This is a genomic window from Streptomyces flavovariabilis, assembly GCF_000725785.1.
GTDB lineage: Bacteria > Actinomycetota > Actinomycetes > Streptomycetales > Streptomycetaceae > Streptomyces > Streptomyces hawaiiensis.
Map to the genome: position 1 here is coordinate 225,108 of NZ_JNXD01000011.1, position 225,504 is coordinate 450,611.

Annotated in this window: 225 protein-coding genes, 5 tRNA genes and 2 pseudogenes (1 of these 232 cut by a window edge); 146 read left to right on the forward strand and 86 right to left on the reverse strand. The window is 70.2% G+C overall.

The window, feature by feature from the left end:
* Window positions 1–136: 136 nt before the first annotated feature.
* Together IO24_RS0120290 and IO24_RS0120295 are read left to right on the forward strand one after the other, a co-directional pair.
* A complete protein-coding gene (locus IO24_RS0120290; protein ID WP_031137580.1) occupies window positions 137–685 on the forward strand; it encodes a helix-turn-helix domain-containing protein in 549 nt (182 codons plus the stop codon).
* Between the two features lie 249 nt (window positions 686–934).
* On the forward strand, window positions 935–2,398 hold the full coding sequence (locus IO24_RS0120295) for a serine/threonine-protein kinase (protein ID WP_031137581.1): 1,464 nt from the start codon (window positions 935–937) through the stop codon (window positions 2,396–2,398).
* Between the two features lie 27 nt (window positions 2,399–2,425).
* Here the strand turns inward: IO24_RS0120295 and IO24_RS0120300 are convergent, their stop codons facing one another.
* The gene (locus tag IO24_RS0120300; protein ID WP_031137582.1) at window positions 2,426–3,766 is read right to left on the reverse strand and encodes a hypothetical protein; all 1,341 of its coding nucleotides are present in this window, start codon (window positions 3,764–3,766) and stop codon (window positions 2,426–2,428) included.
* A gap of 144 nt (window positions 3,767–3,910) precedes the next feature.
* A complete protein-coding gene (locus IO24_RS46005; RefSeq protein WP_003999697.1) occupies window positions 3,911–4,039 on the reverse strand; it encodes a DLW-39 family protein in 129 nt (42 codons plus the stop codon).
* A gap of 337 nt (window positions 4,040–4,376) precedes the next feature.
* On the opposite strand from IO24_RS46005, the gene IO24_RS0120310 reads away from it, so the two are divergent.
* Window positions 4,377–4,757: a DUF6344 domain-containing protein gene (locus IO24_RS0120310; protein ID WP_031137583.1), complete on the forward strand. Its 381-nt coding sequence runs from the start codon at window positions 4,377–4,379 to the stop codon at window positions 4,755–4,757.
* A 104-nt stretch (window positions 4,758–4,861) separates the two neighbouring features.
* On the opposite strand, the gene IO24_RS0120315 is transcribed toward IO24_RS0120310, so the two are convergent.
* The 4 genes from IO24_RS0120315 to IO24_RS0120330 form a co-directional block, all read right to left on the reverse strand.
* A complete protein-coding gene (locus tag IO24_RS0120315) occupies window positions 4,862–5,215 on the reverse strand; it encodes a VOC family protein (protein ID WP_031137584.1) in 354 nt (117 codons plus the stop codon).
* A gap of 323 nt (window positions 5,216–5,538) precedes the next feature.
* Entirely contained in the window at window positions 5,539–6,882 is a 1,344-nt protein-coding gene (locus tag IO24_RS0120320) for a site-specific integrase (RefSeq protein ID WP_031137585.1), read from the reverse strand.
* Between the two features lie 98 nt (window positions 6,883–6,980).
* A complete protein-coding gene (locus IO24_RS0120325) occupies window positions 6,981–7,214 on the reverse strand; it encodes a hypothetical protein (RefSeq protein WP_234335180.1) in 234 nt (77 codons plus the stop codon).
* Window positions 7,215–7,452: 238 nt separating this feature from the next.
* Entirely contained in the window at window positions 7,453–7,896 is a 444-nt protein-coding gene (locus IO24_RS0120330) for a helix-turn-helix domain-containing protein (protein WP_045296016.1), read from the reverse strand.
* 230 nt (window positions 7,897–8,126) lie between these two features.
* Here IO24_RS0120330 and IO24_RS42140 point away from each other — a divergent pair, with 230 nt between their 5' ends.
* From IO24_RS42140 to IO24_RS47205, 39 genes are all read left to right on the forward strand, one after another.
* On the forward strand, window positions 8,127–8,621 hold the full coding sequence (locus IO24_RS42140; protein ID WP_052686593.1) for a hypothetical protein: 495 nt from the start codon (window positions 8,127–8,129) through the stop codon (window positions 8,619–8,621).
* Between the two features lie 83 nt (window positions 8,622–8,704).
* A complete protein-coding gene (locus IO24_RS0120340; protein ID WP_045296000.1) occupies window positions 8,705–9,298 on the forward strand; it encodes an RNA polymerase sigma factor in 594 nt (197 codons plus the stop codon).
* Entirely contained in the window at window positions 9,295–9,609 is a 315-nt protein-coding gene (locus tag IO24_RS0120345) for a hypothetical protein (protein ID WP_031137590.1), read from the forward strand. Before IO24_RS0120340 ends, IO24_RS0120345 begins: the two co-directional genes overlap by 4 nt.
* Window positions 9,606–10,358, forward strand: coding sequence for a BN159_2729 family protein (locus IO24_RS0120350; RefSeq protein WP_051905957.1), 753 nt, complete (start codon window positions 9,606–9,608; stop codon window positions 10,356–10,358). Before IO24_RS0120345 ends, IO24_RS0120350 begins: the two co-directional genes overlap by 4 nt.
* The gene (locus tag IO24_RS46625; RefSeq protein WP_234335179.1) at window positions 10,355–10,891 is read left to right on the forward strand and encodes a hypothetical protein; all 537 of its coding nucleotides are present in this window, start codon (window positions 10,355–10,357) and stop codon (window positions 10,889–10,891) included. Before IO24_RS0120350 ends, IO24_RS46625 begins: the two co-directional genes overlap by 4 nt.
* Window positions 10,888–11,556 carry a hypothetical protein gene (locus IO24_RS42145; RefSeq protein ID WP_051905958.1) on the forward strand — a complete coding sequence of 223 codons (669 nt, stop codon included), beginning with the start codon at window positions 10,888–10,890 and terminating at the stop codon, window positions 11,554–11,556. Before IO24_RS46625 ends, IO24_RS42145 begins: the two co-directional genes overlap by 4 nt.
* Window positions 11,553–11,858 (forward strand): hypothetical protein, encoded by a 306-nt coding sequence (locus IO24_RS0120370; protein WP_031137593.1) that lies wholly within the window; start codon window positions 11,553–11,555, stop codon window positions 11,856–11,858. The genes IO24_RS42145 and IO24_RS0120370 overlap by 4 nt, the downstream gene beginning before the upstream one ends.
* The gene (locus IO24_RS0120375) at window positions 11,855–13,129 is read left to right on the forward strand and encodes an AAA family ATPase (protein ID WP_051905959.1); all 1,275 of its coding nucleotides are present in this window, start codon (window positions 11,855–11,857) and stop codon (window positions 13,127–13,129) included. Before IO24_RS0120370 ends, IO24_RS0120375 begins: the two co-directional genes overlap by 4 nt.
* Before the next feature lie 77 nt (window positions 13,130–13,206).
* On the forward strand, window positions 13,207–14,682 hold the full coding sequence (locus IO24_RS0120380) for a UvrD-helicase domain-containing protein (RefSeq protein ID WP_338055559.1): 1,476 nt from the start codon (window positions 13,207–13,209) through the stop codon (window positions 14,680–14,682).
* Window positions 14,679–15,215, forward strand: coding sequence for a hypothetical protein (locus tag IO24_RS0120385; RefSeq protein WP_031137596.1), 537 nt, complete (start codon window positions 14,679–14,681; stop codon window positions 15,213–15,215). Before IO24_RS0120380 ends, IO24_RS0120385 begins: the two co-directional genes overlap by 4 nt.
* 68 nt (window positions 15,216–15,283) lie before the next feature.
* Window positions 15,284–15,730 (forward strand): WhiB family transcriptional regulator, encoded by a 447-nt coding sequence (locus IO24_RS0120390; protein ID WP_037668083.1) that lies wholly within the window; start codon window positions 15,284–15,286, stop codon window positions 15,728–15,730.
* 69 nt (window positions 15,731–15,799) lie between these two features.
* Window positions 15,800–16,783 carry a hypothetical protein gene (locus tag IO24_RS0120395; protein ID WP_031137598.1) on the forward strand — a complete coding sequence of 328 codons (984 nt, stop codon included), beginning with the start codon at window positions 15,800–15,802 and terminating at the stop codon, window positions 16,781–16,783.
* Window positions 16,780–17,475, forward strand: coding sequence for a hypothetical protein (locus IO24_RS0120400; RefSeq protein WP_031137599.1), 696 nt, complete (start codon window positions 16,780–16,782; stop codon window positions 17,473–17,475). Before IO24_RS0120395 ends, IO24_RS0120400 begins: the two co-directional genes overlap by 4 nt.
* The gene (locus IO24_RS0120405; RefSeq protein WP_031137600.1) at window positions 17,472–17,756 is read left to right on the forward strand and encodes a zinc finger domain-containing protein; all 285 of its coding nucleotides are present in this window, start codon (window positions 17,472–17,474) and stop codon (window positions 17,754–17,756) included. The genes IO24_RS0120400 and IO24_RS0120405 overlap by 4 nt, the downstream gene beginning before the upstream one ends.
* A 289-nt stretch (window positions 17,757–18,045) precedes the next feature.
* Window positions 18,046–18,255 (forward strand): DUF6011 domain-containing protein, encoded by a 210-nt coding sequence (locus IO24_RS0120410; RefSeq protein ID WP_031137601.1) that lies wholly within the window; start codon window positions 18,046–18,048, stop codon window positions 18,253–18,255.
* A 2-nt stretch (window positions 18,256–18,257) separates the two neighbouring features.
* On the forward strand, window positions 18,258–18,419 hold the full coding sequence (locus tag IO24_RS45245) for a hypothetical protein (RefSeq protein WP_157851278.1): 162 nt from the start codon (window positions 18,258–18,260) through the stop codon (window positions 18,417–18,419).
* Window positions 18,416–18,712, forward strand: a complete 297-nt coding sequence (locus IO24_RS0120420; RefSeq protein WP_031137602.1) for a hypothetical protein — start codon at window positions 18,416–18,418, stop codon at window positions 18,710–18,712. The genes IO24_RS45245 and IO24_RS0120420 overlap by 4 nt, the downstream gene beginning before the upstream one ends.
* Before the next feature lie 4 nt (window positions 18,713–18,716).
* Entirely contained in the window at window positions 18,717–19,226 is a 510-nt protein-coding gene (ssb, locus tag IO24_RS0120425) for a single-stranded DNA-binding protein (RefSeq protein ID WP_031137603.1), read from the forward strand.
* 120 nt (window positions 19,227–19,346) lie between these two features.
* Window positions 19,347–19,535, forward strand: coding sequence for a hypothetical protein (locus IO24_RS40880; protein ID WP_037668086.1), 189 nt, complete (start codon window positions 19,347–19,349; stop codon window positions 19,533–19,535).
* Complete coding sequence (locus tag IO24_RS0120440; RefSeq protein WP_031137604.1) at window positions 19,532–19,912, forward strand: hypothetical protein; 381 nt, start codon at window positions 19,532–19,534, stop codon at window positions 19,910–19,912. The genes IO24_RS40880 and IO24_RS0120440 overlap by 4 nt, the downstream gene beginning before the upstream one ends.
* Window positions 19,913–19,987: 75 nt before the next feature.
* Entirely contained in the window at window positions 19,988–20,587 is a 600-nt protein-coding gene (locus IO24_RS46015) for a hypothetical protein (protein WP_199808816.1), read from the forward strand.
* Window positions 20,580–20,984, forward strand: a complete 405-nt coding sequence (locus IO24_RS46630; RefSeq protein WP_234335178.1) for a hypothetical protein — start codon at window positions 20,580–20,582, stop codon at window positions 20,982–20,984. Before IO24_RS46015 ends, IO24_RS46630 begins: the two co-directional genes overlap by 8 nt.
* Window positions 20,985–21,063: 79 nt before the next feature.
* A complete protein-coding gene (locus IO24_RS0120455) occupies window positions 21,064–22,353 on the forward strand; it encodes a 3'-5' exonuclease (protein ID WP_031137607.1) in 1,290 nt (429 codons plus the stop codon).
* 77 nt (window positions 22,354–22,430) lie between these two features.
* Window positions 22,431–22,997 (forward strand): hypothetical protein, encoded by a 567-nt coding sequence (locus IO24_RS40890; protein WP_037668088.1) that lies wholly within the window; start codon window positions 22,431–22,433, stop codon window positions 22,995–22,997.
* Window positions 22,994–23,383, forward strand: coding sequence for a hypothetical protein (locus tag IO24_RS0120465; RefSeq protein ID WP_031137608.1), 390 nt, complete (start codon window positions 22,994–22,996; stop codon window positions 23,381–23,383). Before IO24_RS40890 ends, IO24_RS0120465 begins: the two co-directional genes overlap by 4 nt.
* Window positions 23,380–23,610 carry a hypothetical protein gene (locus IO24_RS0120470; RefSeq protein WP_031137609.1) on the forward strand — a complete coding sequence of 77 codons (231 nt, stop codon included), beginning with the start codon at window positions 23,380–23,382 and terminating at the stop codon, window positions 23,608–23,610. The genes IO24_RS0120465 and IO24_RS0120470 overlap by 4 nt, the downstream gene beginning before the upstream one ends.
* 112 nt (window positions 23,611–23,722) lie before the next feature.
* A complete protein-coding gene (locus IO24_RS0120480; protein WP_031137610.1) occupies window positions 23,723–23,926 on the forward strand; it encodes a hypothetical protein in 204 nt (67 codons plus the stop codon).
* Window positions 23,923–24,222, forward strand: a complete 300-nt coding sequence (locus IO24_RS0120485) for a hypothetical protein (RefSeq protein ID WP_031137611.1) — start codon at window positions 23,923–23,925, stop codon at window positions 24,220–24,222. The genes IO24_RS0120480 and IO24_RS0120485 overlap by 4 nt, the downstream gene beginning before the upstream one ends.
* A gap of 83 nt (window positions 24,223–24,305) precedes the next feature.
* Complete coding sequence (locus IO24_RS0120490) at window positions 24,306–24,833, forward strand: hypothetical protein (protein ID WP_031137612.1); 528 nt, start codon at window positions 24,306–24,308, stop codon at window positions 24,831–24,833.
* Entirely contained in the window at window positions 24,830–25,141 is a 312-nt protein-coding gene (locus tag IO24_RS0120495; RefSeq protein WP_031137613.1) for a hypothetical protein, read from the forward strand. Before IO24_RS0120490 ends, IO24_RS0120495 begins: the two co-directional genes overlap by 4 nt.
* Before the next feature lie 197 nt (window positions 25,142–25,338).
* Window positions 25,339–26,220 carry a hypothetical protein gene (locus tag IO24_RS42150; protein ID WP_052686592.1) on the forward strand — a complete coding sequence of 294 codons (882 nt, stop codon included), beginning with the start codon at window positions 25,339–25,341 and terminating at the stop codon, window positions 26,218–26,220.
* A 285-nt stretch (window positions 26,221–26,505) separates the two neighbouring features.
* Window positions 26,506–27,354, forward strand: coding sequence for a hypothetical protein (locus tag IO24_RS0120510; RefSeq protein WP_051905961.1), 849 nt, complete (start codon window positions 26,506–26,508; stop codon window positions 27,352–27,354).
* Between the two features lie 17 nt (window positions 27,355–27,371).
* Complete coding sequence (locus tag IO24_RS45710) at window positions 27,372–27,518, forward strand: hypothetical protein (protein ID WP_167551623.1); 147 nt, start codon at window positions 27,372–27,374, stop codon at window positions 27,516–27,518.
* A gap of 8 nt (window positions 27,519–27,526) precedes the next feature.
* Complete coding sequence (locus tag IO24_RS0120520; protein ID WP_031137616.1) at window positions 27,527–28,039, forward strand: hypothetical protein; 513 nt, start codon at window positions 27,527–27,529, stop codon at window positions 28,037–28,039.
* Between the two features lie 439 nt (window positions 28,040–28,478).
* Complete coding sequence (locus tag IO24_RS45250) at window positions 28,479–28,616, forward strand: hypothetical protein (RefSeq protein WP_157851279.1); 138 nt, start codon at window positions 28,479–28,481, stop codon at window positions 28,614–28,616.
* A gap of 7 nt (window positions 28,617–28,623) precedes the next feature.
* Window positions 28,624–28,839 carry a hypothetical protein gene (locus IO24_RS0120535; RefSeq protein WP_031137618.1) on the forward strand — a complete coding sequence of 72 codons (216 nt, stop codon included), beginning with the start codon at window positions 28,624–28,626 and terminating at the stop codon, window positions 28,837–28,839.
* 152 nt (window positions 28,840–28,991) lie between these two features.
* Window positions 28,992–29,360 (forward strand): hypothetical protein, encoded by a 369-nt coding sequence (locus IO24_RS0120540; protein ID WP_031137619.1) that lies wholly within the window; start codon window positions 28,992–28,994, stop codon window positions 29,358–29,360.
* Window positions 29,361–29,511: 151 nt separating this feature from the next.
* Window positions 29,512–29,916 carry a helix-turn-helix transcriptional regulator gene (locus tag IO24_RS0120545; RefSeq protein WP_031137620.1) on the forward strand — a complete coding sequence of 135 codons (405 nt, stop codon included), beginning with the start codon at window positions 29,512–29,514 and terminating at the stop codon, window positions 29,914–29,916.
* 4 nt (window positions 29,917–29,920) lie between these two features.
* On the forward strand, window positions 29,921–30,049 hold the full coding sequence (locus tag IO24_RS47205; RefSeq protein WP_267886814.1) for a hypothetical protein: 129 nt from the start codon (window positions 29,921–29,923) through the stop codon (window positions 30,047–30,049).
* A 17-nt stretch (window positions 30,050–30,066) separates the two neighbouring features.
* Here IO24_RS47205 and IO24_RS0120555 read toward each other — a convergent pair whose 3' ends face one another.
* Window positions 30,067–30,345: a hypothetical protein gene (locus IO24_RS0120555; RefSeq protein ID WP_031137621.1), complete on the reverse strand. Its 279-nt coding sequence runs from the start codon at window positions 30,343–30,345 to the stop codon at window positions 30,067–30,069.
* 160 nt (window positions 30,346–30,505) lie between these two features.
* Between IO24_RS0120555 and IO24_RS0120560 the strand changes: the two genes are divergently transcribed.
* From IO24_RS0120560 to IO24_RS0120590, 7 genes are all read left to right on the forward strand, one after another.
* The gene (locus IO24_RS0120560) at window positions 30,506–30,802 is read left to right on the forward strand and encodes a hypothetical protein (RefSeq protein ID WP_031137622.1); all 297 of its coding nucleotides are present in this window, start codon (window positions 30,506–30,508) and stop codon (window positions 30,800–30,802) included.
* A 317-nt stretch (window positions 30,803–31,119) separates the two neighbouring features.
* Window positions 31,120–31,527 carry a hypothetical protein gene (locus IO24_RS0120565; protein WP_031137623.1) on the forward strand — a complete coding sequence of 136 codons (408 nt, stop codon included), beginning with the start codon at window positions 31,120–31,122 and terminating at the stop codon, window positions 31,525–31,527.
* 149 nt (window positions 31,528–31,676) lie between these two features.
* On the forward strand, window positions 31,677–32,180 hold the full coding sequence (locus IO24_RS0120570; protein WP_031137624.1) for a helix-turn-helix domain-containing protein: 504 nt from the start codon (window positions 31,677–31,679) through the stop codon (window positions 32,178–32,180).
* The gene (locus IO24_RS0120575; protein WP_031137625.1) at window positions 32,167–33,444 is read left to right on the forward strand and encodes a PBSX family phage terminase large subunit; all 1,278 of its coding nucleotides are present in this window, start codon (window positions 32,167–32,169) and stop codon (window positions 33,442–33,444) included. Before IO24_RS0120570 ends, IO24_RS0120575 begins: the two co-directional genes overlap by 14 nt.
* The gene (locus tag IO24_RS0120580; RefSeq protein WP_031137626.1) at window positions 33,444–33,659 is read left to right on the forward strand and encodes a hypothetical protein; all 216 of its coding nucleotides are present in this window, start codon (window positions 33,444–33,446) and stop codon (window positions 33,657–33,659) included. The genes IO24_RS0120575 and IO24_RS0120580 overlap by 1 nt, the downstream gene beginning before the upstream one ends.
* Window positions 33,640–35,157 (forward strand): phage portal protein, encoded by a 1,518-nt coding sequence (locus IO24_RS0120585; protein ID WP_031137627.1) that lies wholly within the window; start codon window positions 33,640–33,642, stop codon window positions 35,155–35,157. The genes IO24_RS0120580 and IO24_RS0120585 overlap by 20 nt, the downstream gene beginning before the upstream one ends.
* Window positions 35,158–35,167: 10 nt before the next feature.
* Window positions 35,168–36,283: a phage minor capsid protein gene (locus IO24_RS0120590; protein WP_031137628.1), complete on the forward strand. Its 1,116-nt coding sequence runs from the start codon at window positions 35,168–35,170 to the stop codon at window positions 36,281–36,283.
* Here IO24_RS0120590 and IO24_RS0120595 read toward each other — a convergent pair whose 3' ends face one another.
* Window positions 36,284–36,487 carry a hypothetical protein gene (locus IO24_RS0120595; protein WP_031137629.1) on the reverse strand — a complete coding sequence of 68 codons (204 nt, stop codon included), beginning with the start codon at window positions 36,485–36,487 and terminating at the stop codon, window positions 36,284–36,286.
* Between the two features lie 154 nt (window positions 36,488–36,641).
* Here IO24_RS0120595 and IO24_RS0120600 point away from each other — a divergent pair, with 154 nt between their 5' ends.
* The 25 genes from IO24_RS0120600 to tgmC all read left to right on the forward strand — a co-directional run bounded on the left by IO24_RS0120600 (window position 36,642) and on the right by tgmC (window position 59,114).
* Window positions 36,642–37,433 carry a hypothetical protein gene (locus tag IO24_RS0120600; protein WP_031137630.1) on the forward strand — a complete coding sequence of 264 codons (792 nt, stop codon included), beginning with the start codon at window positions 36,642–36,644 and terminating at the stop codon, window positions 37,431–37,433.
* A 13-nt stretch (window positions 37,434–37,446) separates the two neighbouring features.
* Window positions 37,447–38,397: a major capsid protein gene (locus tag IO24_RS0120605; protein WP_031137631.1), complete on the forward strand. Its 951-nt coding sequence runs from the start codon at window positions 37,447–37,449 to the stop codon at window positions 38,395–38,397.
* A gap of 55 nt (window positions 38,398–38,452) precedes the next feature.
* Window positions 38,453–38,839, forward strand: a complete 387-nt coding sequence (locus IO24_RS0120610) for a hypothetical protein (protein WP_031137632.1) — start codon at window positions 38,453–38,455, stop codon at window positions 38,837–38,839.
* The gene (locus IO24_RS0120615; protein ID WP_031137633.1) at window positions 38,836–39,264 is read left to right on the forward strand and encodes a hypothetical protein; all 429 of its coding nucleotides are present in this window, start codon (window positions 38,836–38,838) and stop codon (window positions 39,262–39,264) included. Before IO24_RS0120610 ends, IO24_RS0120615 begins: the two co-directional genes overlap by 4 nt.
* The gene (locus IO24_RS0120620) at window positions 39,264–39,776 is read left to right on the forward strand and encodes a hypothetical protein (protein WP_031137634.1); all 513 of its coding nucleotides are present in this window, start codon (window positions 39,264–39,266) and stop codon (window positions 39,774–39,776) included. The genes IO24_RS0120615 and IO24_RS0120620 overlap by 1 nt, the downstream gene beginning before the upstream one ends.
* A 72-nt stretch (window positions 39,777–39,848) precedes the next feature.
* Window positions 39,849–40,298 carry a hypothetical protein gene (locus IO24_RS0120625; RefSeq protein WP_031137635.1) on the forward strand — a complete coding sequence of 150 codons (450 nt, stop codon included), beginning with the start codon at window positions 39,849–39,851 and terminating at the stop codon, window positions 40,296–40,298.
* Between the two features lie 14 nt (window positions 40,299–40,312).
* Window positions 40,313–41,161, forward strand: a complete 849-nt coding sequence (locus IO24_RS0120630) for a hypothetical protein (RefSeq protein ID WP_031137636.1) — start codon at window positions 40,313–40,315, stop codon at window positions 41,159–41,161.
* A gap of 2 nt (window positions 41,162–41,163) precedes the next feature.
* Entirely contained in the window at window positions 41,164–41,838 is a 675-nt protein-coding gene (locus IO24_RS0120635) for a hypothetical protein (RefSeq protein WP_031137637.1), read from the forward strand.
* A complete protein-coding gene (locus tag IO24_RS0120640; RefSeq protein WP_031137638.1) occupies window positions 41,832–42,152 on the forward strand; it encodes a hypothetical protein in 321 nt (106 codons plus the stop codon). Before IO24_RS0120635 ends, IO24_RS0120640 begins: the two co-directional genes overlap by 7 nt.
* 114 nt (window positions 42,153–42,266) lie before the next feature.
* Window positions 42,267–42,512 carry a hypothetical protein gene (locus tag IO24_RS0120645; protein WP_338055558.1) on the forward strand — a complete coding sequence of 82 codons (246 nt, stop codon included), beginning with the start codon at window positions 42,267–42,269 and terminating at the stop codon, window positions 42,510–42,512.
* The gene (locus tag IO24_RS0120650; protein WP_031137640.1) at window positions 42,509–42,949 is read left to right on the forward strand and encodes a minor capsid protein; all 441 of its coding nucleotides are present in this window, start codon (window positions 42,509–42,511) and stop codon (window positions 42,947–42,949) included. Before IO24_RS0120645 ends, IO24_RS0120650 begins: the two co-directional genes overlap by 4 nt.
* Window positions 42,950–42,958: 9 nt before the next feature.
* On the forward strand, window positions 42,959–43,432 hold the full coding sequence (locus IO24_RS0120655; protein ID WP_031137641.1) for a phage tail tube protein: 474 nt from the start codon (window positions 42,959–42,961) through the stop codon (window positions 43,430–43,432).
* Complete coding sequence (locus IO24_RS0120660; RefSeq protein ID WP_031137642.1) at window positions 43,432–43,962, forward strand: DUF7426 family protein; 531 nt, start codon at window positions 43,432–43,434, stop codon at window positions 43,960–43,962. The genes IO24_RS0120655 and IO24_RS0120660 overlap by 1 nt, the downstream gene beginning before the upstream one ends.
* A 326-nt stretch (window positions 43,963–44,288) precedes the next feature.
* The gene (locus tag IO24_RS0120665) at window positions 44,289–47,222 is read left to right on the forward strand and encodes a phage tail tape measure protein (RefSeq protein ID WP_157851280.1); all 2,934 of its coding nucleotides are present in this window, start codon (window positions 44,289–44,291) and stop codon (window positions 47,220–47,222) included.
* The gene (locus IO24_RS0120670; RefSeq protein WP_051905962.1) at window positions 47,222–51,016 is read left to right on the forward strand and encodes a hypothetical protein; all 3,795 of its coding nucleotides are present in this window, start codon (window positions 47,222–47,224) and stop codon (window positions 51,014–51,016) included. Before IO24_RS0120665 ends, IO24_RS0120670 begins: the two co-directional genes overlap by 1 nt.
* Window positions 51,017–51,026: 10 nt before the next feature.
* Window positions 51,027–51,566, forward strand: a complete 540-nt coding sequence (locus tag IO24_RS0120675; protein ID WP_045295997.1) for a hypothetical protein — start codon at window positions 51,027–51,029, stop codon at window positions 51,564–51,566.
* 61 nt (window positions 51,567–51,627) lie between these two features.
* Window positions 51,628–52,488: an N-acetylmuramoyl-L-alanine amidase gene (locus tag IO24_RS46635; protein WP_031137646.1), complete on the forward strand. Its 861-nt coding sequence runs from the start codon at window positions 51,628–51,630 to the stop codon at window positions 52,486–52,488.
* Between the two features lie 61 nt (window positions 52,489–52,549).
* Window positions 52,550–52,816 (forward strand): hypothetical protein, encoded by a 267-nt coding sequence (locus IO24_RS0120685; RefSeq protein WP_031137647.1) that lies wholly within the window; start codon window positions 52,550–52,552, stop codon window positions 52,814–52,816.
* A 38-nt stretch (window positions 52,817–52,854) separates the two neighbouring features.
* Window positions 52,855–53,118 carry an MreC domain-containing protein gene (locus IO24_RS0120690; RefSeq protein ID WP_031137648.1) on the forward strand — a complete coding sequence of 88 codons (264 nt, stop codon included), beginning with the start codon at window positions 52,855–52,857 and terminating at the stop codon, window positions 53,116–53,118.
* Window positions 53,115–53,846, forward strand: coding sequence for a collagen-like domain-containing protein (locus IO24_RS43185; RefSeq protein ID WP_078899080.1), 732 nt, complete (start codon window positions 53,115–53,117; stop codon window positions 53,844–53,846). The genes IO24_RS0120690 and IO24_RS43185 overlap by 4 nt, the downstream gene beginning before the upstream one ends.
* 68 nt (window positions 53,847–53,914) lie before the next feature.
* Window positions 53,915–54,556: an HAD family hydrolase gene (locus IO24_RS0120695; protein WP_031137649.1), complete on the forward strand. Its 642-nt coding sequence runs from the start codon at window positions 53,915–53,917 to the stop codon at window positions 54,554–54,556.
* A 96-nt stretch (window positions 54,557–54,652) separates the two neighbouring features.
* Window positions 54,653–55,834 (forward strand): helix-turn-helix domain-containing protein, encoded by a 1,182-nt coding sequence (locus IO24_RS0120700; protein ID WP_031137650.1) that lies wholly within the window; start codon window positions 54,653–54,655, stop codon window positions 55,832–55,834.
* A 933-nt stretch (window positions 55,835–56,767) separates the two neighbouring features.
* Window positions 56,768–57,055: a putative ATP-grasp-modified RiPP gene (gene tgmA / locus IO24_RS0120710; protein WP_031137652.1), complete on the forward strand. Its 288-nt coding sequence runs from the start codon at window positions 56,768–56,770 to the stop codon at window positions 57,053–57,055.
* Complete coding sequence (tgmB, locus tag IO24_RS0120715) at window positions 57,052–57,999, forward strand: ATP-grasp ribosomal peptide maturase (RefSeq protein WP_031137653.1); 948 nt, start codon at window positions 57,052–57,054, stop codon at window positions 57,997–57,999. The genes tgmA and tgmB overlap by 4 nt, the downstream gene beginning before the upstream one ends.
* A complete protein-coding gene (gene tgmC / locus IO24_RS0120720; protein WP_031137654.1) occupies window positions 57,996–59,114 on the forward strand; it encodes an ATP-grasp peptide maturase system methyltransferase in 1,119 nt (372 codons plus the stop codon). Before tgmB ends, tgmC begins: the two co-directional genes overlap by 4 nt.
* Here tgmC and IO24_RS43195 read toward each other — a convergent pair.
* The 10 genes from IO24_RS43195 to dnaA all read right to left on the reverse strand — a co-directional run bounded on the left by IO24_RS43195 (window position 59,083) and on the right by dnaA (window position 73,330).
* Complete coding sequence (locus IO24_RS43195; RefSeq protein ID WP_031137655.1) at window positions 59,083–59,349, reverse strand: helix-turn-helix domain-containing protein; 267 nt, start codon at window positions 59,347–59,349, stop codon at window positions 59,083–59,085. The two genes, tgmC and IO24_RS43195, sit on opposite strands and share 32 nt — an antisense overlap.
* A gap of 887 nt (window positions 59,350–60,236) precedes the next feature.
* Window positions 60,237–60,310 (reverse strand) — tRNA-Ile (locus IO24_RS0120730).
* A gap of 99 nt (window positions 60,311–60,409) precedes the next feature.
* Window positions 60,410–61,216, reverse strand: a complete 807-nt coding sequence (locus tag IO24_RS0120735) for a DUF3566 domain-containing protein (protein WP_031137656.1) — start codon at window positions 61,214–61,216, stop codon at window positions 60,410–60,412.
* Window positions 61,217–61,235: 19 nt separating this feature from the next.
* Window positions 61,236–63,830 carry a DNA gyrase subunit A gene (gene gyrA, locus IO24_RS0120740; RefSeq protein WP_031137657.1) on the reverse strand — a complete coding sequence of 865 codons (2,595 nt, stop codon included), beginning with the start codon at window positions 63,828–63,830 and terminating at the stop codon, window positions 61,236–61,238.
* A gap of 42 nt (window positions 63,831–63,872) precedes the next feature.
* Entirely contained in the window at window positions 63,873–65,933 is a 2,061-nt protein-coding gene (gene gyrB / locus IO24_RS0120745) for a DNA topoisomerase (ATP-hydrolyzing) subunit B (RefSeq protein ID WP_199808815.1), read from the reverse strand.
* A gap of 498 nt (window positions 65,934–66,431) precedes the next feature.
* The gene (locus tag IO24_RS0120750; protein ID WP_031137659.1) at window positions 66,432–66,980 is read right to left on the reverse strand and encodes a DciA family protein; all 549 of its coding nucleotides are present in this window, start codon (window positions 66,978–66,980) and stop codon (window positions 66,432–66,434) included.
* Entirely contained in the window at window positions 66,977–68,098 is a 1,122-nt protein-coding gene (gene recF / locus IO24_RS0120755) for a DNA replication/repair protein RecF (protein WP_031137660.1), read from the reverse strand. Before recF ends, IO24_RS0120750 begins: the two co-directional genes overlap by 4 nt.
* A 54-nt stretch (window positions 68,099–68,152) precedes the next feature.
* Entirely contained in the window at window positions 68,153–69,028 is an 876-nt protein-coding gene (gnd, locus tag IO24_RS0120760) for a phosphogluconate dehydrogenase (NAD(+)-dependent, decarboxylating) (RefSeq protein WP_031137661.1), read from the reverse strand.
* Window positions 69,029–69,227: 199 nt separating this feature from the next.
* Window positions 69,228–70,358, reverse strand: a complete 1,131-nt coding sequence (dnaN, locus tag IO24_RS0120765) for a DNA polymerase III subunit beta (RefSeq protein ID WP_031137662.1) — start codon at window positions 70,356–70,358, stop codon at window positions 69,228–69,230.
* Between the two features lie 881 nt (window positions 70,359–71,239).
* On the reverse strand, window positions 71,240–73,330 hold the full coding sequence (gene dnaA / locus IO24_RS0120770; RefSeq protein WP_078899073.1) for a chromosomal replication initiator protein DnaA: 2,091 nt from the start codon (window positions 73,328–73,330) through the stop codon (window positions 71,240–71,242).
* A 374-nt stretch (window positions 73,331–73,704) separates the two neighbouring features.
* Between dnaA and rpmH the strand changes: the two genes are divergently transcribed.
* The 9 genes from rpmH to IO24_RS0120815 all read left to right on the forward strand — a co-directional run bounded on the left by rpmH (window position 73,705) and on the right by IO24_RS0120815 (window position 80,665).
* Complete coding sequence (rpmH, locus tag IO24_RS0120775) at window positions 73,705–73,842, forward strand: 50S ribosomal protein L34 (protein WP_005482975.1); 138 nt, start codon at window positions 73,705–73,707, stop codon at window positions 73,840–73,842.
* Between the two features lie 21 nt (window positions 73,843–73,863).
* Window positions 73,864–74,235 carry a ribonuclease P protein component gene (gene rnpA, locus IO24_RS43205; protein ID WP_078615240.1) on the forward strand — a complete coding sequence of 124 codons (372 nt, stop codon included), beginning with the start codon at window positions 73,864–73,866 and terminating at the stop codon, window positions 74,233–74,235.
* Window positions 74,232–74,606: a membrane protein insertion efficiency factor YidD gene (gene yidD, locus IO24_RS43210; RefSeq protein ID WP_078899071.1), complete on the forward strand. Its 375-nt coding sequence runs from the start codon at window positions 74,232–74,234 to the stop codon at window positions 74,604–74,606. Before rnpA ends, yidD begins: the two co-directional genes overlap by 4 nt.
* A 3-nt stretch (window positions 74,607–74,609) precedes the next feature.
* Complete coding sequence (gene yidC / locus IO24_RS0120790; RefSeq protein WP_031137665.1) at window positions 74,610–75,890, forward strand: membrane protein insertase YidC; 1,281 nt, start codon at window positions 74,610–74,612, stop codon at window positions 75,888–75,890.
* Between the two features lie 15 nt (window positions 75,891–75,905).
* Window positions 75,906–76,418, forward strand: coding sequence for a Jag family protein (locus IO24_RS0120795; RefSeq protein ID WP_031137666.1), 513 nt, complete (start codon window positions 75,906–75,908; stop codon window positions 76,416–76,418).
* Window positions 76,419–76,543: 125 nt separating this feature from the next.
* On the forward strand, window positions 76,544–77,260 hold the full coding sequence (gene rsmG, locus IO24_RS0120800) for a 16S rRNA (guanine(527)-N(7))-methyltransferase RsmG (RefSeq protein WP_031137667.1): 717 nt from the start codon (window positions 76,544–76,546) through the stop codon (window positions 77,258–77,260).
* A 289-nt stretch (window positions 77,261–77,549) separates the two neighbouring features.
* Entirely contained in the window at window positions 77,550–78,626 is a 1,077-nt protein-coding gene (locus tag IO24_RS0120805) for a ParA family protein (RefSeq protein ID WP_078899128.1), read from the forward strand.
* Window positions 78,623–79,723: a ParB/RepB/Spo0J family partition protein gene (locus IO24_RS0120810; protein WP_031137669.1), complete on the forward strand. Its 1,101-nt coding sequence runs from the start codon at window positions 78,623–78,625 to the stop codon at window positions 79,721–79,723. The genes IO24_RS0120805 and IO24_RS0120810 overlap by 4 nt, the downstream gene beginning before the upstream one ends.
* A gap of 324 nt (window positions 79,724–80,047) precedes the next feature.
* Window positions 80,048–80,665: a GNAT family N-acetyltransferase gene (locus IO24_RS0120815; protein ID WP_031137670.1), complete on the forward strand. Its 618-nt coding sequence runs from the start codon at window positions 80,048–80,050 to the stop codon at window positions 80,663–80,665.
* 89 nt (window positions 80,666–80,754) lie between these two features.
* On the opposite strand, the gene trxA is transcribed toward IO24_RS0120815, so the two are convergent.
* From trxA to IO24_RS0120850, 7 genes are all read right to left on the reverse strand, one after another.
* Entirely contained in the window at window positions 80,755–81,087 is a 333-nt protein-coding gene (gene trxA, locus IO24_RS0120820) for a thioredoxin (RefSeq protein WP_030847066.1), read from the reverse strand.
* Window positions 81,088–81,135: 48 nt separating this feature from the next.
* Window positions 81,136–82,104 carry a thioredoxin-disulfide reductase gene (trxB, locus tag IO24_RS0120825; RefSeq protein WP_031137671.1) on the reverse strand — a complete coding sequence of 323 codons (969 nt, stop codon included), beginning with the start codon at window positions 82,102–82,104 and terminating at the stop codon, window positions 81,136–81,138.
* 166 nt (window positions 82,105–82,270) lie between these two features.
* The gene (locus IO24_RS0120830; protein WP_031137672.1) at window positions 82,271–83,194 is read right to left on the reverse strand and encodes an anti-sigma factor family protein; all 924 of its coding nucleotides are present in this window, start codon (window positions 83,192–83,194) and stop codon (window positions 82,271–82,273) included.
* Entirely contained in the window at window positions 83,191–83,916 is a 726-nt protein-coding gene (gene sigM / locus IO24_RS0120835; protein ID WP_031137673.1) for an RNA polymerase sigma factor SigM, read from the reverse strand. The genes IO24_RS0120830 and sigM overlap by 4 nt, the downstream gene beginning before the upstream one ends.
* A gap of 27 nt (window positions 83,917–83,943) precedes the next feature.
* Entirely contained in the window at window positions 83,944–85,641 is a 1,698-nt protein-coding gene (locus IO24_RS0120840) for a protein kinase family protein (protein ID WP_031137674.1), read from the reverse strand.
* A 139-nt stretch (window positions 85,642–85,780) separates the two neighbouring features.
* A complete protein-coding gene (gene murJ, locus IO24_RS0120845; protein ID WP_031137675.1) occupies window positions 85,781–88,087 on the reverse strand; it encodes a murein biosynthesis integral membrane protein MurJ in 2,307 nt (768 codons plus the stop codon).
* Between the two features lie 43 nt (window positions 88,088–88,130).
* Window positions 88,131–90,536 carry a DUF6049 family protein gene (locus tag IO24_RS0120850; RefSeq protein ID WP_031137676.1) on the reverse strand — a complete coding sequence of 802 codons (2,406 nt, stop codon included), beginning with the start codon at window positions 90,534–90,536 and terminating at the stop codon, window positions 88,131–88,133.
* Window positions 90,537–90,802: 266 nt separating this feature from the next.
* On the opposite strand from IO24_RS0120850, the gene IO24_RS0120855 reads away from it, so the two are divergent.
* Window positions 90,803–92,248: a CCA tRNA nucleotidyltransferase gene (locus IO24_RS0120855; protein ID WP_031137677.1), complete on the forward strand. Its 1,446-nt coding sequence runs from the start codon at window positions 90,803–90,805 to the stop codon at window positions 92,246–92,248.
* A 119-nt stretch (window positions 92,249–92,367) separates the two neighbouring features.
* On the opposite strand, the gene IO24_RS0120860 is transcribed toward IO24_RS0120855, so the two are convergent.
* From IO24_RS0120860 to IO24_RS0120875, 4 genes are all read right to left on the reverse strand, one after another.
* The gene (locus tag IO24_RS0120860; protein ID WP_031137678.1) at window positions 92,368–92,880 is read right to left on the reverse strand and encodes a DUF1720 domain-containing protein; all 513 of its coding nucleotides are present in this window, start codon (window positions 92,878–92,880) and stop codon (window positions 92,368–92,370) included.
* A 123-nt stretch (window positions 92,881–93,003) separates the two neighbouring features.
* Window positions 93,004–94,266: an MFS transporter gene (locus IO24_RS0120865; RefSeq protein WP_031137679.1), complete on the reverse strand. Its 1,263-nt coding sequence runs from the start codon at window positions 94,264–94,266 to the stop codon at window positions 93,004–93,006.
* 89 nt (window positions 94,267–94,355) lie between these two features.
* Complete coding sequence (locus tag IO24_RS0120870; protein ID WP_031137680.1) at window positions 94,356–95,438, reverse strand: inositol-3-phosphate synthase; 1,083 nt, start codon at window positions 95,436–95,438, stop codon at window positions 94,356–94,358.
* A gap of 44 nt (window positions 95,439–95,482) precedes the next feature.
* Window positions 95,483–96,166, reverse strand: coding sequence for a PadR family transcriptional regulator (locus tag IO24_RS0120875; protein ID WP_031137681.1), 684 nt, complete (start codon window positions 96,164–96,166; stop codon window positions 95,483–95,485).
* A 402-nt stretch (window positions 96,167–96,568) separates the two neighbouring features.
* Between IO24_RS0120875 and IO24_RS0120880 the strand changes: the two genes are divergently transcribed.
* Together IO24_RS0120880 and IO24_RS0120885 are read left to right on the forward strand one after the other, a co-directional pair.
* On the forward strand, window positions 96,569–99,223 hold the full coding sequence (locus IO24_RS0120880; protein WP_234335176.1) for a transglycosylase domain-containing protein: 2,655 nt from the start codon (window positions 96,569–96,571) through the stop codon (window positions 99,221–99,223).
* Between the two features lie 124 nt (window positions 99,224–99,347).
* Entirely contained in the window at window positions 99,348–100,862 is a 1,515-nt protein-coding gene (locus IO24_RS0120885) for a glycosyltransferase family 87 protein (RefSeq protein ID WP_031137683.1), read from the forward strand.
* Window positions 100,863–100,995: 133 nt separating this feature from the next.
* On the opposite strand, the gene IO24_RS0120890 is transcribed toward IO24_RS0120885, so the two are convergent.
* The 3 genes from IO24_RS0120890 to IO24_RS0120900 all read right to left on the reverse strand — a co-directional run bounded on the left by IO24_RS0120890 (window position 100,996) and on the right by IO24_RS0120900 (window position 103,705).
* On the reverse strand, window positions 100,996–102,027 hold the full coding sequence (locus tag IO24_RS0120890) for an alanine racemase (protein ID WP_031137684.1): 1,032 nt from the start codon (window positions 102,025–102,027) through the stop codon (window positions 100,996–100,998).
* Window positions 102,028–102,109: 82 nt separating this feature from the next.
* Window positions 102,110–103,231 carry a peptidoglycan bridge formation glycyltransferase FemX gene (gene femX, locus IO24_RS0120895; RefSeq protein WP_031137685.1) on the reverse strand — a complete coding sequence of 374 codons (1,122 nt, stop codon included), beginning with the start codon at window positions 103,229–103,231 and terminating at the stop codon, window positions 102,110–102,112.
* Between the two features lie 168 nt (window positions 103,232–103,399).
* Window positions 103,400–103,705: a hypothetical protein gene (locus IO24_RS0120900; RefSeq protein ID WP_031137686.1), complete on the reverse strand. Its 306-nt coding sequence runs from the start codon at window positions 103,703–103,705 to the stop codon at window positions 103,400–103,402.
* A 264-nt stretch (window positions 103,706–103,969) separates the two neighbouring features.
* On the opposite strand from IO24_RS0120900, the gene rpsF reads away from it, so the two are divergent.
* From rpsF to rplI, 4 genes are all read left to right on the forward strand, one after another.
* The gene (gene rpsF / locus IO24_RS0120905; RefSeq protein ID WP_030847098.1) at window positions 103,970–104,260 is read left to right on the forward strand and encodes a 30S ribosomal protein S6; all 291 of its coding nucleotides are present in this window, start codon (window positions 103,970–103,972) and stop codon (window positions 104,258–104,260) included.
* Between the two features lie 71 nt (window positions 104,261–104,331).
* Window positions 104,332–104,934, forward strand: a complete 603-nt coding sequence (locus IO24_RS0120910) for a single-stranded DNA-binding protein (protein WP_031137687.1) — start codon at window positions 104,332–104,334, stop codon at window positions 104,932–104,934.
* Window positions 104,935–104,979: 45 nt separating this feature from the next.
* Window positions 104,980–105,216: a 30S ribosomal protein S18 gene (gene rpsR, locus IO24_RS0120915; protein WP_003949403.1), complete on the forward strand. Its 237-nt coding sequence runs from the start codon at window positions 104,980–104,982 to the stop codon at window positions 105,214–105,216.
* 18 nt (window positions 105,217–105,234) lie between these two features.
* Window positions 105,235–105,681 carry a 50S ribosomal protein L9 gene (gene rplI, locus IO24_RS0120920; protein WP_031137688.1) on the forward strand — a complete coding sequence of 149 codons (447 nt, stop codon included), beginning with the start codon at window positions 105,235–105,237 and terminating at the stop codon, window positions 105,679–105,681.
* A gap of 173 nt (window positions 105,682–105,854) precedes the next feature.
* Here rplI and IO24_RS0120925 read toward each other — a convergent pair whose 3' ends face one another.
* Entirely contained in the window at window positions 105,855–107,192 is a 1,338-nt protein-coding gene (locus tag IO24_RS0120925) for an MATE family efflux transporter (RefSeq protein ID WP_031137689.1), read from the reverse strand.
* 461 nt (window positions 107,193–107,653) lie between these two features.
* Between IO24_RS0120925 and dnaB the strand changes: the two genes are divergently transcribed.
* Both dnaB and IO24_RS0120935 read left to right on the forward strand, forming a co-directional pair.
* Complete coding sequence (dnaB, locus tag IO24_RS0120930; RefSeq protein WP_031137690.1) at window positions 107,654–109,135, forward strand: replicative DNA helicase; 1,482 nt, start codon at window positions 107,654–107,656, stop codon at window positions 109,133–109,135.
* Window positions 109,136–109,207: 72 nt separating this feature from the next.
* On the forward strand, window positions 109,208–110,593 hold the full coding sequence (locus tag IO24_RS0120935; RefSeq protein ID WP_031137691.1) for a serine hydrolase domain-containing protein: 1,386 nt from the start codon (window positions 109,208–109,210) through the stop codon (window positions 110,591–110,593).
* 59 nt (window positions 110,594–110,652) lie between these two features.
* Here IO24_RS0120935 and IO24_RS0120940 read toward each other — a convergent pair whose 3' ends face one another.
* Window positions 110,653–111,105 carry a GNAT family N-acetyltransferase gene (locus tag IO24_RS0120940; RefSeq protein ID WP_031137692.1) on the reverse strand — a complete coding sequence of 151 codons (453 nt, stop codon included), beginning with the start codon at window positions 111,103–111,105 and terminating at the stop codon, window positions 110,653–110,655.
* A gap of 66 nt (window positions 111,106–111,171) precedes the next feature.
* A complete protein-coding gene (locus tag IO24_RS0120945; protein WP_031137693.1) occupies window positions 111,172–111,636 on the reverse strand; it encodes a MarR family winged helix-turn-helix transcriptional regulator in 465 nt (154 codons plus the stop codon).
* A gap of 142 nt (window positions 111,637–111,778) precedes the next feature.
* Between IO24_RS0120945 and IO24_RS0120950 the strand changes: the two genes are divergently transcribed.
* Window positions 111,779–112,987, forward strand: a complete 1,209-nt coding sequence (locus tag IO24_RS0120950) for an MFS transporter (protein ID WP_031137694.1) — start codon at window positions 111,779–111,781, stop codon at window positions 112,985–112,987.
* A 67-nt stretch (window positions 112,988–113,054) separates the two neighbouring features.
* The gene (locus IO24_RS0120955; protein ID WP_031137695.1) at window positions 113,055–113,477 is read left to right on the forward strand and encodes a GlcG/HbpS family heme-binding protein; all 423 of its coding nucleotides are present in this window, start codon (window positions 113,055–113,057) and stop codon (window positions 113,475–113,477) included.
* A 71-nt stretch (window positions 113,478–113,548) separates the two neighbouring features.
* Here IO24_RS0120955 and IO24_RS0120960 read toward each other — a convergent pair whose 3' ends face one another.
* A complete protein-coding gene (locus IO24_RS0120960) occupies window positions 113,549–114,412 on the reverse strand; it encodes a GNAT family N-acetyltransferase (RefSeq protein ID WP_031137696.1) in 864 nt (287 codons plus the stop codon).
* A gap of 494 nt (window positions 114,413–114,906) precedes the next feature.
* On the opposite strand from IO24_RS0120960, the gene IO24_RS0120965 reads away from it, so the two are divergent.
* The gene (locus IO24_RS0120965) at window positions 114,907–116,532 is read left to right on the forward strand and encodes a globin domain-containing protein (RefSeq protein ID WP_425274858.1); all 1,626 of its coding nucleotides are present in this window, start codon (window positions 114,907–114,909) and stop codon (window positions 116,530–116,532) included.
* Window positions 116,533–116,541: 9 nt separating this feature from the next.
* Here IO24_RS0120965 and IO24_RS0120970 read toward each other — a convergent pair whose 3' ends face one another.
* From IO24_RS0120970 to IO24_RS0120990, 5 genes are all read right to left on the reverse strand, one after another.
* Window positions 116,542–117,024: an NUDIX domain-containing protein gene (locus IO24_RS0120970; protein ID WP_031137698.1), complete on the reverse strand. Its 483-nt coding sequence runs from the start codon at window positions 117,022–117,024 to the stop codon at window positions 116,542–116,544.
* A gap of 198 nt (window positions 117,025–117,222) precedes the next feature.
* On the reverse strand, window positions 117,223–118,128 hold the full coding sequence (locus IO24_RS0120975) for a LysR family transcriptional regulator (protein WP_031137699.1): 906 nt from the start codon (window positions 118,126–118,128) through the stop codon (window positions 117,223–117,225).
* A 197-nt stretch (window positions 118,129–118,325) separates the two neighbouring features.
* On the reverse strand, window positions 118,326–119,657 hold the full coding sequence (locus IO24_RS0120980) for a cystathionine gamma-lyase (RefSeq protein WP_234335175.1): 1,332 nt from the start codon (window positions 119,655–119,657) through the stop codon (window positions 118,326–118,328).
* Window positions 119,654–120,145, reverse strand: a complete 492-nt coding sequence (locus tag IO24_RS0120985; protein ID WP_031137701.1) for a low molecular weight protein-tyrosine-phosphatase — start codon at window positions 120,143–120,145, stop codon at window positions 119,654–119,656. The genes IO24_RS0120980 and IO24_RS0120985 overlap by 4 nt, the downstream gene beginning before the upstream one ends.
* Window positions 120,146–120,151: 6 nt before the next feature.
* Window positions 120,152–120,529: a phage holin family protein gene (locus IO24_RS0120990; RefSeq protein ID WP_031137702.1), complete on the reverse strand. Its 378-nt coding sequence runs from the start codon at window positions 120,527–120,529 to the stop codon at window positions 120,152–120,154.
* A 60-nt stretch (window positions 120,530–120,589) separates the two neighbouring features.
* Between IO24_RS0120990 and IO24_RS0120995 the strand changes: the two genes are divergently transcribed.
* The 4 genes from IO24_RS0120995 to IO24_RS0121010 all read left to right on the forward strand — a co-directional run bounded on the left by IO24_RS0120995 (window position 120,590) and on the right by IO24_RS0121010 (window position 122,871).
* Window positions 120,590–120,907: a cupin domain-containing protein gene (locus IO24_RS0120995; RefSeq protein ID WP_030849987.1), complete on the forward strand. Its 318-nt coding sequence runs from the start codon at window positions 120,590–120,592 to the stop codon at window positions 120,905–120,907.
* A 164-nt stretch (window positions 120,908–121,071) separates the two neighbouring features.
* Entirely contained in the window at window positions 121,072–121,284 is a 213-nt protein-coding gene (locus IO24_RS0121000; RefSeq protein ID WP_020271174.1) for a DUF5326 family protein, read from the forward strand.
* 319 nt (window positions 121,285–121,603) lie between these two features.
* Window positions 121,604–122,338, forward strand: coding sequence for an IclR family transcriptional regulator (locus IO24_RS0121005; RefSeq protein WP_267886816.1), 735 nt, complete (start codon window positions 121,604–121,606; stop codon window positions 122,336–122,338).
* Between the two features lie 98 nt (window positions 122,339–122,436).
* A complete protein-coding gene (locus IO24_RS0121010) occupies window positions 122,437–122,871 on the forward strand; it encodes an SsgA family sporulation/cell division regulator (RefSeq protein WP_031137704.1) in 435 nt (144 codons plus the stop codon).
* A gap of 209 nt (window positions 122,872–123,080) precedes the next feature.
* Here the strand turns inward: IO24_RS0121010 and IO24_RS0121015 are convergent, their stop codons facing one another.
* Window positions 123,081–124,757: a YibE/F family protein gene (locus tag IO24_RS0121015; RefSeq protein WP_078899069.1), complete on the reverse strand. Its 1,677-nt coding sequence runs from the start codon at window positions 124,755–124,757 to the stop codon at window positions 123,081–123,083.
* Between the two features lie 254 nt (window positions 124,758–125,011).
* Between IO24_RS0121015 and thiC the strand changes: the two genes are divergently transcribed.
* Window positions 125,012–126,814, forward strand: a complete 1,803-nt coding sequence (gene thiC / locus IO24_RS0121020; protein ID WP_031137706.1) for a phosphomethylpyrimidine synthase ThiC — start codon at window positions 125,012–125,014, stop codon at window positions 126,812–126,814.
* Between the two features lie 182 nt (window positions 126,815–126,996).
* Here thiC and IO24_RS0121025 read toward each other — a convergent pair whose 3' ends face one another.
* Entirely contained in the window at window positions 126,997–127,503 is a 507-nt protein-coding gene (locus IO24_RS0121025) for a DUF4240 domain-containing protein (protein ID WP_234335174.1), read from the reverse strand.
* Window positions 127,504–127,531: 28 nt separating this feature from the next.
* Here IO24_RS0121025 and IO24_RS47650 point away from each other — a divergent pair.
* A pseudogene (locus tag IO24_RS47650) lies at window positions 127,532–127,606 on the forward strand (thiamine biosynthesis protein ThiC); the annotation flags it as partial.
* A 73-nt stretch (window positions 127,607–127,679) separates the two neighbouring features.
* On the opposite strand, the gene IO24_RS0121030 reads toward IO24_RS47650, so the two are convergent.
* From IO24_RS0121030 to IO24_RS0121040, 3 genes are all read right to left on the reverse strand, one after another.
* Window positions 127,680–128,546: a membrane protein gene (locus IO24_RS0121030; RefSeq protein ID WP_031137708.1), complete on the reverse strand. Its 867-nt coding sequence runs from the start codon at window positions 128,544–128,546 to the stop codon at window positions 127,680–127,682.
* 183 nt (window positions 128,547–128,729) lie between these two features.
* Window positions 128,730–129,818, reverse strand: coding sequence for a metallophosphoesterase (locus IO24_RS0121035; RefSeq protein ID WP_107062989.1), 1,089 nt, complete (start codon window positions 129,816–129,818; stop codon window positions 128,730–128,732).
* A gap of 277 nt (window positions 129,819–130,095) precedes the next feature.
* Window positions 130,096–131,208 carry a LacI family DNA-binding transcriptional regulator gene (locus IO24_RS0121040; protein WP_078899067.1) on the reverse strand — a complete coding sequence of 371 codons (1,113 nt, stop codon included), beginning with the start codon at window positions 131,206–131,208 and terminating at the stop codon, window positions 130,096–130,098.
* A gap of 429 nt (window positions 131,209–131,637) precedes the next feature.
* Here IO24_RS0121040 and hisC point away from each other — a divergent pair, with 429 nt between their 5' ends.
* Window positions 131,638–132,717: a histidinol-phosphate transaminase gene (hisC, locus tag IO24_RS0121045; protein WP_031137711.1), complete on the forward strand. Its 1,080-nt coding sequence runs from the start codon at window positions 131,638–131,640 to the stop codon at window positions 132,715–132,717.
* A gap of 18 nt (window positions 132,718–132,735) precedes the next feature.
* Here the strand turns inward: hisC and IO24_RS0121050 are convergent, their stop codons facing one another.
* Window positions 132,736–133,128, reverse strand: coding sequence for a cyclophilin-like fold protein (locus tag IO24_RS0121050; RefSeq protein ID WP_031137712.1), 393 nt, complete (start codon window positions 133,126–133,128; stop codon window positions 132,736–132,738).
* 150 nt (window positions 133,129–133,278) lie between these two features.
* On the opposite strand from IO24_RS0121050, the gene IO24_RS0121055 reads away from it, so the two are divergent.
* From IO24_RS0121055 to IO24_RS0121070, 4 genes are all read left to right on the forward strand, one after another.
* Entirely contained in the window at window positions 133,279–134,787 is a 1,509-nt protein-coding gene (locus tag IO24_RS0121055; RefSeq protein WP_031137713.1) for a cytochrome ubiquinol oxidase subunit I, read from the forward strand.
* A 20-nt stretch (window positions 134,788–134,807) separates the two neighbouring features.
* A complete protein-coding gene (gene cydB / locus IO24_RS0121060) occupies window positions 134,808–135,812 on the forward strand; it encodes a cytochrome d ubiquinol oxidase subunit II (protein WP_031137714.1) in 1,005 nt (334 codons plus the stop codon).
* A gap of 12 nt (window positions 135,813–135,824) precedes the next feature.
* Window positions 135,825–139,310: a thiol reductant ABC exporter subunit CydD gene (gene cydD / locus IO24_RS0121065; protein WP_031137715.1), complete on the forward strand. Its 3,486-nt coding sequence runs from the start codon at window positions 135,825–135,827 to the stop codon at window positions 139,308–139,310.
* Window positions 139,311–139,411: 101 nt separating this feature from the next.
* A complete protein-coding gene (locus tag IO24_RS0121070; protein WP_031137716.1) occupies window positions 139,412–140,482 on the forward strand; it encodes a M23 family metallopeptidase in 1,071 nt (356 codons plus the stop codon).
* A 19-nt stretch (window positions 140,483–140,501) separates the two neighbouring features.
* Here IO24_RS0121070 and IO24_RS0121075 read toward each other — a convergent pair whose 3' ends face one another.
* From IO24_RS0121075 to IO24_RS0121090, 4 genes are all read right to left on the reverse strand, one after another.
* Entirely contained in the window at window positions 140,502–141,371 is an 870-nt protein-coding gene (locus IO24_RS0121075; protein WP_031137717.1) for a Cof-type HAD-IIB family hydrolase, read from the reverse strand.
* 153 nt (window positions 141,372–141,524) lie between these two features.
* Window positions 141,525–142,427, reverse strand: coding sequence for an LLM class flavin-dependent oxidoreductase (locus tag IO24_RS0121080; protein ID WP_031137718.1), 903 nt, complete (start codon window positions 142,425–142,427; stop codon window positions 141,525–141,527).
* Window positions 142,428–142,510: 83 nt separating this feature from the next.
* A complete protein-coding gene (locus IO24_RS0121085) occupies window positions 142,511–143,059 on the reverse strand; it encodes an RNA 2'-phosphotransferase (protein WP_031137719.1) in 549 nt (182 codons plus the stop codon).
* A 143-nt stretch (window positions 143,060–143,202) separates the two neighbouring features.
* Window positions 143,203–144,960, reverse strand: a complete 1,758-nt coding sequence (locus IO24_RS0121090; RefSeq protein ID WP_031137720.1) for an SDR family oxidoreductase — start codon at window positions 144,958–144,960, stop codon at window positions 143,203–143,205.
* 168 nt (window positions 144,961–145,128) lie between these two features.
* On the opposite strand from IO24_RS0121090, the gene IO24_RS0121095 reads away from it, so the two are divergent.
* From IO24_RS0121095 to IO24_RS0121120, 6 genes are all read left to right on the forward strand, one after another.
* On the forward strand, window positions 145,129–146,097 hold the full coding sequence (locus tag IO24_RS0121095; RefSeq protein WP_031137721.1) for an ABC transporter ATP-binding protein: 969 nt from the start codon (window positions 145,129–145,131) through the stop codon (window positions 146,095–146,097).
* Window positions 146,087–147,004, forward strand: a complete 918-nt coding sequence (locus IO24_RS0121100; RefSeq protein ID WP_031137722.1) for an ABC-2 transporter permease — start codon at window positions 146,087–146,089, stop codon at window positions 147,002–147,004. The genes IO24_RS0121095 and IO24_RS0121100 overlap by 11 nt, the downstream gene beginning before the upstream one ends.
* Window positions 147,001–147,912, forward strand: coding sequence for an ABC transporter ATP-binding protein (locus IO24_RS0121105; protein ID WP_031137723.1), 912 nt, complete (start codon window positions 147,001–147,003; stop codon window positions 147,910–147,912). The genes IO24_RS0121100 and IO24_RS0121105 overlap by 4 nt, the downstream gene beginning before the upstream one ends.
* A 9-nt stretch (window positions 147,913–147,921) precedes the next feature.
* Window positions 147,922–148,641 carry an ABC transporter permease subunit gene (locus IO24_RS0121110; RefSeq protein WP_031137724.1) on the forward strand — a complete coding sequence of 240 codons (720 nt, stop codon included), beginning with the start codon at window positions 147,922–147,924 and terminating at the stop codon, window positions 148,639–148,641.
* 101 nt (window positions 148,642–148,742) lie between these two features.
* On the forward strand, window positions 148,743–149,054 hold the full coding sequence (locus IO24_RS40900) for an SGM_3592 family protein (protein WP_037668093.1): 312 nt from the start codon (window positions 148,743–148,745) through the stop codon (window positions 149,052–149,054).
* 283 nt (window positions 149,055–149,337) lie between these two features.
* Window positions 149,338–149,425: transfer RNA gene (locus IO24_RS0121120), tRNA-Ser, on the forward strand.
* Between the two features lie 36 nt (window positions 149,426–149,461).
* Here the strand turns inward: IO24_RS0121120 and IO24_RS0121125 are convergent.
* The 9 genes from IO24_RS0121125 to IO24_RS0121165 all read right to left on the reverse strand — a co-directional run bounded on the left by IO24_RS0121125 (window position 149,462) and on the right by IO24_RS0121165 (window position 159,324).
* Complete coding sequence (locus IO24_RS0121125) at window positions 149,462–150,280, reverse strand: HAD family hydrolase (protein WP_031137725.1); 819 nt, start codon at window positions 150,278–150,280, stop codon at window positions 149,462–149,464.
* The gene (gene serS, locus IO24_RS0121130; protein ID WP_037668095.1) at window positions 150,277–151,554 is read right to left on the reverse strand and encodes a serine--tRNA ligase; all 1,278 of its coding nucleotides are present in this window, start codon (window positions 151,552–151,554) and stop codon (window positions 150,277–150,279) included. The genes IO24_RS0121125 and serS overlap by 4 nt, the downstream gene beginning before the upstream one ends.
* A gap of 519 nt (window positions 151,555–152,073) precedes the next feature.
* Window positions 152,074–153,006 carry a prephenate dehydratase gene (gene pheA, locus IO24_RS0121135; RefSeq protein WP_031137727.1) on the reverse strand — a complete coding sequence of 311 codons (933 nt, stop codon included), beginning with the start codon at window positions 153,004–153,006 and terminating at the stop codon, window positions 152,074–152,076.
* A gap of 62 nt (window positions 153,007–153,068) precedes the next feature.
* A complete protein-coding gene (gene efeB / locus IO24_RS0121140) occupies window positions 153,069–154,358 on the reverse strand; it encodes an iron uptake transporter deferrochelatase/peroxidase subunit (RefSeq protein WP_031137728.1) in 1,290 nt (429 codons plus the stop codon).
* Window positions 154,359–154,364: 6 nt separating this feature from the next.
* Window positions 154,365–156,419, reverse strand: a complete 2,055-nt coding sequence (locus IO24_RS0121145) for a copper resistance CopC/CopD family protein (RefSeq protein ID WP_031137729.1) — start codon at window positions 156,417–156,419, stop codon at window positions 154,365–154,367.
* A gap of 13 nt (window positions 156,420–156,432) precedes the next feature.
* A complete protein-coding gene (locus IO24_RS0121150) occupies window positions 156,433–156,906 on the reverse strand; it encodes a copper chaperone PCu(A)C (protein WP_031137730.1) in 474 nt (157 codons plus the stop codon).
* Entirely contained in the window at window positions 156,903–157,556 is a 654-nt protein-coding gene (locus tag IO24_RS0121155; protein WP_031137731.1) for an SCO family protein, read from the reverse strand. Before IO24_RS0121155 ends, IO24_RS0121150 begins: the two co-directional genes overlap by 4 nt.
* A 92-nt stretch (window positions 157,557–157,648) precedes the next feature.
* A complete protein-coding gene (locus IO24_RS0121160) occupies window positions 157,649–158,383 on the reverse strand; it encodes a YcnI family copper-binding membrane protein (RefSeq protein ID WP_031137732.1) in 735 nt (244 codons plus the stop codon).
* Between the two features lie 119 nt (window positions 158,384–158,502).
* Complete coding sequence (locus IO24_RS0121165) at window positions 158,503–159,324, reverse strand: hypothetical protein (RefSeq protein WP_031137733.1); 822 nt, start codon at window positions 159,322–159,324, stop codon at window positions 158,503–158,505.
* A 244-nt stretch (window positions 159,325–159,568) separates the two neighbouring features.
* Between IO24_RS0121165 and IO24_RS0121170 the strand changes: the two genes are divergently transcribed.
* Window positions 159,569–160,033, forward strand: coding sequence for an ATP-binding protein (locus IO24_RS0121170; protein WP_031137734.1), 465 nt, complete (start codon window positions 159,569–159,571; stop codon window positions 160,031–160,033).
* A gap of 107 nt (window positions 160,034–160,140) precedes the next feature.
* On the opposite strand, the gene IO24_RS0121175 is transcribed toward IO24_RS0121170, so the two are convergent.
* Window positions 160,141–163,134, reverse strand: coding sequence for a glycine--tRNA ligase (locus IO24_RS0121175; RefSeq protein WP_031137735.1), 2,994 nt, complete (start codon window positions 163,132–163,134; stop codon window positions 160,141–160,143).
* Window positions 163,135–163,310: 176 nt separating this feature from the next.
* Between IO24_RS0121175 and IO24_RS0121180 the strand changes: the two genes are divergently transcribed.
* Window positions 163,311–164,201 carry a triphosphoribosyl-dephospho-CoA synthase gene (locus IO24_RS0121180; protein ID WP_037668097.1) on the forward strand — a complete coding sequence of 297 codons (891 nt, stop codon included), beginning with the start codon at window positions 163,311–163,313 and terminating at the stop codon, window positions 164,199–164,201.
* Here the strand turns inward: IO24_RS0121180 and IO24_RS0121185 are convergent.
* Both IO24_RS0121185 and IO24_RS0121190 read right to left on the reverse strand, forming a co-directional pair.
* Window positions 164,191–165,648: an aminopeptidase P family protein gene (locus IO24_RS0121185; RefSeq protein WP_107062994.1), complete on the reverse strand. Its 1,458-nt coding sequence runs from the start codon at window positions 165,646–165,648 to the stop codon at window positions 164,191–164,193. The genes IO24_RS0121180 and IO24_RS0121185 overlap by 11 nt on opposite strands.
* An 82-nt stretch (window positions 165,649–165,730) precedes the next feature.
* Window positions 165,731–167,245 (reverse strand): PP2C family protein-serine/threonine phosphatase, encoded by a 1,515-nt coding sequence (locus tag IO24_RS0121190; RefSeq protein ID WP_078899065.1) that lies wholly within the window; start codon window positions 167,243–167,245, stop codon window positions 165,731–165,733.
* 502 nt (window positions 167,246–167,747) lie between these two features.
* Here IO24_RS0121190 and IO24_RS0121195 point away from each other — a divergent pair.
* Window positions 167,748–168,413, forward strand: coding sequence for a bifunctional DNA primase/polymerase (locus tag IO24_RS0121195; protein ID WP_031137739.1), 666 nt, complete (start codon window positions 167,748–167,750; stop codon window positions 168,411–168,413).
* Between the two features lie 55 nt (window positions 168,414–168,468).
* Window positions 168,469–169,092, forward strand: coding sequence for a hypothetical protein (locus tag IO24_RS0121200; RefSeq protein WP_045295995.1), 624 nt, complete (start codon window positions 168,469–168,471; stop codon window positions 169,090–169,092).
* A 231-nt stretch (window positions 169,093–169,323) separates the two neighbouring features.
* On the opposite strand, the gene IO24_RS0121205 is transcribed toward IO24_RS0121200, so the two are convergent.
* The 3 genes from IO24_RS0121205 to IO24_RS0121215 form a co-directional block, all read right to left on the reverse strand.
* A complete protein-coding gene (locus tag IO24_RS0121205; RefSeq protein ID WP_031137741.1) occupies window positions 169,324–170,313 on the reverse strand; it encodes a DUF5926 family protein in 990 nt (329 codons plus the stop codon).
* Window positions 170,314–170,421: 108 nt separating this feature from the next.
* Window positions 170,422–171,060, reverse strand: coding sequence for an ATP-binding protein (locus IO24_RS40905; protein WP_037668100.1), 639 nt, complete (start codon window positions 171,058–171,060; stop codon window positions 170,422–170,424).
* A gap of 168 nt (window positions 171,061–171,228) precedes the next feature.
* The gene (locus tag IO24_RS0121215; RefSeq protein ID WP_031137743.1) at window positions 171,229–172,056 is read right to left on the reverse strand and encodes a glycerophosphodiester phosphodiesterase; all 828 of its coding nucleotides are present in this window, start codon (window positions 172,054–172,056) and stop codon (window positions 171,229–171,231) included.
* A 287-nt stretch (window positions 172,057–172,343) separates the two neighbouring features.
* On the opposite strand from IO24_RS0121215, the gene IO24_RS0121220 reads away from it, so the two are divergent.
* From IO24_RS0121220 to IO24_RS47655, 3 genes are all read left to right on the forward strand, one after another.
* Window positions 172,344–173,774, forward strand: a complete 1,431-nt coding sequence (locus IO24_RS0121220) for a S1C family serine protease (protein WP_031137744.1) — start codon at window positions 172,344–172,346, stop codon at window positions 173,772–173,774.
* 63 nt (window positions 173,775–173,837) lie between these two features.
* A tRNA-Ser gene (locus IO24_RS0121225) sits at window positions 173,838–173,924 on the forward strand.
* 849 nt (window positions 173,925–174,773) lie between these two features.
* Window positions 174,774–175,082, forward strand: coding sequence for a hypothetical protein (locus IO24_RS47655; RefSeq protein WP_425274860.1), 309 nt, complete (start codon window positions 174,774–174,776; stop codon window positions 175,080–175,082).
* A 159-nt stretch (window positions 175,083–175,241) separates the two neighbouring features.
* Here IO24_RS47655 and IO24_RS0121240 read toward each other — a convergent pair whose 3' ends face one another.
* The gene (locus tag IO24_RS0121240) at window positions 175,242–175,598 is read right to left on the reverse strand and encodes a PRC-barrel domain-containing protein (RefSeq protein WP_031137745.1); all 357 of its coding nucleotides are present in this window, start codon (window positions 175,596–175,598) and stop codon (window positions 175,242–175,244) included.
* Window positions 175,599–175,758: 160 nt separating this feature from the next.
* On the opposite strand from IO24_RS0121240, the gene IO24_RS0121245 reads away from it, so the two are divergent.
* The 5 genes from IO24_RS0121245 (at window position 175,759) to IO24_RS0121260 (ending at window position 180,394) form a co-directional block, all read left to right on the forward strand.
* Window positions 175,759–176,592: a YihY/virulence factor BrkB family protein gene (locus IO24_RS0121245; RefSeq protein WP_031137746.1), complete on the forward strand. Its 834-nt coding sequence runs from the start codon at window positions 175,759–175,761 to the stop codon at window positions 176,590–176,592.
* 490 nt (window positions 176,593–177,082) lie between these two features.
* Entirely contained in the window at window positions 177,083–178,276 is a 1,194-nt protein-coding gene (locus tag IO24_RS0121250) for an ice-binding family protein (RefSeq protein ID WP_420823236.1), read from the forward strand.
* Between the two features lie 441 nt (window positions 178,277–178,717).
* Window positions 178,718–178,966 (forward strand): hypothetical protein, encoded by a 249-nt coding sequence (locus tag IO24_RS45255; protein ID WP_167551629.1) that lies wholly within the window; start codon window positions 178,718–178,720, stop codon window positions 178,964–178,966.
* Between the two features lie 230 nt (window positions 178,967–179,196).
* Entirely contained in the window at window positions 179,197–179,583 is a 387-nt protein-coding gene (locus IO24_RS0121255; protein WP_031137748.1) for a hypothetical protein, read from the forward strand.
* 40 nt (window positions 179,584–179,623) lie between these two features.
* A complete protein-coding gene (locus IO24_RS0121260; protein ID WP_234335313.1) occupies window positions 179,624–180,394 on the forward strand; it encodes a glycosyltransferase family 2 protein in 771 nt (256 codons plus the stop codon).
* On the opposite strand, the gene IO24_RS0121265 is transcribed toward IO24_RS0121260, so the two are convergent.
* From IO24_RS0121265 to IO24_RS0121275, 3 genes are all read right to left on the reverse strand, one after another.
* Window positions 180,389–181,150, reverse strand: a complete 762-nt coding sequence (locus IO24_RS0121265) for a PIG-L deacetylase family protein (protein WP_031137750.1) — start codon at window positions 181,148–181,150, stop codon at window positions 180,389–180,391. The genes IO24_RS0121260 and IO24_RS0121265 overlap by 6 nt on opposite strands.
* A 9-nt stretch (window positions 181,151–181,159) precedes the next feature.
* The gene (locus IO24_RS0121270) at window positions 181,160–181,375 is read right to left on the reverse strand and encodes a ferredoxin (protein ID WP_031137751.1); all 216 of its coding nucleotides are present in this window, start codon (window positions 181,373–181,375) and stop codon (window positions 181,160–181,162) included.
* Between the two features lie 87 nt (window positions 181,376–181,462).
* Complete coding sequence (locus IO24_RS0121275; RefSeq protein WP_037668101.1) at window positions 181,463–181,930, reverse strand: hypothetical protein; 468 nt, start codon at window positions 181,928–181,930, stop codon at window positions 181,463–181,465.
* 437 nt (window positions 181,931–182,367) lie between these two features.
* On the opposite strand from IO24_RS0121275, the gene IO24_RS0121280 reads away from it, so the two are divergent.
* Window positions 182,368–186,756, forward strand: a complete 4,389-nt coding sequence (locus IO24_RS0121280) for an NACHT and WD repeat domain-containing protein (RefSeq protein ID WP_031137753.1) — start codon at window positions 182,368–182,370, stop codon at window positions 186,754–186,756.
* A 167-nt stretch (window positions 186,757–186,923) separates the two neighbouring features.
* Here IO24_RS0121280 and IO24_RS0121285 read toward each other — a convergent pair whose 3' ends face one another.
* From IO24_RS0121285 to IO24_RS0121300, 4 genes are all read right to left on the reverse strand, one after another.
* Window positions 186,924–187,496 (reverse strand): GNAT family N-acetyltransferase, encoded by a 573-nt coding sequence (locus tag IO24_RS0121285; protein WP_031137754.1) that lies wholly within the window; start codon window positions 187,494–187,496, stop codon window positions 186,924–186,926.
* A 74-nt stretch (window positions 187,497–187,570) separates the two neighbouring features.
* A complete protein-coding gene (locus IO24_RS0121290; protein ID WP_031137755.1) occupies window positions 187,571–188,092 on the reverse strand; it encodes a DinB family protein in 522 nt (173 codons plus the stop codon).
* Window positions 188,093–188,101: 9 nt separating this feature from the next.
* Window positions 188,102–188,566 (reverse strand): hypothetical protein, encoded by a 465-nt coding sequence (locus tag IO24_RS0121295; protein ID WP_031137756.1) that lies wholly within the window; start codon window positions 188,564–188,566, stop codon window positions 188,102–188,104.
* Window positions 188,567–188,603: 37 nt separating this feature from the next.
* Window positions 188,604–189,470: a bifunctional DNA primase/polymerase gene (locus tag IO24_RS0121300; protein ID WP_031137757.1), complete on the reverse strand. Its 867-nt coding sequence runs from the start codon at window positions 189,468–189,470 to the stop codon at window positions 188,604–188,606.
* Between the two features lie 368 nt (window positions 189,471–189,838).
* On the opposite strand from IO24_RS0121300, the gene IO24_RS0121305 reads away from it, so the two are divergent.
* From IO24_RS0121305 to IO24_RS0121330, 6 genes are all read left to right on the forward strand, one after another.
* Window positions 189,839–190,165 carry a hypothetical protein gene (locus tag IO24_RS0121305; RefSeq protein ID WP_031137758.1) on the forward strand — a complete coding sequence of 109 codons (327 nt, stop codon included), beginning with the start codon at window positions 189,839–189,841 and terminating at the stop codon, window positions 190,163–190,165.
* A gap of 160 nt (window positions 190,166–190,325) precedes the next feature.
* A complete protein-coding gene (locus IO24_RS0121310) occupies window positions 190,326–191,240 on the forward strand; it encodes a bifunctional MaoC family dehydratase N-terminal/OB-fold nucleic acid binding domain-containing protein (RefSeq protein WP_031137759.1) in 915 nt (304 codons plus the stop codon).
* Window positions 191,237–191,629 carry a MaoC family dehydratase gene (locus IO24_RS0121315; protein ID WP_031137760.1) on the forward strand — a complete coding sequence of 131 codons (393 nt, stop codon included), beginning with the start codon at window positions 191,237–191,239 and terminating at the stop codon, window positions 191,627–191,629. Before IO24_RS0121310 ends, IO24_RS0121315 begins: the two co-directional genes overlap by 4 nt.
* Window positions 191,626–192,798, forward strand: a complete 1,173-nt coding sequence (locus tag IO24_RS0121320; protein WP_031137761.1) for a lipid-transfer protein — start codon at window positions 191,626–191,628, stop codon at window positions 192,796–192,798. The genes IO24_RS0121315 and IO24_RS0121320 overlap by 4 nt, the downstream gene beginning before the upstream one ends.
* 133 nt (window positions 192,799–192,931) lie before the next feature.
* A complete protein-coding gene (locus tag IO24_RS0121325; RefSeq protein WP_031137762.1) occupies window positions 192,932–193,492 on the forward strand; it encodes a SigE family RNA polymerase sigma factor in 561 nt (186 codons plus the stop codon).
* 126 nt (window positions 193,493–193,618) lie between these two features.
* Window positions 193,619–195,298, forward strand: a complete 1,680-nt coding sequence (locus tag IO24_RS0121330; RefSeq protein ID WP_031137763.1) for a long-chain fatty acid--CoA ligase — start codon at window positions 193,619–193,621, stop codon at window positions 195,296–195,298.
* A 167-nt stretch (window positions 195,299–195,465) separates the two neighbouring features.
* Here IO24_RS0121330 and IO24_RS0121335 read toward each other — a convergent pair whose 3' ends face one another.
* The gene (locus IO24_RS0121335) at window positions 195,466–196,659 is read right to left on the reverse strand and encodes an MFS transporter (RefSeq protein WP_031137764.1); all 1,194 of its coding nucleotides are present in this window, start codon (window positions 196,657–196,659) and stop codon (window positions 195,466–195,468) included.
* Window positions 196,660–196,788: 129 nt separating this feature from the next.
* Between IO24_RS0121335 and IO24_RS0121340 the strand changes: the two genes are divergently transcribed.
* On the forward strand, window positions 196,789–197,367 hold the full coding sequence (locus IO24_RS0121340) for a TetR/AcrR family transcriptional regulator (RefSeq protein WP_031137765.1): 579 nt from the start codon (window positions 196,789–196,791) through the stop codon (window positions 197,365–197,367).
* 49 nt (window positions 197,368–197,416) lie between these two features.
* Here IO24_RS0121340 and IO24_RS0121345 read toward each other — a convergent pair whose 3' ends face one another.
* Together IO24_RS0121345 and IO24_RS40910 are read right to left on the reverse strand one after the other, a co-directional pair.
* Window positions 197,417–202,204 (reverse strand): response regulator, encoded by a 4,788-nt coding sequence (locus IO24_RS0121345; RefSeq protein ID WP_078899445.1) that lies wholly within the window; start codon window positions 202,202–202,204, stop codon window positions 197,417–197,419.
* A gap of 336 nt (window positions 202,205–202,540) precedes the next feature.
* On the reverse strand, window positions 202,541–203,059 hold the full coding sequence (locus IO24_RS40910; protein ID WP_045296838.1) for an SSI family serine proteinase inhibitor: 519 nt from the start codon (window positions 203,057–203,059) through the stop codon (window positions 202,541–202,543).
* 185 nt (window positions 203,060–203,244) lie between these two features.
* Here IO24_RS40910 and IO24_RS0121355 point away from each other — a divergent pair.
* Window positions 203,245–203,335: transfer RNA gene (locus IO24_RS0121355), tRNA-Ser, on the forward strand.
* A 196-nt stretch (window positions 203,336–203,531) separates the two neighbouring features.
* Window positions 203,532–203,604 (forward strand) — tRNA-Arg (locus tag IO24_RS0121360).
* 499 nt (window positions 203,605–204,103) lie between these two features.
* Here the strand turns inward: IO24_RS0121360 and IO24_RS0121365 are convergent.
* Window positions 204,104–205,558 (reverse strand): serine hydrolase domain-containing protein, encoded by a 1,455-nt coding sequence (locus IO24_RS0121365; protein WP_031137768.1) that lies wholly within the window; start codon window positions 205,556–205,558, stop codon window positions 204,104–204,106.
* A 288-nt stretch (window positions 205,559–205,846) separates the two neighbouring features.
* Here IO24_RS0121365 and IO24_RS46640 point away from each other — a divergent pair, with 288 nt between their 5' ends.
* Complete coding sequence (locus tag IO24_RS46640; RefSeq protein WP_234335314.1) at window positions 205,847–206,176, forward strand: TetR/AcrR family transcriptional regulator C-terminal domain-containing protein; 330 nt, start codon at window positions 205,847–205,849, stop codon at window positions 206,174–206,176.
* A 175-nt stretch (window positions 206,177–206,351) separates the two neighbouring features.
* Here IO24_RS46640 and IO24_RS0121375 read toward each other — a convergent pair whose 3' ends face one another.
* Window positions 206,352–206,963 (reverse strand): tyrosine-type recombinase/integrase, encoded by a 612-nt coding sequence (locus IO24_RS0121375; protein WP_420823237.1) that lies wholly within the window; start codon window positions 206,961–206,963, stop codon window positions 206,352–206,354.
* A gap of 279 nt (window positions 206,964–207,242) precedes the next feature.
* Window positions 207,243–207,719 (reverse strand): MarR family winged helix-turn-helix transcriptional regulator, encoded by a 477-nt coding sequence (locus IO24_RS0121380; protein WP_031137770.1) that lies wholly within the window; start codon window positions 207,717–207,719, stop codon window positions 207,243–207,245.
* A gap of 97 nt (window positions 207,720–207,816) precedes the next feature.
* On the opposite strand from IO24_RS0121380, the gene IO24_RS40920 reads away from it, so the two are divergent.
* The 8 genes and pseudogenes from IO24_RS40920 to IO24_RS0121420 all read left to right on the forward strand — a co-directional run bounded on the left by IO24_RS40920 (window position 207,817) and on the right by IO24_RS0121420 (window position 217,760).
* Window positions 207,817–208,212: an HGxxPAAW family protein gene (locus IO24_RS40920; protein WP_037668105.1), complete on the forward strand. Its 396-nt coding sequence runs from the start codon at window positions 207,817–207,819 to the stop codon at window positions 208,210–208,212.
* 118 nt (window positions 208,213–208,330) lie between these two features.
* Window positions 208,331–209,203 (forward strand): DUF2797 domain-containing protein, encoded by an 873-nt coding sequence (locus IO24_RS0121390; protein WP_078899447.1) that lies wholly within the window; start codon window positions 208,331–208,333, stop codon window positions 209,201–209,203.
* A 106-nt stretch (window positions 209,204–209,309) separates the two neighbouring features.
* On the forward strand, window positions 209,310–210,050 hold the full coding sequence (locus tag IO24_RS0121395) for a response regulator transcription factor (RefSeq protein ID WP_031137773.1): 741 nt from the start codon (window positions 209,310–209,312) through the stop codon (window positions 210,048–210,050).
* The gene (locus IO24_RS0121400) at window positions 210,047–211,678 is read left to right on the forward strand and encodes a sensor histidine kinase (protein ID WP_031137774.1); all 1,632 of its coding nucleotides are present in this window, start codon (window positions 210,047–210,049) and stop codon (window positions 211,676–211,678) included. The genes IO24_RS0121395 and IO24_RS0121400 overlap by 4 nt, the downstream gene beginning before the upstream one ends.
* Before the next feature lie 14 nt (window positions 211,679–211,692).
* A complete protein-coding gene (locus IO24_RS0121405; protein WP_031137775.1) occupies window positions 211,693–213,147 on the forward strand; it encodes a bifunctional glycosyltransferase family 2/GtrA family protein in 1,455 nt (484 codons plus the stop codon).
* Window positions 213,144–215,236: pseudogene (locus IO24_RS40925) on the forward strand (ArnT family glycosyltransferase). Before IO24_RS0121405 ends, IO24_RS40925 begins: the two are co-directional and overlap by 4 nt.
* Window positions 215,237–215,342: 106 nt before the next feature.
* On the forward strand, window positions 215,343–216,839 hold the full coding sequence (locus IO24_RS0121415; protein WP_031137776.1) for an MFS transporter: 1,497 nt from the start codon (window positions 215,343–215,345) through the stop codon (window positions 216,837–216,839).
* A gap of 144 nt (window positions 216,840–216,983) precedes the next feature.
* Window positions 216,984–217,760, forward strand: a complete 777-nt coding sequence (locus IO24_RS0121420) for a TetR/AcrR family transcriptional regulator (RefSeq protein WP_031137777.1) — start codon at window positions 216,984–216,986, stop codon at window positions 217,758–217,760.
* 1 nt (window position 217,761) lies between these two features.
* Here the strand turns inward: IO24_RS0121420 and IO24_RS0121425 are convergent, their stop codons facing one another.
* The gene (locus IO24_RS0121425; RefSeq protein WP_031137778.1) at window positions 217,762–218,232 is read right to left on the reverse strand and encodes a PPOX class F420-dependent oxidoreductase; all 471 of its coding nucleotides are present in this window, start codon (window positions 218,230–218,232) and stop codon (window positions 217,762–217,764) included.
* Window positions 218,233–218,242: 10 nt separating this feature from the next.
* Window positions 218,243–218,536 carry an STAS domain-containing protein gene (locus IO24_RS0121430; RefSeq protein WP_234335318.1) on the reverse strand — a complete coding sequence of 98 codons (294 nt, stop codon included), beginning with the start codon at window positions 218,534–218,536 and terminating at the stop codon, window positions 218,243–218,245.
* Between the two features lie 280 nt (window positions 218,537–218,816).
* Here IO24_RS0121430 and IO24_RS0121435 point away from each other — a divergent pair, with 280 nt between their 5' ends.
* Together IO24_RS0121435 and IO24_RS0121440 are read left to right on the forward strand one after the other, a co-directional pair.
* Window positions 218,817–219,539 carry a GAF and ANTAR domain-containing protein gene (locus tag IO24_RS0121435; RefSeq protein ID WP_031137780.1) on the forward strand — a complete coding sequence of 241 codons (723 nt, stop codon included), beginning with the start codon at window positions 218,817–218,819 and terminating at the stop codon, window positions 219,537–219,539.
* A 55-nt stretch (window positions 219,540–219,594) separates the two neighbouring features.
* Window positions 219,595–220,296, forward strand: coding sequence for a GAF and ANTAR domain-containing protein (locus tag IO24_RS0121440; RefSeq protein ID WP_031137781.1), 702 nt, complete (start codon window positions 219,595–219,597; stop codon window positions 220,294–220,296).
* Here the strand turns inward: IO24_RS0121440 and IO24_RS0121445 are convergent.
* The 3 genes from IO24_RS0121445 to IO24_RS0121455 form a co-directional block, all read right to left on the reverse strand.
* Complete coding sequence (locus IO24_RS0121445; protein ID WP_031137782.1) at window positions 220,279–221,100, reverse strand: YceI family protein; 822 nt, start codon at window positions 221,098–221,100, stop codon at window positions 220,279–220,281. The genes IO24_RS0121440 and IO24_RS0121445 overlap by 18 nt on opposite strands.
* Window positions 221,101–221,188: 88 nt before the next feature.
* The gene (locus IO24_RS0121450) at window positions 221,189–223,651 is read right to left on the reverse strand and encodes an MFS transporter (protein WP_031137783.1); all 2,463 of its coding nucleotides are present in this window, start codon (window positions 223,649–223,651) and stop codon (window positions 221,189–221,191) included.
* A 97-nt stretch (window positions 223,652–223,748) separates the two neighbouring features.
* The gene (locus IO24_RS0121455; protein WP_031137784.1) at window positions 223,749–224,237 is read right to left on the reverse strand and encodes a MarR family winged helix-turn-helix transcriptional regulator; all 489 of its coding nucleotides are present in this window, start codon (window positions 224,235–224,237) and stop codon (window positions 223,749–223,751) included.
* A gap of 216 nt (window positions 224,238–224,453) precedes the next feature.
* Between IO24_RS0121455 and IO24_RS0121460 the strand changes: the two genes are divergently transcribed.
* A complete protein-coding gene (locus IO24_RS0121460; RefSeq protein WP_031137785.1) occupies window positions 224,454–224,648 on the forward strand; it encodes a hypothetical protein in 195 nt (64 codons plus the stop codon).
* 331 nt (window positions 224,649–224,979) lie between these two features.
* On the opposite strand, the gene IO24_RS0121465 is transcribed toward IO24_RS0121460, so the two are convergent.
* On the reverse strand, window positions 224,980–225,504 hold the 3' portion of the coding sequence (locus IO24_RS0121465) for an RNA polymerase sigma factor SigF (protein ID WP_031137786.1). Its footprint extends 378 nt past the window's final position; 525 of the gene's 903 nt are visible here — the last part of the coding sequence; the start codon falls outside the window, past its right edge — the gene reads right to left on this strand; its stop codon occupies window positions 224,980–224,982.

Sequence of the window (225,504 nt, forward strand, 5' to 3'; positions counted from 1 at the left end):
GAGACCAGAGTACCGGGTCACCCCCGTGGTTCCGCAAAAAGATTGGGGGTCCCCGTCGCCGACCACTCTCCGTAAGATGCTCGGCGTGGTTCGCTACCGCGAACCGCCGTACATGGGGAAGCGATGGGGAGACGCAATGGACGCCGCACAGCAGGAAGCGACCGCAAGAGCGCGGGAACTGCAGCGGAACTGGTACGGGGAGCCGCTGGGGGCGCTCTTCCGTAGGCTCATCGACGATCTTGGTCTCAACCAGGCTCGTCTCGCGGGGGTTCTGGGACTGTCCGCACCGATGCTGTCGCAGCTGATGAGCGGTCAGCGGGCGAAGATCGGCAACCCCGCCGTGGTGCAGCGGGTGCAGCTGCTGCAGGACCTGGCGGGGCAGGTCGCGGACGGCAGCGTGAGCGCGGCCGAGGCCACCGAGCGCATGGAGGAGATCAAGAAGTCACAAGGGGGCTCGGTGCTCAGCAACACCACACAGACGACGAGCGGTTCGGGGGCGCCCACGGTCAAGCGCGTCGTGCGCGAGATCCAGTCGCTGCTGCGGTCGGTCGCGGCGGCGGGCGACATCATCGACGCCGCCGACACCCTCGCCCCGACCCATCCGGAACTGGCAGAGTTCCTCCGGGTCTACGGCGCCGGCCGCACCTCTGACGCCGTCGCGCACTACCAGTCCCACCAGAGCTGATCCCACCGCCCGGCCGCCGAAGGGGGTTCGGCAGCGGGCGTGGGTGAGGTGACGGGGACGCGTCACGGTACGGGCGGGGCACGAGGGGGCGTGTTCCGTACGGGGGACCGGACGACGCGAGGGGGACGTATCGCTCATCGGAGGAGTCGGGGGACGTCGGGGGAGCCGTTTCGCCCGTCGGGGAGTCGTAGTGCTCACCGAGGGGGAAGCAAGGGGGGGAAGCCGCAGGGGGAGGAGCGACGTACAGCCATGGGTGAGGTCTTCGCCGGCCGGTACGAACTGGTCGACCCGATCGGACGCGGAGGGGTCGGCGCCGTCTGGCGCGCCTGGGACCACCGCCGCCGTCGCTACGTCGCCGCCAAAATCCTGCTCCAGAGCGACGCGCACTCGCTGCTGCGCTTCGTCCGGGAACAGGCGCTGCGGATCGACCACCCCCATGTGCTCGCCCCCACCAGCTGGGCCGCCGACGACGACAAAGTCCTGTTCACCATGGACCTGGTCGCGGGCGGATCACTCGTCCACCTCGTGGGGGATTACGGCCCCCTCCCGCCGGCCTTCGTCTGCACCCTGCTCGACCAGTTGCTGTCGGGCCTGGCCGCAGTGCACGCGGAGGACGTCGTGCACCGTGACGTCAAACCCGCCAACGTGCTGCTGGAGGCCACCGGCACGGGCCGGCCGCGGCTGCGGCTGTCCGACTTCGGCATCGCGATGCGGCTGGGCGAGCCCCGCCTGACCGAGACCAACCTCGTGGTCGGGACGCCCGGCTACCTCGCGCCCGAGCAGATGATGGGCGCCGAACCGGACTTCACCGCCGACCTGTTCGCCGTCGGGCTGGTCGCGCTGTATCTGCTGGAGGGCGCCAAGCCGGACAGCAAGGCGCTCATCCAGTACTTCGCCGAGCACGGGACTCCCGGTGCGCCCAAGGGCATTCCTGAGCCGTTGTGGCAGGTGGTGGCCATGCTGCTCCAACCGGATCCGGAGGCGCGGTTCCGTACGGCCACGGGGGCGCGCAAGGCACTCGCCGCCGCCGCGGAGCTTCTCCCGGAGCCGGGCCCGGACGACGAGCTGATCGAGATCTTCGACCAACTCGGCCCGCTTCCCCGGGGTTTCGCCCCCGAGGGGCCGCTGGAGCGGGCGAAGGGGCTGGGCCTCCGAGAGGAACTGTCCGACTCCTCGAAGACGGGCGATGAACGGTTTCGGCGGAGTGATGACGAGGGCGAGCTGTCGGTGCCCGGCGGGCAGCACGCCGAGCCGCACCCCTACGCGGTACCGACCGACCCGCAGCGGACCACCGACCCGTCGGCCGGCCCCGCCCGGCCGCCTTCGATGTCGGACACCGGCAGCTTCCATCTGCCGCCCCCGCAGGCCACCGTCACCTCGTCCCCCGCCCCGGGGCAGCACGCCGAGGCACCGCACCGGCAGCAGCAGCCTGTCTCCCCCTATGACTCCACGCACCGGCTGTCGCCCGCCCAGCCACTCCCACCGGTGTACTCCGGCCCGCCCCAGCCCCCTGCGGAGCAGTACCGCACGGACGCCTCCACAGCCTCGTACACGGCCCGGACCCCGCAGGCCCCGCCGATCGGCCAGACGCCGTCACGGCACCGGGCGCAACGGCCCTCCCGCCCCGGGCCGCCGACCAAGGTGGCGGTGCCGCTGCTGCTCCTCGCGCTGGCCTGCTACGCCGTGGGCTTCTGGGCCCTGACCCAGCTCTGAGACCCTTGCGAGGGCCCCGCGCCCGCCCTACGCGGCGTTCCTGCGCCGAGCCATCAGGGTCCACACCCCGAGTCCCACCAGCACGGCGCTCCCGGTGCCGATGCCGCCCACGGCGAGCGCCCTCATGGCGGTGTCATCGCCCGTTGCCACGCCCTCCGCGGCCGCCTCCCGGTCCTGGTCCGAGACCTCGAAGACGCCTTTCGGCTCGGACTCCCCCGCGTACTCGGGCCCGCCCCGCGGCTCCCCGCTCACCCGGACGCGCAGCGTCATCACGAACGGCCCGTCCCCGAAGGTGTCGGCGACGTCCTTCGAGAGATGGGCGACGAGGTAGTAGGAACCGGCGAAGCGCAACGCGCTCACCTGCGCGGTGGCGGCGTAGCGGTTGGCATGGTCGACCGGCGGCAGGGGAGGCAGGCTCCCGGACTTCTGGCCGCCGTCGTAGCCGACACCCACATCGGCGACACGACCACGCGCGGGGTTGTAGACAGCCAGGTCCAGCGCGTCGGACGTGTAGCCGGTGGCGCCGGAGTCCGAGCTGCCGAGGTCGGCCGTGACGGAGACCTGCTGTCCCCAGTCGACCGGCACCGCGTAGAAGAGTGTCTGGCCGGGCCTGATGTCGTCCTGCCAGACTCCCTGGTCGAGAGGGGTCGCCGCGGTGAAGCCCGCGCCGCCCTTCCGGCGGTCGGACTCTCCCTGGAGCGGCTGGGGCGTGGCGGAGTCCCACACCTGGGGGGCGGTGGTCGCGCCGGCCTTCGCCGTCCGCGGTTCCGTCAGGGCGACGAGCTCCAGGTCCCAGGCGTCCGGCGAGGAGCCCTCACCCTCGGGGTCGACGCGCTCGACGGTCACGAAGTACGCACCGGCCTTCTGGCACAGCGCCCTGCCGGTCTCGCGTCTGCCCCATGCCGCGATGGGGTGGGGGCTGCGGGCGGCCCCGAAACTGGCGGTGTCGACGGAGCAGGTGCTGCCCTCGGCGTCCTGCACGGACACTCTGATCCCGTCGATGACGGAGACGGTGCTGCCGGGGGAGGGGACGGCGGTGACGGAGACGTAGGCGTTCGACGCGGCGTCGAGCTCGAGGCGGTAGCTGACCTTGCCGCTGCTCGGCAGGGAGCTCTTGTAGGCCCCGCCGGGTTTCAGGGGGGCGGCATGCCCGGTGCTCCTCGCTCCCTCGACGCTGTGCGCTCCGTCGGCGAAGGCGTACGGGCTCGGCGTGCCGGAGGCCTCTCCGGCGGCGGCGGTCTGCCCCGGTATCACGGCTGCTGTCGCACCCAGCACCACGGCCGCGGCGCCGACGCGCACGGCGACCACCGGACGGGCGCGCCACGCCCCCGCGTGCCGCCCCCACGCCGTACGACACCGTCTCCTCACGTGCCACCCCTCACCGTCGCCGGACCACGAAGCCGTGAAACCGTGGCCCATCCTGCCGCGCCGGCCGGGTTCACGACCGGCCCTCGGCACACAAAACCCCGACCGCGAGGCGGCCGGGGTGTGTTCGGTCTGGGTTGTCGTGACTCACGAACCCGTGGGCACGGAGTCAGTCGCCTCCGTCCACAGATCCTGCTCGGCGCGATCCGCCTGGATCTGGCGGTACACGAGGAGCCCGCCGATGGCGGCCAGTGCGACCAGGAGAAGCTTCTTCACCGCGCGACCTCGTCTTTCCTTGACGTAGGGGACCTCTGCCGCCCGACTATACACACCGACCGATACCGATCGGTGACCTGAGTCGGCCCTCAACTCCCGTCCCGGGAACCGGGATAGAAGCGGAGTTCACCGCTCCGATCGGAGGGTGATCACACCCCGACGGACGGTTACTTTGATCTCCTTTCGCCGCTCTCCTCAGCTTTCCTCCACTCTTGCGCCCATCCGGGTGGTGTTCATCGGAACATCGACGCGCCACGGGCGTAGATCCACCACTTCTCGACCCCCATACACATCATGAGGAAAGTACGCAAATCGCCCAACCCGAAAGTGAGGGGCCATGGCCCGGAACAAGGTCATGAAGGTGTGGACCGCCATCGTCACCGCCTTCCTCGCGCTGTGCACGGCGCTCGGACTCGTCACCACGACCGCTGCCGCGGCCGTACCGCAGACCGAGCGCAAGAGCAACAGCAACAGCAACAGCAACAGCAACAGCGCGAGCATCCCGCAGCAGCGGACGGCGGCACCGGCGACGTACCCCTTGACCTCCTCCAGGGCCCTGCCCCCCACGATGAAGCAGCGCATCCGCGCCGAGGCCCACGGCAAGACCCCCCGCTGCCGGCACCGCTCCCCCGCGGACACGGCGGCCACCCCCGGCACCGACTGCACCGATGAGGACCCCGACGCCGAGGCGGACCATCTCACGCCCCTCCGGCGCTGAACCCCCGGTACAACGTCCTGGCGATCCCGCGTACAGAGCCCGGCAGCTCGACAGAGCCGCCGGGCTCACGCATGTCACGGCTCACTGCTTGAGCATGTCCCGGCTCACTGCTTCCGCTGGCCGAGGACACAGAACTCGTTGCCTTCGGGGTCGGCCATGACGACCCACGACTGGTCGCCCTGGCCGATGTCGACACGCTTGGCGCCGTGGGCCTCGAGGCGAGCCACCTCGGCGGCCTGGTCGTCGGGCCTGAAATCGAGGTGCAGCCGGCTCTTGGACTGCTTGGTCTCCTCGATGCGGACGAAGTCCAGCCCTGGCAGGCGATCCGGCTCCGGGCGGATCTCGAACTCGTCATCGGAGGAGTAGACCACTACCCAGCCAAGAGCCTCGGCCCACCACCGACCCAGAGCCACCGGATCCACCGCGTGAACGATTACCTGTTCCCATTCCAAGGTCATTTGCCGAGTCTAGGCATGCGGAGATCGCGAGAACCGGCGGTTGGAGCACTTGGCGGGGGGACCCGAACCGCGGCTGATGTCGGCCCGGGACAGCAAAGAACCCCAGCCGGTGTCGACTGGGGTCTTTTCGCTGGTGGGGCTAACAGGATTTGAACCTGTGGCCTCATCCTTATCAGGAAACAGCTCTCCCTAGATGATCTCCGCAGGTCACCTGACCTGCGGCGCTTATCCACATCTACAGCTGTCTACCTTGTGGATAACCGCCCGACCCCTGTGGAACGTAAGCCATCCCCGGGGTAGTTCCGGGGTAGTCACGGGGTGGCTCACGCTGCCGACACCACCCGCAACCGGCGCCGCGACGCCTGGGGCACCGCGCCCGGCTTGCCCTCCTCCAGCGCCGCCAGGACCTGGCCCGCATAGTCCGCTGCCGCGTGCGTGTAGATCCACGTCACCTCACCCGCGCGCTCGTGCCCGAGGATCTCCTGCGTGATCACCTCGGGAACTCCGCGGTCGTGCAAACGGGACGCGTACGCATGCCGGACGTCGTGGAAGTCCGGCCACCAGTCGGTCCGTTCCAGCTCGACCGTTCGCGCCCGGCCCGTCTGCTCGTCGACCCGCTGAGCCTTGACCGTCTTCACCGTCGTGCGGACGACGCCGGCCTTTGTGATGGCGTCGATCCAGAGCCGCCGGAACGCGGACCGACGCAGCGGCGCGCGGTACGGCTCGCCGCTGCCGCCGTTCTGCCGGCTGCCGCGGCGCACCTTGTTCCGTCCGTGGAAGACCAGCTCGTTCTCACAGAGGCCGTCCTTCGGCTCAGATGCTTCTCGGCTCGCATCCGGCTCACTGGCCCACACTTCGCGCAGCACCCTGGCGGCCAAGCCGGTCATGGGTACCGTGCGCAGACCGGCGTCGCTCTTCGGGTACGCCTTGCGCTTGATCTTGCCACGCGGCTCGACCAGGACCTCGCGTACATGGATGCGGCGGCCCTCGAAGTCGACGTTGCTCCAACGCAGGCCTGCCAACTCCTGGAAGCGCAGGCCGGTCTCCTGGGCGACGATCAGCAGATTGTGGAAGTGCTCGGGCAGCTTCTGCCTGATCAGCCACAGCTGCGCGTACGAGGGCGGCCGCCGGTCCTCGGGGTGCTTCTTCTTGATCGTGGGGAGCTTCACGCCCTCCGCCGGGTTGAAGGGGAGACGGCGATCCCGCTTCGCGTCTTCCATCATCCGGTCCAGGACCTGGAAGCACTTCGTGACCGAGCTGGCGGCCAGTGGCCCGCCGTTCTCGTCGTGCAGCCCGTTCACCCAGAGCTGGATTTCGCGCCAGGCCAGCTCGTACAGACGGACGTTGCCGAAGGTGGGCTCGATGTGGTTCCGCCACATCCCCTCGTCGCGGAGCTGGGACTGGGACCAGTCCTCGATCCGGGTGCAGCCCTTCGTCTGGGTCGGCCACCACAGGTTCCACCAGGCGGCGAGGGTGATCTCGCCGCGGGCCGGGTCGATCCACGTCCGCTGCCGCATCTCGGTGCGGGTCTGCTCCAGGAAGGCGACGGCGGCATCGAAGTCAGGCTTCGTCTTGCTGCGTTCCTTGCCAGATGGGTCGGTGTACCGCGCTTCCCAGCTGCCGGTGTGTTCGTCGGTGGACGGCCGGTCGCCGGGGAACTTCTTCATGCAGGGCGGGCAGCCGCACTTCATGCTCGGGTTGGGGCGTGGGTTGTTAGTGGCCCTCGGCAGGGCCTTTTTGCGCACCATCGGGCGTGCTCTCCTGATCAGAGGTTCGAGGCGCCGACGGGCAGTGCGGTGACCGTGAACTCGCTCGGGAGCTCAATGCGTGTACCGCAGAAGCAGAAGAGGCCGGCGCCGGGGATGGCTGGTGCGCCGAGGTCGACCGCGAGGATCGCGTGCAGTTCTCTGATCAGGTCGTGGGGGTGGGTGCCCCTGTTGACGAGGATGGTGACCTCGTCCGGGTCCCAATGGGCGATCGTCGGGAGATCGTCGACCACGGCAATGCGGATGCACACAGGTGTCCCCCAAGGATGTGCGTGCGGGCACGGAATGATCCGCTCCGGGAGGACAGCGGGTGACTGATCGTACCTGTGTGTGAAGGTAGTGGGGAGACCGATAGGAAGATCAATCAACGGTTTGTTTTAGAGGCCAACCATTCCCGATAGGTAACCTCATTTCAGACATATTGGGTCACTTAAAACAGACCGACCGGGCTTAGGCAACCCTTACCAAATACTATGAGACGCGACTAACTTGGACGGTTGCCGCAGCATCTCGGAGCATGGCTTCGGCGAACTTGAGCAGGTCGCGCTGCTTGTTCTCAGGGAGTTGGCGATACAGAGTGAGCAGTCGACCCTCACGCTCCTCGTCTGCCCGCCCGGGGACCGGTCGACCGGCCGCCTCGAACATCTCCTTCGGCGTGGTGGCCACCCCCCATGCGCGGAAGGCGTCGACCAAGGCCCGCAGCGTGTCCGGGGCGACGCGGGAGGTTCCGCGGGTCCGGTTCATCCACGCGTTGAGGGTCGGATAGGAGATGCCGGCCGCGCCGGCCAAGTCCTTCTGGGTTCTGCCGGGCGCCTGCTCGAGGAGGCGCTCGAGTAGTGCCGCCAGGTCCTCGCCGCGGTGGGCTTGGTCCTCGGCGGGGTGGGTCTCGCCGGGGTCATGCTGGGGGCTCGTCACGCTCTGAGGATCGTGCATCCTCATCTACATACGCAAGTAGATCGCAGACCGATGACCCGTTCTTGACGGTACTCCGGCGCATCTACATCGCCCCTGCGCGCCCCTCTCTCGCGTAGCCACGCCCCTGTGCGTATCCCTTGACTCGGTATGCATCTACACGTAGATTGTAGATACCGCAGGTCAGCAGGACCTACGGACCCCTGGTTCGGCCATGCGCCGGAGGTTTCACCATGCGACGACTGGACAAAGGTGCCCCGCTGCGGGCCGCCATGAAGGCGGCCGGGCTGGACATCCCACGCCTCGCCGCCAAGACGAAAGACGTAGATCCCACGGGCAAGGGACTGTCCGCCTCGTACGTCGGATTCATTGTCGGGAACGGCAAGACGGCGCGCGACGAATGCAGCGACCGGGCCGCCGAGCTCATCGCAGCATGCGTCGACAAGGAGGTCACCGATCTCTTCGAGGCGTCCATTCTCTTGACCTCAGAATCTACATCTACGCGTAGATCGAAGATCGAAGGGCGGCGGAAGCCGGACCTGCCCGAGCGGCTGATGGATCAGCGGGAGCTCTCGCAGTTCCTGCGCAAGTCCCCGAGCTGGATCGACAAGCAGATCCAGGACGCGAAGCAGCGCGGTGAGGTCTGGCCCGGCCTGATCTACGTCGGCAGCAGCCGGCGGTTCGACCTGCACGCCGTCCTCGACGCGATGCGGCAGCGCGCCGCCTGACACATGGAAGGGCCGCCCCGGATGCGACCCGGAACGGCCCCCCTCACACACCCGAAGACCCCTACGTCAAAGGAGAACAGGTCGTGCCTCACAAGGTTAACGGCAAGGTCAGGGCGGGAGGTGCGGAGCTCGTCGCGCAGGCACGCGCCGGCGACCGCACCGCATTCGCCGCCCTCTACGTCGCCCATCGCGACGACGTGTTCAAGTTCCTCTACAACCAGTCGAGGAACCGGCAGCTGGCGGAGGACCTGACGCAGGACGTGTTCCTGCGTGCCCTACGCCGCCTGGAGACCTTCAACTCCCCCCGCTCCAGCGGCTTCGCGGGTTGGCTGATGGTCATCGCCCGCAACATCTACCTGGACCACGTGAAGCTGGCCCGTACGCGGCTGGAGACCCCGGTCAGTGAGATGGCCGACGGCGACCAGCGCGACCGGTCGGCCGAGTCGTCCGCGCTTCGGCAGCTGGACATCGCCGAGGCGGCGGAGACCGTCGCGGCCGCGCTGGCCGGGCTCACCCCGTACCAGCGTGAGTGCGTGCGGCTGCGGTTCCTGGAGGGTCTGTCGGTCCCGGAGACGGCCGCGCGGCTCGGTAAGGGCATCGGCGTCACGAAGACCGTCCAGTTCCGTGCGCTCCAGCAGATGCGGAGCACCCTCACCGCCGAGGCGGTGGCGGCATGACGGAGCAGATCGACTTCGGCTCGCTGGCACCCGCGTTGGCGTTCGTCGCCCGCCTTGCCGAGCTGCACCCGGGCCTTACGGCGCCGTCCCTGACCTTCAGCGGCATCTTCCCGAACCGGGTGAGCCTCTGCATGGACAGCGCCCCCGAGATCGAGGCGTGGCGCGAGGCCCTGCACATCCCCACCGAGAACGTCAACTTCAGCGTCGGCGCCGACGGCCAGATGCGGGTCGGTTTCGACGCCGAGGTCAGCGGTATCGAGTTCCACGCCTTCGCTCGGTTCGCCACCAAGCAGGAAGAGGCGGCAGCGTGAACAAGAACCTTCCCCACGCCGTCCGCGTGATCCGTGCGGCCCTGGCCTCCACCGGCAGCGACCCGGCGGCCGCCATCGCCCACGCGCTCAACGACGCCCGCCTCCTGGTCGACCCGGAGCGCTCCTTCGGTCGCGTGCTGTACCGCACGCCCGCCGGCGGATGGTCCGACCGGCCGCAGCCGAAGGCCGAGCTCACGGATCTGGAGCAGCAGGCACTCGCCTGGGACGAGTCGTGCGAGCGCGCCCGGCAGGTCGCTGCCGCCATCGAGGCGCAGATCGGCCAGCACCGCGAGTTCCAGAACGTGCAGGTCGACAAGGACCGGGTCCTGGTCGCGCTGCACATCACGGACCAGGCCCAGTGGGCGCAGTGGCGGCAGTACTTCGGGATCACACACGCCCAGGAGCAGTCGCTGCCGTACGCGGTGGCCGGGGACGGCTACCGGGACGGCGTCCGGGTGTCGGTCGTGGCCTATGACCTGCCGCAGGTGCAGGCCCGGGCCGCGCGGTCCGCGAAGCGCCCGTTCCAGCTCGGCGGGGTCGTGTACGACCTGGCGCTGCCGCAGCAGGACTCCGAGGGCGACATCTGGTTCTTCCAGGGTCAGCGGTCCGACGACGGCATGCCGATGCTGTCGGTCGACGGTCGGCCGGAGCGGTGCTCGCTCGCGAACATCGTGACTCAGGTCGGCCCGTTGACGCCCGTCACGGATGTGGCGACGCCCGTCACCGCGCAGGGCGGTGAGGTCGCATGAGGAAGCTGGTCGATCACGTCGCTATCGCCGCACGCTGCCGCGCCAACCCTGGCCAGTGGCAGGAGGTCGGTGAGTACAACTCCACGGAGTCCGCTGACGGCCTGGTGCGGCGCATCCGCACCGCTTACGTCCCACCGTCGCGTGCACGAGGGGCCCGAACGGTGTCTCCCTACGCCCCGGCCGGAGCCTTCGAGGCCACCCGTGTGCTGACGGAGTTCGGCGCCCGCGTGGAGGTCCGCTACGTGGGCTCGGACGACGAGGCCTGGAACGACGCGGTGGCCTCGTTGCCGGCCGCACCGACGACCCGCCGTGAGTACCTCCTCGCCGCTGTGGAGGCACACGGCGGCGAGGTCACCACCCAGGTCGCCGAGGAACTGATGACGGGCTCGCCGTGGCCCACCGCCGGCCGGAACACCCTCCGCAAGGACCTCCGTGGTCTGGCCCGCGACGGTCGGCTCACCGCGCAGGACCGTCCCCAGGACGGCCGCCGCGCCTACCGCTCCCCGGCCCTCGTGAAGGAGACGACCCGATGATCTCGAAGTTGGCCATGCTGGCGAAGAGGACGATCGAGGCCGCCTGGCTGAACGGGTCGTCGTACGACCTGGCGACGCAGGCCGCCGAGGCGCTGGAGTCCGCGCAGCTCCTCCAGTCGCCCGAGACGGCCGCCGAACTGGCGGCGCTGCGGGAGCGGCTCACGGCCGCGCCCGCAGCACTGCCGGCGGAGCAGCGTGCCGCCATCGCCGAGCTGGTCGGCGACGCGAAGCCCGCGACCGACCGCCTGCTGGAGCAGCTCGCAGAGTCCGTTCGTGACCGGCGAGAGCACAAGCACCCGACGTGGGAGGACCTGTTCTGCCTGAACCTCGTCTCGTGGGCGGGTGAGCGGATGGGACCGGTGCTGCGTCGCCTGCTGGACGCCGAGGCCCGGGTCGCCGAGCTGGAGGCGCAGGCAGGGACGAACTACTCCGCGAGGTGGGACTCGGTCCCTCTGGGTCAGTACACGAACCAGGCTGCGGCCCGGGAGCACTGCGAGGACCACGCTTGCCGGGACCTGCCCACCGCGACCTTCGACTGGATCGAGGACGAGGAGGACGGCGTCGCCGAACTCGTCGCCACGGTCAACGGGAGCGAGGGCCCGACCGGCTACACCGTAACCACCCTGGAGATCGCCTCCAAGTACGACCCGGAGGCGGACGAGTGAGCGCCTACAGCCGCGCCTTCCAGGCGCTCACCAGCGGCCGCGCCATGCGGCCTGACGAGGCCGCGGAGGCCCTCGCCGCCCTCCGCAAGGAGTACGGCGACGAGCTCGCGGACGCCCTCGGCCAGCACGCCACCGAGCACTACCGGCCGAAGCCCACGGATACCAAGGCCGACGACCGCCGCAAGCGCCGCGCGTACGGAGCCGTGATGCGCGCCGCCAACTTCGCCCGCGAGATCGCCGCCTCTCCCTTCCGAGCCACCATTCCGCCGCAGGGCGACACCACCAACCGGAGCACGTCATGACGACCTTCACCTTCGCCCCGGCGACCCGCGAGACCGCCCGGGCCCGCATCGGCGTTCAGGGCCCCGCCGGGTCCGGCAAGACCAAGACCGCCCTCCGCCTGGCGGAGGGCCTCGCCCAGGGCGGCCTCATCGGCGTCGTCGACACCGAGCGCGGCTCCGCCCTCAAGTACGCCCCCGTCCCGGGCCGTCCGGACATCGAGGCGCACGAGTTCGCGCACCTGCCGATGGCGTTCTGCTCCCCGGAGAACCTCATCGCCGCTGTCCGCGCCGCCGAAGAGGGACGGGTCGCCGTCCTCATCATCGACTCCTGGTCCCACTTCTGGGCGGGCAAGGGCGGACTCCTCGCCCGCGTCGAGGAGGAGGGCAAGAAGATCAACGGCGGCAAGTTCTCCGCCTGGGACCCGGTCAACAAGCTGGAGCAGGACATGCTCGACGCCCTGCTCGGCTTCCCCGGCCACGTCATCGTCACCATGCGGACGAAGACCGACTACGAGCTGAACAACGGCAAGGTCAAGAAGCTGGGCGTCAAGACGGTTCAGCGTGAGGGCGCCGAGTACGAGGTCGACGTCGTACTCGACATGATCGAGGGCACCGGCACCGTCACCAAGACCCGGTACACGCCTCTGGACGGCGCGTGCGTCCACCACCCCGGCCCGGAGTTCGCCGAGGCGATCCTGGAGCAGCTCGGCCAGGGCGTGGACCCGGTCCAGGTCATCGTGGACGAACTGGTCGCCGACAGCCTGACGTATGACCGGGCGCTGGAGCTGCACGGCCAGGCCAAGGCCCGGAACCTGCTCGGCGTCGACCTTCTGCACCCGAAGTCGGGGGAGCCCGCGAAGCTCGGGGACCTGATCCGGGAGTACGGGCAGGCCGTCAAGCCCGTCGCGACGGGCGTCACGAACGCCCCGTCGACCCCGTCGGTGCCGCCCGCCGGGCAGGACCAGGGCACCCCGCCGGCCACCCGGTCCGGCACCGAGCAGGACCAGGGCCCGACGCCCGTCACGGCCCCGCAGATGCGGATGATGCACGCGCTGTTCAACAAGCTGGACGTGAAGGGCCGCGACGACCGGCTCCGCGCGACCTCGCTGATCGTCGGTCGCTCGGTTGGCAGCGCGAACGAGCTCCTCCTGGACGAGGCGAAGACCCTCCTCGACACCCTCACGAACTACAGCGAGCGGGAGAACCCAGCGGACGAGTTCGCCGCGATGGTCCAGGGCCTGGAGGACGAAGACCTTTACTCCCGGGACGACGCCACCGACCACGCCGCCTGATTCACCACTGACCGCGGGCCCGCCCCGACTTCCCCCATGCGGGGCGGGCCCGCACCCCAGAAAGGAGGTGCACCACAGTGGTGAACCCCACCATCGAGCAGGCCGAAGCGGTCGACGCGTACGGTGACGGGCTGGACCTGGTCCTCCAGGCCGGCGCGGGCTGCGGCAAGTCCTCGACGCTCAAGATGATTGCCCGTTCCGACCGACGACGCCGGATGACGTACGTCGCCTACAACGCGTCCATCGCGGCCGACGCCCGCCGCAGCTTCCCGTCCAACTGCATGGCCAAGACCGGTCACGGCCTCGCCTTCGACCCGAAGTACGGCGCCCGCCTCAAGCGGCCCCGCCAGACCGCCCACCAGGCCGCGCAGGCCCTCGATGTCCGCTCGATCCTCGGCATCATCGGCGCCACACCCTCGATCCGCACGGACCTCGGCCACCAGAAGGCCATGACGTCCAAGATCATCATGCGGATGGCGTTGGACACCGTCACCCGCTTCTGCCACAGCGCCGACGACGAGATCACCGCCCGGCACATCCCGCACTACGACGGCCTGACCAAGAAGCAGGCCCGCGCCGAGCTGGAGAAGCTCGTCGAACCCGTCGCCCGGGCCGCATGGGAGGACCTGAAGCAAGACGACTCCGTCCTCAACCTCAACCACGACCACTACCTGAAGATGTGGGCCCTCTCCCGGCCGACCATCCCGACGGACGTGGTCCTCCTCGACGAGGCACAGGACACCAACGACGTCCTCTCCGCCGTGCTCCTGGCCCAGGAGCACGCGCAGCGCATCGCCGTCGGCGACTCCGCCCAGCAGATCTACGGCTGGCGCGGCGCCAACGACGCCCTGCAGAAGTTCATCCGCGAACTCGGCTGCCCGGAACTCACCCTGTCGCAGAGCTTCCGGTTCGGCCCGGCCATCGCCGCCCGCGCCAACATCTGGCTCCGCCTCATCAACGCCCCCCTCCGCCTCACCGGCTGGGAGGCCGCCGAGTCCACCGTCGGCCCGCTCGACTCCCCGGACGCCATCCTGTGCCGCACGAACGCGGGCGCCATGGGCATCGTCATGGAGGGCTTGGCCGCCGGCCGCAAGGTCGCCCTCGTCGGCGGCGGCGGGGACATCAAGAACCTGGCCTGGGCCGCCGAGGCGCTCCAGGGTGGACGCCCCACCGACCACCCCGAGCTGTGTGGCTTCGCGTCGTGGCACGACGTGCGCCAGTACGCGGCTGAGGAGGACGGCTCCCTTGAGGTCCTGGTGAAGCTCATCGATGAGCACGGCCCGGACCGGATCGTGGCGGCCGCCGACGGGCTGTGCTCGGAGGCCCAGGCCGAGCTGGTGGTGTCGACCGCGCACCGGTCGAAGGGCCGCGAGTGGCCGGCAGTCCGGATCCACGCGGACTTCCGGGCGCCCAAGCCGGATGAGGACACCGGCCTGGTAGTCCTGCCGCGCGAGGAGGCTCGCCTGGCCTACGTCGCGGTGACCCGGGCGCGCGAGCAGCTCGACGACACCGCTCTGGCTTGGGTGCGCGACGTGACGGCGGTGAGCGAATGAAGCCCACCGACACCGTTGTCCCCGGCACCCACGCCGGCCGGGCCCGGGAGTGGATCTCGGTGACCACGGTCGCCGTCCCCACGGTGTGGCTGGCGACCGCCGACGGCCTGGTCCTGCTCGACCTCCTCGCCATCGAGCTGACGGTCAACGGCTGCCGCACGGGCGACTGGATGCTCACCGGGCCCGAGGCGGCCTACGCAGCGGACGTCCTGCTCAGGCTCCGCACGGACCGCATGCGGATCGCGCAGCTGATCGGACGCGACTACCGGACTCTCCGCAACTGGTTCCCTACGGACGACACGCCCCTGGCCGAGGCCCTTCCGCGAATCGGGAAGCGGTCCGCGCTCCAGATCGAGGCTGAGTCAGCCCGGCCGGCCGCGCCCTGCGGCTCGTACTACGGCGCCCAGCGGCACAAGCGCCGCAAGGAGCCGTTGTGCGGGCCGTGTCGGTGGGCCAAGAACGCGGCGAATCGGCACTACCGACGGCACGGCACCTACGTAGGCGCCCCGGAGTACACCGGGGCGGCCTCGTGACGCCCGTCAGCGACGCCAGTCGCGTTTCCACCACCAGCACGAATCCCCTTCCGCACGGAGGCCCCGTCATGACTCGAGAGTGGGAGTTGAGAGCCGCCTGTAAAGGCGTGGACCCGGAGGTCTTCTTCAAGCCGCAGGCGATTGGCCTGGCCCGGCAGACCTGCGACGGGTGCCCGGTGCGGATGGAGTGCCTGGAAGCGACCCTCGTCCGTGAGGCCGGGGTGGCGAAGGAGTTCCGTACGGGCCTGGTCGCCGGCCTGACGGGCAAGCAGCGCTGGAAGATCACCCAGCAGCGCAAGGCCGCCGCCAAGGCGAGCGAGAAGCCGCCGGTGAAGAAGCCCCAGCCGAAGAAGAGCACCCGTCGGTGGAACGTCGCGCCATGCGGGACCCGGGCCGCGTACCAGCGGCACGTGCGCAAGAAGGAACCCATCGACGCCGCCTGCCGGGAGGCGAACGCCGCGGGCAAGCGCGAGCACGCGCGGACGGGGTCCACGCAGGTCCCGGAATCCCAATGAGCACCGGTGGCCTGGCGGATGAGTACGGCCGCCGGGCCACCGGCCAACACCACCCCTAGGAGACAGCACGTGGGCAGCCGCCTGTACGTCGAGGTGCTCGACTACGCACCGACGACGCTGACGCACCGCGAGAAGCTTGCGCTCTCGGTGCTGGCGGACGATGCCCGGGACTCCACACGGATCACGTGGTCCTCGGTGGAGTCCGAGAAGACCCTCCGCCGCGCGCAGGTATCGCGCCCCCAGATGTACGAAGTGATCAAGGCGCTGGTGAAGAAGGGCGTCCTCGAGAAGGTCACGGCCGGCCAGAAGAACGGCACAGCGAAGTACCGGATCCTACCGCTTCAGTGTCCGGAACTCCCGGACACTGACGACGACACCCAGAGTCCGGATTCTGCGGACACTGACGACTCTCAGCGTCCGGGAACTCCGGACCCTGGACCCGAACTTGAGGGTCCGGGATTCCCGGACCCTGACCCGGCTCAGCATCCGGAAACTCCGGACACTGACCCAGAACCCCAGTGTCCGGAGAACCCGGACACTGACGAGTCTCAGTGTCCGGAAACACCGGACGTCAGTGTCCGGGAATCCCGGACACCTACTCTCTCTCCTCTCTCTACAAGACCTCTCTCGTTCGGGGACTCGCCGTCGTCGACCGAAGGTCACGACTACGCGCAAGACGAAGTCCTCGAGGGCGAGCCCGTCGACGACGCCGAGGCGCCGATCACCGCACAAACCATCGTGAGCGAGTGGCTGGAGCGGTGCACCACACGGCCGCCCTCCCGAGTCATCGGCCAGCTCTCCAAGGAAATCCGGATCCTCCTCGATGAGGACCGCATCCACCCCGACTGGATCCGCCGCGGCATCGCCCTGTGGATGGCCAAGGGCCTCCACCCCTCGACGCTCGCCAGCGTCGTCAACGAGGCCATGAACGCCACCGCCGCACCCGCGAGCGCTCACCCCGGCCAGCAGCCCGCCGGCGGAACCGTCTTCGACCGCGCCCGCGCCCGCGTCGCTGCCCGCACCGCAGCACGCCAGGAAGGAGCAGCACCGTGACCGAAGAAGAAGCCGTCCAGATCGCCGAGTACGTCGCCGCCGCCTGCCCCGCGCAGAAGTTCGGCGAGTTCACCCCCGACGTCTGGGGCGAGATCCTCGCGCCGTACGCCGTCGACGAGGCCCGCGCGGCCGTCATCGCGGTCGCCCGCCGCCAGCCGTTCATCTCCCCGGCCGAGATCGTCGCCGAGGTCAAGGCCCGTCGCGCCGAGCGCATCGAGCTGGCGAACATCGTCTACGACGGCAACCCGCTGGAGACCGGCGCCGAGTCCGCCGCAGCGATCCGGGAGATCATCCGAGCCGCTGGAGACGGCCTCACAGGCCCCAGCAGCATCCGGGCGTCCCTCGGGGCCAGTGATCGCCTCGCGCTGCCGTCAGGCGCCGATCACGGCCCGTACGCAGGTCGCGCAGCTGCCGCCCGCGCCGCCATCGGCAAGATGCCCGCCGACCGCGACCCCACCGTCGACCCCCGCGGCCGAGCCTGCCGCCGCTGCGAAGCCGCCCCCGGCAGCAGCTGCACCGCGCGCGGCCGCCGCCTCCAGGACGTCCACCCCATCCGCCTGGAAGACACCCGGCGTACGGCCGCCGGCCTGCCACTCCTCGACCTGGACGCCGACGAGGCCCGCATCAAGGCCGCTGCCGCCGCCGCTCTCGCCCGCAACCACGACCAGGAGCAGGAGGCCGAAGCGTCATGAGCCATCCGCCCCGCCGACGGCCGCCCTACCGGTTCCCTCAGATGGCCGTGCAGTGCCGCTGGTGCCGTGCCCATGTCGGCGAGCTGTGCACCAACCACCGCGGCACCACGGCCCGCCGCGCAGACACCCACGACACCCGCCTCCTCGACTGGGACAGGGTCATGTCAACCCGGTGCCCCGAGCGGATCTGCCAAGCCATCCCCCACCAGCCCTGCACCCTCACCCCCGACCTCCACACCGCCCGCATCACCGCGGCCCTCACCCCCACCACCACGCCATGAAGCAACTCGCCCCGTGCCGAGACTGCCGCCGCCCCGTCCTCTGGACCACCACCGAAGCCGGAAAGCGCCTCGCCGTCGACCCCGAACCCAACCCGGCCGGGAACGCAGCCGTCTGGCGCGACGGAACCAGCGCCGTACGGTCCCGCCGGCCCTCAGTCGAGCTCCCCCTGAACGGCTGGGAGCGCCTGTACATGCCGCACGTCGCCACCTGCCCCACCCACGCCCAGCAGCTCGCCCTCCCGGCCAGCGTGACCAGCCTCGCTGCCCATCGTCGAAAGAGACGACCCCGATGAAGTGCCGCTACTGCCCCCGCACCCTCCGGACGAAGGAGTCCCGCGCCCGCGGATACGGCCTGGTGTGCGGCCGGAAGCTCGGCCTCATCCCCCCGCCGGCACCACGCCGCCGCCAGCCGCCCGCGCCCGTGACGGCCGTCACGACGCCCGGCATCCACCCCGACCAGACCAGCCTCCCCATCCAGCCGACCCTCCCTCAGGAGTGACCGTGCACTACGACGGCCACCACACCGCCCCCAAAAACTCCGGCAGACGAAGCGCCGCCCTCGAAGCCGCCCAGCGCCTGGTCGCGCTCGGCCACCACGTCCACTACGTCGCCAGCAACGAAAACCGCTGCCTCAGCGGCCACTGCCCCACGGAGAACCGATGACCGGACCCGAGCACTACCGCGCAGCCGAACGCCTCCTCTCCGAAGCCAGCTTCGAGAGCATCACCGGCAACCCCGTGACCCGCGACGGGCACCCCAGAACCCCCGAGGCCAAGGCCGCCCTGATCGCGCAAGCCCACGTCCACGCTCAGCTCGCCGCCGTCGCAGCCCGCGTCTCCGTCCAGCCCCTGGCGGGCGACCCCGACAGCCGCGGATTCGGCGAGGAGGACTGGGACGAGTGGCAAGAGGCCTTCCACTCGACCCGCAAGCCCAGCACCACCGACAAGGAGAACTGACCGCATGTCTCTGCCCACCATGACCGGCGTCGGCCGACTCACCGCCGACCCCGAGATGTCCTTCACCCAGTCCGGCAAAGCCGTGGCGAACGTCTCGCTCGCCTTCAACAGTCGCCGCCTCAACGCCCAGACCCAGCAATGGGAAGACGGAGACGTCTTCTTCATCCGTGGCTCCGTCTGGGAGCGCCTCGCCGAGAACGTCGTCGAGACCCTCGCCAAGGGCATGGAGGTGATGGTCACCGGCGAAATCCGCACCCGGTCCTGGGAGAAGGACGGCCAGAAACACGAGCGACCGGACCTGTTCATCCGCTCCATCGCGCCGAACCTCGCCTTCGCCGTTGCTCAGGTCTCCAAGGACGCTGCGAGCCAGCAGAACGGCCAAGGCGGCCAGCGCCCCGCCCAGGGACAGCAGCGCCCCCAGGGGCAGACCCAGGGCCGCTCGGGACCGCCCCCGCAGGACGACCCCTGGGCCGTCGACAAGGCCAAGGGCTACAGCGACGAACCCCCGTTCTGATGCGCACCATCACCGTCGCGCTCCTCGCCGCAGCACTCCTCACCGGATGCAGCGACACGGACCGCCTGCCGACCCCGGCGCCGCAAGCGCCACCGGCCCTGCCGTCCGAACGGAGCTGACATGGCCGTCGTTGTACGCCTGACGGGCCCTGCCGACGTCGCCGAGATCGTCGAAGCGCTCGTCGCGGCCGCCGAAGCCAAGGAAACCGACGCCCCCGAACTCGCACTCCGCTGGCGCTGGCTCGCCAACGACATCGGCGACGCCCTCGACCAACTGCCCGCCCCAACAACCGCCGAGGACGACCAGTGACCGACCAGCCGTACACCGATGACGACCTCCGCGCCGAGGCCGTCAAGTACACCAGCGACGAATGGGACTCCCTCGCCATCAGCGAGGACCTGAGCGAACGGGACCCCTGGCGCAGCCTCGGCCCCGACCAGTTCAAGATCGCATGCGGCAAGGTCGTCGACCTGGCCACCGAGGCCCTGGACCTCTCCACCTGGGCCGTGAACCTCGGCGCTGACGGACTCCAAGCCACCGACCACACCGTCCAGCTCGGCGTTGACCCCGGCGACGGAGACCGCCCCCGCGTCCGCCTGCACTTCGCCTTCCACCCCGACATGCCCGACGCCGACCGCGACCACTTCGTCATGGCGCTGTCCAAGGTCGTGCTCCGCAACCTCTGAATCCAACCGTCAGCACCACCCGGACAAGGGGCCCCACGCAGGGACCCGCCTCGGACACCACACCGGAGGCACCCCATGTCCATGCCACGCTGGCTCCGAAGGAACCAGGAACCGGAACCGGTTCGCCCCCAGTTCCCGCGTCACGCGCGCGGTACAGACGGAGACGTCACGCCGATCGGTGACCCGGTCGCGATCCTGTCGCGGGCCCTGACCGACGCACAGGAGGAAGCCGCGCGGTGGAAGCGCCACGCGGACACCTACGACACCGAGCGCGCCGAGGCCACGGCGCTGAGCCACCAGTACTGCGACGACGTCGAGCGCATCACCAAGGAGCGTGACGGCGCGTACCGCGAGCGCGCGCAACTCCTCGCCTGGCTCACCGCGCTGCACCCGTCATCGGCCGTCATCACCCCAGCCTCCGACATCGACGAGGACGGCTGGCACCTGCTGTACCTCGTGGCCGGCGGCTGGCAGATGTCCTGGCACATCGCCCCGCGCGACGTCCCCCTGTTCCAGCACGTGGAGCTGGTGGAGACGGCGGACCCGCGTGCGCGCTGGGACGGGCACGGTACGGAGCAGAAGTACCAGCGGATCCGGCAGCACGTCCGGCTCCTGGCACTCGAGGACGCCCCGGTGACGGGCGTCATGACGGAGCTGGAGGCGCACAGTGCCTGAGCCCCGCCTCTTCCACCTCCAGCGCGACCACGACGTCTCCGGCGTGTCCGGCACCGGCCGCGTAGCCGACGGCGTGCTCTGGCCCGACGGCACCGTGGCCATCCGCTGGCGCGGCGGCCGTCCGTCGACCGTGCACTGGGACCGCCTGGTCGACGCCGAGCACGTCCACGGCCACCAAGGCGCCACCCGGATCGTCTGGGCCGACGAACGGCCCACGCCCGATCACGACGCCGTCCTCGTCGACCAGCACGGCCAGCTCTGGGGCGAATACCAGACCAGCCCGCCCTCCCACGGCGACGCGATCCTCCGCCTCGTCTGGGAGGTCGCCGAGTGCAGCTCCAAGCGGGAGCTCGAAGACCGGGGCGTCGAGTTCCGCCTCATCGGCTGGAGCAAGTAGCCGCAGTGGCCGGCCGCCCGCGCTCGAACCGCGGGCGGCCGCTTCCCAGATCACACCACACCACCGGGAGCAGAAACCCGTGACCAACATCGCCTTCGTGGACTGCGAAACCACCCACCTCGACGCCGAGATCGGCGAGGCCTGGGAGGTCGCCATCATCCTGCGCGAGCAGGACGGCCAGGAGCACACCGACACCGAGTACTGCTGGCAGATCCGCCCGGACCTGATCAGCTTCGACCCCGAAGCGCTGCGCATCGGCCGGTTCGAGGAGCGCTTCGCGGTCCCGCCGCACGCCGAGGCCGCCTTCACCGCCCACGAGAGCGGGCACGTCACGCCCATGACCCGACGCGAGGCCATCCTCGCCATCACGAACGTCCTCTCCGGCGCCGTGCTCGTCGGCTCCAACCCCGGCTTCGACGAACGGCACCTGCGCAAGCTCCTCGGCCCCGGCGCCGCCCAGTGGCACTACCGGCCCTACGACATCGTCCAGCTCGCCGCCGCGAAGCTCGGCGTGTACGCGGCCGGCCCGCTCCCGTGGCGGTCGCACGCCCTGTCCCGCGCGGTCGGTGTCGAGCCGCCGAGCGAGGAGGCCGCGCACACCGCGCTGGGGGATGCACGGTGGGCCCGGGATGTGTTCGACGCCGTCATGACGGTCCCGGAGAAGTTCCCGCTGTCGTGGGAAGGCCGCGCGAAGCACGCCATCGGTCTGTACACCCGGACCGTCATCGAGCTCGAGGACGCACGCCGCGACCTCCGCAGGGCCCAGGCCGAACTTGCCGAGGAGAAGGCCAGCCACGACCCGCGCCTCCGCTGCCTCCTCATCAAGGCCGCGCCCGACCGCGATCAGTACGTCGGCTGGTCCACCTCCTGCGACATGCCAGCCGGAGTGTGGTCCCGCGAGACGGCATTGGAGTACGGCTTCCCCGCCTCCCGCCTGGACCGCGCCGACCGCACCGGCACCTCCTCCCACATCGGCGACGGCGCCTGGGACGACAAGGGGTTCATCGCCGAGCAGCGCGGTTGGCTCCGCCGCGACCTCATGGGCGACTACGCCGTCGAGTACCTCCTCGGCGACCGGGAGGCGGCGTACGCACTGCTGGAGCCGCTCGACAGCGGCCCCGCCGATGACCCGTCACAGCCCGTCAGCGTAGGCGAGACGCCGTGCACCTGCACCGTCGGCGAGGCCTGCGCCCAGTGCCCCGACGAGCAGCCGGCCGAGGCATGCGGGAAGTGCAAGACGCCCTTCGACCCGGTCGACACCCGCTTCGACGGCGCCGCCCGCTACGCCCAGACGCCCTACTGCGGTCGCTGCGTCGACGCCTGCCACGACACCGAGATCGCGGATCACCGGTGCGTGATCTGCCAGTGAGCAGCAGCACGGCCGCCCCTGAGCGGATCAGAGGCGGCCGCGGTCCCGACCATCTCACAACCACCAGGAGCCACACCATGAGCCACCGGCCGACCGGGCCCGCATGCGGCAACAACCCGCACCACCCGCTGACCGACGGCGACCGCCAGGCCGTCGCCGACTTCAAGGCGTACCTCGCCGACCGGGCCGCTCTACGCGACCGCATCGCCGAGGCGCTACTCGATCACCTGTCGCGCACCGCAGACATTCGCACCGGCCGGAACGGTGACCTCGCGTTCATGCCGGAGGTCACCGACGCCGAGCGGATGCGTATCGCCGACGCGGTGCTGGCCGTGCTGCCGCCGCCCGTGTCCCGGGCCGACGTCCTCCGCGAAGCCGCGGACATCGTCGGCAACGACGACACCTGCGACTGCGGCGGCTGCGACTCGTGCGTACCGAACGCGCGCGCCGCCGAGCTGCGCCGCATGGCCGACGAGGCCCAGCCCGCGCCGAAGCCCCTCCTCACCCTGGCCACGCCCTGCGCGGTCTGCACCCACCCGTACAACTGGCACCAGGGCGGCGTTTGCCAGGCCGGCGCCGAGACGAACCGCTGCGGCTGCATCGCCTTCGCCCCGGCAGAGCAGCAGGACGGGGCGCAGCGATGAGCGCGTCGCAACTCGCCCTCCACATCACCGGGACGCCACCTGCACCCGAGAAATGGGGAGTCGTCGTCGACGAGGCCCGGCTCTACAGCATCGGCGGCAGCCCCACCGAGTGGTGGACCGCCAGTGCCGCACAGTTCCACCGCACCGGACGCCTCCGACACCTCACCACGCTCATCATCGGCGGCAGCGTCGAGATCGGCCCCTTCGACCGCGAGGACGCCGACTTCGCCCGAGACCACCTGATCGCCAACGGGGTGCGCCCGGAGTTGGCGACCATCCGGCGCTGGACCGAGCAGCCGCACCTTTCGGGCTGCCGCAAGACCGCGCCGTGCCGCCTGTGCACGCCGACCGCCGCCGGGGCGCAGCAGGAAGGGGCCCGGTCGTGATCGCCGAAGCCATCGACACCGTCATCACCCTCGGCTGGGCCCTGTTGGGCTGGATCATCGTCCTCGCCATCGTCGGGACCATCGTCATCTTCACCGCGCTCGCCACCGGCGCCTACGCCGGACGCGGCCTGTGGCGCGCGGCCGGCCGACCCGCCTGGGCCCGCAGCCGACTTCGGGCACGTCTCGCTGCCCGCCGGGCCCGGCGCGACTACGAGGAAGCCGCGTGATCGGCCACATCCTCGGCGGCGCCATCGCCGGCGCCTGCCTCATCTCCGCTGCCCTGCTCGGCCTCGGCCGGGCAGGGCGCGCCCTCCGCAACCTCACCCGAAGGAACAGCCAGTGACACACCGAACCGACGCCGAGGGCAGCATCCACGCAGCCCGCGACACGCTCGCCGAGCTCGAAGGCCGACGCACTCCCACCGACATCACCATCGCCAACGCCGCCCGGGCCCAGGCCATCGCAACCGCCGCCGTGGCGCAGGCGCTCCTCGCGATCAACGACACCCTGGCGGCCACGCAAGCGAACGGCAGCCAGTCGTGATCGCCGACGCCTACGCCCCCGCCGTCCTCGCCTTCACCTTCGGCATCACCGTGGGCTGGTGCTGGGGCCACGCCACCGCCCGCATCCGCCACGTCCCCATCGGCGCCACCCAGGCCCAGGACGACGCCGTGCTGTGGGCCCACGACCGGGCCCGGGCCGAGGACCTCCTGGCCCAGCTCGGCGACACCGACGTCGACAGCGACGACGGCGAGTCCCCCTTCGGCTGGCGTGAGCTGCCGGAGCCCAACCGCGAATCCCGGCGCGCGGCCGCGCGCGCAGCACGGAGGACGAAGTGACCGAGCCTCAGCCCGACTTCAGTAGCCCCATCGCAGGCCGCGTCGAGGTCCGTACGCCGTGCCCACATTGCCCACCACCCGCGATGATCCCGCGCACCCTGCTGGGCAAGCACCTGCGCGACATCCACGGTGACCCCGCCAACTCCCCGCTGCGCGACCTGATCGCCGCCGCCATCTACGAGCACAACCAGCCGCTTTGCCGTTGGACCGACGCCACCCAGCACAACCGGGACGACTACCGAGCCCAGGCCGACGCGGTCCTGGCCGTCATCCTCCCCAGTGCCCGCATCACCGCCACCCTCGCCCGCATGTCCGAAGCCGACGTCCAGCGCGTCATCGACCTGTACGAGCGGTGGGTGAAGGCCGGACCGCCGCCGCTCGGCACGTCCATGTCCCGCTGGTGGGACGAGCGCCTGGTCGAGCTACGCGCCGCGATCCACCCGCCCGAGACCGACGACGCAACCACTCCGACCACGTCGCTCATCCCGCAGGACCGCGCACTGGAACGCGTCGAGGCCCTCGCCTACCGATGGGAGACCGCCCTCCCCGCCGACCTGCCGTACGCCCGCAGCCTCCGCGCCGCCCTCGCAGGCCCCTCGGAGCCGTCATGACGGCCCGTCTGGAGGTCCTTGGCGACGACGGCGAGTGGCACGAGGTGCCCGGCGTTGCCTCCGTCGAGCTGCACGCCGAGGAGCCCGACCCCCGGCCCGGACCGGAGCCGCTCCCCACGGCCCAGCTGATCGAGGGCTTCATGGAGTGGGGCCGGCAGGCTGCGCGGCAGTACGCGCGGGTGGCCGACGAGATCATGCGCACGGTCAACGGAGCAGTCGCCGCGGCAGAGACGTACGAGCGGGCACGAAGGGCTTGCTCCGACCGGCCTGCCTGGCAGTCCCCCTACGGACCGCCGAGGAGGCGCTGACTATGAGCGACAACACCGTGGCCGCGATCGTCATCATCTGCGTCACCGCGATCATCATCGCCCGCATCTGGGCCTCCACGAAACGCAAGTTCCCGCGCTGAGCAACGACGAAGGGCGCGCCCACGAACTCCCCAGCTCCACGGCACGCCCCTCAGGTGGAGATCAGCCTACGCCCCACCAAGCACACGGAGCGCACGATGACCACCACCCTCACCCCGCCGCCCGTCTGCGGAGCCTGCAACCACCACCGCGACGACCACGACACCCGCAAGGGCCACTGCACGACCTGCGCGGCCGACTGTGCGTACCGGCCGCCCCGCGCCCTCGCCTGCGGCCACTGCTTCGAGGAGCGCGGCCAGGAAGTCCACCCCCACCCCCAGTGCCCCGTCGGCCACCTGGAGACCGTCATCGACCGCTGGCCCGCCCTGCAGGAACGCGCCGGCACCCGCCCCGCCACCAGCTGGCCCCCCGCCATGGGCATCACGCGCCTCATGTCAGACGAGGAGCGCCAGGAGCTCGCCGAGGAACGCGCCGACACCAACCCCGACGCGCCCGGGCCACGGCCAGCGCCCGTCGACGTCGGCGTCCTGGACGTCATGACGACCGTCGAGACTGGACTCGTCACGGCCGCGGACTGGCTCGCCTCCCGCATCCAGCGCGAACCGGTCACGGCCCCGGCCGGGAAGGGCTGGGGCGACGAGGCGCACAAGGCTGCCGTGCTCCTGGCCGCGAAGGACGCCGCGGACCCGGGCCGGTGGCGGTTCACCGGGCAGCGCACCGCTCCGACGGCCGCGGCCTGGCTCGCCGCCCGCCTCGCTGCCCGACCCGGCCCCTGCCGGCCGCTCGACGACGGCGAGCGCGGAGCCATCGTCGAGGTCGCCCGCATGGCCAGCGAACTCGTGGGCCGCTCCCTTGGCGACGCGCGCCGAGTGGAGGACGTGCCGCACCCGTGCCCGCAGCCGTGCGGCGGTCAGCTGGTCGTCGAAGGCGGAGATGGGGCACCGCCCGTCGTGCGCTGCACAAGCCCAGGATGTGGTCGCACATGGACGGAGTCGGAGGCGTCGAGTGACGCCGCATGACGGGGCCCCACAGCAACAGCGGTGCGACGTCCCCGTGCCCGATCACTCCTCGGACGGCGCGCGTCTGTACCCCTGCGGCTGGCGCTGCGACACGCACGCGCCACGCCCGCGTGACGCCCGTCAGCCCGGCCCGTCGTTGAACCCGTAGCACCACCCGCGCACCACGCGGTACCGTCATGGACGGCAGATGCCCCCCGTAGGGCGTCACCCTCCACAAACAGTGCGAGCCCCGGCAAGGAGACTCCAACTCCCGCCAGGGCTCTGACCACAGGAGAGTGACCTCCTATGGCTGAGCTGCACCCTAGTGCGCCCATCGCCACCTACGACACCCCGACCCCCCGATGGGTCTCCCTCCTCACCGACTTCGGCCGACCCGTCGTCGCCGCCTGGGTCATGATCATGTGCGCCCCCGGGGAACACCACCTCGGCAAGCTCGCCGGATGGAACGACACCCTCGCCTGGGGCATGGCCGGAGTCCTCGCCGCCTACGCCGGTATCGCGGCCGCCGTCGCCACCAAGCGCCCCAAGGGAGCCCCCGGCAAGTTCTCCGCCGTCGCCGGCGCATGGCTCTCCCTCGCCGCGGCCATGTCCGCGCAGCCCGTCAGCCACATGTTCGTGACCGGGCACTGGATCGCTGAGCCGCGCCCGCCCGTGTGGCTGGTCGTCACCGTCTCCTGCATCCCGCCGCTGGTGCTCGGACACCTTCTGCACCTCGCCGCGACGCCCGTGCGGGTGAAGGCCGTGACGCCCGTCGCCACCCAGGAGCAGCAGGAGACGGCCCCCGTCACGCCGTCGCCCACGCCCGTCGAGCCGCCCGCGGCCGCGCCCCGGCACCCGGTCGTGCCCGCAGGGGCGCAGCTCCTGCCGATCACCACCAGGCCCGTCGCCCAGGCCCCGACCCCGCCGCACCTCAGCGCGCCGATCAAGTACGACGACCCGCGGTGTGAAGCGATCCGCCCGCTGTACGACACCGGCCTCCGCCCCGGCACCAAGGCCATGCGCGCCGCGATCATCGCCGCCGGATTCGCCGACTGCTCCGACGGCATCATCCGCGGCACCCTGCGCGCCGAGATCGAGCGCCACGAGCCGCACCTCGCGCAGCTCCCGCCCGCGCCCGTCGCCTTCAGCGCCTGACCCGCACCATGTCCGCCGTGCTGTTCGGCGTGTTCTGTGCTGCGTGCGCGCTGCTCGCGCTCGCCGGTCTGGCCCTCGTGGTCCCTCGCGACGTCCCCAAGATCAGCGGGACGTGCGCCTTCGTCGTCACCCTCGCCGCGCTCGGCGTGGCCGTCCTCCGCTGAAGGACCCCATGAACTTCGTGACGTACGGCGGTGTCACCGTCGGTCTCATTCTCCTCTGCTACGAACTCACCCTCTGGTGGCCAGGCCTCAACGGCCTGAAGAAGGACCCCATCAGGCAGGCCGCCCGGCTCCTGCCGTTCCTCCTGTCGTGGGCGTACGGCTGCCTCACGACCCTGGGCATCGCTGGGCTGATCGGCACCGCGTCCAGCTCCGTCCTGGGCCTGTCCAACTGGCTCGGGGACGCCGCGCTGTTGTGGGGCGTCGGAGAGCAGCCCGGCCAGCTCGCTGCCCGTGAGACCTTCACCCCGCTGTCCGGGCCGGGGGCGTGCCTAGTGCTGATCCTCACCGCCGTGCTCATCGCCGCCGTGAAGAAGGCGGGCGACGAGACGCGCGGCGAGCTGAAGCGGGGCGTCTGGTGCGGGATCACCCTCGGCACCAGCGCGGGCGTGGCCGGTTTCGCTGCCGTCCCTCTCGCGCAGGCCGCGAACTGGATCGGCGATCACGTCTACGAGGCGGCCTGATGGGTGCGCCCGAGGAAACCGAGGAGCGCAGCACGGCGGCCGGCGGCTGCGTCCTGGTCGTGCTCGGTGGGGTGCCCCTCGCGGTGTGCTGGGCCGTGTCGGACGTGGCGGGTGTCCTCGCTGTGTGGGTGGTAGGCGTGGCCGCACTGTGGTGGTCCGCCCGCCGCCGAATGTCCGATTCGTCCGCCACTCCCCCACCGGAGGAGGGGCGCCCCTCCTGCCACGAATGTGCAGGTCACACGCTTATCCGCGTGACCCCTTCTCAGAGCCAGAAGGGGATGTTGATCTACACCACCGCACCTCCGGACCGGCCGAACCACACCCACGTGCACGTCGTCCACGACGTCGCCGAGACGAACGCATAGACCCCGGGGCGGCCCGCGCCTGCCAGCTACCGGCCGCCCCGGTCCCATCCCAACGAAGAGACAGGAGCGCCATCATGGCACTCGGATTCCCCAGACCGATCAAGAAGGACGACCCCCGGCTGCAGGGCCACGAGACGGACTACCAGGGGTCGCGCGGCGGCTGGCTCAAGCCCGCCAAGAAGACCACCCCCGCCAAACCGAAGAAGGGATGATGGCTGCATGAGCGAGCGTGTGAAGGTCAAGGTGCTGCTGCTGTTCGGCGACGACGCCGAGATCGTGGCCGACGTGCCGGCGGACGAACGCGATGAGCCTGCCCGCTACCCGGCGGCGGACGTCGCTGCGGCTGTCGGACTGGCCCCGGAGGAGTTGCCCGGGAGGACGCTGACGGCCGTTGTCGGGCCGGGTGATCGCCTGTCCGGTTGGCGTCTGGCCTAACGGCTGGTCACGGCCCTGGTCCGCGTCCTGGATCAGGGCCGTTCCCTTCCCCAGAAGTGTTGCCTTTCAGTGCACCACTGTGCCACAATAGACACGTAAGCGGGAACGGGCCGCCAACCCGGACCCACCACCCACAGGTCGAAAGGACCGACATGGCCGACGAACACGACAAGAGCATCGAGCAGCTGGCGATGGATCTCGCCGTCAGCTACGCCGAGATCGCCACCGCCCTGCGCCACCTGCCCATCCCGATCAGGCTCCCCGAGGGCCTGGTCCAGCCGAAGGAGGCTGTTGAGGGCATGATCCGCGCGCTGGAGCTCATGGACTCCGAGCCGGTCCCCGAGGGCGTGCGGCTGGACTTCCAGGTGGCTTGCACCTCCTGGCTCAACACGGAGGACCTCTTCCGCCTTGAGATCGTCAAGCCCAGGCCGTACCGGGTCGCCGGAGCGACGCTCTGCCTCCTGACCGCCTCCGAGGCGATCATCCAGGCGATGGAGTGGCTGGTCGAGAACCAGGAGTAACCGAACACAACGCCCCCGGCAGCCAGCCGGGGGCGACCCCATTACAAGATCAGAGATGACGTGACCGGCAGGCCCGAGCCGAAGCCCAGACACCCCGAAGGGTGCTCGCCAAAACCTGCCGGTCCCACCCAGCCGAAAGGCCGGTAACACCATGGTAAAACCCCCCGCCGAGGGCGAGACCCTCCGCGAGATCGCCGCCCGCCACGGCCGCGCCTACAACACCCTCCGCAACCAGTGGTCCCGGCACCCCGACTGGCCCGACCCCCTCCCCGAGAAGCGCGGCCGCTCGTACGTCTACGACCCCGCCGCCGTCGACCGCGTCATCGCCCAGCACTTCGCCCGCGAGGCCGCCAAGCTGGAGCCCCGCCGCCTCTACACCGCCCGCGAGATCGAGGCCCTGACGGGCGTCACGGCCGCGACGATCCGCGCCGACGTCACCCGGGGCCGGTGGCCGGCGCCCGACGACACGGCCCAGCGCGCCCATCGTTGGTACGGCGAGACCGTCACGACGGCCCTGACGGCCCGTCGCGGCTACCGACGTAGCGCGGAAGGATGAGCCGGTGACCGAGGAACTGGTGCAGTGGCTCGGCGAGCAGGAGGCCGGGTTGCAGGAGTTCGACGAGATGGACGTGGTCCGGTCCTCATTGATCGAGTGGCGTGGCAGCGGGCCTGACGTCTGGACGCACTAACCGGCCTGCCGCGTCGCTCAAGGGCCGAAGGGGGCAGGGCCGCTGCCCTGGATGCGCAACTCCGCGGAGTCAGCGTTGAAAGTGCCTGCGATGAAGACGCCTGAGCGTTCCTCTCCAATCCTCAGCGCAGTCGTGTCGTCTTCGTTGAAGATCGCCCAGGCTGCTCCCTCGTCCTCGGCAATGATCGTGCCGCTCCACTCCTTAAGGAAGCCATCCGTGGCGATTGCGAGATCAGCGGTCACGGGGTACTCGGTGCCACCAGCAATCGCCGTGGCGGGTCCCTGGTATGTCGTCATGGCGCAATGATGGCCGACGTACCTCGGTCGCGTCCTCCAGGCCGGGTGCAGGGGGCGGCGGGCCCGACCCGACGGGTGGACGCACTGAAGTGGCGTAGGACACACGCGGTGTGGGCCTTCGGCGCAGACGGCCGGCCCCGACCCGGGCCAGCATCCACGCATGACACCCGATGACGCTTTCGCCGACCTTCACCACAGGATCTGGCTGTCCGGCAACGTCTTCCCGTCCTGGGTGGTGCCGAGCGCCACGGGCCACCACGTCGCGCTCATCAGCCAGCGGCCATTCGACCCGGACCGTCTGGTGGTCGCTCTGGTGGTGCGGGCCGAGACTCTCACGCCGCTGGTGAACGCGGACCTCCTCCGGCTCGGCGAGCCTGAGGAGATCCCAGAGTTCGAGGGTCGAATGGGGTTTCGGTGGGAACCGGGCTTCGCGGGATGCAGGGTGATGATGCCCTAGGCGGTACGCCCGAGGTCTGGACGCACTGACGGGCGGGGCGTAGCGTCGTGCGTCACCGGGAGGGGGCACACCTTCCTGCCTCGGCCCCTCCGGCCCCGTACCCCTGGGCTGGAGGGGCCGCATGCTGCCCGGGCGGGGTGCGTAGTCCCGCGCCGTCCGGACGCTGCATCGGCTACCGGGCCGCCGCCCTCAGGATGCCACCGAAGCACCGCTCCCCGGCCGGGCAGCCACACGAAAGCGTCACAGAAGCGCCACAGCCGCAACACGTCACGATACGCAGCGAGATGATGCCCCCTCAGCAACCGCCAGGGGGAACCATGCGCATCCGCCACACAGCCTTCGCCGTAGCCATCGCTGCGCTCACGCTTACCGCCTGTTCCGGCACCGACACCGACGCGAAGCCGAAGGGGTCAGCGAGCAAGCCGGGACTCACTCAGCAGGAAAAGGACGAGCTACTGAAGGACGCCGGCATCCCCCCAGAGCCGACCGGCGCGGACCGTGCGGAACTGCTCAGCGCGCTCGCAGAGATCAACCCGGACATCGTGAAACACGAGGACAAGGCGATCGGCGCCGCACAGAACCAGTGCGGCGCGATCAACCGTGACGGCTCGCGCCTGGACCACTGGGCCGCCGAGCGGTTCACCTACCGGGACGTCACGACGACGGAAGCTCAGGGAAAGCGGATTAACCAGACCCTCCGGAGGCTCGGCTTCTGCAAGGTGTGACGTAGTTGCATCCCGGGGCCGCATGATCCATCCTGGGGCCAAGTCCGGCGTGCCCGGACACAGACACCAGCTCATCGACCGCGCCGCCGAGCGCACACGACAGGCCCGCCACCGTGCGGGCCTTCGCCATGTCCAGGGGGGTGACCGCCATGGGCAAGGCTCGACCGGTCACCGACGAAGACCGCCAGCGCGTCCGCGAACTCCACGCCGACGGCAAGGGCCGCAACGAAATCGCGAAGATCCTCGGACGCTCCGGCCGCACCATCAGCGACATCGCGTCCAAGCTCGAACCGCCGATCACGTTCGACCGGGCCGCCGAGGTGCGCACCGCCACCGAGGTCCGCCAGGCCGACCTCGCCGCTCGCCGCGCAGCCTTCGCCATCAAGCTCCAGGACATCGCCGAGCGCGAGGTCGCCAAGATCAACGAGCCGCACACTTACTGGGACTGGGGCGGCAAAGAGCACGACTTCGACACGCACACCGCGCCCGAGCCCACCCCCGCCGACAAGCGCGCGTACATGGGCCTGGTCGCCACCGCCGTGGACCGGTCGCTGAAGCTCGCCCCGCCCAAGGAGGAGGGCGGCTCCGACCAGGTCGGCTCGCTGCTCACGAACCTCTTCGACCAGCTCCGGGCCCGCCATGGAGATCACTAGCCCGCGGCTGTCCGACAAACAGGAACGCTCGATCGCCCACTCCACGGCCTGGCTCAACGTCTGGGAAGGGTCGGTCCGGTCGGGCAAGACCGTCGCCAGCCTGCTGCGCTGGCTGATGTATGTCGTGACAGCCCCGCAAGGCGGGCAGCTGGTCGTCGTCGGCAAGACCTACGACACCGTCGCCCGCAACGTCTTCGGCCCTCTCCAGGACCCGTCGCTCGTCGGCCCCGAGATCGCCAAGCTGATCACCTACACCCGCGGTTCCAGCGTCGCCTGGATCCTCGGCCGGCAGATCGAGGTCATCACCGCCAACGACGCCAAGGCCGAGGCGCGCCTGCGCGGCCTCACCGGCGCCGGCGCATACGTCGATGAGCTGACGCTGCTCCCGAAGGAGTTCTTCAAGCGGCTCGTCGACCGCATGTCCGTGTCCGGCGCGTTGATCTTCGCCACGACGAACCCGGACAATCCGGGCCACTGGGCGAAGAAGGAGTGGCTGAACCGGGCCGACGAGCTCGGCATCCGCACCTGGCACTTCGTCATGGACGACAACCCAGCCCTGTCCGAGGACTACAAGGCGCGGATGAAGCGGAACTTCACCGGCCTCTGGTACCGCCGCTACATCTTGGGCCACTGGGTGCAGTCCGAGGGCGCGATCTACGAGCAGTTCGACGTCAAGAAGCACGTCGTCTCGACGCTCCCCAGGATCGACCGGTGGCTGTGCGACGCGATCGACTACGGCACCGTCAACCCGTACGCCGACGTCCTGATCGGCCTCGGTGCAGACCGGAAGCTGTACGTCGTCTCCGAGTACCGGTACGACTCCCGCCGTGAGCGGAAGCAGATGACCGACGCGGAGTACTCCCGGGCCCGCCGGCAGTGGCTCGCCAAGGTGAAGCAGCCCACCACCAACGTGGTTGGCGTCGCCCCGGAATGGACGGTCGTCGACCCGTCCGCCGCGTCGTACATCGAGCAGCTGCACCGCGACCAGGTCCCGGGCGTCACCCAGGCCGACAACGCCGTCCTGGACGGCATCCGGACCGTGAGCAGCCTCCTGTCCACGGAGGACCTGTTCATCCACGAGTCCGCCGAGGGCCTGATCGACGAAATCCCCGGCTACTCCTGGGACGACGAAGCAGCGGAACGCGGCGAAGACAAGCCGATCAAGGAGAACGACCACAGCTGTGACGCCCTGCGGTACGGGCTGCGCACGACGGAGTCGCTGTGGCGGCCCTACCTACCGACCCGACTGGAGGTGGCCGCGTGATGGCCCGACTCGGCCCGGTCCCGGGCTTCCCCCGCTGGACCGGCGTGACAGCCACGCTCGGCTACCCGACCCAGCACCGCGTCACCCACCACGCCGACGGCCGCACGTCCATCGAGGTCCCGGTACGCGTACGACTCACGCGCCGCGCCCGCTGGTGGGCGCGCTGGCGCATGCTCACAGGGAGGTGGCCACACGATGTCGCTGCCCACGGGTAACGTCCCCTGGCCCCCGTCAGACCTCCGTCCCGCCCTCGAAGCGATGCGGACCTGGGACACCTGGTGGAGCGGCGACCCGGACCGCCTCGAAGACCTCTACGGCGGAGGCAACGGCGGCTTCGGTATCAGCCCGAAGCCTGCCCAGTTCTCGAACGGCGTCGTCGGGAAGATCGCCCGTTGGTGGTGGGGCACCCCCACCGCCCCCGGCGAACGCCGCACCAAGCTCCACGTACCGATCGCCGGCGACATCTGCGGCGGCTCCGCGGACCTGCTCTTCTCCGAGCCGCCGAAGCTCACGGTCGAGGGCGACCCCACTCAGAAGCGCCTCGACATGCTCACCGACGATGGCATGCTCGCCACCCTCCAGACTGCTGCCGAAGTGGGCGCCGCCCTGGGCGGGATCTACCTGCGGCCGGTGTACGACAAGAAGGTGGCCGACCGCCCTTGGCTCCACGCCACGCACGCCGACCGCGCCGTTCCCGAGTTCACCTGGAACCGGCTCAGCGCCGTCACCTTCTGGCGCGTCGTCCACGAGGAGGACGGGCAGGTCTGGCGGCACCTGGAGCGCCACGAACCCGAGCGCATCCTGCACGGCCTCTACCAGGGCACGAAGGGTAAGCTCGGCCGGCCGGTGCCCCTGGAGGACCACCCGGCAACCGCCGGATACGCCGCCACGGTGAACGAGGAGGGAGCACTCGCCACCGGCTACAAGGGACTCGACGTCTCGTACATCCCGAACCAGAACAGCCGCCGCTGGCGCTGCAACGCAGACCTTGCCGACCTCGGCCGCTCCGACCTGGACGGCATCGAGCCGCTCATGGACAGCCTCGACGAGACCTACGCCAGCTGGATGCGGGACATCCGCCTCGGCAAGGGCCGCATCATCGTCCCGGACTCCTACCTCCAGTCCCACGGGCCGGGCCGCGGCGCCTCGTGGAACCCGGACCAAGAGGCCTTCGCCGGCATCAACGCTCTTGCCAGACCAGGCGATGGCGCGGCCCTGACCGTCGCCCAGTTCCAGATCCGCGTGCAGGAGCACCGCGAGACTGCTGAAGACCTGGTCAACCAGATCCTCCGGTCCGCCGGCTACAGCGGGCAGACCTTCGGATTGGGGGGCGACGCCGCGGTGACCGCGACGGAGGTCAAGTCCCGCGAGCGGCGGAGCATGACGACACGCGGTCGGAAGATCCTCCGCTGGAGGGCCGGACTCGCGGACGCGGTCCACGCACTCCTCGCAGTTGACCAGGAGGTGTTCCGCTCCGGGGTCACCGCGCAGCCGCCGACGATCGAGTTCGAGGACTCGGTCCAGGAGGACCCGCTGTCCCTGGCGAACACCGCCGACGTACTCCGGCGGGCACAGGCCGCGTCCACGGACACGCTGGTGCGGATGGCGCACCCAGAGTGGAACGACACCCAAGTCCGAGCCGAGGTAGATCGCATTCAGCAGGAACAGGGGATGCAGATGCCGGACCCGATGCAGACCGGCGACCTGCCGTAGGGGGTGCCCCGTGCCGGTCTCGCCTGATCTCGCCGAGGACCTGGCGGCCGCCGTCGCCGACCTCTACGAGGCGGCCGAGGGCGTCCTCCTGGAGAAGCTCCGCAAGGCCCTCGCGGCGGGCATCGACAGCCCGGCCTGGGTGGTGCAGAAGCTCGCCTCGGTCGGCAACCTCCAGGCCGCGATCGAGGAGGTCCTGGCCGCGCTCCAGCTGGACGCGTCCGGAGCCATCCACGAAGCGCTGTCGGAGGCGTACGAGCGGGGCCAGCAAGCTGCCGTCGCTGAGCTGGGGGCGCTCGGCGTCGGCCAGACGGCGGCCGCCGCAGCGGTCCTCCCGACGGCTCCGGTCGTAGACCGCCTGGCGGCCGCCGTCATCAACGACACCGGCCCGGTCTACCTGCGGATCCTGCGCACCACGATGGACACCTACCGCGAGGTCATCGGGCGCGCGGCCGCAGCGCCCGCCCTTGGGGCACAGACCCGCCGACAGGCCGCTCAGTCCGCCCTGGACGCCTTCGCAGACCGCGGCGTGAAGGGGTTCATCGACTCGCGGGGCCGTTCCTGGGAGCTGCGCTCGTACGTCGAGATGGCGATGCGCAGTGCTGTGGGGCGGGCTGCGGTTGAGGCGCACTCGGACCGGCTCGGCGCAGCCGGGGTAGACCTAGTGATCGTGTCTCAGGCCCCGGAGGAATGCCCGTTGTGCCGTCCGTGGGAGCGGAAGATCCTCACGCGGGACGGGCGGGCGGGCGCGCGGGACATCGAGCTGGAGCACGCTGCGGAGGACGGCGAGATGGTCACGGTGCCCGTGGCCGGATCGCTGGACGAGGCGCGGGCTGCCGGCCTGCTACACCCGAACTGCCGTCACAGCGTGAGCGCGTACCTGCCTGGGGTTTCCCGGGTACCGAAGGCCCAGCCGTCACGCGGCACCTATGAGGACAGCCAGAAGCAGCGGTACCTGGAGCGCCAGGTCCGACGGTGGAAGCGGCGCGAGCAGACCGCTATGGACGAGCAGCAGGCGAAGGTCGCCCGGGCGCGGGCGCGTGCTTACCAGGCACGCGTGCGTGAGCTGATCGCAGCAACGGGGCTGCCGCGTAAGTCACACCGCGAGCAGCTCACGACAGCGCGCTGATTACCGGCGCGCGCCCAAGGGGGAGCGGACAACGGTAGGGGCGCCCTTCACCTCGGTGGGTGCGTTCGAGTTGATGAGCGCGTAGGCCTCGGCGAGGTGTCGTGCGTTCTCGCCGTGGCCAGCCTCCGCAGCGCGGGAGATGGCGTCGAGCAGGGCGGTACGGACCTGGTCTGCAAGCTGGGACTCGCTTCGGTTTTCAGTCATGGGCAAACCGTAAGGGCACCTGCGCGAGTTGTTCCCCCTGTTCTCCCTTTGCCCAGGTCAGGGCACAGTCTTCCGCCCGCCAGGAGCGGGCCGGATCGCAGTACAGCCTCGGCGGGACCGGGGCCCACCTCTACGCGCACCGGGAGTGCACGACATGCAGAAGCGAACCCTTCCCCGGCTGGCAGGCTCCGGCTGGGCACACCCCTACGCCACCGGCCCTTTCGACCCGTGGCTGTACGCCGACGGCGGGGACGGAGACGACTCCGGATCCGGCAGCGACGACAGCGATGAGACCGAAGACGGCGACGCCAGCGACCAGGACGACGACGCTGCCAGCGACGACGACCAGGACGACGCCGACGACGCGGACGACGGCAAGGACGACGACACCAATCCGAAGCCCAAGCCGCCCGCGAAGAAGGCCGCCACCGGCGCCTCGTCCCGCAGGGACAAGGAGCTGGAGAAGGCCCGCGACCAGGCCGCGAAGGCTCGCGTCGGGGCCAAGGAGGCAGCCGACAAGGCCAAGAAGGAGCTGGTCCATGAGATCGGCAAGGCGCTCGGCCTGGTCGAAGACGAGAAGGACGAGGCACCGGACCCGGCGAAGCTCCAGACGGAAATCGAGCGGCGCACCGCCGCCCACCGGGAGACCGCCGTCGAGCTGGCCGTGTACCGGGGGGCGTCGAAGTACGGCGCCGACCCGGACGCGCTCACCGACTCGCGAGGGTTCCTGAACTCGATCAAGGGCCTCGACCCCGAGGACGAGGGATTCGCGAAGGCCGTCAGCGCCGCCATCAAGAAGGCGGTCGACGACAACCCCAAGCTCAAGGCCGCGGCGCCGCCGCCGGACCGCACGAGCAGCGACTTCAACGGCGGGGCCGGGGGCTCCTCCGAACCGGAAGACATCGACGAGATCCGCGCCGCGCGCCGCAAGCGCCGAGCCGGATAGGAGGTAACACCCCATGGCCAACACCTTCCTGACCGCGCAGGTCATCGCGCGACAGGCCCTCGCCAACCTGTATGAGACCACCGTCGCGGCGAGCCTCGTGCACCGCGACTACGAGGCGGAGTTCAACCGCAAGCAGGGTGACGCGATCACCATCCGCAAGCCCGCCATGTTCACGGCGAACGAGTACAACCGCGCCGCGGGCATCACGGTGCAGGAGGCGCAGGAGACCAGCGTCAACATGACGCTGAACCACTTCGCCGACGTCTCCTTCGCGGTCACGTCCGAGGACATGACCCTGAAGATCCAGGACTTCGACGAGCAGCTCCTCACCCCGGCCATGGAGGCCATCGCCCAGAAGATCGACCGCGACATCCTCGCCCTGCGCGATGACATCGTGCAGGAAGTCGGCGACGCCACCCCGAACGCCGCAGGCGAGGACTACGCCGGCTACAACGGCGACTACCCCTGGTCGGACTCCCGCGTCCTCATCCAGGCGGGCAACGTCCTCGACCTGAAGAACGTCCCGGCGGCGCAGCGCTCGGTCATCGCCGGCCCGACCACGAAGGCCCGCTGGGTGGCGGAGAAGACGTGGCGGCAGGCCGACAAGCGCGGCAGCACCGAAGGCCTGCTGGAGGCGTCCATGGGCGCCCGCGTCAGCGGCTTCGACCCGTACTGGACGCAGAACATCGGCCAGCCCGCCGGATCGCCCGCCTCCGGGCAGCCGACCACCGAGGTCAACGTCGCGTTCCACCGGACCGCGTTCGCTCTCGCGTTCCGCCCGCTGGAGCTCCCGCAGGGTGCCCTCGACGCAGCGATCATGAACTACAAGGGGTTCGCGCTGCGCATCATCCGCGACTACGACATCGACAAGAAGCAGATGGTCGTGTCGATCGACTGCCTGTACGGCACGAAGACCCTCGACGCCAACCGGGCCGTCCTCATCAAGGGCGCCGACGCGGCCTGATCCCCGCGCCCGCCCCGCGCGGGCGGGCTCCCCTCCCTTCAGGAAGGACAGCCCCATGGGCTACAAGGTCCACAGCGTGGACGGGCGCGCCGGCGAGGTCGACACCTCCACCGCGCGCACCTACAGCAAGGAAGTCCGCGTCGCCTCCGGCACCGCGGGCACCTACCAGCTCTTCAAGGTTCCGGCTGCGGCGAACGTCATCGCCGTGCGCGCGTACCGCACCGGTGGTACCGGCGGCACGGTGCAGGTGAAGAAGGGCGCCTCCGACGTCCTCGCATCGCCGATGGCCACCAGCACCGACGCGTGGGCGGGGAACACCACCGTGCAGAACGCGTCCTGCGCGGCCGGAGACAACATCTCGGTGGTCCTCGCCTCCCCGGCCGGATCGCCGACCGAGATCCTCGTGCAGGTCGACCTCAGGACGGCGGTGCCCGCGTCATGACCACGTACTTCAACCAGCGGACCGGAGACCGGGTGGAGATGGACGGCCGCTCGGCCCGTCTGGACTCCCTCGACAACTGGAAAATCCTCGGCGAGGGCGAGGAGGGGGAAATCGTCAGCGATGGTGTCCTGTCCCGGCCTACGCTCACCGCGCCCGGGGTGCATGACCCGTCGGCGGACGTGCCGAAGACCAACGAGGAACTCCGCGAGGAGAATCCCTCGCTGGAGGGCCCGGGCGTCGGCCAGGAGCTGACCCTCGTGGAGGACGACGAGTCGGCCCCGGTACTCAAGCCGCCCGCGAAGAACGCGTCGCTGACGAAGTGGCAGGACTACGCGCGCCAGGTCGAGGACGACCCGGAGCGGCAGTCCGACATCGAGGGCATGACGCGGGAGCAGCTCGTCGAGCGGTACGGGGGCGGTAGCTGATGCCGCTCTCCGGAACGCTGCTCGCCGTCAGCGCCTTCGCGGAGCTGACGACGGCACTGGACCTGGGCACCGCCAGGGCCCCGCATAGCCTCAGCCGGAAGCTGTCGCTCGGCTCGGGCACCGGCGCAGGCAAGGCCGACCGCGTCTTCTCCGACCGGCGCACGCTGGCCGCCTCGGCTACCGAGGACCTCGACCTGGCGGGCTCACTCGTCGACGCGTTCGGCGCGACGATCACGTTCGCGCGGATCAAGGGGATCATCGTCGCGGCCGCCGACGCGAACACGAACAACGTAGTGCTCGGCAACGCCACCTCGAACGGCTGGGCCACGCTGCTCAGCGCGACCGGCACCGTGACCCTGCGCCCGGGCGCGTTCGTCGCGGCCGGAACCGGGGTGGCGGACGCCACCGGGTACGCGGTCACGGCCGGCACCGGTGACCTGCTGAAGGTCGCCAACTCGGGCGCCGGCACGAGCGTCACCTACGACATCCACATCATCGGCGTCTCTGCGTAGCCGATCCGCACCGCGACGAGGGAGGCCCGGGCGGCGGGCCTCCCTCGCGCGCTCACACCGAGGAGGAGCGCCGTGGCCGATGTGGTCGCCAACATCGCCAAGGGCCGGATCCTGCACTACGCCGGACTCTCGGCCGCCAGCGACGGGCTCGTGGCCATCCCGCTGGAAGCGGCCGGGCTGCCGTCCGATGACGTGCTCCAGGACTACGACACCGTGGCCGACCTGCTTGCGGGGCCGGCCAACGAGCAGACGGTGATGGGCCGGGTGGCGCTGACCGGGGTGGTGGTGTCGGTCAACGACACCGCGAACTCGGCCAGCTTCGACGCGAACGACATGAGCTGGCTGCTCGCCACCGGCGCGCCGACGGGCAAGCTCGTCATCGCCTACGACCCGGACACCACCGCGGGCACGGACGCGGCGCTGATCCCGCTGACCTACCACGACTTCGCGGTCATCCCGGACGGCACGGACATCGTCGCCCGCGTCCACACCGACGGCATCAGCGTCGACTCCAACGCCTGACCGGGGAGGCCACGGTGCCGCTGCTGGAGACCCTCGAAGACTCCTTCACCGGGGCCCTGGACCTCACGAAGTGGCCCCACTCTTATGGGGACCCGGCGGCCGTCGGCGGCCGCGGCCGGATCCCCTGCACCGTGGGTGGCTTCGCCGGGCTCCGCTCTGCGACGAACTACACCCTGGCGGGCTCGCACTTCCTGCTGCGGGCCTACCCGCCGGCGGCGAACGGGGCGACCGTCACGGCGGCCCTGTCGATCCTGGTGCTCACCAGCACCGGTGGCACCGACGCCGGGTTCATCATCGACACCGCCCAGGGCGCCATGGGCCTCTACCTCCGAGAGGGCTACGCCGACGCTGGCGCCCTCTTCCCCCCGTACGATTCCACCGCGCACGCCTGGCTTAGGCTGCGGGAGACCGGCGGGACGCTGCTCTGGGAGGCCTCTCCCGACAGCAACCACTGGACCGTGCTCCGCGGCGCCCCCACTCCGGCCTGGGCGGCGGACACGAACCTGTCGCTGCTGCTGGAGTCGACCCGCACGGACGGCTCCAACAACTTCGCCGAGATCGACAACGTCAACCTCCCCACGAGCCTGGTCCTGCTCGGCGCCGCCCGAACGGCGGCCGCAGCTCGGGCGATCAGTGGGCAGAAGAGCGTCCCGCTCGGCACCGCCCGCTCGGCGAGCTCGGCCCTGCCCCTGAGTTGCGCGCACATCGTCCAGCTCGGCGCCGCACACACGCGCACCCGCGCGGGCAGCATCGCGCGCCTGCTCCGCCCTGCACGCGCCCTCACGCCCGGCACCACCAGGCCCGCGCTCACGCCGTCCACAACCGCGCCGCAGCTGGCCGCGACCTCGACGACAGGAGGCTGACCATGCCCGACGTGGGAGACACCGTCACCGCGTCCCTGACCGTCGACCCGTACGACGCCACCACGGCCGCAACTCTCACCGTCACCGCGCCGAACGGAACCGTCTCATCGCCCGCCACGGGCACCGCCGACAACGGCAAAACCTGGACCGCGCCCCTCACCTACACCGCAGCCGGCCTCTGGCGGCTGTCCTGGACAGTGACGGGCACCGGCGCGAGCGTGCAGCACGAGGTGGTGCCCGTCGCCCCGGCGCCTCCGACGATGGCTGACGTCCGGTCGTACGCGACCACGACCCAACTGGCGAACATCCTGCACAAGGCGCCGCCGCTGGACGCCGTGGAGCTGCTGGAGCGCGCGACGGACCTCCTGGACAGCGACTTCCTGAAGGCCGCCGTGTACGACGTCGACGACGCCGGCATGCCGACCGACCCTGTGGTCCGGGCCGCCTTCGCTGAGGCTGTGTGTAGGCAGGTGGAGTTCTGGGGCGAGGTCGGGGTGGAAACCGACGTCTCCGGCCCGCTGGAAGGCGTCAGCATCGGCAGCGTGCAGCTGCAATTCGGTGCCAGCGAGAACCGCTCCGGCCCGGACTACTACGCGCCTGGGCTGATCCGGGCGCTCGAGAACATCCCTGCGGACAAGCTCCGCTGGGGGATCTCCACGGGCGGCTTCGCATGGTGACGCGCATCCCCCGCCGCTACTTCATCCACGAGATCACGGTGGAGCCGTACGGCGGCGAGTCCAGCACCGGCACCCTGTACGGCCCGCCGGTCGCGGTTCGGTGCTTCTTCGACGAGCAGACCCGAGCGGTGCGTTCCCCCGGCGGCGAGCAAGTCACGTCCACGTCGACCGTCTACGCCGACCTCGCCACCGAGGCGCCGGCCCTCTCCCGGGTGACGCTCCCCGACGGCCGGACCACGACGGTCATTCAGGCCAAGCGGCGCGACGGCCGAGGCCTCGGCACCCCCAACCACCTGGAAATCCAGCTCGAATGAGGTGACGTCGTGCCGCAGAACTTCCGCCTGAGATACGACGGTGCTGCGGCAGCCAGGGAGCTACGCGCTGCCGCTGGCCGAGGACTCTTCCTCGGTACGGAGCACGTCCTCAGCGTGAGCACCGACCGGGTGCCGCTGGACGAAGGCTTCCTCCAGTCGACAGGGACCGCCTCGGTCGACGAGCCGTCCCTCACCGGAATGGTCAGCTTCGACGGGCCATACGCCGTGCGCCAGCACGAAGAGCTGGAGTGGCGGCACGCGCCAGGCCGGACCGCCAAGTACCTGGAGAACAGCCTCAACGAGGAACGCAACGTCGTCTTCGCGCTGGTAGCCGCTGAGCTGAGGCGGGCCCTGCGGTGAGCGCCGAGACACACGACGTCGACCTGCTCCAGGGCGTCGCCGACCTCCTGGCCGCCGCCGAGGTCGGCGTCTACGACCCATCTGGCCCACTGCCCGTCGGCGCCACGGGCATCGTCCTCGGTCGCATGCCGGACAGCCCGGACCGAGCGATCGCCCTGAACCCCTACCCCGTGGCCGACGACGACTCCACCAACTCGGTCACCGGCATCCAAGCGCGCATGCGAGCGGGCACGAACGTGCTCGACCTGGTCCAGCTCGCGGAGGACGTCTTCACCGTCCTGCACAACCGCGACACCTGGCAGGCCCGCGGTGTGCGGGTGGAGATCTCCTGGCGCAACTCCCAGGCCTGGATCGGCCAGGACACCCGCGGCCGCATGGAACTGGTCGCGAACTACTACTTCCGGACCGTGCGGTCCGGGCCCCACCTGAACGACTAGGAGGACCGCATGTCGACCCCCACGGAAGAGACTGAGCTCGCACGCGAGTGGCGGCTTGAGATCAACATGGGCACGGACGAGACGCCGGACTGGCAGCTCTGCCCCGGCGTCCGCGAGTTCCAGCCCGCATCCGAGCCGAACATCGAGGACAGCAGCGACTACGACTCCGAGGGCTGGAACGGGAACGAGAAGACCGCCCAGAGCTGGGAGCTGTCGGTCACCATCCGCCGCAAGGCGAACAAGGCTGTGAAGGTCTACCACCCGGTCCACGAGAAGATCCGACTCGCGCACTTCGAGTACGGCGACGCCAACAAGATCCGCCTGCGGTACATGAACCGCGACGGTCTCCCGGAGGCGTACCAGGGCAAGGCCATTCCGAACTGGCAGCCCGCCGGCGGCGAGCACACCGCGCTCGGCGAGGTCGAGATCACCTTCACGGGCGACGGTCCGCTCACCCCGATCACGAACCCGCTGGCGCCCTGATGGCTGGCTGCAACCCCTTCGAGGCGCTCGACGACTTCCTCGAGGAAGGTCTCGACCTGCCGGTGCGCGGCAAGGACGGCGAGGTCCGCACGTACCACATCGCCGACCCGTCCGCCGAGGCTGGCGTCAAGATCGAACGGATCACGTCATACGCCGCGCGGCTGGCCGCAGGAGGAACCAGGCCAGGAGCCAAGGTCCTCGACGACGACGAAGAGATCGACCTCTACAAGCTGTGCCTCGGTGACGCCTACGGCCGGCTAATGGCCGAGGTCTCGTGGTCGATGTTCAAGCACGTCAGCCTCACGACGATGTTCTGGGTCACCACCGATCGCGACACCGCCCTGGAGTACTGGCGCACCCGGCAGCACCCGGGAAAAGCGCCGAGGAACAGGGCGGAACGACGGCAGGGGAGGCCCGATACCTCGGAGTCGGCCGGGGCGAGTATGACCCGGTCACCGGCCTCTACGAGTGGTACGAGGGCGGGCTCCCGACGCCGAAGCGGGCGCGGTCGGGGGCGCTCAGGAACCTGACCTGGGAGCGGCTGCTGGAGCAGTGGCCGCTGATCGAGGCAGATCTCCACGACACCTACGGCATTGACGTCGAGGACGGCATCCTCCGCCGACGGACCTGGCGGTGGCTCCAGGTCCGCATCTTCGGCCTGCTGTCGGCCGAGACCCGCCTGTACAGGCACTTCGCGCCACCTCCCGAGGACTCCCACATTCGCAAGCCCCGAAGGAGGTGAGCCCTCATGGCGCTGACCGTCGGCGAGCTCAACGCCGTTCTCTCCGTCGACGACCGCGGCGTCATGCCTGCCCTGCGCAGGGCCGCGAGCGCCCTGCGCAGCGCGGGGCAGCGGATGGGCGACGAGGCCGGGGAGGCCGGCGAGCGAGCCGGTGAGGAACTCGGCGATGGCATGGTCCGTGGCGCGGACGGCCGGCTACGCAACCGCCGCGGTCAGTTCGTGGCCGCGGGCCGCAACGCCGGTGAAGCCGTTGGGGAAGGGCTGGCCGAGGGCGCTGACGAGGGCGCCGAAGCGGCGGTCGATCAGGCCGCCGGGCGCTTCGACCGGCTGAAGATGCTCGCGGCCGGCGCTGGCGTTGCTGCGGGCGCCGCGCTGATGGTCGGCATGCAGGAGGCCATGAGCCAGGGGCAGATCACTGGCGTCCTCGGCGCCCAGCTCGGGGCGACTCCTGCCCAGGCGCAGCGGTACGGAGCGATCGCGGGCCAGCTGTTCAAGAAGGCGATCGTCGCGGACTTCCAGGAGGGCGCCGACACGATCAAGGCGGTCATGAACGCCGGTCTGATGCCGCCGGACGCGACCAACGCTCAGATCCTGTCGATGTCCACGCGGATCGCTGACCTGGCGAAGGTCCTCGGGATGGATGTCGGCGAGGCCGCCAACGCGGCCGGTGTCATGGTCCGCAACGGCCTCGCGAAGAACACCAAAGAGGCCATCGACATGCTCATCCAGGCGTCCAACCAGGGCGCCAACCGGTTCGGTGACCTCGGCGAGACCATCACTCGGTCGGCGAACAACCTGACCCACTTCGGCCTGACCGGCAAGCAGGCCCTCGGAGTGATGGTGCAGGGCATCGAGGCGGGAGCCCCCTCAGCAGAGCTACTGTCCGGCGCGCTGGAGGAGATGGCCGCCAACGCGGCGGATGGCGCTGAGACGTTCGACGAACTGGGTCTCAACGGCAAGAAGATGGCGGCGGACTTCGCCGAGGGCGGTCCGGCCGCAGGTAAGGCGCTGGACACGCTGATGGACCGGCTCCGGACGATGAAGGACGACGGGGCCCGTTCCAAGGCGATGATCGAGCTGTTCGGCGAGGAAGCGCTGACCATGCAGGACGCCCTCCTACAGGTCGATCCCTCGTCGGCGACCAAGGCGCTCGGCGACTTCAGCGGCGCAGCGGGCAAGGCCGGTAACACGCTGCGTGACAACGCCGGGCAGCGGCTCACCGAGTTCAAGAACTCGCTCCAGCAAAACCTGGTCGAGTTTCTCGGCGGCCAGGTCATTCCACGACTGTCGGGCTTCTTCGCCTTCATGGGCGACAACAAGGGCCTCGTCCTGGGGCTGGCTGGGGCGGTCATCGCTCTGGGTGCTGCGTTCGCGATCGCCTCCATCGGCGTGTGGGCGATGAACTCGGCGATGCTGGCGAATCCGATGTTCTGGATCATCGCGGGGATCGTGGTCGGGCTCGCGGGCCTGGTCATGCTGGTCGTCACGTACTGGGACGACATCGTCGCCGCGACGACCACGGCATGGAACTGGGTCGTCGCGAAGGTCGTCGGCGCGAAGAATCTGATCCTCGCCGCGATCGCCTATCTGGGCACGATCCCCGGCAAGGTCAGCACGTGGTTCGGCCAGATGAAGGACTGGGCGATCAAGAAGCTGCTCGCCCTGGTCGCCTGGATCACGGGGCTGCCAGGCCGGGTGTCGTCCGCAGTCTCCAGCATGGCGTCGAAGCTGGCCGAAAGGGCATCGAGCGCCTGGCAGGCCTTCCAGGTTGCCACCGCGAGGAAGGTCGTCGCGTTCATCAGCTACGTCCGGCAACTGCCGGGCAAGATCGTGGCTGGGATCGGCTCGATGAACCGGCTGCTCGTCTCCAAGGGTGTCGCAGTCGTGCAGGGCCTGTGGTCCGGCATCCAGTCGATGGGCGGCTGGATCAGGTCCAAGCTCCTCTCGTGGGCGCGAGCGATGGTCCCGGGTCCGATCGCCAAGGCGCTGGGCATCGCGAGCCCCTCCAAGGTCACGAAAGCGCAGGGCCGTTGGATCGCCCGCGGCCTCATCGACGGCCTGACCGGCTCGTCGAAGCAGGTCAAGGCCGCCTCTACGAAGCTCGCGGACATCGTCCGCGACGGCCTCAACCCGGGCAAGCGGCGGTCCAAAGGCCTCAAGATCATCTCGTCTGGCACCAAGCAGCTGTTGAAGCTGGCCGGCCAGGAGGAGAAGCTGGCCACGCGGATGAAGGCCGCAACCAAGCGGATCGCCGACCAGATCAAGGCCCGCGACAAGTTGGCCGCAGACGTGAAGAAGGGCGTGCTGGAGGGCGCTGACGTCACTAAGCAGGACACCGGCGGCTGGCCGCAGACCGCCGAGACGATCCTGGCCGGGCTGAAGCTGGACCGGGCGGCCGCCGAGACGTTCGCGAAAAACTTGGCGACGCTGCGGAAGAAGGGCGTCTCCGCGGACCTGATCGCGCAGATCGCCCAGGCCGGGGTGGAGCAGGGCTCTTCGGCCGCCGCGGCTCTGGCCAACGCCAACTCCTCGCAGATCAAGCAGATCAACCAGGAGCAGAAGCTCCTCGTGTCGGCCGCGGGCTCTGCAGGGTCGGCCGCGGGCAACGCGATGTACGGGGCCGGTATCGCCGCCGGGCAAGGCCTGGTGAAGGGCCTGAAGAATCAGCAGAAGGCGATCGAGCGGCAGATGCTGAAGATCGCCCAAGGGATGTCCAAGAGCATCCGTAAGGCGCTCGGCATCAAGAGCCCCAGCCGGGTAATGGCGCTGGTCGGCCAGTACACGGCGCAGGGCCTCATCCGGGGCGTGGAGGGCCAGCGTAACGCGGTGAACCGGTCGATGGCCTCGCTGGTGGAGACGCCTTCGCCGGGCTCGTGGGACATGGCCAGTACGCGGGCCCGCGCGGCCGCGTCGCAGAAGGCCGTGTTCGAACTGCGGTCCTCGGGCCGGGCGGAGGACGACTACCTGATTGGGCGGGTGCGTCGCGGCATCCGGAAGAAGGGCGGCGGTGACGCCTCCCTCGTGCTGACGGGACGGAGGTCCGGCTGATGGCGTTCCCCGAGGACCCGCTCGGCACTCTGGTCGAATTCCAGATCGGGGGCGTGTGGACCAATGTCACGCAGCACGCGCAGCTGCGGGACCTCATCACCCACCAGCGCGGCCGCACGGGCGAGGGGCAGGCGGTCGACCCGGCCGCCTGCTCCCTCACCCTGCGCAGCCCGGGGGGCCTCTACTCGTGGCGCAACCCGCGTTCGCCGTACTTCGGGAAGCTCGGCCCGAACACTCCGATGCGGGTCAGCGTCTACACGGGCGACCGATATCTGTGGCTGCCGGACATCGCAGGCAACGCAGCCTCGACCCCCGACACCGCCGCCCTCGACATCGTCGGCGACCTCGACATCCGCATCGACTGCGCCCTCGACCGCTGGCCCGCGACCAGCCTCCTGCGGGAGCTGTGCAGCAAGTACCTCGTCACTGGGAACCAGCGGTCCTGGGCGATCTTCACCTCGACCGCCGGGAAGGTCACCTTCCGGTGGACGACCGACGGCTCCACCATCCAGCAGCACGACTCCACCGCACCGCTCCCAGTCCTCCCCTCGGGGCGGCTCGCCCTGCGCGTCACGCTCGACGTTGACAACGGGGCCGGTGGCCACACGATCACCTACTACACCGCGCCGACCATCGCAGGGCCTTGGACTCAGCTTGGCGCCCCGGTCGTCAACTCGGGCACTACGTCGGTGTTCTCGTCGAGCGCTCCGGTCCTCGTTGGTGACACTGCCGAGCTCGGGTTCGAGCGGCCCGCCGGTCGTATCCACGCCTTCGAGCTGCGGTCCGGGATCAACGGCACGGTGGTCGCCAGCCCGGACTATTCGCTGCCTGCGGAGGGCGCTGCCACGTTCGTGGACTCGGCTGGGCGCACGTGGACACCGTCGGGCGGGGCGGAGATCACCAACCGGCAGATCCGGTTCAGCGGCGAGTACTCCGACTGGCCAGCCCGCTGGAGCGGCGGCGGGCACCTCATCCTCGTCGAGGGCGAGGGCGCTGGCATCCTCCGCCGCCTCAACCAGGGTAAGAAGCTCCTCCAGTCGACTCTGCGGCGGCGTATCCCCTCGGACTCCACGCTGATCGCCTACTGGCCGATGGAGGACGACTCGGCCGCGACCCAGGCATACAGCCCGGTGCCCGGCGTCGCCCCCATGAAGTTGACCAACTTCGACATGGCGGCTGACGACTCGCTGGGCGGCTCGTCGGCCCTGCCAGTTCTCCAGCCCGGGGGATCCCTCTCGGCGAGCGTGCCGCCGCCGGCATCGGGCACGGGCCCGTGGCACGTCGAGCTGGTGAACTACATCCCGGCCGCGCCTGTCGCCCAGGCCGTGCTGTACGAGATCGTGTGCTCCGGCACGGGTAACCGCTACCGGGTCCGCGTGCAGACCAACAACGTGCAGCTCCAGGTCCTCGACGCCGACGACAACCAGCTGCTCCTCACCAGCACCGGAGCCGGGTCCAGCCCGTCCTTCTTCGGCAACTGGAACAGGGTCAGGATCTTCGCCCGCCAGAACGGCGCCAACGTGGACGTCGACCTCGGCTGGCTGAACGCCGCGAACTCCAGCGGCGGCCACTTCCACACTGGGAGCTTCGCCGGGACGGTCGGCCGGGTCACCTCGATCCGGTCCACCTTCGGTGCCGGCCTGGACGGCACGGCGATCGGGCATGTGGGCGTCTTCCAGGCGAACAACACGGCCATCTACAACGACGCCGACAACGGTTTCGGTGGCGAGCTGGCCGCAGCGCGGCTGACCCGGCTCGCTGCGGAGGAGTCCCTGTCGCTCATCATCACGGGCGACCCCGCCGAGACGGCCGCCATGGGTGCGCAGCGCCCGGCGACCCTACTTGAGCAGCTGGAGCAGTGCGAGCAGGCCGACGGCGGGACCCTCGTCGAGGACCGCTCCCGGCTGGGGCTGCGTTACCGAACTCGTGCCTCGCAGTACAACCAGACGCCGAAGCTCATCCTGTCGTACGGGTCGAAGGGCCTGGGCGCGCTGGAGCCGGTCGACGACGACTCCAACTTGCGCAATGACGTCACGGTGGAGCGGATCGGCGGTAGCTCGGGCCGGGCGGAGCTCACCAGCGGCCGTATGTCTGTACTGGACCCGCCCGACGGGGTGGGCCGGTACGACGACAGCGTCACCATCAATCTGCACTCGGACGACCAGACCGAGCCGATGGCGCACTGGCTGATGTACCTGGGCACGGTCGACGAGGCCCGCTACCCCGTGGTCACCGTGCGCCTGCACAGGGCCCCATCGCTGATCCCAACCGTCCTCGACATGATCGAGGGCGATCTGATCCGCATCACTGACCTGCCGGACTTCCTGCCCCCGGGGCCGGTGGACCTGATCGTGCAGGGCCTGACCGAGCGGATCGGAGTACGCACCTGGGAAGTGGATTTCGTGTGCGCGCCGGGCTCGCCGTGGCGGGTCGGCGTCGTTGAGGATCCGGTGCTGGGCCGGGTCGACACCGACGGCAGCCAACTGGTCGCCGCAGTCGACGAGGACGACACCACACTGACCGTGCGGGCCGTCGACGGCATCACCTGGGTCACCGCCTTGCCGGCCCTGACCGCGAATGCGTATCTGGAGACGGACCTCACGGGGTGGTTCGGCAGCGGCGGCGTCCTCGAGCGCGTGGTCGCGCCCCTGCCGAAGCCTTTCGAGGGCGACTGGGCAATGCGGTTCGTCCCGGACGGGGTGGCCCAGTTCCCCAACGCGGGCAGCTCCACGGTGCCGGTGACGGCCGGCCAGCAGTACGTCATCTCCGGCTGGCTCCGCTGCGCCACGGCCCGGACCGTGAACCTGAACATCAACTGGTTCACCACGGGCGGCGCCTACCAGGCGACCGATGCGTCCGGCCTCGCAGTCGCCGCCAACACCTGGGCGTGGTTCGAGCTGACCGCGACAGCCCCGGTCGGAGCGCTCACCGCGAACGCCGCACCGACCGTGGCGAACTTCCCACCCTCGGCGGACGTGCTGTGGGCCCACGGCGTGACCATCCGCCCGGCCGGAGGTAAACCCGCCGAGTTCCCCTTCGACGTCCAGCTCGGCGGGGAGCACGTCACGGTCGACGCCATCGCGGACTCGGTCCGGGACGCCTTCGGCCGGACCGTGGCCGCCGGCAGTTGGGGGCAGGCGGACTCGGGCCAGGCCTGGACCGTGGCGCCGAGCGCGGACCACAGCGTCGGCGCCGGATACGGGGTGGCGGCGCAGCCCAGTACGGGCATCGCCCACCTCGCCCTGGTGCCGGCGCCGAGTGCGGACGTGGACCTGTACGCAGACGTCGCGGTATCGGCTCTGGCGACGGGGGCGTCGGTCTTCACCGGGCCCGTCGTTCGCGCGACGGACAACAACAACCTGTACCAGGCGAGGGTGGAGATCACGACCTCTGCGGGCCTCCTGCTGACCGTGCGCAAGCGGGTCGGAGGCGCGGAGACTCAACTCGCCACGTATACCAGCGCCCTGACGCACACGGCGGCGACGTTCTACCGCGTCCGCTTCCAGACGCTCGGGACCTCCCTGAAGGCGAAGATCTGGCTCGCTACCGACCGGGAGCCGGACCTGTGGCAGATCGAGGTGACCGACACCTCGCTGACGGCGGCCGCCAGCGTCGGCGTGCGCTCGTTCCGGAACACCGGCAACACCAACGCCGGGCTGGAGACGCGCTTCGACAACGTCCGCATCGCCAACCCGCAGCACTTCACGGTCCGCCGCAGCCGCAACGGCGTCGTCAAGGCACAGAGCGTGGGCACGGACGTCCGGCTCGCCACACCCATGATCATCGCTCTGTGAAGGAGGCACTGTGCCGTACGAGCCGTGGCATCCCGGCATGCGGGCGACAGCAGGACGCATGCGGTCGATCTCGCCGACCTGGCAGGACTGGATCCCGGTGTGGACCACGTCGACCGGGGCGAACACGCCCTCGTTCGGGAACGCCGTCCTGGCCTGCCGCTACGCGATCGCGGCGACCACCTGCTTCGGCACGTTCGAGGTGGTGTTCGGTTCCACCACGAACTTCGGCGGCGGCGGCTCGGGCGACAACTGGCGGTTCTCCCTGCCCGTTGCGGCAGCGTCGGCGGTCAGCGCGATCGGCTTCGCTGAGCTGAACAAGTCGACCACGAAGCGCCACCAGGCGCGGATGCGGTTGACCACGACGAGTGTGTTCGAGCTGGAGCTGGACACTGGCGCGCCGGACGGTCTGGACACGAGTGCGGACGGGGCGACAGGCGGCGGCAAGGGCCTCATCGACGCCGTCAGCCCGTGGTCGAGCGGTGTCGCGGGCACGACGTGGGCCTCCGGCTATGCCATCCGCGGCACGTTCCAGTACGAGACCGCCAGCTGACCCACGCACACCCCACAGCCCCGAGCCGCCCGGCCGGGGCATCTCATGCCCTGGAGGGCCCATGGCCTGGTACAGCAACGCCGTCCGACTGGAGTTGCAGCCGGAATCCAGAGACCAGCAGAGCATCCGCCCCACGCAGATGATCCTGCACAGCATCGTCGCCCCGTGGGACGAGAACCGCCTGTACGCCTACTGGAAGAACTCGACGTCGCTGGAGTCCCACTTCGGGCTCGACTTCGACGGCAGCCTCGGCCAGTACCTGTCCAGCACCACCCGAGCCGACGCCAACTACCAGGCCAACCGGCGCGCGGATGGATCCGGCGCCATCAGCGTCGAGACCGCCTCCAACACCAAGGCCAGCGACCCGTGGACGGACGAGCAGCTCGACGCCCTGGCCGACCTCGGCGTGTGGGGGCACCGCACCCACGGCATCCAGCTGCGGGCCTGCCGCAGCGGCGCGGACTCCGGCTATGGCATCCACCGCATGTACCCGCAGTGGTCACCGTCCGGGACCGCCTGCCCGGGCGACAAGCGTGCCCAGCAGTTCCGCGCCGAGCTGCTGCCCGAGATCGTCAAGCGCGCAGGGAAGCCCGCGGCACCGCCGGCGGGTGGCACGAAGACGCCGGTGGTCTCCCTCGCTCACATCCAGGCGGCGCAGCGTCGCGACCCGGGCCTGCCCCAGGGCGGCACCACCTACAAGGCGGAGGGCCTGGTCGTCGAGGCCGCGCTGTACCGCGAGGGCCTGCTGGCGAAGCGGTGGGTGGACGGGAGCCTCGGATCCCGCACGCGGCCGGCCGTGAGCGAGTGGCAGGAGAAGTGCGGTTACCGCGGTCGGCGGCCCGGCGAGCCCGCCGACGGCTACTTCGGCAGGGACACCCTGACGCGCCTGGGCCAGAAGCACGGCTTCCGCGTATCGGCCTGATCGTCCATCCAACCGTCACCCGCTGCGCCACCACGCGCAGCACGTCTGAATCGAGAACCGCATGTCTGAGATCCATCTGCCCAACGCCGAGACCGTCGTGAAGACCGCGACGACCTACGCGAAGGACCTCGCCGAACGGACCATCTGGTCCTTCCTCGGCGGGGCGACCGCCGTGTCCGTGGCCGCAGGTCCCGCCGACATGCTGAACGCATCGTTCTGGCAGGCCGTCGGCGCGGGCGGCCTGGCGGCAGCGTTCGCCCTGCTGAAGGGCGTCGCTGCCCGAGTCGTTGGCCAGAAGAACAGCGCTTCCACGGCGGCGGGCGTCTGATCCGCACGGCGCGTCGGCACGATCTGTAAGGGGGCTCCTTGGACGCCACCACCCTCGGCAGCCTGCTCGTGGGCATAGGCGCGGTCGCGGCCTCCGTGGTGGCGTACCTGGGGAAGCGGGGCGAGAACGCCGTCACCGGCTACAGCTCGCTCACCAACGACCTGCAAGAGGAACGCGACGCTCTGAAGGCCGAGCGGACCGAGTTGAACGCCAAGCTCGCCGAACTGTCCGCACTCCGGGCTGCTGATCAAGCGGAGATCGCCCGGCTCCGCGCACTCATCCCACCCGGAGGACAACCGTGACCCGGACAGAGCGGGCCCTCGCCCGGCGTTGGCGCCCGGTGGCGCTGCTGTGCTGGCTGGTCGCCCTGTCCGGCGCGGTCGTCATCATCTGGGGACGCATCGACGCCGAGACGACCGCACGACATGAGGCGGTTTCTAAGGCGAACCGTGCCGTCGCAGAGGCGAACCGCCGAGGGGAAGCCGTATCCACCCTCGCCACGGACGTGCGCAAGCTGCGTGCTCAGGTGAAAGGCGAGGGCCAGACACCCGTCGCACCTGACCCGTCCGAGGCTGTGGACGGCTTGCCTGAGCGGGCCGAGGTGCCCGTGCCCATCCCCGGCCAGAAGGGCGACCCAGGACGGCCGGGCCAGGACGGCTCACCGGGCGCCGACGGCGAACCCGGCACTGATGGCCCGCCCGGCGACGACGGCGCGCCCGGAACACCGGGCGAGGACGGAGCCCCCGGCGAGCCTGGCACGGACGGAGCCCAGGGACCAGCTGGACCAGAGGGGCCCCAAGGAGCGCAAGGACCACCCGGCCAGCAGGGGCCGCAGGGCGAGCAGGGCCCCCGCGGTGAGCAGGGACCGCCCGGACCGGACTGCCCCGACGACTACTCCCTCCAGGCCCCAAGCTGGGACCCCGACGCGCTCGTGTGCCGCCGTGACGGTGCACCACAGCCGAGCCCCGACGACGGGAGCCCGCTCGCGCTTGCCGTGGCCCTGGGCCCGAACCGCCGCCAGTACTCCTGAACGCTCGTGCCCCCTCTCGCCTTCGGGCGGGAGGGGGCCCTTTCGTTATGCCCGGATACCCTGCCCCCATGATTCGCGCTGTGATCTTCGACGTCGGCGAAACCATCACCCGCGATGACCGGTACTGGGCATCCTGGGCCGACTGGCTCGACGTCCCTCGGCACACCCTGTCCGCGCTCGTCGGCGCGGTCGTTGCCCAGGGCCGCGACAACGCCGACGCCCTGCGCCTCGCTCGGCCCGGCATCGACGTGGCCGCTGAGTACCGGGCACGGGAGGCCGCCGGCCGCGGGGAGCGCCTCGACGAGAGCGATCTGTACGGCGACGTTCGCCCTGCCCTGGCAGAGTTGCAGCGGCTCGGGGCGCGGGTTGTCGTCGCCGGGAACCAGACCGCCCGCGCGGGTGAACTCTTGCGGGCCCTGGACCTGCCGGCCGATTTGGTGGTGACGTCCGGGGAGTGGGGCGTGGCCAAACCCTCCGGGGAGTTCTTCCGACGGGTGATCGATGTGGCCGACGCGGCGCCCGCCGAGACGGTCTACGTCGGCGACCACCCCGCCAACGACGTAATGCCCGCTGCGGCGGCCGGGCTGCGCACTGCGCATCTGCGGCGAGGTCCGTGGGGGCATCTGTGGGCGGACGATCCGAACATCGTGGAGACGGCGGACTGGCGGATCGACAGCCTCATGGATCTGACCGGGATCGTGGGCCAGTAGCTTGCCCCGCCCGGTCGGTGTCGGGCGGGGCAAGCCGGTACCCGCGGCGTGATGTCGCGGCTACCGTTCGGAGTGGACGCACCGAACGGAGCCAGTATGCCCAGCCTCAGCATGCGCGAGGTAGGCCAGCGCATCGCGACGATCCGCCGCGCCCGCCGGATGACGCAGGCCGAACTCGCCCGAGCAGCTTTCGTCTCCCTTGCCACGGTGAAAGCGGTTGAACGCGGCGCCCGCTCACCCAGCGACGACACCCTCGACTCGATCGCCGCCGCGCTCAGCGTCGACCCGAGCCACATCGTCACTGGCAGCACACGCACCGACAGCCGTGTCCGCGCGGCCCTCCCCGGGATCTCCGCAGCGATCGGCGCCTACGACATCCCCACCGACACCAGACCCCGCCCCTTCCCCGAACTCGGGCAGGACGTCGGACAACTGGTGCAGTGGCGTCTCAACGCGCAGTACGCCCGAATCGCCGAGCACACCCCGCGCCTCCTCACCGACTCCCTCGCCGCGCTCCACCACAGCGCTGGCGCCGAGCAGCTGCACGCGGCCCACCTCCTCGCCACCGCCGCCCGCTCAGCCGACGCCGTGGCCTACAAGTTCGGCGCGCGTGACCTCTCGGCCCGCCTGGTGGAACTGATGCGCTGGGCCGCCGGCCAGACCAACGACCGGATCACCCAGGCCACCGCCGCATACGTACGCACCGAGACGTTCTTCGCTGCCCGCGCCCACACCCAGGGCCTCGCGGCACTGGAGCAGGCCATCGACGCCAGCCCCAGCCCGTCGGGCCTGGCCGCGACCGCAGCCCGGGGGGCGCTGCACATGCGGGCCGCAGTCATCGCCGGGCGGGCCGGCGACGCCGACGCCGCTGCTCTGCACCTCGCGGACGCTCGCCGCCTGGGCGACACACTCACCGAAGACGCCTACGACGGCACCCAGTTCGGCCCTGACTCCGTGCGCGCCCACGAGGTATCTGTGGCGGTCAGCCTGGGCCAGGAGCATCTCCAGCAGGCCCTGGACGTGGCGGACGAGTGGACTCCCCCGGCGGACATGCCGGCCGAGAGACAGTCCGGGTTCTGGATCGAACTGTCGCGCGCCCAGGTGTGGGCCGGCCGCCCGGACGACGCCTTCGAGTCGCTAAAGGTCGCCAGGCACATCGCACCCCAGCACACCCGCGAGCACCCCTGGGCTCGCGAGGCCGCTGCCACAGTACGCCGCCTGAAGCGCGCAGACGCCGAGTCGCTGACCAGCTTCGCCGACTGGATCGGCGCCATCTGAAGGGGATACAGCGTGTATCCCTTGTGCCGCTTGTAGCGGCCCATCATCTCTCCGTAGCCACCGGACGGGCAGATGGGAGCCGTGATGAGCAGCCACACAGAGCCGCTGGTCAGGATCCAGGGCTCAGTGAGTATCGCCCGACTGCACGGGCGGGCGTGCTGGTACTGCGGCGCCGTCAGCCGAGCCTTGCACCCGGCAGGCCGCGCCCAGCGCGGGACAGGCCGAGTGTGGAACATCGTGTCCTGCGGATGCCACAAGGCGCCCGTCCAGGACACCGGGCGGGCACGCTGATGCCGGCCGTGGAAGCTGCCGGCACCGGGCCTCTCGCCATGCTGCCGCTGCCGAACGTCTCCTCGCTGTCGAGGCGGCAGACCGAGGGCACGATCTGCGTCTGGTGTGGCGCCGGTCTCATCCCGTACACCGCACGCGACCTCGGCCAGCGGCCGAGCCCCGGCGGGGGACAGATCTTCCCCCGCGGCTGCGGAAGGTGCGTTCGTCAGAAGGCGGCCGAGGTCTACAGGCTCCACGTCTCCCAGTGCGGTGCGTGCCTGCGCAATCAGCCCTGCGCCGACCGAATTGGCCTGCAGCGTCTCGCATCCCAAGGGGTGCCATGAAGCTCTCTGTGCCTCCGACCCAGCTGACGTATCGCCAGTACCAGGGATGGGACTGCTGCTGGTGCAGCGCCTCACTGAGGAACGACGGGGTCAGCGCGGGCGTCTCCCGCGGCGCGGTAGGCGCCCACAAGCTCGACGTCGAGGTGTACGCCTGCCAGCCATGCACCGCCTCACGAAGCCCCCTGCAAGGCATCGCCGGTAGCCGCGGACGCCGCGGCACCTGACCGGCCCCCAGACTCCCGCCCCGGCCCCCAACCCTGGACAGGTCGAGCGCCGGGGCGGGTCGCAACGCTCCACCACGACAACCTCAGGGAGAGGCATGTTCGTTCACTCCGACCGTCTGCCCACCAGCCCCGCGATCCCGCAGGGCCTCGTCACGGCCCGCCCGTGGGGACTCGGCCGCATGGCGCCCTACCCCACCATGGCCCCCACCGCCCGGGCCGAGCTGGACCCGGCCACACAGACCGCCCGGTTCTACGACGGCACCGGCCAGGTGCTGGAGATGGGCAAGCACGGCACCAGCACCGGCACCAACCCGTCGACCGGCACCAGCCCGGACGGCCACGGCGGCGGGGACACCGACACTGGGAACGACACCGACCAGTGAGCGATCCGCGTCCGGTGTTGGTCGTCACCAGCCTGCACGACCCCACCGCCGACGTAGTGATCAGCGAGCTGCACGACCGGGACGTCCCGGTCGTGCGGCTCGACTCGGGGGACTTCCCCGCATCACTGTCGGTGGAGGCAGAGATCACCGAACACGGCCTCCGCGGCCGTCTCCACACGCCCTCCCGCACTGCGGACCTCGCGAACGTGCGCGCCCTGTACTACCGGCGCCCGTCCGGCTTCGCCTTCCCCCACCTCGACGAGCAGGACGCCCGGTTCGCCCTCACCCAAGCCCGGTACGGACTCGGCGGAGTCCTGGCCTCGCTGCCCGGCTGTCTCTACGTGAACCACCCGCACCGCATCGGTGACGCGGAGTTCAAGCCGGCCGGGCTGGCCACGGCCGCGGGAGCCGGGTTCCTGCTCCCGCCCACGCTCATCACCTCAAGCCCCGACGCCGCACGCGAGTTCATCAAGGCGCACGGCTCGATCATCTACAAGCCGCTGTACAACCCGGTCTACCGAGTCGATGGTGTCTCGTCGGTCGTGAAGGTCGCCGAGGTCTCCGCAGACGACATCGACGACGGCATCGGTGGCACCGCGCACCTCTTCCAGGAGCGCGTCCCCAAGGCCGCGGACGTCCGCGTGACCGTCATCGGCGGGGACGTCTTCTGCGTCCGCATCGACTCCGATCTCCTCGACTGGCGCACCGACTACAGCCAGCTCGCCTACACCCCCGTGGAAGCACCACCCGGCATCCGGCCGGCGATCCACCGCTACATGAACCGCTTCAAGCTGGTCTTCGGCGCTTTCGACTTCGCCGTCGGCGAGGACGGCCGATGGTGGTTCCTGGAGTGCAACCCCTCCGGCCAGTGGCACTGGCTGGAAGAGGAGACCGGTCTGCCCATGTGCGCAGCCCTCGCAGACCTCTTGGAGAGGAAGCCGTGACCGATCAGGCACAGCTGCACCAGCAGCTCATTGACAGGATGACGACCAGTGGCAGCCTGCGCACGGAGCCGTGGAAGCGCGCCGCCGCAGCCGTCCCCCGGCACGAGTTCCTGCGCGGCGGCTTCTTCCGGCGCGCGGTCGGCACGGACTTCACCGCGTGGGAGCCTGTCCGGGGAGACGACCCGGACTGGCTGGAGGGCTGCTACGCGGACGAATCGTTGGTGACCCAGATCGCCGGCACGATCGTCCCGAGGGACATCCGCGGCCGGATCACGCGCGAGCCGACCAGCTCCAGCACACTGCCCTCCCTCGTGCTGCGCATGCTGGAGGACCTCCAGGTCGTGGACGGGCACAAGGTCCTAGAGATCGGCACCGGCACCGGCTACTCGACGGCCCTGCTCTGCGCCCGCCTTGGCGAGGAAGCCGTCACCTCGATCGAGTACGACCCGTGGGTAGCCTCGCGGGCCCGGGCGGCCCTCGGCCACCTCGGGACGTACCCGACGCTCATCACCGGCGACGGGCTCCTCGGCCACGGGGCGGGCGCACCCTACGACCGGGTCATCGCCACGTGTGGAGTGCGCACGGTGCCTCAGGCGTGGCTCGAGCAGACCCGGCCGGGCGGCCTGGTCCTGGCGACGATCTGCGGGTGGCTCGGCTCCTCGGAGCTCGCGCGCCTGACGGTTCATGAGGACGGTACGGCGTCCGGTCCGCTGCTGGGCGGGGCCGTGTCCTTCATGCTGGCGCGGCCGCACACCCCACCGCCACTCGGTCTGCTCCCCGACCTCGGCGACGGCAAGGAACGCGAGACCGCCATCGGGGCCGAGGTTCTGGGGAATTGGACGTCCCGGTTCGTCGTGCAGCTCGCCGTGCCGGGCGCCCAGCGACTGACGATGCAGCACGAAGGGCGGGACGAGGACGTCCTGGTCGACGTCGACACCGGATCGTGGGCCTCGGTGTATTCGGAGGGCGGCCGCTGGCTGGTCCGGCAGGGCGGTCCGGAGCCTTTGTGGGACGGCGTGGAGGAACAGTTCAGCAGCTGGTGCGCGGCCGGCGCGCCGCAGCTGGAGGAGTTCACGGTGAGCGTCACCCCGGAGGGGCAGACGATTCGCTGGTAGTTGCCACCAGCTCAGCGAGCTGTACACCGATCGCGTCGGCGATCCGAATGAGGGTGTCCAGCCTGGGCGACGCGTGTCCCTGCTCGATACGGCTGTACGTCGCCACGTCGATGCCTGACCGGCCGCAGACTGCCTGCTGGGTGAGGTTGTGGTACTCGCGTACGCGGCGGATCTGAGCGCCCACAGCGCGCCGGCGGGCGACGACTCGGTCGTCGGGCGGGATGGGACGTGGCACGCGTCCACGCTCCCGGCCCCATGATCAATTGTGATTAGGGTCGACCCTAATTTGTGTGATCTTGTTGCGCACGGGTACCTCGGCGAACTGCTGCCGATGCGATGAACCCCCGGGCCGCATGCCGGCCCGGGCGGCGGGGCGGTGTGATGTGCGTCCACTGCTCCCGCGAGGCGCTGGCCAAATATGGCTGAGCGCGGCCGCCCCACTCTCCGTATAGGAGGGTGGGGCGGTCTAGTCTTTTCCAGACGCCCCCTGCCGAGCTAAGCGGCAGGGGGCGCCGTTCCGGTCGGAGGCCTCCCGAGCTCTCCGACCGGGCTTTGATCTGGGGTTGTGCGTCAGGCAGACGGGGTGATCACGTCCACCTCCCCAGCCTGCACTTTACCCACGCATGGCCGGTTTTACAGGCAGCAGGAAGCGGTTACACAGAGACTGCACAGGGAGTTCGACCGATCTTGTGCATGTATGCACCTGCTACTACCGAGTAGATCAAGACAAATAATCCGACCGGTCGCCCGCTTTTGAGGGGACCGTCGCCGACGTGGCGTTGCGGCAAGATCACTGCCCGCCACTTCGGATGAACGTTCGACTAGACTCCAGGCAGACTCCGGCCGGGCTCGGGAGGTTCCGGCCGGACGGCAGCGCGCCCCCTGCCGCGTGAATCGACAGGGGGCGCGCTGCAAGCGTAGACCGAGGGTCCGACATCCGACCGGCGGGAGGATTGGACGCTCCTGCCAGATCTGCGGCGTCGCCTTCGTGTGCTCGCGTCGGCTGACCTAACCCAACTCGGCGGGGTTACGGGGTAGTAGCGGGGTAACAAGATCAACACATGTAGAAGCCCGGTAGATCCTGAGGACCTAACGGGCTTCTCACCTGGCGCTTTGCCACTGTGGGGCTAACAGGATTTGAACCTGTGGCCTCATCCTTATCAGGGATGCGCTCTAACCAACTGAGCTATAGCCCCGCCGCGCTCTGCGGTGTGTGTCCCGCGCGCTGACTCCTGAAGATTAGCGCACGACATGGGCAGTCCCAAAATCGGTTGTCGGGACAACGCCAGAGGACGTCACTCGTCCTCGGCGAGCGTCAGCTCGACGCCGCCCACGAAGCCCGCGGACAGGTTGTAGATGAACGCGCCGAGCGTCGCGAGGGCCGTCGCCAGGACGACGTCGATGACCGCGATGACCGACGCGAACAGCAGGACGTTCGGCAGCGACAGGAAGGCCTGCAGGTCGAAGCCGTTGGACTCGTTCGAGCCGGTGGCCTCGGAGATCGTGCCGCCGACCGTCGAGAAGACGCCCATCGCGTCCATGACCATCCACAGCACGGCGGCCGCGACGATCGTGCAGATGCCCAGGGCGATGGAGAGCAGGAAGCTGACCTTCATCACCGACCACGGGTCGGCCTTCGCCACCCGCAGCCGCGCCTTGCGCACGCGCGGCACGGTGCGCGCTCCCGTGCGGGGGCGCCGTACGGCACCGGTATCGGTGCCGGCGCCCGCATCGGCCGCCGCCTGCTGCGCCGGGTAGGCCTGCGGCGGGTGGTACGGGCCGGCCGGCTGCTGCGTCTGCCGTTCCCCGGGCAGGGGCGAGGCCGTGGCCGGCTCCTGCGCGGCAGGCTGCGGCTGCGCGCCTGAGGCGGACGGGCCCGCGCCTGCCTTGTGCTGCTTGGTCTGCGGACCTCGGGTGTCCGTCACAGTTCCCCCCTGGGATCCATGCGAGTCAGGCGAGGGCGTGTCCTTGGTCGGGGACTTGATCGCCTTCAGGTTGGTCGTGTGCGGGTCCGCCGCACGCGCGGCGGAGCCACGGCCGCCGTCGTCCGCTTCCGTACCCCTCGAGGTACCGGCCGGTCCGGCGCCCGTGGCTCCGCTCACGCTGACTCACTCCTCATGCCTACTCGGCCGAGGGCGCCTCACCCTCGTCCGTGCCGGTGACAACGGCACCCTCGGCGGTGTCGTCGACGACCACGTCGCCGTCGACCTCCTCCGCCTCGCGTCCCGCCTCGGCGTTGCGAGCGACGCCCACGACGGCATCGCGCTTGCCCAGATTGATCAGTTGGACGCCCATGGTGTCACGGCCGGTTTCCCTGATCTCGTTGACTCGCGTACGAATCACACCGCCCGACAGCGTGATGGCGAGGATCTCGTCGGTCTCCTCGACCACCAGCGCGCCGACGAGGGACCCACGGTCCTCGACGATCTTGGCGGCCTTGATGCCGAGGCCACCGCGACCCTGGACGCGGTACTCGTCGACGTTGGTCCGCTTCGCGTACCCGCCGTCTGTGGCAGTGAACACGAACGTACCGGGTCGAACAACATTCATCGAGAGCAGCTCGTCACCCTCGCGGAAGCTCATGCCCTTGACACCCGAGGTGGCGCGGCCCATGGGACGCAGAGTGTCGTCCGATGCGGTGAACCTGATCGACTGCGCCTTTTTGCTGATCAGAAGCAGATCGTCATCCGCCGAGACCAGTTCGGCACCGATCAGTTCGTCGTCCGAACCGTCCTGCCCCTCACGGAGGTTGATGGCGATCACACCGCCGGAACGGGGCGAATCGTAATCCTTCAGAGGCGTCTTCTTCACAAGTCCGGCCTTGGTGGCGAGCACGAGGTAGGGGACCGCCTCGTAGTCGCGGATCGCCAGGATCTCGGCGATCGCCTCGTCCGGCTGGAAGGCGAGCAGGTTCGCGACGTGCTGACCGCGCGCGTCCCGGCCGGCGTCGGGCAGCTCGTAGCCCTTGACCCGGTAGACGCGGCCCTTGTTGGTGAAGAACAGCAGCCAGTGGTGCGTGGTGGACACGAAGAAGTGGTCGACGATGTCGTCTTCCTTGAGCTTCGTGCCGCGCACGCCCTTGCCGCCGCGCTTCTGGGCGCGGTAGTCGTCGGTCTTGGTGCGCTTGATGTAGCCGCCCCGGGTGACCGTGACGACGATGTCCTCCTCGGCGATCAGGTCCTCGATGGACATGTCGCCCTCGTAGGGGATCAGCGTCGTCTTGCGGTCGTCGCCGAACTTCTCGACGATCGCGGCCAGTTCTGCGCTGACGATGCCGCGCTGGCGGACCGGGGAGGCGAGGATCTCGTTGTACTCGTTGATCTTCGCCTGGAGCTCGTCGTGCTCCTGGACGATCTTCTGGCGCTCCAGGGCGGCCAGTCGCCGCAGCTGCATCTCGAGGATGGCATTGGCCTGGATCTCGTCGATCTCCAGCAGGCTCATCAGGCCGCCGCGGGCGATGTCGACGGTGTCGCTGCGCCGGATCAGCGCGATGACCTCGTCGATGGCGTCCAGGGCCTTCAGCAGGCCGCGCAGGATGTGCGCCCGCTCCTCGGCCTTGCGCAGCCGGAAGCGCGTACGGCGGACGATGACCTCGATCTGGTGCGTCACCCAGTGCCGGATGAACGCGTCGAGAGAGAGCGTGCGCGGCACACCGTCCACCAGCGCCAGCATGTTGGCGCCGAAGTTCGTCTGCAGGTCGGTGTGCTTGTACAGGTTGTTCAGCACGACCTTGGCGACCGCGTCCCGCTTCAGCACGATGACCAGGCGCTGGCCCGTGCGCGAGGAGGTCTCGTCACGGACGTCCGCGATGCCGCCGATCTTGCCGTCCTTGACCAGGTCGGCGATCTTCTGGGCGAGGTTGTCCGGGTTGACCTGGTACGGGAGTTCCGTGACGACCAGGCACTGGCGGTTCTGGATCTCCTCGACCTCGACGACCGCGCGCATCGTGATGGAGCCGCGGCCGGTGCGGTACGCCTCCTCGATGCCCCGGCGGCCGACGACGAGCGCACCGGTCGGGAAGTCCGGGCCCTTGATGCGCTCGATCAGCGCGTCCAGCAGCTCCTCGTGGGAGGCCTCGGGGTTCTCCAGGTACCACTGGGCACCGGAGGCGACCTCGCGCAGGTTGTGCGGCGGGATGTTGGTCGCCATGCCGACCGCGATACCGGCCGAGCCGTTGATCAGCAGGTTCGGGAAGCGGGCCGGCAGGACGGTCGGCTCCTGGGAGCGGCCGTCGTAGTTGTCCGTGAAATCGACGGTCTCCTCGTCGATGTCGCGGACCATCTCCATCGACAGCGGCGCCATCTTGCACTCGGTGTACCGCATCGCCGCGGCCGGGTCGTTGCCCGGGGAGCCGAAGTTGCCGTTGGAGTCGACGAGCGGCATGCGCATCGACCACGACTGGGCGAGGCGCACCAGCGCGTCGTAGATGGAGGAGTCGCCGTGCGGGTGGTAGTTGCCCATGACGTCGCCGACGACGCGGGCACACTTGTAGAAGCCGCGCTCGGGCCGGTAGCCGCCGTCGTACATGGCGTACAGCACACGGCGGTGGACGGGCTTGAGGCCGTCGCGGACGTCCGGCAGCGCTCGCGAGACGATGACGGACATCGCGTAGTCGAGGTACGAGCGCTGCATCTCCGTCTCGAGCCCGACGGGCTCGACGCGCATGGCCAGGGCGTCACCCTCGGGCGTCGTCACGGGAGTGTTCTCGTCGGTCATTGCTGGTGAAGATCCTTCCTGGTGCGGTCAGCTGAGACCGACTCAGATGTCGAGGAAGCGGACGTCCTTGGCGTTGCGCTGGATGAACGCGCGTCGGGCCTCGACGTCCTCGCCCATGAGGACCGAGAACAGGTCGTCGGCCTGGGCGGCGTCGTCGAGGGTGACCTGGCCGAGGACGCGGTGCTCCTGGTCCATGGTCGTGATGCGCAGTTCCTCGGCGTTCATCTCGCCGAGACCCTTGAAGCGCTGCACGGAGTCGTCCCTGATGCGCTTGCCCGCGTTGCGGCCCATCTCGATCAGGGCGTCACGCTCGCGGTCGGAGTACGCGTACTCGAAGTCGTCCTTGCCCCACTTGATCTTGTAGAGCGGCGGGCGGGAGAGGTACACGTGCCCGGCCTCGACCAGGGGCCGCATGAAGCGGAACAGGAAGGTCAGCAGCAGGGTGTTGATGTGCTGGCCGTCGACGTCGGCGTCCGCCATCAGGATGATCTTGTGATAGCGCAGCTTCTCGATGTCGAAGTCCTCGTGGACTCCGGTGCCGAACGCCGAGATCAGCGCCTGGATCTCCTGGTTCTGCAGGATCTTGTCGATCCGCGCCTTCTCGACGTTCAGGATCTTGCCGCGGATCGGGAGGATCGCCTGGTACTGCGGGTTGCGGCCGGACTTGGCCGAACCGCCGGCGGAGTCACCCTCGACGATGAAGATCTCGCACTTGGTGGGATCGTTCGACTGGCAGTCGGAGAGCTTGCCCGGCAGGGACGCCGTCTCCAGCAGGCCCTTGCGGCGGGTGAGGTCACGGGCCTTGCGGGCCGCCACGCGCGCGGTGGCCGCCTGGATGCCCTTGCGGATGATGTCCGCGGCCTCGTTCGGGTTCCGGTCCAGCCAGTCCGCGAGGTGCTCGTACACGACCTTCTGCACGAAGGTCTTGACCTCGGTGTTGCCCAGCTTGGTCTTCGTCTGCCCCTCGAACTGGGGCTCGCTCAGCTTGACCGAGATGATCGCCGTCAGACCCTCGCGGATGTCGTCACCCGTGAGGTTGTCGTCCTTCTCGCGCAGCAGCCTCTTGTCGCGCGCGTACTTGTTGATCAGCGAGGTCAGCGCGGAGCGGAAGCCCTCTTCGTGCGTACCGCCCTCGTGGGTGTGGATGATGTTGGCGAAGGAGTACACGCCTTCGGTGTAGCCGCCGTTCCACTGCATGGCGACCTCGAGGGACAGGCTCTTGTCCTTGTCCTCGGCCTCCAGGTCGATCACAGTGGGGTGCACCAGGTCTCCCTTGCGGGAGTTCAGGTACTTCACGAAGTCGACGATGCCGCCCTCGTAGTGGTACGAGACGCTCTTGACCTCGTGCTTCTCGTCCTCGCCCGCCTCGTCCGCGCCGGCGGTGGCCTTCGCCGACTCACGCTCGTCGGTGAGGTTGATCTTCAGACCCTTGTTGAGGAACGCCATCTCCTGGAAGCGCCGGGAGAGCGTCTCGAAGGAGTAGTCGGTGGTCTCGAAGATGTCGCCGTCGGCCCAGAAGGTGACCGACGTGCCGGTCTCTTCAGTGGCCTCGTGCCGAGCGAGCGGTGCCGTGGGGACACCCAGCTTGTAGTCCTGCGTCCAGCGGTAGCCGTCCGTCCTGACCTCCACGGCGACCCTCGTGGACAGGGCGTTGACGACGGAGACACCCACGCCGTGCAGACCACCGGAGACCGCGTAACCGCCGCCGCCGAACTTGCCGCCCGCGTGCAGCACGGTCAGCACGACCTCGACGGCGGGCTTGCCCTCGGACGGGACGATGCCCACCGGGATGCCACGGCCGTTGTCGACGACCCGGACACCGCCGTCGGCGAGGATCGTCACGTCGATGGTGTCCGCGTGACCGGCCAGCGCCTCGTCGACGGAGTTGTCCACGACCTCCTGCACCAGGTGGTGCAGGCCGCGCTCACCGGTCGAGCCGATGTACATGCCGGGTCGCTTGCGGACCGCGTCCAGACCCTCGAGGACGGTGATGGCACTGGCGTCGTACGAGGCGGTGACCTCGCCGTTGGAGGTGATCGCCTCGCTGGTCACGCCTGCGTCGGTGGACGGGATGTTCTCGTTGGGGTTGCCGGAATCGGCCACGAAGCGCCCTTTCTGGCACAGCACGAGCCAGGCTCGTCGGCGGGTTGCCGGAGCGGCTGCGGCATGTTGCGTTGGTAAGCCTTGATCAGCGTTGCTCAGCTTTTCCCGGACGGTCCCCACGATTGGGGCGGGATTGCTTCCAGTCTACCGGTAGCACTGACACTGATGGGGGTTTGCCGGTACCTGAGTCCGCATGTGCCGCCCTCGACGGGTCTTGTCCGACTCCCGATATACGGATGGGGGCTCCAAGAGGCTCACGGAGGCACTCAGAGCTTCGGGCCGTCAACCCTTGGCTACTTCGGAGTCAGGTCGCGATTCGCAACCGTGTGCGGGCACACGACGGGAGGGCCGCCGACGCCACGAAAGGGCAGACGGAAGCCCTCGATGTGATGTCAGTCACGTGCTGTCGACAGGTGGGAAACCAGTGCCGAACAGCCAGGGGTGCGGGCGGGAGACCGGGGCCGATCAGCCGTGGACACGGGCGGAAACCGGCGCCGGTCAACCGTAGGTGTCGCCCGGACCGGTGCTGCCGGGGGCGCGCAGCGGCCCGTAGCGGCGCGCGGGGCCGCCGGGGCCCTGCACCTTGATCAGCTTCACCCTGCCGTGCCCCAGGTCCTCGTTGAGACGCGCGACCAGCGTGGGCGCGAGCAGCCGGAGATTCGTCGCCCAGGCCGTCGAGTCGCAGCGCACCGTCAGGACACATTCGTCCTCGTCGTACCGCTCCGGCTCACAGTGCTTGGCCACGTCCTCGCCGACGATCTGCGGCCAGCGGCCCATCACACCGCCCACCGCGGCCGGCGCCTCCCAGCCGCGTTCGGTGATCAGCCGGTTGATCGCGGAGCCGAGCGCCATGGGGTCGCGCCCGTCGGCACGCGCGCCGGAGCGCAGACCACCGCCGCGGCGCGCCTGCTTCTTCTGCTGCGCCGCGTCCCCACGCGCGCGTGCGGCGTCCTTCGCGGCGCGCAGCGCCACCCGCGCGAGGTCGACGCCGGAGGGCTCCGGGGGCTTGGAGGGCTTGGGGACGCCGACGGGTGTGTTCTCCGTCATACGCGCTCCACCGTCCCCTCGGACACGGCGAACCGCGTCCCGGACAGCACATGCGGTACGTCGTCGTCGACCGCGGCCGTCACCAGGACCTGCTCACCGGGCGCGACCAGTTCGGCGAGGCGCTCACGGCGGCGGGTGTCCAGCTCCGCGAAGACGTCGTCGAGTACCAGCACCGGCTCGTTGCCCTCTGCTCTGAGCAGGTCGTACGAGGCCAGGCGCAGCGCCAGCGCGTAGGACCAGGACTCGCCGTGGGAGGCGTAGCCCTTGGCGGGGAGCTGGCCGAGCTTGAGCTGAAGATCGTCCCGGTGCGGGCCGATCAGTGTGACGCCGCGCTCGATCTCCTGCTTGCGGGCCTCGGCGAGTGCGGCCGTCAACTGCTCGAAGAGGTCCTCACGGGTGTGCGCCTCGCCCGGCGCGGACGGCTTGTACTCCAACGCGACCGGGCCGCCGCCGGGGGCGAGTTGCTCATAGGCCTTGTCGGCCAGCGGCTGGATCGTGGCGATCAGGTCCAACCGCTGGGCGAGCAACTCGGCGCCCACGCGGGCGAGATGCTGGTCCCAGACGTCAAGGGTGGACATGTCCATGGTGCGACCGCCGTGCCGACGGGCCAGCGCCGCCGACTTCAGCAGGGTGTTGCGCTGCTTGAGGACCCGGTCGTAGTCGGAGCGGACCCCGGCCATGCGCGGCGAGCGCGCGGTGATCAGCTCGTCGAGGAAACGGCGCCGCTCACCGGGATCGCCTTTGACCAGCGCGAGATCCTCGGGCGCGAACAGCACCGTCCGAACGATGCCCAGCACGTCACGCGGCTTGACCTGCGAGGACCTGTTGATGCGGGCCCGATTGGCACGCCCCGGGTTCAACTCGAGCTCGACCAGCTGCTGCCGTTCGCCCTGCCGGACCTGGGCCCGGATGATCGCGCGCTCGGCACCCATGCGAACCAGGGGGGCGTCGGAGGAGACCCGGTGGCTGCCGAGGGTGGCGAGATAGCCGACGGCCTCGACGAGGTTGGTCTTGCCCTGCCCGTTCGGCCCGACGAAGGCCGTCACCCCCGGGTCCAGCGGGACCTCGACCCGGGGGTACGAGCGGAAGTCGGCCAGCGACAGATGCGTGACGTGCATGGTTGTTTCGCCGACCTCCCTGGACGTTCGTGGACTGCCGTACAGCCCTGTGGACTACTTCTTCTCGACCGCGTGGCCGCCGAACTGGTTCCGCAGCGCCGCGATCATCTTCATCTGGGGCGAGTCCTCCTGTCGGGAGGCGAACCGCGCGAACAGCGACGCGGTGATCGCCGGCAGCGGCACCGCGTTGTCGATCGCGGCCTCCACAGTCCAGCGTCCCTCGCCGGAGTCCTGGGCATAACCCCGGAGCTCGTCCAGGTGCTCGTCCTCGTCAAGCGCGTTGACCGCGAGGTCCAGCAGCCAGGAGCGGATGACCGTGCCCTCCTGCCAGGAGCGGAAGACCTCCCGGACGTCGGTCACGGAGTCGACCTTCTCCAGCAGCTCCCAGCCCTCGGCGTAAGCCTGCATCATCGCGTACTCGATGCCGTTGTGGACCATCTTCGCGAAGTGGCCCGCGCCGACCTTGCCTGCGTGCACCGAGCCGAAGTCACCCTCCGGCTTGAGGGCGTCGAAGACCGGCTGCACCTTGGCGACGTTCTCCTTGTCGCCGCCGTACATCAGCGCGTAGCCGTTCTCCAGGCCCCAGACGCCGCCCGAGACACCGCAGTCGACGAAACCGATGCCCTTGGCCGCAAGCTCCTCCGCGTGCTTCTCGTCGTCGGTCCAGCGGGAGTTGCCGCCGTCCACGACGACGTCACCGGGCTCCAGCAGTTCGGCGAGCTCGTCGATGGTGGACTGCGTGGGCCCGCCCGCCGGGACCATCACCCAGATCACGCGCGGACCGCTGAGCTTGCCCACAAGCTCCTGCAGACTGTGGACATCGGCGAGGTCCGGGTTGCGGTCGTATCCGAGAACGGTGTGACCTGCGCGGCGGATCCGCTCGCGCATGTTGCCGCCCATCTTGCCGAGGCCGACGAGACCGAGCTCCATCAGTTGTGTTCCTTAGGTTCTGCGACGTGGCGTGGCGGCACGTGCGTACCGCGAGGCACTTTCGTACCCGCGTCCGAGCCTAAACCCGGACGCTCGCGCACATCTGTGGGCATACGCGCTCAGTCGTAGGCCCTCACCTGCGGGTTGTCCCACAGGCCGGGCTGACTTCTCCACTGGCCTGTGGACAACTGTCGGCGGCTCAGCCGCTGAGGCGCACCGGCATGATCAGGTACTTGTAGGCCTCGTCCGCCTCGGCGTCCAGCGCCGGCTTGCCACTGAGCAGGGCGGGCTTGGTGGAGGTCGTGAACGACAACTGAGCCACCGGGGAGTCGATGGCGCTCAGGCCGTCCAGCAGGAACGTCGGGTTGAACGCGATCGAGACGTCGTCGCCCTCCAGCTGGGCGTCAACCCTTTCCACAGCCTGTGCGTCGTCGCTGGAACCGGCCTCCAGGATGAGCACGCCCTGCTCGAAGCTGAGCCGCACCGGGGTGTTGCGCTCGGCGACCAGGGCCACGCGCTTGACGGCCTCCACGAAGGGGGCGGTCTCGATCACGGCGACGCTGTTGAACTCCGTCGGGAACAGCGAGCGGTACTTCGGGAGGTCGCCCTCCAGCAGGCGGGTCGTCGTACGGCGGCCGGCGCCCTCGAAGCCGATCAGGCCTTCGCCCGAGCCCCCGCCGGACAGCGCCAGGATCACCTGGTCACCGCTGGTCAGGGCCTTCGCGGTGTCCAGGAGCGTCTTGGCGGGCACCAGGGCGACCGCGGAGGCCTCCGGGTTCTCCGGCTTCCACAGGAACTCGCGGACCGCGAAGCGGTAGCGGTCGGTGGACGCCAGCGTGACGGTGTCGCCCTCGATCTCGATGCGCACACCGGTGAGGACGGGCAGCGTGTCGTCACGGCCGGCCGCGATGGCCACCTGGGAGGCGGCGGAGGCGAAGACCTCGCCGGGGACCGTGCCCGTCGCGTTCGGCATCTGCGGCAGGGCCGGGTACTCCTCCACAGGCAGGGTGTGGAGTGTGAACCGGGACGAGCCGCAGACCACCGTCGCCCGTACACCGTCTGTGGAGATCTCCACCGGCCGGTTGGGGAGCGCGCGGCAGATGTCCGCGAGCAGTCGGCCGGAGACCAGGACCGTGCCCTCCTCGTCGACCTCGGCCTCCACGGACACCCGCGCGGAGACCTCGTAGTCGAAGCTGGACAGGCTCAGCTGGCCTTCCTCGGCCTTCAGCAGCAGGCCGGCGAGGACAGGCGCCGGCGGACGGGCCGGGAGGCTGCGTGCCGCCCAGGCCACTGCCTCCGCGAGTACGTCGCGTTCCACCCGGATCTTCACTGTTGCCGCCTCCTGCTGTTGCCGGCGCTTCTCGCTCTGCCTGGCCCTCGTCGTCTGTCTCGGTGTCGACGGTCCCTGTGAGGGGGAGGACACCGGGGACCAGTCTGACGCACCGCACTGACAGTAGGTGCCTATCGGGGTCAAGTCGTGACGAGGGGCAGTCGGGCGCCGAAGAGCGAGTTGTGCACAGGGCCCACTTCGAAACGGATTCCCAGCTCTCTCTAGTCGGGAGTAGTAGTAGGGCCTGTGGATACCGTGGATAACCTCGTTTGCCCAGCTCAGGGCGGAAATTTTGTCCACCGGTCCTGTGGGTGGAGGCGGTGGACAACCGGGCGTATCTGTGGAGAACAGAAAGTTCTGCACACGCCGTGCACAGGGTGAGGCGAGTTCTCCCCAGCGCCGTCCCCAGCTTTACCCACCTTTCCCACAGCCCAACCCGGCACCTTCGTGTGACGCCTTTCACTCGACCCGGTGAGGAGGCGCGTCGCGTTGCCGAACAGTGGACAGGCATGTGGAGAAGCTGCCGATCGCTGGGGACAACATCGCCCAGCCTGTGGGTGGCCGGTGGACAACTCGGTGCACAGCCTGTGGATCATTCCGTCGTCCACAGTCTGTGGAGATCCTTCGTCCACGAATCCACAAGTACCTGAGCTGGTCTGATGGTCATTCGACAGCCGCGCCTGTGGACACGATCTGGACAACTCCCCAGTCCCCAGGGTGTGGACGGCAGAAAGTCCCCGAATCTGTGGAGGGAGGCCGTAACCCGGCGATTAATCGAACAGCGGGTTGCGGCTCGGTGCGCGAGCGGGAGCCGGTGGGGAACGAGAAGGGCGCCCCCGGATCCCTCCGAGGGCGCCCTCAGCGGCGTACCGCCGTCGCTGTCAGCCGTTCTTGATGCGGTTGGTCAGCTCCGTGACCTGGTTGTAGATGGAGCGGCGCTCGGCCATCAGGTTGCGGATCTTGCGGTCCGCGTGCATGACCGTGGTGTGGTCGCGGCCGCCGAACAGCGCGCCGATCTTCGGCAGCGACAGGTCCGTCAGCTCACGGCACAGGTACATGGCGATCTGCCGGGCGGTGACCAGGGCGCGGCCCCGCGAGGTGCCGCACAGGTCCTCGACGGTCAGCCCGAAGTAATCCGCCGTCGCGCCCATGATGGCCGTCGAGGTGATCTCGGGCGCCGAGTCGTCGCCGCCGGGGATGAGGTCCTTCAGGACGATCTCGGTCAGGCCCAGATCCACCGGCTGCCGGTTGAGCGAGGCGAACGCCGTGACCCGGATCAGCGCGCCCTCCAGCTCACGGATGTTCCGCGAGATCCGGGAGGCGATGAACTCGAGCACCTCCGGCGGCGCGTTCAGCTGCTCCTGCACCGCCTTCTTGCGCAGGATCGCGATCCGCGTCTCCAGCTCGGGCGGCTGGACGTCCGTGATCAGGCCCCACTCGAAACGGTTCCGCAGCCGGTCCTCCAGCGTCACCAGCTGCTTCGGCGGCCGGTCGGAGGACAGCACGATCTGCTTGTTGGCGTTGTGGAGCGTGTTGAAGGTGTGGAAGAACTCCTCCTGCGTCGACTCCTTGTCCGCCAGGAACTGGATGTCGTCGACGAGCAGGATGTCCATCTCGCGGTACCGCTTGCGGAAGCTGTCGCCCTTGCCGTCGCGGATGGAGTTGATGAACTCGTTGGTGAACTCCTCCGAGCTCACGTACCGCACCCGCGTGCCCGGGTAGAGGCTGCGCGCGTAGTGCCCGATCGCGTGCAGCAGGTGCGTCTTGCCCAGACCGGACTCCCCGTAGATGAACAAGGGGTTGTAGGCCTTCGCCGGCGCCTCGGCCACAGCGACCGCGGCCGCGTGCGCGAAGCGGTTGGAGGCGCCGATCACGAACGTGTCGAAGAGGTACTTCGGGTTCAGACGCGCGGTGGGCTCACCCGGGCCGGTCGCCGGCGCGGGCTGCGCGGCCAGCGGGCCGGGAGCACCGGTCGTCGGCAGGTTCGGGCCGACCGGGCCGCCCCGGTGGACGTGCCCAGAACCGGCCGGCGGCTCGGGCAGTTCCCGGCGCACCGGGTCGCGCTGGTCGTAGTCGGGGCGTGGCGCGTCGTAGTCGGAGCGCTGCTGATCGTAGGAGGGGCGCTCCACGGGCTGCGGGCGGTAGTCCTGCGAGGGGGAGCCGTAGCCGCCCTGGGAGCCGGAGCCGTAGGAATCCTGCGGGTTGTACGAGTCCTGGGAGCCGTACGAGTCCTGCCCCGGTGACGCGTACGGGTCACGCTCGGGAAAGCCGAGGCGCTGCTGCTGCCAGCCGTACTCGTCCTGCTGCTGCGGCCGTGGCCAGGCGCCGGGCTCGGGGCGCTGGTACTCGGACGGGTATGCGGGACGGGCCGTCGGGAGCTGATCTGCGCGCGTAGGCGGATGCTGGTCGCCGGCCGGTCCGGGCAGTTGATCGGCACGGTGGCGGCCGTACCCCTCGTACCCGTCGCGGTCCTGGCGCTCCTGGCGCTCCTGGCGCTCGTGGCGCTCGTGGCGGTCCTGGCGGTCCTGGCGGTCATAGGCGTCGCGCTCGGGTCGGCCGTCGCGGTCCGGTCGGTCGTATCCGTCACGCTCTGGGCGGTCATAGCCGTCGCGGTCCTGGCGCGCGGCCGGAAGCTCGGGCTCCTCGTAGCGCTGCTGGGGTCGGGCCGGGGGCGCCGGCGTGGCGAGGGGCTCGCCCGCGGAGTCATCGACGGTGATCGCGATCCGGATCGGGCGGCCGCACTCACGGCTCAGCGACTCGCTGACGATCGGCGCCAGCCGGCCCTCGAGTACGCCTTTCGCGAACTCGTTCGGTACGGCGAGCAGCGCGGTGTCGGCGACGAGCGCGAGCGGCTGGCAGCGCCGGATCCAGTGCTCGTCCTTCCCTTCGACCCCTTGGCCGCGGCCCTCCCCGAGGAGTTGCTCCAATACGCGTGGCCACACTGCGGCAAGATCGGCAGGTACGTCAGCCACAGGGCACGCTCTCTCACAGGTCCCACGAACGTGTGGTTCTGGGACGGCTCGGGATGTAAATCGGGTGGGGCAGGGATAAGGGAACGAATCGGAGTTCCGTCACGGTAGTCAGGGCGGCCGGTACGGTTCAAGTTGTTGTCCCCAGCCTGTGGACAAGTGTCTCCCGGCGACTCCTGGTTTGACCGGATGGCGTAGCCGCGCGTACCGTAACCAGGTCGAGTTGTCGATGGCTGCTGCCGCCTGCCTCCGATGGGCACAGATCATTTGGGTGATCGGTCAGCGGTGCACACGGGCGTAACTGCGAGCTACTCGTGGGCGCACGGTGACAGCCAGGACGGCACCCCGCAACCACCGATTCTTTCTGGAGCCCCCGAGTGAGCAAGCGCACCTTCCAGCCGAACAACCGTCGTCGCGCGAAGACCCACGGCTTCCGCCTGCGGATGCGTACCCGTGCCGGTCGCGCGATTCTCGCGAACCGCCGCAGCAAGGGTCGCGCCAGCCTGTCCGCCTGATCTCGATCAGGTCATGACGTCGTGCTGCCTACCGAGCATCGGCTGAGGCGGCGCGAGGACTTCGCGACCGCGGTACGACGAGGGCGCCGGGCCGGACGCCCGCTCCTCGTCGTACATCTACGTAGCGGTTCCACGGACCCGCATGCGCCTGGGGAGAGCGCTCCCCCGACGCGTGCGGGTTTCGTCGTGAGCAAAGCAGTGGGTGGCGCGGTCGTGCGCAACAAGGTGAAGCGCAGGCTTCGCCATCTGATGCGCGAGCGAGTCGCCCAGCTGCCCCCCGGTAGCCTGGTAGTCGTACGAGCGCTGCCCGGATCGGGCGACGCCGACCATGCACAGCTGGCCCGAGACCTGGATGCCGCTCTCCAGCGGTTGCTGGGAGGGGGCGCGCGATGAAGTACCCGCTACTGGCTCTGATCAAGCTCTACCAGTGGACGATCAGTCCGCTGCTCGGGCCGGTCTGCAAGTACTACCCGTCGTGCTCCCACTACGGCTACACGGCCATCGACCGGCACGGTGCCATCAAGGGAACGGCACTCACGGCATGGCGCATCCTGCGGTGCAATCCGTGGTCGCTGGGCGGTGTGGACCATGTGCCGCCGCGCAAGCGCCCGCGGTGGCACGAAATGCCGCGGAACGCGTGGCGTGCACGCAAGGGCGGGCCCTCCGCCGCCGGACCGGCCACCGAGGGACAGACTTCTCCCACAAGTCCGTCGAGTCCTTCGAGCCAGGCCGCAGAGACACCGTCCCATGCCCAAGGAGCATGATTAGTGGACACGATTGCCAGCCTCTTCAGCTTTATCACCACACCCGTCTCCTGGGTCATCGTCCAGTTCCACTCGGTGTACGGCGCCCTCTTCGGCCCCGACACCGGCTGGGCCTGGGGCCTGTCGATCGTGTCCCTGGTGATCCTGATCCGTATCTGCCTGATCCCGCTCTTCGTGAAGCAGATCAAGGCGACCCGGGCGATGCAGACGCTGCAGCCCGAGATGAAGAAGATCCAGGAGCGCTACAAGAACGACAAGCAGCGTCAGTCCGAAGAGATGATGAAGCTGTACAAGGAGACGGGTACCAACCCGCTGTCCTCGTGCCTTCCCATCCTGGCGCAGTCCCCGTTCTTCTTCGCTCTGTACCACGTGCTGAACAGCATCGCGTCGAACGACACCATCGGCGTGATCAACACCAGCCTTCTGGAGAGTGCCCAGAAGGCGCACATCGTCGGTGCGCCGCTGGCGGTGAAGTTCACCGACAGCGCGTCGAAGGTGGAAGCACTCGGTGCTTCCCTCACCGATGTCCGCGTGGTCACCGCCATCATGATCATCCTGATGTCGGCGTCGCAGTTCTTCACCCAGCGCCAGCTGATGACGAAGAACATCGACACCACGGTGAAGACGCCGTTCATGCAGCAGCAGAAGATGCTGATGTACGTCTTCCCCGTCATGTTCGCCGTCTTCGGCATCAACTTCCCCGTCGGTGTCCTCGTCTACTGGCTGACCACCAACGTGTGGACCATGGGCCAGCAGATGTACGTCATCCGCAACAACCCGACCCCGGGTTCCAAGGCCCAGGCCTCGTACCTGGAGCGCCTGCACAAGTACGTCGCGCAGCACCACAAGGTCAGCAAGCGACGCGACCGGGCCATCGTCAAGGCCATCGTCGCCAAGGGCCGTGACCGCAACGAGTTCGAGCGCAAGTTCATCAACGGCCTGACCAAGGCCGGCCTCGCCGCCCAGGCCGACGGCACCGTGATCAAGAGCGACACCGCGGCCGCAGCCGAGGCCGAGGACGGTACGCCGATCACCACCGCCGGTGCCCCGAAGCGCCAGCAGCCCAAGCGGCAGAGCAAGTCGCAGCGTCAGCACGGCGGCGCCAAGGCGGCCGGTGAGGACGAGCCGAAGACGTCGCTGACCAAGTCCGACGAGCCCGAGGACGCCAAGCCCTCCGCCGCTGCCAAGAAGGGCGGCGCGAAGCCCGCCGGCGGTACCCGCAGCAAGGCCCAGTCCGGACAGCGCAAGGGTCCGCAGCGGCCCAAGTCCCCGTCCAAGAAGTAAGAAGGAGTCCATCCCGTGACGGAAGGCACCACCTCCGCCGCTGCCGAGGGGGCAGACACCCTGACTCGCCTGGAGCAGGAAGGCGAGATCGCGGCGGACTACCTGGAGGGTCTGCTTGATATCGCCGATCTCGACGGCGATATCGACATGGACGTCGAGGCCGACCGAGCATCCGTCTCGATCATCAGCGACACGGGCGGCCGCGACCTGCAGAAGCTGGTCGGCCGTGACGGCGAGGTGCTGGAGGCGCTCCAGGAGCTCACCCGTCTGGCCGTGCACCGGGAGACCGGTGACCGCAGCCGTCTGATGCTCGACATCGCGGGATATCGGGCACAGAAGCGTTCGGAGCTGTCCGAGCTGGGCGCCAAGGCCGCCGCGGAGGCCAAGAGCAGCGGCGAGGCCGTCAAGCTGCAGCCGATGACGCCCTTCGAGCGCAAGGTCGTGCACGACGCGGTCAAGGCCGCGGGCCTGCGCAGCGAGTCCGAGGGCGAGGAGCCGCAGCGCTTCGTCGTCGTGCTGCCCGCCTGATCGGCCTCTACGTTCCCCGGCCCCGTCTGTTGCGCAGACGGGGCCGAACTTTGTCAGCCTGATAGTTCTGGTGGTTCTGGTGTCGGCGCCGGGTGCGCTGACGCGGTACGGAAGGACGGTCCCCCGTGACGGAGGCAGCGGAGCTTCCCCCCGCGCCCGAGCAGGCACGCGAGGTGTTCGGTGATCGCTTCGCGGATGCGGTGCGGTATGCCGAGCTGCTCGCTGAGGCGGGCGTGAAGCGCGGTCTCATCGGCCCGCGTGAAGTACCTCGCCTCTGGGAGCGGCACCTGCTGAACTGCGCGGTGCTCTCGGAGGTCGTGCCCGACAGTGTGACGGTGTGCGATGTCGGCTCGGGCGCCGGACTCCCCGGCATTCCGCTGGCGCTGGTCCGCACCGACCTGAAGATCACGCTCCTGGAGCCGCTGCTGCGGCGCACCAATTTCCTCACCGAGGTCGTGGAGCTGCTCGGCCTCGATCATGTGACCGTCGTGCGCGGCCGGGCCGAAGAGGTCATGGGAAAGATCCAACCCGTTCACGTGGTGACGGCCCGAGCCGTCGCGCCGCTCGACCGGCTCGCCACCTGGGGCATCCCGCTGCTGCGGCCGTACGGCGAGATGCTCGCGCTCAAGGGTGATACCGCCGAGGAGGAACTGAAGAGCGCGTCGGCAGCACTCAGCAAGCTGGGCGCGGTGGAGACATCCATCCTGCATGTGGGTGAGGGTGTGGTGGACCCGACGTCCACTGTCGTACGGGTCGAGGTCGGGGAGAGCCCCGGCGGTGTGCGCTTCGCCGCGAAGCGCGCCAAGGCGGCTCGCACGGGCCGGACGCGCCGGCGACGCTGAGCTGGTGCGTCCGGCCCGTGCTGATCCGTCCTGACGACGAGACTTACTCCACACAAGCTGCCAAACCTATGCATCCCGGAGTGTCGCGACAGTCTGGCCTCGGCTGCTGTGCATCGTGTTTCACGTGAAACGTCGCTCACTGCTGCACGGCATCATCAGTCGTGGCCGCGCTGCGGCCGAACCCCGCGACCGAAAGCCTCTTGGTTCACTTGATGAGGGACCTGAGGTATCCACAGAGGTGGATTTCTCCACAGAACGCCAGGCCTCACTGGTTCACGACCCCGAAGACATGGGAGGCTCTGTTCATTGCGAGCCTGAAGTCGAGGAGAGTGAATCCTTGCGGTCCGACGCCAACATCGCGGGACCGATGACCGATCCGGTCCCCGGTCCCCGTACCGAGTCGATGGGGGCGGATGTTTCACGTGAAACACCGCCTCCGATGGACGACACTCCCATCGGTCGTGCTGCCCAACTGGCGGTGGAGGCTCTGGGTCGTGCCGGTGAGGGCCTGCCACGGCCCGAGCAGACCCGAATCATGGTGGTCGCCAATCAGAAGGGTGGTGTGGGCAAGACGACGACGACCGTCAACCTTGCCGCATCGCTGGCGCTGCACGGTGGCCGTGTCCTGGTGGTCGACCTCGACCCACAGGGCAATGCGTCCACCGCGCTGGGCATCGACCATCACGCTGAAGTCCCGTCCATCTACGACGTGTTGGTGGATAGCAGGCCGCTCTCCGAGGTCGTCCAGCCGGTCCCCGACGTCGAGGGCCTTTTCTGCGCCCCCGCCACGATCGATCTCGCCGGTGCGGAGATCGAGCTGGTGTCCCTGGTGGCACGGGAGAGCAGGCTGCAGCGCGCGATCCAGGCGTATGAACAGCCCTTGGACTACATCCTCATCGACTGCCCACCCTCGCTGGGGCTCCTGACCGTCAATGCGCTCGTGGCGGGCCAGGAGGTCCTGATCCCCATCCAGTGCGAGTACTACGCGCTGGAAGGTCTCGGGCAGCTGCTGCGCAACGTCGACCTGGTACGGGGGCACCTCAACCCCGCCCTGCATGTGTCGACCATCCTCCTCACCATGTACGACGGCCGGACCCGCCTCGCGTCCCAGGTCGCGGAAGAGGTGCGCACCCACTTCGGTGACGAGGTACTGCGGACGAGCATCCCTCGCTCCGTCCGTATCTCGGAGGCGCCGAGTTATGGGCAGACGGTACTGACCTACGATCCTGGATCGAGTGGTGCCCTCTCCTATCTTGAGGCGGCACGAGAGATCGCGCTGAAGGGTGTCGGCATCAGCTATGACGCGACGCACGCCCATATCGGCGTACAGCAAAACGACCCGAGCATGGTGGAGGGCATCCAGTGAGCGAGCGACGAAGGGGGCTGGGCCGCGGCCTCGGCGCACTGATCCCTGCCGCGCCGACGGAGAAGTCGGTGGCTCAGGCTGCGGCGGGGAACGCCGCTTCCGCATCCCCCGCGGCAGTGCCTGCGCTGTCGAACGATCGTGGGGTGGCTGCGGCGAAGCTAGCGACTTTGCCGACTGTTTCACGTGAAACAGAGGAACCGGCGCAGCCGACTGCTCCCGCCCTGCCGGCGGCGCCCATCGGTGCGCACTTCGCCGAGATCCCCCTTGACTCCATCACGCCGAACCCGCGCCAACCGCGTGAGGTGTTCGACGAGGACGCGCTGTCCGAGCTCATCACCTCTATCAAGGAAGTGGGACTCCTCCAGCCGGTCGTCGTACGGCAGGTGGGTCCCACCCGCTATGAGCTCATCATGGGTGAGCGCCGCTGGCGGGCCTGCCGTGAGGCAGGGCTGGAGGCGATCCCGGCGATCGTGCGGGCCACCGAGGACGAGAAGCTCCTCCTGGACGCTCTGCTGGAGAACCTGCACCGCGCCCAGCTGAACCCGCTGGAAGAGGCAGCCGCCTACGACCAGTTGCTGAGGGACTTCAACTGCACGCATGACCAGCTGGCGGACCGCATCGGCCGATCCCGCCCGCAGGTATCCAACACACTGCGCCTGCTGAAGCTCTCGCCGGCCGTGCAGCGCCGGGTCGCCGCCGGGGTGCTCTCCGCCGGCCACGCGCGGGCCCTGCTCTCCGTCGAGGATTCGGAGGAGCAGGACCGGCTGGCCCATCGCATCGTGGCCGAAGGCCTCTCGGTACGAGCCGTCGAAGAGATCGTGACCCTGATGGGGTCGCGTCCCCAGAGTGCTCAGAAGCCCAAGGGCCCGCGTGCCGGTGCCCGGGTCTCTCCCGCGCTGTCCGAACTCGCCACGCGCCTCTCCGACCGCTTCGAGACGCGCGTGAAGGTCGACCTGGGGCAGAAGAAGGGCAAGATCACCGTCGAGTTCGCCTCGATGGAGGATCTTGAGCGGATCCTCAGTTCATTCGCTCCCGGCGAGGGACCGGTCCTTCAGAAGAGTCTCTTGGAGGGCGACTCCGAGCAGAGCGAGTCCTGAGCCTCCGGCAAGGAGCCTCTGCTGTGCAGGAGACAGAGCGGGTTGTGTCCGGTGTGTACCGGAACGTGGCCCGCTCTTTCCTTTCTGGCGGTATCGATGGAATCGCATCGTGGATACGATGCGTTCGGGTACGGCGCAACCACTCGGCAGCACCTCTGAGAGGGAGGCAGGGGCCATGCGAACCATGAGCCGCACCGGACTGGTGAGCGCCGGTTTGGGGCTGGGAGCGGTCGGTGGCTTCATCGGCGGTCTTCTCAGGGAACGGAGCGCTCTGACAGCCGCCCGCGACGCGGCGGCGGGCGAAGGAAGCGAGGATCAGCCTTCATGGGCCGCCGGCTCGTACCGCTCACGCTGGACAACCTCCAGGATCTACCCAAGCGTTGTCGCTCGTGTGTCTTCTGGGAACTCGACCCAGTCAGCGGTGAGGCCGCGGTAAAGGCGGGCACTTCGGCTCCGGAGAAAGAAGCCTGGATCTCAGCGGTTCTGCTGGACTGGGGATCTTGCGGGCGAGTCGTGTATGTCGACGACGTGCCGGTGGGCTATGTGCTCTACGCCCCACCTGCGTATGTCCCCCGCTCCACGGCGTTTCCCACGAGTCCTGTCTCGCCGGATGCCGTGCAACTGATCACCGCGTTCATCGTGCCGGGCTACCAGGGGCAGGGATTGGGCCGGGTGATGGTTCAGACGGTCGCCAAGGATCTGCTGCGGCGTGGGTTCAAGGCGATCGAGGCCTTCGGAGACGCGCGCTGGAAGGAACCTGCCTGTGTGCTGCCCGCCGACCATCTTCTGGCGGTCGGCTTCAAGACGGTCCGCCAGCACCCCACCCAGCCCCGGTTGAGGCTGGAACTCAGGTCGACGCTCTCCTGGAAGGAAGACGTCGAGATGGCGCTGGACCGGCTTCTGGGAGCTGTGCAGAAGGAGCCGGCGCTGCGACCGCTCTAGAGCAGTCAAGCGAATGGGCCAGCCCTTCCGGGTTGGCCCATTCGTGTTTCACGTGAAACATGCACCGTCGGTGCGATGGTTCAGCCGATTCACTCGGCGATGAACTCCTCGAGGTCGCGAACGATCGCGGCCTTCGGCTTCGCGCCCACGATGGTCTTGGCGACCTCGCCACCCTGGTAGACGTTCAGGGTCGGGATGGACATGACGCCGTACTTGGCGGCCGTACCCGGGTTCTCGTCGATGTTCAGCTTGACGATCTCGATCTTGTCGCCGTACTCGGAGGCGATCGCCTCGAGGGACGGCGCGATCTGGCGGCACGGACCGCACCAGGCGGCCCAGAAGTCCACCAGGACAGGCTTGTCGCTCTTGAGGACATCCTGCTCGAAGGAGTCGTCAGTCACATTCTTCAGGGTGCCGGCCACGGCGGGCTCCTTAACTGGTTGGTGCGCGGGGGGAGGGTAGGGAGGGGGTCAGACAGCGGTCTTCTCGGGCTCGGGCTGCTCCTCGTCCGCCAGGGCGGCGAGGTAGCGCTCGGCGTCGAGAGCAGCGGAGCAGCCGGTCCCGGCCGCGGTGATCGCCTGACGGTAGGTGTGGTCGACCACGTCGCCGGCACCGAAGACACCCGTCAGGTTCGTGCGCGTCGACGGCGCCTCCACCTTCAGGTAGCCCTCCTCATCCAGCTCGAGCTGGCCCTTGAAGAGCTCGGTGCGCGGGTCGTGGCCGATGGCGATGAACAGGCCGGTCACCGGCAGGTCCGACAGCTCACCGGTCTTGAGGTTGCGCAGCTTCAGACCCGAGAGCTTCGGGTCGCCCTGGATCTCGGCGACCTCGCTGTCCCACACGAAGGAGATCTTCGGGTCGGCAAAAGCGCGCTCCTGCATGGCCTTGGAGGCACGCAGGGTGCCACGGCGGTGGACGACGGTCACGGACTTGGCGAACCGCGAGAGGAAAGTGGCCTCCTCCATCGCGGTGTCGCCACCACCGATCACGGCGATGTCCTGGTCCTTGAAGAAGAACCCGTCACAGGTGGCGCACCATGACACGCCACGGCCGGACAGGGCATCCTCATTCGGCAGACCGAGCTTGCGGTGCTGCGATCCGGTGGTGACGATGACGGCCTTGGCCCGGTGGACGGTGCCGGCCGTGTCCGTGACGGTCTTGATCTCACCGCTCAGGTCGACGGCCACGATGTCGTCCGGGACAAGCTCTGCCCCGAAGCGCTCCGCCTGGGCGCGCATGTTGTCCATGAGGTCCGGACCCATGATGCCGTCCCGAAAGCCCGGGAAGTTCTCGACGTCGGTGGTGTTCATGAGCGCACCACCTGCGGTGACGGCGCCCTCGAACACCAGCGGCTTCAGCGACGCGCGCGCGGTGTAGAGCGCCGCCGTGTAGCCGGCGGGCCCGGAGCCGATGATGATCACGTTACGGACGTCGCTCACGGCTTGATTCCTCGTCTCTGGACTGCGTCGTTCGACCGGGGTGGGAGCTGCTCGGAGCTCTCACCCCACCCAACGGATCCTAAGGGGCGCGCATTCCCGCTGTGTCCGGGCACACGGAGATGCGGCGCCACACGGTGGTCCGACGGGATAAGAACGAAGCGGTTGCTCAGGCGGACGGATACGTGCGCTTCAAGAGCACCTCGCCGGCGCCAGTGGGCGACGCTTGATCCACACAGGTCGCGTCGACGATGTAGGCGGTGACCCGAGTGGCGTCGGAAGCGTCGGGAAGCAGTACGAGCATGGCCTTCTTCCCTTGGTAGGTGCCGTTCTCGGTGCCCAGGGCCGCGTCGTCGCGTCCGATGCCGTCGCGGACGCAGCCGGGCACCACGACGTCCTTGAAGACCTTGGGCTGGTTGGTGCCAGGGGCCGTCGCTGCGCCGAAGGGGGTGCGGGAGCCACCGCCCTTGGTCTTGTTCTCGGACAGGAGGTCGGTGACCTGCTTCTGCAGCTTCCCCTCGGCGAAGGTGTCCGCGGCGGTGGTCTGCCGTCCGCCCGCCGTGTCATGGGGTGGCTTGTTGTCGCCGAGCGACGACAGCAGGACGGAGCCGAGCCCCAGGGTGGCCACCGTGAAGACGGCCCCCAGGACGGCGATCCTGCGGCGTCCGCTGCGCGTGCGGCCCTTGCGGCCCGGACCGGTGGTGGAGGAACGGGGACGGCCGGCAGGCCGGTCGACGGGTGTCGATGTTTCACGTGAAACACGCGTGCCGCCGTCGTCCTCGGACGTGGATCGGAGAGCGTTCACCGGCTCGGGACGCTCCGCGGACTCCGGGCCTGTGGCGTTCAGCAGGGCCTCGGCGGCGAGTGCGGCATCGATGCGGCCCGCCACATCTGCGGGCATGCGCGGCGGACCCGGCAGCGTGCCGAGCAGCCCGCGGATCTCCTCCAGAGAGGCGTAGACGTCCGCGCAGAGCTCGCACTCGTCCAGGTGGCCGCGCAGGTCGGTGGTCCGGGCTGGAGGGAGGAGTCCTTCGGCGAGGTCGGAGATCTCCGCGACATCCGGGTGCCCGGCCATGTCTGTCGTCGACGTCACGCTCGTCCACCTCCGCCCTTCACTGCAGCTGAGTCGCTCGGTCCTGCGTCCGGGGATCCCGCTCGGCGTGGCCCCACTGCGGGTGGGACGGCTGGCCTCTGTGTCCGGTTCCGTTCTCCGCCCGGGTTCTTGCCCTCGCCGCTGCCGTCCTGTCGTAGATGGGTGAGCAGCGGCAAGAGTCTGGCTCTTCCGCGCGCGCATCTGCTCTTCACCGTGCCGGTGGGCACGTCGAGAATGCGGGCCGCCTCCGCGACCGGGTAACCCTGCATGTCCACCAGGACCAGCGCGGCACGCTGATCGGCCGGCAGGGTTCCCAGGGCTTCGATGAGCTGCCGGTGGAGATCGTTGCGCTCGGCAGGAGCCGAGGCCGACTCGTGCGGCTCCAGCAGCTGCTCCAAGCGCTCGGTGTCCTCGACCGGCGAGGTCTTCCGGGAGGCCGCCTTGCGGGCGCGGTCCAGGCAGGCGTTCACCGTGATCCTGTGCAGCCACGTCGTGACGGCCGACTGGCCCCGGAAGGTGTGGGCGGCCCGGTAGGCGGAGACGAGGGCGTCCTGCACGGCGTCAGCGGCCTCCTCGCGGTCGCCGAGCGTCCGCAGGGCGACGGCCCAGAGCCGGTCGCGATGCCGCCGCACGATCTCACCGAAGGTGTCGGGGTCGCCTTCGACGTGACGGGCGAGCAGATCCTGATCGCTCACTCCGTCATATCCGGTGCCGTCTGCCATCGGCCTCCTTCCTCGAGGCAGATGCCGTCAGCTGGTCACCTTGATGTCCGCCACCCTGCCGCGCCACTTGCCTTCGTCCGGCTGCAACGGCAGCTTCGTCAGCCATACCAGGAGGTACCGGCTCTTGAGCGACTTGCCGGGCTTGAGCTGGACGGTCGTCCCCGAACCTTCGGCCACCGTGGAGTAGGCGTCGAGGGACGTCGGCTCCGAGCCCGCCTTCGCGCTCGCGCTGCGGAGCTCGACTGAGGTGTCCCCCTCGAACGTGACGGTCACCTTCCCGACGTTCTGGGTCTTACCGAGGTCGAGGATGATCCCGACGCCCGACTTCAGACGGCCGAAGTCCGTGCTCAGGTAGAAGTCCGTCTGCCAATAGGTGGCCGTGCTGTTGTCGTAGACCTTCCCTATGTCTGACGGCTTCTCTGTTTGATCCCCGAGAGGATCGAAGTCGCGGGCACCGCTGATGGCGATGGGCTTGCCGGATGCAGGCTTCTTCGGGCTCTTGTCGTTCCCGTCGTTCGTCTGCGTCTGGCCCGGGTCGTCGTTCTTGCCGCCCTGGTCCATCAGCGCGTCCGCCAGTTGCCAGCTGCCGAGGCCCAGCGCGGCGATCAGGAGCGCGGAGACGGCCCACTTCAGGGCCTTGCCCGTGCGGCTCTGGAGCGGGGGCGGCGGGGTCGGGACCGGCTGGGTGACGCCGGGGCGCGGGGACTGACGGCCGTACGTGCCCTGCTGGTACGTCGTGCGCTGGTACTCGGGCGGGGCGGTGAAGGCCGGCTCCGGCGGGCGGATGCGGGGCATCTCGCCGATCGCCTTCACCAGTTCCTCCGGCGTGGTGCACGGCGACTCGTGCCGGGAGGCGGTGGCACCGTCGTTGGCGAGCGCGCGCATGGAGAGCTCGGACAGGCCGCGGTGCACGCCGGCCCGCACCTGGTCGGGCGCGATCAGGCCGATGTCCTTCGGCAGGCCCGACAGACCGTAGGCGTCGCTCTCGTACGGCCAGCGCTGCGTGAGCGCCGCGTACAGCAGGGCGCCGATGGCCTCGGTGTCGGTGCGCTGCGGGGTGTCGGACGCGACGCCGCGCAGGGCGGCGTTCACGGCGAGGCCGCGGATGCGCCACTGACCGGTCGAGGCGCGCAGCACGGCGTTGGGGTTCAGCCGCAGATGGGCGAGTCCCTCACGGTGGGCTGCGGCCATGGCGGAGGAGACCTGACTGACCATCTGGTAGGCGTCGTAGGGCTCCAGGGGCCCGGAGGCGAGGAGCGTGGTCAGTTCCGTCGCGTCGGGAAGCCACTCGTGGACGACGTAGACGACGTCGTTCTCCTCCACCGCGTCCAGCACCTGGACGAAGCGCGGGTCACCCAGGAGGGCGGAGGAACGGGCGGCCGCCAGCACGGAACGGGCCCGCGAGTGGTCGGCGGGCAGGATGTGCACGCCGACGGCACGGCGGAGCTTCTCGTCCACGGCCCGCCAACTGCTGAAACCGTCCAGACGGGTCACGCACTCCTCGAGACGGTAGCGTCTGGCGAGCTTGTGACCACTGTGCAGCTCGGGCGGCGAGGTCGTTCCGGCACCGTCGGTCAGGGTGCTCTCCTGTACCTCGTCGCTGTCCGTGTTCCGCTCCCGGTTCTTGGCCACCCCGTCGGCCGTGGACTGGTCCGCCTGCGCGGTCAGCGACGTCTCGTCGCTGTTGTCTGCCACGTCGACGGCAGCCGTACTCCGTTCCGCCACCGTCGTTCCTGCCTCCCCATCCATTGCGCGCCGGCCGCATCCAGTGCGCGCCGTCCGAAGCCGAAACCAATTGTGCCCACAGTCCGCCGCTATGCACGACACGCGGTGGCTGACGATGGTTGTGCGCCTACCCCCCGACTCAGCGTCCCAGGCGTCCGCGGACCATGCCGACCAGCGAGTTGAGTTCCTCGATGCGCATGCGACGGGCGGCGACGAAGAAGACCCCGAGCAGCACGGCACCGCCTGCCAGGACCGCGGCGAGCGAGCCCGCGGGGCCCTGGCCGAGCGAGTGCCCGACGCCATAGCAGGTCGCGCCGCTGAGCAGGGCGGCCGGGACCGACGCGATGCACAGCCGGGCGTAAGTCCGCAGGACGCGGGCGCCGTCGAGGTCGCCGCCGAGCCGCTTGCGCAGTCGGCGCCAGGCGACGCCGACGCCGATCGCGTAGGCCAGGCCGTACGAGGCGGCCATGCCGACCACGGCCCAGCGGGACGGGATGACGAAGTAGCAGATCGCCGAGGCGCCCGCGTTGACGGCGGCCACGATGACTGTGTTGTAGAAGGGGGTTCGGGTGTCCTCGTAGGCGTAGAAGGCACGCAGGACCACGTACTGCACCGAGTACGGGATCAGACCGAGACCGAACGCCATCAGCATGAAGCCCATGTTGGTGGCCTCGCTGGTGCCGGAGGAACCGAACATCAGCGTGCACATCGGGATGCCGAGGGAGAGGAACCCGAACGCGATCGGCACGATCGCGACCGCCGTGGTGCGCAGGCCCTGGGAGATGTCGTCGCGGACGGCGCCCCCGTCGCCCTCGGCCGCCGAGCGCGACAGGCGCGGCAGCAGGGCGGCCATGAGGGAGACCGTGATGATGGCCTGCGGCAGGCCCCAGATCAGCTGTGCGTTGGCGTAGGCGGCGAAGCCGGTGCCGTCGACCGGTGAGGCCTTGCCCGCCGCGGTGGACAGCTGGATGACGATCATGGCGCCGGCCTGGTTGGCGAGGACGAACAGGACCGTCCACTTGGCCAGCGTGACGGCCTTGCCGAGGCCCTGGCCCTTCCAGTCGAAACGCAGCCGCAGCCGGAAGCCGGTCTCGCGCAGGTAGGGAATCATCGCGAGCGCCTGGACCACGAGTCCGAGCAGGACGCCGATGCCCAGCAGCTGCTGGCCTTCCGGCGGGATGTTCGTGGTCTTCATCCCGGAGTCGGCCGCGGTGCCGTAGACGTAGATGAACATGCCCAGCGTCACGATGATGACGATGTTGTTCAGGACCGGGGTCCACATCATCGCGCCGAACTTGCCGCGGGCGTTGAGGATCTGGCCCATCACCACGTGGATGCCCATGAAGAAGATCGTGGGCAGGAAGTACTGGGCGAAGGTCACGGCGACCTGGTTCGCGGCCGGGTCGCTGGCCACCGGGTCGGACAGCACACGGATCAGGAGCGGCGCGCCGATGACCGAGAGCGCGGTGAGCGCGCCGAGCGTCACGATGACGAGGGTGAGGAGGCGGTTGGCGTACGCTTCGCCGCCGTCGTCGTCCTCCTTCATGGCGCGCACGAGCTGCGGCACGAAGACCGAGTTGAGGCCGCCACCGACGGTGAGGATGTAGATCATCGTCGGCAGCTGGTAGGCGACCTGGAAGGTGTCACCGAGGAGGCCGACGCCCAGCGCCGACACGATCAGCGCGGAGCGGATGAAGCCGGTGAGGCGGGAGACCATCGTGCCCGCCGCCATCACGGCGCTGGACTTCATCAGGCCCGCGGCGCGGCCGCTCTTCTTCGGGGCGGACGAGGCGGCGGGCTCCGGTGCCGGCGTCTCGTCCACGAGGGGCGGTGCCGCCGCGTACTGTCCCGGCTCCGCGTACTGTCCCGGCTCCGCGTACTGCCCCTGCGGTGCGTACGGGCCCATCTGACCCGGAGCTGGGGAAGGGCCGGGCACCGACGGTGACTCGTACGACGGGTGACCGCTGCTCTGCTGCTGGTCCCGGAAGAGGTGCGCGAACGCGTCCGGCTCCTGGCGCGGCTCGCCCGCCCCGGAGACGAGGTCGTCCACGCCCACGAACTGGGTGGTGCGGGGATCGTCGCCGTACGGCAGATGCCGCGTCGGCCCCTCCGGCTCGGGCGCGGGCGTCTGCGCCCACACCTGTGGGTCGGGCGCGTACGGGGACTGCGGCGGCTGGCCGTACAGCTGCTGCTGCGGCTCATACGTGCCCGGAGCGGGCGGCGGGTGCGCGGCGCGATCGTACAGTGCCTCGCCGACCGGGTCCTGGGCGGAGAGGTCCTGCGCCCGGTAGGGGTCCTGGCCGTATGCGTCCTGGAGGTAGATGTCCGCGGGCGGCTGCGGCGGCACCTGGCCGTGCTCGGGCGGTGCACCCTCGGGCCCGCCCGCATCGGGGTAGCCCGAGCTGCCCGCGGCACGACCGCGGTCACCGTCGTACGGCGCGTTCATGGTTACCCCACCTCATCGTCCCGGGCCGACCGGCCACGATTTCTCAACGGTCCACTCTCTCACCCGTGCCGGACGGGTCGGCGCTTTCCGCTGCGGTGTCCGGGGACGGGTCACTCGGCTGCTCGGGGCCGTCTGCCCCTGAGCCTGCGTCGGACTCCTCCTTGAGACGTACGCCGGAGGCCTCCGGGTTCTGCGGAGTGTCGATCTGGCTCTGCGGGCCGTCGATCTCGCCGTCCGCCTCGGCGATGTCGTCCTCGGAGGCCTCACGGGCGGCTGCGCGCTTGCGCTGGGTGTACATCCGGAAGCCCGCGAGGACCAGGAGCAGGACGCCACCGCCGATGACCAGCATCACCGTGGGCGTGACCTCGGTGACCTTCACGTCGAAGGTGACCGGGGCGCCGTACTTCTGGCCGTCCTCCGTGTACAGCTGGGCGACGACTTCCGCCCGGCCGTTGGCGTTGGCCGACGTGGTGAACTTCACCGACTGGGCGTGGCCGCCGTTGACGGTGACGGGCTGCTCCTCGTAGGCGTCTCCGCCGATCTTGAGTCGTGTGGGGTTTTTCGACGTGAGCCGTAGCTCCAGGTGTTCGACGCCCTGGACCAGGTTGTTCTGCACGGTGACGGGAATCGTGGCGCTGCGGCCGGAGAGCTTGGTCTCCGACTTCTGGATCAGCTTGACCCCGTCGATGAGCCCATTGAGGTACGACTCGATGCCGTCGCGGTATCCCACCGCCGCGATGCCCCGGCCACGCCACGATGTGGACATCTCGCGGTTCATGGCCCGCCCGAAGGGGGTCACCACCCGGGACTGGCGGGTGAGGATCACCCTGAACTTGTCGAGCTTGCCCTGGGTCCTGGCGATCTGCTCGAAGGCGGCCCGCGGCAGCTCCTGCTTGCGCAGCGAGGAGGGGTACGCCGAGGCCGACGGCACCTTCGTGTTGGCAGCGGGGTCCGGCTTGGCCTTGGCGGCGGCCGTGAGGTCCTGCGACTCGGACCAGTTCCCGTCCTGGAGGGTCGCCAGGGCCTCTGCCATGGCCTGCGCCTGGCTCACGGACGGCATGCGCTGGGGGGCGACGACGACGCTGCGCTGCTTGCTCGTCTGCAGGCCGAGCGTCAGGCTCTGGGCCAGGAAACGCTGCACGGCGAGGGTGGAGGAGGAGGCCTTGGTCAGGTCGCCATGGAACGCCGTGGACATCCGCGAGTCCGCGACGACCGCCGTGGTGCCGGCGCCGATGGGACGGGCCGCGGAGGGCGTGTACGACAGGTCGTCCTGGAGGCTGTCGCTTCGGGTGATCACCTTGTCGGCGCCCGCGGAGGTGGCGACCTTCACGATCGACGGGTCGACGGCGCCGTCCACCGGCCAGACGAAGTCCGTGGACGGTTTCACGTGGAGGATCGTGTCCACCGTCTCTTCGGCGGCGTCGGTGGCCTCCTTGAGGTGGCTCAGCGAGCCGGTGACGCTTGTGCCGTTGTGGGCGAGGGAGGCCAGGTCCGGGTCGCCGAACGGCAGCGCGGCGACCTCTTCGCCCGTGACCGCCTGCTGGAGCTCCGCCAGCCAGTGCTTGGCGATCTCCTGGTTCTTGCCGGGGGTGGTGGAGCCGTCCGCACTGCGGACCTGATAGCTCCCCGTCATCGCGTCGACGGACGCCAGCAGGTCCGGATCGACCACCCACGTGACGTCGAGGCCCTTGCCCAGCGACACCATCTGGTCGAGGCGACCGCCGGGGGCGATCTCTTCGGCGAGCTCGTCGTCGCGGAAGACCGGCGTCTGCTGTTCGTTCGACCCTGTTTCGGCCGCCATGTGGGCGCTGGAGACGAGCGGCCACAGGAACGTGGTCTTCGTCTTGGTGCCGGCCTCCGCCGGCTGCCACGGCAGGAACGTGCGCTGGATGCCGAGAACCTGGTCCCAGGGCTGCGCCGCGGTCTTCCCGGAGAGCGCGACGGCCAGCTGGTAGACGCCGTCACTGCCGAGATCCAGCTTGTCGGCCGGCACGGAGATGCTGAAGGGCTCGGCGACGCCGGGGGTGAGCGCGGAGAACTTCTCGGTGTACTTGCCGCCGACCTTTTCGCCGGAGGGCCCTTGGAGGTCGTCGCTCTTCTTGGCGAGGGTGTCGATCGCCGAGCGGGTTTCGAGAGGCGGCCCCACCTGTAGGTCGACGTGGGCGCCGGTGACGGTCTGCTTGCCGTTGTTGGTCACCGTGCCCGACACGGTCACCGTGTCCCCCTCCGAGGGGGCGCTGGGGCTGAGCGAGTCGACGGCGACCGAGACCGGGCCCGCGCTGGAGGCAGCCTGGAGGGACTCCTGTCCGGCCGCACCCGCCGGCGTCGCGGCGGGCAGCTGGAGGAGTCCGGCCAGCAGTGGCGCGCCGGCGAGCAGTGCCCCGGTGCGCCGCAGCAAGCGGCGGGCAGGTGAGGCACTGGCCCCCTGGAAGTCTGCCGCCTCGGCCACGCGCTCGTCCGTCCCTCGTCGTCGTCAGTGGTCGTCGGAATGTGCGTCCACGCATGGTAACGATGCGCGCTGAGGGGAAGTGCCGCGGTCCGCTCCACAAGATCGCGGGCCGACACCGTGCTGTCCGGTATATCCCTCTATGGAGGAAAGCGCTTCTTTACGGCTCATGAGCTGGGCTTGTGGACGTATACCGGACGTGTCTCCATGGTTCTGCATGCGGAAGAGGAGGAGGTCGCGGCGGCCCGGGCCACGTACCCTCTTCTGTTGTGCCGAACGCCAACGAAGAAACGTCCAGTGCCCTGAGCCAGGTGCAGCACCGCGCGGTGAGTGAGCTGCTGCGGGTCGCTCCTGTCGCCGATGATCTCGCCCACCGCTTCCAGGAGGCCGGGTTCTCACTCGCCCTTGTCGGCGGCTCGGTACGGGACGCGCTGCTGGGCCGGCTCGGCAACGACCTGGACTTCACCACCGATGCCCGCCCCGAGGACGTCCTCAAGATCGTGCGCCCGTGGGCGGACGCCGTCTGGGAGGTCGGGATCGCGTTCGGCACGGTCGGTGCCCACAAGGGCGGCTACCAGATCGAGGTGACCACCTACCGCTCGGAGGCCTACGACCGCACCTCGCGCAAGCCCGAGGTGTCGTACGGCGACTCCATCGAGGAGGATCTCGTCCGCCGTGACTTCACGGTGAACGCGATGGCGGTGGCGCTGCCGGAGAAGGAGTTCGTGGATCCGCACGGCGGGCTCGAGGACCTCGCGGCGCGTGTGCTGCGCACCCCCGGCACCCCGGAGGAGTCGTTCTCGGACGACCCGCTGCGGATGCTGAGGGCCGCGCGCTTCGCGGCCCAGCTCGACTTCGAGGTCGCCCCCGAGGTCATCACGGCGATGACGGAGATGGCCGGGCGCATCGAGATCGTCTCGGCCGAGCGGGTGCGGGACGAACTGAACAAGCTGATCCTGTCCCAGCAGCCGCGCAAGGGCCTGACGCTGCTCGTCGAGACGGGTCTCGCCGAACGCGTGGTGCCCGAGCTGCCGGCTCTGCGTCTGGAGCGTGACGAGCACCACCGTCACAAGGACGTCTACGACCACACCCTCATTGTCTTGGAACAGGCGATGGCGCTGGAGGAGGACGGTCCCGACCTCACCCTCCGCCTGGCCGCCCTGCTGCACGACATCGGCAAGCCGCGCACGCGCCGCTTCGAGAAGGACGGCCGGGTCTCGTTCCACCATCACGAGGTGGTCGGGGCAAAGATGACCAAGAAGCGCATGACGGCTCTGAAGTACTCCAACGAGCTGGTGAAGGACGTCTCCCGTCTGGTCGAGCTTCACCTGCGCTTCCACGGCTACGGCACCGGCGAATGGACGGACTCGGCGGTCCGTCGCTACGTCCGTGATGCCGGCCCGCTCCTCGACCGTCTCCACAAGCTGACCCGCTCGGACTGCACCACGCGCAACAAGCGCAAGGCGGTGGCTCTGTCGCGTGCGTACGACGGGCTGGAGGAGCGGATCGCCAAGCTGCAGGAGCAGGAGGAGCTGGACTCGATCCGTCCCGACCTGGACGGCAACCAGATCATGGAGATCCTCGGCGTCGGTCCCGGCCCGGTCATCGGCCGCGCGTACCAGCACATGCTGGAGCTGCGTCTGGAGAACGGGCCGATGGAGCAGGACGCCGCCGTGGCCGCGCTCAAGGAGTGGTGGGCCGGGCAGGAGAGCTGAGGCTATGAAACGGGGTCATGTTTCACGTGAAACATGACCCCGTTTGGAGACAGGCGGCCTGCTGGAGGCAGACCGAGGGGCGGTGTTTCACGTGAAACACCGCCCCTCGTCGTCTGTGCCTACTTCTTGTAGTCCTTCAGGCAGAGCAGGAAGTCCTTGCCGTCACCGCTCTCGGTGTACGTGTACTGGAAGTCCTTGGCCTCGGCCTCGCACTTGCTGGAAGCCAGCGTCTCCGTGAGGTACGCGCCCTCGATCTTGGCCAGCACCTTGAACTGGGCCTTCGCGTCGTCGCACTTCACGACCTCGAGGTCCGGGTTGTTGTCGCTGCTGCTGCCGCGGTGCATGCAGTCACCGACATCCGCCGTGTTGGCGTCGTCCCGGCTGGTTATGTAGCCGCCGATGGCAATGCTCGCCACTGCGATGACAATGGCGATGTTCTTGATCGTCTTGAAGCTGAGCTTGCGGCCGGTCGGCTGCGGCGGGACCGGAGCGTACGGAGCCGCGCCCTGGGGCGGGAAGCCGGGCTGCCCGGGCTGCTGCGGGTACCCGCCCTGGGGCGGGAACGGAGCCTGAGGTGCAGCCGCGGGCTGACCCTGTGCGAATGGGTTGCCCTGGGGCGGCGGAGTAGTCACTTGGGGGTCCCCCTAAAGCATGGTGAGTGACGCGAACATGTCGCGAGATAAGACCCACGTAAGGTAGCGCTCCCCACTGACAACTCAGTAGCCGGACGTGGCTCTGTGTCATTGATGTGACACTTACTGGCGGCCAAAACGGTTCATAGTCACAGCTACTGCCGCGTAGATAACGGCGATCGTGATCACCAGTGGCACGGATCGGCCGTCCGGTGGCAGCATCAAGGCGGCGACGACGGCCGCGACGACGAAGGAAACGTTGAAGAGGACGTCGTAAACCGAGAAGATCCGGCCACGGAATCCGTCCTCGACGGAGGACTGGACGATGGTGTCCGTGGCGATCTTCGCGCCCTGAGTGGTCAGCCCCAGGACGAAGGCCGCGGCCAGCAGCGGGGCGGTGGCGAACGGCAGCCCGAGAGCGGGTTCCAGCAGCGCCGCGGCACCCGCGCAGGCGACGATCCAGCGGTCCGGTCCGAACCGCCCCGCGGTCCAGGGCGTCACCACGGCCGCCGCGAAGAACCCGGCGCCGGACACGCCCAACGCCAGTCCCAGCAGGGCGAGTCCGTCGTCCGTGGTCGAGGTGAGGGCGTACCGGCACAGCATCAGCAGCATGACCAGCAGAGCGCCGTAGCAGAACCGCATCAGCGACATCGCCATGAGCGCCCAGGCGGCCCCCCGGCGCTGTGGCGCGGCCAGATGACGTACGCCGGCCACGAGGTCGCGGACAGTGCCCGTGAGGGCCGTCTTGATCCGCCCGCGCGCCAAGGGCCGGTCGGGGCCGAGGAGTTCCCGCGCCATGCTCAGCGAGGCCAGGGCGGCGCACAGATACAGGCCCGCTCCCACGAGCACCACCGCGGCGTCCGAGTCCGCCACCGCCAGACGCACGACGAAGGCGAGGCCACCGCCCGCGGTCGCCGCCAGTGTTCCGGCGGTCGGGGAGAGCGAGTTGGCGATGACCAGGCGTTCGGCGTCGACCACGCGCGGCAGAGCGGCGGACAGGCCTGACAGGACGAAGCGGTTGACCGCGGTGACACACAGAGCCGACACGTAGAAGAGCCAGTCCGGAGCCGGACTGATGATCAGCAGGGCCGTCGCGGAGGCCAGCAGGGCGCGCAACAGGCTGCCGAACAGCAGGACCTGACGGCGCCGCCAGCGGTCCAGCAGGACACCGGCGAAGGGGCCGACGAGCGAGTACGGGAGCAGCAGCACCGCCATCGCGGAGGCGACCGCGGGCGCCGAGGTCTGCTTCTCCGGTGAGAAGACCACGTACGCGGCGAGCGCGACCTGGTAGACGCCGTCGGCACCCTGGGACAGCAGGCGTACGGCGAGCAGGCGCCGGAAGCCCTGGAAGCGCAGCAGGACGCGCAGGTCACGGACGACGGCCATGGGGCCCAGCCTCACATACGGGGAGGGTCCCCGGGTCGTATGACCCGGGGACCCTCACAGCCCTGGCAGGAGCGATCAGTTGCGGCGCCTCAGCGCTCGACCTCACCCGCGATGAACTTCTCGACGTTCTCGCGGGCCTCGTCGTCGAAGTACTGCACGGGCGGAGACTTCATGAAGTAGCTCGACGCCGACAGGATCGGACCGCCGATGCCGCGGTCCTTGGCGATCTTGGCGGCGCGCAGGGCGTCGATGATGACGCCGGCGGAGTTCGGGGAGTCCCAGACCTCGAGCTTGTACTCCAGGTTCAGCGGGACGTCACCGAAGGCACGGCCCTCGAGGCGGACGTAGGCCCACTTGCGGTCGTCCAGCCAGGCGACGTAGTCGGACGGGCCGATGTGGACGTTCCCCTCGCCCAGGTCGCGGTCGCGGATCTGCGAGGTGACGGCCTGCGTCTTGGAGATCTTCTTCGACTCGAGGCGGTCGCGCTCGAGCATGTTCTTGAAGTCCATGTTGCCGCCGACGTTCAGCTGCATGGTGCGGTCCAGGACGACGCCCCGGTCCTCGAACAGCTTCGCCATCACGCGGTGCGTGATGGTGGCGCCCACCTGGGACTTGATGTCGTCACCGACGATCGGGACGCCCGCCTCGGTGAACTTGTCCGCCCACTCCTTGGTGCCGGCGATGAAGACCGGGAGGGCGTTGACGAAGGCGACCTTGGCGTCGATGGCGCACTGGGCGTAGAACTTCGCCGCGTCCTCGGAGCCGACGGGCAGGTAGCAGACGAGGACGTCGACCTGCTTGTCCTTGAGGACCTGGACGACGTCGACCGGCTCCTCGGCGGCCTCCTCGATGGTCTCGCGGTAGTACTTGCCGAGGCCGTCGAGGGTGTGGCCGCGCTGGACCGTCACGCCGGTGCTGGGTACGTCGCAGATCTTGATGGTGTTGTTCTCGGAGGCGCCGATGGCGTCCGCCAGGTCGAGACCGACCTTCTTGGCGTCCACGTCGAACGCGGCGACGAACTCGACGTCGCGGACGTGGTACTCGCCGAACTGGACGTGCATCAGGCCCGGCACCTTGGATGCCGGATCGGCGTCCTTGTAGTACTCGACTCCCTGTACCAGCGATGCGGCGCAGTTGCCCACACCGACGATGGCTACGCGAACCGAACCCATTCCGGTTGCTCCCTGTGTGTACGAGTGAGGCCCTGAGCGGGCTCTCACGTGGCGGTGTCGTCAGGCGTATCCGGACGGGGGTCGTCCCCCGGCCGGGGCAGGCCGCCCGACGCTCCAGATGTGGTGTCACGCGAAGCGGGCTCACCGGTGGCCGGACCCTTGAGGTCCCGCCCCGCCCGCTCGCTCTCGATGAGCTCGTTCAGCCAGCGCACCTCGCGCTCCACGGACTCCATCCCGTGGCGCTGGAGCTCGAGCGTGTAGTCGTCGAGGCGCTCCCGGGTCCGGGCCAGGGAAGCGCTCATCTTCTCCAGCCGCTCCTCCAGCCGGCTGCGGCGGCCCTCCAGCACGCGCATGCGGACATCGCGTGAGGTTTGCCCGAAGAAGGCGAAACGGGCTGCGAAGGTTTCGTCCTCGTACGCGTCGGGCCCGGTCTGCGAGAGCAGCTGCTCGAAGTGCTCCTTACCCTCCGCCGTCAACCGGTAGACGATCTTGGCGCGGCGACCCGTGAGGGGGGCGGCGAGGGCGTCCTCGGCGGTGTTCCCCGGTTCCTCGATCAACCAGCCGTTGGCGACCAGCGTCTTGAGGCAGGGGTAGAGCGTCCCGTAGCTGAACGCACGGAACACGCCCAGCGATGTGTTGAGCCGTTTGCGCAGCTCATAGCCGTGCATCGGAGATTCGCGGAGCAGGCCGAGTACGGCGAACTCGAGGATCCCGGAACGCCGGCTCATCGTCGCCTCCTCTCGCCGCGGTGCGCATGTGTCAGTCCGATGTGTCGGGCCGATGTGTCGAGCTGATGTATCGACTCGATACATCACGACGATAGAACGGCCTTCCGGATGCGACAAGAGGGGGTCGGGTGAACGGGATCACATCACCGATTCATCGGACGCGAGTTGCCTGATTTGAGGTGAAGTTTGGGGCTCGGCAGGGTTTGACGGTGCGTAGTCTGTGCGCCATGCACATCACCGGGAACCGAGTGACGCCTGAGAGCGTCGTCGTCGTCGGTGTAGTACGGGTGCATGCGGGACCGATGAATGCGGAGCCGACCGCATCCGTACTTCGGGGGGACCGGAAACCAGCCGCCGTTTCCAGGCGCGCAGGGGTGCGCCTGCCCGAGGAGTAATCGTTCGATGAGCGAGCACCGTCGCAAACCGCCGCAGCCGCAGGGAGGCGGACGTGCCGCGGCCCGACGCGGCCAGTCCGGCTCGTCCTCCGGCCGCCGCGCGGCACCGCGAGGCGCCACCGGGTCTCCGTCCGACTCCTATGGGTCGGACACCTACGACTCCGGGGGTGAAGAGCGTCAGTACGGCGGCCGTGCCGAGGCCCGGCGTGCGGCGCAGAGAAGCACGGGTGGCAGCCGCCGCAGAGCGGCCGAACCGACCCGTGGTGGCCGGCGTGCCGGCCCTGGCGGCCCGAACGGGCCCGGCAGGGGCAGAGGACGCGCGGCCGCCGTCCCCGACAAGAACCGGCTGATCGACTATCCGCGGGCCGGCAAGTACGGCTGGCAGCGCTGGATGCCGTCCTGGAAGCTCGTCTCCGGCCTGTGCATCGGGTTCTTCGGCAGCCTGGTGGCCGTGGCGGGCATCGGGTACGCCATGGTGGGCGTCCCCAACGAGGAGAACGCTGCGGCCCTGTCGCAGAACAACGTCTACTACTGGGCCGACGGCAGCCAGATGGTCGCGGCGGGCAGTGGCCAGAACCGGCAGAACGTCACGATCGACCGGATCCCGAAGGCCATGCAGTGGGCGGTGATCTCGGCCGAGAACAAGACCTTCTACCAGGACAGGGGCGTCGACCCCATGGGTATCGCCCGAGCTCTGGCGAACATGGCCCGGGGCGGTGACACGCAGGGCGGTTCGACGATCACCCAGCAGTTCGTCAAGAACACCTACCTGAGCCAGGAACAGTCGCTCACCCGTAAGTTCAAGGAGATGTTCATCTCCATCAAGGTGGGCACGAAGGTCTCCAAGCCGGTGATCCTCCAGGGCTACCTGAACACCTCGTACTACGGCCGTGGTGCCTACGGCATCCAGGCCGCTGCCCAGGCCTACTACGGCAAGGAAGCGAAGGAACTGAAGCCGAGCGAGTGTGCCTTCCTCGCCGCTCTTCTGAAGGGCCCGACGTACTACGACCCCGCCGGCAACGAGAGCATCGACGAGACTGCGAGCGCCGGCGCCAACCGCAAGCGCTCGGAAGCCCGTTGGGGCTGGATCCTCGAGCAGATGCACAAGGACAAGAGGATCACGGACGCGGAGTACCAGGAAGCGATCAAGAAGTACCCCATGCCCCAGCCCCGTAAGGCGTCCAAGGGCATGAGCGGCCAGATCGGGTACCTGGTGGACACGGCCAAGAAGTACGTCCTGAACCACTCCAACATCTCCGAGAAGCAGTTCGACCTGGGCGGCTACCAGATCAAGACGACCTTCAAGAAGGACAACGTCGAGGCGCTGGCGAAGGCGGTCAAGAAGGTCGAGAAGGAGAAGCTCGACCCGAAGAACCGTGAGCTGGACAAGCACGTTCAGTTCGGTGCGGCGTCGGTGAAGCCCAAGGACGGCGCGATCGTCGCGCTCTACGGAGGCGCGGGGTACGAGAACGGCCACTTCAACAACAACGCGGACACCTCGGGTGTCCCCGTCGGTTCGACGTGGAAGCCGTTCGTGCTCGCCGCCGCGATGGAGCACGGCACTTATCGGAGTGACGGAGTCGGGATCTCGCCGCTGAGTAAGTACAACGGCAACGACCATCTCAAGGTCAGGAACAACGACGGCTCCTATGTCCTGAAGAAGGACAACACTCCCTTCTTCCAGGAGAACGAGAGTGACCGTCCCTGGGGCTACATCTCGCTGCGCAAGGCGATGGAGCAGTCCGTGAACACCCCGTTCGTGCAGCTCGGCATGGACGTGGGAATGAGGAACGTGCGGGACGTGGCCGAGAAGTCCGGCATCCTGGACGCCAGCTTCGCCACGCTGAACCCGTCGTTCGCGCTCGGTACGTCGACTCCCAGTGCGATCCGTATGGCCGATGCCTACGCGACGTTCGCCGCATCGGGCAAGCAGGCCGCCCCGTACTCGGTGACCAGCGTCAAGTTCAACGGTCAGGAAGTCGAAGGCTTCGAGAAGCCGAGGATCACGCAGGCGATGCCCGAGAACGTGGCCCACAACGTCACAAACGTTCTGGAGAACGTCATCCAGAACGGTACGGCTAAGAACGCGCTGGCCCTGGGCCGTACGGCGGCCGGCAAGACCGGTACCACGGACGAGAACAAGTCCGCCTGGTTCGTCGGCTACACCCAGCAGCTGTCGACCTCGGTCGCGATGTTCCGCGAGGATCCCAAGAGTGCCAAGCTGCTCTCCATGAACGGCACGGCCGGTGAGGAGTCCATCCACGGTGGTGACACTCCCACGCAGGTGTGGACCGAGTACATGAAGGCCGCGTTGAAGGGCAAGCCCGATCCCGGCTTCCCGGACGCCGAGAAGATCGGCGACATCCAGGACGCCGTCGGGGCTCCGACGCCGACCCCGACGCCCAGCGTGGAGCCCAGCGAGACCGTGACCGAGTCGCCGAGCCCCACACCCACGGTGAGCTCGACCCCGTCGCCGTCGCCGAGCGACACCTGCGGGTTCTTCGGCTGTGAGAACGACGGTGGCACGGAGAACGGCGGCACCGAGAACGGTGGAACGGACGGAGGCGTGTCCTCCCCGCCCGCACCGACCGGCACAGCCGAGACCGGCGGCAACAGCAGAGGCAATGGCAACGGAGGCATCTTCGGAGGCCCCGAGGGATAGCCGCCGACAGATCGCCCGGCTTGGGTGTTTCACGTAAAACGCGAGGGTGTTTCACGTGAAACGAGGGCCGCCGTCCCCTTCGGGTACGGCGGCCCTCGGCGTATTGCTGGACACGTACGGCAGGATGTGCGGCATGCCCAGTGCAGAATCGACGCAAGCGAGCGTCCATGAGCCGGAGCCGGTGCGGCCGACCAAGGAGGACGAGGTCGCCGCGGCTGGAAGCGAGCTGATCGGTGGCCCGCTCGGGCGGCGCGCCCTGCTCGGGGCGTCCTGGTGGACTCCTGTGCGGGTGATCGCGCTGGTGGCGATCGGTATGTTCGCCCTCGGACTGGTCCAGAAGGCGCCCTGCTACAACGGCGCCTGGTTCTTCGGCGCCAGCTCCCAGTACACGCATGCGTGCTACTCGGACATCCCGCACCTCTACCAGGGGCGCGGCTTCGCCGATGGGCTCGTGCCGTACTTCGACAGGCTTCCCGGCGACATGCAGTACCTGGAGTACCCGGTGCTCACCGGTGTCTTCATGGAGGTCGCCTCCTGGCTCACGCCCGGCAGCGGCACCATCCAGGACCAGGAGCAGTGGTACTGGATGGTCAACGCCGGAATGCTCATGGTGTGTGCGTCCGTCATCGCCGTCTGCGTGACCCGCACCCACGCCCGACGCCCCTGGGACGGCCTGCTGGTCGCCCTGGCGCCCGCCGCCGCGCTCACGGCGACCATCAACTGGGACCTGCTCGCGGTCGCTCTGACGGCCGCGGCGATGCTGATGTGGTCACGTGGCCGCTCCCTCGCCTTCGGTGTCCTGCTGGGCCTCGCCACGGCCGCCAAGCTCTACCCCTTCCTGCTCCTCGGGCCACTGATGGTTCTGTGCTGGCGCGCGGGCAGATGGCGTGAGTTCGGGACGGCTCTGGGCGGTGCGATCGTCGCCTGGATCGTCGTGAACGGGCCGGTGATGCTCTTCGCGTTCGAGGGCTGGTCGAAGTTCTACACGTTCAGTCAGGAGCGGGGCGTCGACTTCGGATCCTTCTGGCTGATCATGGCCCAGAACTCGGACGACCCGCTCAGCACCGACACGGTGAACACACTGGCCACCCTGCTGATGCTGGTGTCCTGCGCGGCTGTCGCGGCGCTCGCCCTGACCGCCCCGCGACGCCCGCGCTTCGCCCAGCTCGCCTTCCTGATCGTCGCGGCGTTCATCCTCACCAACAAGGTCTACTCGCCGCAGTACGTCCTGTGGCTGGTGCCGCTGGCCGCTCTCGCCCGGCCGAAGTGGCGGGACTTCCTGATCTGGCAGGCCTGCGAGGTGGCGTACTTCCTGGGGATCTGGCTGTACCTGGCGTACACGACCAGCGGAGAGGCTCACAAGGGGCTGCCCACCGACGGATACCACTGGGCCATCGGCCTGCATCTGCTGGGGACGCTGTACCTGTGCGTGATGGTCGTGCGCGACATCTTCATGCCGGAGCGGGATCCGGTGCGGCGGTCCGGTGACGACGACCCCTCGGGCGGAGTGCTCGACGGAGCTGAGGACGTCTTCGTTTTCGGGCCCGCGGTTCGCCCCCAGCGGCACGTGACCGCCCAGTTCGACGGGCCACCGGTCGAGTGGGGCAAGCCGGGCGCTACAGGCGGCGGTTCGCTCTGAGCGAACGGCGCGAGATGCCGTGACCGCGAGACGCCGAAGGCCGTACACGGGAAGCCGTGTACGGCCTTCTTGCTGTGTGCTGCGCCGCGCGACCCGGAGTCGGCGCTCGGCGACGTCCGGTACGTCGCGCCGGTCAGCGGTCCATGATCCGGTCGAACTGCGTGGTGGTGTGCCGCAGATGGGCCACCAGTTCGTCGCCGACCTGCGGCTCCGGCGCGTCCGCCGGCACGAACAGGATCGAGACCTGCATGTGCGGCGGCTCCGCGAACCAGCGCTGCTTGCCGCCCCAGACGAACGGAGAAAGGTTCCGGTTCACCGTCGCGAGGCCGGCGCGCGCGACGCCCTTGGCGCGTGGCATGACGCCGTGCAGCGCCTTGGGGGCCTCCAGACCCACTCCGTGCGACGTACCGCCCGCCACGACGACCAGGAAGCCGTCGGAGGCGGCCTTCTGCTGCCGGTAGCCGAAGCGGTCACCCTTGGCTACGCGCGTGACGTCCAGGACCGCGCCGCGGTACTCGGTGGCATCGTGATCCCCCAGCCACAGCCGCGTGCCGATACGGGCCCGGAAGCGGGTCTGCGGGAACTGCTGCTGGAGCCGGGCGAGTTCCTCGGCCTTGAGGTGGCTGACGAACATGGTGTGCAGCGGCAGCCGGGCCGCACGCAGCCGGTCCATCCAGCCGATGACCTCCTCGACGGCGTCGGAGCCGTCGGTGCGGTCCAGCGGCAGGTGAAGGGCGAAGCCTTCCAGGCGGACGTTCTCGATGGCGGCGTGCAACTGCGCCAGGTCCTGCTCGCTGATGCCGTGCCGCTTCATCGAGGACATGACCTCGATCACCACGCGGGCACCGACCAGGCCGTACACGCCGTCTATCGACGAGACGGAGCGGATGACCCGGTCCGGCAGCGGCACCGGCTCCTCGCCGCGCCGGTACGGCGTCAGCACCAGCAGATCCCCGCCGAACCAGTCCTTGATCCGGGCGGCCTCGTACGTCGTGCCGACGGCGAGGACGTCCGAGCCCAGCCGCGTGGCCTCCTCCGCCAGCCGCTCGTGCCCGAAGCCGTAGCCGTTGCCCTTGCAGACCGGCACGAGGCCCGGGAACTGCTCCTGTACGTGCTTGTGGTGCGCACGCCAGCGCGCGGTGTCGACGTAGAGCGTGAGCGCCATGGCCGGACCTGGAACCTTTCTCGCGGTGCCGTGTATCGGCGGTTGCCGTGTGTTCAGAGGTATAGAAGCACTGAACGGGACATCAGCGGCGCGACATGTAGATGTCGAGCGCCTTGTGCAGCAGCTTGTTCAGCGGGAAATCCCACTCGCCGAGGTATTCGGCCGCCTGGCCGCCGGTACCCACCTTGAACTGGATCAGGCCGAAGAGGTGGTCGGTCTCGTCCAGCGAGTCGGAGATGCCGCGCAGGTCGTAGACGGTGGCGCCGAGCGCGTAGGCGTCGCGCAGCATCCGCCACTGCATCGCGTTCGAGGGCCGGACCTCGCGGCCGATGTTGTCGGAGGCGCCGTAGGAGTACCAGACGTGCCCGCCGACGATCAGCATCGTCGCGGCCGACAGGTTCACGCCGTTGTGCCGGGCGAAGTACAGCCGCATGCGGTTGGGGTCCTCGGTGTTGAGGGCCGTCCACATGCGCTGGAAGTACGAGAGCGGGCGCGGCCGGAAGTGGTCGCGCACGGCCGTGATCTCGTAGAGCCGCTGCCACTCCTCGAGGTCCTGGTAACCGCCCTGGACGACCTCGACGCCGGCCTTCTCGGCCTTCTTGATGTTGCGGCGCCAGAGCTGGTTGAAGTTCTTGTGGACCTCTTCCAGGGAGCGGTTCGCCAGCGGCACCTGGTACACGTAGCGGGGCTGGACGTCCCCGAAGCCGGCGCCGCCGTCCTCGCCCTGCTGCCAGCCCATGCGGCGCAGCTTGTCGGCCACCTCGAAGGCGCGCGGCTCGATGTGGTCGGCCTCGATGTCACGCAGGCGCTTGACGTCCGGGTTCTGGATGCCCTGCTTGATGGAGGGGGCCTCCCAGCGCCGGATGATCACCGGCGGGCCCATCTTCACGGAGAAGGCCCCCTGCTGCTTCAGGTGCGCCAGCATCGGTTCGAGCCATTCCTGCAGATTCGGCGCGAACCAGTTGATGACCGGGCCCTCGGGGAGGTAGGCGAGGTAGCGCTTGATCTTGGGAAGCTGCCGGTAGAGGACCAGACCGGCACCGACCATCTCACCGGTGCGGTCATCGAACCAGCCGAGGTTCTCGGAGCGCCACTCCGCCTTGACGTCAGCCCAGGCCGGGACCTGCATGTGGCTCGCCGACGGCAGGCTCTGGATGTAAGCCAGATGCTGCTCGCGACTGATGGTCCTCAGGGTCAGGCTCATTTCGGGGCGCTCCTCGGGCTGGTGTGTCCCCATGGGTACAGGGGCTCCGGCTCTCGCGCGAAGCCTACTGCGCCTTGGGAGCGCGCCGGTTGGGCGTACGGGACCTTCGCCCCGGCCCGAGGCCGGCCGGGGCGTGACCCGGTGTTCGGATGAGGGTGTGTCCCGGTGTCAGCCGATGAGGCCGCCGTGCGCCATGCCCAGGAAGAACCCGACGCCCGATGCGCCCAGGCCCAGGATCAGACCGAAGCGCTCCCGGGTCGTCTCCGAGATCCACTGGCCGTACGCACCCGTGAAGATGCCCACGAGGCCGGCCCAGGAGCTGAGCAGATGCAGGTCGTCGTCGATGATCGCCGTGAGGAACGACGTGAGGCCCAGCACCAGGGTCACCGCGAGCAGGGCGTCCTGGAGGGGATGGGGCTTGCCGTCCGAGGCGAAGAGGCCGCCGGCGGTGTTCGGTCGCAATGCCTGTGCCATAGGGCACCTCCTGCGAAAGTCGGCGCATCGTAGCGCCATACACACCCGATGGGTACAGATTGGCTGCCCTGGAGGCCGGATTTCAACCGCAAGCCGCTGTGCGGGTACTCTGTACCGTCCGCACCGGTGTCTGCCCATGTCATGGCAAGGGGCTTCTCGCCAGAAGCCCCGGCTGTCAGTGGTGGCCGATACCGTTGCTACGCATCACAACCCTCCTGCCACGGAACGACCGTGGCCGCTGAGTCCAAAGGAGGTGGGTTCCACATGCGTCACTACGAGGTGATGGTCATCCTCGACCCCGAGGTCGAGGAGCGCGCTGTCTCTCCGCTGATCGAGAACTTCCTCTCTGTCGTCCGTGACGGCGGCGGAAAGGTCGAGAAGGTCGACACCTGGGGCCGTCGTCGTCTCGCGTACGAGATCAAGAAGAAGCCCGAGGGCATCTACTCGGTCATCGACCTGCAGGCCGAGCCTGCGGTCGTCAAGGAGCTCGACCGCCAGATGAACCTGAACGAGTCGGTCCTCCGGACCAAGGTCCTCCGCCCCGAGACCCACTGAGCTTCCCAGCTCAGCTGATCCCGGGATTCGAGTAGCAAGCAGCCAGAGCAAACCCGCCGAGAGGTTCCCCCATGGCAGGCGAGACCGTCATCACGGTCGTCGGCAATCTTGTCGACGACCCCGAGCTGCGCTTCACCCCCTCCGGTGCGGCGGTCGCGAAGTTCCGTGTCGCGTCCACCCCCCGCACCTTCGACCGCCAGACGAACGAGTGGAAGGACGGCGAGAGCCTCTTCCTGACCTGCTCGGTCTGGCGTCAGGCGGCGGAGAACGTCGCCGAGTCGCTCCAGCGAGGCATGCGCGTCATCGTGCAGGGCCGGCTGAAGCAGCGGTCCTACGAGGACCGTGAGGGTGTCAAGCGCACGGTCTACGAGCTGGACGTCGAGGAAGTCGGCGCCAGCCTGCGCAACGCCACGGCCAAGGTCACCAAGACCACCGGCCGCGGTGGCCAGGGCGGCCAGGGTGGCTTCGGCGGCGGAGGCGGTGGCGGCCAGGGTGGCGGCGGCTGGGGCGGCGGCCCCGGTGGCGGCCAGCAGGGCGGCGGCGCTCCCGCCGACGACCCGTGGGCGACCGGCGCTCCCGCCGGTGGCAACCAGGGCGGTGGCGGCGGCTGGGGTGGAAACTCCGGCGGCGGCAGCGGCAGCGGCGGCGGCTACTCGGACGAGCCCCCCTTCTAAGGACGGGTTCGCACTCACACTTCTTGATCACACAGGAGAAACACCATGGCTAAGCCGCCTGTGCGCAAGCCGAAGAAGAAGGTCTGCGCATTCTGCAAGGACAAGGTCACGTACGTGGACTACAAGGACACGAACATGCTGCGGAAGTTCATTTCCGACCGCGGCAAGATCCGTGCCCGCCGCGTGACCGGCAACTGCACGCAGCACCAGCGTGACGTCGCCACGGCCGTGAAGAACAGCCGTGAGATGGCGCTGCTGCCCTACACGTCCACCGCGCGATAAGGGAAGGGTGACCGACTCATGAAGATCATCCTCACCCACGAGGTCTCCGGCCTCGGTGCCGCGGGCGACGTCGTCGACGTCAAGGACGGTTACGCTCGCAACTACCTGATCCCGCGGAAGTTCGCTATCCGCTGGACCAAGGGTGGCGAGAAGGACGTCGAGCAGATCCGTCGTGCTCGCAAGATCCACGAGATCCAGACCATCGAGCAGGCCAACACGGTGAAGGCCCAGCTCGAGGGCGTCAAGGTCCGTCTGGCCGTTCGCTCCGGCGACGCCGGTCGTCTCTTCGGTTCCGTCACCCCGGCCGACATCGCTTCCGCGATCAAGGCCTCCGGTGGTCCCGAGGTCGACAAGCGCCGCATCGAGCTCGGCTCGCCGATCAAGACGCTGGGCGCTCACGAGACGTCCGTGCGTCTGCACCCCGAGGTTGCCGCCAAGGTGAACATCGAGGTCGTCGCGGCCTGAGTGCCGCGCTGCTGAAGCAGTAAGCGATGGGGCCGCACCCTGTGGGGTGCGGCCCCATTCGTGTCTGCCGGATGCATGTCCACCGGGCGGCGTCTGTGTTTCACGTGAAACGCCGCGCTCCTCTGGAACACTCCGTGTTTCACGTGAAACAGGCGGCGTTTCACGTGAAACGGTCAGCGGGTCGCACCCGTCACGATCCAGCGGCCCGATCGGGTGCGCAGCCACAGGGTCAGCATTCGTACGGTCATCATCAGCGTCATCGTGGCCCAGAGGGCGGTGAGCCCGCCGCCCAGTACGGGGACCAGCAAAGCGACCGGAGTGAACACCGCCAGGGTGAGCAGCATCGCCCAGGCGAGGTACGGGCCGTCACCGGCGCCCATCAGGACTCCGTCCAGGACGAAGACGATGCCGGAGATCGGCTGGGACAGGGCGACGATGATCAGGGCAGGCAGCGCCACATCCTTGACCGTCGGGTCACTGGTGAACAAGGGCAGGAACGCCGGTCGGGCGATGACCACCAGAACGCCGAGAACGACTCCGACGGCGATACCCCACTCGACCATGCGACGGCATGCGTCCCGGGCACCCTGAGCGTCACCGGCTCCGAGGTAGCGACCGATGATGGCCTGCCCCGCGATGGCGATGGCGTCGAGGGCGAAGGCCAGCAGGTTCCACAGAGAAAGAATGATCTGGTGGGCGGCGATGTCGGCATCCCCGAGACGGGCGGCGACCGCAGTGGCGATCATCAGGATCGCCCGCAGGGACAGTGTGCGCACCAACAGGGGTACACCGGCCTGTGCGGAGGCCCTGATCCCGGCGGCATCCGGACGCAGCGAGGCACCATGCTTGCGTGCTCCTCGCAGAACCACCACGAGGTAGACCGCGGCCATGCCGCACTGAGCGATGACGGTGCCCCACGCGGAACCGGCGATCCCCAGATCGGCCCCATAGACAAGCCCGGCGTTGAGGGCGCCGTTGGCAACGAAGCCGGCGACGGCCACGTAGAGCGGGGTCTTGGTGTCCTGCAGGCCGCGCAGGACACCGGTCGCGGCGAGAACGACGAGCATGGCCGGTATGCCGAGCACGGAGATGCGCAGATACGTGATCGCGTAAGGGGTTGCCGCATCCGAGGCGCCGAAGAGGTCCACGAGGTGGGGTGCCGTCGGCAGCGCTGCGGCGACGACGGCGGCGCCGAGGAGCAGTGCCAGCCAGATACCGTCCATACCTTGCCGGATGGCGGCCGGGAGATCGCCCGCTCCGACTCGGCGCGCAACCGCCGCCGTCGTGGCGTAGGCGAGGAAAACGAAGACGCTCACGGCGGTCATCAGCAGGGCCGAGGCGATGCCGAGACCGGCGAGTTGGGCTGTACCCAGATGGCCCACGATGGCGGTGTCGGTCATGAGGAAGAGGGGCTCGGCGACGAGGGCGCCGAAGGCCGGCACCGCCAGCGCGACGATCTCTCGGTCGTGCTGTCTCCGGCCGGTTCGGCGGCGCGCGGGGGCCTGTGTCATGTGCACCAATCTAATCGTCCACAGGTAAGAGATGCAAAGCTTTTGTGACCCTTACTTTCCGTCTCAGGGTGCGCACTCCTGTGCACTGTTCGAGGCGATCTTGAGCCGGTTGGGAAAGTTTTTCTTCTGCACAGCCGGTGGACGGCAAAGGTGCAGGTCAGGGCGTCCCTTCTTGTGAGGACCGCTGCTTGTTCACAGGCCTGTCCACCGGGTCGTGCACAGGTTTCGCGGGGTTCTCCACAGCATCTGGGTCGTCGTCCACATGGCCTGTGGATAACCAGATTGGCTGACGGTGCAGAGAGGCCTACGGTGGTCCGGCGCCCGCTCCGTCCGCCGGTTTTCAGAACGCCACAAAACCGGCGCGCGCTAACCGGAGTTGGGCCTCTTATTTGTCAGTGCCGTGCCGTAAGAACAGAGGGGCACGGCTAGGTCTGCTTCGGCGGACGGGAGGAGGTGGCTCGGTGAGCATTTCCGAGCCCTTGGACGACCCGTGGGCCGACAGCGGTCCCAGTGATCGTCTGCCCGCCTCCCGCCGACGTGGTGACGGAGCCCGGGGCCGCGACGAACAGCATGAGCGGGGCAGGGACAACGGGACGTGGGACGGAGGCTCGGCCCCGGCGTTCGAACGGGTACCGCCACAGGACATCGACGCCGAGCAGTCCGTCCTCGGCGGCATGCTCCTGTCCAAGGACGCCATCGCCGACGTCGTCGAGATCCTCAAGGGCCACGACTTCTACAAGCCGGCTCACGAGACGATCTACCAGGCCGTCCTCGACGTCTACGCCAAGGGCGAGCCGGCCGACCCCATCACGATCGCGGCCGAGCTCACCAAGCGCGGCGAGATCAACAAGGTGGGCGGGGCCTCGTATCTGCACACCCTCGTCCAGACGGTTCCGACGGCGGCCAACGCGGCGTACTACGCGGAGATCGTCCACGAGCGGGCCGTTCTGCGCCGCCTGGTCGAGGCCGGTACGCGCATCACACAGATGGGATACGCGGCCGACGACGACGTCGACGAGATCGTCAACCGCGCCCAGGCAGAGGTCTACGCGGTCACCGAGCAGCGCACGAGCGAGGACTATCTGCCGCTCGGCGACATCATGGAGGGCGCGCTCGACGAGATCGAGGCGATCGGCTCGCGCAGCGGTGAGATGACCGGCGTTCCCACGGGGTTCACGGACTTCGACTCGCTCACCAACGGCCTGCACCCCGGCCAGATGATCGTCATCGCCGCGCGTCCGGCCATGGGCAAGTCCACGCTCGCGCTGGACTTCGCTCGGGCCTGCTCGATCAAGAACAACCTGCCGAGCGTGATCTTCTCGCTCGAAATGGGGCGCAACGAGATCGCGATGCGTCTGCTGTCCGCCGAGGCCCGGGTCGCCCTGCACCACATGCGGTCCGGCACGATGACGGACGAGGACTGGACGCGCCTGGCCCGGCGGATGCCGGACGTCTCGGCTGCCCCGCTCTACATCGACGACTCGCCGAACCTGTCGATGATGGAGATCCGTGCCAAGTGCCGCCGCCTCAAGCAGCGCAGCGACCTCAGGCTGGTCGTCATCGACTACCTCCAGCTGATGCAGTCGGGCGGCTCCAAGCGGGCCGAGAGCCGTCAGCAGGAGGTCTCGGACATGTCCCGTAACCTCAAGCTGCTGGCCAAGGAGCTGGAGATCCCGGTCATCGCGCTCTCTCAGCTGAACCGTGGTCCCGAGCAGCGCACGGACAAGAAGCCGATGGTGTCCGACCTCCGTGAGTCCGGCTCCATCGAGCAGGACGCCGACATGGTCATCCTGCTGCACCGCGAGGACGCCTACGAGAAGGAGTCCCCGCGTGCCGGCGAGGCCGACCTGATCGTGGCCAAGCACCGAAACGGTCCGACGGCGACGATCACGGTCGCTTTCCAGGGTCACTACTCGCGGTTCGTGGACATGGCGCAGACCTGATCCGCCCCGACCTCTCGGACTCCTGCCCAAATGTGCTCGACGAGGGGATGCCGGGCCGGGTGGACTGGGCCCATGACGACATCTCAGGGAGAGCTGCTTCCCGGCACCCGTCGTGCTCTGCTGCACCGGATCGCGGTCGCGCAGGCCGAAGGGCGGGTTCCGTCGCTCGTCGCGGCCGTCGTGCGAGACGGGACGACGGTATGGACGGGCGCGCGCACCTCGGTGGAAGGGCACGCGCCGGACGAGAACGTGCAGTACCGGATCGGCTCGATCACCAAGACCTTCACGGCGGTTCTCGTGCTACGGCTGCGCGACGAGGGCGCACTGGATCTCGGGGATCCGCTCGAGAAGCATCTGCCGGGCACCGGCGTGGGGGAGGCGACCGTCGCCGAACTTCTCGCGCACACAGGTGGGCTGGCGGCCGAGACACCGGGGCCGTGGTGGGAGCGGAGCCCTGGATCCCTGCGGCCCGAACTCGACGACGTGCTGGGTGAGCGGCCCCTGCTGACCCCGCCCGGCCGCCGGTTCCACTACTCGAACCCGGGATACGCGCTGCTCGGTGCACTCATCGAGAAGCTCCGCGGGGCTTCTTGGGAGGACGTCCTTCGGCGTGAAGTGCTCGAACCCCTGGGACTGCATCGCACGAGCGCGCGACCTCAGGCGCCCCATGCGGGTGGCTGGGCCGTGCATCCCTGGGCCGATGTGATGCTTCCCGAGCCCACCGAGGACCTGGGGCGTATGGCACCGGCCGGTCAGCTCTGGTCGACGACCGGTGACCTGGCGCGGTTCGCTGTCTTCCTGGTCCAGGGCGACGAGCAGGTGCTGAGTGCCGAGTCGCTGCGGGAGATGAGGACACCGGCCGCGCCCCACGAGGCGGCGGACGTGGCGAGCGGTTACGCCTACTGTCTGGGCATGGAGATCCGGCGACGGAACGGACGGTCCCTCGTCGGCCACACCGGCTCGCTGCCGGGGTTCCTCGCCTGCCTCATGATCAGCGTCGATGACGACGTGGCGGCGATCGCCCTGGCCAACGCCACTTCCGGCCCACTGCTGTTCCCCGTCGCCGCCGACCTGGTCCGCATCGTCGCCGAGGCGGAACCGCGCATCCCGGCACCGTGGAAGCCGCTGACTGACCTCGACCCGTCGTTGCTGGAGCTGACGGGACAGTGGTACTGGGGGACGCACGCCTTCGCCCTGCGGCTGACGGCCGACGGGCTCGTCTCACTGGGGCCGTTGTCCGGCGGCGGCCGTCGCTCACGGTTCCGCCCGAACGGCGACGGCACATGGACGGGGCTGGAGGGCTACTACGTCGGTGAGCTCCTGAAGGCCGTACGGCGGCCGGAGGGGGCCGTGAGCCATCTGGACCTCGGCTCGTTCGTGTTCACGCGTCAGCCGTACGACGAGGGGGCTCCTGTGCCGGGCGGGATCGACCCTGAGGGATGGCGCGGCATCGGTTAGGCGGTGACATGCGGGGGGCGCCCTGTTTCACGTGAAACAGGGCGCCCCCCGCATGTCGGTCACAGTGAGAGCTTGAAGCCCGTGTGGGAGGCCGTGAACCCGAGCCGCTCGTAGAAGCGGTGGGCGTCGGTGCGCGTCCTGTCGGAGGTCAGCTGGACCAACTGACATCCCTGGTCCCGGGATGCGCCGATCGCCCACTCGATGAGCTGTGTTCCCAGGCCGCTGCCGCGCTCGTCCGCGTGGATGCGCACCCCTTCGATGATCGACCTGGTGGCACCGCGTCGGGAAAGCCCGGGAATGATCGTGAGCTGGAGCGTGCCGACCACCCGGCCGTCCCGGACCGCCACGACCAGACGCTGGTTCGGGTCGGCGCTGAGCCGCTCCAGCGCGGCCAGGTACGGGGCGAGGTCATCCGGTGACTCGCGCTGCGCGCCCAGCGGGTCGTCCGCGAGCATGGCCACGATCGCCGCGACGTCGTCGGCAGCGGCGGCACGTATCTCAAGATCTCCCATGGACGCACCCTACGCAGAGACGGCCGGTGCGAAGACGCCGCACGCGGGATGTCCGGCGCGGACGCCCTAGGCGGGCACCGGAGCCTTCAGCGTCTCCACGACCCGGACCAGCGGGGCCAGTTCGGGGTTCTTCGCCGCTTCATCGAGGGCCTCGCGCAGGGCGGCGTCATTGGTCGGCCGCGCCGCTTCCAGCAGCTCGAGGCCCGCTTCGGTGACGTTTGTGTAGATGCCCCGGCGGTCGGTCGGGCACAGGTAGCGCTCCAGGAGACCGCGGTCTTCCAGCCGGCTGACCAGGCGAGTGGTGGCGCTCTGGCTGAGGACGACCGCGTCGGCGACCTGCTTCATCTGCAGATGGCCTCCGTCCCCGTCGTGCTGCCGGCTGAGCACGTCCAGCAGGGAGTACTCACGCGCACTGAGGTCGTGCCCGGCCTGCAGGGCGCGCTCGATGTGGGCCTCGATCCTCCCGTGGAGCAGCGAGAGGGCGCACCAGCTCTGGGCGAGAGCGGTGAGCGCGGGGTCCGTCGCTGTCATTGGCGTTTCCTCCGTCCCGGAGCGGCTGCCACCCAGGATAGAGCAGAACCGCAATTGACGGCGGTTGCATATAGCCCGCGTCTGCAACTATTGTGGACGCACGCAAAGCGCTCCTGCAATCGTTTGGGAAGGTAACCCCTCCATGCCTCTCGCGCTTCTGGCCCTCGCGATCGGGGCCTTCGGGATCGGAACGACGGAATTCGTGATCATGGGCTTGCTGCCCGAGGTCGCGGGTGACTACGGGGTCTCCATCCCCACCGCCGGGTACTTGGTGACCGGCTACGCGCTCGGCGTCATGTTCGGCGCCCCGCTGATGACCGTGCTCGGCACCAAGATCTCCCGCAAGCGGATGCTGATGCTGCTGATGGGCCTGTTCATCGTCGGCAACCTGCTCTCGGCCCTCGCCCCGGCCTTCTCCGTGATGCTGATCGGCCGGATCGTCGCGTCGCTGGCCCACGGCGCCTTCTTCGGCATCGGCTCGGTCGTCGCGGCCGACCTCGTCGCCCCGGACAAGAAGGCCGGAGCCATCGCGATGATGTTCACCGGTCTGACCGTCGCCAACGTGGTCGGCGTCCCGCTGGGCACGCTCGTCGGGCAGACCGTCGGCTGGCGGGTCACGTTCGGCATCGTCGCCGCCCTCGGCGTCGTCGGCTTGGCGGGCATCGCCCGGCTCGTGCCCGACATGCCCAAGGCGGAGGGCGTGCGCCTGCGGCACGAGCTGGCCGCCTTCAAGAACGTGCAGGTGCTGCTCGCGATGGCCATGACCGTCCTCGGCTTCGGCGGTGTCTTCGCGGCCATCACCTACGTCGCGCCGATGATGACCCACGTCGCAGGCTTCGCCGACGGCTCCGTCACCTGGCTGCTGGTCCTCTTCGGCCTCGGCATGGTCGGCGGCAACCTCGTCGGCGGCAAGTTCGCCGACCGCGCCCTGATGCCCATGCTCTACGTCTCCCTGGGTGCCCTGGCCGTCGTCCTGGCGCTGTTCACCCTCACCGCCCACGACAAGCTGCTGTCGGCGATCACCATCGCGCTGATCGGCGCCCTGGGCTTCGCCACCGTGCCGCCGCTCCAGAAGCGGGTCCTCGACCAGGCGCACGGCGCCCCGACCCTGGCCTCCGCCGTGAACATCGGCGCCTTCAACCTCGGCAACGCCCTGTCCGCCTGGCTCGGCGGCATCGTGATCGCGGCGGGCCTCGGCTACACCGCCCCCAACTGGGTCGGTGCCGCCCTGGCCGCCGGAGCCCTGGTCCTGGCCTTCCTCTCGGCCGCCCTGGAGCGTCGTGCCGGCGGTCCAAGCACCGTCGTCACGGGTTCCGCACCGGCCGGGCAGCGAGCCGCTGTCCACCACTGAGCAACGCGGCCACTCCGAACGGCCTCATGTCCCAGCACCACAGCACGTCTTCCAGGAGAACCCCCTCATGAGCACCACCACCGCCGTTGCCCCGCTGACCACTCAGGACGCCGACGCCCTCGTCTCCGCGGCCCACCGTGCCGCCGAGGCCGCGGGCGTCACCGTCAGCGTCACCGTCCTGGACGCGGGCGGCCATCTGCTCGCCTTCCGGCGGGACGACCGCGCCGTGCTGATCTCCGGCGAGACCAGCACCCGCAAGGCCTACACGGCCCTCCAGCTGAACGCGCCCACCACAGACCTCGTCGACGCGGTGCAGCCCGGAGGCCTCTTCCACACACTGCCGACCGCGCTCGACCGGCCGCTGCTGTTCATCGCCGGCGGCGTACCGGTGCACCGCGACGGCCGCCTGATCGGCGCGATCGGCGTCGGCGGCGGTGCCCCGGAGCAGGACCACGGCTTCGCCACGGCCGCCGTGGAGACCCTCGCCTGACCAGTCCCCCTCCGCGCGACGACGCCGGTTCCCCTAGCTGTGGGGAGCCGGCGTCGTCGTATCGAGGCTCCTCAGCCCGCCGCGACTGTGACCGGCGCGAACCGCCGGCGCCAGTCTCCGGGCAACTCGGTGATCCCGTAGGACATCACCGAGTTGAAAGCGACGGACTTCAGGCCGCGGACCTTCACCCACGCGAGGAGCTCTTCGTGCCGCACATCGATGTCGGTGCGCAGCGGACGGTCGGTGTGGGCGGCAAGAGAGGTGATGAGTGCCTGCGCCACCGACGTGTCGCGTGCGATGAGCGGGCCGACGACGTGGGTGTCCATGTTGGGCCACGCACCCGCGTACCCGATGATCCGCCCGCCCTCCTCGGCCACACGCAACTGGTCGGCGAAGGCGGGGAGCCGGGTAATGATGTGGGTGCGGTCGGCCCCGAACACCTGCTCGTCGAGCCGGAGGATCGCAGTGAGGTCCTCGGCGGTCGCGGCGCGGGTGGCGACCCTCGGCTCAGGCCCGCCGGGAACGAAGCGCCCGAGGACCATCTCTGCCCGGCCGGTGACCTTGAAGCCGAGCTCCTCGTAGAGAGGGCTGCCATGGGGCGTCGCGTGCAGAGTGACAGGTGTGGTGCCCCTCGCTGAGACGACATGGTGCATCAGCCGGCGTCCCACGCCTTGCCGAGCGTGCCGTCCGGCGACCAGGACCATGCCGATCGCGGCGAGGGCGGGGGCCTGCGGTCCGTACTCGGTGACGACACAGGCGCTCATCAGGCCCCCGTCGGGGTCGTCGATGCCGTATCCCTTTCCGGCTGTGAGGAGGAAGCCCCACTTGTGCTCCTCCCGTGGCCACCCCCGGTCCTCGGACAAGTCGGCGCAGGCGGCTTGATCGCGGAGCGTCAGACGACGGATGGGCAATGAGGCAAGAGAAGGAGTCGGCACGCAGGTCAGGCTGTCCGACGAGGGCCCTTGACGTCCACCTCTTTCCGCGGAGACATACGAGCTTTTGGCCAGTTGTCGCCGCCCGTACAGGGTGTGGGCCGTTGCTGGATGTTTCACGTGAAACACGTAAGAACACCAGGTGTCCGATCGTGGCCTGGAACAGGGTTTTCTTGTCCCGTAGTTGACAGACTCGATGATGCGCGTCGTGCCCGCATTCGTGAGGAGGGAAGGGGGGACTTGTGTGCGCGACGGTGGCCGGTAGGGTCGACTCCGGTTCGTGTCAGGGACGAGCCGGCCCACCTCGTGTGGGCCGAGTGCAGGAAACTCCATGAGAGTTACTGCGTCCAATGTCACACTCTCGCCCTACTTGTCCGTACAGAGCTGAAGTCCGGGTTGAATGTGGTCGCATTGGCGCGACAAGGAGGGGAACGCAGACCGTCCACGGGGGAAAGCAGGCATCTTCCAACCCAGGAAGTGCGCAGACCGACCGAAAGATGCTCGAGGCGAGGCACACCATGGACGCTCCGACCACCACGTCGGCCGACAACGGCACTTCTGGCGGCGGGGGCGGCTGGTTCACACCCCGCAAGAACCCCACGACGGCGCCGGACAGCGACCCCGCGACGGCGGAAGGGCGCCGACCGGCCGTGATACGCCCGGTGGGCAGGCCCGCGACCACCCCGGATGCGCCGGAGGGCGACCCACCCGGGTCACCGGCCTCGGTACCCGGCAGCGCTGATACCGGCGGGCCGGACCTCGGGCGTGAACGCCCGGACGCGATGACCACGTCCGCCCCTTCAGTCGCACAGCACGCCCCGTCTTCCGCGGCCTCGAGCCCGGCCACCGCCTCGTCGCCAGGTCCCGCACCCACAGCGCTCACCCCGGCGCCCTTTGCCTCCACCCTGGCTCCGCCCCCCACTGCCCCTGCCGAGCAGCAGCCATCCGCACAGCGGCACGCGCCGGTGTCGTCCCCAGGAGAGGCCGCCAGCGCCCCGGCCGGAGCGGAATCCACGGATGCCCTGCTCATCCGCCGTGCCATGGCCGAGGTCGCCCCGGTCTCCGACAAGGTCACGTCGTACTTCTACGCCCTGCTCTTCGTCCGCCACCCCGACCTGCGATCGCTGTTCCCGGCCGCGATGGACACCCAGCGGGACCGGCTGCTCAGGGCGTTGCTCACGGCCGCCGAGCACATCGACAACAAGGACGTCCTCGTCAACTACCTGCAGAACCTCGGCCGTGGGCACCGGAAGTACGGGACACGGGCCGAGCACTACCCGGCTGTCGGTGAGTGCCTCATCGGCGCGCTGAGCAAGTACGCCACCGGGGTCTGGAACGCGGAGATGGAGGCGGCCTGGGTCCGGACCTACACCACGATCTCCCAGGTCATGATCGACGCGGCGGCCGCGGACGAACTGCGCGCTCCGGCCTGGTGGTACGCCGAGATCGTCACGCACGACCTGAGAACCCCGGACGTCGCGGTCGTCACCGTCCGCCCCGACCAGCCGTATCCCTTCCTCGCCGGGCAGTACACGAGCCTGGAGACGCCCTGGTGGCCCCGGATATGGCGCCACTACTCCTTCGCCTCGGCGCCCCGCTCCGACGGTCTGCTGTCGTTCCACGTGAAGGCCGTCCCGGCGGGCTGGGTCTCCAACGCTCTGGTGCACCGCGCTCGCCCCGGCGACATCATCCGGCTCGGCCCGCCCACCGGTTCCATGACCGTGGACCACACCACCGACAGCGGCCTGCTCTGCCTGGGCGGCGGCACGGGCATCGCGCCCATCAAGGCCCTGGTCGAGGATGTCGCCGAACACGGTGACCGCCGGCCGGTCGAGGTTTTCTACGGCGCCCGTACCGACCACGACCTGTACGACATCGACACCATGCTCCGCCTCCAGCAGAGCCACCCCTGGCTCTCGGTCCGCGCGATCATCGACCAGCAGGCGCAGCAGCAGCTGCCGGACGCGATACGCGCCTACGGTCCTTGGAACGAGTTCGACGCTTACCTCTCGGGCCCGCCCGGGATGATCCGCAGCGGTGTGGACGCCCTGAGGGACAGCGGCATCCCGTCGGACCGCATACGGCACGACTCCGTCGAGGAACTGGTCGCGGCCGGAAGCTGACCAGAAGTCTCAGCCCAGGTCGGGCGCGTGCATCGCGAGTACGCCCTCAATGTTGCCGTCCAGGTAGTGCCGCAGCGACAGCGGCACGAGATGGACGGAGGCGATACCGACCCGGGTGAAGGGCACACGCACGATCTCGTACTCGCCGACCGGCTCGTCCACCTCGGGGCCGTGACGCAGCGAGGGGTCCATGGACTCCAGACGGCAGACGAAGAAGTGCTGCACCTTCACGCCGGTCGCGCCGCTGTCCTCCCCGATGTGCTCCATGGTGTCCACGAAGCAGGGCACCACATCGGTGATCTTCGCGCCGAGTTCCTCGTACACCTCACGGTGCAGGGCGTCGACGACGGTCGAGTCGTTGGGCTCCACCCCGCCGCCGGGGGTGAGCCAGTAGGGATCCACGCCGGGCTTGGTGCGCTTGATCAAGATTAGGTCGGTACCGTCCAGCAGAACGGCGCGGGCGGTGCGCTTGACCACGGGTCGGACGGTCATGAGTGAAATGTGGCCCGGCTGGTTCCACGTGAAACATCGCGAAACGTCACCGGCCGAGCTCCCAGAGTGAGGCACTGTCCCGAGCGCCCCGGAAACCAGGCCGGGCGCCCCCGGAACTCACACCGGGCACGCCCAGAACTCAGGCAGAGGCGCCCCCGGAAACCCGTCACAGCAGCCCGGCACCGGCCGAGGAGGGCCTCAGCACCAGTCGGCCGAGGCCTGCTGCAACCACTCGTGAGCCCGCGCGATATGGGGCATCGCCAGCGTCCCGGTACGGACCACCAGGAAGTACGTCCGCAGGGGCGGCACCGCCGGCTCGTGCAGGGCGACGACATCGCCCCGCTCCAGCGCCGACGCGCACAGATAGCGGGGCAGCACCGCCAGGCCGGCGCCGGCGGCCGCGCAGGCCAGGACCGCGCGCAGGTCGGGGACGATCACGGTGCCCGGGGCGGCCGGGTGTGAGTCGAAGACGGCGGCCCAGTAGCGGGAGACGAACGGCAGCGACTCGTGCACCTCCACCACGGGCACCTTCTCGAGGGCCGGTTCCGGTGTGCGGTCCGGCCGCCCGGTGCCGATCTGTTCGGCCCAGCGCGGGGCGGCGACCAGGACGTGCTCCTCGTCGCAGAGCGCAGTCGCCGTGAGCAGGGCACCGCGCGGCTGGGCCGTGCTGATGGCCAGATCGTGATGCCCGGCGGAAAGCCCTTCCAGCGTTTCTTCCGCGTTCCCGAAGGAGGCGCGCAAGGCGAAGCCCTGGCCGTCCTCGCCGGTCAGCTCCGTGAGGGCGGGCAGGGCTCGTTCGGCGGTGAACTCCGGAGGACCTGCGAGGTGCAGCGTCCGTAAGGAGGAGTCGTCGTCGAGGCCGGTCTCGGTGATCTCCACCAAAGCGTCGAGATGGGGCGCGGCCTTGTGGGCGAGTTCGTCGCCGATGCTCGTCGGGGTCACGCCGCGGGCCTGCCGCAGGAAGAGGGGGCGGCCCAGCTGCCGCTCCAGCGTCCGTATCTGCGAGGTGACGGCGGGCTGGGAGAGACCGAGCAGGGCGGCGGCGCGAGTGAAGGAGCCGGCCCGGTGCACGGTCACGAAGGTCCGCAGCAAGGCCAGATCCACCGCACACACTCCCCTCTTCGGCCCTCGCTCCCTGCCTCCGGCCGTGCCCAACTATAAATAAGTCGATAGGTCTCTGTCGCTACCGTGATTGGACACTGACAGAGAGTCAACTAGCCTTGGTCGCGCGGTTCTTGCGCGCGGAACCGGTGGACGGTCCGAGCCACGAGGGGGGAGGCTCGGACCGTCCGTGGGGATGGTCAGGCGGTCGACGCGTCCAGCGCGCGCAGCACATCCGCCACCAGGTCCTCCGGGTCCTCGGCGCCGACCGACAGGCGGATGAAGCCCTCCGGCACCGCGTCCCCGCCCCAGCGTCCCCGCCGTTCGGCCGTGGACCGCACCCCGCCGAAGCTGGTCGCGTCGTCCACGAGCCGCAGCGCGTCAAGAAAGCGGTCGGCACGCGCGCGGGAGGGCAGCGTGAACGACACCACGCACCCGAAGCGCCGCATCTGACGCGCGGCGATCTCGTGTGAGGGGTCGTCGGGAAGCCCCGGGTAACGCAGCCCCGTCACCTCGGGCCGCTCGCGCAGCGCCTCGGCGACCGCCAGGGCCGTCGCGCTCTGCCGGTCGACCCGCATCTGGAGCGTCGCGATCGAACGGTGCGCGAGCCAGGCCTCCATGGGCCCGGGAATCGCACCGACGATCTTGCGCCAGCGGCGTACGGCGGCCATGGCCTCGGCGTCCCGGCCGACGACGTAGCCCAGGAGGACGTCGCCGTGGCCGGTGAGCTGCTTGGTACCGCTGGCCACAGCGAAGTCCGCGCCGAGTTCCAGCGGACGCTGGCCGAGCGGAGTGGCGAGGGTGTTGTCGACGGCCACCAGGGCACCACGCGCGTGTGCCGCCTCGGCGAGCCGCCGGATGTCGCACACATCGAGCCCGGGGTTCGACGGGGTCTCGATCCACAGCAGCCTCGCGCCGTCGAGGACGTCGAGCTGGGCGTCGCCGCCGGTCGGCGCGGTGCGCACCTCGATGCCGTACGCCTCCAACTGAGCGCGGACCAGCGGCAGCGCCTGGTAGCCGTCGTCGGGCAGGACGCACACGTCGCCGGTGCGCAGCTGGGAGAACAGCACGGCCGAGATCGCGGCCATGCCCGAGGCGAAGACGAGCGTCTCGGCACCGTCCTGGCCGGGCGCCTCCAGCTCGCCGACGGCGCGTTCCAGCAGCGTCCAGGTCGGGTTCTCGTCGCGCCCGTAGGTGTAGGGGCCGGTCGGGTCGCCCGGCAGATGGAAGTGGGCGGCGAACACCGGGCCGGGCAGGGTGGGCTCGTGCTTGACCGGCTCGGGCAGCCCGGCCCGCACCGCGCGCGTGCCGTCACCGGCGCCCGCGGTCGTCCGGCCCTCGACGCCCGTAACCCCGGCTACCTTCCCCGTCACCTCGCCCACGGCGTCCGTCACGTCGTCCACGGCCCCCGTCACCTGGTCTGCCGCACCCGTCACCCGGCTCGTGGCGTCCCTCACCTGGTCCGCGTCGGCCGTCGCCCGGGCCGAGCCGCCCGACGCCTCGCCCGCGTCGCCCGTCGCGGAATCGCTCATGCCGCTCGTCCCTCCACATCCTCACGCACGGCGGCGAGCAGACCGGTGCTCGCCGCCTCCACCATCTCAAGACACTCCTCGAAGCCGTCCAGGCCCCCGTAGTAGGGGTCCGGTACGTCGAGGTCGTCGCCGGCGGCGGCGTCGTACGAGCGAAGCAGCCGGACCTTCCCCGCGTCCTGCTCCGTCGGCGCGAGGCGGCGCAGGGCCCCGAAGTGGCCGGAGTCGAGGGCGATCACCAGGTCGAGGCGGGAGAACCAGGACGACTGGAACTGCCGGGCCGTGTGGCCGCCGGCGTAACCGTTGTCCTCCAGGACGGCCACCGTGCGCGGGTCGGCGCCGTCGCCCTCGTGCCAGCCGCCCGTGCCGGCACTGTCGACCTCCACCAGCCCGTCGAGACCCGCTTCCGCCACCCGCGCACGGAAGACGATCTCGGCCATCGGGGAACGGCAGATGTTGCCCGTGCAGACGAAGCAGACGCGGTATGTCATGTCTGCTCAGTCCCCGTCGGGCAGGATGACGTGCAGCGCCCAGGAGACGACCGAGATGATCAGGCCGCCCAGGACGGCCGTCCAGAAGCCCTCCACGTGGAAGCTCAGGTCGAGCTTGTCCGCCAGCCACGACGTGAGAAGCAGCATCAGCGCGTTGACGACCAGCGTGAACAGGCCGAGCGTCAGTATCAGCAGCGGCAGGCTGAGAAGCTTCACAATGGGCTTGACCAGGAAGTTCACCAGGCCGAAGAGCAGCGCCACGATGATCAGGGTGCCGATCTCTTTACCCGTGCTGTCACCGGTCAGGGTGATCTTGTCGAGCAGCCATACGGCGACCGCCAGGGCACCCGCGTTGGCGACCGTCTTGACTACGAAATTCTTCATGTGTCTGATCGTGGCAGACCTGATCGGACATGGGCACAAGAGGCAGGGGCGGACAAGGCGATGAAGGCATTCCGGCTGGATGAACTGGAGGCGGAGCGCGCCGCCAACGAGGGCGCCTACCTGCAGTTTCTGCGAGAGCAGAACATGTCGGTCGGTCTGTACGCCCTTGACGCGGGCGACCAGGATCCACAGAAACCGCACAATCAGGACGAGGTCTACTTCATTGTGAGCGGCCGTGCCGCGATCACCGTCGGCCTGGAGACGACCCAGGTGGCACGCGGCAGCGTGATCTACGTGCCGGCGGGTGTCGCACACAAGTTCCACCACATCACCGAGGACCTGAGGGTGCTGGTGGTCTTCTCTCCGCCCGAGAGGTGACGGACCGCCTCGGGGTTCCCTAGGGGTTCGGTCAGGGGAGGACAAGGGGTGTAAGGCCCCCGTCCGCCCCGTCCCGGACCTAGCATCGAGTGCAGGACATCAGAGATCCAGAAGTACTGACGGGACCCGGCACTCGAACGGGCGGAGAGGTAAGGACGAGGGCGATGCGAGAGATCTTCACGGGACTGCCGTGGTGGGTGAAGTGGATCGCGGTGCCGGTCATCGCCCTGGTCGTGTTCGGCGGGCTGATCGCCAGTGTGGTCGGGTTCGTCATCGGACTGCTGTTCAAGGTGCTGGTCTTCGTGGCACTGGTCGGTGGACTGATCTACGTCGTACGGAAGTTCACGTCGAGCTCCTCGTCGCGCAGCGACTGGTGAGACCGGAGGGAAACCGGTGGGGGTAGCGGGAAACACCTGCAATCACCGGTTCCCTCGGGCGAGGGAAGTTTCCCGTCCGGGACGTCTGCGTGCGGTGGCAGGCGAATAGAGTCCGGAACCCGACGCGGGGACTTCCCCGTGAGCGGCATACACCCCACCCGTGTTCCTCCGCACGGTCTGCCCCCTCGCGCTTCGGGAGAGACCCTTGGTCCCGGCTGACACCGCACCCGTCCACCTCCACACCGTCCCCGCACAACCCCGCTCAGCGGCCCCCTCAGGGCCACCGCCCCCCTCCGCACCACCGCCTCCGCCGACCCTCATCGGATCCGTACAGCGCGCGATGCGCCTGCTGGAGGCCGTCGCCGTACACGAGTACGGAGCCCCCGCCAAACAACTGGCCCGTGAGACCGGGCTGGCGCTGCCCACGACCTACCACCTGCTGCGCACGCTTGTGCACGAGGGCTATCTACGCCGGGACAAGGGCCTGTTCTTCCTCGGCGAGGCGGCCGAGCGGCTGAGCAGCAGCGGGGCGCGGCAGAAACGTCGCAGCACTGTCGTCGACGCGCTCGCGCAGTGGCGGGACGTCCTGGGCGTGCCCGTGTACTACGCGGTGTACCGCGAGGGCGAGATCGAGGTCATGTGCGTCTCCGACACCCCGGGCAATCCGGCCGTCGAGGAGTGGGCCGACTTCCGCGAGACCGGGCACGCGCACGCCATCGGGCAGTGCCTGCTGTCCCAGCTGGACGAGGAAGCGCGCCGTGACCACCTCGACCGCTACCCGGTGCAGCCCCTCACGCCGTACACGGTGCGCGACAACCACAGCCTGCTGAGGCGGCTGGAGCGGATGCGGCGGATGGAACCGGTGACCGAGCGTCAGGAGTACGCCCTGGGCACGGTCTGCGCCGCGATTCCGCTCACCCTCGGCACCACGGCCGCGACGATGGCCATCTCGCTGCCCGCACACCAGGCCGACCGGCTGCTGCCCGCGGCACGGCAGTTGCAGACCGAGATCGGGCGGCTGCTCGGCTCGCTGGCGCTCTCTATCAGTATGTGAAAACTCACTCCTTGTGATCTGCTGTGTACGTTCAGCAAGATTCCACCAAGTGTCAGAGGTTCGTTCCCGGCCAGTCACGGCGAATGACGGGGTTATCGATGCGCGAGTCCGTGCAAGCAGAGGTCATGATGAGCTTTCTCGTGTCCGAGGAGCTCTCCTTCCGCATTCCGGTGGAGCTGCGCTATGAGTCCAGTGATCCCTATGCCGTCCGGCTGACGTTCCATTTGCCCGGTGACGCCCCGGTGACGTGGGCTTTCGGGCGGGAGTTGCTGATCGACGGGGTCGGCCGGCCGTGCGGGGAGGGCGATGTGCGGGTCACGCCCGTCGAACCCGACACGCTGGGCGAGGTGTTGATCCGGCTTCAGGTGGGCAGCGACCAGGCGTTGTTCCGGTCGTCGACGGCACCGCTCGTCGCCTTCCTCGACCGTACGGACAAGCTGGTGCCGCTGGGCCAGGAGGGCTCGCTCGCCGACTTCGACGCGCACCTCGACGAGGCCTTGGACCGCATCCTCGCCGAGCAGGGCGCTGGTTGAGTCATGCGCCCGGCGGCACGGTGGAGTAACGCTTCGCCGGGTGCCGCCGAACTGTGCAGGAACGCTTCTTCCTGCGATCTTCCTATGACCGGGCGATCTTCTCGCGGTCGGAGGCGGTCGAGGCCGAGACGCTCGGGGACAACGCGCCGGAGGCCGGGGCGCCTACCTCGGGGCCCGAGGCCCCCGCAGGCGCCTCCGGCGCAGAGGCGTCAGCGCTTGCGGCGCCGGCCCCTCCCGCCGCGCGCGGGGGCCGCAGAGGCCTCCACAGCGGGCTTCGCGCCGGCACGGTCGGCCGACACCACCAGCGCCGCCAGGGCGGTGGTGACCGGCACCGAGGCGACCAGGCCGATCGAACCGACCAGCGTGCGCACGATCTCCTCCGCCACCAGCTCGCTGTTGGCGACCGTCCCCACACTGCTCTGCGCGATCGAGAACAGCAGCAACAACGGCAGCGCGGCACCCGCGTAAGCGAGGACGAGCGTGTTGACCACCGAGGCGATGTGGTCGCGGCCGATCCGGATGCCCGCGCGGTAGAGCCCGCGCCAGCCCATCGACGGGTTGGCCTCGTGCAGCTCCCAGACCGCCGAGGTCTGCGTGACCGTCACGTCGTCGAGCACGCCCAGCGAGCCGATGATGACGCCGGCGAGCAGCAGACCGCTCATGTCGATCGTCGGGTAGAGGCCGTGGATCAGGCCGGTGTTGTCGTCGGTGTTGCCGGTGAGCGCGGCCCAGTCGATGAACACCGAGCCGAGGATGCCGATCAGCAACAGCGAGATGAGGGTGCCGAGCACCGCCACCGATGTCCGGGCGGACAGACCGTGACAGAGGTACAGGGCGATGAGCATGATGGCGCTCGCGCCCACCACCGCCACGACCAAGGGGTTCGAACCCTGCAGGATCGCGGGCAGGACGAAGAAGTTGAGCACCATGAAGCTGATGGCCAGGGCGACCAGCGCCATGACACCCCGCAGCCGCCCGACGACCACGACGGCGAGGGCGAAGATGCCGGCGAGCAGCCCCATGGGCAGACGACGGTTGATGTCGGTGACCGAGTACTGCAGGTCCTTCGGCGCCGAGGGCTCGTAGGCGACCACGACCTTCTGGCCCTCGTGCAGTTGGCGGGACTGGTCGGGCTGGACGATCTCGGTGAACGTACGGCCCTTGTCGTCGCCGCTGTCGACCCGGATCGTCGCGCGCTTGCAGGTGCCCTGCTCCTGCTGCACGGCGGAGGAACCCTCGGCGGTGGAGGTGTCGCCGGTCGGTGGGACGCCCGAAGCGCCGGCCTCCTTGCAGCTCACCTCGACCACCTTGGTGACCGAGGCATCCTGCGTCTGCCGGTCGAAGCCGACGCCGGTGCGCTCGTGTGACGGGGCGCCGCCCGGCCACAGCACGGCGAGGCCGATCAGCACCGCCGCGGCGAACGGGATCAGGATCGCCGCGATGATCTTGCGCAGATGCAGGGAGACGGGCGTGGCGGGACCGTGACTGTGCGAATGCCCGTGCCCGCCGCCCGGGGCGGAACCGGGGCCGGGCCCGTGCCCGTCGTCTCCGCCGTGGCCATCTCCCTGACCTCCACCGCGACCGTGGCCCTGCCCGTCGCCTCCACCGGGCCCCTGCCCGTCACCGGAGCCCCGGCCGGGGCCGTGCCCTCCGGTGGGGGAACCATCACCCGGGCCGCCACCGGAGCCCGGCCCGTACTCACCACCGCCCGCGGGGCCGAAACGCGCGTCACGCCCGTACCCGGGCCCAGGGCCCTGCCCGGTGGCTTGCCCCTGCCCGCCTCCGGCGGCGAAATCATGGCCGTCACCACGGCTGTTGCCGTTTCCGGGGCCGGATCCGCGGGGCGGCTCGGGCGGTGGGTAGGGAGGACGCTGCGTCGTGGTCACCGACCGATCATCGCAAGAACGAGGGGGGCCCTCTGTTCACCGCGCCAGAATTGCCGCTAGCGTGGAGGCACCTTTTGTACACGCGGGAGCTCGGAGCACCGGGCTGAGAGGGCGCTGACCTCCGTCCCAGCGATGTTTCACATGAAACATCGCCGGAGTCGAGTGATGTTTCACACGAAACGTCGCCGGACGGAAACCGCTGCGTCGACCGCCGAACCTGTTACCGGGTAATGCCGGCGTAGGGAGTAGGTCTCATGACCAGCAAGGACGCACGCACGCCTGCCTCCGTTCAGGACGAGAAGTCCGAGGAGGCCGGAAAGTCCATCGGCTGGCACAAGGCGTACATCGAGGGCACCCGCCCCGACGTGCGCGTGCCGGTCCGTCAGGTGCACCTCACCAACGGCCAGTCGGTCACGCTGTACGACACGTCGGGCCCGTACACCGATCCGCTCGTCGACACCGACGTCCGCAGGGGCCTGTCGCCGCTGCGCGAGAACTGGATCATCGCCCGCGGTGACACCGAGGAGTACGCGGGCCGCCCTGTCCGTCCCGAGGACGACGGCATCAAGCACACCTCGCCCCGCGGCGGCCTCCGCAACCTCGACGCGGTCTTCCCCGGCCGCCCACGCCAGCCGCGCCGCGGCAGGGACGGACAGGCGGTCACGCAGCTCGCGTACGCCCGTAGGGGAGAGGTCACGCCCGAGATGGAGTACGTCGCCATCAGGGAGAACGTGTCGCCCGAGGTCGTGCGCGACGAGATCGCCGCAGGGCGGGCCGTGCTGCCGGCCAACGTCAATCACCCGGAGATCGAGCCGATGATCATCGGCAAGCGGTTCCTGGTGAAGGTCAACGCGAACATCGGCAATTCGGCGGTGACGTCCTCCATCGAGGAGGAGGTCGAGAAGATGACCTGGGCGACCCGCTGGGGCGCCGACACGGTCATGGACCTGTCCACCGGCCGCAACATCCACACCACGCGCGAGTGGGTCCTGCGCAACTCCCCCGTCCCCATCGGCACCGTGCCGCTCTACCAGGCCCTGGAGAAGGTCGACGGCCGGGCCGAGGAGCTGACCTGGGAGATCTACAAGGACACGGTCATCGAACAGGCCGAGCAGGGCGTGGACTACATGACGGTCCATGCGGGCGTGCGCCTGGCGTACGTGCCGCTGACGGCGAACCGCAAGACCGGCATCGTCTCCCGCGGCGGCTCGATCATGGCCGCCTGGTGCCTCGCGCACCACAGGGAGTCGTTCCTGTACGAGAACTTCGAGGAGCTCTGCGAGATCCTCGCCGCGTACGACGTCACGTACTCGCTCGGGGACGGTCTCAGGCCCGGCTCGATCGCGGACGCCAACGACGAGGCACAGTTCGCGGAGCTGCGCACGCTCGGGGAACTCAACCGGATCGCGAAGCGTTTCAACGTGCAGACCATGATCGAGGGCCCGGGCCACGTCCCGATGCACAAGATCAAGGAGAACATCGACCTTCAGCAGGAGATCTGCGATGAAGCTCCGTTCTATACGCTCGGCCCGCTGACCACGGACGTCGCGCCGGCGTACGACCACATCACCTCCGGCATCGGTGCCGCGATGATCGCCTGGTGGGGCACGGCGATGCTGTGTTATGTCACGCCCAAGGAGCACCTGGGCCTGCCGAACCGTGACGACGTCAAGACCGGCGTCATCACCTACAAGATCGCCGCCCACGCAGCCGACCTCGCCAAGGGACACCCGGGTGCGCAGGAGTGGGACGACGCGCTGTCCGACGCCCGTTTCGAGTTCCGGTGGGAGGACCAGTTCAACCTGGCCCTCGACCCGGACACGGCACGGGAGTTCCACGACGAGACCCTGCCCGCGGAGCCGGCCAAGACGGCTCACTTCTGCTCGATGTGCGGTCCCAAGTTCTGCAGCATGAAGATTAGCCAAAGCATCACAGAGCGGTTTGGTGGTGCGGCGGCTGAGGGGGCCTCGCCCGAGGAGATTGCCGAGGGGATGCTCCAGAAGTCGAAGGAGTTCGCGGCGAGCGGGAACCGGGTTTATCTGCCGCTGGCGGATTAATCGGAGCCGTGTGGAACGGCCTGCGGCTCGTGGAGTCGTGGGCCGTTCTGTCCGGCTGGAAGGCACGGACCTGCCTACGTGCTCTCTGGCAGAGCGTCTGTTGACGGGGCCGGACGACGACGTCAGTCCGCTGGTCGTGGACCGGGGCGATTCTTATGCCGATTCCTGGAGTTCGACTCCATCTAGTCGCCGGTTCCCAGATAGAGCCTCGCCAGACGGGGCAGCCGCTGATACATCTCGCTTGCGTCGTCGAAGTCGAAGTCTTCACCCATATCTGTTGCATCGACGTCCTGATGAGCAACTGACCGGTACCCGGCCCAAGCCTCGTAGAAGGCATCCGGGTTTCCCGTAAGGCGTTCGAAGGCGCCGACGGCGGCGTAGTTCACGTCCTCGTAGAACAGTGCCTCGTCGCGGTGGGCGCTCGCGGCTGCGATGACAGCGGGGTGCTCGGCGAGGTTGTCCGGATCAAGAGCCGTGCGCTCGTACCAGCCTCGCCCCAGCGCGATCACTCCTGCTCGGAAGTCCATGAAGCTGTCGTCGGAGCAGCCGCCGCCGATGAGGTACGCCGCAGCCCAGACGTCCCAGCGGTACAGAGCGTCGTGTACCTCATCGAACCGTTCGGCGTACTCAAGGATCTCCTGCGGAGGGCTACCGGCGAGCAGTTCCACCAGGGCCTCGTCGAAGGGCACGCCAGAGATGGAGGCCGACGAACGCGCGGACTCGGGCATGGCCCTGAAGTCGAAGGAGTTCGCGGCGAGCGGAAACCGCGTGTACCTGCCCATCGCGGACTGAGCCGACCGCGCACAGGCCCGGGGGGCGATGGTCCCCCGGCCTGTGGGAGGTGCCTGCTCGGACGCTCCGGCGGTTACTCCGGCTGGTGCTCCGGCCCTCCGAAGTCCGGGCTCGAGTAGTCCGGGCTGCTGAAGCTGGGGCGTGAGCCGCGGTCGCCGTCGTCCGGGCTGGTGAACCCCGGACGGCCGTAGCCGAGGTGCGGCATGCGGCTGACCGGCGTGGACGAAGGCGTGTGGTGCAGCGCGGCGGCCGCGCCGGGATCGACGAGGGCCTCCCGCAGGAAGGGCAGGATGCCGCGTTCCAGCAGGGCCTCGTTCCAGGCCTCCTTGGCCTGGGCCACCTCGCCCCGCAGCTCGCCGTACGGCCCGCCTTCGGCCGTGGGCTTGTTGCGCAGGGCTGTGAGCAGCAGCCCCACCGCGGCGATGAGGATCGCGACCGCGGTCACGGCGCCGAACACCCAGCCTGTGGTGAGCATGGTCCGGGCGAACCCCTGCTCCGGGTCGAGCATCTGCAGGATGTAGCCGACGAGCAGGAAGATCGCCGCGGCGGTTCCGGCCAGGACGGGGGCGAGGACGGCGACGACGGCGACGGCGCCCGCGCCGGCGGTCTCGGTGACCCCGCCCATGGTGGCGGCGATCCCCGACGCGACCGTACCCGGCTCGGCGGAACCGGACTCGCGCACGGCCGGCGAACCGGCCGACGCCGGCTGACGCAGTTCGTCGCGCACCTTGACGTAGTGCTGGTACTCGGTCGACGCGGCCGCCGTGATGAGCGCGGTCGCGTTCAGCGCCATGGTGCGCAGCTGTTCGGCGTTGAGCCGCTGTCCGACAGCGGCCAGTTCGGGACGGTGTGGTGCGGAGCGCAGCGCCTCATCGAGGATCCGCTCGTATTCCTGGCGGTCCTCGCTCAGCAGGTGCTGCGGAACGCTGTTCATGTGCATCCCCCGATGCTCCGTAGGGCTTGGGGCTCGGCATGCTGACGAGCCGTCGGGCAGAAACGGAGGGGAGCCTGCTACGGATAAGCCGATGGTAGAGCGGTGACGGTATGCGGTGACAGGGGGTTTACCGAAATTGACCCCTCACCGGCCCCGTCCTCCGAGGGGGAACGCCTGTCCGGTGAACGTTCACGTATCCAACGGCAGTTGCTGGACCAGCAGCTTTCCGGCCATGGTCACGCCGCCGTCCATCGCGATGGCGAGTCCGTCGGCGTAGACGTGCGGTCCCTCGATCACGGGGTCGCGGTTTTCCTCGTCGTCCTCGGAGCCGGCCTCGCCCAGCAGATACGGAATCGGGCTGTGCCCGTGAACGATACGGGCGCCCCCGTACGTATCGAGCAGGGAGCGCACGGCTTCCGCGCCGCCCTCGTCGCGGAAGGAGAACCGCTTGGTGAACTTGCGGAACAGGTCCCAGACCTCGTCCGCGTCGTTGCGCGTGATCGTCTCGCGGACGGTGTCGTTGACCTCTTCGATCGAGCGGCCGTAGTCGAGGTAGGCGGTGGTGTCGGAGTGGACGAGCAGGTGGCCGTCGACCTCCTCGACGGCGTCCAGGCGCGACATCCACTGCAGGTGGTGGTCCTGGAGACGGTCCATGTCGGTCTTCTGGCCGCCGTTGAGCAGCCAGGCCGCCTGGAAGGTGGCGGTGCCCGCGCCGGAGTTGACGGGCGTGTCGCCGAACCGCTTCGCACCCAGCAGCAGCAGCTCGTGGTTGCCCATGAGCGCCTTGCAGTAGCCGCCGGCCGCGGCGGCCTCGGCGGACAGCCGCATCACCAGGTCGATGACGCCGATGCCGTCCGGGCCGCGGTCGGTGAAGTCGCCGAGGAACCACAGCCGGGCGGTGCCCGCGCACCAGTTCCCGGCGGTGTCGAGCAGGCCCTTCTCCTGGAGGGCCGACACCAGCTGGTCGAGGTAGCCGTGCACGTCACCCACGACGTACAGCGGGCCCTGCCCGGTGCTGGCCTGTGGGGCGGCGGTCTCGGGTTCCACGGTCACCTGGACAGTGTCGCCCCGGTTGACGACGGGAAGGTCGCGCTGGGTCGGCGTGTACCCCTCGGGGTAGGTCTCCTCGGGCGGCGGAGCTACGTCGCCGGGGTGGGCGCTGTGGACGTACGGACCGGTCTCATGGACGTACGCGGGCACCCGGAAGTCGCGCAACGTCGCCGTCCGCTCCACCTCGGGTCCCTGACCGGCCCCCTGAGTCATCGACCCCTCCACCATCGCGCCGCGTTGCACCGCATCGGACTGCCTGGTCGTAGCGGCCCGCGGGTGTCGTGGGCCCATCATAGGAATGCGGATCGCGCCATGTGATGACCCAGGGGTGGTGAATCAGAGCAAGAGTCCAGTTCACTGCGGCTTTCGCCCCGATTGAGCCGGGCTTTGACCACCGTGGGACCGTCCTCGCTCTTCCGCTCTTCGCGAGAACGATCCCTTCTCTCCGGGGGACCGGCCCTGTTTCTCCCCAGGAGTGCGACCTCCCCTTTACCCGGAGGCGGGCCTACGTCTCCTCGGGTGATCGCGGTGGGCTGACCGTCGTGCGCGGCGGGCGCCGCTGGGACGAGGTGCGCACGATCAGCTCCGTCGGTATCACCTGCTCCACCGGTCGGTCGGATTCCACTCCCTCGATGGCGTCGATGAGGAGCTGGATCACCGCCGTGCCGATGCGGCGCGGCTTCAGGGAGAGCGTGGTGATGGGCGGCTCGGTGTTGGCGTACACCGTGGACTCGCTGCAGCAGACCAGCAGCAGGTCGTCGGGGACGCGCAGGCCGTAGCGGCGAGCGGCGGCGAGCAGGTCGGTGCCGTTCGGGTCGAACAGTCCGTAGACCGCGTCGGGCCGGTCGGGCCGGGCGAGGAGCCGGTCGGCGGCCACGGCGCCCGCGCAGGGATCGTGCGCCGGATAGGACTCGTACACCGGATCCTGGCCCACGCGCTCGCACCAGCGCAGGTACGCGGTGGTCGACAGGTGGGTGTACGTGTCCGTCGTCGTGCCGGTCAGCAGGCCGATGCGGCGGGCGCCGGCGTCGGCCAGGTGGTCGAGGATGCCGAGGACGGCGGCCTCGTGGTCGTTGTCGACCCAGGCCGTGACCGGCAGCGCACCGGCCGGGCGGCCGTCGGAGACGACCGGCAGGCCCTGCCGGACGAGTTCGCTGACGACCGGGTCCTGGTCGGAGGGGTCGATGACGACCGTGCCGTCCAGGGCGACGTTCGACCACACGTCGTGGCGCGAGGTCGCGGGCAGGATGACGAGGGCGTAGCCGCGGGCGAGCGCGGCGGAGGTGGCGGCCCGGGCCATCTCCGCGAAGTACGCGAACTCCGTGAAGGTGAAAGGTTCATCCCCGTACGTGGTCACGGTCAGGCCGATGAGTCCCGACTTGCCGGTACGGAGGGTCCGTGCGGCGGCCGAGGGCCGGTAGCCCAGCCGGTCGGCGACTTCCCGGACATGGCGCCGGGTGGCGTCCGGGAGCCGCCCCTTGCCGTTGAGGGCGTCGGAGACGGTCGTGATGGAGACTCCGGCGGCGGCGGCCACGTCTCTGATTCCGGCCCGACCCGGCCGACTGCCTCGCCGTGAGGTTTCCGCGCGGCTCACCTGGTGCTTCCCTGCTGCTGTCATGGCGAGCCGATAGTAGGGCTCATGCGGTGGGGTAGTGCGGACGCATATGCACGCGTTGACAGGCACGTTTCTGCATGATCATTTAACCTCAATTGGTTTGGAAAACAAGGGCGTTGGGCGCTCCCATGGCACTACGTGTCTTGTCGGCGCGCACGAGCCTGCCAAGTGGCCGATGTTGCGAAGAGGTCTCAACTCACCTGCACGGGGGATGCGCGCCACGGCGTGCACCACCGGCGCATAGATATATGTGCGGCGCGCCCCCGGATTCGTACGCCTTGGTGAGGTGATGCCCTTGATGCCGGTGGGACGGGGGAGGCCGGCCGGCCGCTCGGTCGTGGCTATACGCAGCGGCGCCGAATCCTCATAAGGTGAGGAGTATTGGATGTCGGCGGCGGTCATGGGCCGCCGGTCTTCACGAGGAGGACTGCGGTGAGCGAGACGAGCCCCAAGCTGCGCGCCGAGCTGGAGGGGATCCCCACCTACAAGCCGGGCAAGCCCGCCGCGGCAGGTGGTCCGGTGGCCTACAAGCTGTCCTCCAACGAGAACCCGTATCCGCCGCTGCCGGGCGTGATGGAGACCGTGACGGCGGCGGCCTGCACCTTCAACCGCTACCCGGACATGGCCTGTACGGGGCTGATGAACGAGCTGTCCGAACGGTTCGGTGTGCCTCTCTCCCACCTGGCCACCGGTACCGGTTCCGTCGGTGTCGCCCAGCAGCTGATCCAGGCCACCTCGGGCCCGGGCGACGAGGTGATCTACGCCTGGCGTTCATTCGAGGCGTACCCGATCATCACCCAGATCAGCGGCGCGACGTCGGTCCAGGTGCCGCTGACGCCCGGAGATGTGCACGACCTCGATGCGATGGCCGACGCGATCACCGACCGGACGCGGCTGATCTTCGTCTGCAACCCCAACAACCCGACCGGCACCGTGGTGCGGCGGGCGGAGCTGGAGCGCTTCCTGGACCGGGTCCCGCGTGATGTGCTGGTGGTCCTCGACGAGGCCTACCGCGAGTTCATTCGCGATCCCGAGGTGCCGGACGGCGTCGAGATCTACCGCGACCGGCCCAACGTCTGTGTGCTGCGGACCTTCTCGAAGGCGTACGGCCTCGCCGGCCTGCGGGTCGGTTTCGCCATCGCCCATGAACCGGTGGCCGCGGCGCTGCGCAAGACGGCGGTGCCGTTCGGCGTGAGCCAGCTCGCGCAGGAGGCGGCGATCGCCTCACTGCGGGCCGAGGACGAGCTGTTGGGCCGGGTCGGCTCGCTGGTGTGTGAGCGCATCCGCGTGGTCGACGGACTGCGCTCGCAGGGCTGGACGGTGCCCGAGACCCAGGCCAACTTCGTGTGGCTGCGGCTGGGGGAGCGCACGGTCGCGTTCGCGCAGGCGTGCGAGCAGGCGGGTGTGGTGATCCGGCCGTTCCCGGGCGAGGGTGTGCGGGTGACGGTCGGGGAGGCCGAGGCGAACGACATCTTCCTGAAGGTGTCGGAAGGCTTCCGCAAGGAGTTGTAGGGCTGCGCGAGCCAGGGGTCAGGCGTCCACGAGTTCCACGCGTACGGGGGCGCCGTCCCGCACGGTCGCGAGCACACCAGGGTCTCCGTCGAGGTGGCCCAGGACATGGCACGGGCCGGCGAGGCGGCACTCATCGCCCTGTGAGATCGGCGTAGGTCCATAGGGGAGGGCGAGAGCGTCGCCGTCGGTCCAGAAGGCGACGGTGCCGGGCTCGACCACTTCCCGGGCGTCTGTTTCACGTGAAACCGACACTCCTGTGTCGAAGTACACCTCCTCGCCCCAGGTGTGCGCTGTCGAGACGAGGGGCAGCGCCTTGGCGAGGGCCCGGCTGGTCGGGGTGTCGTCGAGCGACGCGGTGAGATGACCTGCGGGCCAGGAGATCCGTATCTGTAGCGATGTCGGTGTCTGCATGCCATCGATTCAACAATATGTTGAAGTTCGGGCCAAGGGGTTGACTGTGACGGGGGAGACAGGGGGACCCCCTCCAAGGCTCGAAAGTCCGTGCTGCATAATGGCTTGTGAATGTGAACGCTTTCACAAGCGTAGGTAAGGAGCGGCGACGTGGACCTGGCTTTGGCGCCGGAGACCCTGGCGCGATGGCAGTTCGGCATCACCACCGTCTACCACTTTCTGTTCGTCCCCCTGACGATCTCGCTGGCCGCGCTCACCGCCGGTCTGCAGACCGCCTGGGTGCGGACGGAGAAGGAGAAGTACCTCCAGGCGACGAAGTTCTGGGGCAAGCTCTTCCTGATCAACATCGCGATGGGCGTGGTCACCGGCATCGTGCAGGAGTTCCAGTTCGGTATGAACTGGTCGGACTACTCACGCTTCGTCGGTGACGTCTTCGGTGCGCCGCTGGCCTTCGAGGCCCTGATCGCCTTCTTCTTCGAGTCGACCTTCATCGGCCTGTGGATCTTCGGCTGGGACAAGCTGCCGAAGAAGATCCACCTGGCGTGTATATGGATGGTCTCGATCGGCACGATCCTGTCGGCCTACTTCATCCTCGCGGCCAACTCCTGGATGCAGCACCCGGTCGGCTACCGGATCAACGAGGCGAAGGGCCGGGCCGAGCTCACGGACTTCTGGCTGGTGCTGACCCAGAACACCGCACTCGCCCAGGTCTTCCACACGCTCACTGCCGCCTTCCTGACCGGCGGGGCCTTCATGGTCGGCATCGCCGCCTTCCACCTGGTCCGCAAGAAGCACGTCCCCGTGATGAAGACCTCGCTGCGGCTGGGCCTCGTCACCGTCGTCATCGGCGGCCTCCTCACCGCGATCAGCGGTGACGTGCTCGGCAAGATCATGTACCAGCAGCAGCCGATGAAGATGGCCGCGGCCGAGGCGCTGTGGGACGGCGAGAAGCCGGCTCCCTTCTCGGTCTTCGCGGTCGGCGACGTCGACAAGGGCCACAACAAGGTGGCCATCGAGATCCCGGGTCTGCTGTCCTTCCTCGCGAAGGACGACTTCACCTCGTACGTGCCCGGCATCAACGACATCAACAAGGCCGAGCAGGAGAAGTACGGGCCCGGCGACTACCGGCCCAACATCCCCGTCGCCTACTGGGGCTTCCGGTGGATGATCGGCTTCGGCATGACGTCGTTCGCCATCGGCCTGGCCGGGCTGTGGCTGACCCGCAAGAAGTTCATGCTGCCGCAGCACCTGAGGGTGGGCGACGACGAGGTGCCGCACCTCGTGCTGCTGCCGAAGAAGGCGCTCGGCCCGACCCTCACCAAGTGGTACTGGCGCATCGCGATCCTCACTCTGGGCTTCCCGCTGATCGCCAGCTCCTGGGGCTGGATCTTCACCGAGATGGGCCGCCAGCCGTGGGTCGTCTACGGCCTGTTCCAGACGCGTGACGCGGTCTCCCCCGGTGTCTCCCAGGCCGAGGTCATCACCTCGATGGTCGTCTTCACCACGCTGTACGCGATCCTCGCCGTCGTCGAGGTGAAGCTGCTGGTCAAGTACGTCAAGGCGGGCCCGCCCGAGCTCACCGAGGCCGACCTCAACCCGCCCACGAAGATCGGCGGCGACTCCCGTGACGCCGACAAGCCGATGGCCTTCTCGTACTAGGCCGAGGGAGCTGCACAGTCATGGAACTGCACGACGTCTGGTTCGTCCTGATCGCCGTCCTGTGGACCGGCTACTTCTTCCTGGAGGGCTTCGACTTCGGGGTCGGGGTGCTCACGAAGCTGCTCGCCCGCAACCGGCCCGAGAAGCGGGTACTGATCAACACCATCGGCCCCGTGTGGGACGGAAACGAGGTGTGGCTGCTCTCGGCGGCCGGCGCGACCTTCGCCGCCTTCCCCGAGTGGTACGCCACGCTCTTCTCGGGCTTCTACCTCCCTCTGCTGCTCATCCTGGTCTGCCTGATCCTCCGGGGCGTGGCCTTCGAGTACCGCGTGAAGCGGCCGGAGGAGAACTGGCAGCGCAACTGGGAGATGGTGATCTTCTGGGCCTCGCTGCTGCCCGCTTTCCTGTGGGGCATGGCCTTCGGCAACATCGTGCGAGGCGTGAAGATCGACCAGGACTTCAACTACGCGGGCGGCGTCCTGGACCTGCTCAACCCGTACGCGCTCCTGGGCGGTCTGGTCACGCTGGCGCTGTTCACCTTCCACGGGACGGTGTTCGTCGGGCTCAAGACCGTCGGCGAGATCCGGGAGCGGGCGCGGAAGCTGGCGCTGCGCGTCGGACTGGCGACCACCCTGCTGGTGCTCGCCTTCCTGCTGTGGACGCAGGCCGACCGGGGTGACGGTTCGTCGCTCGTGGCGATGGTCGCGGCCTTGGCGTCGCTCCTCGTAGCCCTGGTCGCGGCACGGGCCGGGCGCGAGGGCTGGGCGTTCGCCCTGTCGGGTCTCACCATCGTGGCCACGGTGGCGATGCTCTTCCTGACGCTCTTCCCGAACGTCATGCCGTCGACGCTGAACCCGGACTGGAGCCTGACGGTCACCAACGCCTCATCCAGCCCGTACACCCTGAAGATCATGACCTGGTGTGCCGGGATCGCCACTCCCGTCGTCCTGCTCTACCAGGGCTGGACGTACTGGGTCTTCCGCAAGCGGATCGGTACGCAGCACATCACCGAGACCGCGCACTGAGGTGTGTTTCACGTGAAACCAATCGATCCCCGTCTGCTTCGGTACGCCCGTGCCACCCGTATCTTCCTGGTGGCGGTCGTGGCCCTCGGGGCCGTGGGGGCGGGGCTGGTCATCGCGCAGGCGATGCTCATCGCCGAGGTGGTGGTCGGTGCGTTCCAGCACCGTATGGCGGTGTCCGAACTCGGCACTCCCCTGCTGTTGCTGACCGCCGTCACGGTTGGCCGGGCGCTGGTCGGCTGGCTCACCGAGCTCGCCGCGCACCGGGCCAGTGCGGCGGTGAAGTCCGAGCTGCGGGGGCAACTGCTCGAGCGTTCCGCTGAGCTGGGGCCGGGCTGGCTGAGCGGGCAGCGGACCGGTTCGCTGGTCGCCCTGGCCACCCGGGGCGTCGACGCCCTCGACGACTACTTCTCGCGCTATCTGCCGCAGTTGGGTCTCGCGGTGGTGGTGCCGGTGGCGGTGCTGGCGCGGATCGTCACCGAGGACTGGGTCTCCGCAGCCATCATTGTGGGCACCCTTCCTCTCATCCCGGTCTTCATGGTGCTGATCGGCTGGGCGACCCAGTCCCGGATGGACCGTCAGTGGCGGCTGCTGTCACGGCTGTCCGGGCACTTCCTGGACGTCGTCGCGGGGCTGCCGACGCTGAAGGTCTTCGGGCGTGCCAAGGCACAGGCTGAGTCGATCCGGCGGATCACCGGCGAGTACCGGCGGGCGACCATGCGGACGCTGCGGATCGCCTTCATCTCCTCCTTCGCCCTGGAACTGCTCGCGACGATCTCGGTGGCGCTGGTCGCCGTGACGATCGGCATGCGGCTGGTGCACGGAGAGATGGACCTGTACATCGGCCTCGTCATCCTGATCCTCGCGCCCGAGGCATATCTGCCCCTGCGGCAGGTGGGGGCTCAGTACCACGCGGCGGCGGAGGGGCTCGCGGCGGCCGAGGAGATTTTCGAGGTTCTGGAGACGCCCGTCCCGGCGTCCGGTTCCGAGGCTGTGCCGGAGGGCGCGCTGTCGTTCGAGGGTGTGACCGTCCGGTACCCGGGGCGGTCGGCGGACGCGGTCGCGAACGTGTCCTTCGGCGTCGAGCCCGGGGAGACGGTCGCGCTGGTGGGGCCGAGCGGCGCCGGCAAGTCGACGCTGCTGAGCGTTCTGCTGGGGTTCGTGCGACCGGCCGAGGGGCGGGTGCGGGTCGGGGGAGTCGATCTCGCCGATGCCGACCTGGAGCAGTGGCGTGCCCGGACCGCGTGGGTGCCGCAGCGGCCGCATCTGTACGCCGGGACGATCGCCGAGAACGTACGGCTGGCCCGGCCCGACGCCGGCGACGACGCCGTACGGCAGGCGCTGCGGGACGCCGGGGCATTGGAGTTCGTCGACACCCTGCCCGAGGGCGCGGAGACCGTGCTCGGCGAGGACGGCGCCGGGCTGTCCGCCGGGCAGCGGCAGCGGCTCGCGCTGGCCCGGGCGTTCCTCGCGGACCGGCCCGTGCTGCTGCTCGACGAGCCGACGGCGGCGCTGGACGGCGCCACCGAAGCCGAGGTCGTTGCGGCGGTGCGGCGTCTTGCGGCCGGCCGGACGGTGCTGCTGGTGGTGCACCGGCCCGCGCTGCTGGAAGTCGCCGACCGGGTCGTGCGACTGGTGGAGCCCGAGACCACCGCTGCCTTGCCTGTGACGACCGTGGCCCGGGGGGCGGGGACACGATCCGTCGAGGTCGAGCCGCCCACCCCGGTCGAGTCCGTCGAACAGCCGGCTTCAGGCGGTGTCCTCGCGCGCGTCCGCGCCATGTCCGGCGCCCGGCGCGGGCGGCTGAGTCTCGCACTGCTGCTCGGGAGTCTCGCGCTGGGGAGCGCCGTGGGGCTCATGGCCACCTCCGGGTGGCTGATCTCGCGGGCCTCGCAGCAGCCGCCCGTGCTGTATCTGATGATGGCCGTGACGGCGACGCGGGCGTTCGGAATCGGGCGGGCCGTGTTCCGCTACGCCGAGCGGCTGGTGTCCCACGACGCCGTGCTGCGGATGCTGGCGGACACCCGGGTCGCGGTGTTCCGCAGGCTGGAGCGGCTGGCGCCGGCCGGGCTGGCCCGGGTCCGCCGGGGTGACCTGCTCTCCCGGCTGGTCGCGGACGTGGACGCGCTGCAGGACTACTGGCTGCGGTGGCTGCTGCCGGCCGGGTCGGCCGTCGTCGTCTCGGCCGCGTCGGTCGGTTTCACATCATGGCTGCTGCCCGAGGCCGGCGCGGTGCTCGCGGCCGGGCTCCTGGCGGCGGGGGTCGGCGTGCCGCTGATCTCCGGCGCGGTGGCCCGGAGGGCCGAGCACAGGCTGGCGCCCGCCCGCGGGGTGCTCGCGACGCGGGTGGCCGATCTGCTCACCGGCACCGCAGAACTGACCGTCGCCGGTGCCCTGCCCGCGCGGACCGCTCAGGCCCGCCAGGCCGACGGGGCGCTCACCCGGATCGCCTCGCGCGCCGCCACCGCCACAGCTCTCGGTGACGGTCTCACCGCGCTGATCTCCGGACTGACCGTCACGGCCGCCGCCCTGGCCGGCGCGCAGGCGGTCGCCGCCGGGCGACTCGACGGCGTGACCATGGCCGTCGTCGTCCTGACCCCGCTCGCCGCCTTCGAAGCCGTGCTCGGGCTGCCGCTCGCCGTGCAGTACCGGCAGCGCGTGCACCGGAGCGCGGAGCGGGTGTACGAGGTGCTGGATGCCCCGGAGCCCGTGAGGGAACCGGAGCGGCCCCGGCAGGCGCCCGCGTCACCGTTCCCGGTCGTGGTCAGAGGGCTGTCCGCCCGGTACGCCGGGCAGGACCGGGACGCGCTCGCCGGACTCGACCTGACCCTCGAGGAGGGCCGCCGGATCGCCGTGGTCGGGCCCTCCGGCTCCGGCAAGACCACGCTGGCGCAGGTGCTGCTGCGATTCCTCGACGCGCAGGCGGGCTCGTACTCGCTGGCGGGCGTGGACGCGTACGCGCTGCACGGTGACGACGTGCGGGGTCTCGTCGGGCTGTGCGCGCAGGACGCGCACCTCTTCGACAGCTCGCTGCGCGAGAACCTGCTGCTCGCCAGGAAGGACGCCACCGAGGACCACCTGCGGGCCGCACTCGGCCGCGCCCGGTTGCTGGACTGGGCCGACGGTCTGCCCGACGGGCTCGACACGCTCGTCGGCGAGCACGGGGCACGGCTGTCGGGAGGCCAGCGGCAGCGGCTCGCGCTGGCCCGGGCCCTCCTCGCGGACTTCCCCGTCCTGGTGCTGGACGAGCCCGCCGAGCACCTCGACCTGCCGACCGCCGACGCGCTCACCGCCGATCTGCTGGCCGCCACCGAGGGCCGGACGACGCTGCTCATCACGCACCGGCTGGCGGGCCTTGAAGCGGTCGACGAGGTACTCGTACTGGACCGGGGACGGGTCGTGCAGCGCGGTCGTTACGCGGAGCTGCTGGCGACGGACGGGCCGCTGCGCGGGATGGCCGAGCGGGAGGCGGCGTCGGAGTCGCTGGTGGGAGCGCGGTAGCGGCCGGGAACGGCGCGCACTGGGCCGTTCGGCGCAGCCGGTCCCCCGGCCGTACGACGTGAACAGGGCCGAATCGGCTGGACTGGGCGACGATCGCTGACATGCGCTCATATCGACGCCATCGGCTGCTGGTTCCGGTCCTGCTGTGCGCGCTGGCCGCGCTCGCGGCCCGGCCGACGGCGGCGCACAAGGAACCCGGAAGCGGCACCGGGAGCGGCACCGGGACCGGCGGCCTCAGCGCCGAGGTGGTGCGGCTGTACGAGGAGGCCGCGGTGGCGACACAGCAGTACGAGGCCGGCCGAGAGGAGGCCGAGGAGCAGCGGGCCGAAGCCCAGCGGGCGGAGACCCTCCTGGACGCGCAGCGGCGGCACATCGCCGCCCTGCACGAGGACCTGGGCCGGATCGCCCGGGCCCAGTACCGCGGCAGCGGCGGCCTGCCGGTGGCCGCGCACATGATCCTCGCCGACAGCCCCGAGGGCCTGATGCGAGGTCAGCACGCCTTCTCCCAGGCGGACCTCGCCGTGAACAACGCGATCTCCAAGAACCGACGCGCCGAGGCCCGGCTCGCGGCGGACGAGGCCAGGGCCGCGGACCGGTGGCAGGCGCTGGAGAAGCGCAACATCCAACTCGCCGGGCTCAAGGCGGACATCGAGCAGAAGCTGGAGACGGCCCGCTCACAGCTCCAGGGGCAGGCGGACGCCGCGGTCTCCGCCGGGGCGTGCCGCGGAGCCGTCCGGCTCGACCAGCCGGAGACGGGGTTCACCGAGGGCGAGTGGGTCGCGCCGGTCGAGACGTACGAGCTGTCCGCGTCCTACGGCAGCGGCGGTAATCGGTGGTTGAACCGGCACACCGGGCAGGACTTCGCGGTGCCGATCGGCACGCCGGTGCGGGCCGTGGGTGCGGGCCGGGTGGTGAAGGTGTCCTGCGGCGGTGCCTTCGGCATGGAGATCGTGCTCAAGCACGCAGGCGGCTACTACACGCAGTACGCCCATCTCGCTTCCCTCGCGGTCGATCACGGGGAGCACGTCAGCCCGGGCCAGTGGATCGGGCAGTCGGGCACCACGGGCAACTCCACCGGGCCTCACCTGCACTTCGAGGCCCGGGTCACACCGGAGTCGGGCTCGGCGGTGAACCCGGTGTCGTGGCTGGCGGCGCGCGGGGTGTCCCTCTGAGACACCCCGGCCCCGGCGGCTACGGCAGTTCCGTGATCAGCCGCTCGATCACGACCGCGACCCCGTCCTCGTTGTTCGCGACCGTCTGACCCGAGGCGGCGGCGATCACGTCCGGGTGCGCGTTGCCCATCGCGTACGACCGGCCCGCCCAGGTCAGCATCTCCACGTCGTTGGGCATGTCCCCGAAGGCGACGACCTGCTCGTGCGAGATGCCGCGTTCGGCGCAGCACAGGGCGAGGGTGCTGGCCTTGGACACTCCCGGGCCGCTGATCTCGAGCAGGGCGCTGGGGCTGGAGCGGGTGACATCGGCACGGTCGCCGATGGCGAGGCGGGCCAGGGTCAGGAAGGCGTCGGGGTCGATCTCGGGGTGGTAGGCGAGGATCTTCAGCACCGGCTCCGCGGCGGCCGGGTGGTCCGGTCCCAGCAGCTCCTCGGCCGGGGCGAGGCTGTCAGGGATCTCCATGTGGAGCTTCGGGTACGCCGGCTCCTGGTAGAAGCCGTACGTCTGCTCCACCGCGTACACCGTCCCCGGCGCTGCGTCGCGCAGCAGCCGTACGGCGTCCAGGGCGTTCTCCCGTGCCAGCTCCCGCACCTTCACGAACCGGTGGGCGCCGGGGCCGCCGTGCAGGTCGACCACGGCGGCGCCGTTGCCGCAGATGGCCAGGCCGTGGCCGTGCACGTGGTCGCTGACGACGTCCATCCAGCGGGCCGGGCGGCCCGTGACGAAGAAGACCTCGATGCCCGCCTCCTCGGCGGCGGCCAGCGCGGCGACCGTACGAGGGGACACCGACTTGTCGTCGCGCAGCAGGGTGCCGTCGAGGTCGGTGGCGATCAGCCGCGGTGGGAGGGTCTCGGCCGCGGTCTCGGGCTGTCGGGTCGCTGAGGTCACCCGGCCATTGTCCCGCACATGGCTGCACGGGCGTGCGGGACTCCGCACAGGTGAGTGGATACCGCCCTCACCAGGAGCCTCCTGGCAGGAGCCCCTCACCAGGACCCCTCGGCAGGCCCCTCACCCGAGGTACCTCGACGCATCCGTCCGCGCTCAGCGCAGCTGCGCCGGCGCCTCCATCGCGATCTGCTCGAAGATCTTCTCGTCCGCCGCGAACGGCGAGTCGGCGATCGGCCAGTGGATCACGATCTCCGTGAAGCCCAGCTCCACATGCCGCCCGGCGAAGTCCACGAACGCGTTCAGCGACTGGAGCGGGCCGCCGCGGTCCGGCGTGAAGCCGGTGAGCAGGACCCGGTCGAGATCGGTCATGTCCCGGCCGACCTCGGCGCAGATGTCGTCGAGCCTCTCCGCCTGCCCGCGAATGGCCTGAATCGACTGTTCAGGCGTGCCGCTCTCGTACAACTTGGGGTCGCCGGTGGTCACCCACGCCTGCCCGAACCGTGCGGCGAGCCGCATCCCGCGCGGCCCGGTCGCGGCCACCGCGAACGGCAGCCGGGGCCGCTGGACGCAGCCGGGGATGTTCCGGGCCTCGTGGGCGGAGTAGAAGTCACCCTCGTACGACACGGCGTCCTCGCTGAGCAACCGGTCGAGCAGCGGGACGAACTCGGCGAAGCGGTCGGCGCGCTCGCGGGGTGTCCACGGTTCCTGGCCGAGCGCGGTGGCGTCGAAGCCGGAGCCGCCCGCGCCGATGCCGAGCGTGACCCGTCCGCCGGAGATGTCGTCGAGGGAGATCAGCTCCTTGGCGAGGGTCACGGGGTGCCGGAAGTTCGGGGAGGTCACCAGGGTGCCCAGCCGCAGCCGGTCGGTGATGCTCGCGGCGGCCGTGAGGGTCGGCACTGCGCCGAACCACGGGCCGTCCCGGAAAGTGCGCCAGGACAGGTGGTCGTAGGTGTACGCGGTGTGGAGGCCAAGCTGCTCGGCGCGTGTCCAGGCCGCGCGGCCGCCTTCGTGCCAGCGGCGGTACGGGAGGATCACGGTGCTCAGACGCAGACTCATGGCGTCGAGCCTAAAGGAGCCGAGCGGGTCAGCCGTGTTTCACGTGAAACCAGTCACCATGCGCGTCTGGTCACACCAGCGGGTCAGCGAGGCCCGGCAAAGCGCAGGTAGCGCGGCGGCACGGCCTGGGTGAGCCACACCCCGTTCGCACTGACGTGGAAGACGTGGCCGTCGGCGTGCAGGGCGGCCGCGTCCACTCCGAGCACGACCGGCCGCCCCCGGCGGGCTCCGACCCGGGTTGCCGTCTCCCGGTCGGGCGAGAGATGCACGGCATGCCGGTTCATCGGACGGAGCCCCTCGGCCCGGATGGCGTCCAGGTTGCTCGCGACGGTGCCGTGGTAGAGGTACGCGGGCGGGGTGGCCGGCGCCAGCCCGAGATCGACCTCCACGCTGTGCCCCTGACTGGCGCGGATCCGAGTGCCCTCGACGGCGAATCGCCGCTTGTCGTTGGTGGCGACGACCTGGTCCAGCTCGTCGCGGGTGAACCGGAAGCCGTGCGCGGCGGCTGCGGCGATGAGGGTGTCGATCTCCGTCCAGCCGGCCTCGTCGAGGGTGAGCCCGATCCGCTCCGGCTGGTGGCGCAGATGCTTCGACAGGTACTTCGACACCTTCACGGTGCGTCTTTCGTCCATCCCACCAGAGTGCGGGAGAGACGTGAATCACGCGATCGAGTTTCGCTTGCCAGGTTTGATCCACAACCAAGTGGTGTTATCCACAGGGTGAATGGGCGTCTCTGTGGACAACTGGCCGCCATGGCACGGCTTTTGGCGCTCCGTCACACCGGAGGCTTCACCCGCGCGATGCCCCGCAGTGCCCTCGGCGCCCACCGCGACAGCCAGCGCGCACCCCGCGCCTCCGGCGTCACCGGCGCCACCGCCTCGTTGCGCGTCACCGCCCGCAGGATCGCTCGGGCGACCTTCTCCGGCGGATAGTTGCGCATCCCGTACAGACGGGCGGCGCGCTTCTGGAGCCGCTTCTCCTCCCGCTCGTCGACCCCGGCGAAATGCGCCGTCGACGTGATGGCGGTGTTGACGAACCCGGGGCAGACCGCTGTCACGCCGATCCCCTGCCCGGCCAGCTCCGCCCGCAGACACTCGCTGAGCATCAGTACGGCCGCCTTGGAGGTGCTGTAGGCGGGCAGCGCCCGGGACGGCTGGTACGCCGCGGCCGACGCCACGTTGACGATGTGGCCGCCCTGCCCGCGCTCGGCCATCCGCCTTCCGAAGAGCCGGCAGCCGTGGATGACCCCCCACAGGTTGACGTCGAGGACCTTCTTCCAGTCCTCCGGCGTGGTGTCGAAAAAGGAACCGGACAGCCCGATCCCGGCGTTGTTCACGAGGATGTCCACCACCCCGTACTCGGTGGCGACTTTCTCGGCGAGCTTCTCCATGGACTGTTCGTCGGAGACGTCGGCCGTCTCGGCCCAGGCCTCGGCGGCGCCCGCCCGACGGGACGACTCGGCGGTGCGAGCCGCGGCCTGCGCGTTCCGGTCGACGGCCACCACCCGTGCGCCGGCCGCGGCGAACGCGAGCGCCGTCGCCCGCCCGATGCCGCTGCCCGCCCCGGTGACCAGCACGAGCTGTCCGCCGAACCGCTCGGCGTGCTCGCCGCTCGCCGCCACCGGGGAGCGCCCGCTTTCGACGGACGTCACGAACTCCTCGATCCACGCGGCCAGCTGTTCCGGTCGGGTGCGCGGGATCCAGTGCCCCGCCTGGATCGTCCTGCGGGTCAGCTGCGGAACCCACTGCTCAAGCCCGTCGTGGAGCCGCTCCGAGAGGAACCGGTCCTTCAGAGGCGTGATGATCTGCACGGGCGCGTGGGCGTGCGCGTCCGGGCGTGGCCCGCGCAGCCGGGGTCGGACGTTGTCCCGGTACAGCCAGGCCCCGCGGGCCGCGTCCGACGGCAGTGACGAGGTGGGGTAGTCGCCCCGGGGCACCTTCTCGACGCGCTCCAGCATCCGCGGCCAGCCCTTGCCGAGCGGGCCGCGCCAGGCGAGCTCGGGCAGCACGGGCGTGTGCAGCAGGTACACGTACCAGGACCGGGCGCCCTGCCCGAGAAGCTGGCCGACCCGGCGCGGCGTGGGCCGCTTCACGCGCTGGTCGATCCAGTGACCGAAATGGTCGAGGGACGGCCCGGACATCGAGGTGAAGGAGGCGATGCGGCCCTCGGTGCGCTTCACGGTGGTGAACTCCCAGGCCTGCACCGAGCCCCAGTCGTGCCCGACCAGGTGCACCGGCTCGCCCGGACTCACCGCGTCCGCGACGGCCAGGAAATCGTCTGTCAGCTTCTCCAGGGTGAAACCGCCGCGCAGTGGCCGCGGCGCCGTCGACCGGCCGTGGCCGCGGACGTCGTACGCCACCACGTGGAAGCGTCCGGCGAGCCGCTCGGCGATCTCGGACCACACCTCTTTGCTGTCGGGGTAGCCGTGCACCAGGACGACCGTCGGCCGCTCCGGATCACCCAGCTCGGCCACGCACAGCTCGACTTCGCCGGTCCGCACCCTGCGCTCCCGCGCGCCCGTCAGCAACGTCATCCGGCGAATCTGGCAGTTGTTAGAGAGTTCGTCAATAGGGGCTCCCCGGCGGTGGTAACTCTGAAGAACCAGCTCCCCTAGGGGCCCGTAATACTCAGGGCTGATCCGAAGACAGCTCTGCGGAGTGACGACCGCCACGGACACGGCCCCTACCTTCGAAGGGTGACTGTGATCGCGACCGAAAGCCTGAGCAAGCGGTTCCCCCGGGTGACCGCGCTTGACCGGCTCTCCGTGGACGTCGGACCCGGTGTGACCGGACTCGTCGGAGCCAACGGAGCCGGCAAGTCCACACTGATCAAGATCCTGCTGGGTCTGTCCCCCGCCACCGAGGGCCGCGCCGAAGTGCTCGGCCTCGATGTCGCCACCAAGGGCGCCGCCATCCGCGAGCGGGTCGGCTACATGCCCGAGCACGACTGCCTGCCGCCGGACGTCTCGGCCACCGAGTTCGTCGTCCACATGGCGCGCATGTCCGGCCTGCCGCCCACGGCCGCGCGCGAGCGCACGGCCGACACCCTGCGCCACGTCGGCCTGTACGAGGAGCGCTACCGCCCCATCGGCGGCTACTCGACCGGCATGAAGCAGCGCGTCAAGCTCGCGCAGGCCCTCGTCCACGACCCGCAGCTGGTCCTGCTGGACGAGCCGACCAACGGCCTCGACCCGGTCGGCCGCGACGAGATGCTCGGCCTGATCCGCCGGATCCACACCGACTTCGGCATCTCGGTCCTGGTCACCTCCCACCTCCTGGGCGAACTGGAGCGCACCTGCGACCACGTCGTCGTCATCGACGGCGGCAAGCTCCTGCGCTCCAGCTCCACCACGGACTTCACACAGATCACCACGACCCTCGCGATCGAGGTCACCGACACCGACGAGCACCCGGACGGCACCCGAGCGGTCCGTGAGGCGCTGCACGCGCGCGGCGTCACCGTCGAGGACGGCAGCGGCCTGCCCGGCGCCGGCCACGTCCTGTTGCTCAGCGCGCAGGGCGAGGAGACGTACGACCTGGTCAGGGACGTGATCGCGGACCTCGGACTCGGCCTGGTCCGCATGGAGCAGCGCCGGCACCACATCTCCGAGGTCTTCACCACCAGCGACGAGCGCGAGCAGCGGAAGGAGGCGGTCGGCCATGGCGGTTGAGCACTCCACGGCGACATCCGCCCCGGCACCGGGTGACCAGACCCGCATCCACAACATCGGCTACCGCAACTACGACGGCCCGCGCCTCGGCCGCGCCTACGCTCGCCGCTCCCTGTACTCGCAGTCGCTGCGCGGCTCCTACGGCCTCGGCCGCTCGGTGAAGTCCAAGGTGCTGCCGATGCTGCTCTTCGTGGTGATGTGCGTGCCCGCGGCCATCATGGTCGCCGTCGCGGTCGCCACCAAGGCCAGCGCCCTGCCCGTGGACTACACGCGCTACGCCATCGTCATGCAGGCGGTCATCAGCCTGTACGTCGCCTCGCAGGCACCGCAGTCCGTCTCGCGCGACCTGCGCTTCAAGACCGTTCCGCTGTACTTCTCGCGGCCCATCGAGACCGCCGACTACGTCCGCGCCAAGTTCGCGGCGCTGGCCTCCGCGCTGTTCATCCTCACCGCCGGCCCCCTGCTCGTGCTCTACGTGGGCGCGCTGCTGGCCAAGCTCGACTTCTCCGACCAGACCAAGGGATTCGCACAGGGACTCGTCTCCGTGGCACTGCTCTCACTGCTGTTCGCCGGCATCGGCCTGGTCATCGCGTCCTTCACCCCGCGCCGCGGCTTCGGCATCGCGGCCGTCATCGCCGTGCTGACCATCACCTACGGCGCGGTCTCCACCCTCCAGGCCATCGCCGACGCCCAGGGCAGCAGCGACGCCGTGCCGTGGATCGGGCTGTTCTCGCCGACCACCATCATCGACGGCGTGCAGTCCGCGTTCCTGGGCGCGACATCCGCCTCCCCCAGCGGGGTGGGACCGAGCACTGCCGAGGGCGTCGTCTACGTCGTCGTCGCCCTGGGCCTGATCGCGGCGAGCTACGGCCTCCTGATGCGCCGCTACAAGAAGGTGGGACTGTGACCACGCTCTCCATCGACCACGTCTCCCGCTGGTTCGGCAACGTGGTCGCCGTCAACGACATCACCATGACCATCGGCCCCGGAGTCACGGGCCTGCTCGGCCCCAACGGCGCCGGCAAATCCACCCTCATCAACATGATGGGCGGCTTCCTCGCCCCCTCCACGGGCACGGTCACCCTCGACGGCCAGACCGTGTGGCGCAACGAGCAGATCTACAAGCACATCGGCGTCGTCCCCGAGCGGGAGGCGATGTACGACTTCCTCACGGGTGAGGAGTTCGTCCTCGCCAACGCCGAGCTGCACGGTCTGGGCGCCAAGGCGGCCCAGAGGGCGCTCGCCACGGTCGAGATGGAGTACGCCCAGGACCGCAAGATCCAGACGTACTCCAAGGGCATGCGCCAGCGCGTGAAGATGGCCTCCGCGCTGGTCCACGACCCGTCGCTGCTGCTGCTGGACGAGCCGTTCAACGGCATGGACCCGCGCCAGCGCATGCAGCTGATGGACCTGCTGCGCCGCATGGGCGACGAGGGCCGCACGGTCCTGTTCTCGTCCCACATCCTCGAAGAGGTCGAGCAACTCGCCTGGCACATCGAGGTCGTCGTCGCCGGCCGGCATGCCGCCAGCGGTGACTTCCGCAAGATCCGCCGCCTGATGACCGACCGGCCGCACCGCTACCTGGTGCGTTCCAGCGACGACCGCACCCTCGCGGCCGCGCTGATCGCCGACCCGTCGACGGCCGGCATCGAGGTCGACCTCGCCGAGGGCGCGCTGCGCGTCCAGGCCGTCGACTTCGGCCGCTTCACGGCCCTGCTGCCGCGGGTGGCCAGGGACCACGGCATCCGGCTGCTCACGGTCTCGCCGTCCGACGAGTCCCTCGAGTCCGTCTTCTCGTACCTCGTCGCGGCGTAGGAGGCCCTGATGTACGACCCCACAGTCGCCCGGCTCACTTACCGGGCCCTGCTCGGCCGGCGCCGGGCCCTCATCCTGGGCGCTCTGCCCCTGCTGCTGATCGTGATCGCCGTGGCGGTGCGCGGCCTGGCCGGGGCGGACGACCAGACGGCGTCCGACCTGCTGGGCGGCCTCGCCCTCGCCACGATGGTGCCGATCATCGGTGTCATCGCGGGAACCGGCGCGATCGGGCCGGAGATCGACGACGGCTCGGTGGTGTACCTGCTGTCCAAGCCGATCAAACGGCCGACGATCATCTTCACCAAGCTGATCGTCGCCATCGCGGTGACCATGGTGTTCTCCGCGGTGCCGACGCTCATCGCCGGCTTCATCCTGAACGGCAACGGTCAGCAGGTCGCCGTCGCCTACACAGTGGCCGCCCTGGTCGCCTCGATCGCGTACGCGGCACTGTTCCTGCTGCTCGGCACGGTCTCCCGGCACGCGGTGGTGTTCGGGCTCGTCTACGCGCTGGTCTGGGAGGCCCTGTTCGGCTCCCTGGTGCCGGGTGCGCGCACGCTGAGCGTCCAGCAGTGGTCGCTGGCGGTGGCCCAGAAGGTGTCCGGCGGGGACCTGGTCTCCTCCGACGTCGGTCTGACCACGGCGACGGTGCTGCTGGTGGCCGTCACGGTACTGGCCACCTGGTACGCCGGACAGAAGCTGCGTTCGCTGACACTCGCCGGCGAGGAGTGACGTGCCCCGGCCTTGACGGAGGCTTCACCCCTGTCCGGGCACACTGGGCGAACGGGATGTAGGGGAACACCACGGGAGTTGGACGGCTGGGAGGGGCGGGGATGGCGAGCGAGAGGGGTCAGTACGACGACCGCGGGCAGTCCGGCAGCAGGCCGGGGACCGGGCCTCAGCCCGGGTCCGGGTCCGGGTCCGGCTCCGGGTCCGGAGACGCATCCGGGGACGGCCTCGACGAGGTCGTACTGGACGAGGACTTCATACGCTCCGCCGGGACCTCCGAGCCGTCCGCCCGTGCCCGGATGCTCGCTGCCAGATGGCGGCGCGAGGAGCCGGAGCCGCAGCCCTGGCGCTCCGACGAGCCGCCCGCGGGCTGGTTCTTCAGCAAGGCCCGCAGGCGCAGGTGGCGCAGACGCTAGCCGGTCGCCCCTCGGATCCCACCGCCGATTTATTCAGTGGCGTCCAATTCGCCCGGCAGGCAGAGTGGTTGTCGTCAAGGCCGGACTCATCGATCCGGCGCCATGGACGGGGAGAGGAGCGGGACGATGCCCATGCACGGCAGTACGTCCAGCTCCCTTCAGGGCAGCCCGCGGCGGGATCCGGAGTAGCCACTACCCCTCCGTAGAACCCGCCTCACACGGGGAGCTGCCCGGGGCGGCCGCTTCGAGCACGCGAATCGCACATCGCGTGGGCCGCTCACCCGGAGGATTGGCCGAGTGGTAAGGCACTGGCTTGCTAAGCCAAGGTCGGGCCTGAAAAGCCCGCGCACGTTCGATTCGTGCATCCTCCGCCGAGCACCATCCAGCACCGGGCAACAGCCCGGCGCTCAGCCCAGCAACCGCTCCAGCACCACCGCGATGCCGTCCTCGTCGTGGGAGGACGTCACCTCGTCGGCCACCGCCTTCAGTTCCTCGTGGGCGTCCGCCATGGCGACGCCGTGGGAGGCCCAGGCGAACATCGGTATGTCGTTGGGCATGTCGCCGAAGGCGATCGTGTCGGCCGCCTTCATCCCGAGCCGGCGCGCCGCCAGGGACAGCCCCGTCGCCTTGGACAGACCAAGGGGGAGGAGCTCGACGATGCCCTCGCCCGCCATCGTGACGGTGACGAAACCGCCGGCCGTGCGCGTCGCGGCCTCGCAGAGCTCGTCGTCGGTCAGTGTCGGGTGCTGGATGTACAGCTTGTTCAGGGGCGCGGTCCACAGATCCGACGCGTCCGTGAAGGGCGTGGCGGGCAGGGTGCCCTGGACCGCGTAGCCCGGCCCCACCAGCACCTCGCCGTCCAGGCCGTCACGGCTCGCCGCGAGGTACAGCGGGCCGACCTCCGCCTCGATCTTCGCCAGCGCCACCCCGGCCAGCTGCCGGTCCAGCGTCACCGACGTCAGCAGGCGGTGCGCGCCGGCGTCGTAGACCTGGGCGCCCTGGCCGCAGACGGCCAGGCCCTGGTAGCCGAGGTCGTCGAGGATGTGCCGGGTCCACGGGACCGCGCGGCCGGTGACGACGATGTGCGCGGCGCCCCTCGCGGTGGCCGCGGCGAGGGCGTCACGGGTGCGCGGCGACACCGTCTCGTCGGAGCGCAGCAGCGTCCCGTCGAGATCGGTGGCGACGAGCCGGTACGGGAAGCCGTCCGGGGAAGCCGTGTCGCTCACTTGGCCACCGGCTCCAGGACCTCCCGGCCGCCCAGGTACGGACGCAGCACCTCGGGCACGCGCACCGAACCGTCGGCCTGCTGGTGGTTCTCCAGGATCGCCACGATGGTGCGCGGGACGGCGCACAGCGTGCCGTTGAGCGTGGCCAGCGGGCGGACCTGCTTGCCCTCACGGACGCGGATCGACAGGCGGCGGGACTGGAACTCGGTGCAGTCCGAGGTGGAGGTCAGCTCGCGGTACTTGCCCTGGGTCGGGATCCAGGCCTCGCAGTCGAACTTGCGGGAGGCCGAGGAGCCCAGGTCGGCGCTCGCCACGTCGATCACGCGGTACGGCAGCTCCAGCGAGGTCAGCCACTGCTTCTCCCACTCCAGCAGGCGCTGGTGCTCGGCCTGCGAGTCCTCGGGAGCGACGTAGGAGAACATCTCGACCTTGTCGAACTGGTGCACGCGGAAGATGCCCCGGGTGTCCTTGCCGTGCGAGCCGGCCTCGCGGCGGAAGCAGGGCGAGAAGCCCGCGTAGCGCAGGGGGAGGCGGTCGGCGTCGAGGATCTCGTCCATGTGGTACGCCGCGAGCGGCACCTCGGACGTGCCGACCAGGTAGAGGTCGTCGTCGGCGAGGTGGTAGACGTCCTGCGCGGCCTGGCCGAGGAAGCCCGTGCCCGCCATGGACTGGGGGCGGACCAGCGCCGGGGTCAGCATCGGGGTGAAGCCGGCCGCGGTGGCCTGCGCGATGGCCGCGTTGACCAGGGCGAGCTCCAGGAGCGCGCCGACGCCCGTCAGGAAGTAGAAGCGCGAGCCGGAGACCTTGGCGCCCCGCTCGACGTCGATCGCGCCGAGGATCTGGCCGAGCGCCAGGTGGTCCTTGGGCTCGAAGCCCTCGGCGGCGAAGTCGCGGATCGTGCCGTGCGTCTCGAGCGTGACGAAGTCCTCCTCGCCGCCCACGGGCACGTCCGGGTGGACGAGGTTGCCGAGCCTCTGGAGCAGCTCCTGGGTCTCGGTCGCGGCCGCGTCGCGGTCCGCGTCGGCCGCCTTGACGTCGGCGGCGAGCTGGCCCGCCTTCTTCAGCAGTTCGGCCTTCTCGTCGCCGGCCGCCTTGGGGATGAGCTTGCCGAGCGCCTTCTGCTCGGCGCGCAGCTCGTCGAAGCGGACGCCGGACGACCTGCGCCGCTCGTCGGCAGACAGGAGGGCGTCGACGAGCGCGACGTCCTCTCCACGGGCGCGCTGCGACGCGCGCACACGGTCGGGGTCCTCACGGAGCAGGCGAAGGTCAATCACGCGCTCAAGGCTACCGGTGCGGGATGACCGCCCACGACTCACTATGACCGGCGTGGCATACGTACCGTTATGAGCGAATTACGTGGGGTGTCAATAAAACGGCCCGTCGTCCCCGTCAGGAGGCACCCGAAGGGCGTCGCCTTGACGCGAATCCCTTGCGGGGGGCGGGACTTGGGCTTCGGTTGTCCACAGGAATCCACACCCCTCGAAAAGTTATCCACAGGCTGTGTGGAAGATCTGTGGACTTCGGAATTGATCACTCCGTAAGGCCCGGGCACCCCCAGGAATTCCCCGTACAAAGCTGCTTTACCCTCACTTTCGAGTGGAAAGAGGTCACCCCGAAGAGTTACGCAAGGGAAAACAGTGGACGAAGGGTGACCTGCCTGTCGATGGACGCATCAGGGGCCAGTAGGGCGATATGTCGACCGACTGGCGCTTCGTTGTCGACTTGTCCCCAGGTCGAGAAGCGGACCTGTGGATAACTTCTGTGGATAACGACAATCGGCAGGTACGATCGGCCTAGAAGCGGCCGTCCTGGCACCGCGCGACCCAGTCGGCCGCCGACACGAACTCCTCGTCGGAGGTGCCCGGCCGCGGCGACCGCACATCCCCCGGCCGCATGTCCGCGCGCGGGTAGGAGCCGAGGTAGCGCACCTGGAGGCAGATCCGCTTCAGGCCCATCAGCGCCTCGGCCACCCGGCGGTCGGAGATGTGGCCCTCGGCGTCGATGCAGAAGCAGTAGTTGCCGATGCCCGCGCCGGTGGGCCGGGACTGGAGCAGCATCAGGTTGATACCGCGGGTGGCGAACTCGCCCAGCAGATCGCGCAGGCCACCCGGGTGGTCGTCGCGCTGCCACAGCACGACGGAGGTCTTGTCCGCGCCGGTCGGCGCCGCGGGCCGGGCGGGCCGGCCGACCAGCACGAACCGGGTCTGGGCGTTCTCCGCGTCGTGGATCCCGGTCTCCAGGGCCTCCAGGCCGTAGCGGGCGGCCGCGAACTCACCCGCGAAGGCGGCGTCGTACTGGCCCTCCTGAACCAGGCGGGCGGCGTCCGCGTTCGAGGCGGCCGACTCCCAGTGCGCATCCGGGAGATGCTTCTTCAGCCAGTTGCGCACCTGCGGCTGCGCGGCCGGATGTGCGGAGACGGTCTTGATGTCCGACAGCTTCGTACCCGGACGGACCAGCAGCGCGAAGGTGATGGACAGCAGCACCTCGCGATAGATCATCAGCGGGGCGCCGGCGACCAGCTCGTCGAGAGTGGTGGTGATGCCGCCCTCGACGGAGTTCTCGATAGGCACGAACGCGGCCTCGGCCTCGCCGACGCGTACCGCGTCGAGCGCGGACTGGACGGACACGTACGGGATCAGCTCCCGGGTGGCGGCCTCCGGAAGCGTGCGCAGGGCGACTTCGGTGAAGGTGCCCTCGGGGCCGAGATACGCATAGCTCGCTGGCATGACCTCACCCTAATGGGCCCGCGGAAGCGCTATCTCCCACAAACCCGCGCTGGGATGAACTCTCACCCCTCCAGCAACCTCTGCCCCACGTATTCGCCCTCCGCGGCCCCGCCCGGCACCGCGAACAGCCCGCTCGATTCGTGCCGGATGAACTGCGACAGGGCGTCACCGCGGTCCAGCTTGCGCTGCACCGGCACGAAGCCGCGCAGGGGATCGGCCTGCCAGCAGATGAAGAGCAGGCCCGCGTCGGGCACCCCGTCGGTGTCGATGCCGTCGTGGAAGGAGAAGGGGCGGCGGAGCATCGCCGCGCCGCCGTTCTGGTCGGGCCGTGTGATGCGGGCGTGGGCGTTGATGGGGACGACCAGGTTGCCCTTGGCGTCCGTCTTCTCCAGGTCCATCGCGGTCGTCTCGGTGCCCCCGGACAGCGCTGCCCCGTCGGACTTGCGGCGCCCGATCACGTCCTCCTGTGCCCTGACGGAGAGGTTCTCCCAGTCGTCGAGGAGCATGCGGATCCGGCGTACGACGGCATAGGAGCCGTTCGCCATCCAGGCCGGCTCGCCCTTCTCGGGGACGAAGATGCGCTGGTCGAAGTCGGCCTCGCTCGGCTTCGGATTGCGGGTGCCGTCGATCTGGCCCATCAGGTTGCGGGCCGTCATGGGGTGGGAGGTGGCGCCCGGTGAGCGGTTGAAGCCGTTCATCTGCCACCGCACCTTGGCGGCCCGGCCGGCGTCCTTCTGGATCGCGCGCAGGGCGTGGAAGGCGACCAGGGCGTCGTTGGCGCCGATCTGCACCCACAGGTCGCCGTTGCTGCGGTTCTTGTCGAGGTGGTCGGAGGAGAACTCGGGCAGCGGGTCGAGGGCGACCGGACGCTGCTCCTCCAGGCCCGTCCTGGCAAAGAAGCTGTGGCCGAAGCCGAAGGTGATCGTCAGCGACGAGGGGCCGGCGTCGCGGGCCACGTCGGTGTCGTCGTGGGTGCTCGGCTCGCCCGCCATCAGCCGCCGGGCCGTCTCCGACCAGCGGCGGAGCAGGGCGGCGGCCTCCTTGCGCCCGGCGCCCGCCGTCAGGTCGAAGGCGACGACGTGGCCGCGTGCCTGGAGGCCGTCGGTGATGCCGGGCTGATGTTTCCCGTGAAACATTGCCCGGTCCGCGCCGAGCGAGGTGAGCGGAGCAGCCGCTTCGGAGGGGGCGGCGGCGTAGCCCACGGCGGCGCCCGCCGTGCCGAGGACGAGCCCGGTGGCACCGGCGGTGCCGAGCAGCCGCCGCCGTGAGATGCCCCCGTGGGCGGAGGCCGCTTCGCTGTCCCGGGTGGTGGCCTCAGGGGTGCGGGTCTTCGGAGGGGACTGGTCAGGCATGGTCGTTCAGCCGATCTGCGCGTTCTTGGAGACGGTCACCTCGTCGATGTCGGAGGTCCGCACGGTCACGTCGACCTGCCAGTCGCCGGCCATGGGGATCTGCACTCCGTTCGCCGACCAGTGTCCGGTAGCGATGTGGTCGGGGACGACGGGCAGGGGCCCGATGTCCTTGGCTTTCAGGGTGAACTCGACCTTCACCTCGGGGATGTCGAAGGCCCGGCCATGGGGCCGCTCCACGTACACGTGCATCTCGTTGCCGCCCACGCGCGCCGGGTCGACGTCGATGGTGACGATGCCCTTGCCGTCCGCGCCGCCGGTGTCGAACGGCATGTTCAGGGTCAGCGCCCCGGACGCGCCGGCGTCGGCGGTGGAGGACGCGGAGGACGAGGTGGCCGCCTTGGCCTCCTGCTCGGTGCGTCCCGGCTCGGTCTGCGTCAGCACCGTGGTGACGGCGAGCAGTACGACCGCGATGCCGGCCTCGGCGAGTACCGAGCGCCGCAACCCGAAGCGGTTGGGGTCCGCGTCCCGCATCCGCTTCTGCCGTGCGGCGTCCCGTGCGGCCTGCTGCCGGGCGAGCTGCGCGGCACGTTCGGTGCCGGCGGGCCCGGTGCCGGGCTGCCCTTCGGTGCCGGCGGGTCCGGTAGCAGGCTGCTCGTCGGAGCCGGTGCCGGCAGGCCCGGTACCGGTGTCGGGGCCACCGTCGCCGTCGCCGGCACCCTCACCGGAGGTGTTCCCGTCGCCGACGGCAGCGGTCTCCGCATCCCCGGCGGCGTCCTCCCTCGCGCCGACCCGCTCTTTCTCCCGTACCGTCGATGCCCCTGCCGGCACCGTCTCCGCCAGCCGTCCCGTCCACCGGCGCGAGATCCACGCGACGCCGACCATGACGACGACGAGGCCGATCTTGGCCAGGAGGAACTGGCCGTAGCGGGTGTCGGTGAAGGCCGACCAGGAGCCGAGCTGGCGCCAGGACTGGTACGTCCCGGTCGCGATCAGGGCGAGGACGCTGCCGAAGGCGACCTGGGAGAAGCGGCGGACGGCCGGAGCGTCGACCGGCGTCTCGGCGGGCGCCCGGTACAGGGCGACCAGCAGCGCACCCAGTCCGCCGAGCCAGGCAGCCACGGCCAGCAGGTGGAGCACGTCGACCGGCATGGCGATGCCCGCCTGGATGCCGACCGAGGCGTGCTCGGACATCGCCCAGCTCGCCGCGAGACCGGCCGCCACGACGACGCCGCCGATCGAGAGCCCGAAGGTCAGGTCCCGCTTCTCCTGGGCGTCTTCCCGCTTGTCGTACGCCCCGAACAGCACGGCGATGAACAGCGCCGCCGCGGCGAGCAGCAGCAGCCGGGACACCAGGGCCGCGCCGGTCTTGGTCTGCAGCACCTGCCCGAGCAGGGACAGGTCGAAGATGTCGGCGACCTTCCCGGTGCCAGTGAAGGCGCCGCGCAGAAGCAGCAGGGCGAGGGTCGCCGCGGTGAGCGCGACCCACCCCGAGACGACGAACCGCTGCACCGGCCGCACTCCGGCACCGCGGCGCCAGCAGGCGAGCACGAAGGCGGCGCCACCGGCCATCACGATGAACCCGGCGTACGACACGTACCGCCCGAAGCCGTACAGCCAGCCCACCACCCCGTCGTCGGCCGACTGCCCGGAGACCGACACGGACGTCTTGGAGGGGGCGCCGATGGAGAAGGTCCAGGCGCCGGCGACGGGATGGCTGTCCGCCGAGACGACCTGGTAGGCCACGGTGTACGTGCCGTCGGGCAGTCCCGAGCGCAGGGGCACGGCGTACGTCGTGCCGCTGACGTTGGCCGGCTTGCCCGTGTCGACGCGCTTGCCCTCGGGGTCGAGCACGCGCAGCGAGTCGTCGGACATCGCGACCTGCTCGGAGAACGTGAGCGAGATCCGGACCGGGGCCTTGTCGACCACCGCCCCCTGCCCGGGGTCGCTGCCCGTCACCGCGGCGTGCGCGGAGGCCGGGCCGGCTCCCGCGAGGAGTGCGCAGGCCGCGGCCAGGAGCAGCAGTACCAGTGTCCGGACGCGGGGGGCGATGGTCTGCGTCACAGTGGTCCCTCCCTCAGTGTCCGGTCTTCGGGGTGTAGGTCGCCGGCTTCACCGGCATGTCGACCTTCACGGGGTCGGAGTGGGCGAAGCGCAGCTCGACGGAGACGGTCTGGCCTTCCTTCGGCTCGCGCTTGAGCTGCTCGAACATCAGGTGGTCGGCGCCGCTCTTCAGCTCCAGCCGGCCGCCCGCCGGGATCTTCAGGCTCTTGACCTCCCGCATCGCCCCGTCGACGGTCTCGTGCACCGTGACCTGCCCGGCGATGTCACTGGTGACCGAGGTCAGCTCGTCGGCGGCACCGCCCTTGTTGGTCACGGTGAGGAAGCCGGCGGCCATGTCGTCGGACACCGGCTGCGGCATGTACGCGGAGCCGACGGAGAGTTCCGCCTTCCCCGAGTCGCTCTCACCGCCGGAGTCCGAGTCGCCGCAGCCCGCCAAAGCCAGCGCTCCGGCTATGACGAGGGCCGCCGGGCCGAGCGTCCGCCTCACGGGTTCTCCCCCTTGACGATCTTGGGGAGGTCCTTGGTGTAGTCGTCGACGGTGGCGTCCTCGCCGTAGAGCACATAGCCGCCGTCGGTCTTCGGGGAGAACGCGATGACCTGGGTGCCGTGCTCGGAGACGAGCTTGCCGTTCTTGTCCTTCGTGGTCGGCTCGATGGAGATGCCGAGGGTGCGGGCGCCGGCCTGGATGGTCGCGAAGTCGCCGGTGAGGCCGACGAAGTCGGAGTCGATGCCCTTGAGCCACTTGCCGAGTTCGGCCGAGGTGTCGCGCTTGGGATCGGTGGTGACGAACACCACGCGCAGCTCGTCCTGCTCGGCCTTGGGCAGCTGCTTCTTGGCGACGGCGATGTTGCTCATCGTCAGCGGGCAGACGTCGGGGCAGTGGGTGTAGCCGAAGTAGACCAGCGTGGGCTTGCCCGCGGTCTCCTCGCGGAGGTCGTACTTCTTGCCCTGTGTGTCGGTGAGGACCAGGTCCGGCTTCTCGAACGGCTTGTCGAGGACCGTGGCGGCCTTGTCGGTACCGGCCTCCTCCGACACCACGGCGACGGGCTTGTCGCTGTCGTCGCCGCTGCCGCAGGCGGTCAGGGTCAGAGAGGCGGCGGCGAGCAGTGCCGCCGCGGCGAAGGTCTTGGTGCGCATAGAAAAATGTCCCAGATGTCGGTGACCCGGCGTGCACCGGGGTGCCCCGCCCGAAGGCGGGGATCCGGCGCTCGCCGTCAACGGAAACAGGCTCAGGCGCTGGTGCGCCGACGCCCCGCGAGCACGCCGTAGGCGACGCCCGCCGCGCCGACCACGATGCCGACGATGCCCAGGACGCGGGCGGTCGTGTCGGTGCCGTCGGAGGAGTCGGAGGCGGCGGTGTCGGCGGAGGCCTTCTCGGCAGACTCGGCGTCGGATTCCTCGTCGGCCGCCGAGCCGTGGTGGCCGTCCTCGGCGGCGGACAGCTCCAGCACCGGGGCCGGGTTGTCGGGCTCGTCCTGGCCCTTCTGCGGCACCTCGATCCAGCGGACGACCTCCTTGTTGGAGTACGTCTGCAGGGCCTTGAAGACCAGCTGGTCGGTGTCCTCGGGCAGCTGGCCGACGGAGAGCGGGAACTTCTCGAAGTAGCCGGGCTCGATGCCCTTGCCGTCGGCGGTCCAGGTGACCTTGGTGACGGCCTCGGTGATCTTCTCGCCGTGCATCTCCAGCGGCTTGTCCAGCTTGGACTTGGTGACCTCGATCTTCCAGCCGGGCATGGGCTCCGGCATCACCGAGGCCAGCGGGTGGTCGGTCGGGAAGTTGACCTCGAGCTTGGTGGTCGAGGCGTCGTCACGCTCGTTGGGGACCTTGAAGTCCACGACCGCGTAGCCGCCCTTGGCTGCCGTGCCCTCGGGCTGCACGGTGACGTGCGCGAAGGCGGGGGCGGACAGGGCGAGGACGGTGATACCGGCGGCGGCACCGGCCGCGGCGATACGGGAAGCCTTCATGGAAGGAGCACTCCGCTGTGAGTCGGTCTGGATGTGGAAGGAGGGATGCGCGCACACGCGCGGGCCGCACGACAGCGGCCCCTCCCCCGCGGGAGCGGAGTGGTGGTGGTCGCGTCGCGTCAGGCGGCGAGGGCGAGTGCGGCTGCGGAAGCCGTGGCGGTCGGCGGGCCGCGCCGGATCACCGTGTGCTGGAGCGCGATGGTGAGGGGCATCGGGGGCGCGGGCCGCGCGGCGTGCGTCGGGCGCGGGCGGGCCTCCGGGGCTCCCGGGAGCCCGGCGCGCAGGGCGCGTACCAGCGCGAGAGCGCCCCGCAGGGAGCGCACGAGCGCCCCCTCGGCGACTCCCTGCGCCGACAGTTCGGTGAGCCGCAGCAGAGCGAGGTCGCCGTGGCGCAGCAGCCATCCGGCGGCGAGCGCCGCGAGGACATGACCGAGCAGCATCGGCAGGGACGGCCACAGCGAGGCCGACGAGCCGGACACGGCGTCCGCGGCCAGATGCGTGTGCGTCCCCGTGGGCGGTTGGACCCGGGCTTCGGTGAGGATCCGCTGGGCCTGCGCCGGGCTGATGGCCGCAGCGGTCGTGCCGCATACGAACCGGGCGGCCTGCTGGATCAGCGCGGCATCGCTTCCGCCCGCAGGGACCGAGGACGTGACGGCGGCCGTACCGTGCTGGCCGAGACCGAACAGCGTGTGCAGCCCTGTCTGGCCGACCGCGAGCAATCCCGTGATCCCCGCCAGCGAGCGGACGCGCCCGGCGAGCGGAGCCACCACCGCGGCCACCCCGAGGAACCCGGCACCCAGCGTCCACAGCGGGATGCCGTCGCAGGAGGCGAGCGCGTGACCTGCCCCGGCCAGCACGACGCAGACCGCGGCGAACACCGCGGCCCGCAGGATCCGGAGCGTGTGTCCGGAGCGCGTCGCGCGCGCGTGGGGGGCAGGCATGGCGGGCTCATCATCGCACTGGCCCCGCGGGCCTCGTGCGGCAGGTCCACAAGATGCCGTACGACCGGAACGTCATGCTCTGACCCCGCGCGCCCCCGGATGCGCCGCTGCCCGCTCCCACATACACCGATCAGAACCAGCACGCATCCGCCGTATGGGCGGCATCACGTCAACTTCACGCTTACACAGGGGCATGCAGGGCAATACGTAACGGTATGTCGAGCCGCAGCCAGGAGGCTGGAGCATGAGCATCTGGTGGTCACTCCATCTGCGGCGCGAAGCTGCGAGCGTGCCGCTCGCCCGCCGTCTGCTGATCGGCACGATGGAGACCGCGGGCGTCGACCCGGACATCTCCTACGACCTCTCCGTCGCCCTCAGCGAGGCGTGCGCCAACGCCGTGGAGCACGGCGGGGACACGGGGCACGGCCCGGGTTCCGAGGCGTACCGGGTCACCGCGTACCTCGACGGCGAGAAGTGCCGGATCGAGGTCGCCGACGCCGGCCCGGGGTTCCCCGCGGCCCCAGCCGGGCGGTCCCGCCCGCCGATCCGTCCCGCGCACTCCGACGCGGAGAACGGCAGGGGGCTGTGTCTCATCGAGGAGCTCGCCGACCACGTCCACATCGGCAACAAGCCGGGCCAGGGCGGAGCCGTGGTGAGCTTCGACAAGGTCCTGAAGTGGCGTTCCGGCGCACCGCTGATGGCGGTCTGACCTCCCCGCGGGGCGGTGTTTCACGTGAAACACCGCCCGTGACCGGCAGCCCGTGACCGGCAGCCCGTGACCGGCAGCCCGTGACCGGCAGCCCGTGACCGGCCGCCCTACAGTGCCCCCCAGTCCAGCGTCGTACGGGCCAGCCCAGCCACCTCCGTCAGCAGCGCCAGCCGCGCCGCCCGGAGTGCCGGGTCGGGGTCCATCACCAGCACCTCGTCGAAGAAGGTGCCGATCGCGTCGATCAGCGGAGCGGACACCTCGATCAGCGCGCCGAGGTCGTCCTCCCGTCCCTGCAGAGCCTCACGCACGGCCTGCGCGCTCTCGGCGAGACGCAGTTCGGCGGGCGCGGTCAGCAGGGACACATCCGCCGTCTGGACACCGCCCTCGGGCAGGATGCGCACCACCCGCTGGAAGGCGGCAGCGAGCGCCTCGAACGCCTCGCTGCCGACATGCCGCTCCAGCGTGGTCAGCGTGCGATCGCCATGGGCGGGCCGGTCGGCCCACACCAGTACGGCCTGGACGAGCCGGTGCTCGTGCCCGGCGTCCGTGAGCTGCTGTTCATAGCGCCGGGTGATGAGTTCGGCGGCTTCGGCGACCCGCTGGGCGGGCACCTCGACGCCCTGCGCGGCATACCGTACGGCCGCCGCGCGCAGCCCCTCGCTCACCCGCACCCCGGCCACGGCGGGCAGGCTCCGCAACACGTTGAGCAGCCCGATCGCGGCCCGGCGCACCCCGTACGGGTCGGAACTCCCGGTCGGCGCGGCGCCGATCAGGAACATGCCCGTCACCAGGTCGAACCGGTCGGCGAGGGACAGCACGGCCCCCGCGTCACCGGCCGGCAGGGCGCCACCGGCGGAGCGGGGCAGCTCCATCTCGGCCAGCGCCCGGGCGACCTCGTCGGACTCGCCGGACCGGCGGGCGTACTCCTCCGCCATGACCCCGGCAAGCCCGGAGAACTCGATCACCATCTGCGACGCCAGGTCGAACTTGGCCAGCGCACCGGCCCGCCGTACGACCTCCACCGCCTCCTCCGGGAGCCCGGCCCGTCCGGCCAGGTCCAGGGCGAGGGAGGCGAGCCGTACGGCGCGGTCGGCGACCGTGCCGAGCCGGTCCTCGAAGGTCAGCTTGTCCAGCCGCCGCCGGAACTCCTCCGGCGCCACCTTCAGGTCCGCCCGCCAGAAGAACGCGGCGTCCTCGTAACGGGCCCGCAGCACCGCCTCGTTGCCCACCCGCACCACGTCGTCGTCGCACAGGGCGTTGGCGAAGGTCACGAAGTGCGGCATGAGCCGCTCGCCGTCCAGTACCGGCAGATAGCGCTGGTGCTTGCGCATCACGGTGGTCAGGACGCTCGCGGGCAGTTCGAGGTAGCGCTCGTCGAACGAGCCCCGCACGGCGTACGGGAACTCCAGGATGTCGGTGATCTCGTCGATCAGCCCGGCCTGGCCCTCCACGTCGATGCGCCCGCCCACCTCGGCGGCGGCCTCCAGGGCACCGCGTACGACCGCCCCGCGCCGGGCCTCGCGGTCGAGCAGGATGCCGTGCATGTGCAGGAAGTGCGGGTAGCCCTCGGCGGAGGTCACCCGGACCTCCGGGTAGGGCGCCTGCCGCTGCACTCGCGTCGTGTCGCCGGACGACAGCGAGGAGACCACCACGGGCAGGGGAGTACGGCCCAGCAGCGCGAGCAGCCAGCGCACGGGACGCGAGAACGACAGCCCCGGGTCGCTCCAGCGCATGTTGCGCCCGGCCCGCAGTCCGGACACGACCTCGGCGAGCAGCTCGCTGAGCACCTCGACGGCCGGGCGCCCCTCTTCGTGCCGGGTGACGGCCACGTACTCGACGCCGTTGACCTCGACCACGCGCACGTCGGCCGGTTCGGCGCCCTGGCTGCGGGCGAAGCCTTGGAGCGCGGGAGTCGGCGCACCGTCCTTGTACGCGGCGGCGGCCTTGGGTCCGCGCACGGTCCGCATGGTGTCCCGCTCGCGCGGCTGCACACCGTCGACCGTGATCACGATCCGGCGCGGTGTGGCCATCACGGTGATCACGCCGTGTCCCAGCCGGGTCGCGGCGAGCTTGGCGGTGACCGACTCGCGCACCGCTTCGGTGGTGGCGGGGACGTCGGCGTAGGGCAGTTCCTCCACGCCGATCTCGAACAGCAGCGTCTCGGCGCCGGGCACCTTGGGCAGCATGGCCCGCTGGGCCGGAGCCGGCGTCGCCGCCAGCCCGAGCGGATGCTCCAGCGCGGCCCGCCGCCGCTCCCACAGTTTGGCCGTCTCGTGCGTCAGGCCCCGCATCAGCGAGAACGCCTTGGCACGCTCGGTGGTGCTGATCGCCCCGCGGGCGTCGAGCACGTTGAAGGTGTGGCTGCACTTCAGCACGTACGTGTACGCCGGGACGGGCAGCTCCAGGTCCAGCAGACGCCGGGCCTCGGCCGCGTACGACTCGAACAGCCGGTGGTTGGTGTCGATGTCGGCGTCGTCGAGGTAGTAACGGCTCATCTCGTACTCGTTCTGCCCGAACACCTCGCCGTAGGTGATGCCCGGCGCGTACGCGATGTCCTTGAAGTGGGACACACCCTGAAGGTTCATCAGGATGCGTTCGAGCCCGTACGTGATCTCCACCGACACTGGGTCCAGGGCGACGCCGCCGACCTGCTGGAAGTACGTGAACTGGGTGATCTCCATGCCGTCCAGCCAGACCTCCCAGCCCAGCCCCCAGGCGCCGAGCGCGGGCGAGGCCCAGTTGTCCTCGACGAACCGCACGTCGTGCGCGTTCAGGTCGACACCCAGAGCGCGCAGACTGCCCAGGTACAGCTCCTGCGGGTTGCCCGGGTCGGGCTTGAGGATCACCTGGAACTGCGTGTGGGTCTGGAGCCGGTTGGGGTTCTCGCCGTAGCGCGAGTCGTCCGGCCGCACGCTCGGCTCCACGTAGGCGACGCTCCACGGCTCGGGGCCGAGCACCCGCAGTGCCGTGGCCGGGTTGGCCGTACCGGCTCCGACCTCGGTGTTCAGCGGCTGCGTGATCATGCAGCCGTTGTCGCTCCAGTACTTCTGCAGGGTGAGAATGGCGTCCTGCATGGTCAGCGCCGTCTGAACGTTCTTCATGATGATCGCGCCTGTTCCCCGAGTCGGACCGGCAAGGTCGGCCATGATCTCACACGTCAACTACCGCTGACCTGCTGTTTCTTGACCGACCGGTCGGACGCTCGCGGCTCCTGCACAGGTGGTCCACAGCCGGGCCTCATGCCCCTGACGGGTGGCACCCCTACATTCCCGGTGCCATGACGGGAACGCAGCACGGCTACCACCGCGAGGACGAGGCGCTCGCCCGGACCGCCGTCGACGCACTGGTCGGCCAGCTGGCCCTGGCGCCCAAGCCGGGCCTGCCCGACCCGCGCGATCTGACGGCCCGGGCCACCCGCCGGGATCACAGCTCCCTGCGCTGGTCGGCCGGGGCACTGCTCCCCGGCCTCACGGCGATGGCCGCCACGGCCCGCCGCACGGGTGAGCCCGGTGCCCGGCTCCGCGCGGACCTGGGCGCGATCGGCCGCTCCACGGAACACACCGTGGCGCTGGCGGGCGGCGGCCACCGGGGCGCCCTGTGGACGCTGGGTCTGCTGGTCGCGGCGGTGGCGCTGCGACCTGGTGCCGCGCCCACCGAGACGACGGCCCTGGCCAAGCGCATCGCAGCCCACCCGGACCGCCGCGCCCCGCGCCGCCCCTCCCGTGGATCCACCATGTCGGCCCGCTACGGCGCGGCCGGCGCGAGGGGGGAGGCCAGGGCCGGATTCCCCCACGTCCGCCGCGCCCTGACCGCCCTCACCACGTCACGCGCCCAGGGCGCCCCGGAACCCCAGGCCCGGCTGGACGCCCTGCTCACGGTGATGTGCACGCTCCAGGACACGGAACTGCTGTACACGGCGGGACCCATGGGGCTACGTCATGTCCAGGCGGGTGCGCGCGGGGTCCTGGACGCGGGCGGTACGGCCACGGAGCCCGGCGAGGCGGCGCTGAGAGCCCTGGACACCGACCTCACGGAACGCACCTGGACCCCAAGGGGCAGCGGGGCTCTGCTTGCAGGCGTGCTGTTCCTGGACGCCCTCAGGCTTGCAGGGGCGCGGGGAACTGCGCGACCAGCCCCCACACACCCGCGCCCGGAACTCAGGCCTTGAGGGCGGCCATCCACGCCTCGACCTCGTCGGACCGCCGCGGCAGCGCGGCACTCAGATTCCGGTTGCCGTCCTCCGTCACGAGGATGTCGTCCTCGATCCGCACACCGATGCCCCGGTACTCCTCCGGCACCGTCAGGTCGTCGGCCTGGAAGTACAGCCCGGGTTCGACGGTCAGGCACATCCCCGGCTCGAGGACACCGTCCACGTACGCCTCGACCCGCGCCGCCGCGCAGTCGTGCACGTCCATGCCGAGCATGTGCCCGGTCCCGTGCAGGGTCCAGCGCCGCTGCAGCCCCAGCTCCAGCACCCGCTCCACGGGGCCCTCGACCAGACCCCACTCGACGAGCCTCTCGGCCAGCACCCGCTGCGCGGCGTCATGGAAGTCGCGGTACTTCGCCCCGGGCTTGACCGCCGCGATACCGGCCTCCTGGGCCTCGTACACGGCGTCGTAGATCTTGCGCTGGATCTCGCTGAACCGGCCGTTGATCGGCAGCGTGCGCGTCACGTCGGCCGTGTAGTACGTGTGCGTCTCCACACCCGCGTCGAGCAGCAGCAGCTCGCCCGAGCGCACGGCCCCGTCGTTGCGCACCCAGTGCAGCGTGCAGGCGTGCGGCCCGGCCGCGGCGATCGTGCCGTAGCCGACGTCGTTGCCCTCCACGCGCGCACGGAGGAAGAACGTGCCCTCGATGTACCGCTCGGAGGTCGCCTCGGCCTTGTCGAGGACCTTCACCACGTCCTCGAAGCCGCGCACGGTCGAGTCGACCGCCTTCTGCAGTTCGCCGACCTCGAACTCGTCCTTGACCAGTCGCGCCTCGGAGAGGAAGACCCGCAGCTCCTCGTCGCGCTCGGCGGTGACCTTGTCGGTCAGGGCGGCCTCGATGCCGGCGTCGTGGCCGCGCACGACCCGCACCGGCCCGGTGGCCTCGCGCAGGGCGCCGGCCAGCTCGCGCACGTCGGAGGCGGGGATGCCGTACAGCTGCCCGGCCTCGGTGAGGGAGTGCCGGCGGCCGACCCACAGCTCGCCCTGGCCGTCCAGCCAGAACTCGCCGTTCTCCCGGTCGGACCGCGGCAGGAGGTAGATCGTCGCCTCGTGCCCCTCGTCCTTGGGCTCCAGGACCAGGACGCCGTCCTCGGTCTGGTTGCCGGTGAGGTAGGCGTACTCGACGGAGGCCCGGAAGGCGTACTCGGTGTCGTTCGAGCGGGTCTTCAGGTTGCCCGCGGGGATCACCAGACGCTCACCCGGGAAGCGCGCGGAGAGCGCGGCCCGGCGGGCAGCGGTCTCGGCGGCCTGGGGGATGGGCTCGAGGTCGCGCAGCTCGGTGTCGGCCCAGCCGCTCTTCATGTTCTCGGCCAGCTCGTCGGACACGCCGGGGTACAGTCCGTTCTTCCGCTGCTTGATCGGCTCTTCGCTCTCGTCCGGGGTCGCCGGTGTGAGCTCCTCGGCCACGGTCATCCTCCTCGATACGCCACTGGACCACCGTCCACTGTACGGCGGCACGGAAGCGGCCTCAGGGCGATGACGAGGAGCGTTACTCGAACCGGACGGCCAGCAGGACGACGTCCTCCACACCCTCCGCCGCGTCCAGCCCGTCCGGCAGCACGCTCCGCAGGACGTGGTCGGCGATCGCGCCGGGGTCGCCGCGCAGGGCCCGGGGCACTCCGGCCGCCGCCGTGTGCAGCCGGGCGAAGGCGCGGTCGGTGACCTCGCCGGTGCGGTGCAGCAGCCCGTCGGTGTAGAGCAGAACCGTCTCTCCGGGCTCGGCGAGGATCTCCACGCTCGGCGCCTCCCAGCAGGCGAGCATGCCCAGTGGGGCGGAGACGGACGTCTCGACGAACTCCGTGCGGCGCTGTCCGATCAGCAGGGGCGGACTGTGCCCGGCGCCGGCCAGCGTGATCTTGCGCGCGGCCGGTTCGCAGTAGCCGAACAGGGCCGTGGCCGAGCGGGCGGGCTCGGTCAGCCGCATCAGCAGCTCCAGGTCGGACAGGACGGCGACCGGGTCCTCCCCCTCCATCACGGCGTACGCGCGCAGCGACGCCCGCAGCCGCCCCATCGCGGCGACCGCGCTCGGGCCCGACCCGGTGACGGATCCGACGGCGAGGCCGAGGGCGGCGTCGGGCAGCGGCAGCGCGTCGTACCAGTCGCCGCCGCCGCGCGGGCCGGTGTGGCGCCGGGCGGCGAGCTGGACACCGGCGACCCGGGGCAGCCGCGCGGGCAGCAGCTCGTCGGTCATCGTGGCCATGGACGTGCGGGTGCGTTCCAGTTCGAGGAGGCGGGCCAGGTGCTCGGCGGCGTACCGCGCGTAGAGGCCACAGAGGTGGCGCTGCCGCTCGCCCGGTTCGGCGGGCTCGTCGTAGAGCCAGACGACGGCGCCGAGCCGGTCGGCGGTGTCGGTGGTCAGCGGGAGGGCGTAGCTGGCGGCGTAGCCGAGGCGGGCCGCGACCTCGCGGTGGCGGGGGTCGAGCCCCTCCTCGGCGAACAGGTCGGGGACGGCGATGCCGCCCTCGCCGCCCGGCAGCCCTTCGAGGATCCGTCCGTAGGACAGGGCGCTGCGCGGGACCGTCTCGATGTGGCCGAGATCGGCGCGGGCGAGGCCCAGGCCGATGGTGGTGTCCGGGCCGAGTCCGTCACCGGGTTCCAGGACGACGAGGCCGCGCCGGGCGCCCACCAGGGCGGCGCCGGCCCGCAGCATTTCCTGGAGGGCCTCGTCGAGCGTGGCCGTGCGGGCCAGGCGCTCGGTGAGCTCGTGCAGGGTGGTGAGGTCGGAGACCCAGCCGGCGAGACGGTCCTGGAGCACCGCACCGGGAGGGGCCGGGGGATTTGCGGGGGCGGCCGGGGCCGAAGGCGCCGTGACGGGCGCGACAGTGTGTGCTGGCGCCGGAACCGTTGAATCGATTCCAGCCACTTTCGGAGGGTGCGGAGCGTTCATGGCGTCCGGCCTTCCAACCGGTACGTACTGCTCAAAAGCATCGCAAACCCCCATGTCGTTCTGCGTCGCTAGCAGTGTCTCCACATGTACACGCACTCGTGAGGAGATGTCCAGCATTGTCCTGCCGGGATTCCTGGTGTCCGTGAGGTCCGAGGGAACAACTCCCCTTCCTCTTGCGGAAATGCGAAGTTGGCCTAAAACTGCCTCAGGGGACGGCTTATTGCGGTCGACTGGGCTCGCTCGACGGAGCGTCACAACGGTCGTGATGGGTACGTACTCGGTAAAGGCCAGGGGTGGTTGGGAACCGCCCGGAACCTGGTGACGGAACCGGGCGTCCTATCCACCGACGACCGTGCCCCATCCTCCCGTGGCGGAGGCGGAGAGAAATACGCGCGACGGCAAACGCCATACTTCGCCACCCCTACGCCACGCCCGTGCTTTCGGTAGACGCAGTATGGGCGGGCGGCCGCGGAGGCAGCCCAATGCTCGACCCATAGGGGTTCCCCTTGCTTCAGGCAGGGGTGTGATGCGCCAACAGGTACGCACAGTGAAGTGATCGACACATGATGTGATGTGGACCACGGTGTTGCCGGCGTGCAACGGAAAGGAACGAGCGCTCATGCGCGAGATCCTCGGAAGGCGACGCAGGCTCCTGTCCCGGCGTAGCGACGGGAGGCCTGAGCTGATCGGCGCGGCCCTGACCTACGCGACTCAATGGCAGTGGCCCGTACTCCCGGGCGTGGCGGCGGACCCGCAGGGGCACTCCCGCTGCAGCTGCCCCGACCCCGACTGCACGGTGCCCGGCGCGCACCCCTTCGACCCCGGCCTCCTCGCGGCCACCACCGACGGCCGCATGATCCGCTGGTGGTGGGGCAACCGGCCGACGGCGCCGATCGTCCTGGCCACCGGCGGCCACGCCCCCTGCGCGGTCTCCCTGCCGGCTCTGCCGGCCGCCCGGGCCCTCAAGGCGCTCGACCAGATGGGCATGCGGCTCGGCCCGGTCGTCGCCTCCCCCGCCCGCTGGGCGATCCTCGTCAAGCCGTACTCCATGGAGCAGCTCGGCGAACTGCTCTACGCCAAGGACTTCGTGCCCGGCTCTCTCCGCTTCCACGGTGAGGGCGGCTACCTCGCCCTGCCCCCGTCCGAGACGGGCCAGGGCGAGATCCGCTGGGAGCGCGCGCCGCTGCCCGGCTCGGCCTCGCCGTGGGTGCCCGATGTCGAGGCCGTGGTGGACGCCGTGGTGGAAGCCCTCACTCGTACGGGTGTGAGCGCGCCCGAGTTGTAGGGCTGTCGGGCGCGCCGAGCCCGGCGCCCGCCCGGGCGCGTTAAGTTCCGGAACCATGCGGCGTCACGCCCGGGGGCGCTCCCGGGACCTCCGAAAGACCAGACTGCTCGTCCTCGCGGGCGTCGCGGTGGCGTGCGCGGTCGCACTGCCGCCGGCGGTGACGTCCGCGGGGTCCGTGGGGTCCGCGGGGCACAAGGGTGCCGTGGGCTCGGTGGACGCCGATGTCCGCGCGTCCGGTTCCCGTGCCTCGCGTCCCTCGCCGCGCGCCGACGACAAGGCACCCGGGGCCCCTTCCGCCGCCCCCGGCCTCCCGGTGCTCGGGCAGGGCCTGTCGACCGCCGTGCGCTGCGGGCCCGAACTCTCCTCGCCCGACGGCATCGAGGCGCAGACCTGTGTGGTGACGCAGGGTGCGGAGACCTGGGCACGGACCTACTACCGCAACGCGACGGGCGAGGCGCTCGACGCCGTACTGAGCCTGATGGGTCCTGATGACCGGAGCGTGCGGATGACGTGCGCCGTGAGGGCGGAGGACGAGCCGGGGGCGTGTGAGACGCCCCGGGAGCCCGCACGCGGGGTTCCGTCGGCCTACACGGCTGTCGCGGAGTTCGCCGAGCGGGGCGGGCTCGGACCGCTGCTGCTGCGCTCGGGGAGCAACTCGCCTGCGAGAACGGGCAGTTGACGAGCGGCTTCGTTCCGTGAACGGAAACGGGCACGAAAGAACCCGGTTGCTGGCGACGGGGGATGCACCAGCAACCGGGCTACACGAACGGTAACAAGAGATCGGCGGTTCGCAAATTCGAACTTGCCTTTCCGGTCACGGACTGGCTTGTCCGCACCGGGAGTTGTGCATCTGAGAGGGCGCGGCGACCCGGCCGGCCGGTGCGGGGCCGGCCGGGTACCGGGTCGGGCGTCAGCTGAGCGTGACCTGCCGGTTGGTGAGGCCGCCACGGGCGCGGCGCTCGTCCGCGGTGAGCGGCGTGTCCGTCGCCAGGGCGGCGGCGAGGCGCTCGGCGAACTCCGCCGCCGGCTTCTCCACGTCCTCGGCGGTGACCCCGCTCGGCAGGTCCCAGACCGGCACCGTGAGCCCGTGAGCGCGGAAGGAACCCACCAGGCGGGTGCCCTCGCCGAGACTGGAGCGGCCCGCGGCGTGCAGCCGCGCGAGGGCGTCCAGAAGAAGCTCCTCGGCGTGCGGCATGACCCACCGCAGGTGGTTCTTCTCCGGCGTCTCGCACCAGTACGCGGCGTCCACGCCCTGGAGCTTGACGGTCGGGATGGCCGCGGCGTTGGCCCGCTCCAGGGAGGCGGTCACGTCGGGCGTGGCGTTCTCCGGGTCCGGCACCCAGAACTCGAAGCCGCTGTGCACTTCTGGCTCGAACGCGCCCTCGGGGTCGAGCAGATCCTGCAGCCGCGGGCTGTCGGCCGGGGCGCGGCGGCCCTGGACGGGTGTGCCGGGCCGGGCTTCCAGGGCGCGCTGGAGGGTGTCGGCGAGGTCGCGGCTGATGTCGCCGGAGGAGGTGTCGTTCTGCAGGCCGAGCAGGACCGAGCCGTCGTCGCGGCGCAGGGCGGGCCAGGCCATCGGCAGGACCGTGGCGAGCGTGACCGCCGGGACGCCCTCGGGCAGGCCGTCCTTGAGGGTCAGCTCGACCGTGGCCGCCGGGACCAGCTCGCGCAGGGCCACCCAGTCGCACTCCCCGGGCAGGCCTTCGAAGGGGCGGTGCACCAGCTCCGTCGCGGCGTGGGAGGCGGCCCGGCCGTGACAGGCCTTGTAGCGGCGGCCGCTGCCGCAGGGGCAGGGCTCACGGGCACCGACGACCGGAACGTCTCCCTCAGCACCTGCCGTGCGGGCTCCGCCCGTGGTCTGCGGGCGCTTGGCCTTCGTCTGGGGTCGCTTCTTGGCCATCGATGGGTCTCCCGGTTACGGCTCGTCTCGTACGGTCGCGAGCCTAGCCGTTCGTGCCCCGGGCCACGGGATCCTGTGGACAACACCGTTCCAGCGCGGCGTACGGGCTCAGTCCATGTCGTCGAAGGCGCCCGCGAAGTCCAGTCCGGGTATCCGGGAGACCGCGGGGGCGGTGACGCGCGTGGCGAAGTCGTCGCGGCGGTGGCCCGCGTCCGGGTCGTGGACGTCGTCGTGGACGATGACCCACACGGTGACTTCGCCGCGGACGTCGTCCCGCACGCCCCAGTCGTCGGCGAGCGCGGTGATGATGTTCAGCCCGCGGCCGCCGTGCGCCGTGACCGACGGGGTCGCGGGGGCGGGGCGGGTCGGGCCGCCCCCGTCCGTGACCTCGACGATGAGCCGGCCGGCCGGGTCCACGCGCCATGCGGCACGGACGTCACCGTCGCCGGACAGCGCGTCGCCCAGGGGTCTGCCGTGCTTGCACGCGTTGCTCAAGAGTTCGGAAAGGATGAGTACGGCGTCGTCGATGACCGATTCCGCGACTCCGCCTCCGCGCAACTGCGTACGCATCCGGTGTCGCGCTTTCCCCACGCCCGCAGGGCCATGGGGTACGGCCATGCTCGACGACGTGGGCACCTCCTGTGCCACCACCAACGCCACCCCCGAGACCTCCTTCGCCCCACGCCACGGTGTGGATGCCCCATTGGCCTGTACCGGAAACCGGCCGATCCACGTCCGGTGACGCATTCACCACGACCGAATACGGATCGAACGCGCCGGAGCACTCCCTGTAATCAAGTGGCTGGAAGCCATCGGTGTGGCCGAGAAGGGAGGATCCCGCCCGGCTGTGCCCGGGGTCAAGAGGTGTGCGTGAGTCTGATGGGACTTGAGAGGTTGGTGATGCCGGGTGGGATGTCAGCGGCCGAGCTGGTCCAGCACCGCGCGCGGGCGGTTGGTGATGATGGCGTCGACGCCCAGCCCGACGCAATGGTCCACGTCCTCGGGCTCGTTCACGGTCCACACGTGCACCCGGTGCCCGGCCTGCTTCAGGCGCTCGATGTACACGGGGTGGTTGCGCACGATCCGGATGGAGGGGCCCGCGATCCGCACGCCCGGGGGCAGCCGTCCGTCGCGCAGCCGGGGGGTGAGGAACTGTGTCAGATGGACCGTCGGAAGCGTCGGCGAGGCGGCGTGCACGCGGTGCAGCGAGCGGGCCGAGAAGCTCATGACCCGCACCTGTGACTCCTCCGCGGAGGCCGGGGCGTCGAGGCCGAACCGCTTCAGCAGGACCAGCAGCCGGTCCTCGACCTGCCCCGCCCAGCGTGTGGGGTGCTTGGTCTCGATGGCCAGTTCCACGCGGCGCCCGGCGTCGGCGACGAGCTCCAGCAGCCGCTCCAGGGTGAGGACGGAGGTCGCCTCACGGTCCTCCGGGCGGTGCTCCCAGTCGGGTTCCTCGTCGCGTCCCTTCCAGGTCTCGCCGGTCTTCCAGGAGCCGAAGTCCAGGGCGGCGAGGTCGGCGAGCTCCAGCGCGGAGACCGCCCCGCGGCCGTTGGACGTACGGTTGATCCGGCGGTCGTGTACGCACACCAAGTGGCCGTCGGCCGTGAGGCGCACATCGCACTCGAGGGCGTCCGCGCCGTCCTCGATCGCCTTGGTGTACGCGGCCAGGGTGTGTTCCGGGGCGTCCTCGGAGGCTCCGCGGTGGGCGACGACTTGAATCACATGCTGTCGTGCGTGGGTCACCGCGTCATGGTGCCACCGAGTGGGGGTAGGCGTCCGGTCGGACGGACTCGACGGATGCGCGGGGCCGGACGGAGGCATTGGGATTGCATCCTTTTCGCCGGTAATGACCTATATAAAGAATGGCCTCGGACGCACAGCCACCGCTTATGGTGCTCTGACGGCCGGTGGGAAAAGCTGACGGCATACAAAGGGACAAGCACAGTTCTATCGCGCCGGTCCCGTCGACCGGCGCGAAAAGCGCGACCGAGTGCGACCCGGAAAACAGCCGTGGATCTAGGAGAGAAGCTGTGAGCACCGAGAACGAGGGCACCGCGGTACCCCCCGCCCCGTCCGCACCCCCCGTGCCGGTGGACGCTCCCGCTGCCTCGGCGCCCCGGGCACAGGCTCCCCAGGGGCCGTACGGGCAGGACGCCCAGGGCCAGGCCCCGCACGGGCAGAGCGCCTCCGGCGACGCCGGCCACCCCGGCGTCTCCTCTTCCGCCCCCGACCCGTCCTGGCCCCCGCCCCCGCCGCCGACCGCCCCGTACGGCGACGGCGGTTCCGGCTCCGGCTCGGGCGGCTGGGGTTCGTCGTACCAGCAGCCGGCGCCGAAGTCCGGCCGCGGACGCGGTGGTCTGGTCGCCGCGATCCTGGTGGCCGCGCTGGTCGCGGGCGGCATGGGCGGCGGGATCGGCTACGTGCTGGCCAAGGACAACGACGAGAGCACCGGTTCGACGACGGTCTCGGCTTCCGCTAACGGCGGCGACGTCAAGCGCGACCCGGGCACGACCGCGGGCGTCGCCGCCAAGGCGCTGCCGAGCACGGTCACGATCGAGGCCGAGAGCACCAGCGGCGAGGGCGGCACCGGCACCGGCTTCGTCTTCGACAAGCAGGGCCACATCGTCACCAACAACCACGTGGTGGCGGACGCGGTGGACGGCGGCAAGCTCACGGCGACCTTCCCGAGCGGCAAGAAGTACGACGCCGAGGTGGTCGGTCACGCGCAGGGCTACGACGTGGCGGTCATCAAGCTCAAGGACGCCCCCTCCGACCTGAAGCCGCTCACCCTCGGCGACTCGGACAAGGTGGCCGTCGGTGACTCCACCATCGCGATCGGCGCCCCGTTCGGTCTGTCCGACACGGTGACGACGGGCATCATCAGCGCCAAGAACCGCCCGGTCGCCTCCAGCGACGGCAGCGGCAGCCAGGCGTCGTACATGAGCGCCCTGCAGACCGACGCCTCGATCAACCCGGGCAACTCCGGCGGCCCGCTGCTGGACGCGCGGGGCAATGTCATCGGCATCAACTCCGCGATCCAGTCCACCGGCAACGGCGGCTTCGGCACCGGCCAGTCGGGCTCGATCGGCCTGGGCTTCGCCATCCCGATCAACCAGGCCAAGTACGTCGCCCAGGAGCTGATCAAGAACGGCAAGCCGGTGTACGCGAAGATCGGCGCGTCCGTCTCCCTGGACGACACTGCGGGCGGGGCGCAGATCTCCAAGCAGGGCGCGGGCGGCGCCGCCACACCGGTCGAGCCAGGCGGCCCGGCCGCCAAGGCGGGCCTCAAGCCGGGCGACGTCATCACCAAGCTCGACGACCGGGTCATCGACTCCGGCCCCACCCTGATCGGCGAGATCTGGACCCACCAGCCCGGCGACAAGGTCACGATCACCTACGAGCGCGACGGCAAGCAGCACACGGTCGACGTCACGCTCGGCTCCCGCGTCGGCGACAACTGACCCCCACCCGCCCGCACCGACCCGTTACCCTTGTCCCCGCGCCGCCGATCACGGTCGGCGCGGGGAGGTGTGCCCGAGCGGCCTAAGGGAACGGTCTTGAAAACCGTCGTGGCAGCGATGTCACCGTGGGTTCAAATCCCACCGCCTCCGCGCGATGAGCAGTGAGAACGGCCCCTGACCTGTGGTTCCGGTCGGGGGCCGTTCTCATGCTGGGACTCTGTGACTGCCCGGCGCTCCCCAATGCTTACCGCTCTATCGGGCACGGCTGGGGCACGCCCACTGGGCACCCGCGTCTGACGCTTGTACCGTTCCGAAGTGGCCTGGATATCCCTCCTTGCAACACTTACTGGTGGCGTGATTGCTCTGGGATCGGCACTTCTCGTGGAGCACAGAAGGGCGCGGCGAGAGGCGGTGTCTGAGTGGCACAGGACACGGCGGGAGCTCTACTCAAGGTTTCTCGCGGCCCATGCCCAAGCTGGCAGCGATCTGCGGAACATTGCCGCCACGTCCGGCCTTGATGCGGGCGAGCGGTACCGGCTGACACGGTCGGCCTACACCCACTGCTACGCATCGCGCCATGAGTTGGAGCTTCTCGCGCCACCCTCCGTCGTTCGCCCGGCTGAGGAATGTAGTCGGGCAGTGCGAATGATGCGCGATGCCGTGAGCGCGGGGGCGCGTCTTGACAGCGATGAGTTCGAGGAACTGACACGCAGGTACCTGGAACTGCGTCTGGAGACCAGAGGTGCCATGCGCTCGGACATCTCGGCCGACAACAATTGACCTGCTTCGGGCCGGATCCGCAGTCGGCGGCGGCGCCCCCTCCATCCCGGTGCCGACCGATCCCCCACCGGAGGCATTGCCGTGAGCGCGGGCCGCGCACCTTGATCCGGCTGTGTCGCATGGTCGACCAGTGCGGGTGGACCAACGGTGGATCCGTCGGGGAGACCGGCAGGATCGGATCCGCGATGACCGGCGACGGGCTCGGGGAGACTGGCGGCAGTGACCGGTGAAGTCGATCGACGTCCCGGCATTCCCCGCGGGGAGCGCGGTGCGACCACCGTCGCCGACCGGTTGTCGCGAAGATCGCTTCCCACGGGCGGGCTGGATCTGCAGCGTCACTGGGGTTTCGGCGTGCCGGGCTGGTCGCTCTTCCGCGGGCCGGACGATGTGGTGCTGGGCACCGAGGGACGCACCCGGTGGCGGGAAGAGGGCTGGTGGTGGCCGACCGTGATCGCGGTGCTCGCCGTGGTTGACGGTGTCATCGGATGGGGCGGCGACCGGTGCGCTGGGACCAGCGCACGGCGATGAGGGCCAGAGCGGCCACGAGAATCACGATGCCGATGATCAACAAGTAGCCCAGCCCCTCCGCCGCTACTCCGATGATTCCCAGCACTACCGCGACCAGAACGAGAAGCAGCAAGAGGGCCATGACGCGTACGCCTCCCAAGGGTGGCTGAGGGCGGGCGATCAGCGGCGTGCGAGTTGCCGTTCGCCGCCTGCGCCCGTCCGGTAGGGCATGTCGTAGTGCTGGAAGATTGCTTCCTCTGACTCGGCGGGCAGGATGTCGTCCATGCCGACCGAGGGTGCCTTCTTCACCAGTGTCTTGGCGTAGGAGACCTTGACGTAGCCGGGCCCGAGGATTGCCTCGTCGAGGGGTACGAAGGCCAGGTGGTGGCGGGTGGGGAGTCCGGTGCGGACTGTGGCCATGGCCGGTTCGTCGGTGGTGGTGTCCACGTAGACCGCTTCGAGCACGCCGATCTTGTGGCCCTTCGGGTCGACGACGCTGCGGTTGCGCCACTCGCGGATATCGGCTGAATGGATCATGGCCTGCCTCCTGAGCCGTTGATCCGGGCCGGTTCGAGCCGCCCCTGCGGGCAGTCACAGCCTGCTGAACCTCGGTGGCCCATTGTTTGTTCAGGCTATCCGCGAATCTTCGCGTCGCGCCCTCGCGTGGCAAGGGTTTCGAACGTGGTAGTCGGCAGGCATGCCGATAAAGCCTCCCGGTGACGCGGACCGTTCGTCTCGGTTCGGGCGGCTGCACCGCGTGATCAGCCGCTCGCCAGTCGGGCGGGGATGGCGGCGGAGCAGGGATACCGAGCTGTGGTCGCGTTCGCTGGGCTTCGCGGCGCTGGGGTTCCTCACGCTGGTGCCGCTGCTGATCATCGTCTCCGCTGCCGACGCCGAGCACGGGCGGGGGTTCGCGCAGTGGCTGGGGGAAGGGCTCGGTGTGTCGACGGCCTCCAGGCGGCAGGTCGAGCAGTTGTTCATCCGGCCCGGCCAGGCCCTGCGGACCACCACCGCCTTCGGTATCGCCGCCCTTGCCGTGTTCGGCCTGACCTTCGGGGCGGCGGTGCAGACCGGCTATGAGAAGGTCTGGGACCTGCCCCCGGCCCGCTGGTGGGCCCGATGGCGGCATGTGGTGTGGCTCGGCGTCCTCACCGGATACCTCTACCTCTCCGCCACCACCACGCTGCGGCGCGAACCTCTGGCGGGTGGGGCCGTGGCGTCGCTGAGTGCCGTGCTGTTCCTGTGGTGGTCCCAGCGCCTGCTGCTTGGCGGGAGAATCCGCTGGCGTGCCCTGCTGCCCGGCGCCGTGGCCACCGTGATCGGGCTGCTCGGCCTGAGGGTCTTCTCCAGGCTGGTCTTCTCACCGTTGATCGCGTCCAACGCCGTCACCTACGGACCCGTCGGAACCGTCCTGGTCATCCAGTCCTGGCTGGTCGGTGTCGGCGTCGTCGTCTTCGGCGGGGCGCTGGTCGGCCGCCTGCTGTACGAAGAACTCCCCCGCTTCGCACACCCACGGAAACGGCCCGAGTGAGGCGTATTTGGGCCAGGGAGACACCTGAACTCAAGGCAGCCCATGGCCGCCGATGCTCCTTGTCTCCGACCCCGAGCTTTATGGGTAGCCGCCCAAATAGGTGAGAACGGCTGCCGGCGCACTTTTCGCAGGATTCGAGGTCGTGAAGCACCTTCGCCCCCGTGTCGGGCACGCTGGGGAGTTGCGATTTTTGGTGACGTTTCCCAGTGGCCCGTCCGGAGCAGGGCAGTGAGCGCCATCCGGCCCATTAAGCATTATTAAGCATTTCGCGATTGGTTGGTCAATTCCAGCGAAGGTCCTTGAGGCGAACCGTGAATCGATCGCTTCCCCGAATAATATGCCGCTGTTAGAACCGCCGATGTAGGCATCACCCCTCACAGGAATTGGCCCCTCGATGACACTGAACATCCCTGGTGCGTCACGATGGCGTTCCATGTCGCTTTGGATCACTGCGGTAGTAACCGCGGTGATCGCCGCTGCTGTGATCGCGATGTCGCCGACACGCGCTGAAGCCGTTGCCACGCCCGTGCCTCTGGGTACGGCAGGCAATTTCGGAGTACTGGCGGGTTCGACAGTCACCAACACCGGCCCGACGACGGTCGAGCGTAACGTCGGGGTGAGCCCGGGCACCGCGGTCGTGGGGTTCCCGCCCGGCGCAGTGCTGCCGCCCGGAACCATCCACGCTGGTGACGCCGTCGCTCTCCAGGCCCAGAACGATCTGACCACGGCGTACAACCAGGCCGCCGGGCAGGCGCCGGACGTCACGTACACCGGAGACCCCGTTGAGCTCGGCGGCCAGACGCTGGTTCCGGGCGTCTACAAGATCCCCGTCAGTGCCCAGCTCACCGGCACCCTCACCCTGAACGGCCAGGGCAACCCCAACGCGGTCTGGGTGTTCCAGGTCGGTTCGACGCTGACGACGGCGTCCGCAAGCCGGGTGCTTTTCACCAATGGCGCCAACCCGTGCAACGTGTACTGGCAGATCGGCAGCTCGGCCACTCTCGGTACCGGCACCAGCTTCGTGGGCAACGTCCTGGCCTTGACCACGATCACTGCCAACACGAATACGACCGTCAACGGCCGGCTGCTGGCCCGCAACGGCGCCGTGAATCTGGACACCAACACGATCTTCCAGGGTGAGTGCGGGACCAGCCCCACGGGCACTCCGACGGGCACTCCCACGGGCACTCCGACCGGCACTCCGACGGGCACTCCGACGGGCACTCCGACGGGCACTCCGACGGGGACTCCTACCGGCACTCCCACGGGCACTCCTACCGGCACTCCCACGGGCACTCCCACGGGCACTCCCACGGGGACTCCCACGGGCACTCCGACGGGGACTCCTACCGGCACTCCGACGGGGACTCCTACCGGCACTCCCACGGGGACGCCTACCGGCACTCCGACGGGGACTCCGACGGGCACTCCTACCGGCACTCCCACCGGCACTCCCACGGACGGCGGCCACGGGGGCAAGGAGCACGATGGGCACGGCCACCATGACGGGGGCAAGAAGCACGATGAGCACGGCCACCATGACGGGGGCAAGAAGCACGATGAGCACGGCCACCATGACGGGGGCAAGAAGCACGATGAGCACGGCCACCACGACGGGGGCAAGAAGCACGACGGGCACGACAGCCACGGCTGGGCGGACATCCCGTCGTGGTCTGGGCACTAGCTGACCTGGCCATGTGCCTGGTAGGGATTGCCTGGCTTCTGGCGTAGAGATCGGCAAGCCAGTGGACCAAACGGCGCGCGGCGGATCGCCATCGATTCCGTCGCGCGCCGTAGTCGTGCTGGGGGGCGGGGGCACTGCGAGAGCGAAGCGTCAATCCCCGAAGCCTTGTCGAGGGCAGCCGAGGCTGACCGCTCATTCGGGGGTGACGGCAACGGCGGCACACAGACCCGCCAGGCTACGCGGACTGCTTCTTCGACCCTGTCGGCGTGCGGTCCTAGGCGGGCCAAGCAGGGGGCCACTCCTCCTTTTGGCGGATGGGGCCGCACGATTTTTCTCGGGTATTCGGGTGATAAGGATGATAATCCTCCTTGGCGGGGGAAGCATGAGACTGCCATGCCTTCACCGATTCCATCGGAGTCCACCCACGCCAAGGAGACAGAAATGCGTCGAAGTGTCAGTGTGCTGATCGCATCAGGGGCTCTTGTTGCTGCCCTTGGATCCCCGGCAATCGCCGACGATAATATCTTCGCTCTGATTCCCATCAAACTGGACAACACTACTAGCGTTCTGAACAACCCGAGCGTTCTGAACAACCCGAGCGCTCTGAACAACCCCAGCGTCCTGAACAACCCCAGCGTCCTGAACAACACTGACGTGGACGACGATGACGTTGTGCTGGACCAGGATTGACAGGTCGGTGCCCCCGGCTTCGTCGGGGGCACCGCAGCATCGATAGGAGCGGTGGCAGCGATGTCACCGTGGGTTCAAATCCCACCGCCTCCGCGCAGGTCATGGATGTCGCACGGCAGAAGGGGTGCCCCTCGTCGAGGGGCACCCCTTCTGCTTGGGGCCTGCTTGGGGCAACGGCGGCCGGATCTCCGCCGTCTTCAGCCCTGAGCCACCACGACGAAGGAGTGTTCATGATGAACACCAAGGCGCGAACGGCCGCGCTCATCACCCCCGTCGGGCAGGAAGCCCAGGACGAGGCGAGGGCGCTGGCCGCGGACGGCCGTACGGGCAAGGCTGCCCGGAGACTGCGCAGGGGCTCCTGGCTCAAGCGGGGCCCGGCCCGGGAGGCCGTGGAGTTGCTGGCCGGCGGGCACGCGTTGCCCACGAGCAGCGCCCAGGCGCTGGACGCCCTGCGCCGGCTCGATGCCGCGCTGGTCGTGGAGCTGACCGCGCTGCTCGACGGCGGTCAGCAGATCGCCGCGGTCAAGCTGCTCCGTGAGCGGACCGGTGTCGATCTGGCCGGTGGCTATCACCTCGTCCTGGAGCTGGGCGGCGAGCCGGATACGCCCTCGCCCTGAGCACTACGATCACCAGAGCGTGCCGGTCGGAGAAGGGTGGGTGAGCGTCGCCGTGAGTCGGTGCATCGTCGTCGTCACCGCCGTACACGGTCCCCATGCCCGGTTTCTGCCGGAGGCCTACGCGTCGTTGTGCGCGCAGCGGCTTCCCGGGGGCTGGGAGTGGCACTGGGTCGTGCAGGAGGACGGGGAGAGCGAAGGCGTCAGGCCGCATGTGCCCAGGGACGCCCGCGTGACGTTCCGGCAGGGGCGGGCCGGGGGGCCCGGTGTCGCGAGGACCATGGCGCTGGCCCATGCGGACGGGTCGTACGTGAAGGTCCTCGATGCCGACGACCGGTTGGCGCCGGGCGTGCTCGCGCGGGATCTCGCCGTGCTGGAGGGGGATCCGGACCTCGGGTGGGCCACGTCGCGGGTGCTCGACCTCATGCCCGACGGGTCGACGGCCGGCTTTCCGGGCGATCCGGACGAGGGGCCGATCGAGCGCGGAGCCGTGCTCGCGCACTGGAAGGCGAACGGCTTTCTCGCGCAGGTGCATCCCGCCTCGCTGTTCGTGCGGCGGGAGTTGCTGCTCGCCCTGGGCGGATGGATGGCACTGCCCGCGTCGGAGGACACGGGGCTGCTGCTCGCGCTGAACGCCGTGAGCCGCGGATGGTTCTCGGGCGAGGTGGGCCTGCTGTACCGGAAGTGGGACGGGCAGATGACCGGGCAGGCGGCGCATGCGGACCGGGCCGAGCGGGAGGTGCGGGTGGCCGTCGTGGAGGCCAGGGCCAGGGCGTTGTCCCGGCTCCGGTGGGGTGCCCCGGCCGCTCTATGAGAGCAGCCCGGTCTGCGCCGGGGCCGTCGGAGCCAGGCCGTGGCGGGTGTACCACTCCGTGCCGAGCAGCCGTTCCCGCTCGGGCACGGGGAGGGCGGCGATGAGGCCGGGCGCGGCTCCCCGCATCACCTCCGTGCGGTGGGCCAGGACCGCCGCGATCTTCCGGTCCAGCCAGGGGGTGACGTCGACGGTGGCGGTGACGCGTTCGTCGGGGACCGTGCGCATCGCTTTGCCCGTGAAGGCCAGGTGCCCGCCCCATGCCCGGAGGGCCGAGTGCGGGTGCGTGGCCAGGTACAGGGCGCTCGGCTGCCACGGTTCTCCGGAGTCCGGGCAGAGGCGTTCCAGGCCGGCGGCGTGGACCGCGAGCGTGGTCACGCGGTGGGTGTGCACATGGTCCTCGTGGCCGGTCAGGCCGCCGTAGGCGTCGTGGGTGACGACGACCTCCGGGTGGAAGTCCCGTATGTGCGCGACCAGTTCCCGCACCGCCTCGTCCAGCGGGGCGTCGCACCAGCGCGGTCTGCCCGGGGCCGACTGCGGGACCCGGGAGTCCGCGTATCCGAGCATGCGTGGCGGGCCCGCGCCCAGGACGTGGAGCGCCTCGGCCAGTTCCGCGGCGCGCGGGGTCTCCGCCGACCAGGTCGCCGTGACGACGGCCGTGCGCGCGCCCGCGCAGGCGTGGCGGGCGAGGACGCCGCCCGCCGACAGGGACTCGTCATCGGGGTGGGCGAAGACCGCGAGCAGGCTCGGTGGCGGCATCGGCCCTCGCTACGGCCGGTCAGGCGCCGACCGCGGCGCCTCGGTGATGCTGATCGCCTGGCTCGGGCACTTCTCCACCGCCTCCAGGATCTCCGGATCCTCCCCCGCCTGTTCGCGGCCCGGGCGGACGACCCCGAAGCCGTCGACGAACGCGAAGACCGCCGGCGCCCGGTGGGCGCACTCGGCGGAGCCGTAGCAGAGATCGCGGTCGACAGAGACCTTCATGCTGCTTTGTCCCCCTCCTGACGGCCTCGGGAGCCGGTGGCCGTCGGGAGTTGACTGCCCAGCGCGCCGCCCGCTGAACCGGTCCGGCTACCGCGCGCCCCCGGCGGTGGTCAGCCAGTGGGCGACCCGGCGCACGGCGGCCTCGTCGAGCCGTTCGACCAGGGTCTGGACGGCCGTGTCGTCCTCGGGGGAGAGGTCGTGGAGGCCCGCCTTGGTCAGGCCGGCCATGAGGACCTGGTGGCGGCGGCCGGTCATCCGTTCCGCCAGCACGGCCGGTTCGCCGGGGGAGGGCTCAGGGTCCGGCACAGATACGGCAGTCTGCTTCAGCGGGGTGTCGAACCGGTGCCACGCGCCGTTCTTCGGCCCCCACAGGGCGACGGTCACCTCGTCGCCCCGCGCCCGCACGGCCCGGGTCATCTCGCCCAGGGCGTACAGCACGGGCGAACGGTGGGGCGACTGCGCGGCCGTCCGCCAGGAGCCCGCGGCCGGCCGGTAGAACATCGCGACCCAGCGGGGAGCACCCTGCGGTCGTGGGCTCTCGGGACGTGACTCCACTGCGCTCACCCCTGCACATCGCTCGGAAGCGGTACGGCAGGCCGACCATAGCTGACGGGTCGTCAGTTATCCAGGGTCGGAGAGCACGGTCCGGCAGGGTCGGAGAGCACGATCGGCCAGGGTCGTGGAGAACGGTCCGCCGGAGGCGAAGGGCGCGGCCCGCCGGGGGTGTCGGGCGGGGCCCGCTGGGGAGGATCACCACGTCGTCCGGCACCGGTCCCTCCCCTCGTGGGGACCGGTACCGAACGGTGGAGCTGCCGTCGTCCGGCTTGGACGGAAGCTGACCGGAATGGGTGCGCTGCTGCGTCCGGATCCTGTCATTCCTGGCCGTGGAGGGGGAGGTTCCGGCGTCCGGCGGACGGTATTACCGCAGGTCAGCCATATAGAGTGAGTTTTCCGGTCCGGACGTCCAGGCGTGGAAGTGAGGAGCTGAGACTTTGAGTTCCGACTCGGGGGCACGCACCGCCTTCGCGGAACGCCTCGCACTGCTGTACAAGGAAGCCGGCAACCCTCCTCTCAAGCGGGTGTCCGAGGCGGTCGTCCGGCTCCAGCGGGTCGACGAACGCGGGCGGCCCGTGCGGGTGTCGGCCCAGCGCATCAGCGACTGGCGGCGGGCCCGGAACGTACCGGCCCAGTTCCCCGCCCTCGCGGCCGTGCTGCACGTGCTGATCCCCGAGGCGCGGCGCTCGCGGCCCACGCCGGTCTCCCCCGGCCTGTACGACCTCGGTAAGTGGCAGCGACTGTGGGAACGCGCGGTGGCCGACCCGGTCGGCGAGCGTCCTACGGCGTCCGATGCCGAGGAACGGCCCGCGGACGAGACCGCGTCCGGCGGGGTGTGCCCGTACCGGGGTCTTGCCTCCTACCGCCGGGAGGACGCCCGGTGGTTCTTCGGCCGGGAGCGGAGCACGGGCGCGCTCGTCACCCAGCTCGGGGCCGTCGCGGGGACGGGCGGCATGGTCATGCTCGTGGGCGCGTCGGGAGCGGGGAAGTCCTCGCTGCTGAACGCCGGTCTGGTACCCGCTCTGCGGGACGGCGCGCTGGGCGGCGACGACGGTGACGAGAGCGGCCGGGCGCGAGAGGTCGTGCAACTCGTACCGGGGAGTGATCCGCTGGCGGAGCTACGCCGGTACATCCCCGAGCTGGCGCCCGTCGTCCCGGGCCCGGCTCCGACCCCGACCCCGGATCCGACCTCGGCCGGGGGAGCCTCACCCGGGCCGGAGGCGGGCGGGTCCGGTGCTTCTCCGGCAGGTGGATCCGGCGCTCCTTCGGCGGGGGGTTCCGGTGCCTCTCCGGCGGGCGGATCCGGCGCTCCCCCGGCGGGCGGGTCCGGCGAGTCCCCGGCGGGCGGGACCAGTGCCTCCCCGGCGGGCGGCTCTGGTGCCTCTCCGGCAGGCGGATCAGACGACGCTCCCCCCGCAGGCGGATCAGACGCCTCCCCCGCAGGCGGACCCGGTGCCTCCCCCGCAGGAGGGCCCGGGCCCTCGCCCGCAGGGCGACCGGTAGCGGGGGAGCACGGCGGGCGGCCGGCCCCGGAGCCCGGAGCTCCGGCCTTCACCGACGCCGTGCGCGCCGCCGTCGCCGCCTGGGCCCGGCGCGACGCGCCCGCCGGGGCCCGCCCGGTCGTCATCGTGGACCAGTTCGAGGAGACGTTCACCCTCTGTCCCGACGAGGCGGACCGGCGCACCTTCATCGAGGTCCTGCACGCCGCCTGCTCGCCCGCCGGCCCCGGCGAACCGGCCCCGGCGATCGTGGTGCTGGGCATACGCGCCGACTTCTACGACCGCTGCCTGAGATACCCCGAGCTGGCCGACGCGCTCCAGCACCGGCACATGGTGCTCGGGCCGCTGACCACCGCGGAGCTGCGCGAGGCGGTGACCGGCCCGGCCAAGGCCGTCGGCCTGGAGCTGGAACCGGGACTCGCGGAGCTGATCGTCCGGGAGGTCAGTGCCGACGGTCCGCGCGGTGAGGGTCCCTCCCACGCCTTCCGGGCTGTGGGGGAGCACGACGCCGGCGTGCTGCCGCTCCTCTCGCACGCCCTGCTCGCCACCTGGCAGCGCAGGAAGGCGGGCCGGCTCACGCTGGCCGGCTACCGCGCGGCCGGCGGCATCCAGGGCGCGGTCGCGGCGACCGCGGAACGGGCCTGGACCGGCCTCGATCCGGCCGCGCGCACGGCGGCCCGGCTGCTCCTGCTCCGACTGGTCCGGCTGGGCGAGGACACCCGCGCCACGCGCCGCCGCGGGACCCGGCGGCAACTGGCCGGCGAGTCGGCCGACCCCGGCAAGACGGAGGAGTCCCTCGAAGCGCTGGTCCGCGCCCGGCTGGTGACGCTCGACGCGGAGACCGTGGAGATCACCCACGAGGCGCTGCTGCACGCCTGGCCGCGGCTGCGCGACTGGATCGACGAGGACCGGCAGGGCAATCTGCTGCGCCAGCGCCTGGAGGAGGACGGCCGGGCCTGGGAGGAGTCGAACCGCGACACCTCACTGCTCTACCGGGGCTCCCGGCTGGAACAGGCCCACGGCTGGGCGAGCTCGGCCGGGGACCCGTTCCTGACCCGCAGCGCGGTGGAGCTCCTGGCCGCGTCGGTCCGGCTGCGCCGGCGGATCATCTGGATCAGCCGGGGCGCGGTGGCGGCGCTGGTCGTGCTGGCGGTGCTGGCCGCCGGGTCGGCCGTCGTCGCCTGGAAGCAGCGGGACGAAGCCGTCTTCCAGCAGGTGCTCGCCCAGTCCGACCGTGTGCAGGACACCGATCCGTCGCTGTCCGCCCAGCTCGACCTGGTGGCGCACGGGCTGCGGCCGGACGACGAGGGCGCGAACAGCCGCCTGATCTCCATCGTGAACGCCCCGCTCTCCAGGCCCCTCACCGGCCACGCGGGCGCCGTCTACCTCACGACCTTCAGCCCCGACGGACGCGTCCTGGCCACCGCCAGCTACGACCGGACCGTACGGCTGTGGGACGTCGCCGACCCCAAGCGCCCCAAGCCCCTGGGCAAGCCCCTCACCGGTCACACGAGCTGGGTGAGCAGCGCGGTCTTCAGCCCGGACGGCCGGACGCTCGCCAGCGCTTCCGACGACGGCACGATCCGGCTGTGGGACGTCACCGACCCCGCGCGCCCGAAGTCGCTCGGCGCGCCCCTGACCGGCCATGACGGCACGATCTACCTGATCGCCTTCAGCCCGGACGGACGCACGCTGGCCTCCGCGGGCGACGATCGCACCGTACGGCTGTGGGACGTCGCCGACCCCGAGCGCGCCAAGCCCCTGGGCGAGCCCCTGACCGGGCACACGGCCGCCGTGCGGTCGGTGGCGTTCGGCCCGGACGGCCGGACGCTGGCCGCGGGGGGCGACGACGGCACGATCCGGCTGTGGAACGTGTCCGAGCCGGGGCGCCCGGAGCCGGCCGGGACTCCGCTGACCGGCCACACCGCCACCGTGCACTCCGTGGCCTTCAGCCCCGACGGCCGCACGCTCGCCGGCGGCAGCGCGGACGGCACCGTACGCCTGTGGGACATGGCCGGTCCGGGCCGCCCGGCCGCGATCGGCGCGCCGCTCACCGGCCATACCGGGCCGGTCTGGTCCGTGGCCTTCAGTCCCGACGGGAACATGCTCGCCGCGGCCAGCGCGGACAGCACCGCGAGCCTGTGGAAGGTCAGCGACCCGGAGTATCCCTCGCAGGTCGGCGGGCCCCTCGCGGGCAGCAGCGGCGAGATGTACGCGCTCGGCTTCAGCCCCGACGGGCGCACCCTCGCCACCGGGGCGGGCGACAACAAGGTCCGCCTGTGGTCGCTGCCGACGTCGGACATGACCGGCCGGACCGGGGTGTTCCGGCCGGACGGGCGGCTGCTCGCGACGGCGGCGCGCGACGGGCGGATACGGCTGTGGGACGTGCGGACGCCCGGCAGGCCGGTGCTCATGGGCGAGCCGTTCCGCCCGGGCAAGGGCGACGTGAGCTCCCTGGAGTTCTCGCCGGACGGCCGCACCCTCGCGGTCGTGACGGGCGACCGGACGGTGGAACTGTGGAACCTCGGCGAACCCGAACGCCCGGTCCGCCACGGCTCTCCCGCGTCCCTGCGCATCCGGTACGCCGACCCGCTGGCCTTCAGCCCGGACGGGCGGGTCCTGGCCACCGCCTACGACGACCGCACCGTCCAGCTGTGGGACATCGGCGACCCGGCCCGCCCGCGCCCGCTCGGTGCCCCCCTCACCGGTCACAAGGGCTACGTCAATCACCTGGTGTTCAGCCCGGACGGCCGGACCCTCGCCAGCGGCAGCGCGGACGGCACGATCCGGCTGTGGGACGTGACCGACCCCGGCCGGGTGACCCTGACCGGAGCGCCTCTGCGGGGTCACCTCGGAGCGGTCAACGCGCTCGCCTACAGCCGCGACGGCCGCACGCTGGCCAGCGCCGGCGACGACAACTCGGTCCGCCTCTGGGACACCGCGGACCCCGCCGAGGCCTCCCAGCAGGCGCGGCTCACGGGCCACACGGAGGCGGTCGTCTCGCTGACGTTCAGCCGGGACGGGCGCACCCTGGCCAGCGGCGGCAACGACAGCACTGTCCGGCTGTGGAACGTCGCCGACCCCTCGCACGCCACCGCGATCGGCCAGTCGATGAGCCCCAACGCCAAGACCGGCACGTTCCTGGCGTTCAGCCCGAACAGTCACATGCTGGGGGTCTCCAGTGGCGCGGACACCATCCGGCTCTGGGATCTCGACGTCGACACGGCCGTCCGCCGCATCTGCTCGATGACCCGGGGCGTGCTGACGCCGGACACCTGGCGGGAGTACCTGCCCCGGCTCTCCTACGATCCGCCGTGCGGCGGCTGACGAGGCCGTCTGGGCCAACAAGCCCGGCAATCACGGCAGTTGAGTGATACGAGTCACAGCCGGGGCTTTCCTGGCGGTCGGTCGGCTCGCGGTGCGCAAGCGCTTGTTACCCTTGGCCATAGCTCGACCGCTGGTGCATCCCCCGTCGCCAGCGGTCGGGCCTTTTTTCAGCCCAGGTCGAGGCGCATCAGAATCCGGGGATGGCCGGCCAGGACCGAGGCCGTGTCCGCAGCGTGGGCGAAGCCGGCGCGTTCGAAGTTCTTCCGCAGGCCCGCGTACGCCATCGTCAGATCGACCTTGGCGTCGCCGTTGTCCAGGGGGTAGGCCTCGATCGCCGGGGCGCCCCGGTCGCGGGCGAACTCGACCGCGCCGGCGATGAGAGCGTGCGAGACGCCCTGCCTGCGGTGCCCGGGGCGCACCCGGACGCACCAGAGCGACCACACCGGAAGATCGTCGAGGTGCGGGATCTTGCGGTTGCGGGCGAAGGAGGTGTCCGCGCGCGGGGCGACGGCGGCCCAGCCGACCGGTTCGTCACCGTCGTAGGCGAGCACGCCCGGGGGTGGCTCCGCGCGGCACAGCCCGGCGACGTACTCGCCGCGGGCCGGGCCGCGCAGTTCGCTGTTGAGCCGGGAGGGGATCCGGTGGCTCAGGCACCAGCAGACGCTCGCTCCGGGTGACTTCGGCCCGAGCACGGCACGGACGTCCTCGAAGTCCGTGGCCGGCCGAACGTCGACGCTCATACCTTCACGATGCCACGCACCGGGCGCCCGCGCCCCGGAAGCCGGGGACCTGCGGGACCCGCGGTCCCGGCCGGTCAGGCCGCCGCCCGGAGCAGCCGCAGTTGGCCGATCTCGCTCGCGTTCTTCATCAGCTCCGCGTTCACCCAGGCCACCATGTGCGCGACGGTGTGCCGGGGATCGTCCGGCCAGGGGAACGGGGCCGTGGCGTCCAGATCCTGGTCGGTGAGGTCGTCCAGGACCGTGAGCCACTGTGTGCGCAGGCCCCGCAGCCACTCGATCGCCGGGGCGCCCTCGCCGGGCCAGACGATCTCGGCGCGGTCGCGGGGCGGGCGGCCCCGCGCGTGGTCGAGGGCGACGCTCCACCACCATCCGATGTGCCAGCTCACCCACGCGACGGTGGGGACGGGGACCGGGTCGGGTTCGGTGTCCGCCCAGTCCGGGATCCAGGTGCCGTCGGGGTCCCGGCGCATCGTCCAGCAGTGCGCCACGGGCTCCCAGAGGAAGTCCTCGGGCTCCAGCCGCTCCAGGTGGTACTCGAACAGCGACCAGGTCAACTCGAACTGCCAGCGCGGCAGTTCCGTACGGGAGGCGCTCATCGGACGACCCTACGGGGGCGCCGGGGCGTCCCGGGCCAGTACCGCCCAGTCTAGGTCCCGCAGCGCGGGCTCGGCGTCGCAGCCCGACGGCAGGCGGGGCGTCGACTGGAACCAGACGACCGTCAGGCGCGAGCGGTAGGCGACCGGGTCGCGGGCCGGGTCCAGGGCCGCCGAGTGGAACGTGCCGAGGCAGGCCACGGCGGGCAGCACCTCGACCGGCCCGAGGCCCCCCGCGTACTGGTCGGGGTACTCGCGCCGCGGTGGGACGAGGTGCACCGGCGTGCCCGGGCGGGACCGCTCGGCGGTGTGCAGCAGGTCCCGGATCCGCAGGTCGTTCAGCGGCTTGCAGGGATAACCGTCCTGAAGGTCGCCGTACGTCGACGACAACCGCAGTTCGGCGAGATCCACCGGGCGGCCGGAGGCCAGGACGAGGCGGGCGAGCGCCAAGGCCGGCGTTCTTGCGTGGTGTTGCATCGAGGTCTTTCGGTGGTGGTCATGGGCGGGGCCTTGCTCAGGGCCGGTGCCCCGTCATCCGTGCCGCCGACGCGATGGTCGCCCGGGCCTCCCGTTCGGACAGGCCGGTGCCCAGGGCCGCGACGACCAGGGGGTCCACCAGCGCCGGGCCGATGCCGTCCTCGTAGGCCCGGCAGGCCGCCCAGAACAGGCGGGTGTTGCGCTGGCCCTCGTGCGCGGCCAGGACGAACTGGACCAGGCCCTGGCCGTGCCCGCCGGCCGCCGTGGGCGCGAGGTGGTGGGCGCGGGGCGGCGGGAGGAGCAGCCGCAGGAGGGAGCGCGGGCAGGGGGCGGGGGCCAGGTGCGCGGTGCCCGGGGCGGCGGCGTACACGCCCTGGTCCGTGCGGGAGCCGGGGCCGACCAGGTAGCCGCCCGCGCCCCGGATGTCGATGCCGGGGGCGAGCCGGCCCGCCGAGTTGGGGACGACGACCTCGGGCGGGCCGCTGAGCCACAGGTGCCGGCCGCCGGACGGGGTCACCACGACCACCGTCGGCGGGATCGTGAACAGGTGCCGCAGTGCCAGTTCGCGCAGGGCGGCCGTGGAGTCCGTGCCGGTCTTCACGTCCAGGTCGAGGCCGATCAGATGGTGCGGGGGCAGTCCGCAGGCGATGCCGTAGCCGGTCGCCCGGGGCGCGGCGGCGAACAGTTCGCGGATGCGGTCCGGGTCGCTGGAGGCGTCGTAGACCCCGTGCCCGGGGCGGCCGCACGCGCCGTGGCAGGGGGAGGGGGCGGGGTCGTCGCGGTGCGGGGAGCGCAGGGCCGGGAGCTTGGAGCGGGACAGGGGGATGACGGCCAGTCCGCGTTCGGCGGCTGACAGGGCGTGTGCGAGGGCCAGCGTCGTGGCCTGCCGGTCGGTGGTGGCCATGACTCTAGTTTCGTACGTACGTTCGAAAAAGGAAAGGGGGGGCGAGTGTGACGCGCCGGGGGCGGGCGGCGGGTGGGAGATGTGCGGGAACGCTTCGTCCCTTGCGGCGCGCGGGTTCGAACGCCCCCTTCTGCTCCCATTCGGTACGAGAGTGACGCATAGGGGTTTATCGCCTTGTCCTCATGCTTGCGTGCGAATAGCGGCTTCCGGTGGGGTTCGCCGGGGATTCGGTGGGCAACTCTGGACTCGCGACGTCGAGTACCGCACCGGGGCGGTCGGCCAACTTCCCTGGTGACAGCAGTGGTTCAGGCACACACGGCATGAGCCGGTGCGTCCTCGGTCCGATCAGTCCTGGAGGGACAAGAAACATGGCACGTATCCGTACCGCCCGCGTCCTCGCGGCCGTCTCCGCCCTTCCGCTCGCAGCCGCCCTCTTCACCGGTGTCGCGACGGCGGACAATGGCGCCTTCGCGGACAACGGATCCATCGCGTCCGCCGCGGAGGCCGAGCAGGGCATCCTCGGCAGCGGCGTCGGCGGCGACAACTTCGGCAACTCGGCCACCACCCAGCAGCAGGCCGTCGGTGACGGCGCCTCGAACCAGAGCAACACCGCCCAGGTCAACGGCTCGGAGTTCACGGCCGTCAACCAGGGCAACGCCGACACCGCCGTCAGCTTCTCCCCGCTGTGGCGGTGAGCTGACCGGGCCGGTGCGGCGGCATCGGCCCGGTGTCGTGGGGGTGTACTTCGTGGGGTGACAAGCGTCTGAGCGGCGGTACTCCGGTACCGCCGCCCAGGCGTTTTCCGGGTCTGCGGGGTCTTGACGGGACGTCGGATCTGACGGACAGTCAGAAATCGTGAGTGGTGAGCCGGAGGTCCACGAGGAGTTCGAGGCGCGCCTGAAGGCCTACGAGGGCCGGCCGGCCGCCGCCACCGGGGTCGGCCGCGACCCCGTCAACGAGCCGATGATCAGGCACTGGTGCGAGGCCATGGGTGACACCAGTCCCGCGTACACGGGACCGGACGCCATCGCCCCGCCCACCATGCTCCAGGCATGGACCATGGCCGGCCTCACCCGCCGTCCGGAACGCACCGCCGCCTACGACGAACTCCTCACCCTGCTCGACGAGTCGGGCCACGACGCGGTCGTCGCCACCGACTGCGACCAGGAGTACCTGCGCCCCCTGCGCCCGGGCGACGAGATCACCTTCGACTCCGTGATCGAGTCGGTGTCCGGCCGCAAGACCACGAAACTCGGGGCGGGCTACTTCGTCACGACCCGCACGGACATCCGCGCGGGCGGCGAACTCGCCGGCACCCACCGCTTCCGCATCCTCAAGTACGCCCCCGCACACCGGTCTTCGCGACCGGTGGAACGCCGCCCCCGCCCCGTCGTCAACCGCGACAACGCCGGCTTCTGGGAGGGCGTGGCCCGCCACGAGCTCCTCATCCAGCGCTGCACCGCCTGCGGCACCTTGCGTTTCCCCTGGCTGCCGGGCTGCAACGCGTGCGGCTCCCCGGACTGGGACACCGTCGAGGCGAGCGGCGAGGGCACGGTCTATTCGTACGTCGTCCTGCACCACCCGCCCTTCCCGGCCTTCGAGCCTCCCTGCGCGGTCGGGCTGATCGAGCTCGCCGAGGGCGTGCGGATCGTCAGCAACGTGGTCGGCGTGCCGTACGACAAGGTGCGGATCGGCATGCCGGTGCGGCTGGAGTTCCGGCGCTACGACGAGGAGCTCGTGCTGCCCGTCTTCCAGGGGGTGACGCCGTGAAGACGCCACGCGCCGGCGACCGCCTCCCGCCCCTTCGGATCCCCGTCACCCGCACCCTGATCGTCGCCGGGGCGATCGCGTCCCGCGACTACCAGGACGTCCACCACGACCCGGAGCTCGCCCGGCAGAAGGGCTCCCCCGACATCTTCATGAACATCCTGACGACCAACGGCCTGGTCGGCCGCTACATCACCGACCACTTCGGCCCGCGGGCGGAGCTGCGCCGGGTCGCCATCCGGCTCGGCGTGCCCAACCACCCAGGCGACACGATGGTGCTCACGGGCACGGTCGAGGAGGTCGACGGCGACACGGCGACCGTCCGGGTCGTCGGCGCGAACGGCCTCGGCAAGCACGTCACGGGCACGGTGACGGTGAGGATCACGGCATGAGCCCGACGGGGCGGGACCTTCTCGGCGGGCGAGCGGCCATCGCCGGCATCGGGGCCACCGAGTTCTCCAAGGACTCGGGCCGCAGCGAACTGCGCCTCGCCGTCGAGGCGGTGCGCGCGGCCCTCGCGGACGCGGGGCTGACACCGGCCGACGTCGACGGGATGGTCACCTTCACCATGGACACCAGCCCCGAGATCACCGTCGCGCAGGCCGCGGGCATCGGGGAGCTCTCCTTCTTCTCCCGCATCCACTACGGCGGCGGCGCGGCCTGCGCCACCGTCCAGCAGGCGGCCCTGGCGATCGCCGCGGGAGTGGCGGACGTGGTCGTCTGCTACCGGGCGTTCAACGAGCGCTCGGGCCGCCGTTTCGGCTCCGGGGTGCGGCACCGGGAGCCCTCGGCGGAGGGTGCCGCCCTCGGCTGGTCGCTGCCGTTCGGCCTGCTCACCCCGGCCTCATGGGTGGCGATGGCGGCCCAGCGCTACCTCCACACCTACGGGCTGACCCCGGAGGCGTTCGGGCACGTGGCGGTCGTCGACCGGAAGTACGCGGCGACCAACCCGGCGGCGTACTTCCACGGCCGGCCCATCACCCTGGCCGACCACGCCGCCTCCCGCTGGATCGTCGAACCCCTGCGGCTGCTGGACTGCTGCCAGGAGACGGACGGCGGCCAGGCCCTCGTCGTCACCTCCGTCGAACGGGCCCGCGACCTGCCCCACCCGCCCGCCGTGATCGCCGCGGCCGCCCAGGGCGCCGGACGCGGCCAGGAGCAGATGACCGGCTTCTACCGCGACGACCTCACCGGCCTGCCCGAGAGCGCGGTCGTGGCCCGGCAGCTGTGGCGCGCCTCGGGGCTCGCGGCGGCCGACATCGACGTGGGGATCCTCTATGACCACTTCACGCCGTTCGTGCTGATGCAGCTGGAGGAGTTCGGTTTCTGCGGCCCCGGTGAGGCGGCGGACTTCGTGGCCGGGGAGCACCTGCCCCTCAACACACACGGCGGGCAGCTGGGAGAGGCGTACCTGCACGGCATGAACGGCATCGCGGAGGCCGTCCGGCAGATCAGGGGGACGGCGGTGAACCAGGTGCCCGGTGCGGAACGGGTCCTGGTGACGGCCGGGACGGGCGTGCCCACGTCGGGACTCGTACTCGCAGCGGCCCCCCAGGGGTGAACCCGCAGTAGCCCGGACCCGCCGCTCCACCTACAGGAGGTGCAGTCACCCCCACCCCTACAACCTGAGGGGGACACCGCTTCGGGACCTGCGGCCGATCCGCTCGCCGTGCCCTCGCTCATAGCGTTGAGCCATGACCACACTCGTCTGCACGAGCGCTTCGAAGGCGGCCGGACCAGCGGCGCAGACCCTTCCGTACCCGTCGTTCTCGTCGTACGTCAGGGCCCGCCAGCCGGTGCTGCTGCGTACCGCCCGCTCGCTCACCGGCAACCCGAGCGACGCGGAGGACCTGCTGCAGACCGCCCTCACCAAGACGTACGTCGCCTGGGAGCGCATCGAGGACCACCGGGCCCTCGACGGCTATGTGCGCCGGGCGCTGCTGAACACCCGGACCTCGCAGTGGCGCAAGCGCAAGGTCGACGAGTTCGCCTGCGACGAGATGCCCGAGCCGGACCCGGTGGCCGGCGGTGACGACCCGGCCGAGCAGCAGGCGCTGCGCGACGCGATGTGGCGGGCGATCATGCGGCTGCCCGCCCGGCAGCGGGCGATGGTGGTCCTCAGGTACTACGAGGACCTCAGCGAGGTCCAGACGGCCGAGGTGCTCGGCGTTTCGGTGGGCACGGTGAAGTCGGCCGTCTCACGGGCGCTCGGCAAGCTCCGCGAGGACGCTGAGCTGGGGCTTGTCCGCCAGTGAGGCACCGATCCGCCCGGCTGTGAGCTGTCCCTCCGGCATGGCGTGATGTGATCGATCGCCCGGTCCTAGTGACATACCGCGCGGTATGTGCGCAGAATCAGCGCAACCTTTACCACCGCGTAGGCAATGTCGCCCCGGGAGGACGCCGTGCTGAGCACCATGCAGGACGTACCGCTGCTGATCTCAAGGATCCTGACCCACGGGTCGACGATCCACGGGACGTCGCAGGTGACCACCTGGACCAGTGAGGACGAGCCGCACCGCCGCTCCTTCGCGGAGATCGGCGCCCGCGCGGCCCAACTGGCCCACGCGCTGCGCGAGGACCTCGGCGTCACCGGCGACGAGCGCGTGGCAACCCTGGCCTGGAACAACGCGGAACATGTCGAGGCGTACTTCGCGATCCCGTCGATGGGCGCGGTCCTCCACACCCTGAACCTCCGCCTCCCGCCCGAGCAGCTGGCCTGGATCGTCAACCACGCCGCCGACCGTGTGATCATCGCCAACGGTTCGCTGCTCCCCCTGCTCGCCCCGCTGCTGCCGCACCTGAAGCCGGTCGAGCACGTGGTGGTCACCGGCCCCGGAGACCGCTCCCTCCTCGCCGGCGCGACCGTCCGCGTCCACGAGTACGAGGACCTGATCGCCGGCAAGCCGACCTCGTACGACTGGCCCGAGCTGGACGAACGCCAGGCCGCCGCGATGTGCTACACCTCCGGCACCACCGGCGACCCCAAGGGCGTGGTCTACAGCCACCGCTCCATCTACCTGCACTCCATGCAGGTCAACATGGCCCAGTCGATGGGCCTCACCGACGAGGACACCTCGCTGGTCGTGGTGCCCCAGTTCCATGTGAACGCCTGGGGGCTGCCGCACGCGACCTTCATGACCGGCGTGAACATGCTGATGCCGGACCGCTTCCTCCAGCCGGCCCCGCTCGCCGCGATGATCGAGAGCGAGCGGCCGACCCACGCCGCCGCCGTCCCCACCATCTGGCAGGGCCTGCTCGCCGAGCTGACCGCGAACCCACGCGACGTCTCCTCCCTCGGCCAGGTCACCATCGGCGGCTCGGCCTGTCCGCCCTCCCTGATGGAGGCCTTCGACAAGCTGGGCATGCGGGTCTGCCACGCCTGGGGCATGACGGAGACGTCCCCGCTGGGCACGATCGCCCGCCCGCCGGCCGGTGTGGTCGGCACGGAGGAGGAGTTCGCCTACCGCCTCACCCAGGGCCGCTTCCCGGCCGGCGTCGAGGGCCGCCTGACCGGGCCCGGCGGCGAACGCCTCCCCTGGGACGGCGAGTCCGCCGGCGAGCTGGAGGTGCGCGGCCCCTGGATCGCGGGCGCCTACTACAACGGTCCGGGCGCCGAGCCGCTGCGCCCCGCCGACAAGTTCAGCGAGGACGGCTGGCTCAAGACGGGCGACGTCGGCACCATCTCCGCCGACGGCTACCTCACCCTCACCGACCGGGCGAAGGACGTCATCAAGTCCGGCGGTGAATGGATCTCGTCGGTGGAGCTGGAGAACGCGCTGATGTCCCACCCGGACGTCGCCGAAGCGGCCGTCGTCGCCGTCCCCGACGACAAGTGGGGCGAGCGCCCTCTGGCCACGGTCGTCCTCAAGGAGGGCTCCACCGCCACCTTCGAGACCCTGCGCGCCTTCCTCGCCGACGAGGGCCACATCGCCAAGTGGCAGCTCCCCGAGCGCTGGACGGTCATCGCGGCGGTCCCGAAGACGAGCGTAGGCAAGTTCGACAAGAAGGTGCTGCGCAGGCAGTACGCACAGGGGGAGCTGGACGTCACGTCCCTCGGCTGACCGGCTGATCGGTTGACCGGCTGAGCTTCGCGGAGCCCCTGGTGACGTCCGGGGGCTTCCGCGTGCCTGCACCGAGGCCCCGCCCGGCGATCTCCGCTACCTCGCCGAACGGTTGACCGAGGCGTTACGGGACGCGCTCCGCACCCACCTCGCGCAGCCGCCTCACCTCACTGCCGCGACCAGCTCAACCCCCACCCCAGCACCAGCCACACGCCCGCGACCCCGCACACCCCGCCCCAGCCGAAGTGACTGAAGGCAACCCCCGCGAGGGCCGAAGCGGCGGCGCCGCCCGCGAAACCGGCGACCACATAGGCGGTGTTGGCCGTGGCGGGAGTGGACGTCGCGGTCAGGGCGAGGGTCTGGTTGGCCACGTGGGAGGCGACCAGCGCCGCGTGCACGGCGATCGCGGCGGCGAACAGCGCCCACAGCACCTGGCCGCCCAACCAGAACAGCGGCACGGACACGGCGGCGATCAGATACGCGGACCGCACCACCCGCGCCGCCCCGAACCGGTCCACGAGCCCGCCGGCCAGCGGCGCCACCGCACTCGCCGTCAGTCCGAACAGCCCGAACAGCCCGGCGGTCGCGGTGGACAGCCTGTACTCCGGCCCGGTCAGCAGCAGGGCCAGCGAGGTCCACAGCGCGCTCCACGCACCGAACATCCCGGCCTGCCGCACACACGCCCGCCACAGCTCCGGCGAGCTCCGCAGCACCGACGGCAGTGCGACGAGCCCCGCGAACAGCGGGCCTTCCCGGCGCCGCCGTGACGGCAGGACCACCGCGGTCGCGAGCCCCAGGGCGAGCGTGAGCACGGCCGCTCCCGCGAACACCCACCGCCAGCCGAAGGCCTGTCCGGCCAGTCCGCCCAGCACCCGGGCCGCGACGATGCCGGTGAACAGGCCCGCGATGACCGCCGCGACATGACGGGCGCGCCGCTCGGCGGGGGCCCGCTCGGCGACCAGCGGGACGAGCAGCTGGGGGATGACGGTCGCCGCCGAGGCGACGAACATCGCGACCGCGAGGGCGGCGGCGCCCGGGGCGGCCGCGCTGGCACCCAGCGCGACAGCGGTGACGAGCGTGAGCCCGGCGACCAGCCGGCGCCGGTTCGCACTGTCGCCGAGCGGGGCGAAGAACAGCAGTCCGACCGCGTAGCCGAGCTGGGCGACCGAGGCGATCCAGGCGATGGCCGAGGGGGCCGAGCCGAAGTCGCGGGCCATGAGCGGGAGCAGCGGCGCGGCGAGGTAGATGTTGGCGGCGGTGACCGCGCTGCACACGGCGATCAAGGTGAGGAAGAGCCCGGGGGCGGGCTCGCGGGTCTGCCGCACGGGGGCCGTGACCCGGGCGGCGGTGGTGGTCGGCATGGGAGGGGACTCCTTGGAGTCGGCTCTAGCAACTAACTGGTTGGTTGGCTGATGAGAGAACAGTCTGGGCCGCTCCGTCATTCCCTGTCAACCAAACAGTTGGTTACCCGGCGCGCTACCCTCTCCCCCATGGCAGCAAGGGACCCCGAGGCCACCAAGGCCCGGATCTTCGAGGCAGCGGTCGCCGAGTTCGCCCGGCACGGCATCGCCGGCGCCCGCATCGACCGCATCGCCGGCGAGGCGAAGGCCAACAAACAGCTCATCTACGCCTACTTCGGCAACAAGGCGGAGCTGTTCGCGATCGTCCTCGAGAAGAAGATGCTCCACCTCGCCGAGGCCGTCCCCGTCGACCCGGACGACATCGAGGGCTGGATCGACCGCCTGATGGACTACCACGCCGCCCACCCGGAGCTGCTGCGCCTGCTCTTCTGGGAGGGCCTGGAGTACGGCAGCACCGAACTGCCCCACGAGTCCGACCGCCAGGAGCACTACGCCCGCAAGGTCGCCGCCCTCCGGGAGGGGCAGCGGCGCGGAGCCGTCACGGACGCGATCCCGGCGGCCGACCTGCTGTTCCTGCTGACCGCCCTGGCCAACTGGACCGCCGTCGTCCCGCAGATGCGGCGCATCCTGGTCGGCGAGGGCGAGCCGGAACGGGACCGCCTGCGGGCATCGGTGAAGGAGGCGGCGCGCCGGCTGACGGCACGCTAGGACCTGCCGGACGGCACGCCAGGACCGCCGGACGGCACGCCAGGACCCGCTAGTTGGTGCCGATCCGGCTGAGCAGCTCGACGATCCTGGTCTGCACCTCGGAACTGGTGGACCGCTCCGCGAGGAAGAGCACCGTTTCCCCGGAGGCCAGCCGCGGCAGGTCGGCCTGGTCGACGGCGGCGGTGTAGACGACGAGCGGGGTGCGGTTGAGCTGCCCGTTCGCCCGCAGCCAGTCCACGATCCCGGCCTGGCGCCGATGCACCTGGAGCAGGTCCATCACCACCAGGTTCGGCCGGAACTGCCCCGCCAGGGTCACCGCGTCCGCGTCACTCGCGGCCCGCGCGACCTGCATCCCGCGCCGCTCCAGCGTCGCCGTCAGCGCCAGCGCGATCTCCGCGTGCTCCTCGATCAGCAGGACCCGCGGCGGATGCTGCTCACTGTCGCGCGGCGCCAGCGCCTTCAGCAGCACGGCCGGATCGGCACCGTACGCCGCGTCCCGTGAGGCCTGCCCGAGCCCGGCCGTGACGAGGACGGGCACCTCGGCGGCCACGGCGGCCTGCCGCAGCGACTGCAGTGCCGTACGCGTGATCGGCCCGGTCAGCGGGTCGACGAACAGCGCGGCGGGGAAGGCCGCGATCTGCGCGTCGACCTCCTCGCGCGAGTTCACGATCACCGGCCGGTAGCCCCGGTCGCTCAGCGCCTGCTGGGTGCTGACGTCCGGTGCCGGCCACACCAGCAGCCGCCGCGGGTTGTCCAGCGGCTCCGGCGGCAACTCGTCGTCCATCGGCTGCGGCCGGGGCGGATCGGCCACCTCGACGGCCCCGCCGGGCCCGTCCAGCGGCTCGGGCCCCTCGGCGGCGTTCTCGTCCGGTGCGCCTATGGCGTACGACCGTCCGCCGCCCTCGGTCATCTGCGCGAGGCGTGACTGACCGGCGAGGGACGGCTGCGCCGGAACGGGGGCGGCGGCCGGGGCGGAGGCCTGCGCGGCGACCGGCGGCGGCGTGTGATCGGCCGCCGGATGCGGGCGCGCGGCCTGCTCCGGGCGGGGTTTCTGGTCCGCCGGACGCGGCTGCCCCTGCTCCGGGCGGGCCGCCTGGTCCGTACGCGTCGCCGGGTCGGGCGGCGTGCCCAGCTTGCGGCGCCGGCCCGAGCCGCCCGGCTGGTGCGGGGGAGGCGTCGCCGACTGCTGCGGGGCGGACTGGGGGACCGGTACGGCCGACGGCTGCTGGACCTGGGCCGCCTGCCGGTTGAACGGCACGCCCTGGCCCAGCGTCCGCACGCTGATCGCCCGCCCCTGCGTCGAGTTCGGGTCGACGGGCGCCGCGGCCTCCGCGGGCAACGGCTGGGCCGCCCGCGGCGCGCCCTCCTGCGGCAGCGGGGTGCCCGGGGCGGGGGTGTTCTGCTGCGCTGCCCGGGGCGCCGTGCCGTTCGGGGGCGCGGGGTGCGCGGAACCGGCACCCGACGTGTCGTCGGCGGCGGGCCAGGGCTGGGCGGCGGGGCCGCCGCCCTGCGGCGGGATTCCGTGGACGTTCGTGCCCTGGGCCGGAGCTCCCTGAGCGGGCGTGCCCTGGGGCGGGGTGCCCTGCCCGGGTGCGGCCTCCGCGGGGAGCGGCAGGCCGGCGGAGGACTGCTGACCCCGTGCGGCGACGCCCGGCTGCGGCAGGGGCTGGGCCGGGGCCGGAGGCTGCAGGACCTGCCCCGGGAGAGCCGCCTGCACACTCTGCCCGAGCCCGCCCTGAGCGGGGACGGACACGCCCTGCGGGGGCACGGCGACACCCTGCGGCTGGGTGCCCTGAGGAGCCTGTACGTGAGGGACGTTCCCCTGTGCAGGCACGGCGTTGCCCTGCGGGTGCACGGTGTTCCCCTGCGCGGGAACCGGCACGCCCTGCGGCGGCAGGGCCGTACCCGGCGCGACGGGGGAAGCGGCGGCGCCGGCCTGGACGGGCGAACCCTGGGCAGGCGCGGCCTGCCCCTGCGGGACCTGCCCGGTGGCGTCCTGCTGCGCGGGAACACCTTGCGCGGGAACGGCCTGCGCGGCACCGGCAGGCACGGAAGCGGCGGGCACAGCACCCGCAGGCATGGGACCTGCTGCCGGCGCGGCACCCACAGGCACGGAACCCGCAGGCACCGGACCCACCTGGTCGGCGCTCCCCGGGACCTGCGCTCCGGCACCCTCGGCCGGCTGCGGCGCCGCGACGGCACGCCGCCGGCGGCCGGTCGGCGCACTGGTCGGATGCGGCTGCGGCGGAGTGTGATCGGCGGACTGGTCGTGCGGAACGGCGTCGTGCCGCCCCTCCTCGGCCACCCCGTCACCGGCAGCGGTGACACCGGGGACCGCCACGGCCCCCTGCCCCTGAACCGGCACCTGCCCCTGAACCGGCACCTGCCCCTGAACCGGCACCTGCCCCTGAGCGGGCATCGCACCCGGCGCGACCGCGGGACCGTCGGCGACCTGCTGCCCCTGTTCGGCCTGAGCCTCCTGGGCCGGGGGCGGAGTCTGGTCGGCCTCGGCCGGCGGCAGCGCGAACACCGGACGCGGCCCGGCCGCCTCCTGTGCGGCGGCAGCCCGCTCGTTGGCGGCGGCCAGCGCACGGCGCCGGCGCCCGGTCGGCTGCTGGGCCTGCCCCTGAGCCGCATCGGCCGGACCGGCGCCCTCCCCGCCGGACGACGGCGCGGGCAGCGCCGGCGGCAGCGCGGCCTGCTCACCGGGTTCACGCCGGGCCCGCCGCCCGGACGGCGCGGGCACACCCTGCGGCGGCACGGTCCCGCCCAGCCCCGTGTTCGAGGCGGCGGCCCCCGCCGCGTGCTCGGCGGCCGTCATCACGGCCCCCTCGGCGACACCCTGGACAGCGCTCCCGACGTCTCCCGCACCGGCGTCCTCGGCCCCGCGCCGCCGCCGCCCGGTACCGCCGGACGCGGATCCCTCACCGGACGCCTGAGCCGGAAGGGCGGCCTGCTCCCCGGCGGCCCGGCGCCTGCGCCGCCCGGTGGGCACGGCACCGTCGGCTCCGGGACCACCGGCCCCGTCGCCCTCACCGCCCGGAACGTCTCCGTCCAGGAAGGCATCGGTGGTGGCCCGCCGCGCCCGGCGCCGCCCGCCTGCGGACGTCTGCTCGCCGGGATCCACGAGAGCGACCGCGGCGGACTCGTCCACCGGCTGGGCGGCAACAGCCCCGGCCCCGCCCCCGATCGGCACCTCGAGGACGTACGCGTTCCCGCTCATCCCCGGCACGTCATGCGTCTGCAGCACACCGCCGTGGGCCCGGACGATCCCGCGCACGATGGGCTCGTGCACGGTGTCGCCACCGGCGTACGGCCCGCGCACCTCGATGCGTACGACCTCGCCGCGCTGCGCCGCCGCCACCACGACGGTGTTGTCCAGGTAACCGCCCGCCGACACGGGCGTGTTGCCGGTCGCGTCGACGCCCGCCACATCCGCGACGAGATGCGCGAGGGCGGTCGCGAGCAGCCGGGGATCGACCTCGGCCTCGATGGGCGGCGCGTGCACGGCGAACTGCACCCGCCCGGGCCCGATCAGCTCAACGGCCCCGTCGACCCCGGCGGCGACGACGGCGTCCAGCATCACCTTCGTACGGGAGACGTTCTCGCTGCCTGCGTCGAGCCGCTGGTACCCGAGGACGTTGTCGATCAGTGTGGTGATGCGCGCATAGCCGGCCGACAGGTGATGCAGCACCTGGTTGGCCTCGGGCCACAGCTGCCCGGCGTCGTCGGCGGCCAGCGCGGCCAGCTCGCGGCGCAGTTCCTCCAGCGGCCCGCGCAGCGACCGGCCGAGCAGCGTCAGCAGCTGCTCGTGCCGGGCGGCGAGCGCCTCGAACCGGTCCTTCTCCCGCTCTCCGAGCGCGGCGTACCGGTCCTCGTTCGCGCCGAGTTCCTCGGCGTGCCGCTCGGTGAGCTCCTCGATCTCGGTGACGTGCTGCTGGCGCAGCGCGGTGAGCTCCGAGGCGTGCTCCTCGGCGATCCGCTCCAGTTCCTCTGCGTGGCGCTTCTCGGCCGCCTCCTTCTCCTCGACGACGGCGTCGTACGGCCGCCGGTCGGTGAAGGTCATCACGGCGCCGACGAGCTGGTCGCCGTCGCGCACGGGCGCGGTCGTCAGATCGACCGGCACCTTGCCGCCGTCCTTGGCGTACAGCACCTGCCCGCGCACCCGGTGCTTGCGCCCGGAGCGCAGGGTGTCGGCGAGCGGCGAGTCCTCGTACGGGAAGGGCGAGCCGTCGGCGCGTGAGTGCAGCACGAGGTCGTGCAGTTCGCGCCCGCCGAGATCGCTGGCCCGGAATCCCAGTATCTGAGCGGCGGCCGGATTGACGAGCACGATCCGCCCGTCGGTGTCGGTTCCTACGACACCCTCGGCGGCGGCCCGCAGGATCATCTCGGTCTGCCGTTGCGAACGCGCGAGCTCGGCCTCGGTGTCGACGGTCCCGGTCAGGTCCCGCACGACGAGCATGAGCAGCTCGTCACCGCTGTACCCGTACCCGTCGTAGGCCTGCTGCCCGTTCTCGAGATTCGCACTGGTGACCTCGACGGGGAACTCGGTCCCGTCCGTCCTGCGCGCGATCATCCGGGTCGGCTTGGTCCGGGCGTGCGGATCGAGGTGCTCCGGCCGACGCATGGAGCCGGGGATGAGCTTGGAGTCGAACTGCGGCAGCAGATCGAGCAGCCCGCGCCCCACCAGAGCGGTACCGGGAGTCTCGAAGGCCTCCAGGGCGATGGTGTTGGCGTTGACGACCGTGCCGTTGGCGTTGACCAGCACCAACGCGTCGGGAAGGGCGTCCAGTATGGCTGCGAGGCGAGCAGCGCCTCGGGATGGCCTGCTGCTCACGAGACGCTTCCTCCCTGTTACCGCACCTTGCCGACCGCTCGGGCCATCTTGCCAACCGTCCCGCGGCGTGTCACGCGAGGGAGTCTAAGGGCTGCGGTTGCGCTCGCGACGCCGGATGAGAGCGAGGTCCCACGAGGAAGTGACCCCGAACTGACGACCGAGTAACCGCAAACGCCCGCCCTCCTGCGACGACGTCGCGGGACCTTCGCGGGACCTTTACGAGGACGGCGTTTCTGTACCTTTTGGCCAGGCTGGCGTGATGGCGGCGGATTGTGGCGCGAATGGGCTGCGGGATGCGGGGCGCCGGCCGGCGGTTCGACCGCCCCGACGGGTGGCTCAGGCCTTGACGCCCCGCTGGCCCCCCACGCCCGGCAGGAGCGGCACGAGCCGGTCCCAGCGGGAGATCTGGCAGCCGTCGCGGCGGTCGTACGTGGCGTCGACGCGCCGTCCGGCCCAGGTGCCGGTGACGTGCGCGGTGGCCGGGCCGCCGTACTGCATGGTGCAGAAGCCGCCTTCCGGGGCGGGTGCGAAGACGTCCTGCCCCCACCGCGTGTCCCGCTCCAGGGCGGCACAGGCGCCGCGCGGGTCGGGGTGGCTGCCGCCGTCGGGGCCGCAGTACAGCTCGAACGTTCCGTCGGCCCCGCCGCCCGCGTTCCGCACGGTGACGGTGAGGTGATCGCGGTCCGGGCCGTTGCCGGGACCGACCGGGAACAGCGGGCTGGTCCCGCCGGCCTGGGCATACGCGGCCGGGGGCACCACGGTCAGCGACCCTGCGGCGGCGACGGAGGCGGCGGCCCCGAGGAGGAGGCGCCGCAGGACGGGGCGGGCGGTGGCCCGGGGAATGGCACGCAACATGCCCTGACTAACGCGACGCGGTCCCGGATGTTGCGCGTGGTCACGCGAGCGGCGGCCCGCACGGCCCTGACAAGGTCTTTGCCCCGCGCCCTTCCCGCCTAGTACCGTGGGGGTCGATTGGTGACAGCACGCTCGACTGTGTCATCATCGGCACGCACCGCTCGCGCTCGCGCGGGAGTGATGCTGGAGGCGTCGCCTAGTCCGGTCTATGGCGCCGCACTGCTAATGCGGTTTGGGTCTTAAAGCCCATCGAGGGTTCAAATCCCTCCGCCTCCGCACTTGATCACGAAGCCCCGGTCACCCGACCGGGGCTTCGCTGTCGTCGCCCCCAAAAGGGCGGCCGGAAGGGTCGTTGCCGCAGCTCACAAGGGGTACGGCTAACGGATTTCACATGGCGGCGGCAGTCATGTAATGTTCTTCCTGTCGCCGCGAGCGAGCCGGAAGGCCCGAGAGCGGCGAAAAAACAGAACAAGCACTCGTAGCTTAACGGATAGAGCATCTGACTACGGATCAGAAGGTTGCAGGTTCGAATCCTGCCGAGTGCACAGCAGACCAGAGGCCCTGTGGAGTGATCCGCAGGGCCTCTGGCTTTTGTCTTGACGGCAGTGTTTGACGGCAACCGCCTGCGCGAGCCGATCAGACGGCTACCGGGACACCGGCCGGGCCGTCGTCATCGTCCGGATCGTTGCCGTCACTCCTCTGGCCTTGTTCACGAGTTTCGACAGCAATCGTTCATGGCTTCGGGAGGCACTCTGGTGGCTCGGTGTTCGATGTTCACGAGAACGGGCAGCACCTACAGGGCCAGTGGCATGTCACCGTTCGGGCCCGCGGGCCCGGATACCGGCTACTCCTGCCAGTCCGTTGTGGTGGCGGCGCGCTCCTGCCACAACCGGTCCGGTGCCGTTGGTGGCCCGGGTGGGTTGTGACCTCGCCCGAGAGGACCGCGCTCGCGTTTTAGCAGCGGCTGATCACCGCGCCCGAGCTGCATCTGTTCTTTGCGCCGAGCCGGGACGAGGTCGAGTGGCTCCGGCCGGCGCAGCCGTGCTACGCGACCTTGGGGCCGCAGCGCATCCCGATGTACACACACCCCGTGCCGTCCAGCAGCTCGGAGAAGATCACGGGCATGTAGCCTTCACTGAACGCCGCGCCCACCCCCGTACCGGCGAAAACTGTCTCCGTCACCGGCACCAGATCGATCTCCAGGGCTTCGGAGAAGTCCTTCATGCCGTCGACGAACTCGTACACCATGTGCCCCGCACCGTCCCGCTCGGTCACGGTGATGACCACGCCCTCGCGCCGGTACGTGCCGACGAGCGGCGCGAAGTCGACCACGGGAGGCTTGGCCGGCGGGGCGAAGGTGTCCGGCATCGTCACCCCGGCCAGTTCGGCGAGGAGTTCCCGGTAGAGCGCAGCGTACAGCTCACGCGCACCGCCGCCGTTGGTGAGCAGCGCGACCGCGACGCCTGCCGACGGGACGACGCGCAGATAGCCGTACTGCCCGATGGAGGCGCCGTCATGGCCGTAGCCCTGGACGCCGTTCCAGTCGTACAGGGTCCAGCCCAAACCCCAACCGTCCGCGCTGACCGACCACTTGTCGGGGGAGTCCACGACCCGGCGCTGCATGAGCGCGACGGTCTCCTCGGAGAGCATCCGGGTACCGTCCTGTGCCACTCCGCCCGCGAGGTGCATCCGCGCGAGCCGCGCGAGGTCCCCGGCCGTGGCGATGACCCGGCCGTACGGGCCCGCCGAGCGCGGCATCAGGTCCCAGGACGGCGCCGGGTCCGGGTCCTGGCCCGGCTCGCCCAGGTGACCCATCGCTGCGCGGAACCGCAGAGCCTCCTCGGGCAGCGTCATCGTGTGGTCGAGGCCCAGCGGTGTGAAAAGCAGGTCCTTCAGTGCCTCGTCCCAGACCTTGCCGGTCAGCACCTCGATGATGCGGCCGAGCACGTTGTACCCGATGCTGCTGTACGAGAGCGCCTCGCCGGGCGGGCAGTCGAGTGCTACGCCCTTCGCGGCCTCGACGTACTTGGCGAGGCAATCGTCGCCGCGCCCGCTGTCATAGGTGAAGTCGCAGGTGAGGCCGCTCGTGTGGCTGAGCAGCTGGCGTGTGGTGATCGCCCTGGTCAACTCGGGGTCGGCGACCGAGAATTCCGGCAGTACGTCCACGACCGGTGCGTCCAGGTCCAGTTGGCCTGAATCTGCGAGCTGCATGATCAGGGTGGCGGTGTAAACCTTGGCGATCGAGCCCATCTGGAAGACCGAGTCGGTCGTCGCCTCCACGCCCGTTCCGCGGTGGAGCACACCGCTGGCCAGCTCGTGTACGGCCCCGTCGATGAGTATCGCCAGCGACGCCGCCGGGACGTGGTGCTTGGCGCGCAGCTCGTCGAGCCGGGTCTGCCAGTGGGCGAGGTCCAGCTTCCGGCCCGTCGATCCCAGGGTCCCCCACTGGCCCGTGGCGTTCCAGTTGCCCTGCTCGTCCCAGCTCACGTTCTTCGACATGCCTGCTCCCCACTTTGATGCGTACGGCGTTCCCTCGATGCGAACACTGTACGCACACTGAAGCACTGTACGCAATGTGCATACGGTGTGCGCTACTACTGATCGAGCTGGCACGGTGGAAGACGTCTATGGAGAGCTGGAGGTACCGGCCGTCGTCGACCGCGCCGAGTGGTGCGCGGCCGTCACCCGCAGCGCGGCCGAGCTGCGGGCGATGACCCTTCGTTACCCCTGGATCGCCCCTGAGCTGGGTCAGGTGGACCCGTCCACATCGGCCCGAAGGCCACGCGGATGTCGTCCGGGTTGCTCGCGCAGTTCGAGGTGGCGGGCTTCACCGCGGACGAGAAGGGCCGGACCGTGGGGACGCTCATGACGTACGTCATCGGGATCGCAACCTCTGAGGCCGCGCATCTCTCGCAGATAGCCCGCAGCGGCAAGACCGAGCAGGGGTGTGTGGCAGGCCTGCGGCTGGCCTTCGACGAGGCCTCGCAGGAGCACCCACGGCTGTGCGAGGGAAGCTCCGCCCGGCAGGATATGCACCCACAGCAGATCCGCGACCACGACTTCGCGTACGGGCTCGCCCGCGTCCTCGATGGCCTAGCGGCCCGGCTCGACGCCTGAACCGACACGCCGGTGGCGCGGGCGTCGGGGCCGATGTGCGTTCGTTCACAACACACCAACGACGCGAGTTCGGACGACCTCTGGGCTCAAACTGTCCTTTGTCGAGCTACTCCACCCACGTTTCGCCGCGCGCAGTCCGCCGACATCAGCCGGGCTGTCGACACTCGTGAACGGTTCAGTTCGCAGTTGCGGCTTGCGTGCCTTCCAAACCAGTGAACAACTGCTGTCCGTTCTCGTGGACGGAGCCACCCCTCAGTGCGTCCCCGACGCGGTCGAAGGCGGACCGCTGGGAGTCGAGCCGTACGAAGGTGTAGATGTCCATGGTCACGCGAATCGAGCTGTGGCCCAGGACTTCCATGATCATGCGGGCGTCGGCGCCCTGTTCGTGGAGCAGGGAGGCGCATGTGTGGCGGAGGTCGTGGAAGCGGACCTTGCGGACGCCGGCGCGGACGCACAGCGCCTCGAAGGAGCGGTTCAGGTTGCGCGGCTCGATGGGGGTGCCGTTCTTCGTGGTGAAGACAAGGGCTTGGGCTGTCCCCTTCCAGTTCGAGCCAGCGGCTTTCCGGTCGGCGAGCTGCTGGGCGCGCTGAGCGCGGAGCGCGGTCACGCACTCGGACGGCAGGGCCACGCGGCGGGCCGAACAGGAGCGCAGGCCCGGCCGGGGGCCGGGCCGCGCGCGGTGAGCACCCGAAGGACGGCATCCTCGGCTTCGCTGCGGGCGCGGTCCAGGCGGACAAGGGCAGCGGCACGTTCGGCGGGGTCCGGCGCTACCAAGCCATAGGCCCATCCGAAGCGTTCAGCCCACCCGTGGTCGTCATCGAGGTCCGGCCCCGTCGCCTCTTTCATGTGACAGATCATCACCCGCTCGGCACACCGACGCGATGCATATACGGGTGGCCGGCGTCATGACCGCGTACGCCCCTGTTCAGGTCGCTGAGGCGTAGCCGCCGGGGCGGTGTGGACGCCCCGTTCATGCCCACCTGCCCACATGCCTCGCCAGGCGCAGGCTCGGTGAGGGCGACCCGCGCGATGCTGTCGGACTCGTTCTGCTCCGTGCCGGGCGTGCTCAGTCGGGGCGGCAGTGCTCTTCCAGGTAGGTCGCCGCCAGCGTGCTCGCGCGGGTGAACCAGTCGTGCAGGACCGCGATCTCGTCCGGGGAGTAGTCCGCGAAGAGGTGTGTGAGGCGGGCGTAGTACGGCTCGTAGACCTCTCGGACGCGGGCGACCGCGTCGGGCTGGGCCGCTACGCGGATGCGGCGGCGGTCCGTGGGATCGGGGCGGCGGGTGATGTAGCCGGCGCGCTCCAGGCGGTTGAGGATGCCGGTGACCGCGCCGGTGGTGACGTGGACGCGGGCCGCCAGGTCGCCTGCCGTGGGGAGGTTCTCGCCGGCCTCGATGACGTAGGCGAAGCAGGTGAGGTCGGTCACACTCAGGCCCACCTGTTGGGCGATCTCGTGCTGTCCGACCAGGTGAGTCGCGATGAGCTGGTCCATCGCCGACAGCGCCTGCTCCGGGGTGGCGGCCGGGCGCGGCTTGGCTTGCATTCCCAGATCCCTTAGTTCGTGAGATGTTTGGGTCGTAAAAGTCTTAGCGGGTGAGGGATTCGGTGATTCGGAGCCCTACGGTGCGAGGGAGTGGCACGTGAGTGCACATCAGTATGACCACGGGCACACGGTCGCGGGATGGGTCGGATTCGGCATCGCCACCGTCGGGGCCGGTGTGGCGGGGCTGGGGGTCTGCACCGTCTCCGGAGTGCTGATCGCCGGCGGGCTGGCGATCGGGGTCGTGAGTCTGCTCGTCACCTGGGCTCTGCATCTCTCCGGGTGGGGGAAGGGGCCGGGCATGCGGCCCCGGGCGGAGTGGGGGTGGCGGGTGCGGGACTCGGCGGCGCCGGGCGGGCACGAGGATTGCGTGGGGTGCCGGCTGGCCGGGCGGGGGCGGCGGCGCGGTGGGCGTGCGGTGGCACCGGTCATGCCGGCGCAGCGCGAGAGCGAGCCGGAGACCGTCACCGCCGTCAGGGCCGACGCCGGGCGGTGAGGCCGTCCTCCCCCGCAGGCCGTTCCCCCCAGGCTCCCTCCCTCGCAGGCTGTCCCTCGCGGGCCCTCCCCCGCAGGCCGCCCCGCGTTGTCAGTGGTGCCCCCTACTCTCGGCAGAGATGGCACAGGCATGGAAGTGCTCGGGGCTGCGGTGGTCGGTGGATGGCCCCGTGCTGGTCTGGGACGGTGGGCGGCGCAGCGCGCTGACCTGGGGGAAACGCGTGGCCTTCGGGGTCGCGGAAGGGGGTGTGCGTCGCTGTGTGGGGGCTCGGGGGCATACCTGCCCGGTCCGTGCGGTCGTGCCGGGGCGCAGTACGGGGGCGCGGTGCGAGGAGTGTGCGCGGCTGGACCGGGCGCACTCCGTGGCGGCGGACACCATCGCCGACGATCCCCGGCCGTACCGCGTCTATCTGGCGTGGTTCGGACCCGGCATGGTCAAGGTCGGGATCACGGCGCGGGAGCGGGGCTCCGCCCGGCTGCTCGAGCAGGGTGCCGTCTGTTTCAGCTGGCTCGGCGTCGGTCCGCTCATGGCCGCGCGGCGTACGGAGGAGCTGCTGCGGGCCGCCCTGCGGGTGCCCGACCGGATTCCGTACGCCGAGAAGCGGGTGGTGCGGGCCGCGTTGCCGGAGGCCGCCGCCGACCGGGCGCGTGAGGTCGCCGAGCTGCACGAACGTGCGGTCGCGCTCCCCGCGTGGCCGGAGTCGCTGGTGCGGGAGCCGCTGGAGATCGTCGATCACGTGGGGGTGTTCGGACTCGCGGGGCTGCCCGTCGCCGTGGGGGTTGTCAACGGGCTCGTCGCCGGGGGTGTGGTCGGCGGGGAGCTGGTCGCGGCCGCCGGACCCGATCTGCATCTGTCCACCGGGGGCGGGGTCGTGGTGCTGGACACCCGGTTGATGACCGGGTGGGAGCTGGTGCCCGCCACGGGCGGTGAAATGACCGTGCCTGTGCGGCAGTTCAAGGAGCCGACAGGTGTGCAGGACGGGTTGTTCTGATCCGGTCGGGCTTCCCAGTGATTTCCTGAGAAGCGCCTGTGTGGTTCTCAGGGAAATCACAGGTTGCCGAAAGCGTGCTCTCAGAGGTCCCCGACATCGTGTTCACATGACCACGACCTCGCCCCAGGGGCGCACCGAACTGCTGAGGCCGGACGGGAGCCCCGTCCGCGTGCTGGTGGTGGACGACGAGCTGTCGATCACCGAGCTGCTGTCCATGGCCCTGCGCTACGAGGGATGGCAGATCCGGAGTGCCGGTGACGGCACCGGCGCGATCCAGTCCGCGCGCGACTTCCGGCCCGACGCGGTCGTCCTCGACATGATGCTGCCCGACATGGACGGGCTGGCCGTGCTCGGGCGGCTGCGCCGGGAACTGCCGGACGTGCCGGTGCTCTTCCTCACCGCGAAGGACGCCGTCGAGGACCGGATCGCCGGGCTGACGGCGGGCGGTGACGACTATGTCACCAAGCCGTTCAGCCTGGAGGAGGTCGTCGCACGGCTGCGCGGGCTGATACGCCGCTCCGGTGCCGCCGACCGGCGCTCGGACTCCACGCTGGTCGTCGGCGACCTCACCCTCGACGAGGACAGTCACGAGGTGACCCGGGCCGGGGACAACATCCATCTGACGGCGACCGAGTTCGAGCTGCTGCGGTTCCTGATGCGCAATCCGCGGCGCGTGCTCAGCAAGGCGCAGATCCTCGACCGGGTGTGGTCGTACGACTTCGGCGGTCAGGCCAACGTCGTCGAGCTCTACATCTCCTATCTGCGGCGGAAGATCGACGCCGGGCGCGAGCCGATGATCCACACGCGGCGCGGCGCCGGGTACCTGATCAAGCCCGCGGCGTCATGAGCGGACGGCGGCGGCCGCGGGTGCAGCGGCAGCGGCAGGGGCGACTACGGCAGCCGCGCACGCTGCGCACGCGGCTCGTCGTCTCCGCCCTGGCGCTGATCGCCGTGGTGTGTGCCGTGATCGGGACGGTGACGACGATCGCGATGCACTCCCGCCTGTACGAGCAACTGGACGGCGCGCTCAGCCAAGTGGTGGGCCGTGCCGCCGGAGCCGGTCCCGAGCTGCCCGGCGGCGGACAGCCCAAGCCCCAGGGCGAGCCGGAGGACAAGGCGCCCAAGGTGCCCGACCTCTCGGAGTTCGTCACCAAGGGGCCGCAGCAGATGATCGGCACCATCGCCGCGAAGGTCCAGGGCGGCACCATCACCGAGGGCATGGTCAGCAAGGCCTCCGAGGACGACAACGGCGTCACGCAGGCCGCGCCCTACACGCTGAGCAAGGCACAGACGGCCGAGCTGAACGCCGTCGCCAAGGACGGTGAGGTGCACACGGCGACCATCACGGGGCTCGGCGAGTACCGCGTGGAGTACCGCGAGGGGGCCAACGGCGCCTACTACGTCGCGCTGCCGACCACCGACGTCACCGACACCCTCAACACGCTGATCCTCGTCGAGGTCAGTGTCACCGCCGCCGGGCTCATCGCCGCCGGCATCGCCGGCACCGTCATCGTAGGCGTCGCCACCCGCCCCCTGCGCAGGGTCGCCGCCACCGCCACCCGGGTGTCCGAACTGCCCCTGCACACCGGCGAGGTGAACCTCAGCGAACGCGTTCCCGACTCCGAGACCGATCCGCACACCGAGGTCGGGCAGGTCGGGGCCGCGCTCAACCGGATGCTCGACCACGTCCACGGCGCGCTGCACGCCCGGCAGGAGAGCGAGACCCGGGTCCGGCAGTTCGTCGCCGACGCCAGTCACGAACTGCGCACCCCCCTCGCCTCCATCCGCGGCTACGCCGAGCTGACCCGGCGCGGCAGAGAGCAGGTCGGGCCCGACACCCGGCACGCACTGGGGCGGATCGAGTCCGAGGCCGGCCGGATGACGCTGCTCGTCGAGGATCTGCTGCTGCTCGCCCGGCTGGACGCCGGACGGCCGCTCCAGTTCGGGCAGACCGACCTCGTCCCTCTCGTCGTGGACACCATCAGCGACGCCCGGGCGGCCGGCCAGGACCACAACTGGCGCCTCGACCTGCCCGACGAGCCCGCGCTCGTGTCGGCGGACGCGGCCCGGCTGCAGCAGGTGCTGGTCAACCTGCTCGGCAACGCCCGCACCCACACACCGCCCGGCACGACCGTCACCGCCCGCGTCCAGCGGCGCGGGACCTGGCTGTGCGTGGACGTCGAGGACGACGGGCAGGGCATTCCGGCCGAGTTGCTGCCGCACGTCTTCGAGCGGTTCGCGCGCGGCGACTCCGCGCGCTCCCGCGCCACCGGCTCGACCGGTCTCGGCCTCGCCATCGTGCAGGCGGTGGCGACCGCGCACGGCGGTGCCGTGACCGTCGACAGCGTGCCCGGGCGGACCGTGTTCACGGTGCGGCTGCCCGCACTCCCGGCGCAGCCACAGCCCGAAATGAGCCGGCAACCGCACTCACAGGCACGCCACAGCCTCACCACATGGGCACAACAGGGCGCCTGACGAAAGTCGGTTCCATGCGAACCGACTCTTCTCCCGGCACCCTGCCGGCGCGGGAGCACCTCCCGGCCGCACCAGCCGGTACGCCTGTCCTGGACGTAGTGATCCCCGTCTACAACGAGGAGAAGGACCTCCAGCCGTGCGTCCGCAGACTGCACGAGCACCTCGACCGGACGTTCCCGTACGCGTTCCGCATCACGATCGCGGACAACGCCTCCACGGACACCACCCCGCAGGTGGCGGCACGGCTGGCGGCGGAGATCCCCGAGGTCACCGCCTCCCGCCTGGAGCAGAAGGGGCGCGGCCGGGCCCTGCGGGCCGTCTGGTCGGCCTCGGACGCCCCGGTCCTCGCCTACATGGACGTGGACCTGTCCACCGATCTCAACGCCCTGCTCCCGCTGGTGGCGCCGCTGATCTCCGGTCACTCGGATCTCGCGATCGGCTCCCGCCTGGCCCGCAGTTCGCGGGTGGTGCGCGGCCCCAAGCGGGAGTTCATCAGCCGGGCCTACAACCTCATCCTGCGCGGCTCGCTCCAGGCGCGGTTCTCGGACGCCCAATGCGGCTTCAAGGCGATCCGCCGGGACGTGGCGCAGGTGCTGCTGCCGCTCGTCGAGGACACCGGCTGGTTCTTCGACACCGAGATGCTGGTGCTCGCCGAGCGCGCGGGGCTGCGCATCCACGAGGTGCCGGTCGACTGGGTCGACGACCCGGACTCGACCGTGCACATCGTCAAGACCGCGACCGACGACCTCAAGGGCGTGTGGCGGGTCGGCAGGGCCCTGGCCACCGGCTCGCTGCCGCTGGACCGGCTGGCCCGGCCGTTCGGTGACGACCCGCGCGACCGTGACATCGAGGACGTGCCGAAGGGGCTCGCCCGCCAGCTCGTCGGTTTCTGTGTGGTCGGCGCCCTCTCCACCCTCTTCTACCTGCTGCTCTACAGCGGCTTCCGGGCCTTCACCGGCTCCCAGGTCGCCAACGCCCTCGCCCTGCTGGTCTCGGCGGTCGCCAACACCGCGGCCAACCGGCGGCTCACCTTCGGGGTGCGCGGGCGCGGCGGGGCCGTACGGCACCAGGCGCAGGGCCTGGTCGTCTTCGGCATCGGACTCGCCCTGACCAGCGGCTCGCTCGCGGCACTGAACGCGGCGACCTCCGAGCCCGCGCACTCCACCGAACTGGCCGTCCTCATCGCGGCCAACCTGGCGGCGACCGTGCTGCGCTTCCTGCTCTTCCGGGCGTGGGTGTTCCCGGACCGGCGCGAGGACGACTCACCGGTACCGGCCCCGTACGGCACCACCCGGTACGAGACCTCCCGGTACGAGACCGCCCCGTACGACGCCCCCCGGTACGACACCGCCCCGTACGACACCTCCCGGATCCGCGCCGGTGAAGCCGCGGACGGCACCTGGCCGGACGCCACCCTGCAAATGCAGCCGGTGCGCCCGCACGACACCGATTCGAGGGACTTCCGATGACCGTCCACTTCGACCAGCCGGCCACCGGCAGAGACACCAGCCCCGACAGCCGGCCCCCGGCACCCGCGCCGGCCCACACCCCCGGCGCCCCCAAGAGGCCCTTCCTGCAACGCCTTCGGCACGGCCGGCCCGAGGACCCCCGCTGGGCCCGCCCGGCCTTCCTCGCCCTGCTGCTGGCGACGGCCGCGCTCTACTTGTACAACCTGAGCGCCTCCGGCTACGCCAACTCCTTCTACTCGGCGGCCGTACAGGCCGGCAGCCAGTCCTGGACGGCGTTCTTCTTCGGCTCGCTCGACGCGGCGAACGCCATCACCGTCGACAAGCCGCCGGCCGCCCTGTGGCCCATGGCCCTGTCCGTGCGGCTCCTCGGCCTCAGCTCCTGGGCGATCCTCGCACCCGAAGTCCTCATGGGCGTCGGCACGGTGGCCGTCGTGTACGCGGCCGTGCGCCGCCGGTTCAGCCCCGCGGCCGGACTGATCGCGGGTGCCGTGCTCGCGCTCACCCCCGTCGCGGCGCTGATGTTCCGCTTCAACAACCCCGACGCGATGCTGGCGCTGCTGATGGCGGTGGCCTGTTACCTCGTCATCCGCGCCCTGGAGGACGGCCGTACGAAATGGCTGCTGTGGGCCGGTGCCGCGATCGGCTTCGCCTTCCTCGCCAAGACGCTCCAGGCTTTCCTGATCCTGCCGCCGCTCGCCCTCGTGTACGGCGTCTGCGCCCCGGTGTCGGTGAAGAAGCGCCTCGTGCAGCTCGCCGCGGGTCTCGCCGCGATCGTCGTCTCCGGCGGCTGGTGGGTCGCGATCGTCGAGCTGTGGCCCGCGTCCTCCCGCCCGTACATCGGCGGCTCGCAGAACAACAGCTTCCTTGAACTGACCTTCGGTTACAACGGCCTGGGACGCCTCAACGGCGACGAGACCGGCAGCGTCGGAGGCGGCGGTGGCGGCGGGAACGGCGGCGGCAGCTGGGGCGAGACCGGCTGGGACCGGCTGTTCAGCTCCTCCATCGGCGGCCAGATCTCCTGGCTGATCCCGGCCGCGCTGATCCTGCTCGTCGCCGGCCTGGTGGCCACACGCAAGGCGAAGCGCACGTCGGTGACACGCGGTTCGTTCCTCGTCTGGGGCGGCGCGCTGCTCACGACCATGCTGGTCTTCAGCTACATGCAGGGCATCTTCCACGAGTACTACACGGTGGCCCTCGCCCCCTACATCGCCCCGCTGGTCGGCATGGGCGCGGTGCTGCTCTGGGAGAAGCGCGACAAGGCGTGGGTCTCGCTGACCCTGGCCGCCGCGATGACGGCGACCGCCGCTTGGGGATACGTCCTGCTCAACCGCTCCTCCGACTACCTGCCCTGGCTCAAGTGGCTCGTCCTCGTCGGCGGTCTGACGGCGGCCCTCGGCCTGATCTTCGCCGGCCGGCTGGGACGCCGGCTGGCCCTGGGAGCGGCCGGACTGGGCCTCGTCGCCGCGCTGGCCGGCCCGGCGGCGTACACCCTCACCACCGTGAACGAGGGGCACACCGGCTCGATCGTCACGGCGGGTCCGGCGGTCGCGGGCGGCCGTGGCGGCCCCGGTGGTGGTGGCGGTCCCGGTGGTGGCGGCTTCCCGGGCGGTGGCCAGAACCAGCAGAACGGCAACGGCAACGCCCAGGGCCGGGGCAGGGCCAGAACCAGCAGAACCGCGACGGCGGCCGTACGGGCGGCATGGGCGGCGGCGGTGGCGGCGTCGGCGGCCTGCTCAACGGCGCCGGCGTCAGCACCGAGGCCAAGAAGCTGCTGGAGACCGACGCCGACCAGTACACCTGGGCCGCGGCGGCCATCGGCGCCCAGAACGCGGCGAGTTACCAGCTGTCCACCGGCGACCCGGTGATGGCGATCGGCGGCTTCAACGGCACGGACCCGTCCCCGACCCTGGCCCAGTTCAAGAAGTACGTGGCGGACGGAAAGATCCACTACTTCATCGCCTCCGGCGGCATGGGCGGCAGCAGCGACGGCACCTCCTCCCGGATCAGCTCCTGGGTCGAGGCCAACTTCAAGAAGGTCACGGTCGGTTCGAGCACCTTCTACGACCTCACCGAGAAGGCGAGCGGCTGACACGTCCCTGACCGGACGAAGGGCGGTGGCCGAAAGCCACCGCCCTTCACCGTCTCCGCCGAAACTCTGTTGTACGCCGTATAGGAACTGTTCTACGGTGTACAGCATGACGACGACCCCCCAGGAAAAGGCCCCGCCGCACACCGCGCCGGGCGGTCACCCCCAGCGCTGGCTGATCCTCGGTGTCATCTGCCTCGCGCAGCTCACCGTGCTGCTCGACAACACGATCCTGAACGTGGCGATCCCCTCGCTCACCCGCGAGATGGACGCGACGACCGCCGACGTCCAGTGGATGATGAACGCCTACGCACTGGTGCAGTCCGGCCTGCTGCTCACCGCGGGCAACGCCGCCGACCGCTACGGCCGCAAGCTGCTGCTGATGTCGGGCCTGGCGATATTCGGCGTGGGCTCGCTGGCGGCCGGGCTCTCCCAGAGCCCGGCCCAGCTGATCGCGGCCCGAGCGGGCATGGGCGTCGGCGGCGCGCTGCTGATGACCACGATCCTCGCCGTCGTCGTGCAGATCTTCGACGACCAGGAGCGGGTGAAGGCCATCGCGCTGTGGTCGACGGTCAGTTCGCTCGGCTTCGCGGCCGGCCCGCTGATCGGCGGCGTGATGCTGAACCACTTCTGGTGGGGCGCGATCTTCCTGATCAACATCCCCGTCGCGCTGCTCGGCCTGGTCGCGGTCGCCGCGCTGGTGCCGGAGTCGAAGCACAAGGCCGGTGACCGGCCCGACCTGCTCGGCGCGGTGCTCTCGACCATCGGCATGACGGCCGTCGTGTACGCGATCATCACCGGGCCCGAGCACGGCTGGACCTCCGCGCAGGTGCTGGTCTCCGCAGTGATCGGCGCGGCCGTGCTCGGCCTGTTCGTGCTGTGGGAGCTGCGCACCGAGCACCCCATGCTCGACATGCACTTCTTCCGCAACCAGAAGTTCGTGGGCGCGGTCGCGGGCGCGATCCTCGTGGCGTTCGGCATGACGGGTTCGCTGTTCCTGCTCACCCAGCATCTGCAGTTCGTGCTCGGCTACGAGCCGCTGGACGCCGGGCTGCGGACGGCGCCGCTGGCGCTGACCGTCGTCGCGCTCAACTTCACGGGGATCGGGGCGAAGCTGGTGCTCAAGGCCGGCACGCCGGCGGCCATCGCACTCGGCATGACCCTGGTGTCGGCCGGACTGGCGGCGATCGCGCTGCTCGGCGGGCACGGGTACGGCGGGATGCTGCTCGGGCTGATCGTGATGGGCGCGGGAGTGGCGCTGTCCATGCCGGCCATGGCCAACGCGATCATGAGCGCGATACCGCCGGAGAAGGCGGGCGTGGGAGCGGGGATCAACGGGACGCTCGCGGAGTTCGGCAACGGCCTCGGTGTGGCGGTCCTCGGTGCCGTGCTCAACTCGCGGTTCGCCTCGCTGGTGGCCGTGTCCGCGGCGTCGTTGCCGGCGGCGCTGGCGGCGGCGGACTCGGCGGAGGAGAAGGCGCGGATCTCCGAGGCGTTCGCCTCCGGGCTGGAGACCAGCCAGCTGGTCGGGGCCGTCGCTGTGCTGGCCGGCGGTTTGGTCGCGGCGGCGTTGCTTCGGCGGGCTGAGCGGGCAGAGTCCGCCTAGGAGCTCGGGGTGCGCGGTCGTCGTGCGGGTGCGGGTCCACCGTGGTTGATCGCGCCCGCCCGGCGGAGCCGCACATCGACACAGCCCCGCGCCCCTTTGGGGCGCCTGGCATGATCGGCAGCAAGAGGTCGAGGAAGGTGCGCCATGGCGAAGGCAGCCGAGAAGGCCGCGCGGTCCAGCGTCTGGCTGGAGGGCACAGCGCACCGGCGGCGCGGCGGAGGGCAGGCCTCGGGGCTGGACCGGGCACGCATCATCGAGGCCACCGTGCGGCTGCTGGACGCCGAAGGGCTGGCCAAGTTCTCCATGCGGCGGCTCGCAGGCGAGCTGAACGTCACGGCGATGTCCGTCTACTGGTACGTCGACACCAAGGACGACCTGCTCGAACTCGCCCTGGACCAGGTCATGGGCGAGGTGCGGCTGCCCGATCCGGACGCCGGTGAGGACTGGCGGGACCAGGTGCGGACGCTCGCCCGGGAGTACCGGACGCTGCTGGTACGGCACCCCTGGGTGTCCGCGCTCGTCGGGGTCTTCCTCAACATCGGCCCCAACAACCTGGCGTTCTCACGGGTCGTCCAGCGTGTCGTGCGCAGGACCGGGCTGCCCCCGAAACGCCTGACGAGCACGATCTCGGCCGTCTTCCAGTTCGTGTACGGCTACGGCACCCTGGAAGGCCACCTCGCCTCCCGGGCAGCGGCCGGCGGCATGAGCGTGGACGAGTACTTCCAGCAGGCCCTGAGCGCCGTCACCGCGGCCCCGCAGGCCGCCGAGGTCCTGCGGGAATCCCAGGAGATCATGGCGGCGCGCGGCGGTGACACGGTCGCCGAGATGCTGGAGCGCGACTTCGAGTTCGCGCTGGAACTGCTGATCGCGGGCATCGAGGCGATGGTCACCCGCGAGGGAGAGGCACCCGGGGAGGGCTGACCTACTCCCCTTCCACCAGTCGCGCCGGGAACCCGCCCGTCGCCACCGGACCCCACCGCTCCGGCGTGATCCGGATGATCGACTTGCCCTGCTTGCGCATGGCCGCGCGGTACTCGTCCCAGTCGGGGTGCTCCCCGGCGATGTTCCGGTAGTACTCCACGAGCGGTTCGACGGAGTCGGGGGAGTCGATGATCTCGGCCGTGCCGTCGATCTGGACCCAGGGGCCGTTCCAGTCGTCGCTGAGCACGAGCAGGCTCACGCGCGGGTCCCGCTTGGCGTTGCGGGTCTTGGCGCGCTCGGGGTAGGTGGAGACCACGATCCGGCCGGAGTCGTCGACACCGCAGGTCAGCGGGGAGCCCTGGGGACCGCCGTCGGCCCTGCGGGTCAGCAGGATCGCGTGGTGCCGGGGGCGCACGAAGTCGAGCAACTCGTCCAGGGAGACGCGGGTGTTCGTCGCGATGTTCGGTGCCATGTGCGGCAGCCTACGACGCCAGGGCTTCGGCGAGGTTGTCGTACACGGGGACGTCCCGGCGCAGTCCGGTCAGCTCCAGGACGCGGCTCGTGATCCCCTCCGGGCGGGCCACCAGGCGCACCCGGGTGCCGGGGCGCAGCCGGTGCCGTACGTCGTTGATGAGGCGGATGCCCTGGGAGTCCATGAAGGAGGTCGTGGTCAGGTCGAGCACGAGAACCTCCAGCCGGTCGCTGCGGGCCCGGGCCGCGGACAGGACGAGCGGCAGCAGCTCCGCCGCGTTACAGAAGTCGATCTCGGCGGGCATGGTGAGGTGGACGCGACCGGGGAGGTCGCGCGGTTCTGTGGGATTCGTGAAGAAGGTCACGGCACTCACCTGGCAGACGTTCGTCCGGATTCCGGTAAGGCCGCTTCCTGACCCGTGGCGCCCATTCCACCATGCGGGAGGCGGGCGGTGGAAGCGCCCCGTGGCGGCGTCGGCCGGACGTCACTTGGAGGCAACCGAGCAGTTAGAGTGCTGTTCGTCCTGTGCTCGCAGTCGGGAATGTGCTGCGGAGCTCTCCTGCGCACGGCCAGATGGGCCGTGCATGCCGAAGAGGTTCGTGGTGGCTGCGTCCGAGTTTCCTGATTTGCCCCGTTTTCCGGCTGGCGTCGAGCTGGCCGAAGCCCTCACGGTGGCTTCTCAGCAACTGCACGAAACCCTCACGCCCCACAGCGCCCTGCGCACGGCGGTGCGGCTGGCGGTCCATCTCATGCCGGGGGCGGAACACGCCGGCATCTCCGTGCTCGAGCGCGGCAACAAGCTCCGCACCCTCGCCTGGACCGACGAGATCGTGCGCTCCGCCGAGTCCCGGCACACCGGCCGCGAACAGCACGGGCTGTGGGACCAGTTGTGGAACAGCCCGGTGGCGCGGATAGCGGACAGCGAGGCGGACGACGGCTGGGACGTGCTGGCGGACCTGGGACTGCGCTCCGCGCTGTCGCTGCGGCTGCGCACCGACCGGCGCAGGCTGACGGTGCTCACGGCCTACGCGCGCAAGCCGGGCGCCTTCGACGAGGACGCCACACGCGTCGGCCGGCTGTTCAGCGCGCACGTCAGCATCGCCCTGGACTCCGCGACCGTGCGCGAGCAGCTCACCGAGGCCATGCACACACGGGACCTGATCGGCCAGGCCACCGGCATCCTCATGGAGCGCCAGGGCATCGACGCGGCCGCGGCCTTCGAGAGCCTGGTGCGGGCCTCCCAGCGGGAGAACGTGAAACTGCGCGACCTCGCCCGCCGGATCGTCGGTGCTCCCCATACGCCCTGAGGTGAGGTGCGCGACGAAGGGCGTGTTCGGGTGGCGACGGGATACACGTACGGTCATGAGCTCCGAGACGTCCGACACGCTGGACCAGGCGATGGTGCGCAGCAGTGGTCTCGACACCCTGCTGCGCGATCTGACCGACCGTGCGGTCCAGGAGGTGCCCGGCGCGGACGCGTGCAGCATCACCGTGCGCCGCGCCGACCGGCTGCTCACCCTGGCCGGCAGTGACGGCCTGCCCAGCGGCCTGGACCTGCGCCAGTACGAGAACGGCTCGGGGCCCTGCGTCGACGCGGCCGAGACCGGCGAGGAGCAGTACGCCCCGGATCTCGCCGAGGAGTCCCGCTGGCCGTCGTACACGCAGTACGCGCTCTCCGCGGGCGTGTGCTGTGTGCTGGCCGTGCCGATCGCCGTCGAGGGCGAGCGCGGCGCCGCTCTCAACTTCTACGGAGTGCGCGCCGGGGCGCTGGGCACGGGCCGGGACGCGGCCCGTGCCTTCGCGGCCCGGTCCGGGGACGCGATCGACGTGGCGCTGCGGATCGAGCGCCGGCGCCAGTCGGCGGCCGATGTGCGCACCGCGCTGCTCTCCCGCAGCGTCATCGACCAGGCCGTCGGCATCCTGATGGCCCGGGAGCGGATCGACGCGCGGATCGCGCTGGAGCGGCTGCGCCGGGCCTCGCAGGACCGGAACGTCAAGCTCCGGGACCTGTGCGGCCAGTTGGTGGCGAGAGTGTCCACCCCGGACTCACGCCGCCGGAAGTGACTCGCCCTGCACGGCCTGGATGTCCAGCTCCACCTTGAGCGTCGTGCCGACGGCGGCGATGCCGGCCTGCAGGACCTGGTTGTAGTTCATCGCGAAGTCCTCGCGGTGCAGTTCGGTCGTCGCGCGGAACGCCGCGCGGGTGCCGCCCCACGGGTCCGGGCCCGTGCCGAGGTAGGCCAGATCCAGGTCCACGGGCCGCACGACCCCGTGCATGCCCAGCTCCCCGTGGACGGTCCACCGGTCGGACCCGCTCGCCGTCAGCCCCGTCGACCGGAAGGTGATCTCCGGGAACCGTTCGACGTCCAGGAAGTCCGGTGACTTCAGGTGCCCGTCGCGCATGCCGTTGCCGGTGTCGACGGACGCGGCCCGGATCACCGCCTCCACACGTGACTTGGTGACGTCGTCCGGGGCGATCTCGATCGAGCCGGAGAACTCGGTGAACCGGCCGTGCACACTGGAGATGCCCAGGTGCTGGGCCACGGCGGCCACGCTGGAGTGCACCGGGTCGACGGTCCACGGTCCGGGCGGCGGCAGCTCGGTGCCGCCCTGCCGGGCCAGCGTCACCGTGCCGACCTCGGCCCGCCCGCCCGCCGTGACGATCACACTGGATGCCGCGGGCGCGTAACCGACGGCCGTGACGATGACGGTGTACGCCCCCGGCTCCATCGGCGTCGCGTCCCGCACGGCGCCCTCCGCGTCCGCCTCGGCCCGCAGCACCTGCGCACCGGTCATGTCCGCCACCGTGACGACCGCGTGCGACACGGCCCATCCGTCCCGGGTACGGATCCTCGCGGTCAGTCCCATCTCAGCTACTCCTCAGGAAGAAACCGGCCCGCGACAGGGGGCGCACCTCCGCTCAGAGCGCGCCACCTGTCACGGGCCGGGGTCCGTACTACTCGCCGGGGTGGGCGAGTTCGATGTCGTGGGCGTCGGTGCCGGGGCCCGTGACCGTCAGGGCGGTGGCCACCGGCGGGTAGCCCGTGGCGATGACGGTGTACTCGCCGCCGTCCAGGTCGGTGAAGGCGTACGCTCCGTCCGTCCCGGTCGTGGCCGAGCCGACGACATTGCCCGCCTGGTCGACCAGCGTCACCCGGGCGTCGGCCAGCGGGCCGTGCGGGGCGTGGACGACACCCTGGACGCGGGCGCCCGAGTCCAGGTCGATCTCGACCCGGGTGACCCCGGTGCCGCTCACCTCGACGGGCAGGGCTCGCGGCCGGTACCCGGCGGCGTTCACCGCGATGGTCACCGCCCCCGGCACCAGCTCGGCGAAGGAGAAGTCGCCCTGCTCACCGGTGGTCCCGCTGGCCAGCAGGTCCCCGCGCACGTCCGTCACGATGACCATGGCGTCCTTGACCGGCTGCCCGCTCCCGGCGGCCCGCACCAGGCCGGTCAGCCCGCTGGTGCCGCTGAGCAGGATGTCGTAGGCGACCGGCTCGCCGTTCACCACGACCGTGGACGCCTGCGGCTGGAAGCCGTCGGCGGAGGCGATCAGGACGTACGACCCGGAGCCCGGGGCGTCCACCGCGTACGAGCCGTCGGCCTGCGCCACGGACCGGCCCAGCTGACGCCCGGCCAGCGAGATCAGCGTGACGGCGGCCTGCGGCACGGGCGCGGACTCGGCGCCGCGGACGAAACCACGGACCGGAACACCGCCCCCGCCGGACGCGGACTCCTCGGCACGGTCCACCGTGGCGACGGCGGCGAGCCGCTGCGTCCCCTCGGGCCCGGTCCCGTCGGCGGTCCCGGTCTCGGCCACGGCCCAGCTCGGCACGGTCTTCTCCGCCGCGGGAGCCTCGGCGGCCGCTTCCGCCGGAGCCACGGCAGGCGTCTGCGGGTCGGCGGTTTGCGCCAGCCCGCCCTTGGTCTTCAACGGGACCTCCTTGATGAACAGCGCCACCAGCAGCGCGAGCAGCGCCATCGGGGCCGAGTAGAGGAACACGTCCGCGACACCGTGGCCGTAGGCGCTCTCCACGACGGTGCGGATCGGCGCGGGCATCGCGCCCAGGTCGGGGATGTTGCCCTCGCCCGTCCCGGCGTGGCCGAGGGCCGCGCCCTTCGGGCCGAGGTCGGTGAGGCCGTCCTTGACGTAGTCGGTGATCCGGGTGGCCAGGACCGCGCCGAGGGCGGAGACGCCCACCGCACCGCCGAGGGACCGGAAGAAGGTCACCGTGGAGCTGGCCGCGCCCAGGTCGTGGGGCGCCACCTGGTTCTGCGTGCACAGCACCAGGTTCTGCATCATCATGCCGATGCCGAGACCCAGCAGCGCCATGAAGATCGCTATGTGCCAGTACTCGGTGTCGTAGCGGATCGTGCCCAGCAGGCCGAGGCCCGCGGTCACCAGCACACCGCCGCCGATCAGCCAGCCCTTCCAGCGCCCGGTCCGGGTGATGACCTGGCCGGAGACGGTGGAGGAGACGAACAGGCCCGCGATCATCGGGATCGTCATGACACCGGACATCGTCGGCGACTTGTCGCGGGCCAGCTGGAAGTACTGGCTGAAGAAGACGGTCCCGGCGAACATCGCGACACCGACGAACAGCGAGGCCAGCGAGGCCAGCGTGATGGTGCGGTTGCGGAACAGCCGCAGCGGGATGATCGGCTCGCTCGCCTTCGCCTCGACGAGGACGAACACCGCCAGCAGCGCCAGCGAACCGCCGACCATCGCGTACGTCTGCCAGGACGCCCAGTCGTACTTGTCACCGGCGAAGGTGACCCAGACCAGCAGCAGGCAGACCGCCGCGGTGATGAAGAAGGCGCCGGCCCAGTCGACCTTGACCTTCCGCTTCACGACGGGCAGGTGCAGGGTCTTCTGCAGCACGATCAGGGCGATCACGGCGAAGGGCACACCGACGTAGAAGCACCAGCGCCAGCCGAGCCAGTCGGTGTCGGTGATGACACCGCCGACCAGCGGGCCGCCGACCATGGCGGTGGCGAAGGTGGCACCGAGGTAGCCGTTGTACCGGCCGCGCTCACGCGGCGAGATCATCGCCGCCATGATGATCTGGGCCAGCGCGGACAGACCGCCCATGCCGATGCCCTGGACCGCGCGGAAGGTGATGAGCATGGCCGGGTTCTGCGACATGCCGGCCGCCGCCGAACCCAGCACGAAGATGACCAGCGCGAACTGGATCAGCAGCTTCTTGGAGAACAGGTCGGCGAGCTTGCCCCACAACGGGGTGGACGCGGTCATCGTCAGCAGGGACGCGGTCACGACCCAGGTGTAGGCGCTCTGACCGCCGCCGAGGTCGCTGATGATCCGGGGCAGGGCGTTGGAGACGATCGTCGACGACAGGATCGCGACGAACATGCCGAGCAGGAGGCCGGTGAGGGCTTCCATGATCTGCCGGTGCGTCATCGGAGCGCCGTCACCGGAGGAGCCGTGGGAGCCTCCCCCGTGCTTGGCATGAGCCCGCACACCGGCTGGTGTGGTCGTTGCCATGGGCTTCCTTTTCTTACGTGCTTGCGGGCGTACGGGTGGTCTGGTCGAAAGCGGCCGGTACGGCCCGGGCGCCGGCCCGGCAGTCGAAGCTCTGCCTCAGCCGCGCCATCAGGTCGGTGAGCTGGCCGACCTCCTCGTCGGTCCAGTCGCTCAGGCGCTCGGCGAGGACCTCGGTGGTCCGCCGGGACAGTTCGTCGAGCTGTGCGTGGCCCGCGGGGGTGAGGCGCAGGATGCGTGAGCGTTTGTCCGCCGGGTCGGGGGAGCGCTCGATCCAGCCCCGGGCCACGACGTGCGCCACATGGCGGCTGGTGACCGACATGTCCACCGCCAGCAGCTCGGCGAGCTTGCTCATGCGCATGTCGCCGTGGCGGCCCAGCAGGGTCAGGACTGCCGCCGACCCGCCGGGGCACTCGGCGGGCATGATCCGGCCGAGCTCCCGCTTCACCGCGCCGAAGGCGCTGAACTGGCGGACCAGCTCTTCGTACTGCGCCCTTTCGGCCATGACACCTCCCGCTTTCGTTGCTTAGGGCAACCATAGAAGCTGTTGGTTGCTACAGGCAAATAAAACGGGGAGGTGCGGCCATAAAAACTTGGCAAAGGCAAGTATTGCGGAAGTAAATGTCCTGGTGGCACGCCTGGAGGCAGGGGCCGGCCGGACCCAAACGGAATCCCAACCCCCACTTGGGGAGCCCCGCCGTTTTCGCTAGGGTCTCGGGCCATGGCTAACAACCAGGCCCCGCAGGGCAATCACGACCCCGCCGGCAGCACCCAGATGTTCCGCGCGTTCGTCGACGAGCCGCAGGCCCGTCAGGCGGCGGCACCTTCCGGCAGCGGTCCGCGCATCGGTCTCATCCTCGGCGTCGTAGCCGCCGTGGCGATCGTCGCGGCGGTGGCCTGGCTGGCGCTGGCGTAACTCCGCGCGGCGCCTGTGCCGTCCTTTGCAGGTGCTCGGCGCTGGTGCTCAGGCCGGGTGGGTGCGCAACCCGGCGGTGCGGGGTGCCGCTGCGCCCACCCGTGCCGCCCTTGGCGGCACGATTGCCCGCAGCTGGAGCCGCCGTACGACGCAAGGGGACGTGTCGGGGGGTGTTCGCCCGCAGCTGGTTGGCGCGTCAACGGACAGTCAGTCGGTGAGGGGGTCCATCGCGCCGTTCCGAGGACGGACACCCCCCGGCGCGGCCCCGACCCACCACCCGGCGTCAGGCGCAGGCATACGGCGCGGCCCCGACGACCGCGCCCCAGCCCCCTCAGTCCGAGATCAGGCCTTCCCGGAGCTGTGCCAGCGTCCGGGTCAGCAGCCGGGAGACGTGCATCTGCGAGATGCCGACCTCCTCGCCGATCTGCGACTGCGTCATGTTCGCGAAGAAGCGGAGCATGATGATCCGCCGTTCACGCGGCGGCAGCTTCGCCAGCAGCGGCTTCAGGGACTCCCGGTACTCCACGCCCTCCAGCGCGGTGTCCTCGTACCCCAGCCGGTCCGCCAGCGACCCCTCACCACCGTCGTCCTCCGGCGCGGGCGAGTCCAGCGAGGACGCCGTGTAGGCGTTCCCCACCGCCAGCCCGTCGACGACGTCCTCCTCGGACACCCCGAGCACGGCGGCGAGTTCGGTCACCGTCGGCGACCGGTCCAGTTTCTGCGAGAGCTCGTCACTGGCCTTGGTCAGAGCGAGCCGCAGCTCCTGCAGCCGGCGCGGCACCCGCACCGACCACGAGGTGTCCCGGAAGAACCGCTTGATCTCCCCGACCACCGTCGGCATCGCGAACGTCGGGAA

Excerpts from the sequence above, each read along its gene's own strand:
- IO24_RS40910 (WP_045296838.1), bottom strand. The coding sequence starts at position 203,059 with ATGTTGCGTGCCATTCCCCGGGCCACCGCCCGCCCCGTCCTGCGGCGC.
- IO24_RS0121290 (WP_031137755.1), bottom strand. The coding sequence starts at position 188,092 with ATGAGCGCCTCCCGTACGGAACTGCCGCGCTGGCAGTTCGAGTTGACC.
- rpsR (WP_003949403.1), top strand. The coding sequence starts at position 104,980 with ATGGCTAAGCCGCCTGTGCGCAAGCCGAAGAAGAAGGTCTGCGCATTC.
- cydB (WP_031137714.1), top strand. The coding sequence starts at position 134,808 with ATGGAACTGCACGACGTCTGGTTCGTCCTGATCGCCGTCCTGTGGACC.
- IO24_RS0120980 (WP_234335175.1), bottom strand. The coding sequence starts at position 119,657 with ATGAGCGATTCCGCGACGGGCGACGCGGGCGAGGCGTCGGGCGGCTCG.
- IO24_RS0120815 (WP_031137670.1), top strand. The coding sequence starts at position 80,048 with ATGGGCCGCCGGCTCGTACCGCTCACGCTGGACAACCTCCAGGATCTA.
- IO24_RS0121440 (WP_031137781.1), top strand. The coding sequence starts at position 219,595 with ATGAGCTCCGAGACGTCCGACACGCTGGACCAGGCGATGGTGCGCAGC.
- IO24_RS0121430 (WP_234335318.1), bottom strand. The coding sequence starts at position 218,536 with ATGCCCGCCGAGATCGACTTCTGTAACGCGGCGGAGCTGCTGCCGCTC.
- IO24_RS40900 (WP_037668093.1), top strand. The coding sequence starts at position 148,743 with ATGGCGAGCGAGAGGGGTCAGTACGACGACCGCGGGCAGTCCGGCAGC.
- IO24_RS0121435 (WP_031137780.1), top strand. The coding sequence starts at position 218,817 with ATGCCGAAGAGGTTCGTGGTGGCTGCGTCCGAGTTTCCTGATTTGCCC.
- IO24_RS0121165 (WP_031137733.1), bottom strand. The coding sequence starts at position 159,324 with ATGCCTGCCCCCCACGCGCGCGCGACGCGCTCCGGACACACGCTCCGG.
- IO24_RS0121380 (WP_031137770.1), bottom strand. The coding sequence starts at position 207,719 with ATGCAAGCCAAGCCGCGCCCGGCCGCCACCCCGGAGCAGGCGCTGTCG.
- IO24_RS0121270 (WP_031137751.1), bottom strand. The coding sequence starts at position 181,375 with ATGAAGGTCTCTGTCGACCGCGATCTCTGCTACGGCTCCGCCGAGTGC.
- IO24_RS0120880 (WP_234335176.1), top strand. The coding sequence starts at position 96,569 with ATGAGCGAGCACCGTCGCAAACCGCCGCAGCCGCAGGGAGGCGGACGT.
- IO24_RS0121265 (WP_031137750.1), bottom strand. The coding sequence starts at position 181,150 with ATGCCGCCACCGAGCCTGCTCGCGGTCTTCGCCCACCCCGATGACGAG.
- IO24_RS40890 (WP_037668088.1), top strand. The coding sequence starts at position 22,431 with ATGAGCCACCGGCCGACCGGGCCCGCATGCGGCAACAACCCGCACCAC.
- IO24_RS0120295 (WP_031137581.1), top strand. The coding sequence starts at position 935 with ATGGGTGAGGTCTTCGCCGGCCGGTACGAACTGGTCGACCCGATCGGA.
- IO24_RS0121340 (WP_031137765.1), top strand. The coding sequence starts at position 196,789 with ATGGCAGCAAGGGACCCCGAGGCCACCAAGGCCCGGATCTTCGAGGCA.
- IO24_RS42140 (WP_052686593.1), top strand. The coding sequence starts at position 8,127 with ATGCGACGACTGGACAAAGGTGCCCCGCTGCGGGCCGCCATGAAGGCG.
- IO24_RS0120700 (WP_031137650.1), top strand. The coding sequence starts at position 54,653 with ATGCCCAGCCTCAGCATGCGCGAGGTAGGCCAGCGCATCGCGACGATC.
- IO24_RS0120865 (WP_031137679.1), bottom strand. The coding sequence starts at position 94,266 with ATGGCCGTCGTCCGTGACCTGCGCGTCCTGCTGCGCTTCCAGGGCTTC.
- IO24_RS0120490 (WP_031137612.1), top strand. The coding sequence starts at position 24,306 with ATGATCCCGCGCACCCTGCTGGGCAAGCACCTGCGCGACATCCACGGT.
- IO24_RS0120665 (WP_157851280.1), top strand. The coding sequence starts at position 44,289 with ATGGGCGACGAGGCCGGGGAGGCCGGCGAGCGAGCCGGTGAGGAACTC.
- IO24_RS42150 (WP_052686592.1), top strand. The coding sequence starts at position 25,339 with ATGACCACCACCCTCACCCCGCCGCCCGTCTGCGGAGCCTGCAACCAC.
- IO24_RS0120320 (WP_031137585.1), bottom strand. The coding sequence starts at position 6,882 with ATGAAGAAGTTCCCCGGCGACCGGCCGTCCACCGACGAACACACCGGC.
- IO24_RS0120935 (WP_031137691.1), top strand. The coding sequence starts at position 109,208 with ATGACGACATCTCAGGGAGAGCTGCTTCCCGGCACCCGTCGTGCTCTG.
- IO24_RS0120310 (WP_031137583.1), top strand. The coding sequence starts at position 4,377 with ATGGCCCGGAACAAGGTCATGAAGGTGTGGACCGCCATCGTCACCGCC.
- IO24_RS0121300 (WP_031137757.1), bottom strand. The coding sequence starts at position 189,470 with ATGGCCACCACCGACCGGCAGGCCACGACGCTGGCCCTCGCACACGCC.
- IO24_RS0120610 (WP_031137632.1), top strand. The coding sequence starts at position 38,453 with ATGGGCTACAAGGTCCACAGCGTGGACGGGCGCGCCGGCGAGGTCGAC.
- IO24_RS0120385 (WP_031137596.1), top strand. The coding sequence starts at position 14,679 with ATGAAGCCCACCGACACCGTTGTCCCCGGCACCCACGCCGGCCGGGCC.
- IO24_RS0120955 (WP_031137695.1), top strand. The coding sequence starts at position 113,055 with ATGAGCACCACCACCGCCGTTGCCCCGCTGACCACTCAGGACGCCGAC.
- IO24_RS0121190 (WP_078899065.1), bottom strand. The coding sequence starts at position 167,245 with ATGCTGGACATCTCCTCACGAGTGCGTGTACATGTGGAGACACTGCTA.
- IO24_RS46625 (WP_234335179.1), top strand. The coding sequence starts at position 10,355 with ATGAGGAAGCTGGTCGATCACGTCGCTATCGCCGCACGCTGCCGCGCC.
- IO24_RS0120685 (WP_031137647.1), top strand. The coding sequence starts at position 52,550 with ATGTCTGAGATCCATCTGCCCAACGCCGAGACCGTCGTGAAGACCGCG.
- IO24_RS0121285 (WP_031137754.1), bottom strand. The coding sequence starts at position 187,496 with ATGAGCGTCGACGTTCGGCCGGCCACGGACTTCGAGGACGTCCGTGCC.
- IO24_RS0121395 (WP_031137773.1), top strand. The coding sequence starts at position 209,310 with ATGACCACGACCTCGCCCCAGGGGCGCACCGAACTGCTGAGGCCGGAC.
- sigM (WP_031137673.1), bottom strand. The coding sequence starts at position 83,916 with ATGGCAGACGGCACCGGATATGACGGAGTGAGCGATCAGGATCTGCTC.
- IO24_RS0120555 (WP_031137621.1), bottom strand. The coding sequence starts at position 30,345 with ATGACGACATACCAGGGACCCGCCACGGCGATTGCTGGTGGCACCGAG.
- murJ (WP_031137675.1), bottom strand. The coding sequence starts at position 88,087 with ATGAACGCGCCGTACGACGGTGACCGCGGTCGTGCCGCGGGCAGCTCG.
- IO24_RS0120375 (WP_051905959.1), top strand. The coding sequence starts at position 11,855 with ATGACGACCTTCACCTTCGCCCCGGCGACCCGCGAGACCGCCCGGGCC.
- IO24_RS40905 (WP_037668100.1), bottom strand. The coding sequence starts at position 171,060 with ATGCGTCACCGGACGTGGATCGGCCGGTTTCCGGTACAGGCCAATGGG.
- IO24_RS0121335 (WP_031137764.1), bottom strand. The coding sequence starts at position 196,659 with ATGCCGACCACCACCGCCGCCCGGGTCACGGCCCCCGTGCGGCAGACC.
- IO24_RS0120925 (WP_031137689.1), bottom strand. The coding sequence starts at position 107,192 with ATGACACAGGCCCCCGCGCGCCGCCGAACCGGCCGGAGACAGCACGAC.
- IO24_RS0120620 (WP_031137634.1), top strand. The coding sequence starts at position 39,264 with ATGCCGCTCTCCGGAACGCTGCTCGCCGTCAGCGCCTTCGCGGAGCTG.
- femX (WP_031137685.1), bottom strand. The coding sequence starts at position 103,231 with ATGAGCCTGACCCTGAGGACCATCAGTCGCGAGCAGCATCTGGCTTAC.
- IO24_RS45250 (WP_157851279.1), top strand. The coding sequence starts at position 28,479 with ATGGCACTCGGATTCCCCAGACCGATCAAGAAGGACGACCCCCGGCTG.
- IO24_RS0121365 (WP_031137768.1), bottom strand. The coding sequence starts at position 205,558 with ATGTCGAAGAACGTGAGCTGGGACGAGCAGGGCAACTGGAACGCCACG.
- IO24_RS0120670 (WP_051905962.1), top strand. The coding sequence starts at position 47,222 with ATGGCGTTCCCCGAGGACCCGCTCGGCACTCTGGTCGAATTCCAGATC.
- IO24_RS0120405 (WP_031137600.1), top strand. The coding sequence starts at position 17,472 with ATGAGCCATCCGCCCCGCCGACGGCCGCCCTACCGGTTCCCTCAGATG.
- IO24_RS0120520 (WP_031137616.1), top strand. The coding sequence starts at position 27,527 with ATGAACTTCGTGACGTACGGCGGTGTCACCGTCGGTCTCATTCTCCTC.
- IO24_RS46635 (WP_031137646.1), top strand. The coding sequence starts at position 51,628 with ATGGCCTGGTACAGCAACGCCGTCCGACTGGAGTTGCAGCCGGAATCC.
- IO24_RS0121100 (WP_031137722.1), top strand. The coding sequence starts at position 146,087 with ATGGCGGTTGAGCACTCCACGGCGACATCCGCCCCGGCACCGGGTGAC.
- IO24_RS0121035 (WP_107062989.1), bottom strand. The coding sequence starts at position 129,818 with ATGGTGGAGGGGTCGATGACTCAGGGGGCCGGTCAGGGACCCGAGGTG.
- rplI (WP_031137688.1), top strand. The coding sequence starts at position 105,235 with ATGAAGATCATCCTCACCCACGAGGTCTCCGGCCTCGGTGCCGCGGGC.
- IO24_RS0120315 (WP_031137584.1), bottom strand. The coding sequence starts at position 5,215 with ATGACCTTGGAATGGGAACAGGTAATCGTTCACGCGGTGGATCCGGTG.
- IO24_RS0120940 (WP_031137692.1), bottom strand. The coding sequence starts at position 111,105 with ATGGGAGATCTTGAGATACGTGCCGCCGCTGCCGACGACGTCGCGGCG.
- IO24_RS0121400 (WP_031137774.1), top strand. The coding sequence starts at position 210,047 with ATGAGCGGACGGCGGCGGCCGCGGGTGCAGCGGCAGCGGCAGGGGCGA.
- IO24_RS0120995 (WP_030849987.1), top strand. The coding sequence starts at position 120,590 with ATGAAGGCATTCCGGCTGGATGAACTGGAGGCGGAGCGCGCCGCCAAC.
- IO24_RS0120510 (WP_051905961.1), top strand. The coding sequence starts at position 26,506 with ATGGCTGAGCTGCACCCTAGTGCGCCCATCGCCACCTACGACACCCCG.
- IO24_RS0120410 (WP_031137601.1), top strand. The coding sequence starts at position 18,046 with ATGAAGTGCCGCTACTGCCCCCGCACCCTCCGGACGAAGGAGTCCCGC.
- IO24_RS0120570 (WP_031137624.1), top strand. The coding sequence starts at position 31,677 with ATGGGCAAGGCTCGACCGGTCACCGACGAAGACCGCCAGCGCGTCCGC.
- IO24_RS42145 (WP_051905958.1), top strand. The coding sequence starts at position 10,888 with ATGATCTCGAAGTTGGCCATGCTGGCGAAGAGGACGATCGAGGCCGCC.
- IO24_RS0121325 (WP_031137762.1), top strand. The coding sequence starts at position 192,932 with ATGACCACACTCGTCTGCACGAGCGCTTCGAAGGCGGCCGGACCAGCG.
- IO24_RS0120900 (WP_031137686.1), bottom strand. The coding sequence starts at position 103,705 with ATGGCACAGGCATTGCGACCGAACACCGCCGGCGGCCTCTTCGCCTCG.
- IO24_RS0120990 (WP_031137702.1), bottom strand. The coding sequence starts at position 120,529 with ATGAAGAATTTCGTAGTCAAGACGGTCGCCAACGCGGGTGCCCTGGCG.
- IO24_RS0120965 (WP_425274858.1), top strand. The coding sequence starts at position 114,907 with ATGCTCGAGGCGAGGCACACCATGGACGCTCCGACCACCACGTCGGCC.
- IO24_RS0120585 (WP_031137627.1), top strand. The coding sequence starts at position 33,640 with ATGTCGCTGCCCACGGGTAACGTCCCCTGGCCCCCGTCAGACCTCCGT.
- IO24_RS0121240 (WP_031137745.1), bottom strand. The coding sequence starts at position 175,598 with ATGATCCATTCAGCCGATATCCGCGAGTGGCGCAACCGCAGCGTCGTC.
- IO24_RS0120655 (WP_031137641.1), top strand. The coding sequence starts at position 42,959 with ATGTCGACCCCCACGGAAGAGACTGAGCTCGCACGCGAGTGGCGGCTT.
- gnd (WP_031137661.1), bottom strand. The coding sequence starts at position 69,028 with ATGGAGCTCGGTCTCGTCGGCCTCGGCAAGATGGGCGGCAACATGCGC.
- IO24_RS0120605 (WP_031137631.1), top strand. The coding sequence starts at position 37,447 with ATGGCCAACACCTTCCTGACCGCGCAGGTCATCGCGCGACAGGCCCTC.
- IO24_RS0120950 (WP_031137694.1), top strand. The coding sequence starts at position 111,779 with ATGCCTCTCGCGCTTCTGGCCCTCGCGATCGGGGCCTTCGGGATCGGA.
- IO24_RS0120985 (WP_031137701.1), bottom strand. The coding sequence starts at position 120,145 with ATGACATACCGCGTCTGCTTCGTCTGCACGGGCAACATCTGCCGTTCC.
- recF (WP_031137660.1), bottom strand. The coding sequence starts at position 68,098 with ATGCACGTCACGCATCTGTCGCTGGCCGACTTCCGCTCGTACCCCCGG.
- thiC (WP_031137706.1), top strand. The coding sequence starts at position 125,012 with ATGACCAGCAAGGACGCACGCACGCCTGCCTCCGTTCAGGACGAGAAG.
- IO24_RS45255 (WP_167551629.1), top strand. The coding sequence starts at position 178,718 with ATGCGTCGAAGTGTCAGTGTGCTGATCGCATCAGGGGCTCTTGTTGCT.
- IO24_RS0120535 (WP_031137618.1), top strand. The coding sequence starts at position 28,624 with ATGAGCGAGCGTGTGAAGGTCAAGGTGCTGCTGCTGTTCGGCGACGAC.
- IO24_RS0120910 (WP_031137687.1), top strand. The coding sequence starts at position 104,332 with ATGGCAGGCGAGACCGTCATCACGGTCGTCGGCAATCTTGTCGACGAC.
- IO24_RS0120635 (WP_031137637.1), top strand. The coding sequence starts at position 41,164 with ATGCCCGACGTGGGAGACACCGTCACCGCGTCCCTGACCGTCGACCCG.
- IO24_RS0121110 (WP_031137724.1), top strand. The coding sequence starts at position 147,922 with ATGTACGACCCCACAGTCGCCCGGCTCACTTACCGGGCCCTGCTCGGC.
- IO24_RS0120870 (WP_031137680.1), bottom strand. The coding sequence starts at position 95,438 with ATGGGTTCGGTTCGCGTAGCCATCGTCGGTGTGGGCAACTGCGCCGCA.
- IO24_RS0120750 (WP_031137659.1), bottom strand. The coding sequence starts at position 66,980 with ATGACGGAGAACACACCCGTCGGCGTCCCCAAGCCCTCCAAGCCCCCG.
- IO24_RS0121295 (WP_031137756.1), bottom strand. The coding sequence starts at position 188,566 with ATGCAACACCACGCAAGAACGCCGGCCTTGGCGCTCGCCCGCCTCGTC.
- pheA (WP_031137727.1), bottom strand. The coding sequence starts at position 153,006 with ATGCCAGCGAGCTATGCGTATCTCGGCCCCGAGGGCACCTTCACCGAA.
- IO24_RS0120545 (WP_031137620.1), top strand. The coding sequence starts at position 29,512 with ATGGTAAAACCCCCCGCCGAGGGCGAGACCCTCCGCGAGATCGCCGCC.
- IO24_RS0121375 (WP_420823237.1), bottom strand. The coding sequence starts at position 206,963 with ATGGGCCTATGGCTTGGTAGCGCCGGACCCCGCCGAACGTGCCGCTGC.
- IO24_RS0121090 (WP_031137720.1), bottom strand. The coding sequence starts at position 144,960 with ATGACGTTGCTGACGGGCGCGCGGGAGCGCAGGGTGCGGACCGGCGAA.
- IO24_RS0120595 (WP_031137629.1), bottom strand. The coding sequence starts at position 36,487 with ATGACTGAAAACCGAAGCGAGTCCCAGCTTGCAGACCAGGTCCGTACC.
- IO24_RS46640 (WP_234335314.1), top strand. The coding sequence starts at position 205,847 with ATGTCGTCCGGGTTGCTCGCGCAGTTCGAGGTGGCGGGCTTCACCGCG.
- yidD (WP_078899071.1), top strand. The coding sequence starts at position 74,232 with ATGAAGTACCCGCTACTGGCTCTGATCAAGCTCTACCAGTGGACGATC.
- IO24_RS0121420 (WP_031137777.1), top strand. The coding sequence starts at position 216,984 with ATGGCGAAGGCAGCCGAGAAGGCCGCGCGGTCCAGCGTCTGGCTGGAG.
- IO24_RS0120600 (WP_031137630.1), top strand. The coding sequence starts at position 36,642 with ATGCAGAAGCGAACCCTTCCCCGGCTGGCAGGCTCCGGCTGGGCACAC.
- IO24_RS0121030 (WP_031137708.1), bottom strand. The coding sequence starts at position 128,546 with ATGCACATGAACAGCGTTCCGCAGCACCTGCTGAGCGAGGACCGCCAG.
- IO24_RS0121200 (WP_045295995.1), top strand. The coding sequence starts at position 168,469 with ATGCGGCGTCACGCCCGGGGGCGCTCCCGGGACCTCCGAAAGACCAGA.
- IO24_RS0121425 (WP_031137778.1), bottom strand. The coding sequence starts at position 218,232 with ATGGCACCGAACATCGCGACGAACACCCGCGTCTCCCTGGACGAGTTG.
- IO24_RS0121460 (WP_031137785.1), top strand. The coding sequence starts at position 224,454 with ATGGCTAACAACCAGGCCCCGCAGGGCAATCACGACCCCGCCGGCAGC.
- IO24_RS0120565 (WP_031137623.1), top strand. The coding sequence starts at position 31,120 with ATGCGCATCCGCCACACAGCCTTCGCCGTAGCCATCGCTGCGCTCACG.
- IO24_RS0120890 (WP_031137684.1), bottom strand. The coding sequence starts at position 102,027 with ATGGCGCTCACGCTCTACGTCGACACCGCGCGCTGGCGTGCGCACCAC.
- IO24_RS0121455 (WP_031137784.1), bottom strand. The coding sequence starts at position 224,237 with ATGGCCGAAAGGGCGCAGTACGAAGAGCTGGTCCGCCAGTTCAGCGCC.
- IO24_RS0120290 (WP_031137580.1), top strand. The coding sequence starts at position 137 with ATGGACGCCGCACAGCAGGAAGCGACCGCAAGAGCGCGGGAACTGCAG.
- efeB (WP_031137728.1), bottom strand. The coding sequence starts at position 154,358 with ATGCCTGACCAGTCCCCTCCGAAGACCCGCACCCCTGAGGCCACCACC.
- IO24_RS0120345 (WP_031137590.1), top strand. The coding sequence starts at position 9,295 with ATGACGGAGCAGATCGACTTCGGCTCGCTGGCACCCGCGTTGGCGTTC.
- IO24_RS0121010 (WP_031137704.1), top strand. The coding sequence starts at position 122,437 with ATGCGCGAGTCCGTGCAAGCAGAGGTCATGATGAGCTTTCTCGTGTCC.
- IO24_RS0121245 (WP_031137746.1), top strand. The coding sequence starts at position 175,759 with ATGCCGATAAAGCCTCCCGGTGACGCGGACCGTTCGTCTCGGTTCGGG.
- IO24_RS0121445 (WP_031137782.1), bottom strand. The coding sequence starts at position 221,100 with ATGGGACTGACCGCGAGGATCCGTACCCGGGACGGATGGGCCGTGTCG.
- IO24_RS0120540 (WP_031137619.1), top strand. The coding sequence starts at position 28,992 with ATGGCCGACGAACACGACAAGAGCATCGAGCAGCTGGCGATGGATCTC.
- rpsF (WP_030847098.1), top strand. The coding sequence starts at position 103,970 with ATGCGTCACTACGAGGTGATGGTCATCCTCGACCCCGAGGTCGAGGAG.
- IO24_RS0121050 (WP_031137712.1), bottom strand. The coding sequence starts at position 133,128 with ATGCAGACACCGACATCGCTACAGATACGGATCTCCTGGCCCGCAGGT.
- IO24_RS0121415 (WP_031137776.1), top strand. The coding sequence starts at position 215,343 with ATGACGACGACCCCCCAGGAAAAGGCCCCGCCGCACACCGCGCCGGGC.
- IO24_RS0121080 (WP_031137718.1), bottom strand. The coding sequence starts at position 142,427 with ATGAGTCTGCGTCTGAGCACCGTGATCCTCCCGTACCGCCGCTGGCAC.
- IO24_RS0120970 (WP_031137698.1), bottom strand. The coding sequence starts at position 117,024 with ATGACCGTCCGACCCGTGGTCAAGCGCACCGCCCGCGCCGTTCTGCTG.
- IO24_RS0121085 (WP_031137719.1), bottom strand. The coding sequence starts at position 143,059 with ATGGACGAAAGACGCACCGTGAAGGTGTCGAAGTACCTGTCGAAGCAT.
- IO24_RS0120805 (WP_078899128.1), top strand. The coding sequence starts at position 77,550 with ATGGGAGGCTCTGTTCATTGCGAGCCTGAAGTCGAGGAGAGTGAATCC.
- IO24_RS0121320 (WP_031137761.1), top strand. The coding sequence starts at position 191,626 with ATGAGCCCGACGGGGCGGGACCTTCTCGGCGGGCGAGCGGCCATCGCC.
- IO24_RS0120575 (WP_031137625.1), top strand. The coding sequence starts at position 32,167 with ATGGAGATCACTAGCCCGCGGCTGTCCGACAAACAGGAACGCTCGATC.
- IO24_RS0121305 (WP_031137758.1), top strand. The coding sequence starts at position 189,839 with ATGGCACGTATCCGTACCGCCCGCGTCCTCGCGGCCGTCTCCGCCCTT.
- IO24_RS0120465 (WP_031137608.1), top strand. The coding sequence starts at position 22,994 with ATGAGCGCGTCGCAACTCGCCCTCCACATCACCGGGACGCCACCTGCA.
- ssb (WP_031137603.1), top strand. The coding sequence starts at position 18,717 with ATGTCTCTGCCCACCATGACCGGCGTCGGCCGACTCACCGCCGACCCC.
- IO24_RS0120695 (WP_031137649.1), top strand. The coding sequence starts at position 53,915 with ATGATTCGCGCTGTGATCTTCGACGTCGGCGAAACCATCACCCGCGAT.
- IO24_RS0121000 (WP_020271174.1), top strand. The coding sequence starts at position 121,072 with ATGCGAGAGATCTTCACGGGACTGCCGTGGTGGGTGAAGTGGATCGCG.
- IO24_RS0121450 (WP_031137783.1), bottom strand. The coding sequence starts at position 223,651 with ATGACGCACCGGCAGATCATGGAAGCCCTCACCGGCCTCCTGCTCGGC.
- IO24_RS0120390 (WP_037668083.1), top strand. The coding sequence starts at position 15,284 with ATGACTCGAGAGTGGGAGTTGAGAGCCGCCTGTAAAGGCGTGGACCCG.
- IO24_RS0120580 (WP_031137626.1), top strand. The coding sequence starts at position 33,444 with ATGGCCCGACTCGGCCCGGTCCCGGGCTTCCCCCGCTGGACCGGCGTG.
- IO24_RS0121175 (WP_031137735.1), bottom strand. The coding sequence starts at position 163,134 with ATGAAGAACGTTCAGACGGCGCTGACCATGCAGGACGCCATTCTCACC.
- IO24_RS0121390 (WP_078899447.1), top strand. The coding sequence starts at position 208,331 with ATGGCACAGGCATGGAAGTGCTCGGGGCTGCGGTGGTCGGTGGATGGC.
- IO24_RS0121255 (WP_031137748.1), top strand. The coding sequence starts at position 179,197 with ATGATGAACACCAAGGCGCGAACGGCCGCGCTCATCACCCCCGTCGGG.
- IO24_RS0121330 (WP_031137763.1), top strand. The coding sequence starts at position 193,619 with ATGTCGCCCCGGGAGGACGCCGTGCTGAGCACCATGCAGGACGTACCG.
- IO24_RS0120640 (WP_031137638.1), top strand. The coding sequence starts at position 41,832 with ATGGTGACGCGCATCCCCCGCCGCTACTTCATCCACGAGATCACGGTG.
- tgmA (WP_031137652.1), top strand. The coding sequence starts at position 56,768 with ATGTTCGTTCACTCCGACCGTCTGCCCACCAGCCCCGCGATCCCGCAG.
- IO24_RS0121155 (WP_031137731.1), bottom strand. The coding sequence starts at position 157,556 with ATGCGCACCAAGACCTTCGCCGCGGCGGCACTGCTCGCCGCCGCCTCT.
- IO24_RS0121195 (WP_031137739.1), top strand. The coding sequence starts at position 167,748 with ATGCGCGAGATCCTCGGAAGGCGACGCAGGCTCCTGTCCCGGCGTAGC.
- IO24_RS0120875 (WP_031137681.1), bottom strand. The coding sequence starts at position 96,166 with ATGAGCCGGCGTTCCGGGATCCTCGAGTTCGCCGTACTCGGCCTGCTC.
- IO24_RS40880 (WP_037668086.1), top strand. The coding sequence starts at position 19,347 with ATGGCCGTCGTTGTACGCCTGACGGGCCCTGCCGACGTCGCCGAGATC.
- IO24_RS0120885 (WP_031137683.1), top strand. The coding sequence starts at position 99,348 with ATGTGCGGCATGCCCAGTGCAGAATCGACGCAAGCGAGCGTCCATGAG.
- IO24_RS0120660 (WP_031137642.1), top strand. The coding sequence starts at position 43,432 with ATGGCTGGCTGCAACCCCTTCGAGGCGCTCGACGACTTCCTCGAGGAA.
- IO24_RS0121170 (WP_031137734.1), top strand. The coding sequence starts at position 159,569 with ATGAGCATCTGGTGGTCACTCCATCTGCGGCGCGAAGCTGCGAGCGTG.
- IO24_RS0121205 (WP_031137741.1), bottom strand. The coding sequence starts at position 170,313 with ATGGCCAAGAAGCGACCCCAGACGAAGGCCAAGCGCCCGCAGACCACG.
- IO24_RS0121040 (WP_078899067.1), bottom strand. The coding sequence starts at position 131,208 with ATGACAGCAGCAGGGAAGCACCAGGTGAGCCGCGCGGAAACCTCACGG.
- IO24_RS0120945 (WP_031137693.1), bottom strand. The coding sequence starts at position 111,636 with ATGACAGCGACGGACCCCGCGCTCACCGCTCTCGCCCAGAGCTGGTGC.
- IO24_RS0121070 (WP_031137716.1), top strand. The coding sequence starts at position 139,412 with ATGCGCTCATATCGACGCCATCGGCTGCTGGTTCCGGTCCTGCTGTGC.
- IO24_RS0120495 (WP_031137613.1), top strand. The coding sequence starts at position 24,830 with ATGACGGCCCGTCTGGAGGTCCTTGGCGACGACGGCGAGTGGCACGAG.
- IO24_RS0121160 (WP_031137732.1), bottom strand. The coding sequence starts at position 158,383 with ATGAAGGCTTCCCGTATCGCCGCGGCCGGTGCCGCCGCCGGTATCACC.
- IO24_RS0121180 (WP_037668097.1), top strand. The coding sequence starts at position 163,311 with ATGACGGGAACGCAGCACGGCTACCACCGCGAGGACGAGGCGCTCGCC.
- IO24_RS0121250 (WP_420823236.1), top strand. The coding sequence starts at position 177,083 with ATGTCGCCGACACGCGCTGAAGCCGTTGCCACGCCCGTGCCTCTGGGT.
- IO24_RS0121405 (WP_031137775.1), top strand. The coding sequence starts at position 211,693 with ATGCGAACCGACTCTTCTCCCGGCACCCTGCCGGCGCGGGAGCACCTC.
- IO24_RS0120615 (WP_031137633.1), top strand. The coding sequence starts at position 38,836 with ATGACCACGTACTTCAACCAGCGGACCGGAGACCGGGTGGAGATGGAC.
- gyrA (WP_031137657.1), bottom strand. The coding sequence starts at position 63,830 with ATGACCGACGAGAACACTCCCGTGACGACGCCCGAGGGTGACGCCCTG.
- IO24_RS0120420 (WP_031137602.1), top strand. The coding sequence starts at position 18,416 with ATGACCGGACCCGAGCACTACCGCGCAGCCGAACGCCTCCTCTCCGAA.
- IO24_RS0120560 (WP_031137622.1), top strand. The coding sequence starts at position 30,506 with ATGACACCCGATGACGCTTTCGCCGACCTTCACCACAGGATCTGGCTG.
- IO24_RS46015 (WP_199808816.1), top strand. The coding sequence starts at position 19,988 with ATGTCCATGCCACGCTGGCTCCGAAGGAACCAGGAACCGGAACCGGTT.